Here is a 167,329-nt window from a genome sequence, read left to right as displayed (position 1 = left end):
AGCCGCGCCAGCCGCAGCAGCGGCGTCACCGCCAGCGTCGCCAGCAGGAAATAGATCGCGGTGCGGCCCAGCCGATGCTCGATATCCCGCACCGGATCGACGCCCAGATGGCCATGCAGCGTGTCCCAGACCAGCAGCCCCAGCGGAATCAAGCCCAGCAGCCAGACCGCCCAGACCGGGACATGCCGCAGCCAGCGATTGAGGTGCTGTGGCATCAGTAATGCTTCGCCAGGTCCATGCCCGCATAGAGCCCGGCCACCTGATCGCCATAGCCGTTGAACATCAGCGTCTCCTGCCGGCCGCCGAACAGTCCGCTGCCGATCCGCCTTTCGGTGGCCTGCGACCAGCGCGGATGGTCCACCTGCGGATTCACATTGGCATAGAAGCCGTATTCGCCGGGCTGCAGCATCTGCCAGCTGCATGGCGGCTGCCTGTCGGTCAGGGTGATCCCGACGATCGACTTGATCGACTTGAAGCCGTATTTCCACGGCACCACCAGCCGGATCGGCGCGCCGTTCTGGTTGGGCAGCACCCGGCCGTAAAGCCCGGTGGCAAGGATGGTCAGCGGATGCATGGCCTCGTCCAGCCGCAGCCCCTCGCGATAGGGCCAGTCGATGATGCGCGACCGCTGGCCGGGCATCTGGCCGGGGTCGTGCAGCGTGCGGAAGGCGACGTATTTCGCGCCCGGCTGCACGCCGGCCTTGCCGAGCGCCCCGGCCAGGGGCACGCCGAGCCACGGAATGACCATCGACCAGGCCTCGACGCAGCGCAGGCGATAGATGCGCTCCTCCAGCGCCGCCTCGGGGGCGAGGTCCTCGACGCCGTAGCTGCCGGGCCTGTCCACCATGCCGTCGATCTGCACCGACCAGGGCGCGGTCTTCAGGCTGCCGGCATATCGCGCCGGATCGGTCTTGCCGGTGCCGAATTCGTAGAAATTGTTGTAATTGGTGATGTCCTCGAAACTGTTCGGCGTCTCGTCGGTCGAGAAAGCCGAGGGCTTGCCGCTGAGACCGAGAGCCGGCGTGGCCAGCGCCGCGACGCCCGTCGCCAGAAAGGCCCGCCGGCTCAGGTAATCCGCCTCGGGCGTGACATCGGACCATTTCAGCGCCATGGCAAATTCCCCCTCTGCCCAGAGCCATCATGCCACCCGCCCAGGCGGATGCCGATGAAATTCCGCGTGATTTCCACGCGAGGACCGGAAGGAAAAGGGGCGGATGCCGACACATCCGCCCCTTTTCTCAGTGCAGCGGCACCCGCGGCCCATCCTCGCCGGCCGAGCCGAGATGCGCCGTAGTCACGCGGTTGCCCACGATCAGCCCCTCGGGGCCGGCGCTGACATGCACGGTCTGGCCGTCCAGAACCTCTCCGGCCAGGATCATCTCGGCCAGGGGGTTCTGCAGGCTGCGCTGCATCACCCGCTTCAGCGGCCGGGCGCCGAAGACCGGGTCATAGCCCTCGTCCGCCAGCCATTTCAGCGCCGCCTCGTCCAGCTCCAGCCCGATCTTGTGCTGCGCAAGCCGGCTTTCCAGCTGCCACAGCTGGATCTTGACGATGCCGTCCATGTTCTCGCGCGTGAGACGATGGAAGATGATGATCTCGTCCAGCCGGTTCAGGAATTCGGGGCGGAAATGCGCCCGGACCGCATCCATCACCTGCGCGCGCGCCTGACTCGAATCGGCGCCCTCGGGCAGTTGCGACAGCGCCTGCGCCCCGAGGTTCGAGGTCAGCACGATCAGCGTCTGCTTGAAGTCCACCGTCCGACCCTGGCCATCGGTCAGCTGGCCGTCGTCCAGCACCTGCAGCAGCACGTTGAAGACGTCCGGATGCGCCTTTTCGACCTCGTCGAACAGGATCACCTGATAGGGACGCCGCCGCACCGCCTCGGTCAGCACGCCGCCCTCGTCATAGCCGACATAGCCCGGAGGCGCGCCGATCAGCCGCGCGACCGAATGCTTCTCCATGAACTCGGACATGTCGATGCGGACCATGGCGCTGTCGTCGTCGAACAGGTATTCGGCGATGGCCTTGGTCAGCTCGGTCTTGCCGACGCCGGTCGGGCCCAGGAACAGGAAGCTGCCCAGCGGCCGCTTGGGATCGTTCAGCCCGGCCCGCGCCCGGCGCACGGCGTTGGACACGGCCGTCACCGCCTCGGACTGGCCAATGACGCGCTTGCCCAGCACGTCCTCCATCTTCAACAGCTTCTCGCGCTCGCCCTCCAGCATCTTGCTGGTCGGGATGCCGGTCCAGCGTTCCACCACCTCGGCAATCTGCTCGGGGCGCACGGCTTCCTCGACCATCGGCCCGTCCTCGCTGCCCTCGGATTCGGCCAACTGCCGCTCGAGGCCGGGGATGATGCCATAGGAAAGCTCGCCGGCGCGGGCCAGGTTGCCCTCGCGCTTGGCCTGGTCCAACTCGGCGCGGGCGCGGTCGAGCTGTTCCTTGAGGTTGCGCGAGCCCTCCAGCCGATCGCGTTCGGCCTGCCAGCGGGCGGTCATGGTCGCGGATTTCTCCTGCAACTCGGAGAGCTGCTTCTCCAGCTTCTCCAGCCGGTCCTTGGAGGCGGCGTCGTCTTCCTTCTTCAGCGCCTCGGCCTCGATCTGCATCTGCAGGATCTGCCGGTCGAGCTGGTCCAGCTCCTCGGGCTTGCTGTCCACTTCCATGCGCAGCCGGCTCGCCGCCTCGTCCACCAGGTCGATGGCCTTGTCGGGCAGGAAACGATCGGTGATGTAGCGATGCGACAGGGTCGCGGCAGCCACCAGCGCGGCGTCGCTGATGCGGACGCCGTGATGCAGCTCATACTTCTCCTTGATGCCGCGCAGGATGCTGATCGTGTCCTCGACCGTCGGCTCCTCGACCATGACCGGCTGGAAGCGGCGGGCCAGCGCCGCGTCCTTTTCGATATACTTGCGGTATTCGTCCAGCGTGGTGGCGCCGACGCAATGCAGCTCGCCCCGGGCCAGCGCCGGCTTGATCAGGTTCGCGGCATCCATGGCGCCGTCGGTCTTGCCGGCCCCGACCAGCACATGCAGCTCGTCGATGAACAGCACGATCTCGCCGGCGGCATCCTCGATCTCCTTCAGCACGGCCTTCAGCCGCTCCTCGAACTCGCCGCGATATTTCGCGCCGGCGATCAGCGCGCCCATGTCCAGCGCCCAGAGCTGCTTGTTGCGCAGGCTTTCCGGCACGTCGCCGTCGATGATGCGCAGCGCCAGCCCTTCGGCGATGGCGGTCTTGCCGACGCCGGGCTCGCCGATCAGCACCGGGTTGTTCTTGGTGCGGCGGGACAGCACCTGCATGGCGCGGCGGATTTCCTCGTCCCGGCCGATGATCGGGTCGATCTTGCCCTCGGCCGCGGCCTCGGTCAGGTTGCGGGCATATTTCGACAGCGCCTCATAACTGTCCTCGGCGCTGGCCGTGTCGGCCGTCCGGCCCTTGCGGACGTCGTTGATGGCGCTGTTCAGCGCCTGCGCCGTCACCTTGCCCGCCGTCAGCGCATCGCGCGCATTGGTGTTGACGATGGCAAGCGCCGTCAGCACCCGCTCGGCCGGCACGAAACTGTCGCCGGCCTTCTTGGCCAGCTTCTCGGCCTCGTCCAGCACGCGCACCAGCGAGGTATCGACATAGACCTGCCCCTGCCCGCCGCTGACCTTGGGCTGTTTCGCCACCGCCTGGTCGACGGCCTGGCGCACGGCCTGGGCGTCGCCGCCGGCCCGCGCGATCAGATTGCTGGCAAAGCCCTGCTCGTCGTCCATCAGCGCCTTCAGCAGATGCTCGGGCATCACGCGCTGGTTTTCCTCGCGGATCGCGATGGTCTGCGCCGCCTGCAGGAAACCGCGCGACCGTTCCGTGAACTTTTCCATATCCATATGAAATTCCTTTCCTCAGCCCCCGCTTTGGACCGCCCGCATTGGCACGATCCGGCTCGGGTCCTGCCTGTCACATGGGCAGGACGAAACGGGGTTTCAAGACAGCCGGTTCCCCCCTATAAGCGGGCCGTTTGTCGCAGGCTGAGGTGGAACATGGACGACCGTCTGATCGTGGCGCTGGACGTGCCGAACGCGCTGGCCGGGCTGGAGCTGGCCGAAAGGATCGGCGACGCGGCCAGCTTCTACAAGATCGGCCTGGGGATGCTGACCGGCGGCGGGCTCGCACTCGCCAACGAGCTCAAACAGGAACACGGCAAGCGCATCTTCCTGGACATGAAGTTCTTCGACATCGGCGCCACGGTCGAGGCGGCGGTGAAAGGCATCGCGCAATACGACCTGGATTTCCTGACCGTGCACGGCGACCCGCATGTGGTCCGGGCGGCGAAACAGGGGGCAAGCGCGTCGGGGCTGAAGATCCTGGCCGTCACCGTCCTGACCTCGCTGGACCGCGCCGACCTCGATGCCGGGCTGATCGTGCCGGGCGATCTGGCCGAGATCGTCGCGACCCGCGCCGCCCGCGCCTTCGAGGCCGGGGCCGACGGCGTCATCGCCAGCCCGCGCGAGGCGGCCCTGATCCGCGCCCTGCCCGAGGCGGCGGGCCGGCTGATCGTCACCCCCGGCGTGCGCCCGGCAGGCAGCGACGCCGGCGACCAGAAGCGGATCGAGACGCCGGCCACGGCCATCGCCAGCGGCGCCGACCATATCGTCGTCGGCCGCCCGATCTGGCAGGCCGCGGACCCCCGCGCCGCGGCGCAGGCGATCCAGGCCGAACTCGCCGGGGCGTAATCAGCCGAAATTGCGCTGAAGCACCGGCGCCAGGTCCTCGCGCGCCGCCGTGGCGCGGGCGATGGCCCAGACCTTGGGCGCATTCCCCTGGAACCATTCCGGTCCGGGCTTCCAGTTGGTCATCACCGCCAGATAGATGTCCAGGGCCGAGAAGCGTTCGCCCAGGAACCAGGGCGCGCCCGCCACGCCCTCCACCGCGGTCCACAGTTCCTGCAGCCGCGCGGTGGTGGCCTCGCCCAGCTCCTTCTGCGCCGTGCCGTCGCTAAGAAAGCGCGAGGGATCGTCGCCGAAGGTGAAGCAGGGATAGACCTGCGCGACCAGGAACATCAGCCAGCGCAGGAAGCGCGGCCGCTCGGACGCGCCGGGGGCCGGTACCAGATCGTCCCGCTCGGTCATGTCGGCCAGGTGCAGGGTGATCGCCGCGCTTTCCGACATCACCCGCCCGTCGGGCAGGATCAGCACCGGGATCTGCCCCGCCGGACTGATCCGCATCAGGTCGCGCTTGGCGGCCGGATCGAGGAACAGGTCCGCGACCTCGATCCTCTCGGCCTCAAGGCCGTAATGCGCCAGTTGTGCCTCGACGATGGCCGAGCCCCAGCCGTTGCGACGGTATAGCTGCATTCGAGACATGCATGCCTCCTTCCTGTCGATGCGCCGATCATGCACAGCGGCGGGCGATTCTCAAATCCCGCAGCCCGATCCGGCAAGAACAAGCCGCACCCGGTCGCGGAAATGCGGCACGGCCCGGGGATGGGCGACGAATTCCGCCACCGGCATCATCCGCCATTCCTGCCCCTCGTCGCCAAAGCGGATCGCGGCGATCTCGGCCGCCGTGATCGTGCCGGAAAACAGCCATGACGCGCGCCCCGGTTCGCCAAGCGAGGCAAAGGCCCGCCCCGTCAGCCGCCCCGGGGCAAGCCGCAGCCCGAATTCCTCGTAAAGCTCGCGCAGGGCGCATGCGACCGGCGTCTCGCCCGGCTCGGCGCCGCCGCCGGGCAGGTCCCAATGACCCGGAAAGGGAATCCAGGGATAATCGTCGCGCAGGCAGGTCAGCAGATCCGCCCCATGGGTCAGCACCAGCTTGGCGCCGGCCAAGCCTAGTTGTCGTTGATGTCGCGGGTCCAGCGCCGCACCTCGCCCCGGTTCCTGCCGAAGATGCGCCGCAGCGCCAGCCAGATCACCCCGGTCAGGACCGCCGTGACCACCAGCGCCATCGGCAGCCCGCCGGGCCACAGGCCCAAAAGCAGCGCCAGCCCCATCAGCAGCACCGCCCCGGCGAGCCCCAGGAAGAACCAGCCCGGCAGCGCCAGTTCCAGCGCCGCCAAAAGGAGCGCCGCGATGATCCAGATCCAGCCGTTCGCCCAGCTCATGCCGCGCCCCCTGGCTTCACGCCGCGGAGCATGCGGAAGGCGTCGCCAAGCGCCTCGACGGCCGAGGCGGGAACGATCACCGTCTGCTTGCCCTGCCCCTTGCCGACCTCGGCCAGCACCTCGACCTGGCGCATGGCGACCTGGTATTGCGCCGCCTCGATCCCGCCCTCGCGGATCGCCGTGGCGATGGCCGCGGTGGCATAGGCCTCGGCATCGGCCAGCAGCCGCTTGGCCTTGGCCTGCTGCTCGGCGGCGTAAAGATCGCCGTCGGCGGCCAGTTCCACGGCGCGGCGTCGGCCCTCGGCCTCGGTCACCTGGGCGCGGCGGGCGCGTTCGGCATTCAGCTGCTGCAGCATGGCGGCGCGCGTGGCCTCGTCCAGGTTGACGTCCAGGATCTCGGCCCGCGTCACCTCGATGCCCCAGTCGTCGACGATATTGGCCAGCGATTCGCGGATGCGCTCGATCAGCGGGGCGCGGTTCGACTGCACCTGGTCCAGCTCCATCGCGCCGATCTCCGAACGCACGATCCCGGCCACCGTGGTGGCGATGGCCGCATCCACGTCGCGGATGCGATAGACGGTCTTTTCCGGCTCGATGATGCGATAGAAGACGCTGGTCTCGACCTGCACCAGCACGTTGTCCGCCGTGATCGCATCCTGGCGCGAGGTCGGCAGCTGGCGCTCCAGCACCGAGATCCGATGCGCCACCCGGTCGAGGAAGGGCACGATGAAGTTGATCCCCGGCCCCAGCACCGCATGCAGCCGGCCGAAGCGTTCGACGACGTATTTTTCCGATTGCGGCACGATGCGGACGGCGCGGCTGACGGCGAACAGGATCACCAGCGCCAGAATGATCAGGGCGAGGTTCTGGCCGATCATCTCGGCGAATTCGGGCGGCATCGCGGCCTCCTTTCTGGTTCACTCGGCGGCGAAGGCCGAATCGCTGGCGTCCGGGCGCAGCAGCGCCAGCCGCGCGACGACGCGGGCGAAACGGGTCCGGAACAGGTCGAAATCGGCGCGCGGCTCGATCCGGCGCTCGTCCATGTAGAGCGAGCGGTCCAGCTCCAGCTGTACGACATGGACATTGCTGCGCGGCCGGCCATAGGTCTGGGTGATATAGGCGCCGGAAAAGGGCGAATTGCGCCGCAGCCGAAAGCCCTCGGCCACCACGGCATCGGCCACGCCGGCGCTGATCCGCGGCGCGGCCGAAACGCCGTTGCGGTCGCCCAGCACCATGTCGGGGCGCGGGCGCGGCAGATGCACCAGCGCATCGCGCGGCATGGAATGCATGTCGATCAGGACGGCGCCGCCGAACCGCGCCACCGCCTCCTCGATCAGGCCGGAAAGCGCGCGGTGATAGGGATGCCAGAGCCGGGCGATGCGGCTTTCGGCCTCGGCCCGCGGGATCGGCCGGTCGTGGATGGCGCGGCCCTGCGAGACGACGCGGGGAATCACCCCCAGGCCGGCCATGATGCGCGGATTGCTCATCGCCGGGGCGGCGCCCGAGACCACCAGCGGGTCGATTTCCTCGGGGCCGCGATTCAGGTCCACCACGCAGCGCGGCACCCGCGCGGTCAGCACCGCGGCGCCATGGTCCAGCGCCGGGGCGATCAGCCGGTCCACGAAAGCGTCCTCGGACGAGCGCAGCTGCTGCGCGTCCAGCCGCGATTCGGCCAGGAACCAGTCGGGATAGGCGCGGCCGGAATGCGGCGAGGCAAAGATCACCCCGCCCTGCCACGACGGCGGCCGCATCAGATCGAAAATCGGCTCTTCCCTGGTCATCCCTGGCGTTCCCCGGCGGCGCGACCGGCGCCAGATCTGGGTGATAAGACAGAAAGGGTTATAAACCATGATCGGGCGCCGCCAATAGCCGTCGATTGAGGGCTTGAAACCCCGGGGCGAGGTGGCTATAGACACGCGGACCAAGGGGATCTGGCGGCGCAAGCCGGAAGAATCACCTGTCAGTGGGCGGTTAGCTCAGCGGTAGAGCACTACGTTGACATCGTAGTGGCCACTGGTTCGATCCCAGTACCGCCCACCATTCGTTTCGCGCCCCCGGGGCTCAACCGGGGGTATTTCGTTTCCAAGGCGCGACCTAGCGATGCGCCGCGATAGGAGAAGACCGATGAAGGTTCGCAATTCGCTCCGCTCGCTCAAGAGCCGCCACCGCGATTGCCAGATCGTGCGCCGCAAGGGCCGCATCTACGTCATCAACAAGACCAACCCGCGCTTCAAGGCCCGCCAGGGCTGAGAACCGGCGAATCATCCGATTCAAGGACGCCCGCAGGCCCCGCGCCGCGGGCGTCTTGCTTTCCGGCCTGGAACCCGGCCGGTGGGGGCCGACTGCCCCCACACCCCCGTGGATATTTCCACAAGGGAGAAGATCGCAGGAGCGGTGATCGGCGCGGCGGGACGCCCGGTTTCGGTCGGGACAAGGTCGGACGTCATGGATCCGAGGGCGCGGAGAAGGCCCGCCGGAATGGCCGGCCCGGGACGCATGCCGGCCAGCGCCGAACGAAGCGCCGCCCGGCCAAGGCGGCGCGGGCTTCACGGTTGCCGGTCAGCGCGGTCCATCCGCCAGAAGGCCCGAGACCGTCTGCTGCGTGAGGTAACCGGTCACGCGCAGGTTGCGCGCCTCTTGATAGCGGCGCAGGGCGGCGCGGGTTTCCTCGGTGAATTCGCCGTCGACCGCGCCGGGCTGCATGCCGGCCAGGCGCAGCCGGTCCTCGATCAGCCGCCGCGCCGAGGGGGTCAGGCCCAGCGCGGATTCTTCGCGGCGCGCCGCTTCGATGCCGGCGCGCAAGGTGGCAAGCCGCTGCCGGGCCTGCGCCGCATGGGCGCCGGCCGGGAAACGGTCCAGATAGGTCTCATAGGCCGCAGCCGAGCCCTGGCGGCCGGCCCAGCGCCAGGTCGCCTCCTCGCCGGCGGGCGCGGCGGCCGGGTCGGGCTGGCCGCCGGAGAGCCGGCGGCGCGCGGTCTCGGCGTGAAGGCCGTCGGGATAGCGGTCCAAATAGGCGCGCAGTCCTTCGGCATCGCCCTGCGCACCCGTCTGCCGCCACCAGGCGCGGTCGCGGGCGGCGGCATCGGCCTCTAGCCGCTCGACCTGGGTGGCGAGCATCCGGACCTGGCTGCGGGTCAGATGGCCCGTCGCCGCCAGCCCGTTCCGGCGCTGCCAGTCCGTGATCGCCGCGCGCGTGCGCTGGCCGAAGACGCCGTCGGCCGGGCCGGGCTGACCGCCGAGCTGCGACAGGCGGCGCTGGATGGCGGCGCGTTCGGCCGGGGCGAGGTTCAGGGCCTGTTCCGCCGCGGCCGCCGGGGAAAGATCCGGGCCGGGCCGGACGGGGCGCAGCTCGGCCAGCCGGAGGCGGGCGACGCGGGCGAAGCGTCCGGCCGGGAAATCCTGCAGATAGGCGACGTAGCCTGCGGCCGAATCCTCGGCCGCGGCCCGCGCCCAGACATGGCGGTCGGCACTCTGCGCAGCCGGCGCGCGGCGGATCTGCGCCAGCCGCTCGCGAGCGGGGGCGGCATAGAGCCCGCGCGGAAAGCGCGCGAGATAGTCCTGATAGGCGCGCATGCCGTCCGCGGTCGAGGCTTCGGCCCAGGCATCGCGGTCGGCAGCCTGCGGGTCAGGGACCTTCCGGCGCGGGGCCAGCACCGGATCCCGGGCCCCGCCCGGCACCAGCTGCAGCGCCGGATCGGCCGCCATGGCCTGCATCAGGCTGGCGCCGCCGGCCAAGCGGCCCATGGCGCGGGCCCCGGCCTCGGGCGAGCCGGTGACGACCCAGACCCCGCGGGGCGGTGCCAGCGGGCCGATGCCGTTTTCCAGCCCCGGTCGATGCGGCATCCGTTGCCCGTCGGTGCCCAGCACCAGCACCGCGCCCGGATCGCCCCCGGCCATCAGCCGCATGACCAGCGACAGCGGCACGCCCTGCATGCCCACGCCCAGGCGGCCGGGCTCCTCGGCATCGGCGCCCATGAACCAGGTCTCGGTCCCGTCGTTCAGGAAGCGGCCGTTCAGCGCCACGATGCGCGCGCCCGGCGCCGGATCGGGGCGGACCAGCGACTCGATCAGGCGGCGCAGGGGACCCGCCGCCAGATCGACGCCTTGCTGGGTGGTGAAACCCGCCACGCGCAGGGTATTCGCCAGCGCCACCGTGTCCGAGCCCGCCAGATCGGGGGCGCTGCGGTAATCGGCATTGCCGACGATCACGGCGCGGTTTTCGGCCCAGGCGGGCGCGGCCCCGATCAGGGCGGCAAGCAGGGCTGCGGCGATGCGCATGCGGGCGACCTCATTCCGGGCGACCGGAATCAGTCGTAGCTGCGCCGGTCCTCGATCACCTTGCCGTCATTCGGCAGCGAACCCGGCGCAACCAGTTCCACCCGGCCGCGAAGTTTCAGTGTGTCCAACACCGTTCCCTCGTATCTTGCCGCATCATCGGCCCCGGTTTCCAGCAGCACCGTCATCACATCCATATCACCCGAGCGGTCCGCGACGACGCGGGCGCGGCTGATCTCGGGGTGCCGGGCGACCAGCGCCGCGACCTGCTCGGGACGCACGAACATGCCCTTGATCTTGGTGGTCTGGTCGGCGCGGCCCATCCAGCCCTTGATGCGCATGTTCGTCCGCCCGCAGGGGCTGACGCCGGGCAGAACCGCCGAAAGGTCGCCGGTCGCAAAGCGCACCAGCGGATAATCCGGGTTCAGCGTGGTCACCACCACCTCGCCCACCTCGCCATCCGGGACCGGATCGCCGGTGCCGGGGCGGACGATCTCGACGATCACCCGCTCGTCCACGATCATCCCCTCCATGGCCGGGGATTCATAGGCGATCAGGCCCAGATCGGCGGTAGCGTAGCATTGCGTGGTGGCGATGCCGCGATCCGCATAGGCCTGGCGCAGGCTGGGAAACAGCGCCCCGCCCGAGACCACGGCGCGGGTAAAGGACAGCCGCTCGCCCAGCTCCCCGGCCTTGTCCAGCATCACCTTCAGATAATCGGGCGTGCCCGCATAGACGGTGGTGCCGATGTCCGCGGCGGCGCGGACCTGCAGCTCGGTCTGGCCGGTGCCGGCCGGCAGGGTCGCGGCCCCGACCGCGCGGGCGGCGCTTTCGAACATCATGCCCGCCGGGGTCAGGTGATAGCCGAAGCAATTGTGGATGATGTCGCCCGCCCCGACCCCCGCCGCATGCAGGAACCGACCCAGCCGCCACCAGTCCGCGCCGCGCCGCCCGGGCTCGTAGATCGGGCCGGGGCTCTGGAACACGTTCTCGAACTCCGCCGCCGGCCGCGTGGTGAAGCCGCCAAAGGGCGAGATCCGCCTCTGCGCCTCGGAAAGCTCGGACTTGCGGATCACCGGCAGCCGGGCCAGCGCCTCGCGGCTGGTGATCTGATCCGGCTCGATCCCGGCCAGGATGCGGGCCAGCGCCGGCGCCGTGCGGGCCCGCGTCAGCGCGGCGGGCAATTCGGCCGCCAGCCACAGCACCCGCGCCTCGGCGCTGCGGGTTTCAAGCTCGTCATAGAATGTCATGGGGATGCCTTTCTGCGCTCAGGCCAGCCAGCGCTTGCGCCGGCGATAGGACCGCACGTCGCGAAAGCTCTTGCGGCCCTGGTCGGACATGCCGAGATAGAATTCCTTGACGTCCGGGTTCTCGCGCAGCGCGTCCGCCGGACCGTCCATCACCACGCGGCCGCTTTCCAGGATATAGCCGTAATGGGCATAGCGCAGCGCGACATTGGTGTTCTGCTCGGCCAGAAGGAAGGTCACGCCCTCGCCCTCGTTCACCGCCTTCACGATCTCGAAGATCTGCTCGACCAGCTGCGGCGCCAGACCCATCGAGGGCTCGTCCAGCAGGATCGTCTCGGGGCGGGACATCAGCGCCCGGCCCATGGCGCACATCTGCTGCTCGCCGCCCGAGGTATAGCCGGCCTGGCTTTTCCGGCGCTCCTTAAGGCGGGGGAAATAGGAATAGACCATCTCCAGGTCCTGGCGGATCGCCGCGCCGCCGTCGGTGCGGGTATAGGCGCCGGTCAGCAGGTTCTCCTCGATGGTCAGGTGCTCGAAGCAGTGGCGGCCCTCCATCACCTGGATGATGCCCTTCTTCACCACCGAGGCGGGGTCCATGTCCTGGATCCGCGCGCCGCGATAGCTGATCGCGCCCTTGGTGACCTCGCCCCGCTCGGAATGCAGCAGGTTCGAGATCGCCTTCAGCGTCGTCGTCTTGCCCGCGCCGTTGCCGCCCAGAAGCGCGGTGATGCCGCCCTTGGGCACCGACAGGCTGACGCCCTTCAGGACCAGGATGACGTGGTTGTAGATCACCTCGATATTGTTGACCTCGAGCAGGGTCTCGCGGTCGGGCACGGCGTCGAACATGGGCTTTCCCTCCGGGTCGATGGACCCCGGCGGCGAACCGCCGGGGCAAGGGATCAGCAGCGCGGCGAGATGCCGGCTTCCTTGGCATAGGCTTCGCTGTCCTCGAGGATCAGCGGGTCCAGAACATCCTGATCCGGCTGGGTGAAGTCGGTGATCAGGGTCCATTTCCCGGCCGAGGCGTCCCATTGCTGAAGCCGCGCCATGCCGCTGCCGCCGTGGTTGTCGCAGGTCATCTTGATCTCGGGTCCGAAGTCCGGCAGGCCCAGTTCGGCCAGCCGCTCGGGGGTGATGTCCAGCGCCTCGAACCCGTCGCGCAGTTGCGCCGCGGTGATCTGCGGCGTGCCGGCCAGCTCCTGCGCCTTGGCGATGGCCTCGGCGATGACGACGGCCGCATACATGCCGCGCGAATACAGCACCGAGCCGACGAACTGCCCGCCCTGCGAGGCCTTGCCCGGATCGATGACGTGCTTCTTCATGTCCTCATAGATCGGGTAATCCATGCCGACGCCGTGGAAGGTCAGCGCCTTGTAGCCGTTGGCGCCCGCGCCCACCGGCTTCACGTCCACTTCCGAACCGGACCAGTAGGTGCCGATGAAGTTCTCCATCGGGAAGCGGATGTTGGCGGCCTCCTGGATGGCGGTCTGGTTCATCACGCCCCAGCCCCACATCAGCACGTAATCCGGCTTGTCGCGGCGGATCTGCAGCCACTGGCTCTTCTGCTCCTGGCCGGGCGGGTCGACCGGCAGCTCGGTCAGGGTGAAGCCGTGCTTCTTGCCAAGCTCCTGCAGGGTGCGGATCGGCTCCTTGCCATAGGCCGAGTTGTGGTAGACCAGCGCGATCTTCTTGCCCTCGAGGCTGCCGCCGTTCTGGTCCAGCAGGTATTTCACCGCGACAGAGGCGCCGTCCCAGTAGTTCGCCGGGGCGTTGAACACCCATTCGAAGACCTTGCCGTTCTTGGCCGAGGTGCGCCCATAGCCCGGGGTATAGAGCGGGATCTTGTCGGCCGCGACCTTGGGGATCAGCTGATAGGTGATGCCGGTGGAGAGCGGGTTGTAGACCAGCGCGCCCGAGCCCTTGGTCGATTCATAGCATTCGACGCCCTTCTCGGTGTTATAGGCGGTCTCGCATTCCGGGGTGCGGATCCTTTCGCCGCCGATGCCGCCGTCGCGCTCGTTCAGCAGGGTGAAATAGTCGTTGAACCCGTCGGCATATTGCGTGCCGTTGGCGCCATAGGGCCCGGTCCGGTAGCTGAGGTTCGGCACCACCAGGTCGGCCATGGCCGGCGCCGCCGCCATGACGGCGCCCAGCGCGACGGTTGCGAGTTTCAGTTTCATCTTGGTCTCCTCCCCAAGGGTTTTGTTCCGCCGGTTGTCCGGTCGTTAATGCGGGAACGGCCAGAGCCGCAGCTTCTCCTTCGTCAGCGCCCAGAGACGCGCCAGCCCGTGCGGCTCGACGATCAGGAAGAACACGATCAGCGCGCCGACGATCATCAGCTCGATATGGGCGGCCAGGTCGGTCGGCCAGCCCAGCTGCGCCACCAGCACGTTCTTCAGGAAGACCGGCAGCAGCACCAGGAAGGCGGCGCCGGCAAAACTGCCGAAGATGCTGCCGAGCCCGCCGATGATGATCATGAACAGCACCAGGAAGCTCTTGTTGATGCCGAAGGCCTCGCTGGCCTCGGCCGCGCCCAGATAGACCGAGAACAACAGCGCCCCGGCGATGCCCACGAAGAAGCTGGAGACGGCGAAGGCCGACAGCTTGGCGGTCAGCGGGTTCACCCCGATGATCTCGGCCGCGATGTCCATGTCGCGGATCGCCATCCATTTGCGCCCCACGCTGCCGCGGGTCAGGTTGCGCGCCACCCAGGCCAGCAGGACGGCGAAGGACAGACAGATCAGGTATTTCGCCGGGGCCGTGGTGGCGGGCCCGGTCACCGCCCAGCCCAGGATGGTGCGTTCGGGCGCGTTGATCTGGCCCGAGGCCGAATAGTTGTAGAACCACGGCACCTTGTTGAACAGCCAGACCAGGAAGAACTGCGCGGCCAGCGTCGCCACCGCCAGGTAGAAGCCCTTGATCCGCAGGCTGGGCAGGCCGAAAAGCATGCCCACGACCGCCGTGATCGCCCCGGCCAGCACGATATGGATGACGATCGGCACCCCCGGAAAGGCGACCATCAGCTTGTAGACCGCATAGGCGCCCACCGCCATGAAGCCGCCGGTGCCCAGGCTGACCTGCCCGGCATAGCCGGTCAGGATGTTCAGCCCGATCGCCGCGATGGCATAGATCAGGAAGGGCACCAGCACAGCATTGGCCCAATAGCTGTCGATGACGAAGGGCACGACCAGGAAGGCCACCGCCAGGATCGCGTAATAGCCCCAGCGATCCAGCTTGATCGGAAAGGTCTGGCCATCGTCGCGATAGCTCGTCTTGAAGTCGCCCGCCTCACGATAGAACATCCGCCCCTCCCGGCTTGGTCGTTTCGACATTCGGGTATTTGTGAAACAGAGAAGCCTTCTTTGTTTTCCAAATACCCAGTCCCGAGTCCTCAACCCGCGCCATGGTCAGACCCGCTCGATGATGCGTTCGCCGAACAGGCCCTGCGGCCGGAAGACGAGGAAGATCAGCGCCAGCACATAGGCGAACCAGTTCTCGGTCGCGCCGCCGACCATCGGGCCGACGAAATATTCGAACAGTTTCTCGCCCATGCCGATGATCAGCCCGCCGACGATGGCGCCGGGGATCGAGGTGAAGCCCCCCAGCATCAGCACCGGCAGCGCCTTGAGGGCGATCAGCGAAAGCGAGAACTGCACCCCCGATTTCGTGCCCCACATGATGCCCGCGACCAGCGCCACGAAGCCGGCGATGGACCAGACCATGATCCAGATGAATTGCAGACTGATGCCGACCGACAGCGCCGCCTGGTGGTCGTCGGCCACCGCGCGCATCGCGCGGCCCTGCTTGGTATATTGCGCGAAGCCGACCAGCGCCGCCACCAGCACCGCCGCAATGACCGCCGCCCAGATGTCCAGCCGGTCGATGAAGAAGCCGTAGCCCAGCCAGTCGTTGGTCGCTGCCTCGACCGTCTCGGAAATGCCCTGCGGCAGGCCGACGTCCAGCACCTTCACGTCGGCGCCCCACATCACGTCGCCAAGTCCTTCCAGGAACCAGGCCAGGCCGATGGTGGCCATGAACAGGATGATCGGCTCCTGCCCGACCAGGTGCTTCAGCACCAGCTTCTCGATGGCGATGGCCAGGCCGACCATGACCAGCGCCGTCAGCAGGATGGCCAGCAGGCCCGGCACCGTCCAGCCGAAGCTCGACAGATGCACGCCGAAGGCGGCGTTGATCAGATGCGCGAAGGGCACCCGGCCCTCCATGATGCCGACCAGCGTCATGGCGGCGAAGAGCGCCATCACCCCCTGGGCATAGTTGAACACCCCCGAGGCCTTGTAGATCAGCACGAAGCCCAGGGCGACCAGCGAATACATCACCCCGGCCATCAGGCCGTTCAGCAGGATCTCGCTTGCGTAAAGAAACTCCATTCCTGCCCCCTATGCGTGTTCCACGCCCAGATAGGCGCTGATGACCTCGGGATTGTTGCGCACCTCGTCGGGGGTGCCGTCGCCGATCTTGCGGCCGTAATCCATCACCACCACCCGGTCCGACAGGTCCATGACCACGCCCATGTCGTGCTCGATCAGCGCGATGGTGGTGCCGAATTCGTCGTTCACGTCCAGGATGAAGCGGCACATGTCCTCCTTCTCCTCGACGTTCATGCCGGCCATCGGCTCGTCGAGCAGCAGGATCTTCGGCTCGGCCGCCAGCGCCCGCGCCAGTTCGACGCGCTTCTTCAACCCGTAAGGCAGCCGGCCGACCGGCGTCTTGCGGATGTTCTGGATCTCCAGGAAGTCGATGATTTTCTCGACCTGCTCGCGGTTCTCGACCTCCTCGCGCTCGGCCCGGCCCCACCACAGCGCCTGCGACCATATCGGCGCCTTCATCATGTTCAGGCGGCCGGTCATGATATTGTCCAGGACCGACATGCCGTCGAACAGCGCGATGTTCTGGAAGGTGCGGGCAATGCCCAGCCGCGCCACCTCATAGGGTTTCATCGGGCCGCGGCGATGGCCCTTGAACCAGATCTCGCCCTCTTGCGGGACATAGAAGCCCGAGATCACGTTCAGCATCGAGGACTTGCCGGCGCCGTTCGGGCCGATGATGGCGCGGATCTCGCCCTCGCGGATGTCGAAGCTGATGTCCTTGATCGCCGTGACGCCGCCGAAGCGCAGGGTGATGTTCCTCAGGTCCATCAGCACGCCGCCGATCTGGCGGCCGTCGGGGGTGGTTGTGGTCTGGGTCATTCCGCGGCCACCTTCTGCATGGTCCGGGTCGGGAAGGTCCGGGCGTCCTCGATCTTCAGCACCGCGCGGATCTCGCCCTTGCGGCCGTCCTCGTAGGTCACCTCGGTGCGGGTGCTGACCGTGTCGCGCCCGTCATAGAGCGCCGCGATCAGGTCGGCATATTTCTCGGCGATGATGTTGCGGCGCACCTTGCGGGTGCGGGTCATCTCGCCGTCGTCGGGGTCCAGCTCCTTGTGCAGCACCAGGAAGCGGCTGATCTGGCAGCCCGAGAGCATGGGATCCTGGGCGATGGATTCGTTCACCGCCTCGACATGTTCCTTGATCGTGGCATAGACCTGCGGATGGCCGGCCAGTTCCTGATAGCTGGCATAGGCGATGTTGTTGCGCTCGGCCCAGTTGCCGACCGCGGTCAGGTCGATGTTGACGAAGGCCGTGCACATGTCGCGGCCGGCGCCGAAGACCACCGCCTCCAGGATGTTGGGATAGAACTTCAGCTTGTTCTCGACATATTTCGGCGCGAACATCCGGCCGTCGGCCATGCGGCCCACGTCCTTGGCGCGGTCGATGATGCGCAGGTGCCCGGTCGCCTCCTCGAAGAAGCCGGCATCGCCCGTCGCCACCCAGCCCTCGGCATCCTTGGTCGAGGCGGTGCTGTCGGGATTGTTGTAATATTCCACGAAGGTGCCGGGCGAGCGGTAGAAGACCTCGCCATTCTCGGCGATCTTCAGCTCGACGCCGGGCGAGGGCACGCCGACCGTGTCCGAGCGCACCTGCCCGTCCGGCTGCTGGGTGATGAAGACGCTGGCCTCGGTCTGGCCGTAGAGCTGCTTCAGGTTGATGCCCAGGCTGCGGTAGAAATCGAAGATCTCGGGACCGATCGCCTCGCCCGCGGTATAGCCGACGCGGATGCGGGAATAGCCCAGCGTGTTCTTCAGCGGACCATAGACCAGCAGGTTGCCCAGGGCATAGCGCAGCCGGTCCAGCCCGCCGACCGGCTTGCCGTCCAGGAGCGCCGGGCCGACGCGGCGCGCGACCTCCATGAAATGCCGGAACAGCCAGCGCTTGAACCGGCTGGCATCCTCCATGCGGATCATCACGCTGGTCAGCTGCCCCTCGAAGACGCGCGGCGGGGCGAAGAAATAGGTCGGGCCGATCTCGCGCAGGTCGGTCATCATCGTATGCGCGCCCTCGGGGCAGTTCACGGTGAAGCCGGCCCAATAGGCCTGCCCGACCGAGAAGATGAAGTCGCCCACCCAGGCCATCGGCAGATAGGCCAGCACTTCCTCGCGCTCGGTCAGGTGGTCGAAGGCGGCGGTGTTCCGGCCGGTCTCGATGATGTTGCGGTTCGACAGCACCACGCCCTTGGGCTTGCCGGTGGTGCCCGAGGTATACAGCATCACGCAGGTATCGTCATAGCCCAGCGCGGCGATGCGCGCGTCCAGCTCGTGGCCCAGCCGCTGCCCGGCGGCGCGGCCCTCGGCTTGGACATCGGCCAGCGCGTTCATGTGGGAATGGTCGTATTTCCGCATGCCGCGCTTGTCGGTATAGACGATATGCTGGACCGAGGGCGCGCGGGCGCCGACCTCCAGCACCTTGTCCACCTGTTCCTGGTCGCCGCAGACGACGAAGCGTGCGCCGCAATGGTCCAGCACATAGGCCATCTCCTCGGCCACCGCGTCCTGATACAGCGGCACCGGCACCGCGCCGCACATCTGCGCCGCCACCATGGCCCAGTAATGCGCCGGGCGGTTGCGGCCGATGATGGCGACATGATCGCCCCGGTTCAGCCCCAGCACCAGGAAGCCCAGCGCCAGATCGCGGATCTCGGTCGCGGCCTCGGCCCAGGTCCAGCTTTGCCAGATCCCGAATTCCTTTTCCCGATAGGCCGGCCGGTTGCCGAAGCGTTCGGCATTGCGCGCCAGCAACGCTGGAATCGACTGCAAACCGGCCTCGGCCGCCTCAGCGTTCTGCATGGTTCCTCCCCTTGCCGTCAGGGCTCCTCTTCCCTCTGGCAATCGCAGCTTACAGCGGCAATTCTTGCGTCAGTTTTTCCTGAATCCTACGAATTGTTACAGGGACCGCGCAATGCCAGGAATGGAGATGCCCTCGAACGACCGGCATGCCGAGCTGACCCGCTCGGGGCTGAACCTGATCCAGCAGGCGATCTCGATCTTCGATGCCGAGCTGCGGCTGGCGGTCAGCAACCGCCCCTATCAGGCGATGTTCGGCCTGCCGGACGAACTGACCCGCAGCGGCGCCACCTTCGAGGATACGATCCGCTATCTGGTGCATCGCGGCGAATACGGTCCCCAGGACGATCCCGAGGCCGCGATCCGCGAGCGCGTCGACCAGGCCCGCACCTTCCAGCCGCATTACATGGAACGAAAGCGCGCCGACGGCCGCTGGATCTCGGTCGAGGGGGCGCCGCTGTCTCAGGGCGGCTGGATCGCGGTCTATACCGACATCACCCATATCAAGCGGCAGGAGGAGTTGCTGCGCGCCCGCTCCGAGGAACTGTCCGAGCGGGTGCTGGAGAATGCCGAGCGGCTTTCCGCCGCGAACCGGGCGCTGGCCGCGACCAATGCCGCGCTGGAGGAAGCCAAGCGCATCTTGACCGAATCCGAGGCGCGCACCCGCCATGTCACCGCCATGGTCCCGGCGCATATCGCGCATATGGACCGCGACTATCGCTATACCTTCTCGAACAACCAGATCTCGATGGTGTTTCCCGGCTCGGACGCCTCGATCATCGGCCGGCAATGCGAAACGGTTCTGGGGGCCGAGACCTTCGCCCGCATCCGCCCGCATCTCGACCGCGCCATCGCCGGCCAGCCGCAGGTGTTCGAGATCACGCACCCGCCCTCGGGCCGGCGCATCCGCATCGCGCTGACCCCGGACCAGAACGGGCGCGGCGTCTATATCCTGTCCACCGACGTCACCGCCGAGGTGCAGGCGCGCGAGGCGCTGACCCATGCGGCGAAACGCGCGGTGGCGGCGCAGATGACCTCGGGGCTGGCGCATGACTTCGGCAACCTGCTGACCATCATCCTGGGCCTGCAGGGCCGGCTGGCGCGCGCCGGCCTGCCGCCGGAACAGGCCGAGGACGTGCAGGCGACGCTGGCCGCCGCCCGTCGCGGGGTGCGGCTGCTCGACGGCATCTCGGCGCTGACCGGACGGCGCGAGCACCAGCCGCAGCCGGTCGATCTGCGCGCCATGCTGGACGATCTGGCGGCGATGACCCGGCCGACGCTGGGCGCGGAGGTCGCGCTCGACACCCGCATCGGCGAGCTGCCGGCGCGGGTGATGCTGGACCCCGGCGCGCTGCAGGATGCGCTGCTGAACCTGATCCTGAACGCCCGCGACGCCATGCAGGGCCGGGGCCGGATCGCCGTCGAGGCCCGACCCGCCGGGCGCTGGCTGGAGATCGCGGTGACCGATACCGGGCCCGGCTTCTCGGCCGAGGCGCTGGCGCGGGCGACCGAGCCCTTCTTCACCACCAAGGGCAGCCAGGGCACCGGCCTGGGCCTGTCGATGGTCTATGACCAGATCAAGCTGTCCGGCGGCACGCTGCGGCTGGGCAATGCCGAGGGCGGCGGCGCCCGGGTCACGATCCGCCTGCCGCTGCGCGCCGCGCACCCGCATCTGGTGCTGCTGGTCGAGGATGACGACGCCATCCGCGCCCATATCCGCGAGATGCTGACCGCCCAGGGCCATTCGGTGATCGAGGCCGGCTCGCTCTCCGAGGCGCGCGGGTTGACCGACCTTCCCGGCCTGACGCTGATCCTGTCGGACCTGCAGCTGGGCGACGGTTCGGGCGCCGATCTGCAGGGCCGCGGCCTGCCCCTGGTGCTGATGACGGCGCTGCCGCCGGGCGATCCGCGCAGATCGGGGCTTGACGGCCCGGTCCTGACCAAGCCCTTTGGCGACACCGAACTGGCCGTGGCCATGGCAGAGACCGATGACTGACGCCCCCTTGATCGCCATCCTCGACGACGAACCCGAAATCCGCCGCCTGCTCTCCGCGGCGCTGGAGGAGGCGGGCTTCCGCACCATAGGCTTTGCCCGCGCCACCGAGTTCGAGGCGGCGCTGCGCCGCATCCAGCCCGATGCCTGCCTGATCGACCTGGGCCTGCCCGACCGCGACGGGCTGGCGCTGGTGCACCGGCTGGCCAGCGAATCCGGCGCGGCGATCATCATCATCTCGGGCCGGGCGCAGGTGCAGGACCGGGTGACGGGCCTTGAGCTGGGCGCCGACGACTACATCATCAAGCCCTTCGAGCCGGCCGAGGTCGTGGCCCGCATCCGCGCCCGGCTGCGCAGGCCCCAGCGCGAGACCGGCGCCGGCCGCCAGCAGATCCGCTTCGCCGGATGGTCGGCCGATTTCGACCGCTACACCCTGACCTCTCCCGAGGGGGCCGAGACTCCGATCAGCCATGCCGAGGCCGAGGTCCTGCGGCTGTTCCTCGACAATCCGCGCCGGCTGATCTCGCGCGCGCAGATGCTGGAGACGCTGGGCGGCACGGCGGGCGAAAGCTTCGACCGGGCGATGGATGTGCGCATCTCGCGCCTGCGCACCAAGCTGGGAGAGGACCCGAAGAACCCGCGGCTGATCAAGACGATCTACGGCGCGGGCTATATCTTTCTGGCCGAACTGGGCTAGATTGCCCCATCCTCGCGGAGATTGCCATGCCCACCGTCTATGTCCTGAACGGCCCGAACCTGAACCTGCTGGGCCAGCGCCAGCCCGAGATCTATGGCAGCACCACGCTGGCCGACGTGGAGCGCGACTGCAAGGCGCTTGGGTCCGAGCTGGGGCTGGACATCGCCTTCCACCAGTCGAACCACGAGGGCGCGATCATCGACCTGATCCACGAGGCGCGGCGATCGGCCCAGGCCATCGTCATCAACCCGGCCGCCTTCACCCATACCTCGGTGGCGATCCTGGATGCGCTGAACGCCTTCGACGGGCCGGTGATCGAAGTGCATATCTCGAACGTCCACAAGCGCGAGAGCTTCCGGCACCATTCCTATGTCAGCCTGCGCGCCGAGGGGGTGATCGCCGGCTTCGGCATCCACGGCTACCTGCTGGCGCTGCGCCACGTGGCGAAGCTGGTCGGATAGGGGGGCGGTAGTGGTGAGCCCGTTTCTGACGCTCGGAGCACCCTATCGAACCGCAATAGTATCTAGGTCGTGTTGACAAAAGGGATTCCTCTGGCAGTCGTCCTATGATTCAAGCTCATCTCTACGTGGGAGATGAACTTGGCACGCAACCTGATATCCGACGATGAGTGGACCTTCTTCGAGGGCTTCATTCGTGCCGTCCGGCACCCTAACGGGCGGAAACCTGCGGACCATCGTCTTGTTCTGAATGGTATATTCTGGATCGCAAGGACTGGTGCGCCATGGCGCGATCTGCCCGAAGAGTTTGGCAAGTGGTCCTCGGTCTACCGTCAGTTCCGCCGCTGGACTTTGGCGGGACTGTGGGAGGATATCCTGGATGCGCTGAACCACGCTGGGATCGCGCCAGACAAGCTCCAGATGGTTGATAGCACTGTGATCCGCGCCCATCATCATGCGGCGGGCGCAAAAGGGGGACTCCGAAAGAGGCTCTTGGCCGTTCGAGAGGTGGCTTCTCGACCAAGATCCATCTCCGCGTCAACGGCGCAGGCCTCCCGATGAGGACCGAGATCACGCCGGGGCAGGATTCCGACTACACCGGCTATGATATGGTGATGGCCGACAACCTGCCGCAACCAGCAGTTCTGGTCGCCGACAGGGGCTATGACTCTGATAAAATTCGGGAAGACATCGAGAGCCGCAACGCCCTGCCCATGATACCGATGCGAAGGAACCGAAGGGTGCGCAAGGCTGTCGACATGACCATCTACACCCTGCGCAACATGGTCGAGCGCTGCTTCAACAAGCTGAAAAATAGCCGCCGCCTTGCAACCCGCTACGACAAAACCGCCGAAAGCTTCCTTGGCTTCGTCGACGTCGCCTGCATCAGGCTCTGGCTCCGCCATTTGTCAACATGACCTAGTCACACCGATATCGATCATTTAACAGCAGCTTTCCGCAAAGCAGACCTGCTACCTGCCGGCCCTCTTCAAATCACCCCGCGCCGCGCCAGGTCCCGGCCCAGCGCCTCGGCGCCGGTAAAGTGAATCCCGTCCATGCCCAGCGCGCGGGCGCCCTCGACATTGGCCGGGCTGTCGTCGACGAAGATGCAGTCCCCGGGCCGCAGCCCGTTGCGGTCCATCAGCAGCTGGAAGATCGCCGGATCGGGTTTCAGCACGCCGACCTGGCCCGAGACCAGGATGTCGGCGAACAGCCCGCCCAGGCGGGGATGCAGTTCCAGCGCATGCGGCCAGGTCTCGGCCGACCAGTTGGTCAGCGCATAAAGCGGCACGCCGCGCGCCAGCAGCGCCTCGGCCACCGCCCAGCTGCCGGGCACGGTCTTTTCGATGGTGACGGGAAAGGCCGCCAGATAGCCCGCCAGATGCCGCGCCTCGTCGCCATGCTCGGCGCGGGCGGCGGCCAGCCCCTCGGCAAAGCTGCGCCCGCCGTCCTGCATCCGGTTCCAGCCGGGAAAGTCGATGCGGGCCATCCAGGCCTCGGCCTCGGTCCGGCTGGTGAAGACATCCGCAAAGGCCAAGGCCGGATCCCAGTCGATCAGCACCCCGCCCAGGTCGAAGATCACGCTTTTCATCGCATCCTTCCCTTTCCACCGGGCCCAGATCGGCCGGAATTCCGGGCGGTGTAAAGCCCGAAACCGCCGCCGCGCGCCCGCCCTCTTGCCCGGCCAGGCGGACAGATGCGTGACACCCCGCGACGGACCGGCGGCGCTCGGCCCTTGCAAAGCGGGACGCCGGGGCCTAGTGTCGCGCGAAAGACTCATACACTTGGGGAGCCCCGCACGGGGCTGAGAGGTGCCGGGCACCGACCCATCGAACCTGATCCGGGTCATGCCGGCGTAGGGAAGGGTAGAGTGATGCGGCCCGGCAATTCCCGGTCCGCCACCCATCCGCCCCACGTCCCCATGCCCGGCCAAAACGAAAGGCGGGCCATGTCGGGATTGCAGCCCCATCCCATCGCGCTGACCATCGCCGGCTCGGACAGCGGCGGCGGCGCCGGGATCCAGGCCGACCTGAAAAGCTTCTCGGCCCTCGGGGTCTATGGCGCCTCTGTGATCACGGCGATCACCGCGCAGAACACCCGCACCGTCGCTGCGGTCGAGCCGGTCAGCCCCGCCATGGTCGCGGCGCAGATCGACGCGGTTTTCGGCGATCTCGAGGTGCGCGTGGTCAAGATCGGCATGGTCGGCGGCGCGGATGTAATCACAGTCGTCGCCGACCGGCTGGCGGCGCTGCTGGCGGACAATCCGGTGCCGGTGGTGCTGGACCCGGTGATGGTGGCGAAATCCGGCGACGCGCTTCTGCCGGACGATGCCGTCTCGGCGCTGCGCGAGCAGCTGATCCCGCTGGCGACGGTGCTGACCCCGAACCTGCCCGAGGCGGCGCGGCTTCTGGGTCGCCCCGCCGCCGCGACGCCCGAGGAGATGCGCGAGCAGGGCGAGGCGCTGCGCGCCCTGGGCGCCGACCATGTGCTGATGAAGGGCGGCCATGCCAGCGAGGACGCCTGCACCGACCTGCTGGTCGGGCCGCAGCCGCTGACCCTGACGGCCCCGCGCCAGCAGACGCCCAACACCCACGGCACCGGCTGCTCGCTGTCCTCGGCCATCGCGGCGGGGCTGGCCCAGGGCATGGCGGTGCCCGATGCCGTGACCCGCGCCCATGGCTGGCTGCAAGGCGCCATCGCCGCCGCCGATGAGCTGGCGGTGGGGCTGGGCCACGGCCCGGTGCATCATTTCCACGCGCTCTGGAGACGGACATGACCGCGATCACCATCCTGGGCGCCGGGGTGATGGGGCTGTGCATCGCCACCGAACTGGCGGCGCGCGGCACCCTGCCCCGCATCATCGACCCGGCCGGCAAGCCCGGTGCGCAGGCCTGCAGCTGGCGCGCCGGCGGCATGTTGGCGCCCTATTGCGAGGCCGAAAGCGCCGAGCCGGCGGTGCTGCGCCTCGGCCTCGACGCCGCCGACTGGTGGCAGGCGAATGGCGCCGAGGTCATCCGGCGCGGCACGCTGGTCCTCGCCCCCTCGCGGGACCGGGCGGAACTCGACCGCTTCGCCCGGCTGACCCAGGCGCATCAGCCGGTGAGTGCCGAGGAGATCGCCGCGCTGGAGCCGGAACTGGCGGGGCGCTTCCCGCGCGGGCTGCATTTCGCTACCGAGGCGCATCTGAACCCGCGCGCCGCGCTGCTGGCCCTGCGCGACCGGCTGGAGGCGCAGGGCATCCGCATCGAGACGGAGGGCACGCCCGCCGGCCTGATCGTCGATGCGCGCGGGCTGGCGGCCCGCGACCAGCTTCCCGACCTGCGCGGCGTGCGCGGCGAGATGCTGGTGATCCGCTGCCCGGAAGTGACGCTGACCCGCACCATCCGCCTGCTGCATCCGCGCATCCCCCTGTATCTCGTGCCGCGCGGCGAGGGCGTCTACATGATCGGCGCCACGATGCTGGAAACCGGCGGCAAGTATCGCGTCACCGCGCGCTCGGCCGTCGAGATGCTGTCGGCCGCCTATGCCCTGCATCCCGGCTTCGCCGAGGCCGAGATCCTGGAGCTTGGCTCGGACGCGCGGCCCGCCTTTCCCGACAACCTGCCCCGCCTGCGCCGGCGCGGCGGCACGCTTTACGCAAACGGCCTTTACCGCCACGGCTATCTTCTGGCCCCCGCCGTGGCCCGCATGGCCGCCGATTACCTTCTCGAGGGCCGGAAACCGGAGTTCATGGATGAAGATCACCCTTAACGGAGAGGCGCGCGACCTGACCGGCCCGACCGTGCAGGATGCGCTGGCCGAGATCGGATTGGGCGCGGCCAAGGTGGCGACGGCGCTGAACGGCGCTTTCCTGCCCGCCGCCGCCCGGCCCGCAACCACGCTGAAGGATGGCGACGCGCTAGAAGTCGTGGCGCCGATGCAGGGGGGCTGAGATGCCGGTCTTTTACGGAACCGAAGTCGCAAGCCCGCTGATGCTGGGCACGGCGCAATACCCCTCGCCCGCGATCATGGCCGAGGCGTTCCGCGCCTCGCGCGCCGGTATCGCCACCGTCAGCCTGCGGCGCGAAGGCGGCGAGGGCCAGGATTTCCACCGCCTGATCAAGGAGCTGGGCATCCCCGTCCTGCCCAATACCGCCGGCTGCCATTCGGTGCGCGAGGCGGTGACGACCGCGCAGATGGCGCGCGAGCTGTTCGAGACGCCCTGGATCAAGCTTGAGGTGATCCGCGACGACGACACGCTTTGCCCCGACGTGATCGCGCTGGTCGAGGCGGCGCGGCTGCTGTCCGAGGACGGCTTCCAGGTCTTTCCCTATTGCACCGAAGACCTGTCGGTCTGCGGCCGGCTGCTGGATGCGGGCTGCCAGGTGCTGATGCCCTGGGGCGCGCCCATCGGCTCGGGCCGGGGGCTGAACAATCCTTACGGGCTGCGCAGCCTGAGGGCGCATTTCCCCGATGTGCCGCTGGTCGTGGATGCCGGCATCGGCCTGCCCAGCCATGCGGCGCAGGCGATGGAGCTGGGCTATGATGCGGTGCTGCTGAACACCGCGGTCGCCAAGGCCGGCGATCCGGTGGCCATGGCCCGCGCCATGGCGCTGGCGATCGAGGCCGGGCAGCTGGCGCATGGCGCGAACCCGATCGAGGCCCGCGACATGGCCGCGCCTTCCACCCCCCTCTTCGGCATGGCGGTGCTGGGATGAGATTGCCGCGCTTCTACCCGATCTTCGACAGCAGCGACTGGCTGCGCCGCGCCCTGCCTCTGGGCGTGAAGCTGGTGCAGATCCGCATCAAGGACCAGCCCCCCGCCCGGCTCTTGGGCGAGCTGGCGCTGTGCCAGGAGCTGTGCCGCGAACATCGCGCCACGCTGGTCGTCAACGACCACTGGCAGGCCGCCATCGACCTGGGCTGCGACTTCATCCACCTGGGCCAGGAGGATCTGGATACCGCCGACATTCCGGCGATCCGCAAGGCCGGGCTGCGGCTGGGCGTCTCGACCCACGACCATGCCGAACTGGACCGGGCGCTGGCGCTCAGGCCCGATTACGTCGCGCTGGGACCGGTCTGGCCGACGATCCTGAAGAAGATGAAATGGGAACAGCAGGGGCTGGACCGGGTGCGGGAATGGCGCAAGCTGGTCGGCGCGACGCCGCTGGTCGCCATCGGCGGCGTCACCCCGGACCGTGCGCGCGAGGCTTTCGCCGCCGGCGCCGACCTGGCCTCTGCCGTGACCGACATCACGCTCAACCCCGACCCCGAGGGCCGCATCCGCGAATGGCTGCGGGTGGCGGCATGAACCGCTATGTCCGCCAGATGGTCCTGCCCGAGGTCGGCGCCGAGGGGCAGGAGCGCATCGGCGCCGCCCATGCGCTGGTCGTCGGCGCGGGCGGGCTGGGCGTGCCGGTGCTGCAATACCTGGCCGGCAGCGGCATCGGCCGCATCACCCTGATCGACCCCGACACGGTCGAGGAGACCAACCTGCACCGGCAGCCGCTCTACCGCATGAAGGATATCGGCCAGCCCAAGGTCCGCGCCGCCGCGCAGGCCGTGGCCCGGCTGAACCCTGCGGTGGAGATCGAGGCGCTGGCGGACCGGCTGACCCCCCTGAACGCGCCGGCGCTTGTAGCGGCGGCGGATGTGGTGCTGGATTGCGCCGACAGCTATGCTGCCAGCTACACGCTTTCGGACGCCTGCCTGGCGGCAGGCAAGCCGCTGATCTCGGCCTCGGCGCTGGGGCTTGCGGGCTATGTCGGCGGCTTCTGCGGCGACAAGCGGCGGGGGGGCGCCCCCAGCCTGCGCGCCCTGTTCCCCGACCCGCCCGACAGCGGCCAGACCTGCGCCACCGCCGGCGTGCTGGGCCCGGTGGTCGGCATGCTGGGCTGCATCCAGGCGCAGATGGCGCTGCGGCTGCTTCTGGGCACCACGCCCTCGCCGCTGGGCGAATTCATCCGCTTCGAGAACGGCCGTTTCACCCAGTTCCGCTTCGACGCCGCGCCCGAGGCGACCGGCCCGCGCTTCATCGCCCGCGAGGAGATCCGCGAGGACGATCTGGTCATCGACCTGCGCCCCGAGGAGGAGGCGCCGCGCAAGGCCACGCCGGACGCGTTGCGCATCCCCGGCTACGGCGCCACCGGCCCGCTGCCCGACCCCGGCCAGCGCGCGGTGCTGGCCTGCCGTTCCGGCCTGCGCTCCTGGCGTGCCGCCGACGCCCTTTCGCGCCGCTGGGACGGCGAAATCACCCTTCTTGCCCTTGGAGACGACGATCGATGAAACATCTGACCCTTGCCGCCGCCTTCGCCCTGCTGGCCCAGCCCGTTCTGGCCCAAGACAAGGTCACGCTGATCCTGGACTGGTTCGTGAACCCCGACCACGCCCCGATCATCGTCGCCCAGGAAAAGGGCTTCTTCGCCGAGGAGGGGCTGGAGGTCGAGGTCGTCGCCCCTGCCGATCCCGCCGACCCGCCGAAACTGGTCGCCGCCGGCAAGGCCGATTACGCCATCAGCTACCAGCCGCAGCTGCACCTGCAGGTGCATGAGGGCCTGCCGCTCAAGCGCGTCGGCACGCTGGTCGCGACGCCGCTGAACTGCCTGATGGTCAAGGCCGACGGCCCGGTGCAGACGCTCGAGGATCTCAAGGGCAAGAAGATCGGCTATTCGGTCTCGGGCGTGGAAAGCGCGCTGGTGCAGGCCATCCTGGCCCATGCCGGGCTGACCACCGGCGATGTCGAGATGATCAACGTCAACTGGTCGCTGTCGCCGGCGCTGATCGCCGGCCAGGTCGATGCCACCATCGGCGCCTATCGCAATTTCGAGCTGACGCAGATGCGGCTGGAAGGCGCCGAGGGCCGCTGCTTCTTCGTCGAGGAAAGCGGCGTGCCAACCTATGACGAGCTGATCTTCGTCGCCAATCCGGCCAATCTGGACGTGGACCGCACCCGCCGCCTGCTGCACGCGGTCGAGCGCGGCGCGCAATATCTGGTCAACCACCCCGAGGAAAGCTGGCAGCTGTTCTCGGCCACCGCGCCCGACCTCAAGGACGAGCTGAACGCCGAGGCCTGGAAGGAGACGCTGCCGCGCTTCTCGCAATCGCCCGCGGCGCTGGACCAGGGCCGCTATGCCCGGTTCGAGCAATTCCTGCACGAGGCCGGGCTGGTCGACAGCGTGCTGCCGGTCTCGGACCTGGCCCTGGACGTGGGGGCGGCAGACGCGGAAGCGGCAGACGCGGAAGCAGCAGACGTGGGGGCGGCGGAATGAGCGTCGCCTATGGCCATGCCTTCGCGGCCTGGCGGGCCGCGGCGCAGCCCGACTGGGACGCCTATACCCGGCACCCCTTCGTCGAGGGTCTGCGCGACGGCACCCTGCCGCAATCCTGCTTCCTGACCTATCTGGTGCAGGATTACCTGTTCCTCAAGAACTTCTCGCGCGCCTGGGCGCTGGCGGTGGTCAAGGCCGGCGACCTGGACGAGATGCGGGCCTGTTCCGCCACGGTCCACACGCTGCTGGACCACGAGATGGGCCTGCATGTGCAGACCTGCGCCCGCGCCGGCCTGGGCCCCGAGGTGCTGACCGATACGCCCGAGGCGGTGACCAATATCGCCTATACCCGCTATGTGCTGGAAGCCGGCTATTCGGGCGATTTCCTCGACCTGCTGGCGGCGCTGATGCCCTGCGTGCTGGGCTATGGCGAGATCGGGCTGCGGCTGGCCCAGGAAGCGGCGCCCGACACACCCTATCGCGAATGGATCGACACCTATGCCGGCGCCGAATACCAGGCCGCCTGCGTCTCGGCCGGCGCGCTTCTGGACAGCGCCATCCGCAAGCGGCTGGGCGCGGCGCCCCAGGAAAGCCCCCGCTGGGCCGCCCTGTCGGATCGCTTCGCCACCGCCACCCGGCTCGAAGTCGCCTTCTGGGAGCTGGGCGGCGCATGACCGCGGCGGCCTCGGTCCGCGGCCGCGCCTGGGTCGGCGAGGCGCCGCTCTTCGCCCCCGTCGAGCTGCGGCTGGAAGGCGCGGGCTGGACCTGCCTGCTCGGCCCTTCGGGCGTCGGAAAGTCCACCATCCTGCGGCTGATCGCCGGGCTGGAGACCGGCGCGCGTTTCCAGGGCGAGGTGACGCGCGACCAGCCCGTGGCGCTGATGGCCCAGGACCCCGGGCTGATTCCCTGGCTCGACGTGACCGGCAATGTCACCCTGGGCGCCCGGCTGCGCGGCGGCCTGCAGGGTTCTTTCTTGTCCAAATATCCCGGGGGACGCCGCAGCGGCCCCGTCAAGGGGCCGCTGCGGCGGGGGGCAGAGCCCCCTGCCGACCCCGCCGCCCGCGCGGCCTCGCTGATCGAAGCGGTGGGCCTGACCGACCGCGCCCATCACCTGCCCGCCAACCTGTCCGGCGGCCAGCGCCAGCGCGTGGCCCTAGCCCGCACCCTGTTCGAGGACCGGCCGCTGGTACTGCTCGACGAGCCCTTCTCGGCGCTCGACGCCCGCACCCGGGCGCAGATGCAGGACTTGGCGGCAAGGCTGCTGGAAGGCCGAACGGTGCTGCTGGTCACCCACGACCCGGCCGAGGCGGCGCGGCTGGGCGACCGCATCCTGCTGCTGCGCGAACAGGGGCTCAGCGAATGGCCCGTCCCCGCGCCGCGCCCGAAAGCCGCCGCCCGGCCCTATGACGCGCCCGAGGTGCTGGCGCTGCAGGCCGAGCTGATGCGGGGGATGATGGCATGAAGACCGTCGCCGCGCTGATCCTGACCGTGCTGGCGCTGTGGCAGGGCGTCATCTGGCTGGCGGGCATGCCGCCCTTCCTGCTGCCCTCGCCCGCGGCGGTGGCCGAGGCGCTGTGGCTGAACCGGGCCGAGATCGCCCGCCATGCCGGCTTCACCCTGACCGAGGTGGTGCTGGGCTTCGCGCTCGGCTCGGCGCTCGGCGCGGCGCTCGCCGTGGCGATGGGATTTTCGCTCAGGCTGACCGGCGTTCTGCGGCCGATCCTGACCTTCAGCCAGACCATCCCGGTCTTTGCCCTGGCGCCGATCCTGACCCTGTGGCTGGGCTTCGGCATGGCGCCCAAGATCGCCATGACGGTGCTGATCGTGTTCTTCCCGGTGGCCAGCGCCTTCCTGGACGGGCTGATGCGCACACCGCAGGCGGCGCTGGACCTGGCGCAGGTCATGGGCGCCGGCCGCATCCGCATCATGCGCCACCTGCGCATCCCGGCGGCGCTGCCCAGCCTGGCCACCGGGCTGCGGCTGGCGGCGGTCTATGCGCCCATCGGCGCGGTGATCGGCGAATGGGTCGGCGGCGCGCGCGGCCTGGGGGCGCTGATGATCCATGCCAACGGCCGGATGAAGACCGACCTGGTCTTTGCCGCGCTGCTGGTGCTGTCGGTGATGACGGTGATCTTCGCCAGGGTGGTGGCCATGGCGCTGCATCGGCTCTGGCGGCGATACGGCGCCTAGACCAGCCGGGCGGCGCGGGCCAGGTCCTCGGGCGTGTTCAGGTTCAGGAACGGGTCGACGGGGCGGCTGTCGAAGACCGCCCGCCCCGGATCATAGGCGGCCGCGAACTGGCCGATGCGGTGCAGGCCGGATTCCAATGCCTCGCGCAGCTCGCCGCGCAGGGCCACGGGCCAGAGCGCGCAGGTCGGGTGATCGCGCAGCCGCCCGCTTTCGTCGGGGCTGGCGGCGATGGCGAGGCCGCTGCGCCCCCGGGCCTCGCGCAGGCGATGCACCAGATCCTCGGGCAGGAAGGGCGTGTCGACGCTGACGCTGACCACGCTCCCGGCCCCCTCGCCCGCCGCCCAGTCCATGCCGGCCAGAACGCCCGCCAGCGGCCCGGCAAAGCCCGCAAAGCCGTCCGCGATCACCGGCAGGCCGTATGCGGCGAATTGTTCCGGATCGCCATTGGCATTGATCGCCAGCCCGCCGCATTGCGGGCGAAGCCGGGCGATCACCCGCGCCAGCAAAGTCTCGCCCGCCAGCATCCGCAGCGCCTTGTTGCCGCCGCCCATGCGGGTGGACAGGCCCCCGGCCAGGATGACGGCGGGCAGCAGGGTCATTTCAGCCCCGCCGCGATGGCGCGGGCCAGGCCAAAGACCCGCTGCTCCAGGATCACCGGCGTCTCGCAGACATAGGTCAGGGCCTGCTGGCGGTCCTGGAAGATGCGCATGTCCCAGTCGAGCTGCTCTTCCTCGGCGTCGATGGCGTCGAAATCGGGCGTCTCGGCCTTTTGCATCTCTTCCATCTTCCTGCGGTGATCCTCGATCCTTTGTGCCAGATCGACCTGCTTGTGGCCATAGCGCGCGATCCCCGCGATCAGCGCGGCGCGATGCGGGTCGATCCGGTCGAAGATCGCCACCATCAGCGCGGTCAGCTGGGTGTTGTCGGCGCCCTTGGCGAATTCGGCGATCTCGGCCTCGGCCTCGGCCAGCGGCAGGCGGCGCTGTTCCAGCCGGTCGGCCAGCGCCGCGATCTCGGGCGTGCGGGCCAGCTCGCGCACGGCCTCGTCCGGCTCGGGCCCGGACCACATCTGTCCCAGCGACAGATGCGGCTGCTTGCGCTGCACGCAGGGCCAGTCGGGATCGGCGCCGCTTTCCGCCTGCGCGGCGGTTGCGGTCGTCATTGCGGTCGCGGCAAGACAAAACGCCAGAACCAGGTATCTCATGCTCCCCCCTTTCGCCGGGCCCAGAGCCCCTTGGCCGGATCATACATGAACACGGCCCCTGCAAAGAACAGGATCAGGCAACCCGACACCACCGAGAAGGACAGAAGATCGAAGCGCGCGTAAAGGGCAAAGCGGATCAACTCAACCGCATGGGTGAAGGGATTGGCCGCGCAGATGTCGTGCAGCAGCGGCGAGCTTTCGTTCATCCGCCACAGCGGGTAAAGCGCGCTGGAGGCGAAGAACATCGGGAAGATGACGAAATTCATCACCCCGGCGAAGTTTTCCAGCTGCCGGATGGCCGAGGACAGGAACAGCCCCATCGCCCCCAGCATCAGCCCCGAGAGCATCAGCGCCGGCAGCACGGCCAGGTAGCCGACGGGGGGCGGCTCGATCCCCCAGAACCAGGCGATGGCCAGGAAGGCATAGACCTGGATGATCGAGACGATCACCCCCGCCACCAGCTTGCAGGCCAAAAGGAACCAGCGCGGAAACGGGCTGACGAGCAGGGTGCGCATCGCCCCGGTCTCGCGGTCGTAGACCATCGACAGCGAGGACTGCATGCCGTTGAACAGCTGGATCATCGCGCAAAGGCCCGGGGTCACATAGACCTCGTAAAGCACATAGGTCTGGTAGGGCGGCGTGATCGACAGGCCCAGCACGGCGCGGAAGCCGGCGGCAAAGATGAACAGCCAGACCAGGGGCCGGACCAGAGCCGCAAGAAAGCGGCCGCGCTGGTTGACGAAGCGCAAGGTCTCGCGCCGGGCGATGCCCAGGAAGGCGGTCAGCCACATGCGCGGGGTCAGGCGGTGGCTCATGCCTCCTCTCCGGTCAGGCGCAGGAAGGTGGCGGTCAGGTCGTCGCCGCCGATGGCGCCGGCATTGCCGCGGGCCAGCACCTCGCCCCGGTGCAGGATGACCAGCCCGTCCTCGGGCCGGATCTCGTCGAGAATATGCGTGGCCCAAAGCGCCGAGACCCCGCCACGGGTCAGTTCGCGGGTCAGCGCCACCACCTCGGCGCGGGATTTCACGTCAAGCCCGACGGTCGGCTCGTCCAGAAGCAGGATCTCGGGGCGGTGGATCAGGGCGCGGGCGATCTCGGCCCGGCGGCTCTGGCCGCCCGACAGCGCCGAGACCCGCGTGTCCAGCCGGTCCGACAGGCCGACCTGCGCCAGCACCTCGGCGGCGCGCGCCCGCGCCTCGCGCCGCGGGATGCCGTGCAGCGCGGCGTGATAGTCCAGGTTCTGCGCCACGGTCAGGTCGGCATCCAGCGCCCGGGACTGGAACACCACCCCCAGCCGCGCCAGCGCCGCGCCCGGCTCGCGCCGCAGGTCGTGGCCGGCGACCTCGATCCGGCCCGAGGTGTTGTCGTAAAGCCGGGTGATCAGCGAGAACAGCGTGGTCTTGCCGGCGCCGTTCACCCCCAGCAGCGCGGTGAAGCCGCCGCGCGGCACGGTCAGAGACACGTCCTTCAGCGCAGGGACGCGACCGAAACTGTGGCTGACATGCTGAATGGAAAGCGCGTCCTGCGGCATCTGGCCGAGGCGGAGCCGGGGCTCCGCCCCTCCTGCTTACTGGATGTTGAACACCGCCTGCTGGGTTTCGCCCTGCGAGCCGGGGATCGACAGCGTATAGCGGCCCGGAACGATGGCGATGAAGCTGAGCGTCGCGGTGCCGGCATCGTCGAATTCCAGCGAATGCACGCCCATCGGCCGGATCTCGATATCGTTGATCACCACCTCGTTGATCCAGATGGCGCGGAAGAAGTCGCCGCCAGACAGCGCCAGCTCCTGGCTGCCGTCCGCGTTGATGTCGATGCGGTAGAAGCCGCCCGATTTCAGCTTGTATTCCGCCGTCGCGACCGGCTGGCCCGAGGCGAGCGTCAGCGGCGCCAGATCGGTGCGGTTGTCGCGCGCCATGATCCCCGAGAAGCCGTAATCGAACTTGGCCCCCGCCTCGTGCACGCCTCCGGCGGCACCGGCCGCTTCGCCGCCATCATCATCGTCGTCATCGTCATCGTCATCCTGCTCGGCCGCGGCCGCGCCGTCGGTTGCGGCACCGGCATCTGCGCCGGCATCGGGCGCGGTTTCCTGCGCCGCGGCGGGGGCGGCCAGCCCTGCCATGAGCAGCAGGATGGTCAGCAAACGGGTCATGGTTCTTCCTCCCTCTTAACCTGTCAGTTGGGCGCGACGACCACGCCCCAGGGCTGCTGGCCCACGGGCACGGATTTGACGACCTTCAGCGCCGCCACGTCGATCACCGAAACATCGTTGGAATTGCCGTTCGTGGTGAACAGGTATTTCTCGTCCGGCGTGAAGGCCATCTGCCAGACGCGCTGGCCGACCAGCAGATATTCCTGGACCTCGTCGGTCTCGCCGTCGATCACCGCGACGCGGTTGGCCGGGCCCAGGGCGACGAAGACCTTGCTGCCGTCGCCGGTGACGCGCACGCCGACCGGCTGAATCGCCTCGGGCAGCACGCCGGGGATCTCGAAGCTGATCTTCTTGGTGATCTCCTGCGTCGCCGGATCGATCACGCTGACCGTGCCGCCGATTTCCGAACTGACGTAAAGCTTGGTCCCGGCATCGTTGAACTGCGCGAAGCGCGGGCGGGAATCCACCAGCACATTGGCGAAGATCTCGAAGCTTTCGCTGTCGATGAAATGCGCCATGTTGGTGGTTTCCGATGTGTTGATGACCACCTTGCCGTCGGGGCTGACGCCCATGCCCTCGGGCTCGACGCCGACCGGGATCTCGGCCAGGACCTTGTGGGTCTGGGTGTCGACCACGGTCACCAGGTTGTCGTCCTCGTTCGCGATGTAGAGCGGATTGCCCGAAGGGTGCAGCACGAACAGCTCGGGGTCGGGACCGGAAGGCAGGGTGTGCATCTCTTCCATCGTCTCGGGATTGAAAACCCGCACCAGGTCGTCGTCCGAGGCGCAGACGTAAAGCTCCTTCCCGTCCGGGCTGATGGTGATGCCGCGCGGGCGGGCGCCGACCGGATAGGTGCCGATCACCTCCAGCGTCTCGCTGTCCAGCACGGTGACGTCATTGCCCTTTTCATTGCTGACGAACACCCGGTTGGCGGCGGCCGGCAGGGCGAAACCCAGGCACAGGGCCGAGGTCAGGATGGCGGTTGCAGCTTTCATCTTTCACCTCAGAACTTGCATTCGGTTTCGGGCCGGTCGATGCCCAGCGAATCCAGCGCCGAGCTTTGGTGCAGATACTGGTCCTGCGGGCTGACCGAGGCGGTCACGGAAGGCGTCGCCAGCAGGATCGGCTGGCGCAGCTGGTGGTCCCAGTCGCGCAGCGTCAGCTTCTGGCCCTTGAAGCCCGCCACCTCGAAATTCTCGGACAGCATGAACTCCTTCAGCGTCGCCGGATCGGTGCTTTGCGTCCGGGTCGCCGCCTCGCCGATCATGCGCAGCGCCACCCAGGTCTGGTAATCCTCCTCGCGGATCGGGCGGTTGGCGAGCTTCTCGAAGCGGTTCTGGAACTGCGTCGCGCCCCAGGCTTCCAGCGAGGGGGCCCAGCTGCGCGGCACCAGCCCGGCCGAGCCGGCGACCGGGCGCGGGTCCCAGGTCGCATAGGGCAGCCAGTTGGCGAAGACGTCGTTCTCGTCCGCGGCGATCAGCACGTCATGGGCCGGCGCGCGCTGGGTAAAGACCGGCATCTGCTGTTGGACCTGCACATGGCCGCTGTCGCTGCGCCGGCTGCCGCCGGTATCCTCATAGGTGCGCTCCTCGACGATCTTGGCGCCGAACTTGGCGGCGGCGCGGCGATAGGCATCGGCCAGGGCCACGTCCTCGGGATGGCTGCCTGCGATCAGGAACCAGTTCGGCCATTTCTTCCACATCAGGAACTGCGCCAGCGCATCGGCCAGCATGGCATGGCTGGGCGCGGCATGGATCACGTTGAAGCGGCAGTCCTTGCCGCGCAGGTTGTCGCCGCGCGCCAGCGCGTTCAGCACCAGCGCCCGGTCCCCGGCCTGATCGGCCAGCGCCAGCGTCTCGGCCTCGCCGGCCAGCGTGACGATGAAGGGGATGCCCTCGGCCAGCAGCTTGTCCATCTCGGCCGGGGCGGTCTCGGGGGTGGCGGTGACCTCCAGCGCCTCGAAATCCTGGCCCATGAAACGGCCGGTGGTGTCGTTGTCCTCGATCGCCAGCCGCGCCCCGGCAAAGCCCAGATCCCCGGGCGGCGCATCCAGCCGCGAGATCGGCGGCAGGCGCGGCACGTCCACCCGCAGCACCGCGGCGCGCACCGTCTGCGGCTGCGCGGAATCTTGCGCGAGGGCCGGGGCTGCCATGGACAACCCAGCCAAAAGTATGATGATTCTGCCTTTCATGGCCGTCCTCCCCCCGGCATCATGCCGGGTCGATCCGCCCGCGCCAACCCGGCAAATGCCCCGGATGCGACCGGGGAAAATCACCCTATACCTTTGTCCTATGGACGGGCGCGCGACCCGGGCGCATGGTCGGCGCATGGCATTCCTGCGGCTCATCCTGATCCTTTGCGCCGCCGCGCTGGCCGGGCCGGGCCCAGGGGCGGCCCAGCCTGCCGGCGGCGCTGCCGCGCCGCCCGGCAGCGCGGTCTGGTTCGGCCTGCATTTCATCGACACCTCGACCGAAGGCGCCGTCAACGGCGTGCGCGAGGACGAGACCCGCCGCGTCGAGATGGCCGAGACGGTCATCGCCGAAGATCTGCGCGGCCGCGGCTTCACCCTGCTTGAGCCGCCCGCCGACCAGGTGGCGCGGATCAAGAACCCGACCCAGTCCAACGGCAGCGACAGCCGCATCGCGCGCGAGATGGGCGCGCAATACGCCATCTCGGGCGAGGTGCAGAAGGTCTCGAACCTGATCCTGACGCTGAACCTTTATATCCGCGATGCCGAAAGCGGCGGAACGCTGCGCGCCGGCGTGGTCGATATCCGCGGCAATACCGATGAAAGCTTTCGCCGCGGCTATCGCTATCTGCTCAAGAACATCATCTTTCGGGAGGAATAAGGGATGATCCGACTGCTGGCCCTGACGATGGGCGCGGCCATGGCGCTGGCCCCGGCGGCCGAAGCGCATGGGCCGGTGCGGCTGAAGCTGGAGATGCAGCAGAAGCTGGACGCCGGCCCCGACGAGGTCTGGGCCGCGATCGGCAGGTTCGACGACATGAGCTGGCACCCCGCCATCGCCAGCCTAGAGCTGGCCGGAGACGGATCGGCCGACCGGCCCGAGACCTCGACCCGGGTGCTGCATCTCAAGGCCGATGCTGGCGATCCGACCATCACCGAAGTCCTGTCGAAATGGCAGCCCGAGAAACGCTGCTACGCCTATCGCATTAGCGAGGTCGAGGTAAGCGTGCTGCCGGTGACGAACTATGCCGCCACGCTTTGCGTCCAGGACGAGGGCGGCAAGGCGCTGGTCAGCTGGAAGGGCGGCTTCTATCGCGGCTATCCGAACAACGAGCCGCCGCCCGAGCTGAACGACGAGGCGGCGATCCAGGCCGTGACCGGGGTCTATCGGGCCGGCCTGGACGCGCTGGCCGAAAGGTTCGGCAAGGCGGAATGATCCGCGCCGTCGCCGCGCTGGTGCTGCTGATCGGCCCCGGCATCGCGCGGGCGGGCGATCTGGGCTTCGTCACCTCGCAGAACGCCGGAGCGGTCTCGGTGGTCGATCTGGCGACCGGCGCGGTGCTGGCCGAAACGCCCGTCGCGGGCGCGCCGGCACCCGTGGCCTACGATCCCGCGCACGGCCGGGCCTACGTGATCTCGGCCGAGACCGGCCTGCTGACCGTGCTGGACGAGGCCGGCGCGGTGATCCGCACCAAGGCGCTGCCCGAGGGCGCCTTCGGCATCGCCCTGGCGCCGGACGGCGGGATCTTCGTCACCGAATGGTATCGGCAGAGGCTGATGCGGCTGGATGCGGCGCTGGAGACCGTCTGGACCGTGCCGACCGGCCGCGCCCCGGCCGGGGTGGCCAGCGACGGCGCGCTGGTCGCGACGGCGGATCGCGACGACGACCGGGTCTCGATCTACGACGCCGCGACCGGGGCGCTGAAGTCGCGCGTGGCGGTGGGAGGGCATCCCTATGCCATCGCCTTCCATGACGGGCGGCTGTGGTCGGTGGACGTGATGGGCGACCGGATCAGCGTCATCGCGCCGGAAACCGGCAGGCTGCTGGGGCAGGTGCCGACCGGCAGCCACCCCTATGGCATCGCCTTCGCCGGCGGGCGCGGCTTCGTCACCGACCAATATGCCGGGACGGTCACGGTCTTCGATCCGCAGCGGCTGGAGGTTCTGGGGCGCATCGCGACGGGCGACTATCCCGAAGGCATCGCGCCCCTGCCCGACGGCTCGGGCGTGGTGGTGGCGCATTGGGATTCGAACACGCTGGTCTGGATCGACGCGGCCAGCCTGACGGTCACCCGCCGGATCGCGCTGCCGGACGGCCCCCGCGCCTTCGGACCGTTCACGGGCCGGCAGGAGTGACGGGCTCGAGCGTGCCGCCCTGTTCCTGCCAGCCCTCGACGCCGTCGGGAAACCAGATCACGCCGCGATAACCCAGCGCCACGGCGCGCTTGCCGGCGTTCCAGCTCATCCAGCAATCGCGCTTGCAGAAGATCACCATCGGCGCCGCCTTGTCGCCGCCGGAAAGCCGCGCCAGTCCCTCGGCCAGCCGCGCCTGTTCCGCATCGGCCAGCCGGTCGTAGCCGGTATCGTAAAGCCAGACCGCGCCGGGAATGGACAGGTGCGGCGGCTCGTTCCACAGCGTGCCTTCGGGCAGGCCCTCGGGCCGGGCGGTCCGGGGCAGCACGTCGATGAAGGGCACGCCCTGCCCGTGCAGCCGCATCGCCTCGGCGGCGTCGATCACGCGCGCCCCGGCCAGCGTCGCCGGGGTTTCGGAACGATAGGGCTCGCCGCGATAATCCTGCGGCTCGGGCACCTCGGCGCGGGCGGCGCCGGCAAGGCAGATCGCCAGCACCGCCCAGAGCCGGGTCATGGCTTCAGCGCCTTGCCGTAATCGTCCAGCAGCGGCACCCCGGCATCGCGCAGGATCGCGTCGATCTCGTCCTGGTGGCGGCGGATCAGGCTGTTGAGTTCCCGCTTCCATTCCTGTTCCTCCAGCCGCACGCCCATGGTGATGCGGAAGAACAGCCGCGGCCCCGAGCTTTCCTTGAGCAGCGGGGTGAATTGCAGATCGGGGTCCTGCTTGACCAGCGGCCCGGCAAGCGGTCCCCAGATCACCGCCGCCGCCAGCTCGCCCGATTTCACCTGCGCCAGCATGTCGCCGACCGGATTCTCGACCCGGCGGTCCACGAACAGGTCCCAGCCGCGCATGTCCTTGGCCAGCCCCGCCCGCGCCAGATGGGTCGCCGGCGGCGTGCCGGCCACGACGCCGATCGGACGATCCTTCAGCGCCGGGTCCGTGAGCGTGTCGACCGAGGCCAGCGGGCTGTCCCTGCGCGTCACGATGCCATAGGCCGAGGTGTAGTAGTGATTGGTGTTCTGCACCATCTCGTCGCCCTGGGCATAGCCAATGACGACGTCGCACAGCCCGGCCCGCAGGGTCTTGCGGATGAAGCCCGAGCCCTGCGGGAACCAGGTATAGACCACCGGCAGGCCCAGCTTTTCCCCGAAAAGCCCGGCGATGCGGTTCTCGAAGCCCGAGCCGTCCTCGGAGGACATCGGGACGGCGGCGGGATCGGCGCAGACCCGGAACTCGGTCTTGGAGCGCAGGTCGGCGACCTGCGCCGACGCGGGCAGCGCGGCGCAGATCAGCAGGGCGACAAGGGCGGATGCGCGTCTCATCCGTTCATGCAGGAATCTTCCTGCGCGGTGAAGTCATCGGACTTGTCCTCTCTCTTGCCCGGGCGGCCGCGCGGCAGGTCGCCCGCGCCCCGCGCCAGCAGATAGACATAGATGTCGTCGATATAGCACCAGACGTTCTTGTTGGTGCCGAATGCCGGCATGACCAGATTGGCGGCCGTGTTCACGTCCTGCTTGCCCGAGGCGACGATCTCCTGGAACTCGTAATAGTCGAGCTTGAGCACCGAGTTCTTCAGCGCCGGCGCATAGGTCGAGCCCTCGCCGTCCGGGCCGTGGCAGACATGGCATTCCGCCGAATAGCGGCGATAGCCCGAGAAGGTCGAGTAATCGACCGTCCCGTCCTCGGCGATCTTGAAGGTCGGTATGTCCTCGGCCGTATACCAGCGGCCGTTCTCCATATGGTCGGGGGTGATGTCCTGGCCGTTCGGCAGCACGAGCTTGCCGCCCTGTTCCTGGACCTCCAGGTCCTCCTCCTCCTCGCCGGCCGGGGCCGCCTCGGCGGGCGCGTCGGCGGCTTGCTGCTGCTGCTGCGCGTCGCCCGAGACGGCGGCGGCGGCGCCCGCTCCGGCCTGGGCCGGCGGCGGCGGGTCGGTGGTCTGCGCAAGGGCCGTTCCGGCGATGGCGCCGGCCGCGCATGCGACACAGATCGCCATCAGGCTGGCGGTCGTCTTGCTGGTCATGAATTTCCTCCCTGGCTGTCACCCGAAGATGATGGCGCCCCAAGGTTACCCTTGGGGCGGCAGGTTTCGAGTCACAGTTTGCTTTTCGGCACCAAAGTATTAGCCCGGCAGCTCGAACACGGTCAGCTGGCCGCCCAGCTCGGTGTATTGCGACAGCGAGGCATAGCCGCCCACCGCGCCAAGCCCGTCATTGGGATTGGTCAGGCCCGCCGCCAGACCGATCCCGGCCCAGCCGCCGACACCGGACAGGATGCCGATATACTGCTTGCCGCCGTGCTCATAGGTCATGACGTTGCCGATGATGCCCGAAGGGGTCTTGAACTTGTAGAGCTCGTCGCCGGTCTCGGCGTCCACGGCCTTCAGATAGCCTTCCAGCGTGCCGTAGAAGACCACGTCGCCCGCCGTCGCCAGCGCGCCCGACCAGACCGAGAACTGTTCGGGAATGGACCACTTGATCTGGCCCGTGGTGTTGTCCCAGGCGATGAAGTTGCCCATGCCGCCATGGCTGTCCGGCGCGGGATACATGGACAGCGTCGCGCCGACATAGGGCTGGCCGGCGGTATAGGCCACCCGGAAGGGTTCGTAATCCATGCAGACATGGTTGGTCGGCACGTAGAACAGGTTGGTCTTGGGCGAGAAGGCCGCCGGCTGCTGGTCCTTGGTGCCCAGCGCGGCCGGGCAGACGCCGGTGGTGTTCTCGTCCTCGCCGTTCTGGGCGGTCGAGTATTCGGCGACCACGGCCGGGCGGCCATAGGTTTCCGAATTCGGGTCCATGTCGACCCCGGTGGTCCAGTTCACCACCGGATCGTATTTCTCGGCCACCAGCAGCTCGCCGGTCTCGCGATCCATGGTATAGGCCAGGCCGTTGCGGTCGAAATGGGTCAGCAGCTTGCGTTCCTGGCCGTCGATGGTCTGGTTGGTCAGGATCATCTCGTTGACGCCGTCATAGTCCCATTCGTCATGGGGCGTCATCTGGTAGAACCATTTCGCCATGCCGGTATCGGCATCCCGCGCCATGATCGTCATCGACCACTTGTTGTCCCCGGGGCGCTGCGAGGGGTTCCAGGTCGAGGGGTTGCCGGTGCCGTAATAGACCAGGTTCAGCTCGGGGTCATAGCTGTACCAGCCCCAGGTGGTGCCGCCGCCGATCTTCCACTGGTCGCCTTCCCAGCTGTTCAGCGAGCTGTCGGCGCCGATGGGCTTGCCCAGATGCGTGGTGTTTTCGGGATCGACCAGCATTTCCTCGTCCGGGCCGGTGGACCAGGCCTTCCAGACCTCGGAGCCGTCGGCGAGGCTGTAGGCCGTCACCCGGCCGCGCACGCCGTATTCGCCGCCCGAGACGCCGACGATCACCTTGTCCTTGACCGGCAGCACGGTCGCGGTGTTGGTCTCGCCGATGGCGGGATCGCCGGTGACGACCTTCCACTTTTCTTCCCCGGTCTTGGCGTCCAGCGCCACCAGGGTGGTATCGGCCTGGTGCAGCAGGATCAGGCCGTCCGCATAGGCCACGCCGCGGCTGACGGTGTCGCAGCACATCACCGCGATGACGTTCGGGTCCTGCTGCGGCTGGTAGCGCCACAGGATCTTGCCGTTGTCGTTCAGGTCCAGCGCGAAGACGTTGTTCGGGAAGGGCGTGTGGACATACATGATGTCGCCGATCACCAGCGGCGAGCCTTCATGCCCGCGCAGCACCCCGGTCGAGAAGGTCCAGGCGACGCGCAGGTCCTTGACGTTGTCCTTGTTGATCTGGTCCAGCGTCGAGTAGCGGGTATTCGCGTAATCGCCGGTCTGGATCGCCCATTGCTGGGGCTTGGCGATCTCGGCCATCACGCTGTCATTGGCCAGCGCAGCCGTGCCGGACATGAGCAGCGCGAGGCAGGCGCCATTCATCAGGTTTTTCATGAATTTTCCTCCGCATGACGGAGCTTGCGCCTCTCCTCTTGCGCAAGCACCTTCTGCGGAGAGGTTCGGACCCGGCCGCATTCACGTCAACGCGAGGGGCCGGGTCCTTGGACCAAAGTATTAGGGAAATTCGGCAATTGGTATGGGATCAATCGCCCGGCCCGGCCGCGCGGCCTAGGCCAGCCGTTCGGCGTGCCAGCGGATGTGGTCGGCCATGAAGCTCTGCACGAAGAAATAGCTGTGGTCGTAACCCTGCTGCATGCGGAAGGCGCCGGGCTGGCGGCGCTCGGCCATGGCATGGGCCAGCGCCTCGGGCTTGAGCAGGTCGAGGAACTGGTCGCTGGCGCCCTGGTCGATCAGCACCTCGCCGGGATAGCCCTTTTCCCGCATCAGGATGGTCGAATCGTGCTTCTTCCACGCCGCCCTGTCCTCGCCCAGATAGGCGGCGAACTGCTTGCGGCCCCAATCGGATTCGCTGGGGTTGGCGATCGGAGAGAAGGCCGAGACCGAGCGGTAGCGTTCCGGGAAGGTCATGGCGATGGTCAGCGCGCCGTGCCCGCCCATGGAATGGCCGGTGATGCCCTGCGCCTCGCGGTCCAGCGGGAAGGCGTTGAAGACCAGCTCGGGCAGCTCGTGGGTGATGTAATGCCACATGCGGAAATGCGGCGCCCAGGGCTCCCGGGTCGCATCGACATAGAAGCCCGCGCCCTGGCCCAGGTCATAGGCCTCGTCATTGGCCACGCCCTCGCCGCGCGGCGAGGTGTCGGGAAAGATCAGCGCGATGCCGTATTCCGCCGCCCATTCCTGCGCCCCGGCCTTGGTCATGGCGTTCTCATGCGTGCAGGTCAGGCCCGACAGATACCACAGCACCGGCACCTTGCCGTGCCGGGCGTCGGGCGGCAGGTAGACGGCAAAGGTCATCGGCGTGCCGGTCGCCTGCGACTGGTGGCGATAGACGCCCTGAATGCCGCCGAAGCTGCGGTTTTCCGATACGGTCTCATAGGCCAGCGTCATGGGGATTCCCTTCTGTCAGGTCGTGAAACATGACCAGCGCGTCCACATAGCCATGCCTGGGGTGAAGAAACGCGCCGGGCAGGCGGCCGACAATATCGAAACCGGCTTTCTGCCACGAATGAACGGCATCGGCATTGGTCGAGACGACGAAGTTGAACTGCATCGCCCGGAAGCCCTGCGCCCGCGCCCAGTCCTTGGCATGGGCGACCAGCCGCCCGGCGATGCCGCGGCCCCGCGCATCCGGATGGGTGGCGAAGCTGGCATTGGCGACATGGGCCGCCGGGCCCGGGCGGTTGCGGCCGACATGGCTGGTGCCCAGCACCCGGCCGTCCAGCTCGGCCACGAAGGCGGTGAAGGGCGCGGCGAACCAGTCGGCCAGCGCCTCCTCGCGCGAGATGTCGGGCGGGATGCAATAGGTCTCGCCCGCGCGATAGACCGGCCCGAGGATGGTCCAGATCGCCTCGTGGTCGGAAGGCGTGGCGGGACGGATCAGGATCTCAGCCCCGCCCGCCATCAGAACAGGCCCGTCATTTCAGCTCGTCCACCGAGCGGATGACCTTGCCCAGAAGGCCGTAATCCAGCGCCTCCTGCGTGTTCAGCCAGAAATCGCGCTGGGTGTCCTTCTCGATCCGCTCGACCGTCTGGCCGGTCGCCTCGGCAAAGATCTGATTCAGCCGGTCGCGCATCAGCCGCACCTGTTCGGCCTGGATCATCATGTCCGAGGAAGTGCCGCCGATCCCGCCGGAAGGCTGGTGGATCAGGAAGCGGGTGTTGGGCAGGCAGTAGCGGTTTTCCTTGTCCGCGCCGACGAAGATCAGCGCCCCGGCCGAGGCCACCCAGCCCGAGCCGATGGTGCGCACGGTCGGACGGATGAACTTGATCACGTCATGGATCATGTCGCCGGATTCGACATGGCCGCCGGGCGAGGAGATCAGCATGTTGATCGGTTCCTCGCTGTCCTCGGCCAAGGCCAGCAGATGCGCCACGGTGCGCTGCGCCAGCTTGTCGGTGATCGGCCCGGCGACGATCACCGTGCGCGACTTGAAATAGAGCTTGCCGATCTTGTCACCCTCGGGCAGGCCGAGCCCTTCGTCCTTCTGGCCCTCCTGGCGGCGCTCGTCCTCGTCGTCGTCATCGTCGTCCAGATGGAAATGCTTTGCCATGATCGGTCCTTTCATGTTGACGGCGGGACCGGTCGCCCGTCCCCGCCGTCCTTTTAACTAAGCAGCCCTTGAGGATCAGTAAAGAACGACCGAGCGGATCGATTCGCCCGCATGCATCAGGTCGAAGCCCTTGTTGATCTCGTCCAGCGTCAGGGTGTGGGTGATCATCGGGTCGATCTCGATCTTGCCGTCCATGTACCAGTCGACGATCTGCGGCACGTCGGTGCGGCCGCGGGCGCCGCCGAAGGCCGTGCCCTTCCAGACCCGGCCGGTGACCAGCTGGAACGGGCGGGTGCTGATTTCCGCCCCCGCGGGCGCCACGCCGATGATGATCGACTGGCCCCAGCCGCGATGCGTGCATTCCAGCGCATCGCGCATCACCTTGACATTGCCGGTGCAGTCGAAGCTGTAATCCGCGCCGCCGATCTGGTCGAAGGGCGTCTTGGTCAGGTTCACGATCTCCTGCACCACGTTCTCGCAATTCTTCGGGTTGATGAAATGCGTCATGCCGAAATGCTCGGCCATCGGCTTCTTGTCGTCGTTCAGGTCGACGCCGATGATCATGTCCGCGCCGGCCAGGCGCAGGCCCTGAAGCACATTGAGCCCGATGCCGCCCAGGCCGAAGACCACCGCCTTGGCGCCGATCTCGACCTTGGCGGTGTTGATCACCGCGCCGATGCCGGTGGTGACGCCGCAGCCGATATAGCAGATCTTGTCGAAGGGCGCGTCCTCGCGCACTTTGGCGACCGCGATTTCCGGCAGCACGGTGTAGTTCGAAAAGGTCGAGCAGCCCATGTAGTGATGGATCGGCGTGCCGTCGAGCATGCTGAACCGGCTGGTGCCGTCCGGCATCAGGCCCTGGCCCTGGGTGGCGCGGATCGCGGTGCAGAGGTTGGTCTTGCCCGACAGGCAAGAGGCGCATTGCCGGCATTCCGGGGTGTAAAGCGGGATGACATGGTCGCCCGGCTTGACCGAGGTGACGCCCGGGCCGACCTCGACCACCACGCCCGCGCCCTCATGGCCCAGGATCGAGGGGAAGAGGCCCTCGGGGTCGGCGCCCGAGAGGGTGAATTCGTCGGTGTGGCAGATGCCGGTGGCCTTGATCTCGACCATGACCTCGCCGGCCTTCGGGCCTTCGAGGTTGACCTCCATGACCTCGAGCGGCTTCCCGGCCTCCAGGGCGACGGCGGCGCGTGTTCTCATGACTTGCTCTCCTTGCGTATCGGCCGGGATGGCCTTGGTCTTCTCATGTCACAGTCTTCTCATGGCACAGGGGCCGGTAAACCGGCCCCCGAAGTTGATCCCCGCCGAGGCGTTCCCGGTCAAGCCGGCAATGCGCCCGATCGCTTGGCGATATGCGTCGCGATGGCATCCATCAGCGGCGGCGACAGCGCGTCATAGGGCTCCAGCCCCAGTTCGCGCAGCCGGGCGCGGATGCCGTCCATACGGCTGGGATCGACGCCCGATTCGATCACCGAGCTGACGAAGGCGGCGAATTCCGGCGCCGACCAGCCGTCCTCGTCCGACAGTTCGGTATGGACGAAATCCAGCCCGTAGAAGGGATGGTCCTTGTTCTCGATCCGGCCATACATGTGCACGCCGCAATCCCGGCAGCGATGGCGCTGGATCGGCGCCTCGGCATTGACGATTTCCAGCTTGTCGGCGCCTTCCAGCACCTCGATCGCGTCGCGGCCGACCACCGCCACCTGCGAAAAGATCGCGCCGTCCGGCTTCCAGCACTTGGTGCAGCCGCAGACATGGTTATGCGCGGTCTGCGCCCGCACCGCGACCCTGACCGGGTTCGAGGCGCATTTGCATTGCAGCGTGCCGCCGGAAAATCCGGGCTGGGCCGGCTTGATGCCGTTGTCGACTGCGGGGTGGATCTTCACCCCCGATGTGTCCGCCATGGTCCTGTCCTCCGCTCAGACCCGATGCGCCGAGGTTCGCGCCGCAGCGGGCCGGGGACAAGTGGGCAAAAGGTTGTATTCGCTGGCGGCTCAGGCCTCGGGGCGGCTGACCAGCCAGGCGCCGATGGCTAGGCAGGCCAGCACCTGCACGGCGATGAAGCGCGGGTCGAGGCCCAGCAGCAACGCCCAGGCCACCCCCATCGCCATGCCGGTGACGGCCCAGACCTTGGCCGTGCGGCCGACGACGCCGCGCTTGCGCCAGGCGCGGATCGGCGGACCGAAGCGCGGGTGGCGCATGATGCGCGCCCCCAGCCGCGGCGACGAGCGGGCAAAGGCCCAGACCGCCACCAGCAGGAAGGGCACGGTGGGCATGACCGGCAGGAAAATCCCGATCACCCCCAGCGCAAGGGTCAGCCAGCCGGTGACGAGCCAGAGAATCCGCATCTTACTCCGCCAGTTCGCGCAGGATCGCATTGAGCACCGGACGGCCGGCCGGAGTCGCGGCCAGCCGGTCCTTTCCGAGGGAGATAAGCCCCAGTTCGGCCAGATTCATCAGCCGGTCCCGCGGCAATTCGGCGCCATGGGCGCGGTAGCGCGGGATATCCAGCCCCTCGGCCAGCCGCATCGCCATCAGCAGATATTCCAGCGCCCGGTCGGACAGGCTCAGCAGCTCGCGATGGCTGTCGCCATGGCCCTGCGCCTCGACGGCCTCCAGCCAGGCGCCGGGCGCCGGATGCGCCTCGGTCGCCCAGCGGCCCGAGGCCAGCGTCAGCCGGCCATGCGCGCCCGGCCCCACCGCCGCCCAGTCGCCCTGCCGCCAGTAGACCAGGTTATGCCGGCTTTCCGCCCCCGGCCGGGCATGATTCGAGACCTCATAGGCGGGCATCCCGGCCGCCGCGCAGATCTCTTGCGTGTCCAGATACAGGTCGGCGGACAGATCGTCGTCGGGCAGGCCCTTCAGCCCGCCCCTGGCGTGGCGGGCGCCGAAGGCGGTGCCGGGCTCGATGGTCAGCTGATAGGCCGACAGGTGATCGACGGCCATGCCGAGCGCCTGGGTCAGCTCGCGCCGCCAATGGGCGCGGTCCTGGTCCTGCCGGGCATAGATCAGGTCGAAGCTGACCCGCGTGAAACAGTCGCGGGCTATGTCGAAGGCGGCGCGGGCCTCGGCCGCCGAATGCATGCGGCCCAGCCGGCGCAGATCCTCGTCGTTCAGCGCCTGCACCCCCATCGAGACGCGGTTGACGCCGGCATCCGCATAGGCGCGGAGGCGGCCCGTCTCGACGCTGGTCGGGTTGGCTTCCAGCGTGATCTCGATGTCATTGGCGAAGGGCCAGGCGGCTCGGGCGGCCTCGATCACCCCCGCCACGGTTTCCGGCGCCATCAGGCTGGGGGTGCCGCCGCCGAAGAAGATGCTGTTCAGCACCCGGTCGGGCAAATCACGGCCCAGCCGGGCAATCTCGGCGCGATAGGCGGCCAGCCAGCGCGGCTGGTCGATCACCGCCGCGACATGGCTGTTGAAATCGCAATAGGGGCATTTCGCGGCGCAAAAGGGCCAGTGGACGTAAAGTGCGAAGCCCCCTGCCCGCCAGTCGTCGGTCAGGGTGGCGCTGGCGGCCGGGTCCGGCAGGGGGGCGGCTGACAGGTCCAGGGTCATTCCCTCAAGGCGGTGACTTCGATTTCGATCTTCATCTCGGGTCTGATGAGCCCCGCCACAACCATGGTCGCCGCCGGTAACGCATCTTTCATCGCCTCGCCCAGAACCGGCGCGATCTCGTCGAGGATCGCCGGGTCGGTGACGGTGTATTGCACACGAACGATGTCGGCGGGCGCGAAGCCCGCCTCGGCCAGAGTGGCGAAGATGGTGGCGAAGGCGTTGCGCGCCTGCTCGGCGGCGCTGTCGGGCATGGCCATGGCCGCGTAATCGTAGCCGGTGGTGCCCGAGACGAAGCACCACGGCCCCTTCACCACCGCGCGGCTGTAGCCGAGCGCGGCTTCGAAGGGCGAGCCGGTCGAGATCCTACGCAAAGAGCGCCTCCAGCTTGCGGAAGGCGCGGGCGCGGTGGCTGATGGCGTTCTTCTGCGCGGGGGCCATCTGGGCATAGGTCACGTCATGGCCGTCGGGCACGAAAATCGGGTCGTAGCCGTGGCCCTGCTGGCCGCGCGGCGGCCAGACCAGCCGGCCGGGCGCGACGCCCTCGAAGATCTCCTCGTGCCCGTCGGGCCAGAGCAGGATCAGCGTGGCGCGGAACTGGGCGGTGCGCGGCTCGGGCACGCCGCGCTCGTCCAGCTCGCGCCAGGTGCGGGTCATGGCCTGCATGAAGTCGCGGCCCTGCGCGGTCTCGGCCCAGTCGGCGGTATAGACGCCGGGCGCGCCGTCCAGTCCGTCCACGGTGATGCCGCTGTCATCGGCCAGCACCGGCAGGCCGGTCGCCTGCATGGCGGCGCGGGCCTTGATGCGGGCATTGCCGATGAAGCTCGACTCGGTCTCGGCCGGTTCGGGCAGGCCCATCTCGCCGGCCGAGGTCACCTCGATGCCATGCGGGGCCATCATGGCGCGGATCTCGTCCAGCTTCCCTTTGTTGTGGGTCGCGACCAGCAGCTTCTTCTCGGTCAGCTTGCGCATGCGACAGCCTCGTTCTGGGCGCGGACCAGCTCGGCGATGCCGGATTCGGCCAGGTCGAGCAGCTGGTTCATCTCGGGGCGCGAGAAGGTGGCGCCCTCGGCCGACATCTGCACCTCGATCAGCCGCCCTGCCCCGGTCATGATGAAATTGCCGTCGGTGCCGGCCTCGCTGTCCTCGGCATAGTCCAGGTCCAGGATCGCCTGCCCGGCATAGATGCCGCAGGACACCGCGGCGACATGGTCCATGATCGGGTCGGCGGTGACGATGCCGGCCTTCAGGAGCTTGTTGACCGCCATCCGCAGCGCCACCCAGCCGCCGGTGATCGCGGCGCAGCGGGTGCCGCCATCGGCCTGGATCACGTCGCAATCGATCACGATCTGCCGCTCGCCCAGGGCGCGGCGGTCCACCCCGGCGCGCAGGGCGCGGCCGATCAGGCGCTGGATCTCCTGCGTGCGGCCGGATTGCTTGCCGGCCGCCGCCTCGCGCCGGTTGCGGCTGTTGGTGGCGCGCGGCAGCATGCCGTATTCCGCCGTCACCCAGCCCTGCCCCGAACCCTTGAGGAAGGGCGGCGCCTTCTCCTCGATGGTGGCCGAGCAGAGCACGCGGGTGTCGCCGCAGGAGATCAGGCAGGAACCCTCGGCATGGCGCATGATGCCCGTTTCGATTGAAATCGGGCGCATATCACTTAAATTCCGGCCAGAGGGGCGCATCTTTCATTCCTTTCGGGGGTTTTGCCGTTCAGATACAGGTCCGACACCCATGACCGCAACCCGTGAACGCCCTCAACAGATCGCCATGCCTGAAACTCCGCTGCTTTCCGACCTGAACGACCGCTCGCGCGAGGTGTTTCGCCGCGTGGTCGAAGCCTATCTCGCCACCGGCGAGCCCGTCGGCTCGCGCACCCTGACCCGCGACATGAGCGAAAAGGTCAGCGCCGCCACGATCCGCAACGTCATGCAGGACCTGGAATATCTGGGCCTGCTGGATCATCCGCATGTCTCGGCCGGACGGCTGCCGACGCAGCTGGGGCTGCGGCTGTTCGTGGACGGGCTGATGGAGGCCGGGCCCGTCTCGGCCAGCGACCGCGAGATGATCGACGAGACGCTGGGCCAGGACAGCGGCGATACCGGCGCCATGCTGGACCGGGTCAGCACGGCGCTGTCGGCGCTGACCCATGGCGCCTCTCTGGTGCTGATGCCCAAGCAGGAGGCACCGGTCCGGCATATCGAATTCGTGAGCCTCGCGCCCGACCGGGCGCTGGTGGTGCTGGTCTTTGCCGATGGCCGGGTCGAGAATCGGGTCTTTGCCCCGCCGCCCGGCCATACCGCCAGCTCGATGCGCGAGGCCGCGAATTTCCTGAACGCGGTGGCCGAAGGCCGCACCCTGGCCGAGCTGCGACGCAGTGTCGCGCAGGAGGTCGAGGCCAGCCGGCGAAAACTGGACAGCATGGCCGCGGAACTGGTGGCCTCGGGCCTGGCGCTGTGGGATGGCGAAAGCAGCGATCCGCGGCTGATCGTGCGCGGCCGGGCCAATCTGCTGGCGGATGAGCTGGCCGATCTGGACCGCATCCGCACGCTGTTCGACGACCTGGAGCGCAAGCGCGACATCGCCGAATTCTTGGAACTGGCCGAGCAGGGCGAGGGCGTGCGCATTTTCATCGGTTCCGAGAACAAGCTTTTTTCACTTTCCGGTTCCTCTCTCGTCGTTTCGCCCTATATGAATGCCGACCGAAAGATTGTTGGCGCGGTCGGCGTCATCGGTCCGACGCGGCTGAACTACGGCCGCATCGTGCCGATCGTGGACTATACTGCGCAGCTTGTCGGCCGGATGATCTCTGGCCGGAAAGGATGATGAGGACATGAAGAACGAAAACCCGAACGGCAGCCCGCTGGACGAGGAGATCATTGACCCGCTGGCCGATGATGAGGCGCCCTCGCCCGATGTCGAGGCGCTGATCGCCGAGCGGGACGATTACCGCGACCGCTTCATGCGCGCGCTGGCCGATGCCGAGAATGCCCGCAAGCGCGCCGACAAGGAGCGCCGCGATGCCGAGCAATATGGCGGGTCGCGGCTGGCCCGCGACCTTCTGCCGGTGCACGATGCGCTGAGCCGTGCGCTGGAGGCTGCCGGCGAAGAGCAGCGCGCCGCCGCCGCCGCGCTGATCGAAGGCGTCGAACTGACGCTGCGAGAGTTGAACAACGTCTTTGCCAAGCACGGCATCAGCGTCATTACCCCCGCCGTGGGCGAGAAATTCGACCCCCAGAAGCATGAGGCGATGTTCGAGGCCCCGGTTCCCGGGACCGTTGCCGGCAATATCATCCAGGTCATGGACAATGGCTTCATGCTGCACGACCGGCTGCTGCGTCCGGCGAAGGTCGGAGTAAGTTCGACCCCGGCCAGCTGACTTCCCTTGCCGACGGCATGCGAAACCCCGGAGCGTTGCTTCCGGGGTTTTTTCTTGGCCTGCAGGCCGCTATCGGCTGATTTGGTATTCTCTGCTTGGCAATAACACCATATATGGTGTTCAGTTGCCCGCGAGGACCTGACAGAGCCGGTCCAGCTGATCCAGATCGCGATAGGTGATCACCATCTGGCCGCCATCGACGCCGGCATGGTTGATCACCACCTTCATCTTGAGATGCGCGCTCAGATCACCTTCCAGGGCGCGGGTATCGGCGTCCTTCTCGTGTTTCTGGCTTCTGGGCTTGGACGGCTTCGGCCCCTCGGCCTGACGGCGGGCCAGTTCCTCGGTCTCGCGCACCGACAGGCTTTTTTCGATCACCTTCCGCGCCAGCTCCACCGCATTCGGCGTGGTGATCAGGGCACGGGCGTGACCGGCGGTCAGCTTGCCCTCCTTGAGCCAGGCCTGGACCTGGTCGGGCAGGTTCAGCAGGCGAAGCAGGTTGGCAATGTGGCTGCGGCTCTTGTTCAGCGCCTCTGCCAGCCTCTCCTGCGTATGGCCGAAACGGTCCATGAGCTGGCGGTAAGAGGCTGCCTCTTCGATCGCGTTCAGATCGGCGCGCTGGATGTTTTCGACAATGGCGACTTCCAACACTTCGGTATCGTCCAGATCGCGGACGATGACCGGGACTTCGTGCAGCTGAGCGATCTGCGCCGCGCGCCAGCGGCGTTCGCCCGCCACAATCTGATAGAGGCCGCGATCCGTCGGATGCGGCCGCACGATCAGCGGCTGCAGCATGCCGCGGGTCTTCAGAGAATCGGCCAGTTCCTGCAGGGCCTCCGGGGCGAAACTGCGGCGCGGCTGATCCGGATTGGGCGTCAGCTGTTCGACCGGAAGGATCTGCCGCGGGGCGGGCCGTTCGGAGGGGATCAGGTCCACATCCGCCATCAGCGCCGAGAGACCGCGGCCAAGACCCCGCTTTTCCAGCTTGTTTTCTGCCATGGTTCCTCCTCAGGCGGTGGCGAGTTGACGGGACAGGAACTCCCTGGCGAGCTCGCGATAGGCGGTGCTGCCCTTGGAATTCGGATCATATTGCAGAACCGGCATGGCATGGGAGGGCGCCTCGGACAGCCGGACATTGCGCGGAATGACGGTGCGATAGACCAGACCGGAGAGCGTGCTGCGCGCATCGGCCTCGACCTGCTGCGACAGGTTGTTGCGATTGTCCGACATGGTCAGAAGCACGCCTTCGATACGCAGGTCGGGATTGGCGGTCTGGCGCACCTCGCGCACGGTCATGAGAAGCTGCGACAGCCCTTCGAGGGCGTAGAATTCGGCCTGCAGCGGCACCAGCACGCTGTTCGCCGCCACCATGGCATTGACCGTAAGCAGGCCAAGCGCCGGGGGGCAGTCGATCAGGATATAGTCGAACTCGGAGGTCACCGAGAGCTTGCGGCGCAGCAGCTGCGTCCGGCCGGCACGGTTGGAGAGTTCCAGATCCGCCGAGGCGAGGTCCCGATTCGAGGGCACGATGCGGAGATTGGCGATCGTGGTATCGCGCAGGGTCTCGGACAGGGCCTGCTCTCCGGTCAGCAGATCGTAGGAGGTCAGATCGCGATCCTCCAGCGGCACGCCCAGACCGGTGGAGGCATTTCCCTGCGGATCCAGATCGATAATGGCGACCTGCTGACCCTGTTCGGCCAAGGCGGCGCCGAGATTGATTGCCGTGGTGGTCTTTCCGACCCCGCCCTTCTGGTTGGCGACAGCAATGATTCGTGTCTCATGCATGGCGGATTCCCGTGATTTCCAGAATGGCGGCGTCAGGATCTGTCGCGCTCGGGTGGGTTGTCAGGTCAAATTTCCAGTCACGTCGGGCCTCGGAAACCTCGGACTGCCAGTTGCGGCCTTTCATCAGCCAAGCTGTGCCGGAGGGTGCCAGGTGCCGCTCCACATATGCCATGAGCCGCGGAAGCGGGGCAAGCGCCCGCGCGCTGATATTGGCAGCATCAAGCCGATCCAGATCTTCTATTCGTCCCGTCAGCACATTGGCGCCAGTCAATGACAGTTCGCGTATGGCATTGCGCAAGAAAGCAGCCTTGCGCTGATCGCTTTCGACCAGCGTCAAGGGTCTGTCCGGCCGCATGATCGCCAGAACGATGCCGGGCAGACCGCCGCCACTGCCCAGATCGACCCAGCCCCCCGGCGATTTACGGGCGATTTCGGCCAACTGCAGGCAATCCGCGATATGGCGCGATTCAATCTGCTCAAGCGTGGAGGGCGCGATCAAATTGATCGCCGGATTCCACTTGCGTAGCAAGGCGGCATAGGCGGCGAGCCGCTCTGTTTCACATGAAACATTGCTCATGCGCTGCGACGGCTTCCGGCTCGAACCACCGCCAGAATCAACGTGAGCGCGGCAGGGGTCATGCCTTCGATATGCGCAGCCGCGGCGAGGGTTGCGGGCTGCTGCTGTTTCAGCTTGGATTTCAGCTCGTTCGACAGGCCGGAAAGGGCATCATAATCGAACTCCGCGGGAATTGCGATCGCCTCTTCCTTGCGCAAAAGCTCGGCGTCCTTGCTCTGCCGGTCGGTATATTGGTGATAGAGCGCGTCGATCGCCAGCTGCCGAATCGTCGAGGTATCTTGCGCGGCAAGCTCGACGTCCAATGCAAGAACTTGATCCTGCGGTATTTCCTGTTGCGCCAACAGGGCAAACAGGCTGCGCCGGACACCGTCCTGACGCACCTCGATCCCCGCGCGGACCAGTTCGGAAGGCGTGAAAGACACCGATTCCGCCCGCTGCCGGGCCGCCGAATAACGCCGCATCTTCTCACGAAACTGCACCGCGCGTTCCTGGCCAACACAACCGAGATCGATTCCAAAGGCCGTCATGCGCTGATCGGCATTGTCGGCACGGAGCGAAAGCCGGAATTCGGCGCGCGAGGTGAACATGCGGTACGGTTCGCTGACCCCCCGCGTGACGAGATCGTCTATCATCACCCCGATATAGCTTTGCGCACGGCTGAAATGCAGCGGCGGCCGGCCTTGTGCTTTCAGAGAAGCATTCAGCCCCGCCACCAACCCTTGCGCGGCAGCTTCCTCATAACCCGTGGTGCCATTGATCTGGCCGGCCAGGAACAGCCCGGGCAGGGCCTTCACCTCCAAAGACGGGGTCAGCGCACGTGGATCGACGTAATCATATTCCACCGCATAGCCCGGTTGCATGATCTGCGCCTGCTCCAGACCCCGAATCGAGCGGACATAATCCAGCTGCACATCTTCCGGCAGAGAGGTTGAAATTCCGTTCGGATAGACCAGATCGCTGTCCAGCCCTTCCGGCTCCAGGAAGATCTGATGCGAATCCTTGTCGGCGAACCGGACGATCTTGTCCTCGATCGAGGGGCAGTAACGCGGCCCCACCCCGTCGATCCGACCTCCATACATGGCAGATCGGCCGATATTCTCGCGGATCACCCGATGCGTTTCCGCATTGGTATGAGTGATCGCGCAGCTGATCTGGGGCACCTGCGGCACGTCGCTCAGGTAAGAGAACATGGCCGGTTCTTCATCGCCCGGCTGTTGATCCAGACTGTCCCAGTCAATGCTTGCACGCAGGATTCGCGGCGGCGTGCCGGTCTTCAACCGGCCCAAGGGCAGGTTCAGTGGACGAAGCGAAGCAGCCAGTCCGACCGAAGCCCGGTCGCCCCAGCGTCCGGCTGGCCGTGAGACTTCACCAATATGGATCAGGCCGTTCAGAAAGGTGCCGGTGGTCAGGATCACCTGCCGCGATTCCAGTTCACTCCCATCCGCCAGCCGTAGTCCGATGACCCGGCCCCGCTGATGCATCAGTTCCGTGACCTCGCCCAGGATCTGCGTCAGACTAGGCTGGCTTGTCACCACTGCTGCCGCGGCCTTGCGATAAAGCCGGCGATCGGCCTGCGCGCGCGGACCCTGCACCGCCGGGCCCTTGCGACGGTTCAACAACCGGAACTGGATCCCCGCGGCATCGGCGATTCGACCCATGACCCCGTCCATCGCGTCGATTTCGCGCACCAGATGGCCCTTGCCCAGCCCTCCGATTGCCGGATTGCAAGACATCGTACCGATATCATCCCGATGCATCGTCACCAGCGCCGTTTCCGCGCCCATGCGGGCTGCGGCCATGGCGGCCTCCACGCCGGCATGCCCCCCGCCAATCACGATGACGTCGAAATGTTTCACGTGAAACCTACTTTCCAATACAGAACGAGCTGAAGATCTCGTCCAGATAATCCTCGGCCCCGACCCGGCCCACCATCATGGCCAGTCCTTGAATCGCCTGGCGCAGTGCTTCCGCAAGGAATTCCGGTGCGTCATTCCTGTCGACATCCAGCGCCAGCCATGCTCTTTGCAAGGCTTCGGCCTGCCGCTTATGGCTCACAAGGCCGGAATCGGCAGCCCTGATCCGCAGGCGATCATAGACCATATCCAGAAGCTCTGCGACCCCCTCTCCGGTCCGAGCCGAGATCGCCAGACCCGGACCCTGCCCGAGATCCGCCTTGGAGCGGAGCACGATATCGTCTTCCTTCACCGCGTCGGTTGCAATGCCATCGACAGAAAGATGGATCCGCAGATCCGCTTCGGCGGCCCGCTTCAACGCCCGCGCCACCCCCATCGCCTCCACCGGATCGTTGCTTTCACGCAGACCTGCGGTATCCAGGAAAGTGACCGGCAGACCGCGAAGATCGGCACGGAGTTCGAGGATGTCCCGGGTCGTCCCGGCAATCTCGGAGACCAAAGCGATGTCGCGCTGCCCGATCCGGTTCAGCAATGTGGATTTTCCGGCGTTCGGCGGACCGATGATCGCCACCTCGTAACCCTGCCGCAACCGCTCGGTGGCTGGATATGTGGCCAGCATCTGCCGGATATCCTCCCGAATCGCCTCGATCAGCGCAAAGGCCTCGGCGGGGACATCCTCGGGAACATCCTCATCGGCGAAATCGATGCTGGCTTCGATCAGTGCACCGGCGCGGATCAGACCCGCCCGCAATGCCTCTGCCTTTCGGGCCAGTTCGCCTTCCGTCCCGCGCATGGCCAGCTTGCGCTGCGCCTCCGTCTCGGCGGAAAGCAGATCGGCCAGTCCCTCGGCCTCGGCCAGGTCGATGCGCCCATTCAGAAAGGCCCGCCGGGTGAATTCGCCCGCTTCCGCCCGCCGCAATCCCTGGTTCAGAAGCGCCTGCGCCAGCCGGTTGGCAATGACCGGTGCACCATGCAGATGCAGTTCGGCCACTTCCTCGCCGGTAAAGCTGCGACCCTCCTCGAACCACAGGACCAGGGCGCGGTCGATCAGATCCTCGCCCTCCCGCAGTGCCCGCAAGGCGGCAACCCTGGGCGCCGGAACCGGCCCGGCCAGTGATTCCAGCGCGGCACGCGCCTTCGGTCCGCTCAGGCGGACAACGGTAACGCCCCCTCGCCCGGGCGGCGTCGCCTCGGCAAAGATCGTATCCACCGCATCCTCCGCGCCGTCAGGCGTTCATCGAGTCGAAGAATTCGCTGTTGGTCTTGGTCTGCTTCAGCTTCGAGATCAGGAACTCGATCGCATCCGTGGTGCCCATCGGGTTCAGGATGCGCCGCAGCAGATAGGTCTTCTGCAGGTCCTTGGCATCGACCAGCAACTCTTCCTTGCGGGTGCCGGACTTCAGGATGTCCATCGCCGGGAAGACGCGCTTGTCCGCAACCTTGCGGTCCAGCACGATCTCGCTGTTGCCGGTGCCCTTGAACTCCTCGAAAATCACCTCGTCCATGCGCGAGCCGGTGTCGATCAGCGCCGTGGCGATGATGGTCAGCGAGCCGCCCTCCTCGATGTTCCGCGCCGCGCCGAAGAACCGCTTCGGCCGCTGCAGCGCATTCGCATCGACGCCGCCGGTCAGGACCTTGCCCGAGCTCGGCACCACGGTGTTGAAGGCTCTACCAAGTCTTGTGATGGAATCCAGAAGGATCACAACATCTCGCTTATGCTCGACCAGACGCTTGGCCTTTTCGATGACCATTTCCGAAACCGCGACGTGCCGGCTCGCCGGCTCGTCAAAGGTCGAGGAGATCACCTCGCCCTTCACCGAACGCTGCATGTCGGTGACCTCTTCCGGCCGCTCGTCGATCAGCAGCACGATCAGGTAGCATTCGGGATGATTCTTCTCGATGGAATGGGCGATGTTCTGCAGCAGCACGGTCTTGCCGGTGCGCGGCGGCGCCACGATCAGCGAACGCTGGCCCTTGCCGATCGGCGCCACCAGATCGATGATCCGGGCCGAACGGTCCTTGATGGTCGGGTCCTCGATCTCCATCTTCAGCCGCTCGTTCGGATAAAGCGGCGTCAGGTTGTCGAAGGCGACCTTGTGGCGGGCCTTTTCGGGATGCTCGAAATTGATCCGCTCGACCTTGGTCAGGGCAAAATAGCGCTCGTTCTCACCCGGGGCGCGGATCACCCCCTCGACCGTGTCGCCGGTGCGCAGCGAATGCTGGCGGATCATGTCGGGGCTGACATAGATGTCGTCGGGGCCGGGCAGATAGTTCGCCTCGGTCGAGCGCAGGAAGCCGAAACCGTCCTGCACCACCTCAAGGACGCCGTCGCCGCCGATCTCGAAGCCTTCCTCGGCATGCTCTTTCAGGATCGAGAACATCATCTCGCCCTTGCGCATGGTCGAGGCGTTCTCGATCTCCCATTCCTCGGCCATGGACAGCAGGTCGGCCGGGCTCTTGGCCTTGAGATCGGACAGGTTGAGGCGTTCTTCGGTCATGTCTAGCCTATGGGCGCGCGCTGCCCGACGCAGGATCGGCGCGCATTGGAAACTGTGTCTGGAAAATTCCCGCCGGACGGCGGATGCGCGTCACATAGGCAGAATCCGGGCGAGAGTCAATTCTTCCTAGAATTTCACGATCACCGAAAGCACGATCACCACCATGAACAGCGTCGGCAATTCGTTCATCATCCGATAGCGCCGGCCGCTCAGCCCCTGCCCGCGCAACAGCGCCTTGCGCTGGCCGGCCAGCCAGAGGTGGAACCAGGTCATCGCCAGGACGCCCGCCGCCTTGCTCCACGGCCAGATCATCGTCCAGTCCACGATGCCCGGCGTCAGCACCAGCGCCAGCCCGGCGATCCAGGTGACGATCATCGCCGGCCGCATGATCATGCGCAGCAGCTTGTCCTCCATGATCCGGAAGGATTGCGCCGGTTCCTGGCCCGTATGCCCGCGCTCGGCATGATAGACGAAAAGCCGCGGCAGATAGAACAGCCCGGCCATCCACGAGATCACCGCCATCACATGCAGGGCTTTGATCCACGGGTAAGCAAGAGCCAGGAAATCGGTCATGAGGCACCTCCAGCGACCTCTCCTCTATCAAAAAAGAATGAAGAGAAAGAAAGGATGATGTTGTGGTTGGGCCTGTGGATGACGGGAAATCCCTGTTCCACGCCGGATTTCCCCACCTTCGGCTTGCTGGGGAAAAAAACCGCGTTAACCATCCGTTAACGAAAAACAGGCGTTAAAACAGCACAGTAACCGGATGCACCCTGTGGATAAGTTTGTGAAAATTTTTCTTTTCCACAGCTTGGGGGCAATTCCTGACAGATTTTGAACATGTGGAGAAACCGGCTTTGTTCGCATCCCGTCCGGCAGGGTGATCCACGGCGATGAGAAAGGGGCCCGGCTCTCCACAGCCCACGCCCCCCGAGTCGCCCGCGCTTATCCACAAGGTTATGCCCGCCCTGTCCGGTCGGCGCCGGCCGGGCCGGCCCCGTAGCCGTCCAGAAGGCCCCTAGGCGACGGAGCCGCGTCGTCCCGGAGGGCCTGCGAAACCGGCCGATGTCCGTTTCCGTCATCCGAGCGTCGCATTTGAAGAATTGCGAGTCGGAAAACGGGTGCATTCCTGGGGACAGCACGTCCCTTAGCCAGCGGAATCCAGCCATGCTGAACACAGTCGAAATCCTGAACCAGCTCGCCGACCGGCGGAAGAACTTCTCGCTCAGCCGCGACCTCTACTGCGACGAGGGCGTCTTTCACGCCGATCTGGAGAATCTCTGGTATCGCGAATGGCTGTTTGCCATTCCCTCCTGCGACATCCCCAAGACCGGCAACCACGCCACGCTGCAGATCGGCGAATATCCGGTGGTGATCGTGCGCGGCGCCGACGGCCAGATCCGCGCCTTCCACAATGTCTGCCGCCATCGCGGCCAGCGGCTCTGCCCCAAGCAGAACGGCTCCTCGCCCAAGCTGGTCTGCCCCTATCACCAGTGGACCTACGACCTGGACGGCAAGCTGCTGTTTGCCCGCGACATGGGGCCGGATTTCGATGCCTCGAAATACAGCCTGAAGCCGGTGCATTGCCGGACCGAGGGCGGCATGGTCTTCATCTGCCTGGCCGACAACCCGCCGGATTTCGAACGCCTTGGCAGCTATCTGCGCGATTACGTCGGCGCCAGCGACCTGTCGAATGCCAAGGTCGCCTTCACCTCGACCATCGTAGAGAAGGGCAACTGGAAGCTGGTGATCGAAAACAACCGCGAATGCTACCATTGCGGCGGCAGCCATCCCTCGCTCTGCCGGACCTATTCCGACAACCCGCTGATGACGGTGATGGAGGGGCCGAACGCCGCCTCGCCCGAGATCCTGTCGCATTGGGACCGCTGCGACAAGGCCGGCCTGCCGGCGCGTTTCGTGAACGAGCCGGGGATGCAATGGCGCTTCGCCCGGGTGCCGCTGCTGAACAATGCCGAAAGCTTCACCATGTCCACCAAGGCGGCGGTGAACCGGCGCATGGGCACCATCCCGTGGAACGATGCCGGCAGCCTGATGTTCTATCACTTCCCGTCAAGCTGGAACCACTTCCTGCCCGACCATGCCATCGTCTTCCGCCTGCTGCCGATCTCGCCCACCGAGACCGAGGTGACGTCGAAATGGCTGGTCCACAAGGATGCGGTCGAGGGCGTGGACTACGACCTGCAGAAGCTGACCGAGGTCTGGCTGGCCACCAATGACGAGGACCGCCGCGTGGTCGAGGAGAACCAGAAGGGCATCCTGTCCCCCGCCTATGAGCCCGGCCCCTATTCGCCCAACCAGGAAGAGGGTGTGATCCATTTCGTCGACTGGTATGTGCGGCAGATGCTGGATCGCCTGTCCCCGACCCCGGCGATGGCTGCGGAATAATGGCGGTCCTGGTCAAGGCATTCGGCGACAAGCCGTGGAAGGACGACGAGCCGCTGGAATGCGTGATGGTGGTGCCCGAGACCTCGGACACCGCCACCTTCACCTTCCGCGCCCCCTCGGGCGCCTGGTTCGACTATCAGCCCGGCCAGTTCGTCACCCTGGACCTGCCGGTGCCGGGCGGCAACGTGCAGCGCACCTATACGATCAGTTCCAGCCCGTCGCGGCCGCTGTCCATCTCGGTCACGGTCAAGGCGCAGCCGGGCAGCGTCGGCGGGCGCTGGATGATCGACCACCTGCGGCCGGGGATGCGGCTCAAGGCTTTCGGGCCGGCGGGGATATTCTCCTTCGTGCGGCACGAGGCGGCGAAATACCTGTTCATCTCGGCCGGTTCGGGCATCACCCCCGTGATGTCCATGACCACCTGGGCCTGGGATTCGGGCGAGATGCCGGACATCGTCTTCGTCCATGCCGCCCGCAGCCCCAGCGAGATCATCTTCCGCCAGCGGCTGGAGGGCATGGCCGACCGGGTGCCGGGCCTGCAGCTGCGCTTCACGGTCGAGGATTCCGACCCGTTCCGCACCTGGCACGGCTATCGCGGCCGGCTGAACCAGATCATGCTGGGCCTGATGGCCCCGGACTACCTGGAGCGCGAGGTGTTCTGCTGCGGGCCCGAGCCCTTCATGCAGGCGGTGCGCGACATGCTGATCGCGCTCGGCTTCGACATGGACCATTACCACCAGGAAAGCTTCGGCGCCCCGATCCGCAACGAATCCGAGGCCCCGGTGCTGGACGACGTCGTCCCGGACGAGGACAGCGCCGCCCAGATCACCTTCGAAAGCTCGGGCGTGGTGGCGAAATGCAACGAGACCGACACGGTGCTGGCGGTGGCCAAGGCCAACGGGCTGAACATCCCCTCGGGCTGCACCTTCGGCCTGTGCGGCACCTGCAAGGTCAGGAAGACCGCCGGCGAGGTGCATATGGTCCATAACGGCGGCATCACCGACGAGGATATCGAGGAAGGCTATATCCTGGCCTGCTGCTCGCATCCCATCGGCGCCGTCTCGGTCGAGGTCTGACGGGCCAGGGGCGCAGCTTGGCAAAGACCCTGGGTTTTTATGGGAAAAGGGGCGGGCCGGAAGGGTCCGCCCCTTTTTCGTGCCAAGCTTGACAGAGCTACCATACCGCGCAATCCTGACCGCGTACCTATCGATATGACAGGCAAAGGAGGGCACGATGAACATCGACCTCTCGCGGCGCGGTTTCCTGAAACTGGCGGGCGCGGGTGTCGCGGCGACATCGCTCGGGGCCATGGGCTTCGGCGGGGCGGAGGCGGCGGAGCAGGCGCATGTGCGTGCCTTCAAGCTGGCCTCGACGACCGAGACGCGCAACACCTGTCCCTATTGCTCGGTGGCCTGCGGCATCATCATCTATTCGAACGGCGACCTGAAGGCCGGCGAAGAGGCCAAGGTGATGCATATCGAAGGCGATGCCGACCATCCGACGAACCGCGGCACGCTTTGCCCGAAAGGCGCGGCGCTCAAGGATTTCGTCAATGCCGAGACGCGCCTGACCACGCCGCGCATCCGCCGGCCCGGCGCGGCCAGCTTCGAGGAGATCTCCTGGGAAGAGGCGCTGGACAAGATCGCCCGCGCGCTCAAGGACGACCGCGACGCCAACATGGTGCTGACCAACGACGACGGCGTGCCGGTCAACCGCTGGACCACCACCGGTTTCCTGGCTGCCTCGGCCACCACCAATGAAACCGCATGGCTGACCTACAAGGTGGTCAGGTCCATGGGGATCGTCGGATTCGACAACCAGGCGCGCGTCTGACACGGCCCCACGGTGTCCAGTTTGGGCCCGACATTTGGCCGTGGAGCGATGACCAACTCCTGGACCGACATCAAGAATACCGACCTCGTGGTCGTCATGGGCGGCAATGCCGCCGAAGCCCATCCCTGCGGCTTCAAATGGGTGACCGAGGCCAAGGCCGCCCGCGGCGCCAAGCTTATCGTGGTGGACCCGCGCTTCACCCGCACGGCTTCGGTGGCCGACTATTATGCGCCGATCCGGCCCGGCTCGGACATTGCCTTCCTGATGGGCCTGATCAACTGGATGATCCAGAATGACAAGGTGCAATGGGACTATGTCCGCCACTTCACCAACGCCCCCCTGATCGTGAAGGATGAATACGGCTGGAGCGACGGGCTGTTCACCGGCTACGACCCCGAAAAGCGCGATTATGACAAGTCGAGCTGGGACTATGTGATCGGTGAGGACGGCTTTGCCGCCGTGGACATGACGCTGGAGCATCCGCGCTGTGTCTGGAACCTGCTCAGGGAACATGTCTCGCGCTATACGCCCGAGCTGGTCGAGGAGGTCTGCGGCACGCCCCGGGACCGCTTCCTGAAGATCGCCGAGATGATCGGCGAATGTTCGGCGCCCGACAAGACCATGACCTCGATGTATGCGCTTGGCTGGACCCAGCACGCCAAGGGTGCGCAGAACATCCGCGGCATGGCCATGCTGCAGCTGATCCTGGGCAATATCGGCGTCCGGGGCGGCGGGATGAACGCGCTGCGCGGCCATTCGAACATCCAGGGCCTGACCGATATCGGGCTGATGTCGAACCTGATTCCCGGGTATCTGAACATCCCGACCGAGAAGGAGCCGGACTGGCAGACCTACATGTCCAGCCGCAGCTTCAAGCTGCTGCGGCCGGGCCAGACCAGCTATTGGCAGAACTATCCCAAGTTCATGGTCAGCTTCATGAAGGCGATGTGGGGCGACACCGCCACGGCCGCGAACGACTGGGCCTATCACTACCTGCCCAAGCTGGACGTGCCGACCTATGACATCCTGCGCATGTTCGAGCTGATGGATGCCGGCCAGGTGAACCTGTATTTCTGCCAGGGCTTCAACCCGCTGCTGGCCTTCCCCAACCGCGCCAAGGTGACCTCGGCCCTGTCCAGGCTGAAGCTTCTGGTGGTGATGGATCCGCTGGAGACCGAGACGGCGCATTTCTGGGAAAACCACGGCGAACACAACGACGTGGATACCGCCTCGATCCAGACCGAGGTGCTGGAGCTGCCCTCGTCCTGCTTTGCCGAGGATGACGGCGCGCTGGTCAATTCCGGGCGCTGGCTGCAATGGCACTGGTCTGCGGCGACGCCGCCCGGCCAGGCCAGGCATGACACCTGGATCATGGCGCAGATCTTCCTGCGGGTGAAGAAGCTCTATCAGGAAGAGGGCGGCGTCTTCCCCGACCCGATCCTGAACCTGACCTGGGACTATGCCGACCCCGACGAGCCCTCGCCCGAGGAACTGGCCAAGGAAATGAACGGCCGGGCGCTGGAGGATGTCTACGACTCCGCCGACCCGACGAAACTGCTGACCGCCAAGGGCAAGCAGCTGCTGAACTTCAGCCAGTATCGCGACGACGGCTCGACCATGGGCGCCTGCTGGATCTATTCCGGCTGCTGGAACGAGGACGGCAACAACATGGCCCGGCGGGACAATGCCGACCCGGACGAGACCGGCGCCTATCCGAACTGGACCTTCTCCTGGCCGCTGAACCGGCGGATCCTTTACAACCGCGCCTCTGCCGATCTGCAGGGCCGGCCCTGGGACCCCTCGCGCAAGCTTCTGGAATGGGACGGCGAGAAATGGACCGGCTATGACGTGCCCGACATCGCGCCGACCGCCAGGCCGGAAGAGGTCGGCCCCTTCATCATGAACCAGGAAGGCGTCTCGCGCCTGTTCAGCCGCGGCATGATGCGCGACGGCCCCTTCCCGACGCATATGGAGCCGTTCGAGTCGCCCCTGGCCAACGTGTTCAACCCGCAGATGCGCGGCAATCCGGTGGCGCGGGTCTTTGCCAGCGATGCCGAGCAGTTCGCCACCAGCGAGGAATTCCCGATCGCGGCGACCTCCTATCGCCTGACCGAGCATTTCCATTACTGGACCAAGCACAACCGCATCAACGCGGCCCTGCAGCCGGAATTCTTCGTCGAGATCAGCCGCGAGCTGGCCGCCGAAAAGGGCATCCGGCAGGGCGGCTGGGTGCGGGTCTGGTCCAAGCGGGGCGAGGTCAAGGCCAAGGCTCTGGTAACGGGGCGGCTGAAGCCGATGCAATGCGGCGACAGGCTGGTCCATGTCATCGGCATCCCGCTGCACTGGGGCTTCATGGGCGCGGCGCGCAAGGGGTTCGGGCCGAACAGCCTGACGCCCTTTGTCGGCGACGCCAATGTGGAAACGCCCGAATTCAAGGCGTTCCTGGTCAATATCGAACCCGCGACAGGGGAGGCCGTGTCATGACAACGGACCCGAACCTCGACAGCCCGCGCACGGCGGTCTCGAATCCGCCGGTGCAGCCGATGCAGGCCAATCTGGGGCCGGGCGACGTCGTCCGCGCCTCGGCCATGCCCGACCTGCCGCCGCCGACGCGCGAATTGACGCCGGTGGCCAAGCTGATCGACGTGTCGAAATGCATCGGCTGCAAGGCCTGCCAATCGGCCTGCGCCGAATGGAACGACACCTATCCCGAGATCGAGGAAAACGTCGGCCTTTACGAAAATCCGCACGACCTGACGCCCGACATGTTCACCCTGATGCGGTTCTCGGAATACGAGAATCCGCAGACCGGGGATTTCGAATGGCTGATCCGCAAGGACGGCTGCATGCATTGCGCCGATCCGGGCTGTCTCAAGGCCTGCCCGGCCCCCGGCGCCATCGTGCAATATTCGAACGGCATCGTGGATTTCATCCACGAGAACTGCATCGGTTGCGGCTATTGCGTGACCGGCTGTCCCTTCGACATCCCGCGCATCAGCCAGAAAACCCATGTCAGCTACAAATGCACGCTGTGCTCGGACCGCGTGGCGGTGGGCCAGGGCCCGGCCTGCGCCAAGGCCTGCCCCACCCAGGCCATCGTCTTCGGCACCAAGGAGGACATGCTGGCCCATGCCGAGGCGCGGGTCGAGGACCTGAAGTCGCGCGGCTACGACAATGCCGGCATCTACGATCCGCAGGGCGTGGGCGGCACGCATGTCTTCTATGTGCTGCATCATGCCGACCAGCCCTCGCTTTATTCCGACCTGCCGGAACAGCCGCGCATCTCGCCGGTGGTCGAGGGCTGGAAGGGCGTGACCAAGACGCTGGGCCTGGCCGCCATCGGCGCCGCGGCCATCGGTTCGGTCCTGCACGGGCTGATGACGCGCGCCAACAAGGTCTCGGCCGAGGATGAGAGCCATGCCGAGGAACTGGTCGAGGGCCGCGAGCCCCCGGTCCCGCCGGGAAGGGAGGTGCTGTGATGCCGAAACGGATGTTCTCGGCCCCGGGCGACCATATCGAAAGCCGCCATCCGGTCACGGTCAGCCGCTATCGCGGCATCACGCGGCTGAACCATTGGGTGACGGCGGCCAGCCTGATCGTGCTGCTGCTTTCGGGGCTGGCGCTGTTTCACCCGGCGCTCTACTTCCTGACCGGGCTGTTCGGCGGCGGGCAGATGACGCGCTGGCTGCATCCCTTCGTGGGCGTGCTGCTGTTCTTCAGCTTCCTGTTGCTGTTCCTGCAGATGTGGCGGCTGAACCTGCCCCGGCCCGAGGACCGCACCTGGGTCAGCCATATCGGCGAGGTCGTCCGCGGCGAAGAGGAAAAGCTGCCCGAGCTGGGCAAATACAATGCCGGGCAGAAATTCGTCTTCTGGGCCATGTCGGTGCTGATCGTGGTGCTGATCGTCTCGGGCGTGATGATCTGGCAGCAATATTTCCCCGATCTGGTCTCGATCGCGGTGCGGCGCTGGGCGGTGCTGATCCATGCGCTGGCGGCGGTGGCGATCATCCTGACCTTCATCCTGCATGTCTATGCGGCGATCTGGACCCGCGGCACCATCCGTGCCATGACGCGCGGCACGGTGACCGGCGGCTGGGCCTGGCGGCACCATCGCAAATGGCTGCGCGAACTGGCTGGACGCGAGGGAGGCGGCCCGGCAGAGTAGGCCAAAGCGACCCGAAAGGAAGCCATGTCCACCGCCCTGAATCCCGATCCCGCGATGATCGGCGGCGTCGCCAAGGTCCCCCTGGCGCGCCTGCCCGAGCCCGCGGCGCTGTTCTCGACCCGCGCCGAGCGGTTCGATTTCCTGGCCGGGCACAGCCCGAACCTTGCCCCCTACCTGCGGTTTCTGGCCGGGATCTGCCGGGCGCAGGCCGGTCTGGTCGGCGACCTGCCCCGCCCCGAGGCGCCGCCGCCCGAGCGGATCGAACTGGCTCGCGCCAGCCGCATGCCGCCCTTGGACCGCAACGCCATGCGCGACGGGCTGGCGCAGGCGCTGCCGCTGCTGCTGGAGCGGCTCGCCTCGCTTGAGATGCCCGAGCCCGCCCGGCTGGCGCTGGGGGCCTTGCAGGCGGCCGAGCCCGCGGATCTGGACTGGGTGATGGGCAATGTGCTGACCGACACCATCCCCGAGGACAGCGTCGCCCCGCATCTGTTCGCCGCCGCCGCCCTGCAGGTCCATGCCGCGATGCAGGCGGCTGCGCTGGACGCCGAAAAACTGGTGCCGATCCGCACCGGCACCTGCCCGGCCTGCGGCGGCCGCCCGGCCACCAGCCTCGTCACCGAAAGCCTTGGAGCCGAAGGGGCGCGCTATTGCGCCTGCGCTACCTGTCAGACGCTGTGGAACGAGGTGCGGGTGAAATGCCTCTGCTGCGGCTCGACCAAGGGCATCTCCTATCGCTCGGTCGAGACCGGCGAGGCCACGGTCAAGGCCGAGGTCTGCCGCGAATGCGGCAGCTGGGTCAAGATCCTGTATCAGAATCGCAATCCCTCGCTGGAACCCATCGCCGACGACGTCGCCAGCCTGGGCCTCGACCTGATGATGCGGGACACCGAATGGAAGCGGGGCGGCTTCGACCCCTTCCTGACCGGCTATTGACGGCGGCGCGGCGCGGGCGATGATCGTCGGCACGGCGGGGCATATCGACCATGGCAAGACGGCGCTGGTCCGGGCCCTGACCGGGATCGAGACCGACCGGCTGGCCGAGGAAAAGGCCCGCGGCATCACCATCGAACTGGGCTTCGCCTATGCCGATCTGGGCGGCGGCGCCGTGACCGGTTTCGTCGATGTGCCGGGGCACGAGAAATTCGTCCATACCATGCTGGCCGGGGCCGGCGGCATCGACCTGGCGCTGCTGGTGGTCGCCGCCGATGACGGCATCATGCCGCAGACGCGCGAGCATCTGGCGATCCTCGACCTTCTGGGCATCAACCGCGGCTTGGTCGCGCTGACCAAATCCGACCTGGCCCCGCCCGACCGCATCGCCGGGCTTTCCGCCCGGATCGCGGAGCTGCTGGCCCCGACCGGCCTTGCCGGCGCGCCGGTCTTTCCGGTCTCGTCGCTGACCGGGGCAGGCATCGACGCCCTACGCGCCGCGCTGGTGCAGGCCGAGGCGCAGACCGCCGCCCGCGCCACCGAGGCGCGATTCCGCCTGGCCATCGACCGCAGCTTTACCCTGGCCGGGACGGGCACCGTGGTCACCGGCACCGTGCTGTCGGGCCGGGTCGCGGCGGGCGACCAGATCGTCCTCAGTCCCTCCGGCCTGCCGGCCCGCGTGCGGGGCATCCACGCCCAGAACCGCAAGGCCGAAACCGGCTTTGCCGGCCAGCGTTGCGCGCTGAACCTCGCCGGCGAAGGCGTGACGCGCGAGGCGATCCATCGCGGCGACATGGCGCTGGACCCGGCGCTGCACGCGCCCACCCAGCGCATCGACGTGATCCTGCGCGTGCTGGACGGCGAGCCCAGGCCGCTGGCGACATGGTTCCCCGCCCGCCTGCATCTGGGCGCGGCCGAGACCGGCGCCCGCATCGTGCCGCTGGAGGGGCCGCTGGCGCCGGGCGGCGAAGGGCTGGCGCAGCTCGTCCTCGACCGCCCGCTGGCCGCGACGCTGGGCGAACGCTTCATCCTGCGCGACGTCTCGGCCCGGCGCACCATCGGCGGCGGGCGGCTGATCGACCTGCGCGCCCCCGCCCGCCACCGCGCCCGGCCCGAGCGGCTGGCCGCGCTGCGCGCCATGGCCCTGCCCGACCCGGCCGAGGCGCTGTCGGCGCTGGCCGGGCTGGCGCTGATCGACCTCGACGCCTTCGCCCGCGACCGCGCCCTGCCGCCCGCCGGGCTGGCGCGCGCCGCCGCCGCCTCTGGCATCGCCATCGTTCCCGGCACGCGGCAGGCGCTCGCCCCCGCCCGGCTCAAGGCGTTGCGCGAACGGATGCAGGCGGAACTGGCGGCTTTCCATGCCGAGAACGCCGATCTTCAGGGGCTGGGCCGGGAAAAGCTGCGGCTCGCGCTCGTCCCGCGCCTGTCCAAGCCGGATTTCGCCGCCTTCATCCGCGCCGAGGCGGCGGCGGGCCGCATCGCGCTGGACGGCGCCTTCATCCGCCTGCCCGGCCACCTGCCGCGCCTCTCGCCCGAGGACGAGGCGCTGCTGGATCGCATCCTGCCGCGGCTTTCGGGCGAGGAACGCTTCCGCCCGCCGCGCGTGCGCGACTTTGCCCACGAACTCGGCGCGGACGAGGCCGAACTGCGCCGCATGATGCGCATGGCCGCCCGGCAGGGCCGCATCGACCAGATCGCGCATGACCATTTCTTCGCCCGCGCCACCACCATCGAGATGGTCGGCATCATCCGCGAGCTGTCCGCGCAGGCGCCGGACGGCTGGTTCACCGCCCCGGCCTTTCGCGACCGGGTGCAGAACGGCCGCAAGGTGGCGATCCAGATCCTTGACTTCTTCGACCGGCTCGGTCTGACCTTGCGTCGCGGCGATCTTCGTCGCATCAACCCGCATCGGATCGACCTGTTCACCCCGGACAGGCCGGACGGTCAGGACTAGGGAAGAGAAGCGTCCCCGGTGGGGCGGCCGGACTTCAAATCCGGTTGGGGCAGTGAGCCTGTCCCGGGTGGGTTCGACTCCCACTCTCTTCCGCCGGATGTGACGAAAGGACGGCAATGAACAGCATGACGCTCGGCAACAGCCAGGTTCGGGTCAGCGGGGTCTGCCTGGGCACGATGACCTTCGGCAACCAGACCCCGGCGGCCGAGGCCCATGCCCAGATGGACCGGGCGCTGGCCGCCGGGATCGGCTTCTTCGACACGGCCGAGATGTATCCGGTGAACCCGGTCCGGCGCGAGACCGTCGGCCGAAGCGAGGAGATCATCGGCGATTGGCTGGCCGCGCGCGGTGGCCGCGACCGCGTGCAGATCGCCACCAAGGTGACCGGCCCCAGCGGCACCGTCCGGGCCGAGGGCTATGACGGCGCCATCCTGCGCCGGACCGTCGACGCCTCGCTGAAACGGCTCAGGACCGATCATATCGACCTCTATCAGCTGCACTGGCCGCTGCGCGGCAGCTACGCCTTTCGCCAGAACTGGCGCTACGACCCCTCGCAGCAGGACCGTGCCGCGACGCTGGCGCATATGGCGGATGTGCTGGAAGCGGCGGCCGATCTGCACCGGGCCGGCAAGATCCGCGCCTTCGGCCTGTCGAACGAATCCGCCTGGGGCACGGCGCGCTGGATCGACACGGCCGAGCGGCTGGGCGCGCCCCGCGTCGCGGCGATCCAGAATGAATATTCCCTGCTCTACCGCGCCTACGACACCGACCTGGCCGAGCTTGCGGTGAATGAGGGGGTGACGCTGCTTGCCTATTCGCCGCTGGCGGCGGGGCTCTTGACCGGCAAATACCAGGACGGCGGCAACCCGCCGGGCAGCCGGGCGGCGGTCGATGTCGAAACCGGCGGCCTGGGCAACCTGGGCGGCCGCCGCACCGACCGCGCCATCGCCGCCGTCGCGGCCTGGCTGAAGCTGGCGGCCGAGCTGGGGCTGGACCCGGTCCACATGGCCATCGCCTTCACCCGGCAGCGGCCGTTCCCGTCGATCCCGATCATCGGCGCCACCGATGCAGCGCAGCTCGACCACCTGCTCGCCGGCCTGGACCTGGTGCTGTCCGACGAGGCGCTGCGGCGCATCGACCAGCTGCACCGCGCCCATCCCATGCCCTATTAGCCGACGCGACGGAACCGTTGGCAGCGCCGCCGGCGGCGGGCAATCTGCCCGCGACCCGACCGGAGGAGAAACCATGCTGCCGCCCATCCTTGCCCACCTGCGCATTCCCGTCGTCGCCTCGCCGATGTTCATCGTCTCGGGGCCCGATCTGGTGATCGCGCAATGCAAGGCCGGCATCGTCGGCAGCTTCCCGGCGCTGAACGCCCGCGAAAAGGATGGCGAGCCGCCGCTGCTCGACGCCTGGCTGACCCGCATCGCCGAGGAACTCGACCGCCACAACCAGGCCAATCCCGATCGCCCGGCCGCACCCTTCGCGGTGAACCAGATCGTGCACCGCTCGAACGCCCGGCTGCAGCGCGATATCGAGATCTGCCACCGCCACAAGGTGCCGATCTGGATCACCAGCCTGGGCGCCCGGCCCGAAGTGAACGCGGCCGCGCATGACTGCGGCGGCATCGCCCTGCATGACGTGATAAACAACAGCTTCGCCCGCAAGGCGATCGAAAAGGGCGCCGACGGGCTGATCGCGGTCGCGGCGGGCGCCGGCGGTCATGCCGGCCCGCAATCGCCCTTTGCCCTGGTCCAGGAAATCCGCGCCTGGTTCGACGGCCCGCTGCTGCTCTCCGGCGCCATCGCCACCGGCCGGGCGGTGCTGGCGGCGCAGGCCATGGGCGCGGACCTGGCCTATGTCGGCAGCCCCTTCATCGCCACCGAGGAAGCCAACGCTCCCGCCGACTACAAGCGCATGATCGTGGATTCCGGGGCCGAGGACGTGGTCACCTCCTCGCTCTTCACCGGCGTCTCGGGCAATTACCTCGCGCCCTCGATCCGCGCGGCCGGGCTCGACCCGGAAAACCTCGCGACGGCCGATGCCACGGCGATGGATTTCGACAAGGCCACCTCGGGCGGCAAACCCAAGGCCTGGAGCCAGATCTGGGGCTCGGGCCAGGGCATCGGCGTGGTCAAATCCGTGACCCCGGCCGCCGAACTGATCGACCGCCTGGCCACGGAATACGCCGCCGCCCGCCGCCGCCTCTGCGCCGACTGAGCGCGCTTCACCGTTTCCCAAATACTCAAGAAGCCGCGCGCCCAGGGCCCGCGGCTTCTTTGCTCTGCAAATACCCCCGGCGACGCCGCAACCGGCGCCCAGGACTCAGCTGACCGCCAGCCCCTCGGTGGTGGCGAAGAACATCGCCTGGCTGACCGCCGAACGCACCTGCTCCTCGGAATAGGGCTTCGAGATCAGGAAGGCCGGCTCGGGCCGGTCGCCGGTCAGCAGCCGCTCAGGGAAGGCGGTGATGAAGATCACCGGAATGTCGCCCATGTCGCGCAAGAGCTCGTTCACCGCATCGATGCCCGAGGAGCCGTCGGCCAACTGGATATCGGCCAGGATCAGGTCGGGGCGCTTCTGATGCGCCAGATCGACGGCGGCGGCATGGGTGCGGGCGATGCCGGTGACATCGTGGCCCATGGCCTGCACGATGCCCTTCAGGTCCATGGCGATGATGGTCTCGTCCTCGATCACCATGACCTTGCCGGTCAGCGACTGCCCCATCTCGTTCAGCGCGATCTGCACCAGCTCCTCGGCCTCGTCCTGCGGACATTGCATGATCTGCGCGATCTGGTCGTAGCGCAGTTCCTCGATGGTGCGTAGCAGCAGCGCCTCGCGGGAATTCGGGGTCAGCCCGCGCAGATGCGCCTGGGCGCGAGCCTCGCGCGGGGTCTGGGTTTCCAGCTCGACCGGCTGGCCCGAGCTTTGCCAGATCGCATGGAAGGTGCGGAACAGCCCGATTCGGGTGTCCTCGCCGTCCATCAGGCTGCGGTCGGTCAGGATCGCCTCCAGCGTGGCGGCTGCGTAATTGTCGCCGGCGGTCTGGCTGCCGGTCAGCGCACGCGCGTAGCGCCGCAGATAGGGCAATTCCCGGCTGATGGACTGGGCAAGATCCGCTGCGGTCATGGCTACCTCGAAAAAAGCGTCGTGTGTCGGAACCTGATCGGATAGGTAACGGTTAGGCAAGGTGCGCACAAGATTACCGGGAATAACTAAAAAATGAATACCAGGCGTGAGGAACGCAGGCGAGCAGCCATAGAAAAGCAGATCGACGAGAATCTGCGCCGGGTCTATGAACAGGACGCGACGCAGCAGATTCCGGACAGGTTCTTGCAATTGCTCGACAAATTGCGCGAGCAGGAGTGAGCTGAATGACCGATCGCAAAGCGGCGCAAACCGCCCGCCCCGAGGCCCATGGCGATCCTCGGGACGAACTGGTCGAGCACCTGCCGGCGCTGCGCGCCTTCGCGCTGTCGCTCACGCGCGAGGGGGCCTCGGCCGACGACCTCGTGCAGGACACCATCGTCAAGGCCTGGACGCATATCGACAAGTTCCAGCCCGGGACCAATCTGCGGGCCTGGCTGTTCACCATCCTGCGCAACACCTTCTATTCCGCGCGCCGCAAGACCCGGCGCGAGGTCAGCGATACCGACGGCGTCCACGCCGCCCGGCAGGCCACCCGCCCCGAGCATGACGGCCGTCTGGCGCTGAACGATTTCCGCGCCGCCTTCGAGCAGCTGCCCGACGAGCAGCGCGAGGCGCTGATCCTGGTCGGGGCCTCGGGCTTTTCCTACGAGGAAGCGGCGGCGATGACCGGCGTGGCCGTGGGCACCGTCAAGTCGCGCGCCAATCGCGGCCGCCGCCGGCTGGCCGAACTGCTGCAGCTTGAGGAGGGGGAGGAGCTGGAGATGACCGACCGTGCCACTCTGGCGGTGATGGCGCAGAACACCCCGATCCTGCGCTGAGATGCCGTCGTGCTGCGGCGCCTGCTGGACAAGCTGGAATTCACCAAGGGCCTCGGCTTTCGGCTGGGCGGCCTGCTGTCGGTGGCGATCCTGCCCATCGGGCTGATCTCGGTCATCCAGACCCTGCACCTGTCGCGCGAATACGAACGCTCCTCGGAAATCGCGCTGCTGGGCCGCACCGCCACCGCCGCCGCCGGGGAGCGCGCGCTCTTGCAAAGCGCGCTCGGCACCGCCGACGCACTGGGTCCGGCGGTGCTGGAAACCATGGACCGGCCGCAGGCCTGTTCCGACATCATGCGCGGCCTGGTGCAGCGCACGGTGAATTTCGTCTATGCCGGCTTCACCCGGCTGGACGGGGTGACGGAATGTTCCTCGGTGCGCGGGGTCCATGACCTGACCGGCGAATCCGCCTTTCAGCAGTTCATCGACAGTCCCGGCACATTGGTCACCACCAGCGAGGACGGGCCGGTCACCGGCAAGTCGGTGGTGGTGGTGATCCAGCCGCTTTATCGCGGGGTCGAGCTTCTGGGCTTCATCGCCGTCTCGATGTCGCATGACCTGTTGCGCTCGACCCATGTCTCGGGGCTGGGGACCGAGGGCGCGCGCATCCTGACCTTCAACAACCAGGGCGAGGTGATCTCCTCGGACCGCGAGGGGGCGGGCGACATCGCCGAGGTGCTGCCGCGCGGCAAGTCCCTGCCCTCGCTCTTGTCGCGCAGCGAGACCACTTTCCGCGATCTCTCGAACTCGGGCGAGCGGCGGGTGTTCAGCGTCGTGCCGGTGGTGCCGGGGCTGGTCTATGCGCTTGGGTCGTGGAACCGCGCCGAATCCGGCATCACCGGCATCGACATCACCCGGCGCACGGCGTTGATCCTGCCGCTGATCCTCTGGGCCGCCTCGCTGGCGGTGGCCTATTTCGCGGTCTACCGGCTGGTGCTGCGCCATATCCGCGAGTTGCGCGGCCAGATGCGCCGCTTCGCCATCGGCGACCGCTCGGCCCCGCCGCCGGTGCTGGCCGACGCGCCCGCCGAGATCGAGGACATGAGCCAGACCTTCCACAACATGGCCCGCATCCTGATCCGCGACGAAGAGGCGATGGAGGCCGCCGTCAACGAAAAGACCGTGCTGCTGAAAGAGGTGCATCACCGGGTCAAGAACAACCTGCAGCTGATCGCCTCGATCATCAACATGCAGATCCGGGTGATCGACCACGACGATGCCCGGCGGGTGCTGCGTTCGGTGCAGGACCGGGTGGCCTCGCTGGCGACGATCTATCGCAACCTCTACCAGGCCGAGCATCTGGATTCGGTCGAGGCCGACCGGCTGATCCGCGACATCATCAACCAGATGACCAACGCCTCGGTCGGGCCCGGCGCCGGGCTGCGCATCGACACCCGCCTGGAACCGCTGGTGCTGATGCCCGATCAGGCGGTGCCGCTGACCCTGCTGGCCACCGAGGCCTTTACCAATGCGCTGAAATATTCCGGTGCTTCCGGCCCGGATGCCGAACCCTGGGTGCGGGTGTCGCTGCGTGCGGACGGGCCGGCCCATGCCGTGCTGGAGGTCGAGAACTCCATCGGCGCCAGCACGCTGGCCGAGGGCACGGGCCTCGGCAGCCAGCTGATCGAGGCCTTCGCCACCCAGCTGGAAGGCGAGGCCGAGCAGGAGACCGGCGACGGCCGCTTCCTGTTGCGGCTGCGGTTCCGGGTCGAACACCTGCCCAAGCGCGACCATGCCGAGATGCCGCGGGTGGTGCTGACCTCGGCCGCGCGGCCCGGCGCGCGCCACTAGCGGCGGCGATCGCGCAAGGATCGCGAAGGGATCGGCGGCCCGATCCGCCCGCGCCAAGGCACGCGACAAGGCTCGGGGCGCGGTTTCCGCATGGAATCATGCGGCCGCCTGCCCGCTCTGGCGGCCGGATGAGGCGCGCGGCACCGGCCGTTGCCACCCGCCTTGCCGCCTGCTAGCGTCTCGGTGACGCGCCGCGGTTCCCGTCCGCCGGCTGGGCGCCCGGAAAGGAAACCGCATGCCCGATCCCGTGAATCTGCTGGCCTTTGCGCTCCTGTCGCTGGGCATGGTGCTGACGCCCGGTCCCAACATGGTCTATCTTGTCTCGCGCTCGATCTGCCAGGGGCCGCTGGCGGGGCTGATCTCGTTGGGCGGGGTGGCGCTGGGATTCGTGTTCTACATGCTCTGCGCGGCTTTCGGGATCACCGCCTTCGTCATGGCGGTGCCCTATGCCTATGACGCATTGCGGCTTGCCGGGGCGGCCTATCTGCTCTGGCTGGCCTGGCAGGCGGTGCGGCCGGGCGGCCGCTCGCCCTTTCAGGTCCAGGACCTGCCCCGGGACAGCGCACGCAGGCTTTTCGCCATGGGCTTCCTGACCAACCTGCTCAATCCCAAGATCGCGGTGATGTATCTGTCCCTGCTGCCCCAGTTCGTGACCCCCGGCCAGGGCAGCGTGCTGGCGCAGTCGCTGGCCCTTGGCAGCACGCAGATCGCGATCAGCGTCAGCGTGAACGCGGCCATCGCGCTGGCGGCGGGCGGCATCGCGGGTTTTCTGGCCGGGCGTCCGCTGTGGCTGGTCGTCCAGCGCTGGCTGATGGGCACGGTCCTGGCGGGGCTTGCCCTGCGGATGATGGCCGAAAGCCGCCGCTGACCTTCCGGCAGACGGGGCCCGCGCGCAGGCTAGGGTTCGAAGCGGCTGGCGGCGTCGCGGTCGCGCGCGTATCGCCGGGCAAGCGGAAAGGGCGGCAGCCAGGATTCGCGGCAGATGGTCCAGAGCTCATAGCTGGGCTTCAGCTGGTCCGGCGCATCCAGCGCCCCCAGATGCAGCTCGACCTCGTCGCCGCTGCGCGAAAACACGGAGGAGCCGCAGCGAGGGCAGAAGAACCGCCCGGCATAGTCGCGGGTCTCGCCCTCGACGGTCACCGCCTGCCGGGGGAACACCGCCGAGGCATGGAAAAGCGCGCCGTGATGCTTGCGGCAATCAAGGCAATGGCACAGGCCGACCCGCCAGGGCCGGCCCGATGCCACGATCCGCACCCTGCCGCACAGGCAGCCGCCGATGAATCGTTCCATGCTGCGCCCTCCCTCAGGATCGGGCTTGGCGGAATCCGGGCTGCGCGCCCTGCTGGCCCGCGTCGGCGTTCTCACTTTCCCGATGTCCGGTTCTTCCGCGTTGCCTGGCGCAGCTTCTTCGCGGCGACGAAGCGGCGGCGGCGGGACAGCTCCACGTTGATCAGCGCCCCCAGCATCACGGTGAAGCCGCCCAGATAGAACCACATCAGCAGCGCGATCACCGCGCCGATCGAGCCATAGATGCGGTTGTAGCTGTTGAAACTGGTCAGATAGGCGGAAAAGCCGTAGGAGACAGCCGCCCAGGCCAGCGCCGCGAACAGCGAGCCCCAGGTGAAGATCGGCGTGCGCGGCGTCTTCACGTTCGGCCCGAAGCGATAGAGGATGCCGATCACCACCAGCACGATGAAAAAGATCGCCATCCAGGGCAGCGCGCCGATCAGCCAGTTGCGCAGCGGCACGTCGGGCAGGAAGTTGAAGGCGATGGGCACCACGATGATCGTGGCCAGTCCCAGGGCGATCACCAGCACGATGACCAGCGTCAGCACATAGGCCAGCAGGAACCCCATGACCGTGGAATGCGAGCGCACGCCATAGGCTGCGTTCAGCCCGCGGATCAGCCCGTCCACCCCGGCCCGGGCCGAGACGGTGGCGATGATGAAGGAAATCGCCGTGGTCCAGCCCAGCTGCGTGCGCCCCGCCGCCACCAGCGCGCTGATCTGGCCATAGATGATGTCGGCGGCGCTGGGAGGGATGAAGCCGTCCGTGGTATGGACATATTGCTCGATCACCTGCGGGTCGTTCCACAGCCCCCACAGCGCGAACAGCGCCGCCAGTCCGGGAAACACCGCGAACATGGCGTAGAACGCCACCCCGGCGGCGATCAGGCTCATGTGGATCTTGTCCATCCGCTCGAAGACCGCCAGGATGAACTGCCACCAATCCCTGATCAAGGTTCCGTCCTCATCGGTTGCGTTCCGTGGCTCTGCAGGAAAACGGCTCTTCCCGCCCGAATGGTTCCGTGCCTAGGGCCCTTCTGTCGGGGCGTAGCGCAGCCAGACCGCCTTTTCGCCCAGCTTCGCGACGAAGGCGGCATGGGCCTCGGCCTCGGCCTCGGTGATGCGGGGGGGCAGCGGGCGCGGCCTTTGCCCCCGCGGCGCGGTGCCGCCGCGCGCCTGCGGTCCCGATCCCGCGCCGCGCAGCGGCCCGCTGTCCAGCACCAGCCCCGGCTGGCGGCCGCCGCGCAGCGCCAGATAGACCTCGGCCAGAAGCTCGCTGTCCAGAAGCGCGCCGTGCAGCGTGCGGTTCGAGTTGTCGATGCGGAAGCGCCGGCACAGCGCGTCCAGCGAGTTCTGCGCGCCGGGAAACTGGCTGCGCGCCAGCTCCAGCGTGTCCACGGCCCGGCTGTAGGGCATCACCGGATAGCCGCAAAGCCGCAGCTCGGCGTTCAGGAATTTCATGTCGAAGCCGGCATTGTGGATCACCAGCCGGGCCTCTTCGCCGATGAAGGCGATGAAGTCGGCGGCCACCTCGGCGAATTTCGGCTTGTCGCGCAGGAAGTCGTCGCCGAGGCCATGCACCTCGAAGGCTTCCTGCGGCATCGGGCGCTCGGGGTTGATATAGACGTGGAAGGTCCGGCCGGTGGGCAGGTGGTTCATCAGTTCGACCGCGCCGATCTCGACGATGCGGTCGCCGCTGTCGGGGTCGAAGCCGGTGGTTTCGGTATCCAGGACGATCTCACGCATGGTCGCGTTTTGCCATGATCCGGGCGCAGATGTCCACGATGGCGGCGCGCGCGCCCTCCAGCGTGTCCGAGGGGATCACCCAGTCGGCCCGCGCCCGCTTTTCCGCATCCGGCATCTGCCGCGACAGGATCAGGCGGAAGCTCTCCTCGGTCATGCCGGGGCGGGCCAGCACCCGCGCCCGCTGCACCTCGGCCGGGGCCGAGACCACGGCGACCCCGTCCATCTGCTGCTCCGATCCGCCCTCGAACAGCAGGGGAATGTCCAGCACCACGATGGGCGCATCCTCATGCGCGGCGATGAAGGCGGCGCGATCCTCGGCCACCAGCGGGTGCACGATGGATTCGAGCCGGGCAAATCCGCCGGGATCGGCCGCCAGCACCTCGCGCAGCGCGGCGCGGTCGATGCCGCCGTCCTTCAGGGCAGCGGGAAAGGCCGCCGCGACCGGGACCACCGCCGCCCCGCCCGGGGCGTAAAGCCGATGCACCGCGGCATCCGCGTCCCAGACCGGATGGCCCAGTTCGCGGAACATCCGCGCGGCGGTGGATTTCCCCATGCCGATGCCGCCGGTCAGACCCAGCAGGAAGCTCATGCCAGCACGGCCCGGCGCAGGTCGTCGTCGACCTCGGGGCGCTGGCCGAACCAGCGTTCGAATCCCGGCGCGGCCTGGTGCAAGAGCATGCCCAGCCCGTCGACGATCTCGCAGCCGCGCGCCTGCGCCTCTTCCAGAAAGGGCGTCATCAGCGGCGTATAGACCAGATCGGTGACCAGCGTGCCCGGCGCCAGCGCCTCCAGCGGCAGGCGCAGCGGCGGCTTGCCCTCCATCCCCATCGAGGTGGCGTTCACCACGGTCACCGCGCCCTCCAGCATGTTGCCGGCCTGCGCCCAGTCATAGACCACCACCTTGGCGCCGAACTCGGCCCGGATCTGCTCGGCCCGGATGCGGGTGCGGTTGGCGATGCGCAGCTCGGGCACCCCGCTTTCCAGAAGCGAGGCGACGACGGCCCGCGCCGCGCCGCCCGCGCCGATCACCGCCGCCGGGCCCAGATCGGGGATCCAGTCGGGCGCATGTTGCCGGATATTGGCGATGAAGCCGTAGCCGTCGGTATTGTCGGCATGAATCTTGCCGTCGGCGCGAAAGATCAGCGTGTTCGCCGCCCCGATCAGCGCCGCGCGGTCGGTCACCACGTCGGCCAGGGCCAGCACGCTTTCCTTGTGCGGGATGGTGACATTGGCGCCGGCGAAACCCATGCGCGGCATGGCGCGCAGCACCTCGGCCAGATGCTCGGGCATCACCGGCAGCGGCACGTAATGCCCGGCGATGCCATAGCGCGCCAGCCAGTGCCCGTGCAGCCGGGGCGAGCGCGAATGCGCCACCGGCCAGCCGATGACCCCGGCAAGGGGCGCGTGTTTCGGGGCGGGCGAACTGTCGGCCATGCTGGTCCTGCGATGCTTGCCATGCGGGGCCGGCAGCCCCGCGGCGGCATGGGTTGAACGTTGCGACACAAGTGCAATCCGGCCGGGCCGGGGTCAAGCCGTATCGCCTGCCGCAGGCCGGGGCCATGGCAGGAATGCAACCCCCGGGATGCGTCAGACCACGCTCATCTCGGGCAGGCCGCCTTCGGCCACCAGGTCCTCCAGCGTCAGCGATTCGATCAGCAGCAGATAGGACCAGAACACCTGGCCGAACATGCGGCGCAGCCGGCAGGTCGCCTCGTCCTCGCAATCCTCGCAGCGCTGATAGGACCGGCGCGACAGGCAGGGCAAGGGCGCGATGGGTCCGTCGACCTGGCGCAGAAGCTCGCCGATCGAGATTTCCTTGGGCCGCTTGATCAGCACATAGCCGCCCGCCCGGCCCCGGCGAGAGCCGACATAGCCGGCATTGCGCAGCTCCAGCATGATGTGCTCCAGAAAACGCTTGGGCGCGCCGGACCGCTGCGCGATCTCCTCGATCGTCAGGGCATTGCCGCCGGCGGCCACCTCATCTGCCAGGGCCATCAGCGCCTTGATGGCATATTTCGTCTTCTGCGAGATCATAAGGGGAATCCTTAGTGTTCGCCGGTCGATCATGCAACGATTTCGGCAAGATTTCGCGGGTCGGTCGCGATTTCATCCAGGAACCATCGCCAGAGCGTTATCGTTTTGACACATTGTCCGCGCATTTCTGCCGGGCAATAACCAAGGAGTAGATCATGCGCATCGCAGTCCTCGGCGGCGACGGATTTGTCGGCTGGCCGACCGCCCTGCACCTGTCCGAGCTGGGGCACGATATCCATATCGTGGACAACCTGTCGCGGCGCTGGATAGATACCGAGCTGGGCGTGCAGTCGCTGACGCCGATGGATTCGATCCAGGAACGCTGCCGGATCTGGCACCAGGAAACCGGGCGCAGGATCCATTTCCACCTGCTGAACCTGGCCACCGAATACGAGCGTCTCAAGTCCTGGCTGGCCGAGCACCGCCCCGACGCGGTGATCCATTTCGCCGAGCAGCGCGCCGCGCCCTATTCGATGAAGACCGACCGCCACAAGGTCTATACCGTGGGCAACAACATCAACGCCACGCATAACCTGCTGGCGGCGCTGGTGGAGACCGGCATCGACGCGCATCTGCTGCATCTGGGCACCATGGGGGTCTATGGCTATTCCACCGTCGGCGCGCCGATCCCCGAGGGCTATCTGGACGTGTCGATCGACACGCCCGCCGGCCCGCGCGCGCAGCAGATCCTGTATCCGACCCGTCCCGGCTCGGTCTATCACATGACCAAGAGCCTCGATCAGATCCTGTTCCAGTTCTACGCCCAGAACGACGGGCTGCGCATCACCGACCTGCATCAGGGCATCGTCTGGGGCACCCATACCGACCAGACCCGCCGGCACGAGCAGCTGATCAACCGCTTCGACTATGACGGTGATTACGGCACGGTGCTGAACCGATTCCTGATCCAGGCGGCTATCGGCTATCCGCTGACCGTGCACGGCACCGGCGGCCAGACCCGCGCCTTCATCCATATCCAGGATTCGGTGCGCTGCATCGAGCTGGCGCTGAAGGACGCGCCGGCCTCGGGCGAGCGGGTGCGCATCTTCAACCAGATGACCGAGACGCATCGCGTCCGCGACCTAGCGGAAATGGTCGCCCGCATGACCGGGGCCGAGGTGGCCTATCTGCCCAACCCGCGCAAGGAGGCCGACGAGAACGAGTTGGTGGTCAGCAACGACCAGTTCCTGGCGCTGGGGCTGCAGCCGATCACCCTGGCCGAGGGGCTGCTTTCCGAGGTGGTCGAGGTGGCGCGCAAATACGCCCATCGCATCGACCGCTCGCGCGTGCCGGCGGTCTCGGCCTGGACGCGCGACATCGCCCGCCGCGTCGAGCACGATCCCGAGGGCAAGAGGCTGCGTTCGGTATCGTGACCCCCGAAGGCATCTACCCGCAAGGCAGGGCGCGGTCGGACCGCGCCTTCGTCACGCTGGCGACCAATCCCGATTACGCGATCGGGGCGGCGGCGCTGTTCCGGTCCCTGCGCCGGACCGGGACGCGCGCCGATCTGGTCCTGCTTTATACCGACCTGCCCGAGGCGGCGGTGGAGGGGCTGCAGTCGCTGGATGTGCGGCCGGTGCGGGTCGAGCTGCTGCCGACCTCGGCGGAATTCAACGCCTTGCATGCCCGCGACCGGCTGCATGGCGCCGCGCCCTTCACCAAGGGCGAAAAGCCGCCCTTCCACACGCCCTTGGACAATTTCGCCAAGCTGCGGCTCTGGCAGCTCGACTATGACCGGGTGGTGTTCATCGATGCCGACGCGCTGGTCTTGCAGAACATCGACCGGCTGTTCGACTATCCGGAATTTTCCGCCGCGCCCAATGTCTATGAATCGCTGGCCGATTTCCACCGGCTGAATTCCGGGGTGTTCACCGCCCGGCCCGCGCCGGCGACGTTCGAGGCGATGCTGGCCCGCCTCGACCAGCCGGGCCGGTTCTGGCGCCGCACCGACCAGACCTTTCTCGAGACCTTTTTCCCGGGCTGGCATGGCCTGCCGGTCTTTGACAATATGCTGCAATATGTCTGGATCAACCTGCCGCAGCTCTGGCGCTGGCAGGATATCCGCGTGCTGCATTATCAGTATGAAAAGCCCTGGCAGGATCATGCAAAGGCCGAGCAATTGCGGGTGCTGATCGAGCTCTGGCGGGCCCATGCCGGGGACGGCCCGGTGCCCGATCCGCGCGACCTGCCGCCCCCGCCCGACCCGGCATCCGGTGCGGCATGAGGATCGCGCTGACCGGCGCCTCGGGCCTCGTCGGGCGCTGGCTCCATCGTGCCGCGGTGCAGGCGGGCCATCAGGTCACCACCCCGCCCGGCTGGCGCCTTGGCGACGTGCCCGACCTGACGGGATGCGAGGCGCTGGTCCATGCCGCCTTCCAGCATGTCGCTGGCCGATATCGCGGCGGCGAGGGCGAGGATCCGCAGGGATTCATCCGCGCCAATCTCGACGGCTCGGTCATGTTGTTCCGCGCGGCGCGGGACCAGGGCCTCGGCCGGGTGATCTTCCTCTCTTCGCGTGCCGTGCATGACGGCCATCCCGAGGGCATGGCGCTGCCCGATACGCTTTCCCCAGCCCCGACAAACCTTTACGGCAAGGTCAAGGCCGAGGCCGAGGCGGCGCTGGCAGCCATGGCCGCGCCGGATTTCCTGACCGCCAGCCTGCGTCCGACCGGGGTCTATGGCCCGGGCCTGCCGCAGAAATGGGCCGGGCTGATCGGGGATTTCCTGCGCGGCACCACCCCCCCGCCGCGCGTCGCGACCGAGCTGCATGGCGCCGACCTTGCCCGCGCCGCGCTGCTGGTGCTGGCCGATCCGCAGATGGCGGGCAGCTACAATGCCAGCGATCTGGTGCTGGACCGGCAGGACCTGCTGGCCGAGGTCGCCCGGCTGACCGGTTGCCCCACCCCCTTGCCGGTCCGCGCCGATGCCGGGGCGCTGCGCCGGCCGCTCTGCGACCGGCTGCGGGCCTTGGGCTGGCGGCCGGGTGGCATGGCGTTCCTGCGCCGGGAAATGCCTAAAATCCTGGACAATATACAACCATAAGCAGAATTCCGCCGACAGGAATCCGACCGCTTGCGGAAAATCGGCCTCATGCGCAAAGGTCGCAGGGAATTTGTGCATTTTGTCGTATCCCTGGGTTTGTTTCTCATGCGCCTCCTTTCCATCCTCTGCGGCCTGTCCTTTGCGGTGATGGCCGGCTTTTTCCTGGCCTGCTCGACCGTCGCCATGTCCGCCGATTCGCCGTTGCGGGCGATCGACCTCGTGTCGCTGGTCCGGGTCTTTGCGCCGATCTCCTGGGCGGCGCTGGCGCTGGCCTTGCTGGGCGGCGGGCTGGCCTGGCTGTCGCGCTGCGAGGGCTGGCCGGCTCTGGTCACCGGCTGCGGCGTCTTCCTGTTCTGCCATCTTGCCGTCCTGGCCGGGCTGAACGGGACCGCGGCGCCGACGCTGCTGTGCCTGGTCGCGGCAGGCTTCGCGATCTCGCCGCTGATCCACATGCCGAACAGCTACTGGCGCGTGGCGGGGTGACAGCCCGCGGCAGGGCGGCTAGTGTCGCGCCATGCCCGATTACGACGACCTCGCCGCCCGCATCCGCGCCCTGACCCATGGCGAGACCGACGAGGTCGCGCTGATGGCGACGCTCGCCTGCGAAATCCACCACTCGGACGAGCGTTTCGATTGGACCGGCTTCTATCGCGTCACCGCGCCCGAGACGCTGAAGATCGGTCCCTATCAGGGCGGCCATGGCTGCCTGGTGATCCCCTTCTCGCGCGGGGTCTGCGGGGCGGCGGCGCGGACGCGGCAGACCCAGCTGGTGCCGGATGTGGACGCCTTTCCCGGCCATATCGCCTGCGCCAGCTCCACCCGCTCGGAACTGGTGATCCCGGTGATCGGCCCGGGCGGGCGGCTGATCGGCGTGCTCGACATCGACAGCGACCGGCCCGACGCCTTCACGCCGGAGGATGCCCGCCGCCTGCAGGAGATTCTGGATGCCACCTTCGGACGCGACTGAATTCACCGGCCATTGCCTGTGCGGCGCCATCCGCTTCCGCGGCACTTATGACGCCGGCAACGACCTGAAGGCCTGCCATTGCAGCCAGTGCCGGCGCTGGTCGGGGCATTACTGGGCCGCGATCCTGCCGGAATCGCTGCAGATCGAGGGCGAGCCGAAATGGTATCGCGCCTCGGACATCGCCCGGCGCGGCTTCTGCCCGGATTGCGGCAGCTCGCTGTTCTGGCAGCGCGACGGGTCCGAGATCATCGACGTGGCGGCAGGCGCCATCGACAGCCCGACCGGGCTGCGCCTGCTGGGCCATATCTTCGTCGCCGACAAGGGCGACTATTACGATATCGCCGACGGACTGCCGCAGGACCCGCGCGAATAGTTGACGCCGCGCGCCGTCCGGCCTAGGCGGCAGGAAAAGGGGGCGCGCGATGATCTGGGACACGCTGGCGAATTTTCCGTTGCAACAACTCCTGGCCTTCATGGCCGGGGCCCTGGTGCTGAACCTTGCACCGGGACAGGACGTGTTCTTCGCCAGCGCCTGCGGCATCCAGAACGGCCCGCGCGCCGGCGCGCTGGCCGGCTTCGGCGTCGGGCTGGGCGTGGTCTGCCATGTGGTGATGGCGACGGTCGGTCTGGGCGCGCTGGTCGCTGCCCATCCCGGCGCGCTGGTGGCGATCAAATATGCCGGCGCCGCCTATCTGCTGTTCCTGGCCTGGAAAAGCTGGAACGCCGGCGCGGTCGACCCGCGCGCCCGCGCCGCCAGCCGGACCTGGAACATCATCCGCCGCGGCGCGCTGTCGAACCTGCTGAACCCCAAGCCGGTGCTTTTCCTGCTGGCCTTCCTGCCGCAATTCACCCGGCCGGAATACGGCCCCGTCTGGCAGCAGATCCTGGGGCTGGGGCTGATGTTCACCCTGTCGGGCATGCTGGTCACCATGGGTTACGGCCTGGTCGGCGGCTTTGCCGGGCAGGTGATCGGCAAGCGGCTGGGCATCGTGAACCGCATCGCTGCGGTGATGTTCGCCGGCCTGGCGCTGCGGCTGGTCTGGAAATGAGCTTTCTCTACCAGCCCACGGCCGAACAGCCGCGCGTGATCCATGCCGATCACGAGATCCTGGTGGTCGAGAAGCCGGCCGGGCTGCTCTCGGTCCCCGGACGGGGCGAGGATCGCGCGGATTGCCTGATCGAGCGGCTGCGCGCCGCCTTTCCGACCGTGCTGCTGGTGCATCGGCTGGACATGGACACGTCGGGGGTCATGGTCTTTGCCCTGACCCCGCATGCGCAGCGCCACTTGTCCCGGCAGTTCGAGGACCGGCGCACGAAAAAGACCTATGTCGCGCGGCTCTGGGGCCGGTTGGAGCCGAAAAGCGGCATGGTGGACCTGCCGCTGATCGTCGACTGGCCGAACCGCCCGCGCCAGAAGGTCGATCATGCCGAGGGCCGCCCGGCACAGACCGAATGGCGGGTGGTCAAGGCGACGGATGCCGAGACGCGGGTGCGGCTGATGCCGATCACCGGCCGCAGCCATCAGCTGCGCGTGCACACGGCCAAGCTGGGCCACCCGATCCTGGGCGATCCGCTTTACGCGACCGGCGCGGCGGCGGATTTCCCCCGCCTGATGCTGCATGCCGAAAGCCTGCGCTTCAAGCACCCGGAAACCGGGGTGATGCAAGGCTTTTCCGCCCCGGCGCCCTTCTGACGGTCACGCAGGTTTCATGCCGGAACCCGTTGCCCTCGCGTAAGGTTGCAGAAAGGACCAAGCAGGAGGGAAAGATGTTCAGGACCGATATCAGCCGCCGTCATGCCATGCTTATCGGCGGCGCGCTGCCCATGGCGCTGGTGCTGCCGGCGCATGCCCAGACCGCCGCCCCCGCCCAGACCGCGCCCGCCGAGCCGGCAGGCGAGGCGCCGGTCTTTCGGGGCCGTGCCCATACGATCCAGCTGGGCGGCTTCGAAGTGACGACGCTGCTGGGCGGCGCCAGCATGAGCGACAATCCGATCGAGACCTTCGGGCTTAACGCCGACCCGGCCGAGTTCGAAAGCCTCAGCGCCGAGAATTTCATTCCCGCCGACCGCAGCGGCGGCTCGTTCACCCTGACCTTGGTGCGCACGCCCGATGCGCTGGTGCTGTTCGACGCCGGCATGGTCCCGGCCAACAACGCCGCCTCGATGGCGCAGGCCGGGCTGACGCCCGAGGACGTGACCCATGTCGTGCTGACCCATATGCATCCCGACCATATCAGCGGCCTGATGGATGGCGAGGCCCCGGCCTTTCCCAATGCCCAACTGATCCTGCCCCGGCCCGAGAACGATTACTGGGCCGCCAATCCCAGCGAGGCCTATACAGCCAAGGTGGTGCCGCTGCTCGACCAGGCGCAGCAGATCGAGGGGACCGAGGAAATCCTGCCCGGCATCAGGGCCGAACAGGCGCATGGCCACACGCCCGGCCATACCACCTATCTGCTGGAAAGCGAGGGGCAGCGGCTGCTGATCACCGGCGACAGCTTCAACCACTATGTCTATTCGGTGCAGCGCCCGGCCTGGCATGTGCGCTTCGACGTGGACAGGGAGCAGGGCGCGGCCACCCGGCAGGCGGTGCTGGCCCGGCTGGCCGAAGAGAAGATCCCCTTCATCGGCTATCACATGCCCTTCCCGGCTTTGGGTTTCATCGCCCCGAACGGCGAGGGGTCGTTCCGCTTCGTGCCCGCGACCTATCAGTTCGGCTGAGGGCCGAAGCCCGGGGCCGAGAAAGTCGTTCACAATTTGTTCCGGCCTGCTAGAGTCGCGCGGGAGTTCCTTGCAGGAGAGGCGCGATGCCGGACCAACAGGCGAAGTTCGAGGCGCTGAAGGCGCTGCACGAGGCGGAGGGCGCCTTCGTCATGCCCAATCCCTGGGATGCGGGCTCGGCCCGGCTGCTGGCCAGCCTGGGGTTTCAGGCGCTGGCGACCACCAGCGCCGGCTATGCCTTTTCCAAGGGCAAGCCGGATTCCATCGCCGGGCTCGGACGCGAGGAGATCGTGGACAATGCCGCCGAGATCGTCGGCGCGACCGAGCTGCCGGTCTCGGCTGATCTGCAGGATGGTTTCGGCGCCGCACCGGAGACCTGCGCCGAAACCATCCGGCTGGCCTGTCGGGTGGGGCTGGTCGGCGGCTCGATCGAGGATGCGACGGGGGATGCCGCCGATCCGATCCACGACCTGTCCCTGGCGGTCGAGCGCATCCGGGCCGCGGCAGAGGCGGCGCGGGGCCTGCCCTTCCTGCTGACCGCGCGGGCCGAGAACTTCCTTTGGGGCCGGCCGGATCTGGATGACACGATCCGGCGGCTGCAAGCCTTTTCCGAAGCCGGGGCGGATGTGCTTTATGCGCCGGGCCTGCCGGACCTGCAGGCGATCCGCACGGTCTGCGCCGCGCTGGACAAGCCCGTCAACGTGGTCATGGGGCTGTCGGGTCCGACCTGGTCGGTGGCCGAGCTGGCGCAGGCCGGGGTGCGGCGGATCAGCGTCGGCGGCTCTTTCGCGCGGGCGGCGCTCGGCGCGCTGATGCGCGCCGCCGAGGAGGTCCGATCCGCCGGCACCTTCACCTATGCCGCCGAGGCCCTGCCCGGCGCAACCGTCGCGCGGATCATGGCGCCGGGCGGCGAGGAGGTCTAGCCCAGGTTGAACACGCGCGAGGGCTGCACCTCTCCGCCCATGTAGCGGCCGATGCACAGCGCCCGGCCGTTGCGGCTGACCCAGACCTCCTCTCCGAACTCGGCATGGCCCAGCACCTGGCCGGGATTGCCGTTCAGGATGCGGGTGGCGCCCATCTCGGTCGCCTGCATCTCGGGCAGGTCGGCCAGCGCGGCTTGCAGGGGCAGCAGCGCCGCCTCGATCTCGGCCTGGTTGGCGCGGTCGATGCGGTCGAAGGCGAAGCCGTCTGCGGCGTCGAAGGGTCCCGACCAGATGCGGCGCAGCTGCGCGACATGGCCAAGGCAGCCCAGCTTGCGGCCGAGGTCGCGGGCGATGGCGCGGACATAGCCGCCCTTGCCGCAGACCATGCGCAGCTCGGCGCTGTCCTGTGCCGCGCCCAGAAGCTCCAGCGAGTCCACCCAGAGCGGCCGGGCGGCAAGCTCGACCACCTCGCCCTCGCGCGCGAGGTCATAGGCCCGCGCGCCATCGACGCGCACGGCCGAGACGGCGGGCGGAACCTGCATGATCTCGCCGGTGAATGCGGGCAGCGCGGCGCGGATCGCCGCCTCGTCCGGGCGCGCATCGCTGGTCTTCACCACCGCGCCCGAGGCGTCGTCGGTCGTGGTCTCGGCGCCCCAATTCACCGTGAAGTCATAGGCTTTCAGCGCCTCGGCCAGGATCGGCACGGTCTTGGTCGCCTCTCCCAGCGCCACGGCCAGCACGCCGGTCGCGTCCGGGTCCAGCGTCCCGGCATGGCCGGCCTTCTTCGCGTCCAGCGCCCAGCGGACCTTGCCGACCACATCGGTCGAGCCGATGCCCGCCGGCTTGTCCACGATCAGCCAACCGTGGATCTCGCGTCCCTTTTTTCGCGCCATTCTAGTTCTGTCCTACATATCCGATGATCGGCCCCAGCCGCCGCCCGAAATCGGCGCGGCCAAGGCTGGGGGCGTATAGCCGCGAAATCGAGCCGTCGAAATACAGCGCATCCCGCGCCCCCAGCCCGTCGCGGAACAGCCGGCCGAATTCGTGGAACGTCACCGCCCGGTCCGAGATGGCGAACCATGCCGTCTGCCCGTCCGGAGAGACGCCGACGCCGTTCCTGATATAGCGGCTGTCGCTGTCCACCAGGAAACGCGGATGCAGCGCGCCGTCGATCACCAGCATCGGCCCCGATTGCGTGGCGATCCGGCATTCCGGGGCGGCCCTGGCAAAGGCCCGGCTTTCGATCACCTGATAGGGCCGGGCGCCGCCGGTGCAGAACACGCCGTTCGGCAGCATGCCGAAATTGCCGCCGCCGCCGGCCGTCACCAGATCATGCTGGCTGACGCCGTCGCTGACGTAAAGCCCGACCGGGGTGAAATCCGGGTGATACATGCCGGCATTCATGGCGAAACCCAGCACCTCGCCCTCGGCCAGCATGCGGCGCACGGCGGTGAAATCGCCCAAGACCCGGCCGTCCGGGCCGTTCAGCCACAGCCGCAGCCCCGGCTCCTGTTCCGCCGCCAGCGTGCAGATCACATAGCCCTGCCCGTCGAAGTCGCGCTTTTCGCAGATCCCGGCCATGGCGGGCAGGGTCATGGCGACCAATGCGCCGATGGCCAGCCCCAGCCGGCGCTTGAGGTCAATCTTCATCGTCTTCCGGATGCGATTCGACGTCGCGGCGCACCCGGTCCTCGGACAAGAGGCGGCGCGTGTCGTCCATGCGGTCGAAGGTTTCGTCCAGCACGAAGCGCAGCTGCGGCGCATATTTCAGCGTCATCGCCTTGGCGACCAGATGGCGCAGCTCGCCCGAATTGCGGCGCAGCGCGGCCAGCGCCTCTTCGGCATCGTGCCCGCCCAACGGCAGCACGAAGGCCGTCGCGACCTTGAGGTCGGGCGAGGTCCGCACCTCTCCGACCGTGATCGAATGCCGGTTCAGCTCGGGATCGTGGACATCCCCGCGCAGGAGGACGTCGGAAAGCGTGCGGCGGATCAGCTCGCCCACGCGAAGCTGGCGCTGCGAGGGGCCTGTGCCGGAATGAAAGCGGTTCTGTGCCATGCGCGCAGATGTAGGGGGTCGCGGCCCGCGCCGCAACGGGATAGACATGCCGGAAACGGGGGATCGAGCATGGAAAAACCGGGAATCGTCATCACGGGCGCGTCGGGCCGCATGGGGCAGATGCTGGTGCGCACCGTTCTGGCGTCGGATCAGGCCCGCCTTGTCGGCGCCGTCGAACGCGAGGGCAATCCCTGGGTCGGCCGCGACCTGGGCGAGGCGATGGGCGGCGCGGCGCTGGGAATCACCGTCACCGACGATCCGGTCGAGGCCATCGCCAAGGCGCAGGCGGTGATCGACTTCACCGCCCCGGCGGCGACGGTGGCCTTTGCCGAACTGTCCGCGCAGGCCCGCGCCGTGCATGTGATCGGCACCACCGGTTTCGAGCCCGCCCATCTGGACAAGCTGAAGGCCGCCGCCCGCCACGCGCCGATCATCCGCGCCGGCAACATGAGCCTGGGCGTCAACCTGCTGGTCGGGCTGACCCGCAAGGTCGCTGCCGCGCTGGGCGAGGACTGGGATATCGAGGTGGTCGAGGCGCATCACAACCGCAAGGTCGATGCGCCCTCGGGCACCGCGCTGATGCTGGGCGAGGCCGCCGCCACCGGGCGCGGCCACGGCCTGGACGAGTTGCGCACGCCTGCGCGCGAGGGCATCACCGGCGCCCGCGCCCCCGGCTCGATCGGGTTCAGCGCCATCCGCGGCGGCGATATCGTCGGCGAGCATGACGTGATCTTCGCCACCGCGGGCGAGCGGGTGGTGCTGCGCCATGTCGCCACCGACCGCGCCATCTTTGCCCGCGGCGCGCTGCGGGCGGCGCTGTGGGGCCAGGACAAGGGGCCGGGCGAATACGACATGGCCGACGTTCTGGGGCTTTGACAGGGCTGCGTCCCGCATTAGGTTTCCTGTGATGACCCTGCTTGCGACGCTTGACGATGCCGATGCCGACCTGACCGCCTGCCTGGCGCGGGTGATGGCGGCTGTCCTGAAGCCCGGCCACGTGGTGGCGTTGCAGGGGCCGGTCGGCGCCGGCAAGACGCATTTCGCCCGCGCCTTCATCCGCGCCCGCCAGGGCGAGGCGGCCGAGGAGGTGCCCAGCCCCACCTTCACCCTGGTCCAGACCTATGCCGACCCGCTGGGGACCGAGATCTGGCATGCCGACCTTTACCGCCTGACCCATCCCGAGGAACTGGCCGAGCTTGGCCTTGACGAGGCCATGCGCGAGGCCATCGTGCTGGTCGAATGGCCCGAACATGGCAGCCCGCTGCCCGATCCGCTGACCATCGGGCTGGAGCCGCTGCCCGATGCCCCCGACCTGCGCCGCATCACCTTGGCCGGGTCCGAGCCGCATTGGGGCGCCATGACCCGCCTGCCCGCCATCGCCCGGCTGATCCACCGCGCCGGCTGGGCCGGGGCGCGCTTGCTGCCGCTGGCGGGCGACGCCTCGTCGCGGCGCTATTTCCGGCTGGTCGAGCAGGACGGGCGCAGCGCGGTGCTGATGGATGCCTCGCCCGGCGTGACCGCGCCCTATGTGGCCATGACGCAATGGCTGCGGGCGCTGGACCTGCACGCGCCCGAGATCCTGGCCGCCGACCAGGCGCAGGGCCTGCTGCTGATCGAGGATCTGGGCGACGATCTGGTGGCCCGGGTGCTGGAATCGCGCCCCGAGCTGGCGCCGCGCATCTATGACCGCATGACCGACCTCTTGGTGCAGCTGCACGGCCACGAGCCGCCGGACTTCGTGCTGCGCCTCGACGGGCCGGAACTGGCGCATCAGGTCGGGCTGTTCGCCGAATACTATCCCGCTGCCGCCGGTGCGCCCGGCAAGGGCGCCGAGGTCGCCGCGGTGATCGAGCGGCTGCATGCCGAACTGGCTGCCGACATGCCGCCGGTGCTGGGCCTGCGCGATTTCCATGCCGAGAATGTCGTCTGGCGGGACGATGCGCCGCTGGGCCTTCTGGATTTCCAGGACGCGGTGGCGGTGCATCCGGCCTATGACCTGGTCTCGGCCCTGCAGGACGCCCGCCGCGACGTCGCGCCCGAGATCGAAGAGGCGCAGATCGCCCGCTATGTCGCCGCGACGGGCGTGGACGAGGCGCGGTTTCGCGCCGCCTATGCGCTCTTGGGCGCGCAGCGCAACCTGCGCATCATGGGCATCTTCACCCGGCTGGCGCAGCGCGAGGGCAAGCGGCGCTATCTGGCGATGATGCCGCGCGTCTGGGCGGCGATCCGGCGCGACCTGGCGCATCCGGCGCTGGCGCCGCTGGCCCAGGCGCTGGAGGGTGTCCCTGCGCCGACGCCCGAGGTGATCGAGGGCATCGCCGGATGAGCCTGCCGCTGATGATCTTCGCCGCGGGCAAGGGCACCCGCATGGCGCCGCTGACCGATACGCTGCCGAAACCGTTGATCCCGGTCGGCGGCCAGACCCTTCTGGATCGCACGCTGGCGCTGGCGCGGCAGGCGGGCGTCGGGCCGGTGGCGGTGAACATCCATCATCTGGGCCCGCAGATCCGTGATCACATCGCCGGGCAGGACATCGCCGTCTCGGACGAATCCGACCTGCTGCTCGAGACCGGCGGCGGCCTGCGCAAGGCGCTGCCGCTGCTTGGCCCCGGCCCTGTGATCACAATGAACCCGGATGTGATCTGGACCGGCCCGAACCCGGTCCGCGCCCTGCTGGACGGCTGGCGCGAGGAGATGGACGCGCTGCTGATGCTGGTGCCGCTGGACCGGACCCATGGCCGGCAGGGCGGCGGCGATTTCAGCCTAGGCCCGGCGGGCCGGCTGATCCGCAGGGGCGATCTGGTCTATGGCGGCGTGCAGATCATCCGCCCCGACCGGCTGGCCGCGATCCCCGAGCAGGTGTTCTCGCTCAACCGCCTTTGGGACCTGATGATCGCCGGGGGCCGTGCTTACGGGCTGGTCCATCCCGGTGAATGGTGCGATGTCGGCCGCCCCGACTGCATCCCGCTGGCCGAGAGCCTGCTCGATGCCTGACTGGCAGAACGGGATCTTTGCCCTGCCCTGCGGCGCGGATTTCCCCGGCGCCTTCGCCGACGGGCTGATCCGGCGCATGGCCCACCGTCCGCCGCAGGACATGGCGCGGGTCACGGTCTATGCCAATTCCGGCCAGTCGCTGATGGCGCTGCGTCAGGCCTTCATCCGGCGCGGGCCGCTGCTTTTGCCGCAATTGCGGCTGATCGCCGACCTGGGCGGCGGCGCGGCCACGGCCCCGCTGGCGCGCCGGCTGGAACTGGGCCGTCTGATCGACGCCGCGCTGCGCGCCGATCCCGATCTGGCGCAGGGGCAATCGGTGCCGGAACTCGCTGCCTCGCTGGCGGCGCTGATGGCCGAGATGCAGCTGGAGGGGCTGGACGCGCAGGCGCTGGACCGCATCGATGCCAGCGAACACGCCCAGCATTGGGGCCGGGCGCTGGCCTTCCTGAAGATCGCCGCCGGCTATTACCTGTCCGACCCGCCGCAGGACCGCGAGGCCCGGCAGCGCGCCGCCGCCGGGGCGCTGGCCGCGGCCTGGGCGCGCGGCGCGGACCTGCCGCAGGGCCCGGTGGTCGTCGCCGGCTCGACCGGCTCGCATGGCGCGACGCGGGATTTCATGCGCGCCGTCGCCCGGTTGCCGATGGGCGCGGTGGTGCTGCCGGGCTTCGATGCCGATCTGCCGCAGGCGGTCTGGGAGGGGCTCGACGCGCTGTCCGAAGATCACCCGCAGGCGCGCTATGCGCCGCTGCTGGCCGAGTTCGGCGCCCCGGCGGAATGGCTGCCCGGAACGGCGCCCGACCCGGCGCGCAACCGCCTGATCTCGCTGGCGCTGCGTCCCGCGCCGGTCACCGATCAATGGATCGAGGAAGGCCCGCGCCTTGGCCCGCTGCTTCCCGCGACCAAGGCCCTGACCCTGATCGAGGCCGAGCAGCCGGGGCAGGAGGCCGAGGCCGTGGCGCTGGTCATCCGCGAGGCGGTGGAAAACCGCCAGCCGGTGACGCTGATCGCCGCCGACCGGATGCTGACCCGCCGCGTGCAATCGGCGCTGGACCGCTGGGGCATCATCCCGGACGATTCCGCTGGCCAGCCCCTGCCGCTGACCGCGCCCGGCCTCTTCCTGCGCCATGTCGCCGACCTTTTCGGGGCCGAGATGATGCTGGACGCGCTCTTGGTGTTGCTCAAGCACCCGGTCACCGCGACCGGGCTTGGCCCCGATTACCGGCGCGAGCACAACCGCCATACCCGCGACCTGGAGCTGCACCTGCGCCGTAACGGACCGGCCTTTCCCGATGGCGCGGCCTTGCGGGACTGGGCGGATCGCGGCGACGCCTCCAGCAAGCCCTGGGCGCTGTGGCTGGCCGCGCTTCTGGACCGCATCGTGCCGCTGGCGCAGGACCGCGCGCCGCGGCCGCTGGCGGAGCGGCTGCGCGATCTGCGCGCCCTGGCCGAGGATCTGGCCGCCGGTCCGGGCGGCGATGCCGATGCCTCGGAACTCTGGGCCAAGGCTTCGGGCGGGCTGGCGCGTGCGGTGCTGGATCATCTGGCCGCCCATGCGCATCTGGGCCACGACCTGCGGCCGGCCGAGTTCTGCGACCTGCTGCAGGACGAATTGCAGGGCCAGGCGGTGCGGCAGGACGTGGCCGCGCATCCGCTGGTCCGCTTTCGCGGCCCGCGCGAGGCGCGCACCGAGGCGGTGGGCGAGGATGCCGGGCTGGTGATCCTGTCGGGCCTGAACGAGGGGGGCTGGCCGCAGGCGCTGCCGCCCGATCCGTGGCTGTCGCGCCCGATGCGGCTGGCGGCGGGGCTGACCCTGCCCGAGCGCCGGGTGGGCCTGTCGGCGCATGACTTCCAGCAGGCCGTGGCGGCGGTGCAGGTGGTGCTGACCCGCGCCCGCCGCGACGCCGAGGCCGAGACCATCCCCTCGCGCTGGCTGAACCGGCTGGTGAACCTGCTGGGCGGGCTGCCGGACCAGCAGGGGCCGCAAGCGCTGGCCGAGATGCGGAAACGCGGCCGGCGCTGGCTGGACCTGGCCGAATTGCAGGCCCGGCCGCGCATGCGGCTGGCGCCGGCGCCGCGGCCCTCGCCCCTTCCGCCGCCGCCCGCCCTGCGCGAGCTGTCGGTGACCGAGGTCAGGACGCTGATCCGCGACCCCTATGCCGTCTATGCCCGCCGCGTGCTGCGCCTGCGGGCGCTGGACCCGCTGCGCCCCGAACCCGACGCGGCCGAGCGCGGCAATGTCCTGCATCACATCATGGACCGTTTCCTGCGCGGCCTTCCCGATCTGCCCGAGACGCCGCAGGCGATGAAGGCGCGGCTGCTTGCCCTTACCGACGCGGTGCTGGAAGCCGAGGTGCCCTGGCCCTCGGCCCGGCTGTTCTGGCGGGCGCGGATCGCCGGCATCGCCGACCGGCTGATGGCGGACGAGGCCGAGCGGCTGGCGCGCGGCCGGCCCGTCCTGGTCGAGGAATATGGCGCGGAGGCCGTGCCCGGCCTGGACTTCCGCCTGATCGCCCGGCCCGACCGGCTGGACCTGCTGCAGGACGGCCGGGTGCATGTCTATGACTACAAGTCCGGCAAGCCGCCGACCGACAAGCAGATCGCGCATTTCGACAAGCAATTGCCGCTGGAGGCCGCGATGGTCCGGCACGGCGCCTTCAAGGCGCTGGGACCGGCCGAGGTCGAGGGCATCAGCTATATCCAGCTGGGCGGCGAGGGAAAAACCGAAAGCCGCGAGTTCAGCCCCGGTTTTGCCGAGGAAAGCTGGACCGGCTTCGTCACCCTGATCCGCCGCTATCTGGACGGCGAGCGCGGCTTTACCGCCCGGCTGGCCATGGAACGCAGCGACCATGCCAGCGATTACGACCACCTGTCGCGGCATGGCGAATGGGACACGACCGAGGTCGCGGCCCCGCAGAGGTTCGGCGATGATGGATGAGGCGACGCTGGCGCAGGTGCGGGCGGCGGACCCGCATCGCTCGACCTGGCTGACGGCCAATGCCGGCTCGGGCAAGACGCGGGTGCTGACCGACCGGGTGGCGCGGCTGCTCTTGGCCGGGACCGCGCCCGAGCGCATCCTGTGCCTGACCTATACCAAGGCCGCGGCGACCGAGATGCAGAACCGCCTGCTGGCGCGGCTGGGCCAATGGGCCATGCTGCCCGAGGCGGAACTGCGCGCCGAACTGGCGCGGCTGGGCGAGGCGGGCGCCCCCGACCTGCCCGCCGCGCGCCGGCTGTTTGCCCGCGCCATCGAGACGCCGGGCGGGCTCAAGGTCCAGACCATCCACAGCTTCTGCGCCGGCGTCCTGCGCCGCTTCCCGATCGAGGCCGGGGTGCCGCATGGCTTCACCGAGCTTGACGACCGCAGCGCGGCGCTGATCCGCGCCGAGATCATCGAGGACATGGCCCGCGAGCACGCGCCCGAACTGGAGGACCTGCTGGCGCTGCATTCCGGCGAACGGCTCGACGCCTTCCTCGCCGGTCTGCGGGGGTTCGAGGCCCCCGCAGACCGGGACGCGCTCTGGACCGCATGCGGGCTGGCGCCGGGCGAGGACATGCAGGCGCTGCTGGCGGAATGCTTTACCGACGGGGCTACGGTCATTGCCGCGCTGATCCCGCATCTGCTGAAAAGCGGCGCGAACGACCAGAAGGCGGCGGCGAAGCTGGCGCCCGGCAACTGGGCGCAGCCGGGCATGGCGGAGCTGGCGATCCTGGAATCCGTGCTGCTGACCGGGGCAAGCGCCAAGGCGCCCTTTACCGCGAAATACGACGGCTTTCCGACCAAGGCGCTGCGCAGCGGCCCCTGCGCCGAGCTGCTGGACGATCTGGCGATCCTGATGGAGCGGGTCGAATCCGCCCGGCCGCGCCGCATCGCCTTGGCGCATGCGGAACGGACCTTGGCGCTGCACCGTTTCGGTCATGCCTTCCTGACCCGCTACCGGGCGCAGAAGGCCGCGCATGGCCATCTGGATTTCGACGACCTGATCGACCGCACCGCGCGGCTCTTGTCGGAAAGCAGCATGGCGCAATGGGTGCTGTTCCGGCTGGACGGCGGCATCGACCATATCCTGGTCGACGAGGCGCAGGACACCAGCCCGGCGCAATGGCAGGTGATCGAGCGGCTGACCGACGAGTTCACCTCGGGGCAAGGGGCGCGCGACCAGACGCGCAGCCTGTTCGTGGTGGGCGACCCCAAGCAGTCGATCTATTCCTTCCAGGGCGCCGATATCGCGGTGTTCGAGGCCCGCCGCACCGGCTTTGCCCAGGCCTTCGAGGCGGTGCAGAATCCCATGCAGGTGCTGGAGCTGCGGCATTCCTTCCGCAGCTCGACCGCGATCCTGTCGCTGGTCGATCAGGTCTTTGCCGGCGATGCGGCGCGCGGCCTGGGCGATCCGCCGCAGCACCGCGCCTTTCGCACCGCGATGCCGGGCCGGGTGGACCTGTGGCCGGCGATCCCGAAGCCCGAAAAGCCCGAGCCGGGCGACTGGACCGATCCGGTGGACCAGCCGGCCGAGAATTCGGAAACCGTGCAGCTGGCCCGCGCCGTCGCCGACGGCATCGGCAGGATGCTGGGCCAGCCGATCCATGACCCCAAGACCGGCGCGGTGCGCCGCATCCGCGCCGGCGACGTGCTGATCCTGGTGCAGCGCCGCTCGGACCTGTTCGCCGAGATCATCGCGGCGCTGAAGGCGGCGAACCTGCCCGTGGCCGGCGCCGACCGGCTGAAGCTGGCCGGAGAGATGGCGGTGCAGGACATCCGCGCCCTCTTGTCGGTGCTGGCTACGCCCGAGGACGACCTGTCGCTGGCGGCCTGCCTGCGCTCGCCGCTGTTCGGGCTGACCGAGGAGGAGCTTTACCGCCTTGCCGCCGGGCGCAAGCGCGGCGAATACCTGTGGCGGCGGCTGCGCGAATCGCCGCATCGCCAGGCGGTCGAGCTGCTGGCCGACCTGATGGGCCAGACCGGCTTCATGCGCCCCTATGACCTGATCCAGCGCCTGCTGATCCGCCACGGCGGGCGCGAGCGGCTGATCGCCCGGCTGGGCCCCGAGGCGCAGGACGGCATCGACGAGCTCTTGTCGCAGGCGCTGGCCTATGAAAGCTCGGAGACGCCCTCGCTGACCGGCTTCCTGGTCTGGCTGACCGGCGACGATGTCGAGGTGCGCCGCCAGCCCGGCTCGGCCGGCGATGGCGAGGGGCTGATCCGGGTGATGACCGTGCACGGCTCGAAGGGCCTGGAAAGCCCCATCGTCATCATGCCCGATTGTGCGCAGCGTAAGCCGCCGCGCGAGGCGCCGGTGCTGCCCGGCCCGGACGGGCTGTCCCTGTGGCGCGGCCGCAAGGGCGAGCGGCCCGATCCGGTCGAGGAACTGGCCGCGCTGCAGACCGAGCGGCAGCTGCAGGAACGCAAGCGGCTGCTCTATGTCGGGCTGACCCGCGCCGAAAGCTGGCTGATCGTCGCCGCGGCGGGCGAGACCGGCGCGGCCGAGGACAGCTGGCACGCCATGGTCGAGGCCGGCATGGGCCGCACCGACCTGACCGAAACGCGCCTGCCCGCGCCCTGGGGCGGCGAGATCCGGCGGCTGTCCTATGGCGACTGGCCCGAAAACGCGCCGCAGCCGGTGCTGTCGGAAAGGCCTGCGCCGGCCGAGCCGGACTGGCTGCGCGCCCCGCCGCCGCCCGCCCCCGCAAAGCTCCGGCCCGTCGCCGCGACGGCGCTGGGCGGGGCCAAGGTGATCGGCGCGCCCGGCGAGGGCGATGCCGAGGCGGCGATGCTATTCGGCACCCGCCTGCACCTGCTGCTGGAGCACCTGCCGGGCCGCGATCCGACCGATTGGCCCGCCTTGGCCCGCGACGTTCTGGCCGATGCCGAGGGCGGCCTGCCCGGGCCCGAGGATCTGGCCGCGCTGCTGACCGAAGCCCGCGCGGTGATCGAGGCCCCGGACCTGGCGCAGGTCTTTGCCCTGCCCGACGGTGCCGAGCTGCTGGCCGAGGTGGCGCTGGCCGCGCCGCTGCCGGGCATCGGCACCCTGACCGGCGCCGTGGACCGGCTGGTGGTGGAGCCGGACCGGATCCTGGCGGTGGACTACAAGTCGAACCGCGAGGTGCCGGATACGCCGCAGGCGGTGCCGCTGGGGATCTTGCGGCAGATGGCCGCCTATCGCGCGGCGCTGCGGCTGATCTGGCCGGCCATGCGGGTCGAGGTCGCGGTGCTCTGGACCGCCTCGCGCAGCCTGATGGCGCTGCCCGACGAGTTGCTGGATGGGGTGATGGCGGGCCTTGACCCCAACCGCCCCGGTGCATAGCTCTTGACCCATACGCCCCGCCGGTGCCAGCCGGCACATCGCAGGAGAGCCCCATGGCCAACACCCAAGCCGTTTCCGACGCCGATTTCGACAGCGAAGTCCGCCAGTCCCCGACCCCGGTCGTGGTGGATTTCTGGGCCGAATGGTGCGGGCCTTGCCGCCAGATCGGCCCCTCGCTGGAAGAGCTGGCCGCCGAATACGCGGGCCGCGTGAAGATCGTGAAGGTCAATGTGGACGAGAACCCCGAAAGCCCCGCCGCCCTGGGCGTGCGCGGCATCCCGGCGCTGTTCCTGTTCAAGGACGGCCAGGTGGTCTCGAACAAGATCGGCGCCGCGCCCAAGGCCGCGCTGAAGGCCTGGATCGACGAATCCATCTGATCCCTAGGCGCCGGGGGCGGCGCCGATCGGCCAGCCGCCCCGGCGCATCGCCGCCAGGATCCGCGCGCCCGCATCGGGCCGCGTGGCGTTGATGGCGTTCTGCTGCAGAAACCAGAACAGGTAGCGGTCGAAATCCGGCGCGTGGCTCGCGGCCCGCGCCAGCGCCTCCTCCGCGCCCAGTTCGGAGACGTTCAGCGCGATGTGGTGGAAGTCGATCTGCCCAAACAGCACCGCCGGCTTGCCGAGCAGGTAGCCGTCGAAGGCCACGGCGCTGTTCTGCGTGGCGACGAAGGCGCAATCGCGCAGAAGCCGCATCGTGTCGCCGCCGATCCGCAGGTTCGGGTGGCGCGCCGCCAGCCGGTCCAGCGCCGTATGGTCGGCGGCGTCATATGCCTCGCGCGGGTGCAGCGTTGCGACGGTGGGCCGGCCGGTGGCGGCGACCGCCTCCAGCATATCGGCCGGGCTCATGGTCTGGAACGAGCGGCAGCGGCGGATATGACCCTGCAGCGGCACCAGCACCGTGTCGCCGCGCCGGGGCGCGGGGCCGGGCAGCACGCGGGCGCGCAGCCGGTCGGCGAAGGCACGGGCCGCGCCGGGATCGACGGCCTCGGGGTCGTGGCGGGCCCGCGCCACGGCGAAGCGCCAGCGTTGCTGGACCGGCTCGATCTGCCAGAACGGATAGTGATAGGCGCGGCGGAAGGTCAGCGCGCGGTCATGCGTCGGCGCCTCCATGTGGAACAGCGCATAGCCTTCCAGCGTCGGCGCCGCGGCGCGGGCCATGGGGCCGGTCTCGTGCCATTCGACGCGCCAGCCCGCCGCCTCGACCGTCCGGCGCAGCACGGCCATGAAGTTGAAGCTGCCCGCGCGGGCGGTCTCCAGCATCGAGCCTTCCAGATAGACGCGCAGGACGGGGGCATGGGTCATGGCCGGCAGGCTAGCGGCCGGCGCGGGCCGGCGGAAGGGGTGGCGGCCGAAAGGGATGGTGGGTTGCGAAAGCGCCGCCCGGCCCATATCTGACGCGGCAGGCTGATATCGGAGAGAGGCATGTCCGAAGAGAGATTTCCCGGCTGGCACGGGACCACCATCCTGGCGGTGCGCCGGGCTGGCCGCGTCGTCGTCGCCGGGGACGGCCAGGTCAGCGTCGGCCAGACGGTGATGAAGGGCACGGCGCGCAAGGTGCGCCGGCTGAGCCCCGGCGGCCATGACGTCGTGGTGGGATTCGCCGGTTCGACCGCCGATGCCTTCACCCTGCTCGAGCGGCTGGAGAAGAAGCTGGAGGCGGCGCCCGGCCAGCTGGCCCGGGCCTGCGTCGAGCTGGCCAAGGACTGGCGCATGGACAAGTATCTGCGCAACCTCGAGGCGATGCTGATCGTGACCGACGGGCGCGACATCTTCGTGGTGACCGGTGCCGGCGACGTGCTGGAGCCCGAGCATGACGTGGCCGCCATCGGCTCGGGCGGCAATTTCGCCCTGGCCGCCGCGCGCGGGCTGATGGAGAGCGAGCTGGATGCCGAGGCGGTGGCGCGCAAGGCCATGGCGATCGCGGCGGATATCTGCGTCTACACCAATGGCAATCTGACCGTTGAAGTCATGGGATGACGGGGGCTCTGCCCCCGCCCGGCCTGCCCCTGGCGGGGCATGCCGGCCGTCCCCCGGGATATTTGGGCAAGAAAGAAGGCGCAAGCCGGTGCCCCTGACAGGAAAGGCTGACCATGAGTGACCTGACCCCGCGCGAGATCGTGTCCGAACTGGATCGCTTCATCATCGGGCAGAGGGATGCCAAGCGCGCCGTGGCCGTGGCGCTGCGCAACCGCTGGCGGCGCCGGCAACTGGGCGACGACCTGCGCGACGAGGTCTATCCCAAGAACATCCTGATGATCGGCCCCACCGGCGTCGGCAAGACCGAGATCAGCCGCCGGCTGGCGAAGCTCGCCCGCGCGCCCTTCCTGAAGGTCGAGGCCACCAAGTTCACCGAGGTCGGCTATGTCGGCCGCGATGTCGAGCAGATCATCCGCGACCTGGCCGATGCCGCCGTCATCGAGACCCGCGAGCGCATGCGCGAGGAGGTCAAGGCCCGCGCCCATAAATCCGCCGAGGAGCGGGTCGTCGCCGCCCTGGCCGGCGAGGGGGCGCGCGAGCAGACCCGCGAGATGTTCCGCGACAAGCTCAAGCGCGGCGAGCTGGACGACACGGTGATCGAGCTGGAGGTGCAGGACAATTCCAATCCGCTCGGCATGATGGAGATCCCCGGCCAGCCCGGCGCCATCGGCGGCATGATGGACCTGTCGGGGCTGATGAAGGCCTTTGGCGGCCGCCGGGTGCGGCGCAAGGTCACCGTGGCGGAAAGCTACGACCTGCTGATCGCCGAGGAGGCCGACAAGCTTCTGGACGACGAGGCGGTGCGCGCCGCCGCGCTGGAGGCGGTGCAGGAGAACGGCATCGTCTTCATCGACGAGATCGACAAGGTGGCGGCCCGGCAGGAGGCGCGCGGCGGCGACGTCTCGCGCGAGGGCGTGCAGCGCGACCTGCTGCCGCTGATCGAGGGCACCACCGTCGGCACCAAATACGGCCCGGTGAAGACCGATCACATCCTGTTCATCGCCTCGGGCGCGTTCCATATCGCCAAGCCCTCGGACCTGCTGCCCGAGCTGCAGGGCCGGCTGCCGATCCGCGTCGAGCTGCGCGCCCTGACCGAGGAGGATTTCGTCCGCATCCTGACCGAGACCGACAATGCCCTGACCCGGCAATATACCGCGCTGATGGCGACCGAGGGGGTGGCGGTCGAGTTCACCGAGGACGGCATCCGGGCGCTGGCGCGGATCGCGGCCGAGGTGAACGGCTCGGTCGAGAATATCGGCGCGCGGCGGCTTTACACCGTGATGGAACGGGTGTTCGAGGAGCTGTCCTTCAGCGCCCCGGACCGTTCCGGCGAGACGGTGGTGGTCGACGGGGCCTTCGTCGAGAAGCATCTGGGCGATCTTTCGCGCTCGACCGATCTTTCGCGCTATGTGCTCTGAAGGGAACCGCGGCGCGGTCCCGCCCGTTGTGCCGGAAGTCAAAGGACGGGGACGCGCATGGGATATATCTTCGGAATCATCATCTTCGTGCTGGATGTCTGGGCCATCGCCTCGATCATCAACACCAATGAGAGCATGACCACCAAGCTGGTCTGGATCGCGCTGGTGGCGATCCTGCCGGTGGTCGGGCTGATCATCTGGTGGTTTGCCGGGCCCAAGGCGAATTACGGCTGAGGGCTTTTCCCGCGCCCGCGGTAATGGCATGGTTCGCCGCAAGTCGAAAAGGCGGGGGACATGCCGGCGCGGATCCTTGTTTCGCTGTTGCTGCTGCTGGCGGCCTGTGCGCCGCGCGGCGAGATCACCCTGGTCCCGGAGGCGGGCCGGGTGGGTCAGGTCGAGCGCATCTATATCGCCACCAACCGCACCCCCGACGGCAGCCGGCAGGAGGGGGTGAGCTTCGGCCGCGTCGACGTCTCGGTGCCGCCCGAGCGGCGGCCGGGCTCGATCGCCTATCCGCGCAAGGGCGCGGCGCCCGATCCGCGGCGGGATTTCCTGGTCTCGGAATATGCCCGCTTCGCCCGGCCCGGGGATTTCCGCGCCGAGTTGCGCCGCGCCATCGCCGAGCGCCCGCCGGGCGACCGCGACGTGGTGCTGTTCGTGCATGGCTATAACAACACCTTCGCCGAGGGCCTGTATCGCTTTGCCCAGATCGAGCACGACCTGCGCCTGCCCGGCGTGCCGCTGCATTTCTCGTGGCCCTCGCGCGGGCAGCCGCTGGCCTATGCGGCGGATCGCGACAGCGTGCTCTATTCCCGCGACGGGCTCGAGCGCAGCATCGAGATCGCCACCGAAGCGGGCGGCGGCAAGGCGATCCTGGTCGCGCATTCCATGGGCGCCCTGCTGCTGATGGAGAGCCTGCGCCAGATGGCCATCGCCGGCGACCGCCGCACGCTGGACCGGATCGGCGCCGTGGTGCTGCTGTCGCCCGATATCGATGTCGGCGTGTTTCGCAGCCAGGCGCGGGCCATCGGCAGGTTGCCGCAGCCCTTCTTCATCTTCACCTCGGGGCGGGACCGGGCGCTGAACCTGTCGGCGCTGATCTCGGCCGAACCGGTGCGGCTGGGCAGCCTGACTGATGCCGGGCCGGTGGCGGACCTGCCGGTGACGCTGGTGGATGTCGGCGCCTTCAGCAGCGGCACCGGGCATTTCAACGTCGCGACCTCGCCTGCGCTTCTGCGCATCCTGTCGCAGGCGCGGGAGCTGAACAGCGTGTTCTCGTCGGATGTGGGCGGCGGGGTCGGGCCGCTGACCCGTGCGGCCCTGCATGCCGAGCGCGCGGCGCAGATCGTGATCTCGCCGGCCTTCTAGCGGCGCAGGTAGACGTAATAGGCGCCCTCGCCGCCGTGGCGGCGATGCGCCGGGCGGACCTGCAGCACCACGGCGTTCAGCGGCGGCATGTGCAGCCAATGCGGCACGTTGTGGCGCAGCGCCCCGGGCCGGACCGGCAGCGGCGCATCGGGCCCGCCCTCGCGCCCCTTGCCGGTGATGACCAGGACCAGCCGCCGGCCGTCTGCGCGGGCCTGCAGGATGAAGCGGGTCAGCACCGGCTGGGCCACGGCCAGCGTCATGCCGTGCAGGTCGATCCGCGCCTCGGGGACCAGCTTGCCGCGGGTCATCTGACGGTGGGTCTTGTGGTCCATGCGCAAGGGCTGGGCATGCAGCGCCTCGCGCGGGGGCGGCGACAGGTCGAGGCGGGTCGAGCCGGACCCGCCGGCCTTCGCCCCGATGCGCAGGCCGGCCAGCGGCGGCGCAGCGGCCTGCGGCGCGGGGGCGGGCTTTTTCAGCGGCTTGGGTTCGGGGATCGGTTCGGCCTGCTTGCGGGCCGGGTGCATGGGCACCGCGGTCGCGGCGATGCGGGACCACAGGGCCTTGTCCTCGGCCGAGAGTCCCCGCCGGCGCGCCATGGTTCAGGCCGTGGCGACAAGCTGCCAGTTCGGGTCGTCCTGACCCATGCGGCGGGCGAAGGTCCAGGTGTCGCGCTGCTTGCGCGCGGCCTTGGGGTCGCCCTCGACCACGTTGCCCTGGGCGTCGCGGGTGGCGATGATCATCTCGCCGACGAAGCGGACCGAAAGCTCGGCCATGCCGGTCGCCGGGGTGAATTCGGCCCCGGCCAGCGCGGTTTCGCGGGTGCCGAGGAACTGCGCCTCGGTGACCAGGCCGCGGGCCTTGCGGTCCTCGATCACCGATTCGAAGGCCTCGGCCACCGGCGGGGCCAGGAAGCCGCGCACCTCCGAGAGGTCGCCGCGCTCGAAGGCCATCAGGATCATCTCATAGGCGGATTTCGCGCCGGACAGGAAAGGGCCCACGGCGAAATCGGGCTCGGCCCGCTTCATCTCGGCCAGGGCCTTGGCGGTGGGGCTGCCCGGCTCGGCATGGTCGGCGATGTCGCTGTCGCCGGCCTCGGCGGTGCCGTCGATCACGTCGAAGCGGCGGCGCTGCGCCGGTTCCTCGGGGATGCGCGGCGCCTCGAACCCGTCGCGGGTGCCGAGCACCCCGCGCAAGCGCAGGATCAGGAACACGGCGATCGCGCCCAGGACGAGGAGTTGCAGCAGGGGGTTCGACATCAACGGACCTAACGAGCTTTGTAAGGATGGTTTCCGATGCTTATGTAGGGTGGGGACCGGCCCAAGTCCAGTTTGTGCCGGAAAGAGAACATGCCAAAGGGGAAGGCTTTATGTGGCTGCTTCTGCCGTTCGTGATCCTGCCGATCGTCGAGATCGCGCTGTTCATCCAGGTCGGAGGCGCGATCGGCGCGCTGCCGGTGATCGCGCTGGTGCTGGCCTCGGCGGTGGCCGGGGTGGCGGTGATGCGCCACCAGGGCGCACGCGCCGCGCTGGACGTGCAGCGCGCCATGGAGGATTTCCGCGACCCCGGCCGGCCCATGGCGCATGGCGCGCTGGTCATGATCGCCGGCCTTCTGATGGTGGTGCCCGGACTTTTTACCAGCGGGCTGGGGCTTTTGCTGCTGATCCCGGCAGTGCGCAGCCTGATCCTGCGGCGGATGGCGCGGGGGGTGCGGGTCACGGGCACGCGCTTCAGCTATCGCCAGGGGTATGGGGCCGAGGCGGATTTCGGCGCCGATCCGGCGGGCTTCCGCCGCCCCGGCTGGCGCGACGAGGGGGTGATCGACGGCGAATATTCGGTGCAGGACGATCCGCCCGCGCCGGTGCGCGAGGGGCTGACCGATCAGGGCGATGCGCCCGGGGACCAGCCGCCGCGCCGGGGCGGCTCCGGCTGGACCCGGCATTGAGCGCGGCCCTGCGGGGTGCTAGAACCCCGTCAGATCCGAGGAGAATTCCATGAGCGACGAGAACAACAGCGGCGGCGCCGCGCCCGAGGCCGCGAACGAGGCCCAGAATCCGGGGCAGAATCCCGCCCAGCAGGCGGTGCGGATGCAGATCCTGACGCAATATATCCGCGACCTGTCCTTCGAGAACGCGGTGGCGCAGAAGGGCCTGCCCTCGGGCGAGGTGCAGCCCGAGATCAGCGTGCAGGTCAGCCTGGATGCCCGCAAGCGCCCGGCCGAGCACCAGTATGAGGTGATCAGCAAGTTCCGCGTGCAATCGACCAACTCCAAGGACAAGTCGCCGATCTTCCTGTGCGAGCTGGATTACGGCGGCATCTTCCATGTCGAGGGCGTGCCCGAGGACCAGCTGCACCCCTTCCTGATGATCGAATGCCCGCGCATGATGTTCCCCTATGTGCGGCGCATCGTCTCGGACATGACCCGCGACGGCGGCTTCCCGCCCTTCAACATGGACCCGGTGGATTTCGTCGCGCTGTATCGGCAGGAGATCGCGCGCCGGATGCAGGCCCAGCGGCCCGCCGACCAGCCGCTGTCCTGAGGCGATCACTTCTGCGTGATTCGTGCCGTTTCGGGCCCGCGGTCGTCGGATCGCGGGCCCTTCGCCTGTCCGATCCGGCGCTGGCGCGGCCCGGACGATGCGGCTAGTTTCGCCGCGCAACAGACGGAGAGCGGCATGGCGAAGGGCGCGAAACGGGCCTGGCAAAGGATGCTGTCGGGGCGCAGGCTGGACCTTCTGGACCCGACGCCCGTGGATATCGAGATCGGCGACATCGCCCATGGCCTGGCCTTCGTCGCGCGCTGGAACGGCCAGACCCATGGCGACTGGGCCTATAGCGTGGCCGAGCATTCCCTGCTGGTCGAGGAGATCCATGCCCGCGCCAACCCCGATTGCGAGCCGCGCTGGCGGCTGGCGGCCTTGCTGCACGACGCGCCCGAATATGTCATCGGCGACATGATCTCGCCGGTGAAGGCGGCGCTGGGCAGCGAATATGGAGAAATGGACGCGCGGCTGGCGGCGGCGATCCACCGCCGCTTCGGCCTGCCGGCGCAGCTGCCCGCGGCGGTCAAGCGCGCCATCAAGCGGGCCGACCGGATCTCGGCCTGGCTGGAAGCCGTTCAGATCGCGGGATTTTCGCGGGCCGAGGCGGATCGCCTGTTTCCGGCTCCCCAGCCCGAAATCCTGCAGGGGCTGGAAATACGGCTGCGGCCGCCGCTGGAAACGCGCAACGCCTATTTATTGCGCTTTTCCCAGCTGATCGCGGAAATCGACGGCAGGCCGTAATCCCGCAAGGAAAACCCCGCATCCTGGGAATGCGGGGGATCAGGTCAGATTTCCAGGTCTTCCAGCTTCTTGCCGGAATCCAGCGCCTCCTGCACCCAGCGCGGCTTGCGGCCGCGGCCGGTCCAGGTCAGCGAGGGATCGGCCGGATTGGCATATTTCGGCGCCACCTTGCTGCGCGCCTGTTTGGCGACGGTCAGATCGGCCAGATTGAAGCCGAATTCGCGCGCGGCGCTTTCCGCGGCGGCCAGGGCCTCGCGCTTGCGGCGGTCCTCGAAGGTGGAAATGGCGCGATCCAGCTTGTTACGCAGATCGCGAAGCTCGCGTAAGGACATGGAGTCCAGGTCGATGCTCATATCTTTATCCTTGGTTTTGGCAGTATGTGGCCCCAATATTTGCATTCCAAAATGAAATGCAATCTTTTTTGAGAACCTGATTATTAACGCGGGCTGCGTTTGGCCAAAATCCGCTGCAAGGTCCGTCGATGCATATGCAGGCGTCGGGCCGTCTCGCTGACATTGCGGTCGCATTGCTCATAGACGCGCTGGATATGTTCCCAGCGCACCCGGTCGGCGGACATCGGCGACTCGGGCGGCGGCGGCAGGGTATCGCCCCGCGCCAGAAGCGCGCGGGTCACGTCATCCGCATCCGCCGGTTTCGAAAGATAATCCGTCGCGCCCATCTTGACCGCCGCCACCGCGGTGGCGATGGCGCCATAGCCGGTCAGCACGACGATGCGGGCATCCTCGCGCGCCTCGCGCAGGGCGTCGACCACGTCGAGCCCGTTTCCGTCTTCGAGCCGCAGGTCGACCACGGCATAGGCCGGAGCCCGCTCGGCCACCGCCGCGCGGGCCTCGGCCACCGAGGCGGCGCGGGTGACGGCGAAGCCGCGTTTTTCCATGGCCCGGGCCAGACGGTTCAGAAAGATCTCGTCGTCATCGACCAGCAACAGGCTGGGGTCGGGTCCGATTTCGTAATCCTCTGCCATATTTCCTTGCCCTTGAAAGTTCACGGTTGATTAGGATGTTTTGTCCAGCCGGTCAAATCCCGGCAATTGACGCCGCGTCAATGAAACAGGCGGCGCGCTCGGCCAGTTCCGGGGCCGAAAGCTCGCGGTCGAAAACACCGACGGTGCCGGCCCCCGGCATGACCAGATAGCTATTGGTCATGTGATCGACCAGATAGTTTTCCGGGTCCTCCTGGTCATTCAACCGGTAATAGTTGCGCCAGGCCTTGGCGACCGCATCGATTTCCGCCGGGCTGCCTGTCAATCCGATCATGCGCTCATGCATGGCGCCGGTAAAATCGCGCAGCACCTCCGGCGTATCGCGCTTGGGATCGACGGTAATGAAAACCGGCGTAAGCCGCATTCCGCGCTGATCCAGGATCGCGACCGCCTCGGCATTGCGCGCGCTGTCCATCGGGCAGACATCCGGGCAATAGGTATAGCCGAAATAAAGCAGCGCCGGCCCGGCCAGCACCTGCCGGTCCGTCACCCGCGCGCCGTTCTGGTCGGTCAGCGCGAAGGGCGCGCCCAGACCGTCCAGCCCGCCGGCCTCGAGGCCCTTGCGGCAGGGGGCGAAGGCATCGGCCTCGCCACGCGACAGCCACAGCCAGCCGGTCGCCAGCAGCAGCACCGCGGCCAGGCAGCCGAGGATCAGGATCGTTCGGTCTTTGGCCATTCGGCGCATCTCCGTCCGCTTGGTCGCATTGATCGCCCATCCGGCCCCGGGTATCAATGCAAAAGCCCGTCCCAGTCAGGAGGCCCTTCGCGTGCCCATCGGCCTCGTTTCCCGCCGCATCGATCTGTTGCCCGGCCAGCCCGGCCCCGAGCCCATCCGCCTGCGCACCCTGATCCTGCTGCGCTGGGTGGCGATCGCCGGGCAGCTTGCGGCGGTGGGCGCGGCGCTGCTGATCGGCGCCGGCTTCCCCCTGGCGGCGGTTCTGGCGGTGATCGGCCTGGCGGCGGCGCTGAACCTGGCGCTGATGAGCCGGCCGGACCGCCGCATCTCGGCGCGCGAGGCCGCCTGGCAGCTTGGCTTCGACCTCGCGCAGGTGGCGACGCTGCTGGCGCTGACCGGCGGGCTGGCCAATCCCTTTGCGCTGCTGCTGCTGGCGCCGGTGACCATCGCCGCCACCGCGCTGCCCGGCCGGCACCTGCTGGCGCTGGGGGTGGCGACCTTCCTGATGGTGACGCTGGCCGCGATCTTCGCCCAGCCGCTGACCTTCGGTCCGGGCTGGCTGGTGACGCTGCGCGAGCCGCTGCTGGTCGGGCACTGGTTCGCCATCGTGATCGGCGCGGTGTTCTTCGCCGCCTTCGCCCGGCTGGTCGCCGCCGAGGTCAGCGCCACCTCGGACGCGCTGTTCGCCGCGCGCATGGCGCTGGAGCGGGAACAGAAACTGCAGCACCTGGGCGGCGTGGTCGCCGCCGCCGCGCATGAGCTGGGCACGCCGCTGGCGACGATCAAGCTGGTCAGCGCCGAACTGGCCGACGAGCTTGCCGAGGCGCTGCCCGAGCGCGAGGATCTGGCCGAGGATGTCGCGCTGCTGCGCCAGTCCGCCGACCGTTGCCGCGACATCCTGAAATCCATGGGCGGGGCCGGGCGCGACGACCTGCTGATCCGCTCGGCCCCGCTGGCCGAGGTGCTGGCCGAGGCCGCCGCCCCGCATCGCGGCCGCGGCGCCGAAATCAGCGTGCTGCCCGCCGCCGAGCCGTTGATCGTCCAGCGCGATGCCGCGGTGATCCACGGGCTGCGCAACCTGATCCAGAACGCCGTCGATTTCGCTGCCGAGCGCGTCACCATCGAGACCGGCGCCGACCGCCGCGATCTGTGGGTGCGGATCGCCGATGACGGGCCGGGCTTTCCGCCGGCGCTGTTGCCGCGCATCGGCAGCCCCTTCCTGACCACGCGTCCCCGGGCCGAGGACGGGCGCAGCTATGAAGGCATGGGGCTGGGCCTCTTCATCGCCAAGGCGCTGCTGGAGCGTTCGGGCGCGCGGCTGCGCTTCGGCAATGGCGCGCAGGGCGGCGCCGAGGTGCTGGTCACCTGGCCGCGCGAGATGATCGAAACCGGCGATCGCGCCGCCCTCGGCCCCAATCCGCAGATTCTGGCCTGATTTTCCTGTCGCGTTAACCACTTCTTAAAATATCCCTCTATAGTTGTATTTGTCTGGGTTGTTCAGGGATGGTTCGCGATGGTTGCGCATTTCCTCATCGCCTTCGCGGCGGCGGCGCTGGCGGTTCTGCTGGCGCTGGGGCTGATCCGGCTGGCGGACCGGCGTTTCGCCGGCGCGCAAGCCGCGCGCGGGCTGGAGCGCGAGATCGAGCCGATCGTGTTCCTGTTTCGCCATCAGGCGCTGGTCGATGCCACGGCTCCGGCGCGGGCGCTGCTTGCCAACCTGCCGGGCGAAGGGGACTGGCAGCGGCTCAGTTCGTGGCTGGGCATGCGCCTGCCCGAATTCGGCGCGCTGCTGCCCGATCTGGGCGGCGCCGCGCGCGTCGAGCTGCAGGAGCGGGCCTGCGACCAGCCCTTGCGGCTGCGGGCCGAGGATCTGGGCGACGGGCTGCTGCGCCTGACGCTGGCCGATCCGGCGGCCGAGAATGCCGGGATCTTGGTCGATTCCCTGTCGCTCGGCGCCATGGAGCAAGAACTGGAGATCCTGCGCAGCACCATGGACCATTCGCCGATGCTGGCCTGGCGCCAGGACCGGCAGGGCCAGGTCACCTGGGCGAACTCGGCCTATCTGTCCCTGGCCGAGGCCAAGGCAGAGGGGCAGACGCTCTGGCCGCTGCCGCAGCTCATCGACCTATCCGCGCGGCCGGCGCAGGCCAATGCCGCAGGATCGGCGCGGCGGGTGCAAATCGACCAGGGCGGGCAAAGCCGCTGGTATGATTGCCATCTGCACGAGGTCGCCGACCAGACCGTGGCCATCGCCCTGCCTGCCGATGCGGCGGTGCGGGCCGAACGCTCGTTGCGCGAATTCGTCCAGACCCTGACCAAGACCTTTGCCGACCTGCCCATCGGGCTGGCGATCTTTGACCGCGACCGCAATTTGCAGCTGTTCAACCCGGCGCTGATCGACCTGACCGGGCTGGCCACCGGCTTCCTGACCGCGCGGCCGACCCTCTATGCCTTTCTGGATCGCCTGCGCGAGGCGCGGATGGTGCCCGAACCCAAGGATTACCGCAGCTGGCGCAACCAGATGAACACGCTCGAAGCGGCGGCCTCCTCGGGGCACCATGTCGAGATGTGGTCGCTGCCCGGCGGGCAGACCTATCGCGTGACCGGCCGGCCGCATCCCGACGGCGCGGTGGCCTTCCTGTTCGAGGACATCACCTCGGAAATCTCGCTGACCCGGAAGTTCCGCGCCGATCTGTCGCTGGGCGCCGAGGTTCTGGATGCGCTTGAGGATGGGGTGGCGGTCTTCGCGGCCAATGGCGAGCTGCTGATCTCGAACCGCCGCTATGCCGAGCTTTGGGGGCGGGCGGCGCCGGCCACCCTGGACGACCATGTCGCGATCTGGACGGAGACCTGCGGTTCCAGCCCCGGCCTTGCCATCCTGCGCGAGGCGCTGAACGCCGCCCATCCGGACGAGCCGCTGCGCGGCGCCATGGCGGGGCCGGCGGGCGGGCTGCTGTCCTGGGGGCTGCGCGGACTGTCGGGCGGACGGCTGCTGCTGAGCTTTGCCGCCCCGGTCCCGACCCTGCCGGTCGGGCGCGAGATGCCGCGCGTCGCGGAGGGCTCCGAGCCGGCCGAACCTGCCGCGATGTCGCGTGCCCTGACCGGATGACGCCCGGGCTTGCCCTGCCCGGCCGGCTGCGCTTCCCTGTGCGAAACCTGGCGGAGGCGATCATGGCAAGATTCGGGCGGACTGTTGGCGCGGCGGGGCGGCCATGACGGCGAGTCCCGATCTTCTGGCCGGCCGGCGCGTGCTGTTCGTCATGGCGCTGGATGCGGAATACGGGCCGCAGCTGCGGGCGCGGATCTCGCCGCTGATGACCGGCGTCGGCCCGGTCGAGGCGGCGGTCGAGCTGACCGCGGCGCTGTCGCGGCTGGCCGCGCGGGACGAACTGCCCGAGCTGGTGGTGTCGCTGGGCTCGGCGGGATCGCGGCGGCTGGAGCAGCTGGGCGTCTATCAGGTCTCGACGCTGGAATATCGCGACATGGACGCCTCGCCCCTGGGCTTCGCCCGTGGCGAGACGCCGATGCTGGGCCTGCCGGTGCGCGTCGCGCTGCCCTTGCAGATTCCGGGCATCGCCTCGGCCAGCCTGGCGACCGGGGCGAGCATCGTCAGCGGCCCCGGCTATGATGCGATCGCCGCCGAGATGGTGGACATGGAGAGCTATGCGGTGCTGCGCGCCTGCCAGCGTTTCCGCCTGCCGCTGATCGGGCTGCGCGGGATTTCCGACGGGGCCGAGGAGCTGGCGCATCTGTCCGACTGGACGCAATACCTGCATCTGGTCGACGAACGCCTGGCCGCGGCGGTGGACCGGCTGGCCGAGGCGCTGGAAAGCGGTGCGCTGGCGCTGTAGGCGGCTGGGCCGGCTGCGGCGGAACGCGGGCCGTCCGATGCCGGGCACCGGCCGCCGGCACGGGCGGCCAGGCGGCTGCGATGCCCCGGATCGCGCCGGCGGCTTATTCCCCGCCGGGGATCAGCACCTGCCCCTCGGGCCAGCGCAGCGTGGTGGTCAGGGTGATGTCGCGTTCCTCGCCCGCGGCGATCTTGCCGTTCCAGACCAGCAGCCCCCGCTTGCCGTCCGGGTCGGTTTCATCGGGCTGGGGGCTGGCCGACCAGTCGACGCGCAGGTTTTCCTGGGTCGAGACCGGCACGCGGTCGATCACCCGCAGCGGCCATTCCTCGCCGGTCAGGTTCCGCACCTTCAGGATCGCGGTCTCGCGGCGTTCCGAGGATTTCGAGATCAATCCGCGGTTGCCCTCGATCTCGTCGGGGATGCGGCGCTCCAGCTTGATGCCGGTCAGCGGCCCGAAGCCCAGCTTCATCTCGTCCCCGGCAGCGGTCAATTGCAGCGCACCGCGGCCCACCATGGCGCCGTCGGCGTGGAAGGTCGCTTCGCCCGGCAGGATCACCGCGCCGGTGGAATTCACCGTGTCGGCGACCAGATAGGCGCTGTCGTCGCGGCGCGGCACCGCCTCGGCGACGATCTCGGGCGCCAGCTCATGCGAATCCAGCGGCAGGCGCAGCGCATCGGCTCCGTCGCGCATGTCCACCGGCGTCGGATAATCGTAGACCACGGTTTCGCCCACCAGGCCGGCCAGCGCCGAGCCGGCGATCCCGGACTCGGGGGCTGCCGCGGGATAGGCGCGTTCCATCGATTCCAGGGCGGCCGAATCCATCGCGGCTTCGGCCATCGGCGCGGCCGAGCGGCTGTAGAGCTTGGCCCCCGGATCGGCGATGCGGGGGAAATCCGGCTGCAGCTCGCTGGGGGCCGACTGGTCCATCGGCCGGGCGGTGGACAGGACCAGATGCACGCCCCGCCAGTCCTCGCCGGTATCCTGCCGCACCAGCAACCCGCGATCCAGCCGCAGCTTGCCTTCCTTGCGCTGCAAGGACAGGTCGTAGACCGGTTGCCAGCTGGCGCGATCGGTCAGGCTGGTGATGCGGATCCGGGCCGGCTGGCCCTGTCCCTGCACGGCGATCACCAGCGCGCCGCGATCCGCGTCCGGGCCGCGCAGCGCCGCGAGCCGGGCCTCGGCGCGGGCCAGGTCCTCGGCCAGTTCCTCGCGTCCCGCATCGGCGGCTTCGGCTTCGAGCCCGGCGCGGATGGCGGTCTGGCGCGCCTGCAGCAGCTGCTCGCCCACCACGCGGGTCAGCGCGGCGATATCGCCGGTGCCGGCGGCGTCGGATTCGGCCAGCTTCATCAGGAAGGCGATGGTGTCCTCGGCCGCCTCGGCCCGGGCCTTGATCCCCGCCACGCCGGCGTCGCGTTCGGCCAGCGCGGCCTTCAGGCGGCGGACCTCGTCCTCGGCGGCGCGCAGCTCGGGGGATTTTTCCGGGGTTTCGGGCAGGGCGCGTTCCTGCTGGAAGCCGGTCGCGCCGATCACCGCGCCCTCGGCGGCGATGCGCAGGCTGGCGGGGTCGATGCCTTCGGGAATGCCGGGGATCACCAGCTCATGCGCGCCGGCGGGCAGGTCCAGGCTGGCCTCGCGGGTGACGCCGGCGCCCCAGGGATAGACGGTGACCCCTGTCACGCGCGCTGTCGTCTCGATACGGTCGGCCAGGGCGGGGCCGGCCAGCAGGATGGCGGTGGAAATCAGCAGATGGCGCATCGGACCCCCTCGTCATGACCCGGCCAAGGTCCGCGAGGGAGGCGGGAAATGCAAGAGGGCGTCCCCGCGAACCCGCCGGGGCGCCCTCGGATATCCCTATCGGATCAGCCCTTCTTCAGGCAGCGATTACCCAGAAGCTCGGCGATCTGCACCGCGTTCAGCGCCGCGCCCTTGCGCAGGTTGTCGCTGACGATCCACATGTTCAGGCCGTTCTCCACCGTCACGTCTTGGCGGATGCGGCTGACGAAGGTGGCGAAGTCGCCGACGCATTCCACCGGGGTCGAGTAGCCGCCCGGCTCGCGCTTGTCGATGACCAGCACGCCCGGCGCCTCGCGCAGGATGTCGCGGGCCTCGTCCTCGTCCAGGAAATCCTCGAACTCGATATTCACCGATTCCGAATGCCCGACAAAGACCGGCACGCGCACGCAGGTCGCCGTGACCTTGATCGCCGGATCGACGATCTTCTTGGTCTCGACCACCATCTTCCATTCTTCCTTGGTGTCGCCGCTGTCCATGAACACGTCGATCTGCGGGATCACGTTGAAGGCGATCTGCTTCTGGAACTTCTTCGGCTCGACCTCCTGACCCGGGACATAGACGCCCTTGGTCTGGTTCCACAGCTCGTCCATGCCCTCTTTCCCGGCGCCCGAGACCGACTGGTAGGTCGAGACGACGACGCGCTTGATCCGGGCGCGGTCATGCAGCGGCTTCAGCGCCACCACCATCTGCGCGGTCGAGCAGTTGGGATTGGCGATGATCATCTTGTTGCGGTAATCCTCGACCGCGTCCGGGTTCACCTCGGGCACGACCAGCGGGATTTCGGGGTCGTAGCGATAGAGCGAGGAGTTGTCGATCACCACGCAGCCCTGCGAGGCGGCGATGGGCGCATAGGTCTTGGTCGCATCCGAGCCGATGGCGAACAGCGCGATGTCGTAGCCGGTGAAGTCGAACCCCTCGATGTCCTTGCATTTCAGGGTCTTGTCGCCATAGCTGACCTCAGTGCCAAGGCTCCGGCGCGAAGCCAGAGCGACAACCTCATCAGCAGGAAACTGGCGCTCGGCCAGGATGTTCAGCATTTCACGGCCCACGTTCCCCGTGGCGCCGGCGACAACGACCTTGTAGCCCATTGGGGTCTCCTTCAACAAAGGACGCCGCGATATAGGGGGTATTGCGGCAAAGGGAAAGCGAGATTTCGTCAAAACGCCCGATGATCTGGCAGGATTTCGGCTTAATGCCGACGAATCCGGCGATCTGCCAGCATGATTTCCCGCACCCACTCGGATTCCCCTTTGAAATCATGGGGAACCTGGTCGGCGGTCCGCCGGCCGGAAAGCGAGAGCGAGGCGAAGAAATCGAAGCCGAACAGGTCCAGCCGCGCCATTTGCGAGCGCGCGATCAGGTCGATCATCATCGCGCCGGTGGTGGGCGGGGCGCCCAGCCGGGCCTGCAGCGCCCGATAATCGGCCAGCGGATGCAGGTAGAAGCCGGGGCTGGTCGCCGTCCGCCAGTCCAGACGCTTGCGTTTGGGCGACATCCACAGGATGCGATCCGGCGCGATGCGGGCGCGGTCGGCCTGCGAAAGCCGCACGGCCAGCGCCAGCCAGTCGGTACGTCCGCCATGGCTTTCGGCCGAGGGCATCGGCGCGCCGTTGATGCGGATCACCAGATCGGCGGCGTCGATCCGCGCGCCGTGATCGGTCTCGGCCAGTGCGCGGGCATTGCCGACCAGCGCGACATGCTTGTCCCGCAGCGCCGCCAGCAGCCCGGCTTGCGGAACCGAAAGGCGTTGCAACGCGGATTCGTCCCGCAGGGTGCGGGCGACCAGGAAACCCAGCCGGGTCACGAAAGCAGCCCGCGATAGACCTCGGTGATGGCGCGGGCCTCGGCCTCGATGGCGTGATTCGCCTCGACATGGGTGCGGGCCGCCTGCCCCGCCGCCAGCCGCCCGGCATCGTCGTCCAGCCAGCGCGCCAGCGCCGCGGCCAGCGCCTCGGCATCCTCGCGCGGGACCAGGCTGCCGGTCTCGCCGTCGCGGATCAGCGTCTCGTAGGCGCCGGCACGGGCGGCGACGGTCGGCACGCCGCAGGCCGCGGCCTCCAGCGGGGTCAGGCCGAAGCCCTCCCAGCGGGCCGGCGCGGCGAAAAGGTCGATGGCCTGATAGTTGCGCACCACCTGTTCCCAGGGCACCTCGCCTAGGAAGCGGATGCGGTCCGAGAGGCCGGCCGCGGCGATCCTGGCCTTCTGTTCCTCGAAGAACGCCTGGTTGTCGGCGGTGACGCGGCCGGTGAAGATCAGTTTCGCGCGCGGGCGCTGGGGGAACAGCCGCAGCGCCGCCTCGACCAGCAGGTCGACGCCCTTCTGCGCCCGGATGCGGCCGAAACAGCCGATGACGATGTCGTCCGGGGCGAAGCCCAGCTCGGCCCGCAGCGCCGCGCGGTCGGCGGCGGGGTGAAAGACCGACAGGTTCACGCCATGCAGGATGACGGTGGCGGGACGTTCGAGATAGCGCGCGGCTTGCGGCGAGGTGGCGATCAGCGCGTCCTGGCGCCGGATCAGCCAGCGGGTGAAGCCGGTATGCCGGCGCTGCGCGGCCGAGGTGAAGAGCAGGCGATAGCGCCGCCGCAGCACATGCCGCAGGATCAGCCCCAGCGCCATTTCGGTATTGCGGCGCGCATGCCAGACCCGCCAGCGGTCGCGCGGCAGGCTGGCGGCGCGGGCCAGCGGGATATGCGGCAGGCCGGGCGGCAGGCCGGGGCCGGTGGCGACGATGCCGATCATCGTCGCCTGCACCGGGATCAGCCGCACCACGGTCGCCGTCACGCCCGACAGGCGGCGTTTCAGGTTCGGGGCGACCACGTCGATCCGGTCGGCGGCAATTTCAGGCATCGGGGGTCTCGGGCGTCAGGAAATACAACAGGAACCCCACCGTAAGCGGAATCAGGAAGAACAGGAACAGGGTGGAATAGGCCTCGGCGGCGCTGCCCTGCGCGGCGGCCCAGCCATAGACCGGGCGCGAGGCGAATTGCAGCACCCCCGCCCCGCCGATCGAGAACATGTTGAGGAATGTCACGCCCCGCCCCACCAAATGCGGCGGCAGAAAGGCGCGGCCATGCGCCATGAGCACGGTGTAGGTGGCGCCCGACAGCCCGACCAGCGCCAGAAGCGCCACCGACAGCGGCACGCTTTCGGCGGGAAACAGCCACAGCCCGGCCATGACCAGCACGCCCGCGCCGTTGGCGACCAGCGCCAGCCGGCGCAGCGATCCCGCCAGCCGCGTCGCCGGTCCGACCAGGAAGCTGCCGATCACCATGGCCACGCCCATGGCCAGCGTCGCCCGGCCGATCAGCTGGTCCGAGGCGCCATGCACCTCGGCCATGTAGGGCCCGGCCCAGAGGCCCCGGATCGCGGCCGAGGCGGCGTAATTGACCGAAAACAGCGGCAGGATGAACCACAGCGGCCGCAGCCGCAGAAGCTCGGCCAGCGAGCCGCGCGGGGCCGCTGCCGCCAGCCGCTCGGGGTCGCGGGTGAAGGCCAGGATCGCCAGCGCCACCGCCAGCGTGATCCCCGCCAGCGACCAGAGCGTCTGGCGCCAGCCGATGGCCTCGATCACCCAGACCAGCGGTGCGGCGCCCAGGATGTTGCCCATCGAGCCGAAGCCGACCACCGCCCCGGCCAGCGTGCCGAACAGCGCCGGGGGATAGTTGCGGGCGAAGATGTAATAGCTGCCCATCAGCGCCGGCGCGCAGCCGATCCCCATGAGCGCCAGCGAGACATGCAGATGCCAGGCCGCCTGCGCCAGCGCAAAGACCGCCGCCCCGCCCGCGCCTCCCAGCGCCAGCAGCGCGGCGACCGTCCAGCGCGGCCCGATCCGGTCCAGCGCCCCACCGATGGGCAGCTGCATCAGGGCGAAGGTCAGGAACCACAGCCCCGACGAGATCGCCAGATCCTCGGGTCCCGCGCCCAGCTCGGCCTGCAGGACCGGGGACAGCACCGCCAGGAAGGCGCGATAGAACTGGCTGAGCATATAGGCCAGGATCAGGCTGACGATCCCCGCCGACCACAATGCGCGCATGAACCGCCCCCCTTAGCCCTGCCGGGGCCGAGACTTGCCGATTGCCCGGCGGGGCGCAATGGGCCGCGCGACGGATTTGCCGCGGCGCGCAGCGCGCCCGCCGCATGAGGCCGCGCCCGCCCGCGCCTGCCTATGCCCGCCCGGGGCCGCATCGCCGGGGCCGGGCGGAAGGGGCCGCCGGAGACCGCGGCGCGATCCGGCCGGCTTCGGCTGCTATTCGGTCTTCAGCTCGGCATCCCAGGCGGTCAGGGGCGCCTCGCTCCATTCGCCATAGGTGGCGTTGGGCAGCACGATCCAGTCCGCGCCGAAACGCGCCCGGTTCTCGTCCACCTTTTCGCGCTTGGTCGCGGTATCGGCCTTGTGGAACACGCCGTCGAAATCGTGCAGCGTGTCGCCCAGCAGCAGCACGATCTGGTGATCCTCCGAGACCACGGCGCGCCGCTCGACCTTGGTGGTGCCGTAAAGCAGCACGTGATCCTCCGAGACCTGCGGCAGGCCCAGCTCGTTCAGCGTGGCGATGGTCGCGGCCTTGTTCTCGCCGAACCGGTCCGAGATGTAATAGATCGCCACCCCGGCCTTGTCGGCATGGTCGAGGAACTCCCCGGCGCCGGGGATCAGCGTGGGCTTGCCGTCGCGCTCCCAGAAGCCCCAGGTGTCTCAGCTGTCGTATTGGTGGCATTCCTGCATGTCGCGCACCAGAAGCGGGGTGTTGTCGATCACCGTCTCGTCCAGGTCGGTGACCACGGCCAGCTTCGCCGGATCGTCGGCCTTGGCGACGGCGGCGTCCAGCCGTTCGGTCGCCAGCGCGAAGGCCTGCAGTTGCAGGGCCCGGACCTCGGCCGATTGCTGCTGATAGCGCAGCCCCATGGCGAATTCCCGGACCTGGCATTGCGGCATCTGCGCGGCGTCCTGCGCGAGGGCGGCGGGTGCGATCAGCACCGATGCGGTCAGGCCCAGCGTCAGGCGGCGGGCAAGGCGGTTGAAGGTCATCGAACTCTCCCTGTTCTGCGTCGGCGCTTTCTGCGCCTGACCGCGAAGGCTAGGGTTTGTTGATTGACCAGTCAAACAAAAACCGGCAAGTCAGGCCGGGGCCAGCCGCGCCGGCGTCTCGCGCACCGGCAGATGGATCAGCGCGCTGAAGGCGCCGACCCCGACCCCGACCCACCAGACCAAGGTGTAATCGCCGTAGATGTCATACATCTTGCCGCCCAGCCAGACGCCCAGGAACGAGCCGAGCTGGTGGCTCAGGAACACGAAGCCGTAAAGCGTGCCCATATAGCGCAGCCCGTAGATATAGGCGACGAGCCCCGAGGTCAGCGGCACGGTGGCCAGCCACAGCCCGCCCATCACCAGAGAGAACACAATGACGCTGGTCGGCGTGATCGGCATCAGGATGAAGGCGGCGGCGGCGATGGTGCGCAGCGTATAGATCCCGGCCAGCAGGTATTTCTTGGTATAGCGTTTCCCCAGCCAGCCCGCGAAGATTGCCCCGGCGATATTCGCCAGTCCGATCAGCGAGATGGCGGCGGCGCCAAGCGCCGAGGTGGTGGTGATGCCGATGCTGGCCAGCGTGCCCATCGGGCTGATCGGACCGCACATCTCGGTCACCATGGCGGGGAAATGTGCGGTGATGAAGGCCAGCTGGTAGCCGCAGGAAAAGAACCCGGCAAAGATCATCAGATAGGACGGGTCGGTGAAGGCGCGCTTGAGCACCGAGCCCATGCTCTCTTCCAGCTCGCCGCGGCTGGCGGGCTTGCCGCCGCCCAGCATGGGCAGGAAGAACAGGCAGGCCAGCACGATCACCCCGAAGATGATGAACACGCTCTGCCACGGGTAATGCATCAGCAGCGCCTCGGCCAGCGGCGCGCCGAAGACCTGCCCGGCCGAGCCGGCGGCGGTGCCGATCCCCAGCGCCAGGCTGCGGTTCTCGTCGCTGGCGGCGCGGCCGATCACCGCAAGGATCACGCCGAAGCCGGTGCCGGCGATGCCGAAGCCGACCATCACCTCCAGCAATTGCATGGCCAGCGGGTCGGTGGCGTAGGCCGTCAGGATCAGCCCGGCGGAATAGAGGAAGGCGCCGATGATCACCGACCAGCGGTCGCCCCAGCGTTCGGCCAGGGCGCCGAAGATCGGCTGGCCGATGCCCCAGGCCAGGTTCTGGATGGCGATGGCCAGGCTGAACTCGGCCCGCGGCCAGCCGAATTCCTGCGCGATGGGGATCTGGAAGACGCCGAAACTGGCCCGCAGGGCGAAATTGATCAGCAGGATGATCGAGCCGCCGACCAGCACCGAGGTGAACAGCGGCGCGCGCATTGCCTTGGACATGTTGTCCCTCCCTCTCGCAGCCTGCAATTCCTGCGCCCGGGCGGCGGCCGCGTCAATGGCGCTGATTGCCTGAATCGGGCGGCGGCGTTAGCCTTGGGTTCAAGGCGATGCGGGGAACTCGATGTATCAGGTGATCGGAACCGGCAAGAGCCGCGCCCTGCGCGTGCTCTGGATGCTCGAGGAACTCGGCCAGCCTTATGAACATGTCGCGGTGAACCCGCAGACCGAAGGGGTCCGGCCCTTCAACCCGGCGGGCAAGGTGCCGGTGCTGGTGGTGGACGGCACGCCCATCACCGATTCCACCGCCATCCTGACCTATCTGGCCGACAAGCACGGGGCCCTGACCCATCCGGCCGGCAGCCTCGACCGGGCGCGGCAGGACAGCCTGACGCAATTCGTGCTGGACGAATTCGACGCCGCGCTGTGGCTGGCGGCGCGCCACAGCTTCGTGCTCCCCGAGGAGATGCGGCTGGCGGCGATCAAGAACACCCTGCGCTGGGAATTCGAGCGCAGCCAGCGCACCCTGGTGCATCGCATGGCCGAGGACGGCTTCCTGATGGGCGAGCGCATGACGGTGCCCGACATCATCCTGGCGCATTGCCTGACCTGGGCGCTGACGGCGCGCTTTCCGATCACCGAGCACCGGCTGACCGATTACCTCCAGACCATGCGGGCCCGCCCGGCCTATCTGCGCGCCGCGGCCAGGTAGGCGGCGGCGCCCTGCCCGGCCAGCCGCCCGGTGGCAAGGCAGCCGGTCAGCAGATAGCCGCCGGTCGGCGCTTCCCAGTCCAGCATCTCGCCGGCGGCGAAGACGCCGGGCAGCGCCTTCAGCTCCAGCGCATCGGTCAGGCTGTCGGCACCGATCCCCCCGGCCGAGGAAATCGCCCGCTCGATGCCCATCGGCCCCTGGTGCCGCAACCGCAGCGCCTTGGCGCGCATGGCCAGCCGTTCGGGCTCGGCGGGCAGCGGCCGGCCCCATTCCATCAGCAGCGCCGCGCGGATCGGATCGCCCAGCACCCGCCGCAGCCGGTTGCCGACCGACAGCTTCGCCGGCACCATGGCGAAGCGCCGCGCCAGCTCCTCGGGCGCCAGGTCCGGAGCCAGATCGACGAAAGCCTCGGCCCCGTCCCGCATCGCGGCCGCGACCTCATAGATCCCGCCGCCTTCGATTCCGCCTGCGCTGACGACCCATTCGCCGCGTCCGACCCGGTCCCCGACATGCAGCGCCACGCCCTTGACCGCCCGGCCGAAATGCCGGGCCATCTGCGCCGACCAGGCGGCGCGAAAGCCCATGTTCGCCGGCCGGAACGGCACCATCGCGACACCCTTCCCGCGAAGCCAGGGCACCCAGGCGGCGTCCGAGCCCAGCCGCGGCCAGCTCGCGCCCCCCAGCGCCAGCACCACGACCCGCGGCCGCAAGATCTGAACCCCGCCCGGCGCCTCGAAGCGCCAGCCGTCGCCGTCAAAACCGCTCCAGCGCCAGCGCGTCCGCAGCTCGACCCCCAGGTCCGCCAGCCGCGCCAGCCAGGCCCGCAGCAGCGGCGAGGCCTTCATCCCGACCGGAAACACCCGCCCGGTCGAGCCGGTGAACAGCTCCACCCCCAGCCCGCGCGCCCAGGCCATCACCGCCTCAGGCCCGATTTCACCGTTTTCCAAATACTCCGGGGGAGTCCGCAGGACGGGGGCAGAGCCCCCATAATGCGCCGCAAACGCCGCGAACGGCTCGGCCTTGGTCAGGTTCAGCCCGGATTTCCCCGCCATCAGGAACTTGCGCGCCGGGGTCGGCATGGCCTCGGACACGACGACCCGCGCGCCCTGCCCGGCCAGCACCTCGGCCGCCATCAGCCCGGCGGGGCCGGCGCCGATCACCAGGGCCTGCATCAGCGCCCGCCGCGCGGCATCATGCAAAGCCGCAACAGCATCCGCTCCATCAGCGCCATGGCCGGTGCCTTCGAGGACGAGCGCAACGCCAGATCGGTCTCGATCAGCTGGTGGACCGCATCCTCCAGCGCCCGCATGCCCCAGTCCTGCGCCTGCCGGATCATGCGGTCGCGGCGCGGGCCGAAGACCGGCGGCCGCAGCCGCGACAGCCCGGCTCCCGGCCCGCCGGGGTCCGAGGCGCCGGCATGCAGCCCGCGAAAATGCCGCAGCGCCGCGATGCACAGCGTCACCGGGGCGATGCCCTGCCCCTCGATCCGCCGCATCAGCGTGCCGAATTCGCGCGCCCGGCCCTCGGCCACGCAGTCGATCAGCTCATCGACCTCGGCCTCGATGGTGGCCGGCGCCAGCGCGGCGATCTCGGCGGGCGTCAGCGGTTCGGGGTCGCCATGCTTGTAAAGCCCGATCTTTTCCACCGTCTGGCGGAAATCGCCGGGATCGAGGGCGCGGGACAGCGCCATCAGGTCGCGCATCGCGTCGCGCGGCACCTCGCGCAGCCCGGCCTCATGCAGCCAGCGGCCGACCTCCTCCTCGCCGGGCGGGTCGTCATAGATCGGCGCGGTCACGGCGGCGGGATGCGGCTCGAAAAGCTTCCTCAGCGCCGAGGACTTGCCCAGGCTCCCGGCCGCGACCACGATCACCGCATCGCCGCTTTTCCATTCGGCAATGGCCGTGGCGACGGCCGGCGCCGCCGCATCCGGCGCATCATCGACCAGCACCACGCGCTGGCCCGGAAAGAAGCCTACCGCCTTCACGGCATCCAGCAGCGCCGCAGGGTCCTTGCGCAGGTCGGCGCCGGGAATGCGGGTCAGGCGCATCTCCTCCTCGGCGCCGGGGCCGACCAGCGCCTTGACCGCCTCGGCCCGCTTCAGCGCCACCCGCATGGCGTCCTGGCCATGGATCAGCAGCGCCGGGCGCGTCGGATCGGGCCGCGCCAGATAGCGTCCGATCTCGGCGCCCTTCAGGATCATGGCACCGCGTCGGGCTGGACGGCCAAGAGCCGCGTCACCACCTGGTCGGCCAGCATCCGCGCCAGCCGCTCATGCGCGTCCTGTTCCGCCGCCATGGTGGCGATGGTGGTGCCGGTGGTGGAATAGGAGGTGAAGCTGCTGACCTGCCCGCGCGTCACCTCGCGGCCGGTCGCGGCCTCGGTCAGGGCGAAGTCGGCGGTGCCGTTCAGCGCGTAGCGGGTCGTCACCTCGTCGGGGGTGATCGCCTGCGGCACCACGGCGATGCGCAGCCGGTAGTCGAGCAGGAAGCGGGCCTCCGTATCCGGACCCAGCCGTTCGGCGATGCGGCCGGCGAAGCTGAAGTCGTCCGGCGTCTTGGGATCGGCGGTGCGGACCTTGCCGAAGAGCTTGCCGCCGGTGCCGCCCGGCCCGTAGACGGGGGAAAAACCGCAGGCGGCCAGCGCCAGCCCGGCCAGGATCACGCTGCGCCTAGACCACGACATTGACGATCCGCCCCGGCACCACGATCAGCTTCTTGGGCGGCTGGCCCTCCATGAAGCGCCGCACGGTTTCGTCGGCCAGCACGATGGCCTCGATTTCTTCCTTGGGCATGTCCTTGGGCACCTCGATCTCGGCCCGGCGCTTGCCGTTGATCTGGATCGGCAGCACCACGCTGTCGGAAACCAGCAGCGCCGGGTCCGCCTTGGGCCAGGCGGCATCGACCACCATGCCTTGCCCGCCGGCCTTCGCCCAGATCTCTTCGGCCAGGTGCGGCACCATGGGCGCCATCAGCTGCGCCATGATGCGCAGCGCCTCGCGCCGGCTTTCGCCGCCCGCGCTCGACTTGCCGATGCTGTTTGCCAGCTCATAGATCTTGGCCACCGCCTTGTTGAAGGCGAAGCCCTCGATGGATTTCGTCACCTCGTCGATGGCGCGATGCGCGGCGCGGGTCAGGTCGGGATCGGCCCCGCCCTCGGGGATCTCGTCGGCGAGCCGCCAGACCCGGGCGAGGAAGCGGTTCGCGGCCTCGGCCCCGGCGGCGGTCCATTCCACGTCCCGTTCGGGCGGGCTGTCCGAGAGCATGAACCAGCGCGCCGTATCGGCGCCGAAATTGGCGACGATATTGACCGGATCGACGACGTTCTTCTTGGATTTCGACATCTTGGCCGAGGGAATGATCTCGACCTCGGTGCCGTCGGCCAGCTTGCCGTCCACCACATCCTCGGGCAGGTGATAGACCGGGCGGCCGCGCTCGTCCCGGGTCATGTAGATCTCATGCGTGACCATGCCCTGGGTGAAGAGCGCGTCGAACGGCTCCCTGGCGCTTTCCGGCAGGTGGCCGGTCTTGACCATGGCGCGGGCGAAGAAGCGCGAATAGAGCAGGTGCAGGATCGCATGCTCGATGCCGCCGATATACTGGTCGACGTTCATCCAGTAATCGGTCTCGGCACGCTCGGTCGGCGTCGTCGCGTGCGGCGCGGTGAAGCGGGCGTAATACCAGGACGAATCGACGAAAGTGTCCATGGTGTCCGTCTCGCGCCGCGCCGGGCCGCCGCATTGCGGGCAGGTGACGTTGCGCCAGGTCGGATGCCGGTCCAGCGGGTTGCCGGGCACGTCGAAGCTGACGTCCTGCGGCAGCAGCACCGGCAGATTCGCCTTGGCCTCGGGCACGGTGCCGCATGTCGCGCAATGCACCACCGGGATCGGGCAACCCCAGTAACGCTGGCGCGAGATGCCCCAGTCGCGCAGGCGGAATTTCGTCACGCCCTCGCCATAGCCCTTGGCCTCGGCATGGGCGATGGCGGCATCCACCGCCGCCTCGCCGGTCTGGTCGGCCGGACCGGCAAAGCCGCGCACATAGGTCACGGTTTCGGATTTCAGCGGCACATAGGGCGCTTTCGCCACCAGCGCGTCGGCCTGTTCCAACGTCATGCCCTTTTCGCCGAAGGTGGCGCGGATCGGCAGCCCGTATTTCGTCGCGAATTCGTGGTCGCGCTCGTCATGCGCCGGAGAGCCGAAGATCGCGCCGGTGCCGTAATCCATCAGCACGAAATTCGCGATCCAGATCGGCAATTGCCAATCCGGGTCCAGCGGGTGGCGCACCGTCAGCCCGGTGTCGAAGCCCAGCTTCGGCGCGGTCTCGATGGCTTCCTCGGTCGTGCCGATCTTGCGGCATTCCTCGACGAAAGCCGCGACCTTCGGATCCCTGGCCGCCAGCGCCTTGACCAGCGGGTGATCCGGCGACAGCGCCACGAAGCTCGCGCCCATCAGCGTGTCGGGGCGGGTGGTATAGACCTCGATCTGCGGGAAATCCGGCAGGTTCACGGTGTCGAAGCGGAATTGCAGCCCGCGCGACTTGCCGATCCAGTTGGCCTGCATCAGCCGCACCTTTTCCGGCCAGCCCTCCAGCCCGTCCAGCGCCGTCAGCAGCTCATCCGAATAGTCCGAGATCCTGAAGAACCACTGCGTCAGTTCCTTGCGCTCGACCGTTGCGCCCGAGCGCCAGCCCTTGCCATCGATCACCTGCTCGTTGGCGAGCACGGTCATGTCGACCGGGTCCCAGTTTACCTGCGCCGACTTGCGGGTGATCAGCCCGGCCTCCAGCATGTCCAGGAACAGCGCCTGCTGCTGGGCGACATAGGCGTCGTCGCAGGTGGCGAATTCGCGGCTCCAGTCGATGGACAGGCCCAAGGGCTTCAGCTGCCCGCGCATGGTGGCGATATTGCCATAGGTCCAGTCGCGCGGATGGCCGCCCTGCTCCATCGCCGCATTCTCGGCCGGCATGCCGAAGGCGTCCCAGCCCATCGGATGCAGCACGGAAAAGCCCTGCGCGCGCTTGAACCGCGCCACCACGTCGCCCATCGTGTAGTTGCGCACATGCCCCATATGGATGCGCCCCGAGGGATAGGGGAACATTTCCAGCACGTAATACTTGGGCCGCTCGTCCCGGACGGCGCGGAACGTATCGGCCTGCTCCCACGCCTCTTGCCAGCGCGGTTCGCTGATTGCGGGATCATAGGGCATGGATACCTCCGGGCGTCAGATTGCCCGCAGGGTATTAGCCGCTTGCCCGATGCAGGTCCAGCGGGGTCGATGCGGCCTTACAGGTTGCGGTCCTGCACCCGCAGCTGCCGGGCGCGGGTCAGGATCGCGTCCTCGACCGCGCGCACCGTGTCGGGCGCCACCGCCGCGCCGCCCGCACCCTGCAGCGAGACCTTGAGCGCGCGCGCGTCCAGCGAGGGGTCGCTGACCTTGACCGTGGCGCGATAGGCGCGGCCGCCGCCGGGCGGCGTGCCGTAGCCGGTGACGATGACGCCGGTGAAGGGATCGATGGACTGGATCGGCAGGAAGTTCAGCACTTCCAGACTGGCGTTCCACAGGTAGCGGTTCACCGCCACCGTGTCGTTCGGGTTGCGGCGATTCGAAAACACGTCCCAGATCGTGGATTCCCGCTGCGGTTGCGCGGCCTGGGTCTGGCGTGCTCCGCCGGGGCCCGAGCCCGGCCCGCCGGAACAGGCGGCGAGTCCCGCCGAGATCAGCAGGGCGGCGGTCAGCCGTGCGGCGCGTCTGGTCATCTGATGTCCCCCGGATCGTCCTTGCGCGAGCCATAGCGCAATTCTGCCCCTTGCGACAAGAGAGCCCGCGCCCGGGCCGGGAATGCCCCCGGCGGATGATATGGCACGCGCGCGCGAGGCGGCCCGAACCGGCATGCCGGGGCCGCGGCGAACGGCGTTGCAACGGGGTGTGGCCCATGTGCATCACAGCATTCCGGAAACAGGCGAAACGGCTCTGATTTCGTTGCAATGCCGGGGGGAAAGCGCGACACAACAGGCATACCCCAAGCCGGTATTCCGGGGTGGGGCACACGAGAGAGACAAGAGGGAAAACCATGAAAAAGTTTCTTTTTGCCACCACCGCACTGGTGATGACCGCCGGCGTCGCCGCCGCCGAAGTCGCCGTTTCGGGTGACGGCCGCATGGGTCTGATCTACGACGGCGACGATGTCCAGTTCTCCAGCCGCGCGCGCGTGACCTTCACGCTGACCGGCGAGTCGGATGCCGGCCTGTCCTTCGGTGGTTCGTTCCGCGCCGACCAGGAAAGCGACTACACTGCTGGCAACACTGGGTCCAGCCGTTCGGCTGCCCGCGGCACTGCCGGTGCGGTCTGGATCTCGGGCACCTACGGCAAGCTGTCGATGGGTGACGTTGTCGGCGCCGCGGAGGCCGCGATCGGCGACCTGCCGGAAGTCGGCTACACCGCGGGTGAGTTCGGTGGCGACGTCGAAGAAATCAGCTTCCTGGTCGGCGACGGCGAGAACGAAGACCAAGGTCCGACGCTCCTGTACGAATACACCGTCAACAACATCTCGTTCTACGCCTCGGCCACCGATGGCTCGAACGTTGCCGGCCCGGGCGTTGTCGGCCGCAGCACCGACTTTGACCCGATCACCGGCGACCAAATCGACACCGCCGACACCGCCTGGTCGCTGGCGGCCAAATATGAAGGCTCGAACTTCTGGGCCGCGCTGTCCTACTCGGACAACGGCGACGACAGCGAAATCGGTCTGGCCGCCGAAGGCAAGTTCAACAACTTCGCCATCAAAGGCGTGTACATGGACTACAGCATCGACTCGATCGCCGACGCTGACGCCAAGACCTACGGCCTGGGCGCGACCTACCAGATGGACGCGCTCACTGTGAAAGGCTTCTGGCGTCGCGATGAGGTCGAAGTTGCAGGCGTGGACGCGGATTTCGACTCGTTCGGCATCGGTGCTGATTACGACCTGGGCGGCGGCGCCGTTCTGGCCGGTGGCATCATCGATACCGACTACCTCGACGACACCGTTGCCGATTTCGGTATCAAGTTCCGCTTCTGATCCTTCGGGATACGGAATTCGGGAAGAGCGGGCCTTGCGCCCGCTCTTTTCTTTTGGGATGCATGCCGCCATGGGACTGGATGAGATCAGGCGCCGCGTCGCTGCGGCCGAGGCGGCTGCGGGACGCGCGGCGGGCGAGGTCACGCTGATCGCCGTCAGCAAGGTGCAGCCGGCCGAAAGGGTCGAGGCGGTGCTTGCCGCCGGACAGCGCGTCTTCGGCGAGAACTACGTGCAGGAGGCGGCCGGGAAATGGCCGGCCTGGCGCCAGCGTTTTCCGGGGATCGAGCTGCACATGATCGGTCCGCTGCAGACCAACAAGCTGAAACCGGCGCTGGAGCTTTTCGACGCCATCCACACGCTGGACCGCCCTTCGCTGGCCGGCAAGCTGGCCCGGCACGTGCAGCAGCGCGGCCGCTGTCCGCAGCTTTTCGTTCAAGTGAACACCGGTGCCGAACCGCAGAAGGCCGGCGTCCTGCCGGACGAGGCGGACAGCTTCGTCGCCCAATGCCGGGCGCTGGACCTGACGCTGGCGGGGCTGATGTGCATCCCGCCCGAGGATCAGGACCCGGTGCCGCATTTCCGTATCCTGCGCGAGATCGCCCGCCGCAACGGCCTCTCGGGTCTGTCGATGGGCATGAGCGGCGATTTCGAGGCCGCCATCGCCGAGGGTGCCAGCCATGTCCGCATCGGCAGCGCGATCTTCGGCGCCCGCGACTACGGCTAGGGCCGGGCAGGGCGCGTTAACCCTCTCTTTACATTGGGGATGCGGTGGCGACCGCGACGGGTTATGTTGCCCGTCAGGGTTGTGTGATTCGTTTGGACCTTGTCATGTTGTTGCTTGGTAGTTTGATCAGTTTGCTGTTTGTCGGTTTGGCCGTGGACGTGACCGCGATGACCCGCTCGCCCGGGGGCGAGGGTGAACCCGATCCGCCCGAGGACCCCGATCCCGACCGGCCCGGCGGCCTGGTTCTTGAAGGCAGCGAGGGGCCGGACTGGCTGGCCGGAACCGATGGCGACGACCTGCTGGTCGGCCATGGCGGCAATGACGACCTGCATGGCGGTCCGGGCAATGACACGCTGCGCGGCGGCGACGGCACCGACTGGATCTATGGCGATGGCGATTACGGCCCGGGCGGCGACGATCTGATCGAGGGCGGCGCGGGCGGCGATTTCCTGGCCGGGCAGGGCGGCAACGACACCGTGCACGGCGGCCCCGGCAACGACACCCTCTTCGGTGGCGAGGGCGACGACCTGCTGACCGGCGGCGACGGGGACGACTGGATCTCGGGCAATGCCGGCAACGACACGCTGGTCGCCGGGCGCGGCGAGGACGACCTGGACGGGGGTGATGGCGACGACCTGCTGATCGGCTCGGCCCATCCCGACCGGGCCTGGCTGCATGGCGGCGCGGGCAACGACACGCTGCATCCCGGCATCGGCGATTTCGCCGAGGGCGGCGAGGGCGAGGATCTGTTCCTGCTCGACGCTCTGGGCGAGGAGTTGCAGGTCCCCGGCGAACACGTGCCGATCATCGCCGATTTCGACGCGCTTCAGGACCGGATCGAGCTGCGCTATCAGGAAGCGGGCCATGGCGTGCCGCCGCTGCTTACGCTGGAACGCGATGCCGACGGCTCGGCCATGATCCGCCTGGACGGGGTGGCGGTGGGCCGGGTGCTGCAGGCGGCCGGGCTGCGCGCCGCCGATATCGCCCTGACCCGGATCGACCCCGGCGCCTGATACGCCGCCGGGACCGGAAAACCCTTTCCTTTTCGGCCGATTCCGCCTATACGCCCGCATCCGCCGGATCATTCCGGCGGGTATCTCCACGGGCCTGCGCTGGACGACATCCCGGCCTGAGCCATAACCCCTTGTTTCTGAAAGGAGCCCCCGATGTCGATTACGGTTGAGGAAAAGAATCGCGTGATGACCGAATTCGCGACCAAGAAGGGCGACACCGGCTCGCCCGAGGTCCAGGTCGCCATCCTGTCCTCGCGCATCGCCACGCTGACCGAGCATTTCAAGACCCACAAGAAAGACAACCATTCGCGTCGCGGTCTGCTGAAGCTGGTCGCGCAGCGCCGCAAGCTGCTGGACTATCTGAAGCGCAAGGACGAAGCCCGCTACACCGCGCTGATCGGCAAGCTGGGCCTGCGCCGCTGATCCTTGGCGGCTTTTTTCGGCTGCGCTGAAGCGCGCCTGCCATGCGTCACCGGGCGCCCGCGGCGAAAGCTGCGGGCGTTTGCATGTCCGGAAGGGCCGCGCCTGCCGATTCGCGGGCAGGTCCGCTGGCCGTCAATTAAAATCCAAGAAACTGAATTCTGGATTCTTAACGCCCGGCGTCTACCGTGGGACCCGTTTACCAGACGGAGACTTGTCATGTTAATCAGCTCGCTGTTCAAACCCCCGCCCCTGCAGACAGCCGCCGCGCAGCCATCCCTGTTGCAGGGCGTGGTGAATACCGTGGACACGCTTGTCGGGTCGCTTCTGGAACCGGCGCCGGCACCTTCGTCGGCAGCGGGATCGGTCGGCGAGGGCGGGGTTCGCTTCGATTTCTCGCAAGAGGTCATGCAGGCCGCATCCGCCGCGCCGGAAGCGGCGTCCGCGCCGGTGGCGAATCCGGCGGCCCCTGCTGCAGCGCAGCCGGCTGCGCCAGCCGATGCGGACGTGCCCGCCGCTGCCACCCCCGCGGCGGCGCCGGTGATCGCCGAGGCCGCCAGCGGGACCGCGGCGGCCCCGGCGCTGACGGTGCCGGTGGGCGCGGCGAAGGCCGAAATCCCGGCGCCCGCCGCCTCGGCCGTCCGGACGGCGGCGGAGGCCGTCGATGCCGACCCCGATGCCGAGGCGCTGGCCCGCGCTTGGGCGATCAGGGCGCAGGCCCGCGAAAGCGCGCAGGGCGTGATCGACCGCCTCGTTTCTCGGGACAGCCGACCCTGGCCGACGGATGTGGTCAGCGACAGCGCCGTCCGGAACGAGGCCCGGCCGGAGACTTTGGCCAAGCTCTGATCCTCTGGGCCGGGCCGGGCTGCGGGCGGTGCCGATCCGCTGCCCCGCTTCGATTTGCTGCGAAAGGGCAGGCGCGGCGGCCCGATGCGCGGCGGGACGGCCCGCCCGGCGCGGGGACGGCGAAAAGGTCCCGCCACTTCGCCGGCCCCTGCGGCAGCGGTGCTGCGAACCGGGCGGGCCGGCGCGGCTGACGGGATCCTTCGAGGCTGCGCCGGCGGCGGCGGGTCAGGGTGCGGTCGGCCGGCAGCCCGGGGACGATGGCGGAACGGACAAGCCGCGCGCCGTTCCGGCAGGCGCAAGCCACTTCCCATATCCCTTGTTTTCCTGTATGGGGCGTCCCCATCTGTGACGTGACGCCAGGCCCCGGGGCACATGCGAAGGATAGGGGCGGCGGCAATGGGGCCGCCATTTGACACGGGGCGCGACCGGAAGGGCCGGCGCGTCGCCAGAGGAAACCAGATGTTTGATGAAGTGAAGAAATCCATCCAGTGGGGCCAGGAAACGCTCACGCTGGAAACGGGCAAGGTTGCCCGTCAGGCCGACGGCTCGGTCATCGCCACCCTGGGCGAGACCAGCGTGATGGCCAACGTCACTTTCGCGAAAGAACCCAAGCCCGGTCAGGACTTCTTCCCCCTGACGGTGCATTATCAGGAAAAATACTACGCCGCCGGCAAGATCCCGGGCGGCTTCTTCAAGCGCGAGGCCCGTCCCTCGGAAAAGGAGACGCTGACCGCGCGCCTGATCGACCGGCCGATCCGCCCGCTTTTCGTCCCCGGCTTCAAGCACGAAGTGCTGGTGATGTGCACGGTGCTGAGCCATGACCTGGTCAACGATCCCGACATCGTGGCGATGATCGCCGCCTCGGCCGCGCTGACCATTTCGGGCGTGCCTTTCATGGGCCCGATCGGCGCCGCCCGCGTCGGTTTCGCCAATGGCGAATATGTGCTGAATCCCGAAGTGCAGGACATGGACCAGCTGCGCTCGAACCCCGAGCAGCGGCTGGACCTGGTCGTCGCCGGCACCCGCGACGCGGTGATGATGGTCGAATCGGAAGCCTATGAGCTGACCGAGGCCGAGATGCTGGGCGCGGTGAAATTCGGCCACGAGGCGATGCAGCCGGTGATCGACCTGATCATCGACCTGGCCGAGGCGGCCGCGAAAGAGCCCTTCGAGTTCCAGGCGCCGGATTACAGCGCGCTCTATGCCCGCGTGAAATCGCTGGGCGAGGCGGATATGCGCGCCGCCTACGCGATCCGCGACAAGGGCGAGCGCCGCGACGCCATCGAGGCCGCCAAGGCGAAGGTCCTTGAGGGCCTGTCCGAGGAAGAGCTGCTGGATCCCAACCTGGGCTCGGCGCTGAAGAAGCTGGAATCGGGCATCCTGCGCGGCGGCATCATCGACGGCCATCCGCGCATCGACGGCCGCGACACCCGCACCGTGCGCCCCATCGACTGCGAGGTGGGCTTCCTGCCCCGCACCCACGGCTCGGCGCTGTTCACCCGCGGCGAGACCCAGGCGCTGGTCGTGACCACGCTGGGCACCGGCGATGACGAGCAGATCATCGACGCGCTGCACGGCAACTCGCGCTCGAACTTCCTGCTGCACTACAACTTCCCGCCCTATTCGGTGGGCGAGGTGGGCCGCGTCGGCAGCCCCGGCCGTCGCGAGATCGGCCACGGCAAGCTGGCCTGGCGGGCGCTGCAGGCGGTGCTGCCGGCCGCGACCGACTTCCCCTATACCATCCGCGTGGTCAGCGAGATCACCGAGTCGAACGGCTCGTCCTCGATGGCCTCGGTCTGCGGCGGCTCGCTGTCGATGATGGATGCGGGCGTGCCGCTGAAGGCGCCGGTCGCCGGCGTTGCCATGGGCCTGATCCTGGAAGAGGACGGCCGCTGGGCGGTGCTGACCGACATCCTGGGCGACGAGGATCACCTCGGCGACATGGACTTCAAGGTCGCCGGCACCGAAAACGGCATCACCTCGCTGCAGATGGACATCAAGGTCGCGGGCATCACCCCGGCGATCATGGAGCAGGCGCTGGCGCAGGCCAAGGACGGGCGGATGCACATCCTGGGCGAGATGGCGAAGGCCCTGACCGAGGGCCGGCGCGAGTTCAGCGCCCATGCCCCGCGCATCGAGACCATGACCATCCCGACCGACAAGATCCGCGAAGTGATCGGCTCGGGCGGCAAGGTGATCCGCGAGATCGTCGAGACCTCGGGCGCGAAAGTCGATATCAGCGACGACGGCACCATCAAGATCGCCTCGGCCAATGCCGATTCGATCAAGAAGGCCTATGACATGATCTATTCGATCGTGGCCGAGCCGGAAGAGGGCAAGATCTATACCGGCAAGGTGGTGAAGCTGGTCGATTTCGGCGCCTTCGTGAACTTCTTCGGCAAGCGCGACGGTCTGGTGCATGTCAGCCAGATCGCCAACAAGCGCCTGAACCACCCCAACGAGGTGCTGAAGGAGGGCCAGGAGGTCAAGGTCAAGCTGCTGGGCTTCGACGACCGCGGCAAGGTGCGCCTTGGCATGAAGATGGTCGACCAGGAAACCGGCGAGGAGATCACCCAGGCCAAGGAAGAACCCGCCGAAGGCTGATTTTCGAGACATCAGAGGAACCCGGCGCCGTCCGGGTTCCTTCTACTGAAATACCGGCCGGACGGGTTTGATCCTGCCGGCGGAGACGGGCGGATGGTCAGGCGCAAGAAATCGAGGTTCGAGCGTTTCTTCTCGCTGAACCAGCACCGCAAGCGCTGGGGCGCGCGGCGGCATATCGTGGCTGATCCCGATCTGGCTGCGATGCGGGGCCGGATCATCGAGGCCGGCGAGCCGGTGCAGACCCATGGATCGGAAAAGTCGCTCGACCTGCATCTGGCGAATCTGAGGCGCGAGTTTTCCGGACAGGCGGAGCTTCTTTTCCATCATGCCTCTCTGATCGTCCTGATCCGCCGCGAGGTGCGGCTGGCCGAAAACATCGCGCAGTTCGAAGGGCTTTGGGCGCAGGAGGCGGAGTTCCTGTGCCGGCACCTGAACCTGCGCTGGCTGATCTCTGCGGCGGACACGCTTGCCGACCATGCCCGCGATCCGCAGGCCCGGTCGATTGCGATGATGGCCTCGCTTCTGGGCAATACCGTCAAGATCGGTGAATCCGATCGCTATATCCATGGCGCAGAGGCGCTGACCCCGCTGCCCGAGCGGATCGAGGCGCTTCAGGCCGGCATGGTTCCGCTTTTCGACGGGCTGTCGGTTTTCAAGGCGGGCACCGATGACATGCTCCGCAACATGTATTGGCGGCTGGAGCCTTACTTCGCCACCGGTCCTGCGGGCATGATCTTCAAGACGATCTACGACCGGATGCAGATCCATGACACGGCCTTCGCCCGGCTGCGTGCGCTTCACCATCGTGACCGCACCAGCTGGTGGGAGAGCCGCGAAACCTGAAGAGAGCAGGCGGGATTGCTTGCCCCATCGGCAAGCCATGAAAGGCCGTCGCCGGCCCGTGCTTGCCAGACCGGCTCGGACCGGAGCAAGCTATCCACAAACAGCGAGACCTGAACATGAACGGCGAGTCCGTCCTGATCCTGACGATGAAATGGGGCACACTCTACAGTGCGGCGGATGTCAACCGGCTGGCCGCGCAGGTGCGTCGCCACCTGAACCGGCCGAATCGCTTCATCTGCTTCACGGATGATCCAGAGGGGCTTGCACCCGGGATCGAGGCCCTGCCGCTGCCCGAGCTGGGCTTGCCGGCGGGAAGTTCCGACACGCGATGGCGCAAGCTGGCCCTGTTTCGCCGCGATCTGGGGGGACTTTCGGGGACCGCCCTGTTCCTGGATCTGGATCTGGTGATCGTCGGCGACCTGGCTCCGTTCTTTGATTATCCGGGCGAGGTGCCGATCATCCGCGATGACGACCTGTTCCGCCCCAAGCCCTTGCGCCGCCTGCGCCCCGCCCGCGACCGCTTCCTGCATATGGTCGGCAATACCTCGGTCTTTCGCTTCACCATCGGCGCGCATCCCGAGGTGCTGGACAGCTACCTGGCCGATCCCGCCGGCGCCTCGGCCCGCTACGAGCACGAACAGCAGATGGTCAGCGATCTGCTGGACCGGCAGGGCAAGCTGACATATTGGCCGCGCGGCTGGTGCGTCAGCTTCAAGAATGACTGCGTGCCGCGGAATTTCGCCAGCTATTGGCGCGACCCCAGCCTGCCCGAAGGCGCAAAGATCGTGCTGTTTGCCGGCGCGCCCAAGATGGGGGACGTCTTTGCCGGCCGGGGGCATAAATTCTATCGCCGAATCGGCAATATCGACTGGCTGCGCCGGGCATGGGAAGACCGCGATCCTTGACGCATTCCGCTGCCGCGCATATCGGCCGCGCCACGGGCGCGGCCGAGGGTTCGGTCGGTCTCCGCTCGGACCGGTTCGAACCCGCCTTACGCCGGGTCCTTGGCGAAGCGCAGATAGGGCAGCTTCTTGTCGAGCTGGCCGTATTTCGCCTCGGCCGCCGCGTCGTCCAGCGCCAGCGCCACGATCACGTCCTGGCCCGGCACCCAGTTGGCGGGCGTGGCCAGCGGCACGCCGTCGGTCTTTTGCACCGCGTCCAGCGCCCGCAGGATCTCGGCGAAGTTGCGGCCCACCGACATCGGATAAGTCATCGTCAGCCGCACCTTCTTGTCCGGCCCGATGATGAAGACGGTGCGCACCGTGGCGGAATGCTGCGGCGTGCGGCCCTCGGTCGGCAGGTAGTAGTCGGCCGGCAGCATGTCATAGGCCTTGGCGACCGTCAGGTCGGTGTCGTCGATGATGGCGAAATTCGCCGGGACGCCGGCGACCTTCTCGATATCGGCCTTCCATTTGCCATGGTCCTCGGCCGAATCGACCGAGACGCCCAGCACCTTGGTGTTGCGCTTCTCGAATTCGGGGATCAGCTGGGCCATGGTGCCGAATTCGGTGGTGCAGACCGGCGTGAAATCGCGCGGATGCGAGAACAGGATGGCATAGCTGTCGCCGATCCAGTCGTGGAAGCTGATCGGGCCCTCTGTCGAATTGGCGGTGAAGTCCGGGGCCGTGTCGTTGATGCGCAGGGACATTGCAGGTCCTTTCCATTGGCTCTTTCGCGTCAAGATAGTCATGTGCGGCGGATTGTCCAACACGATCTTTTCAGTCGTGTTAAAATCGCGCTCGGCTGCGGGTTGCGGCCCGGCCGTCCGGGTGCCAGTCTGCCGGCAATCGCAGATCAGAGGAGGCTGTCATGGGCGGACTTGCCGACAAGCGGAAATTCTACATCAACGGGCAATGGGTCGCGCCGGCCGCGCCGCGCGACCTCGAGGTGATCGACCCCTCGACCGAGGAGCCGGTGGCGGTGATCAGCCTGGGCGATCAGGCCGATACCGATGCGGCGGTGGCGGCGGCCAAGGCGGCTTTCCCCGCCTGGTCCGAGACCGCGCCGGCCGAGCGGCTGGCCCATGTCGAGAAGATCCTGGAAATCTACAAGCGCCGCGCCCCCGACATGGCCGCCGCCATCACCGCCGAGATGGGCGCGCCGCAGGACATGTCGCTGAACGACCAGACCGCGGCCGGCAGCTATCACATCGAGACCTTCATCGAGGCCTTCAAGGGTTTCGAATTCATCCGCCCGCTGCGCCCGGACACCCCGACCAGCATGGTCGCATGGGAGCCGGTGGGCGTCGTCGGGCTGATCACGCCCTGGAACTGGCCGATGAACCAGGTGACGCTGAAGGTGATCCCGGCGCTGCTGGCCGGCAATACCGTGGTGCTGAAGCCCAGCGAGATCGCGCCGCTGTCCTCGGTCGTCTTCACCGAGATCGTGGAGGAGGCCGGGCTGCCGCCGGGCGTCTACAACATGGTGAACGGCGACGGCGCGGGCGTGGGCACGCAGCTTTCGGTGCATCCCGACGTGGACATGATCAGCTTCACCGGCTCGACCCGCGCCGGCATCGCCATCACCAAGGCCGCGGCCGACACGGTCAAGAAGGTGGTGCTGGAACTGGGCGGCAAGGGCGCGAACCTGGTCTTTGCCGATGCCGACGAGAAGGCGGTGACGCGCGGGGCGCGGCATGTGTTTTACAACTCGGGGCAGTCCTGCAACGCGCCGACGCGGATGCTGGTCGAGCGGTCCTTCTACGAGACCGCCGTCGAGCAGGCCAGGAAGGTGGCCGAAGAGACCGCGGTGGCAAGCGCCCACCAGCCGGGGCGGCATATCGGCCCGGTGGTCAGCAAGCAGCAATGGGACAAGATCCAGGGCCTGATCCAGGCGGGCATCGACGAGGGCGCCCGGCTGGTCGCCGGCGGTCCCGGCCTGCCCGAGGGCGTCAATCGCGGCTATTTCGTGCGCCCGACGGTCTTTGCCGACGTCACCAACGACATGACCATCGCCCGGCAGGAGATCTTCGGCCCGGTCCTGTCGATCATCCCCTTCGACAGCGAGGAGGAGGCGGTCGGGATCGCCAACGACACCGTCTATGGCCTGACCAACTACGTCCAGACCCAGGACGGCGCCCGGCGCAACCGGCTGGCGCGCAAGCTGCGCGCCGGCATGGTCGAGATGAACGGGCAGTCGCGGGCCAGGGGCTCGGCCTTCGGCGGCGTGAAGGCCTCGGGTCGCGCGCGCGAGGGCGGCGTCTGGGGGCTCGAGGAGTTCATGGACAGCAAGCAGATCAGCGGCTGGGACCCGGAAGCCTGATCCCTTCGGGCGACCATCGGGGGCCGTCCCTTGGGCCGGCCCTTTTCCTTGCCGGGTGTTGCCGCTAGCATCCCGCCGCGAGAGGCGAGGGGGGGCATGCGATGAAGACGATCCTGATCACCGGCGGCGGCAGCGGCATCGGCCGGCTGACCGCCCGTCGGTTCCTTCAGGCCGGCTGGCGGGTCGGGCTGGTCGGCCGGCGCGAGGCGGCGCTGGCCGAGACCGCGGACGGCCATCCGCAGGCGCTGGTGCTGCCCTGCGACGTGACCGTGCCCGAGGCGGTCGATGCGGCCTTTGCCCGCGCCGCGGCCGAATGGGGCCGGCTGGACGTGCTGTTCAACAATGCCGGCGCCATCCTGATCTCGCGCCTGATCGACGAGATTTCCTGGGAGGAGTGGCAGGGCGTGGCGCGGGTGAACATCGACGGCATGTTCCTGTGCGCCCGCGCCGCCTTCCGGCAGATGCGCCGCCAGCAGCCGATGGGCGGGCGGATCATCAACAACGGCTCGATCGCGGCCGAGGCGCCGCGCCCCGGCTCGGTGCCCTATACGGTGTCGAAGCACGCGGTGACCGGGCTGACGCGCACGCTGGCGCTGGACGGGCGGCCCTATAACATCGCCTGCGGCCAGATCGACGCCGGCAATGCCGCGACCGAGATGATCTCGACCGTGGGGACGGTGGGTGCGCCGCAGGCCGACGGCTCGATCAGAACCGAGCCGCTGATGGATGCCGCAACGGTGGCCGAGGCGGTGCTGCACATGGCCAGCCTGCCCGAGGGCGCCAACGTGCTGCACATGACGGTCATGGCGACCAACATGCCCTTCGTGGGGAGGGGCTGATGAACACGGTCCTGGCGGTCGGTCCCTATTCCGACAGCGATGCGGCGGCGCTGCGCGATGCGTTCGCGGCGGTGCAGGTTGCGGATCTGGCGGCGCTGCGCGACCTGCCGGCCGAGGAACGCGCCGGGATCCGGGCCATGGCCTTTTGCGGGCACGAGGCGCTGGACGGCGCGGCGATGGACCTGCTGCCGGGGCTGGAGGTGATCGCGAATTACGGCGTCGGCTATGACGCCATCGATATCGACGCTGCCACGGCCCGCGGCATCGTGGTGACCAATACCCCCGATGTGCTGAACGACGACGTGGCCGATCTGGCGGTGGCGCTGCTGCTGGCCGAGGCGCGGCGGATCGTGCCGGCGGAAGCCTGGCTGCGCGCCGGGCATTGGGCCGAGGGCGGCGAGTTTCCGCTGGCGCGCAAGCTGACCGGGCGGCGCGTCGGCATCCTGGGCCTGGGCCGCATCGGGCGCGAGATCGCCGCGCGGCTGGCGGCGTTCAAATGCGAGATTCATTATTTCTCGCGCCAGCCGAAACAGGCGCCGGGATGGGTCTGGCACGACAGTCCGCTGGCCCTGGCTGAGGCGGTGCAGGACCTGGTGGTCTCGACCGTGGGCGGAGAGCAGACGCGGGGGCTGGTCGACGCCCAGGTGATCGCCGCGCTGGGGCCGGACGGGGTGATCGTGAACATCTCGCGCGGCTCGGTGATCGACGAGGAGGCGCTGATCGCCGCTCTGGAGCAAGGGCGGCTGCGCGGCGCCGGTCTGGACGTGTTCCGGGGCGAGCCGCGGGTCGATCCGCGGCTGGTGGCGCTGGGCAATGTGGTGCTGCTGCCGCATGTCGGCTCGGCCACCGTCGAGACTCGGGCGGCGATGGGCGCGTTGCAGCGGCAGAACCTGCGCGCGGTGCTGGACGGCCGGCCTGCGGTCACGCCGGTCAACCGGCTTTGAACAAGCGAAAGGACGAGGGATGAAACTTTTGCGCTATGGCCCGGCGGGCCGGGAAAAGCCGGGGCTGCTGGATGGCGAGGGCCGGATCCGCGACCTGTCGGCCCATGTCGCCGACATCGCCGGCGAGGCGCTGGGTCCCGAGGGGCTGGCACGGATCGCGGCGCTGGACCTGGACGGGCTGCCCATCGTCTCGGGCCTGCCTCGGCTGGGGCCCTGCGTGGGCCAGGTGCCGAAATTCGTCGCCATCGGGCTGAACTATGCCGATCACGCCGCCGAGGCCGGGCTGCCGGTGCCGGCCGAGCCGGTGGTGTTCAACAAATGGACCAGCTGCATCAGCGGGCCGGACGACGACGTGCTGATCCCGCCCGGCGCGCAGAAGACCGACTGGGAGGTCGAGCTGGGCGTAGTCATCGGATCGCGCGCCAGCCAGGTTTCCGAGGCGGCGGCGCTGGAGCATGTCGCGGGCTATTGCGTGGTCAACGATGTCAGCGAGCGCGAATGGCAGGCCGAGCGCGGCGGCACCTGGGACAAGGGCAAGGGCTTCGACACCTTCGGGCCGATCGGCCCCTGGCTTGTCACCCGCGACGAGGTGCCCGACCCGCAGGCGCTGGAGCTGTGGCTGGAGGTGGACGGCCAGCGCCGCCAGCAGGGCTCGACCGCGACGATGATCTTCGGCGTGGCCGAGCTGGTCGCCTATTGCTCGCGGCTGATGACGCTGATGCCGGGGGATGTGATCACCACCGGCACGCCGCCCGGCGTCGGCATGGGCGCGCGGCCGCCGGTCTTCCTGAAGGGCGGCGAGGTGATGCGGCTGGGCATCGAGGGGCTGGGCGAGCAGCGCCAGAGGGTGCGGCGCAGCGACTGACGGCGCCGCCGCCGGAGTATTTGGGAAACGGTGAAACCGCCGCCGCGCCATTCCGGTCGCGGCGCGGCTGTCTTGGGTATCCCGAGGTTGCGGGGGACCGGCGCCGGATGATGGGGTCTCGGCCGGGGCGGCGCCTTCAGGCTTCGGTGGCGAGCGTGTCGACGAGCGAATCGGTGCGGGTGAAGTAGTCGGGCGACAGCTGCAGCACGCCCTGCAGGTCCAGCAGCACCCGGCGCAGGTGCTGGCGGATCGCCCTCTCGGCCCGGTCGGCGTCCTGGGCGGCGATGGCCTCGGCCACGGCGTGATGCTGGGCCAGCATCGTGTCCCTGGGCGTCATCGCGGTCAGCAGGTGGCGGGCGCGGTCCAGGTGCATCTTGACCTGCTGCAGGTGGTTCCAGACCATGGCCTTGCCGGCGATCGCGGCCAGGGTGGCGTGGAATTCCTCGTCCAGCTGGGCCAGGGCGACCGGGTCGGTTTCGGCTTCCTGCCGGGCGATCTGGGCAAAGAGCGCGCGATGATCCTGCGGCTGCGCCCGCGCCGCGGCCAGGCGCACGATGTCGGATTCGACCGATTCGCGGATGAAGCGGGTGCAAAGCACCCAGTCCATGTCGATGCGGGTGACGAAGGTGCCGCGCTGCGGCCGGACCTCCAGCAGGCCCTCGCCGGCCAGGCGGATGAAAGCCTCGCGCACCGGCTGGCGCGACAGCGTGTATTGGTCGGCGATCTCCTGTTCAGAGAGGCGGGTGCCGGGCGGCAGTTCGCCGCGGATGATGCGCTGGCGCAGCCGCGCGTGCAGCTGCGCCGCGAAGGGCGTCTGCGCCGGCGGGCCGGCGGCAAGGGGCTGGGTCGATGCGGGGTCCATGAATCCTCCCTGACCCGCATTAGTTCGGGATCTGACCTTGCGTCAACCTTGCGGGTCGCGGTGAAAGCTCATCGCCGTGGTCTGGCGGTAGAGCTGGCCCGGCTCGAGCCGCGCCGAGGGATAATCGGCATGGTTGGGCGCATCCGGCCAGATCTGCGATTCCAGCGCGATGCCGGCATGGCGGCCATAGGGCCGCCCGCCCAGCCCGGCCGCGCCGGGGGCGAGATGGTCGGCGGCATAGACCTGCAGCCCCGGCTCGGTCGAGCGCAGGCCCATCGTCAGCCCGCCCGCCTGCAGCACGGCCACCTTGCGCGGCAAGGTCCGGCGCCCGGGCCCGACGCAAAGGTTGTGGTCGATGCGCGGCCCGTCCAGCCGCCCGCCCAGCATGACCGGGCTGCGGAAATCCAGATGCGTGCCCTGGACCGGGGCGGGGGCGCCCAGCGGGATCAGCTCTTCGTCCACCGGCAGGTAGGTCTCGGCCCGGATGGTCAGCCGGTGATCCGCCACCGTATCCTTGCCGTCGAGGTTGAAATAGCTGTGCTGGGCGAAATTGCAGAAGGTGGCGTCGTCCGAGGTGGCCAGGATGGTCAGCATCAGAAGCGGGCCGGGCAGGATGGACCAGGTCGCCCGGATCAGCATGGCGCCGGGAAAGCCCATATGCCCCGCCGGCAGGTAATCGGCCAGCGCCACCGAGCTTGCCTCGTGATCGGCCAGCATCCAGTTGCGCAGGCCGCAGCCGTCGCTGCCGCCATGCAGCATGTGGCGGCCGTCCTGGTTGCGGTCGAGCTGCAGCTCCTGCCCGTCGATCACGGCGCGGCCTTGCGCGATGCGGTTGGCGCAGCGCCCGACCACGGCACCGAAATAGCGGCCCTCGTCCAGATAGGGATCGAGCCGGGGAAAGCCCAGCACCAGCGGATGTTCGACCCCGGCCAGCCGCAGGTCCTGCAACGAGGCGCCCAGCGTGATGACCGAGGCCGTCAGCCCATGGCCCGAGATCGTCGCCTGCATGACCGGCTGGCCGTCGGGAAGCGTGCCGAATTCCCGGACCGTCATGATCCGACCCGCGGTTCGGGACGGCCCGGGACGCCGGGGTCCAGAATCCAGGTGCGGCCGTCCTCGGGGCCGTGGCGGTTCTCGGCGGCGCTGGTCACGATCAGCTGCGCGAATCCGGGGCCGCCGAAAGCCGGGCAGCTGGGCTGGCTGGCGGGCAGGGTCAGGCGGCGAAGCAGGCGGCCGTCCGGCGCATGGCAGGCGACTGTGCCGCTGCCCCAGCGCGCGTTCCAGAACCGGCCCTGCGCGTCGGTGACGGCGCCGTCCGGGAACTGGTCGGTGCCGGTCAGGTCCAGAAAGACGCGGGGCTCGGCGCAGGGCCAGCCGCCTTCGTCCAGTTCCTGCGACCAGACGGTCTGGGCCGCGGTGTCGGCGAAATAGGCCAGACGGCCGTCGGGAGAAAAGCAGATCGCATTCGGGATGGACATGTTTCCCCGCAACAGGCGCAACTCTCCGCCAAGATAGCGATAAATCGCGCCCTTTCCAGCCCCTCCGTCGCGCGCCATGGTGCCGATCCAGAAGCCGCCGAAGGGATCGGCCCGCCCGTCGTTCGAGCGGTTGCCGGGCCGGTCGGCCTCCAGCGCGACCAGCCGCTCCTGCCGGCCGTTGCGCAGGTCGAAGCGGATCAGCGCCGTCTCGCTGGCGATCAGCAGGCGGTCGCGGTCGATCCAGCCGGCGGCCGAGACCATCTCGTCGAAGCGCCATTCCAGCCCGGCCCCGTTTTGCCGCGACAGCATCCTGCGGCCGAGGATGTCGAACCAGAAAGGCTGGGCGCGTAGCGGGTGCCAGAAGGCGCCTTCGCCCAAGGCGCAGATGCGCGGATCGAAGACCCGTGCGCTCATGCGCAGGCCCGCAGCGCCGCCACGATCGCGCGCGCGCGGGCGGCGACCGTCTCGGGGGCGTCGCCGGGGCGATAAAGCGCGCTGCCGATGCCGAAGCCCTGCGCGCCGGCCTGCAGCCATTCGGCGAAATTTTCCGGGCCGGCGCCGCCGACGGCATAGACGGGCAGGTCTTGCGGCAGCACGGCGCGCAGCGCCTTCAGCATGCCCGGGCCGGCCTGGTCGGCGGGAAACAGCTTCAGCCCGGTGGCGCCGGCGGCGATGGCGGCAAAGCATTCCGTGGCGGTATAGACGCCGGGCCAGGATTCCAGGCCGCGCGCCCGCGTCTCGCGGATCACCGCCGGGTCGGCATTGGGAGAGACGATCATCCGCCCGCCGGCATCCTCGACCTGGGCGACCTGTTCCGCCGTCAGCACCGTTCCCGCGCCGATGGTCGCCTGTCCGGCCAGCGCGGTCGCCATCAGCCGGATGCTGTCCAGCGGCTGGGGCGAGTTCAGCGGCACCTCGATGCGGTCGATGCCGGCCTCGAGCAGCGCGCGGCCGACGGGCAGGGCCTCGGCCGGGGTCAGGCCGCGCAGGATGGCGATGATGGGCTCGGTCATGTGTCCTCCGGCAGATCGCGGCTGGCGGCGGCAAGGCCGGCAAGGACCAGCGCCGCCCCGTCCTTGTGGCATGCCTGCGCGCCCGCGGCCAGCAGCAGGGCCTCGTAACGCCGCGCCAGATCCGGCGCGCCGACGATCACGGTCGGGCCATTCCGCCAGAAGTCGCGCGCGGCGGCGAGCTCGGCGCCGATCAGCAGGCCCGAGAGCCGCCCGGCCGCCCGTTCCGGCGCCAGATCCCGCAGCAGCGCGGCGGCGCGCAGGGCGAAAAGGCCCGATGGCGCGGCATGGGGATCGGCCAGCGCCTCGGCCCCGGCCTCGGCCAGGGCATCCGGGTCGGGCCGCGCCGCGCCGATGGTCAGCCGCAGCACCGACTGCCCGGCGAGCAGCGAGAAGAGCTCTCCGGTCAGGAAGGTGCGGAAGCCTTCCACCCGGTCCCGCGCCAGCCGGACCCATTTGCTATGCGTGCCGGGCAGGCAGAGCGAGCCCTCGAAACCGGGGTTTTCGGCCAGGAAGCCGGCGATCTGGGTTTCCTCGCCGCGCATGACGTCCGGCGGCTCGGCCTGCGACAGGCCGGGCAGGATGCGGACATCCAGCCGCGGGTCGCGGGCCGGGGCGCGGATGGCGCGGCGCGGGTCGAGCGGCGGGCAGGGGGTGGCGCGGTATTCGGCCTCGGCCCAGCCGCCGCGGGCGCCGACCATGCCGCAGGCGACGACGCGCATCCGGCCCGCCGCGGGCAGCCAGTCGCCGATCAGGTCGAGCAGCGCCGGTTCGAACTCGGCCGGGCTCAGCCCGCCCATGCCGCGATCCGAGGCGCGGGCGTCCAGCGGCTGCGCGCCGCGCATGGCCCAGGCGCGCAGCCTTGTCGTGCCCCAGTCGACGGCGATCCAGTCGATGGCGGATCGTTCAGGCGTCACGACTTGCTCTTGTTCGAGACGTCGAAGATCACCGCGGCCATCAGCACCAGCCCCTTGATGACCTGCTGATAGTCGATGCCGATGCCCAGGATCGACATGCCGTTGTTCATCACCCCCATGATGAAGGCGCCGACCACCGCGCCGATCACCGTGCCGACGCCGCCGGCCATCGAGGCGCCGCCGATGAACACCGCCGCGATCACGTCCAGCTCGAACCCGACGCCGGCCTTGGGCGTGGCCGAGTTCAGCCGGGCCGAGACCACGATCCCCGCCAGCGCCGCCAGCATGCCCATGTTCATGAAGGTCAGGAACACCACCCGCTCGGCATTGATGCCCGAGAGCTTGGCGGCCTTGGCATTGCCGCCGATGGCATAGATGCGCCGGCCCAGCGTCGTGCGCTCTGACACGAAGGCGTAAAGCGCCACCAGCACCGCCATGACGATGAAGACGTTGGGCAGGCCGCGGAAATTCGCCAGGACCCAGCTCATCCAGACCAGAGCCATGAAGATCAGCGCGTTCTTGGCGGCGAAGAAGGCGAAAGGCTCGTCGGCGATGCCCACCGCCTCTTCGCGCTTGCGGCCGCGGATCTGCAGCCACAGGATCACCAGCGCCGCGCCCCAGCCCAGGATCAGGGACAGGGTATTGGGCTTGTCCGGCCCGAACAGGTCCGGGATGAAGCCCGAGGCGATCATCTGGAAGCCGCGCGGGAAGGGGCCGATCGACTGGCCCTGCAGGATCCACATGGTCAGGCCGCGGAACACCAGCATCCCGGCCAGGGTGACGATGAAGCTGGGGATCTTCCAATAGGCGATCCAGTAGCCCTGGATGCCGCCGATGATCGCGCCGGCCGCCAGGCTCAGCACCACCACCACCGGGATCGGCAGGCCCATGCGCACCACCATCAGCGCCGCCAGCGCGCCGACGAAGGCCGCGACCGAGCCGACCGACAGGTCGATATGGCCCGAGACGATGACCAGGAGCATGCCGACCGCCATGATGACGATATGGCTGTTCTGCAGGAACAGGTTGGTCAGGTTCACCGGCCGGAACAGGATGCCGCCGGTCACCACCTGGAAGAAGGCCATGATGATGATCAGCGCGAAGAGGATGCCGTATTCGCGGATGTTGCGGCGGATGAAGCCGAAGGTGTCGCCGCGGCGTTCGGTGGTGGTGTCAGACATGGGCGGACTCTGCCTCGATTTCCTCGGGGGTGACGGTTTCGTCGGTCAGGTCGTGGCCCGAGCGGATGATGACCTGCATGATGCGCTCCTGCGTGGCCTCGGCCGTCGGCATCTCGCCGACCAGCCGGCCCTCGTTCATCACCAGGATGCGGTCGGTGATGCCCAGAAGCTCGGGCATTTCCGAGGAGATCACGATGATCGACTTTCCGGCGGCGGCGAGGTCGCGGATGATGGTATAGATCTCGTATTTCGCGCCGACGTCGATGCCGCGCGTCGGCTCGTCCAGGATCAGGATCTCGGGCTCGGCGAACAGCCATTTCGCCAGCACCACCTTCTGCTGGTTGCCGCCCGAGAGGTTGACGGTCTTCTGCTCGACCGAGGGCGAGCGGATGTTGATGCGGCTCCGGTAATCGCGCGCCACCGCCCCCTCGCGCGCGCGGTCCACCACGCCGCGGGTCGAGATGCCGGCCAGGTTCGCCAGCGGGATGTTGCGGCGGATCGTGTCGTCGAGCACCAGGCCCAGCGACTTGCGGTCCTCGGTCACATAGGCCAGCCCGGCCTTGATGGCGCGCGGCACGGTGGAGAGGTCGACCGGCTTGCCGTGGATGCTGACCGAGCCGGACTTCCAGTCGCCCATCGAGCGGCCGAACAGGCTCATCGCCAGTTCGGTGCGGCCGGCGCCCATCAGCCCGGCGATGCCCAGCACCTCGCCGCGCCGCAGCTCGAAACTGGCGCGGTTGACCAGAAGCCGTCCCTCGCGCGCCGGGTCGGCGACGGTCCAGTCCCTGACCTGCATCACCACCTCGCCGACCCTGGGCTCGCGCGGGGGATAGCGGTCGTTCATCGCGCGGCCGACCATGTCGCGGATGATGCGCGATTCCTCGACCATGCCGTCGTGATGGGCCACGGTGGCGCCGTCGCGCAGCACGGTGATGCTGTCGCAGACCTGGCTGATTTCATTGAGCTTGTGCGAGATCAGGATCGCCGTCATGCCCCGGTCACGGAAACCGGCCAGCAGGCGCAGAAGCGCGTCGCTGTCGTTTTCGTTCAGGGACGAGGTCGGCTCGTCCAGGATCAGCAGGTCGACCTTTTTCGACAGCGCCTTGGCGATCTCGATCAGCTGCTGTTTGCCCATGCCAAGCTCGCCGACGCGGGTCTCGGGGCTTTCGCGCAGGCCGACCTGGGCCAGCAGTTCGGCGGTGCGGCGGTTGGTCTCGCGCCGGTCGATGACGCCGCGGGTCGCGATCTCGTTGCCCAGGAAGATGTTTTCGGCGATGGACATCTGCGGCACCAGCGCCAGCTCCTGATGGATGATGACGATGCCGCGATCCTCGCTGTCCTTGATGTCGCGGAAGGCCATGGGCTGGCCGTCATAGAGGATTTCGCCCTGATAGCTGCCATGCGGATAGACCCCCGACAGCACTTTCATCAGCGTGGACTTGCCGGCGCCGTTCTCGCCCACCAGGGCGCGGATCTCGCCGCGCCGCACGGTCATGTTGACATTGTCGAGTGCCTTGACCCCGGGGAATTCCTTGGTGATCCCCCGCATTTCCAGAATGGCGTCCATCCCGGTCCCCCTTCTTAGGAAGCGCGCCGCCGGGCGGACCGGCGGCGCGCGCCAGGATCACTTGAGCTGGTCTTCGGTATAGTAGCCCGAGCCGACCAGAACCTCTTGCAGGTTTTTCTCGGTGACTGCGACGGGTTCCAGAAGGTAGCTGGGCACCACCTTGACGCCGTTGTCATAGCTTTCGGTGTCGTTCACCTCGGGCTCCTCGCCCTTCATCATCGCATCGACCATGCCGACGGTGACCTTGGCGAGTTCGCGGGTGTCCTTGAAGATGGTCGAATACTGCTCGCCCGCCAGGATCGACTTGACCGACTGCACCTCGGCGTCCTGGCCGGTGACGATGGGCATGGCCAGGTCGCCCGAGCCGTAGCCGACGCCCTTCAGCGACGACAGGATACCGATCGACAGCCCGTCATAGGGCGACAGCACCCCGTTCACCTGCTTGTCGGTGTAGTTGGCCGACAGGATGTTGTCCATGCGCGCCTGCGCCGTGGCCGGATCCCAGCGCAGCGTGCCGACCTTGTCCATGCCCATCTGGCCCGAGGGGATCACCACCGAGCCGTCGTCGATCAGCGGCTGGATCACCGACATGGCGCCGTCGTAGAAGAAATAGGCGTTGTTGTCGTCGGGGCTGCCGCCGAACAGCTCGACGTTCCAGGGCTTCACCTCCGGGAAGCGTTCCTTCAGCCCCTCGACCAGGGTGGTGGCCTGCTCGACCCCGACCTTGAAATTGTCGAAGGTGGCGTAATAGTCGATATCGGGCGTGTCGCGGATCAGCCGGTCATAGGCGATGACCTTGATGTCGGCGGCCTTGGCATTGGCCAGGGCGTTGGACAGCGTGGTGCCGTCGATGGCGGCGATCACCAGCACGTCGACGCCCTTGGTGATCATGTTCTCGATCTGCGCCAGCTGGTTCGGGATGTCGTCGTCGGCATATTGCAGGTCGGTCTGGTAGCCCGCGTCCTGGAACTGCTTGACCATGTTGTTGCCGTCGTCGATCCAGCGCGCCGAGGTCTTGGTCGGCATCGAGATCCCGACCGTGCCCTCGGCCGCGGCGAGGCCGGGCAGCGAAAGCGTCGCCGCCGAGGCCAGAGCCAGGGCGTATTTCCTGAGGTTCGGCATGTTTCCTCCCTGTCGTCATTGTCCGGGTGGCGGCCGCCTCGACAGCCATGATCCAGCCGGTAGCTCCCCTTCGCGCGGGGCGCGGGATACGCGGTTCCGTCCGGCGATCCGCGCCATGGCGGCGGTCGCGATCCGCCTGCCTGACCGAGAGGCTAGACCCCGCCAATATGTCCGTCAATCATGCAGAAAGGCGGTTTGCATACCGGAATTGATATGATGGTTTGCGCCAACATACCGGAAGGGCGGCACCTCGCGGCCCGGCCGGGCGGATCAGGCGTCGGCATAAAGGTCGGACCACTCGGGATGGCGCTGGAACTGGGCGCGCACATAGCTGCAGGCCGGCACGATCAGCACGCCGCGCGCCCGCGCATCCGCGACCAGGCGCTGGACCATGGCCGCGGCGGCGCCGCTGCCGCGCATGGCGTCGGGGGCATAGGTGTGGTCGGCGACGATGATGCCGGGGCCGCCGGCATGCCAGGTCAGCTCGGCCTCGCCCTCGATCCCGGGCAGGGTGGCGACATAGCGGCCCGAGCTGCCGTAATCCTCATGCGCGACATGAATGGTCGGTTGCACCATGGTTCCCTCCGTGGCTTCGCTGCCATAACGCATGAAGCGGCCGATCCGGTCCATCCCGCCGCCGATGCGACGCTGCGGCCGAAGCGGTTGGGTGCGGCTAGCGCGGCCGGGCGGGGCGCGGCTTGCGCCCTGCATGATGCGGATCGGGGTCAAGCGTCAGGGCCCGGCACAGTTCGGGCGAGAACGGGCCGGCGATGCGCTCCAGTTCGGCGATATCGACCTCGATCCCGCCCATGCCGTCCTTGACCGCGCGCAGCCCGGTGCGGTGCCAGCGCCCGCCCAGCCGCCGCTCGATCTCGAGGCAGTTCGAGCCGGAATCGAGCGGCAGGCGCAGATGCCGGTCAAGGCGCAGATAGAGCGGCGCGGCGGTTGTCGTGCCGCTGCGCGTCCGGCCTCCGACCAGGCGCAGGCCGCGATCGGCCTGGGGCCTGGCGTGCAGCGGCGGCTCGCCCAGCCCGATGGCCAGTTCGTCGAGCATGCGCCGCGAGATATAGCCGGGGATCGGGTCCAGCTCGGCGATGGCGGCGTTGATCGCCGGGCCAAGTCCTCCGGTCTGCAGCTCGGCGATCCGGGTCGAGCTGACCAGCACCGCCGCCAGCGCCGCCGAGGCGCGGGCCTCGGCATCGCCGGCCTGACCGGCGGGCGGGCCCGTGGCGATCAGCCCCTCGCCGCCGCCGACGGTGGGCGCCAGCCCGGTCTGGATCATCTCGCGCATGACGTCCTCAAGCCGGCTGAGCCGCTCGATCGCCTCGTCCATCGCGGCGCGGACCTCGTCCAGGCGCCGGGCACCCTCGGCCACGGGGCGGAGCCGGGAGACTCTGCCATTGCAGGGGCCGTTCGTCCCCGTGCTGCCAGCCGACTTCGTCATCCCGTTGAATCGCCAGTTTGACCGCGTGTTGGCGGCGATCCTATGCCCGCAAATCGTCCTTGGCCATAGAGTGATGCCGGGACCTGCGGCGGCCCGCTCAGGCGCGCTCGGAATACTCGAAAAGCTCGGTATTGACGACGATATCCTCGTCCGCGCCGACGAAGGGCGGGATCATGATGCGCAGCCCGTTGTCGAGGATCGCCGGCTTGAAGCTTTTCGCGGCGGTCTGGCCGTTCAGCACCGGCTCGGTCTCGGCCACGCGGCAGACCACCTTCTGCGGCAGGCGCAGGGACAGCGCCTCGTCGCCGTAATATTCCACCGCCGCGACCATGCCGTCCTGCAGGAAGGGGCGGCGGTCGCCCAGCAGGTCGGCGTCCAGCTCGGTCTGCTCGAAGGTCTCGCTGTCCATGAACACCAGCTTGCCGTCGGATTCATACAGGAATTGCTGGTCCTTGGTTTCCAGATGGACGTGGTCGACCTTGTCCTCCGAGCGGAAGCGTTCATTCAGCTTGCGCCCGTCGCGCAGGTTCTTCAGCTCGACCTGGGCGAAGGCGCCGCCCTTGCCGGGCTTGACGTGGTTCACCTTGACCGCCGCCCAGAGACCGCCGTCATGGTCCAGCACGAAGCCGGGCTTGATTTCATTGCCATTGATCTTGGCCATTCGGAATTGCCTTGAAAGGATTGGGGAATGCGCGGCGGCCCAGGGGGTTGAACCGCGATTGCCCGGACCTATATCCACTGCCGTGCCTCGTGGCAACCGAAAGGCGGTTTGCGCGTTGTCAAGGGCGCCCGGGCCTTTCCGCATGTCGCAAGATCGTTGCTTTTGGCGATTATTACGCGTATCTGCCGGGGCTTGCACGGCGTGCATGGCGGTCATGCGGCTGGAGGCATACCGAATCACGGCCCGGATCGGCTAAGCCGGCCAGCGCCGCCTATGAGGCAAAATGATGCAGCAACCTTGGCATGGGTCAAGGTGCGGGGGCACCGCAAGAAAAACAGGATAATGATGATGCGCGATTTCGTGGATGGCTCGGCTTTCAATTTTGAACAGGGACAGCGGGCCCGCAAGCTTTTTGCTGCCGTTGTGCTGGCTGCGCTGGACGATGCGATCGCCGATGACAAAAAATACGGCAACGGGCCCGATCAGATTGCACGTTGGGCACGCTCGCGCGATGGGCGCGAGGTTCTGTCCTGCGCCGGCATCGACCCGAACGAGCGCGTCGTGAAGGGGCTGATGGAATTCGTGGCCAAGGGCGTGCGCACCTCGGTCGCGCTGTCGCGCGAGGAAAGCGAGCGCCGCCACGCCGCGGAAGAGGCCGACGCGGCGTAACCATCCCCGTCGCGCGCTGCATGGGCCGTCCCGCGGGGCGGCCTTTTTCGTTACTGAAACAGATACAGCGCCAGCGGCGCGATGATCGAGGTCAGCACCGCGTTCAGCCCCATGCCGATCCCGGCGAAGGCGCCGGCGGTCTCGTTCACCTGAAAGGCGCGGGCGGTGCCGATGCCATGCGCGGCCACGCCCAGCGAAAAGCCGCGCGCCCGCCAGTCGCGGATCCCCAGGGCATTCAGCAGCGGCGTGGCGATGATGGCGCCGAAGATGCCCGTGACCAGCACCAGGACGGCGGTGATCGTCGGCTCTCCGCCCAGCCCCTCGGCGATGCCGATGGCCACGGGCGCGGTGGTGGATTTCGGCGCCAGGCTGGCCAGCATCACCTCGGACAGCCCGAAAGCCTTGCCGATGGCCAGGGCCGAGACCACCGCCGTCACCGACCCCGCCAGCAGCGCCGCGACCAGCGGCAGGGCCGCCTTCCTGACCCGGCGCAGGTTGTCGTAAAGCGGCATTCCCAGCGCCACCGTGGCCGGGCCCAGCATGAAATGCACGAATTGCGCGCCCTCGAAATAGGTCTGGTAGCTGGTGCCGGTCAGCCCCAGCACGCAGGCCAGCAGGATCACCGCGCACAGCACCGGATTGGCCCAGCTTTGCCGGCCCATGGCGCGGAAGAAGCTGTCGCCCAGCCAATAGGCGATCAGCGTCGCCGTCAGCCACAGCAGCGGGCCTTGGGTCAGATAGCTCCAGATCAGCGCCGCGTCGGTCATTCCTCGACCCCGCCCGTCCAGCGCACCACCGCGCGGAACACCAGCGCCCCCGCCGCGATGGCCAGCGCGGTCGAGACGGTCAGCGCCAGCGCCACCGCCAGCCCGTCGCTGCGGAACTGGCCCAGATGCGCCACCACGCCGACGCCCGCCGGCACGAAGAACAGCGACAGATGGCCCAGGATGCCGGTGACCACCGGGCGCAGCATCTCGGCCAGCGCCGGGCGCAGGCTGCAGGACAGCACCAGCAGCAGCAGCCCCAGCACCGGGCCGGGCAGCAGCAGGCCCAGGCTGCGGGTGGCAACCTCGCCGATGAGCTGGAAGACCAGGATGATGGCAAGCGCGGGAATCATGCCGGCCAGATTAACAGCGTATTTCTTGTGGTGAACCCTCAAATCTTGTGGATAACCGCCGAGAGCCCGCCATATCTGGGGGTTTGTGTTGACTTGGGACCCGGGATCGCCAAGAATCCCCGGCATCTGGACCTTCTTCGTGGACCCCTCGCATTGCGTTTCGACCGCCTGCGCCTCAATGGTTTCAAGAGCTTCGTGGACCCGACCGATCTGGTCATCCACGAGGGCCTGACCGGCGTGGTCGGCCCGAACGGCTGCGGCAAGTCGAACCTGCTGGAGGCGCTGCGCTGGGTCATGGGCGAAAACCGGCCCACCGCCATGCGCGGCGAGGGGATGGAGGACGTGATCTTTGCCGGCACCGCCCGGCGCTCCGCCCGCGCCCATGCCGAGGTCACGCTGACCATCGACAACAAGCAGCGCCTTGCCCCCGCCGGGCTGAACGACGCCGACACGCTGGACATCACCCGCCGCATCACCCGCGACGCCGGTTCGGCCTATCGCATCAACGGGAAAGAGGTGCGGGCGCGCGACGTGCAGATGCTGTTCGCGGATGCCTCGACCGGGGCGCATTCGCCGGCGCTGGTGCGGCAGGGACAGATTTCCGAGCTGATCAACGCCAAGCCCAAGGCGCGCCGCCGGGTGCTGGAGGAGGCGGCGGGGATTTCCGGCCTCTACCAGCGCCGGCACGAGGCCGAGCTGAAGCTGAACGCGGCCGAGGCGAACCTGACCCGCGTCGACGACACGCTGGACCAGCTGTCCACGCAGGCCGCCAGCCTGGCCCGGCAGGCCCGCGCCGCCGCGCGCTATCGCGAGATCGGCGCCGCCCTGCGCCGGGCCGAGGGCGTGCTGCTTTATTGCCGCTGGGCCGAGGCCGAGCAGGCCAAGGCCGGGACGGCCGAGGCTTTGCGGGCCGCGATCCGCGCCGCCACTGATGCCGAGGCCCATGCCCGCCGCGCCATCGCCGCCCGCGAGGCGGCCGAGGCGAAGCTGCCGCCGCTGCGCGAGGAGGAGCAGGTCGCGAGCGCCATCCTGTCCCGCGCCACCGTCGAGCGCGAGGCGCTGGACGAGGCCGAGGCCCGCGCCGCCCAGGCGATCCAGACGCTTCTGGCGCGCATCGCCCAGCTCGACCGCGACATCGAGCGGGAATCGGCGCTGAACCGCGACGCCGGCGAAGTGATCGCGCGGCTGGAATGGGAAAGGCGCGAGCTGGAAAAGGCCGGGCAGGGCCATGACGAACGGCTGGAGGCCGCCGGCACCGCCGCCGAGGAAGCCGCCGAGGCGTTGCGCGAGGTCGAGGCCAAGCTGGCCGAGCTGACCGACGAATCCGCCCGCCTCGCCGCCCGTCACCAATCCGCCGAGCGGCTGGTCCACGACCTGCGGCAGATGCAGGACCGCGCCACCCGCGCCGCCGCCGAGGCCGAGGCGGCCGCCGCCCGCGCCGCCGAGGCCGGCACCGAGGCCGCGAGCGCCCGCGAAGCCGCCGAGGCGGCGCAGGAGGAAGCCCGCGACCGCGTCGAGCAGACCGAGGAGGCGCTGGCCGCGGCCGAGGAGGCCCGCGCCGCGCTGGAGGCCGAGGAATCCGTCGCCCGCTCGGCCCGCGCCGAGGCCGAGGGCGAGGTCTCGGCGCTGAATGCCGAGATGGCGGCGCTGAAGCGTCTGGTGGAACGCGGCAATAGCGGCGGCTCGATCCTGGATCTGGTGCGCGTGGCGCGCGGCTACGAGACCGCCTTCGGCGCGGCGCTGGGCGACGACCTGGGCGTGGGGCTGGCCGAGGACGGCTCGGGCTGGCATCGGCTGCCGGGCTATGACGCGCCGCAGCCGCTGCCGGCGGGCGCCGAGCCGCTGGCGCCGCATGTGGACGGTCCCGAGGCGCTGGCGCGGCGGCTGTCGCAGGTCGGGCTGGTCGCGGATGTGGAAATGGGTGCGGCGATGCAGGCGCAGCTCGCCCCCGGCCAGCGGCTGGTGACGCGGGACGGAGACCTGTTCCGCTGGGACGGCATGCGGGTGATGGCGGGCGAGGCGGCCTCCTCGGCCGCGCTGCATCTGCAAAAGGTCAACCAGCTGGCCGAGCTGACCGAACATGTCGAGACCGCGCAGGCCCGCGCCGAGGATGCGCAGGCCGCGCATCAGGCGCTGCGCGACCGCCACCTGGCCGCGACCGAGGCCGAGAAGCGCGCCCGCGATGCAAGGCGCGAGGCCGAGCGTGGGCTGTCGGATGCCGTGCGCGCCGTCACCCGCGCCGAATCCGAGCTGTCCATGGCGCAAAGCCGCGCCGAATCGGCCCGCGCCGAACTGGCCCGGCATCGCGAGGATGCGCTGGACGCCCGCGCCCGGCTGGCCGAGGCCGAGCGGGCGCTGGCCGAACTGCCCGATCGCGGCGCCGCGGCCTCGGCGCTGGACCATGCCCGCATGGGCGTCGAGGCGGCGCGCATCGCCACCCTGACCCGGCGCGGCGCGCTGGACGAGCTGCGGCGCGAGGCGAATGCCCGCACCAAGCGCCTGCAAGAGATCGCCAAGGAGGAATCCGGCTGGCGGCTGCGGCTGGATCAGGCCGGCACCCGTGCCGCCGAACTCGCCGCCCGTCGCGACCAGGCCGCGGCCGATCTGGAGGAGGCCGAGGCCCAGCCCGAGATCCTCGCCGAGCGCCGCGAGGTGCTGACCGAGGCCGAGGCGCAGGCCGCCGCCCGGCTGGCCCGCGCCCGCGATGCGCTGTCCGCCGCCGACCAGGCGCTGCGCCTTGCCGCCGAGGCCGAGCGCGAGGCCGAGCGCGCCGCATCCGACGCGCGCGAGAGCCGCGCCGCCCGCGAGGCCCGGGCCGAGGCCGCCATCGAGGCCGAAGCCGCCGCCCGCCTGCGCATCCATGAGGAGCTTGAGGCCACGCCCGAGGCGCTGCTGGAATTCCTGGGCGAGGTCGAGGAGATCGCCGCCGAGGCGCTGGAGGAGCAGATCGCCCGGCTGCGCCAGAGCCGCGACGCGCTGGGGGCCGTGAACCTGCGCGCCGAGGAGGACAAGCGCGAGCTGGAGACCGAGCGCGACCGGCTGGGCGCCGAGAAAGAGGACCTGACCGAGGCGATCCGCAAGCTGCGCCAGGGCATCGGCAGCCTGAACCGCGAGGGGCGCGAGCGGCTGCTTTCGGCCTTCGACACGGTGAACGCCAATTTCACCACCCTGTTCACGCATCTGTTCGGCGGCGGCGAGGCACGGCTGGTGCTGGTCGAATCCGACGACCCGCTGGAGGCGGGGCTGGAGATCATGTGCCAGCCGCCGGGGAAAAAGCTCAGCACCCTCAGCCTGCTCTCGGGCGGCGAGCAGACGCTGACGGCGCTGGCGCTGATCTTCGCGGTCTTTCTCGCCAATCCGGCACCGATCTGCGTGCTGGACGAGGTGGACGCGCCGCTGGACGACGCCAACGTCACCCGATTCTGCGACCTGATGGACGAGATGACGCGGCGCACCGACACCCGCTTCCTTGTGATCACCCACCACGCCGTCACCATGTCGCGCATGGACCGGCTGTTCGGCGTGACCATGGTCGAGCAGGGGGTCAGCCAGCTGGTCAGCGTCGACCTGAAGCGCGCGGAAGCTCTGGTGGCCTGACGCGCGACGCGGTAATCAGCGCGCGATTCCGTGACGGAGAAGATGATGCGAACCCTGGTTCCCCTTGTGCTGGCGGCGCTGATGCAGGTGCCCGCCGCGCAAGCGCAGGTCGTGGGCGACCCCGAGGCGATCCTGCTGATGATGCAGGATTTCGGCCTGCCCGCGACGCTTTCGACCGATGCGGTGGGCGACCCGCTGATCGAAAGCCGCATCGACGGCACCAGGTTCTCGGTCTATTTCTACCATTGCGAAAAGCTCTGCGCCGCGATCCAGTTCTCGGCCGGCTTCGACCTGGACGAGCCGATGTCCGAGGCAATGGCCAATCGCTGGAACCGAGAAAAGCGTTTCGGCAAGGTCTATCTGGACGAGACCGGCGACCCTTTCGTGGAAATGGATATCGGGGTTGCGGAGGACGGCATCGGACGCAAGAATTTCGACGATGCGCTGGACACCTGGCGCATCGTGCTGAGCGATTTCCGCGACTTCATCGACTGGTAGGAGGATAGCATGTCCATCGAGACGAAACTGGCAGAGCTGGGGATCACGCTGCCCGACGCGCCGGCCCCGGCGGCGAATTACGTGCCCTATGTGATCACGGGCAACCTGCTGTTCGTTTCGGGCCAGATCAGCCCGGCCAAGGGCCGCCTGGGCGCCGACCTGGCGGTCGAGGAGGGGGCCGAGGCGGCGCGCGGCTGCGGCCTGGCGCTCTTGGCGCAGGCGCGGGCGGCGCTGGGGTCGCTGGACCGGGTGGTGCGGGTGGTCAAGCTGACCGGCTTCGTCAACTCGACGGCCGAATTCACCGACCAGCCCGAGGTGATCAACGGCTGCTCGAACCTGATGGTCGAGGTCTTCGGCGACAAGGGCCGCCATGCCCGCGCCGCCGTCTCGGCCCCGGCCCTGCCGCGCGGCGTCGCGGTCGAGGTCGAGGCGATCTTCGAGTTCGCCTGATGGGCCTTCACCCGGATTTCCTGCGCCTGCCCGTCGCCCATCGCGGGCTGCACGGGCCGGGCGTGCCGGAAAACAGCATGGCGGCGTTCCGCGCCGCCATCGCCGCCGGCTACGGCATCGAATGCGACATCCAGCGCGCCTCGGACGGCACCGCACTGGTCTTTCACGACGACGACCTGCCGCGCCTGACCGGGGCCGAGGGGCTGGTCAGCGCCCTGGGCATCGACGCGCTGTCCATGCTGCGCATCATGGGCACCGAGGAGCATATCCCGACGCTGGCCGAACTGCTGGACGAGGTCGCGGGCCGGGTGCCGCTGCTGATCGAGATCAAGGACCAGAGCATGCGTTCCTCGGCCGAGGTGGGCGATCTGCAGGCCGAGGTGGCGCGGCTGCTTTCCGGCTATGACGGGCCGGTCGCGGTCATGTCCTTCAACCCGCATGCGGTGGCGGCCTTCCATGCCGCGGCGCCCGGGGTGACGGTGGGGCTGACCACTTGCGGCTACGAGGCCGGGGACTGGCCGATGCTGGACGACGCCACGCGCGCGCATCTGGCGGCCATCGGCGATTTCGACCGGGTGGGGGCCAGCTTCATCTCGCATGACCGCAGGGATCTGGGCAATCCGGCGGTGGCGGCGCTGAAGGCGCGCGGCGTGCCGGTGCTGTGCTGGACCGTGCGCTCGACCGCCGCCGAGGCCGAGGCGCGCCGCGTCGCCGACAATATCACATTCGAGCATTACCTGCCCGCCAAGCCCTGACAATCGCCGCGCCCGCGCCTATGTTTCCCGCCATGAGCGAGCTTGCCGTTTCCGTCCTGCCTGCGATTTCCGGGATCGACGCCGCCGAATGGGACGGCTGCGGGGCCGACGCCAACCCCTTCACCACGCATCGCTTCCTGTCGGCGCTGGAGGAATCCGGCTCGGTCGGCGAAGAGGCCGGCTGGCACCCGAGCCATCTGGTCGCCCGGCTGGACGGCGCGGTGGCGGGCGTCGCGCCTTGCTATGTCAAGACCCACAGCCAGGGCGAATATATCTTCGACCACGGCTGGGCGCAGGCCTATGAGCGGGCGGGCGGGCGCTATTACCCCAAGCTGCAATGCGCCGTGCCCTTCACCCCGGTCACCGGGCCGCGGCTGATCGCGCCCAGCCCGGCGGTGCAGCGCGGGCTGCTGGTGGCCATGGCGCAATTCGCGCAGCAATCGGGCCTGTCGGGCGCGCATGTGACCTTCTGCAGCGAGGCCGAGGCCGAGCTGGGCGAGGCTGCCGGCTTCCTGCCCCGCGCCAGCGAGCAGTTCCACTGGCTGAACCAGGGCTATGCGACCTATGACGACTTCCTGGCGCAGCTGTCCTCGCGCAAGCGCAAGGCCCTCCGCAAGGAACGCGAGCGGGCGCAGGCTTTCGGCGGCAGCATCCGCAGCCTGACCGGGGACCAGATCCGGCCGGGGCATTGGGACGCCTTCTGGCGCTTCTATCAGGATACCGGCGGGCGCAAATGGGGCCGGCCTTACCTGACCCGCGCCTTCTTCGACATCCTGCACCACACCATGCGCGACGATTGCCTGCTGGTCCTGGCCGAGCGCGAGGGCCGGCCCATCGCCGGGGCGCTGAACCTGATCGGGCGGGATGCGCTTTACGGTCGCTATTGGGGCTGCGTCGAGGACCACCCCTTCCTGCATTTCGAACTGTGCTATCACCAGGCCATCGACTGGGCCATCGCCCATGGCCTGTCCCGCGTCGAGGCCGGGGCGCAGGGCGAGCACAAGCTGGCGCGCGGCTACATGCCCAGCCAGACCCATTCGCTGCATTGGGTGGCGGACCCGGGCTTCAGGAAGGCCATCGCCGACTACCTGCGGCGCGAGCGTCAGGCGGTCGGCCAGGAGATGGCCTTCATGGCCGAGATGGGCCCGTTCCGGCGCGGCTAGGATCGCTTGACCAGCCGGAACGCGGCCGAGGCGCCCCAGCCCGCCGCCACCGCGATGGCCAGCGACATGATGCCGTAGATGAAGGGCTGTCCCAGCGCCAGGCGATAGAGCCAGCGTTCCAGCCCGACCTTGCGCACCTCGATCGGGGCGCGGAAGGTGTCGATGACCTTGCCGTCGCGCAGCAGGAAGATGCGGGTGCTGTAATAGCCCTCGATCAGGTTGGCGGGCAGGCGGACATCGGCGCGGAACAGCGTCTGCTCGGCCAGCCGCACGGCGCCGTCGTCCTGGCGATACAGGTCGGCGGCGCGGCGCAGGCGGATCAGCGCCTCGGTATAGGGCACGGCGTCCTCGACCTCCATCGGCCCGGCAAAGGCCCGCATCGCCAGCGGGATCGAGACGCGGTAGCGCTGGTCCTCCTCGGGGGTCAGGATCAGGTGCAGCGGGCGGGTCGAGGCCACGACATAGAAGCTGGGCGCCGAGCCGATGCTGACCCGGCCGGTGTTGATCCAGATCCCCAGCCGGCGCTCCTTGTGCCGCACGGTCAGGGCCTGGGACGGCCCCTCGACCACGACGATCACGTCCAGCGGTTCGCCCTGCGGAATGCGGGATTCGCGCTTGATGGCGCCGTAGATGATGATCTCGGAGCCGTCGAAGCTGGTGGTGATGTCCACGTCGTCGCGCGACAGGCCGGCGACGATCTGCTCGGACGGCAGAGCAGGGGAGGGCAGGGCAGGGGGCGGCTGCTGCGCGGCCAGCGGCAGGGCCAGCAGCATCAGGGCCAGCAGCGGGGCAAGCGCGCGTCTCATCGCAGGATCCCCGGCGTGATCGAGTAAAGCTCGTCCGGGCGCAGGAACAGGTCCAGCGCCAGCTTGCCGCAGACCGCCAGCACCAGAAGCGCCAGCAGGATGCGCAGCTGCTCGGCCCGCAGCCGCGCGCCCAGATGCGTGCCGATCTGCGCCCCGGTGACGCCGCCGACGATCAGCAGCACCGCCAGCATCACGTCCACCGTGTTCGACGAGACGGCATGCATCAGCGTGGTATAGGCCGACAGGAAGGTGATCTGGAACAGCGAGGTGCCGATGACCACCTTGGTCGGCATGCCCAGCAGATAGATCATCGCCGGCACCATGATGAAGCCGCCGCCCACGCCCATCAGCGCGCCCAGCACGCCGACGGCCGCGCCGACCAGCAGCACAGGAATGGCGCTGATATACAGGCCCGAGGCGCGGAACTTCATCTTCAGCGGCCATTTGTGCACCCAGCCGTGCTGGTGGCGGCGCATCGGCTTGATCGGCCCGCTGCGGCGCGCGCGGTGCAGCGCCCGCAGGCTTTCCTGCAGCATCATCGCGCCGATCAGGCCCAGGAAGATCACGTAGCAGAGCTGCACCACCAGATCGACCTGACCCAGCCGCGACAGCATGTTGAACAGCAGCACCCCCGCGGACGAGCCGACCAGCCCGCCCGCCAGCAGCACCCAGCCCATGCGGAAGTCGACGGTCTTGCGCTTGACATGCGCCAGCACGCCGGAAAAGGACGAGGCCACGACCTGGTTGGCGCCGGTCGCCACCGCGATGGCCGGCGGAATGCCGATGAAGAACAGCAGCGGCGTGATCAGGAAACCTCCGCCCACGCCGAACAGGCCGGACATCAGCCCGACGATGCCGCCGAGTCCGATCAGCACCAGCGCGTTGACCACCACCTCGGCAATGGGAAGATAGATCTGCATGTCCTGCCCGGCTTATTGCCTTGTCTCGATGCTGCCCCGGCAACAGCCCGGCGTCAAACGCTTCCGTGGCCCTTCGAGCGGGTTGTCGCAAGGCTGTGGCGCGGATAAAGCATGAGGGGACGGGCAGATAACGGCAAGGGCGCGGGCGGCGCGAGACGTGGCCCCGCGCGGCGGCCGGACAGGGACGGATATGCGCATTCTGATCACCAATGACGACGGCATCAACGCGCCGGGACTCGAGGCGCTGGAGGCCATCGCGGCCGAGGTCGCGGGCCCGGGGGGCGAGGTCTGGACCGTCGCCCCCGCCTTCGAGCAGTCGGGCGTCGCGCATTGCATCAGCTATGTCCATCCGACGCTGATCGCCGAACTGGGGCCGCGCCGCTTCGCCGCCGAGGGCACGCCGGCCGATTGCGTCCTGGCCGCCATCGCCGACGTGATGCGCGAGAGCCCGCCGGACCTGGTGCTGTCGGGCGTGAACCGCGGCAACAATTCGGGCGAGAACGTGATGTATTCCGGCACGGTCGGCGGCGCCATGGAGGCGGCGCTGCAGGGCCTGCCCGCCATCGCCCTGTCGCAATACATGGGCCAACGCACCGCCGTGCTGGACGATCCGTTCCAGGCGGCGCGCGCGCACGGGCCGCGGCTGATCCGGCAATTGCTGGATTACGGCGACTGGACCTCGGACGAGGATTTCCGGCTGTTCTACAATATCAACTTCCCGCCCTGCGACGCGGCTTCGGTCAAGGGCACGCGCGTCGCGCCCCAGGGCCGCCGCCAGGGCGTGCGCTTCGAGGTCGAGCCCTATCACGCGCCGAACGGCCGGCGCTTCCTGTGGGTGCTGGGCGGCTCGCAGACGGCGCAGGCCACGCCGGAGAGTGACGTGGACGCGAATATGCGCGACTATATCTCGCTGACGCCGATGCGGCCGGACCTGACCTGCCACAAGACCCTGGCCGAGCTGCGCGGCGTGCTGGAGGAGGGCTGAACCTGGGCATGAGCGACGATCCCGAGACGGCCGAACGCAAGATGCGCTTCCTGTTCGCGCTGCGGCAGCGCGGGGTCACCGATCCGCGCGTGCTCGAGGCGATGGAGCGCATCGACCGCGGCGAATTCGTCCGCGGCCATTTCGAGGATCGCGCCTATGACGACACGCCGCTGCCCATCCCCTGCGGCCAGACCATCAGCCAGCCCTCGGTGGTGGGGCTGATGACCCAGGCGCTGGAGGTCGGGCCGCGCGACAAGGTGCTGGAGATCGGCACCGGCTCGGGCTACCAGGCGGCGGTCCTGTCGCTGCTCTGCCGGCGGGTCTATACCATCGACCGCCACCGCCGGCTGGTGGCCGAGGCCGAGGCGCTGTTCCGCGACCTGGGCCTGACCAACATCACCGCGCTGGTCGCGGACGGCTCGCGCGGGCTGCCCGAGCAGGCGCCCTTCGATCGCATCATGGTGACGGCGGCGGCCGAGGATCCTCCGGGCCCGCTCTTGGCGCAGTTGAAGATCGGCGGTATCATGGTGGTGCCGGTCGGGCAGTCGGATGCGGTGCAGACGCTGATCCGCGTGCGCCGCGGCGAAAACGGCTTTGACTATGACGAATTGCGGCAGGTGCGCTTCGTGCCGCTGGTCGAGGGGTTGGGACAGACATGACCCCCGGCCGTCCAGAGTGAGGAACGGGCAGATGATCAAGATCAGGCAGTTGGCCATGGCCGCCGGCGCCGCGGCGATTCTGGCGTCCTGCGGGCCGCAGGGCGGCCTGGATTTCAGCAATTTCGACCCCGACCTGCGCGGCTGGGGCGGCGGCGGGCTGGACACCGCCGGGGCGGCGGCACGCGCCCAGCCCCGCCCGGCCCCGGACCAGCGCGGGGTGATCTCCTATCCCGGCTATCAGGTCGCCATTGCGCGGCAGGGCGACACCGTGGCCACCATCGCCGCCCGGCTGGGCCTGAATGCGGCCGAACTGGCCAGCCACAACGCCATCGGCGCCAATACCGTGCTGAACCCGGGCGCGGTGGTCGCGCTGCCGCGCCGGGTCGCGGGCGGCGCCCCGGCGGCGGTCGCCTCCTCTACCGGGCAGGTCAGCGATCCCTTTGCCGGCCAGGGCATCAGGCAGCCGGACGTGCCCCCGGCCGGGGCGGGGGCGGTGACCAGCACCACGCTGCCGGCGTCGAGCCAGCCCAGGCAGCATGTCGTCGCGGCCGGAGAGACGGCCTGGTCCATCGCCCGCAAATACAACGTCTCGGCCAACGATCTGGCGCAGTGGAACGGTCTGTCGCAGAACATGGCCCTGCGCACCGGCCAGCGCCTGCTGATCCCGGTCGCCGGACAGGCCCCGTCGGCCACGGCGGTCGTCACCGCGCCGGGCAGCGGCAGCCCGACGCCGCGCCCGCCCTCTTCGGCCCAGCCGCTGCCGAACGAGCAGACGAAACCCGTCGCCAGCCCGGTGGACAAGCCGGCCAGCCCCGATCTGGGCAAGACCCGCACCGCCGCCTCGGGCAGCGGCAGGTTCCGCATGCCCGCCGACGGTGCCATCATCCGCCCCTATCAAAAGGGCAGGAATGACGGCATCGACATCTCGGCGGCGCCGGGCAGCACGGTTTCGGCCGCCGGCAGCGGGACGGTCGCCGCGATCACCCGCGACACCGACCAGGTGCCGATCATCGTGGTGCGGCACGACGGCAATCTGATGACCGTCTATGCCGGGCTGGACGATGTGGCCGTCAGCAAGGGCCAGGCGGTCAGCGCCGGCACCCCCCTGGGCAAGACCCGCAGCCAGGGCGTCGTCCATTTCGAGGTCCGCAACGGTTTCGACAGCGTCGATCCCGAGAGATACCTGAACTAGGACGAGCCGGGCTTCCGCCGCGGAACCCGCCGGCCGCGATGCAGGGGCATGGCGCCGGCCGGTCGCGGGCGCGCGGATCAGTCCTGTTCGCACATCTGGCGCAGGGCCAGCTCGATCTCGTGGCGGATCATCTGCTGCAGGTTGCGGCTGAGACGGTTGCCGATCTCGCCCTGCAGCTCCTGCCGGATCGCCTCGCGGATCATGCCGCGCAGATGCGTGCCCTTTTGCGCGTCCTTTTCCTGCGGCGCGAAGAGATGCGGCTCGCCCGAGTCGCGGGCGATGGCCTCGGCGGCCTGCGCCTCGGCAGCGGGGTTGATCGGGGTCACGGAAGCATTTGCATGCAGCATGGTTTCCTCCATTTGCACGGTGGGAAGGGAAGGCTCTTCCAGCGAAGGGCCAAAGGGTTGGGTCTGCGCTGGCTCCGGCCAGCTCATCAGCAAGGGGGCTTCGGGCTCAGCCGCTTCAGCCTCCGCCGCCTCGGGCGGGGCCGGCTCTGCGTCGGCGCCCTTTTCGGGGCGGGCCTCGGGCTGTTTGGGATGCGGTTCGCCTGCCGCCTCTTGCGGCGGCTCGCGCAGCCAGTCGCCGAACGGCAGGGATTCCTCGTCGGCCGCCTGCGGTTCCGGATCGGACCGGTCTGCATCGGCCCGGGGCTGCCCGGCCTCGGCCGATTGCGCCGGGGCGCGCGCGACCAGCGTGCTGCTGTCCAGCACCAGGGGGGTGATTCGCGCCGGGGATGCGGACTGCCCGGCCAAGACCGGCGCGATCCGCGCCTCCGGCGGGCCATCCGCGGGCGGCGGCGTGTTCAGCGTCTGATTCGGGATGCGGCAGCCCACCTCATCCTGCGCGATGAGCCGGCGGATCGAGGCCAGCACGTCGCCGACATTGTCCGACCCGGGGGGCGGGTTCGGATGGCGCATCATTTCATGCTGCATGATGCGCCCCCGGATCGAGGGCGGCGTCAGTCCCTGCCGATCGCGCGCAACACGCGGTCGAGGCTTTCGCCCTGCCTGCTGGTATAGGGTGCGTCCTGCACCGCGTTGTAATAGGCCGATGGGTCATAGGTCGGTATCCCCAGTTTCAGGTTTTCCACCGTCAACAAACCCATAGCAGCCAGAAGTTGATAATGTGCTAATTGCAGATTGGCCTCGGCCGAAATCTTGTCGGCCCGCGCCTCGAGCAGCGATTGTTCGGCATCCAGCACGTCCAGAGTGGTGCGCGCGCCCAGCGTCGCCTCCTCTCGCACGCCTTCATAGGCCTGCTGCGCGGCGACGATCTGCTCGTCGATGGCGCGAATCTGCGCCCTCGCCACGTCGATTCCCGCCCAGGCCCTGCCGACCGCCTCGTCGACCTGGCGCGAGACATGCAGCAGCGCGCCCCGCGCCTCGTCCCGCCGCGCCATGGCCTTGCGATGCGCCGAGGGCAGGCGTCCGCCGGAATAGATCGTCTGCGAGAGGCTCAGCGAGGCGCCAAGGCTGTCGCGGGTCCCCTCGAGGCCCGTCTGCGCCGACAGCTCGCGCGACCGGCCGATGCTGGCCTGGCCGGTCAGCGTCGGATTGCGCTCGGCGGCGGCGGCGGCCACGCCCAGCTCGGCGGCGGCGGCCAGGCGCTGCGCCTGGCGAATCGCCGGGTGGCTGCGCTGGCCGATCTGGCGCGCAGCCTCCAGCGAGGCGGGCAGCGCCGGCGTGGGCGGCGGCGGGGCCAAGGTGCCCGGCGCCCGGCCGGTCGCGGCGCGATAGCTTTCGCGGGCGATTTCCAGATTGCCCTGCGCCGCGGCCAGGCTGGCCCGGGCGGCTGCCAGGGCGGCATCGGCCTGCGACACGTCGGTCTGGGTGATCTCGCCCACCTCGAACCGGTCCGAGGCGGCCTGCTGTTCCTGGCCGATCACCCGTACGGAATTGGCCTGCAGGTCGACCTGCTCGGTGGCGCTGCGCACGTCCAGATAGGCCTGCACCGCGCCCAGAAGCACGTCCTGCTCGACCCCGACCAGCGCGGCGCGGGTGGCCAGAACGGTCTCCTTGGCGGCGTCGATGGCGATGGCGTTGCGGCCCCAGTCGTAAAGCGTGACCTGCGCCTGCAGCCCGATGCTGGTCGAGCGGCCGATATTGCCCTCGATCTTCTGGAAGCCGTGCTCGGCGATCCATTGCACGACCGGGCGCAGCTGGGCCAGCGCCGTGGCCGCGTCCTCGTCCGCAGCGCGCAGCACGGCGCGGTTCTGGTCCAGCAATGCCGAATGGCGATAGGCCGCGACCATGGCGTCGGCCAGGGTCTCGGCGCTTGCCGGCAGGGCCGTCACCCCCGCGAGCAGCGCCGCGATCAGCGGGCGGCGCAGGGTTCTCAGCGTTCTGCGAAACATCCCATGGCCTTTCCTGTCGGCAGTCACAAGGCGAAGCCCCGCGGGCGCGCAAAGCCCGGCAGGATCGGCGCGGCGGCGTTGAAGGCAAAGCGCCAGTTCACCCGCCCGTCCA

At 68.6% G+C, this 167,329-nt stretch carries 173 protein-coding genes, 2 tRNA genes, 1 pseudogene and 1 riboswitch (2 of these 177 only partly in view); of the genes and pseudogenes, 84 read left to right on the top strand and 92 right to left on the bottom strand.

Annotated elements, in window-relative coordinates; translation table 11 throughout:
- The 3 genes from msrQ to clpB form a co-directional block, all read right to left on the bottom strand.
- Nucleotides 1-215, bottom strand: the beginning of a protein-coding gene (gene msrQ / locus LOS78_RS08150; RefSeq protein WP_230377920.1) for a protein-methionine-sulfoxide reductase heme-binding subunit MsrQ. It extends 412 nt beyond the left edge of the window; only the first 215 of its 627 coding nucleotides appear in the window; the start codon lies at nucleotides 213-215; its stop codon lies off the left edge, out of view.
- Nucleotides 215-1,111: a protein-methionine-sulfoxide reductase catalytic subunit MsrP gene (gene msrP, locus LOS78_RS08145; RefSeq protein ID WP_230377919.1), complete on the bottom strand. Its 897-nt coding sequence runs from the start codon at nucleotides 1,109-1,111 to the stop codon at nucleotides 215-217. The genes msrQ and msrP overlap by 1 nt, the downstream gene beginning before the upstream one ends.
- Before the next feature lie 127 nt (nucleotides 1,112-1,238).
- Complete coding sequence (gene clpB, locus LOS78_RS08140; RefSeq protein WP_028711816.1) at nucleotides 1,239-3,866, bottom strand: ATP-dependent chaperone ClpB; 2,628 nt, start codon at nucleotides 3,864-3,866, stop codon at nucleotides 1,239-1,241.
- 153 nt (nucleotides 3,867-4,019) lie between these two features.
- Between clpB and pyrF the strand changes: the two genes are divergently transcribed.
- The gene (gene pyrF, locus LOS78_RS08135) at nucleotides 4,020-4,712 is read left to right on the top strand and encodes an orotidine-5'-phosphate decarboxylase (protein ID WP_230377918.1); all 693 of its coding nucleotides are present in this window, start codon (nucleotides 4,020-4,022) and stop codon (nucleotides 4,710-4,712) included.
- Here the strand turns inward: pyrF and LOS78_RS08130 are convergent, their stop codons facing one another.
- From LOS78_RS08130 to LOS78_RS08110, 5 genes are read right to left on the bottom strand one after another with little or no spacing between them, the layout of a single operon-like run.
- Nucleotides 4,713-5,342, bottom strand: coding sequence for a glutathione S-transferase family protein (locus LOS78_RS08130; protein ID WP_230377917.1), 630 nt, complete (start codon nucleotides 5,340-5,342; stop codon nucleotides 4,713-4,715). It lies immediately after the preceding gene.
- A 51-nt stretch (nucleotides 5,343-5,393) separates the two neighbouring features.
- Nucleotides 5,394-5,807 carry an NUDIX hydrolase gene (locus LOS78_RS08125; protein WP_028711813.1) on the bottom strand — a complete coding sequence of 138 codons (414 nt, stop codon included), beginning with the start codon at nucleotides 5,805-5,807 and terminating at the stop codon, nucleotides 5,394-5,396.
- Between the two features lie 2 nt (nucleotides 5,808-5,809).
- The gene (locus LOS78_RS08120; protein WP_028711812.1) at nucleotides 5,810-6,082 is read right to left on the bottom strand and encodes a hypothetical protein; all 273 of its coding nucleotides are present in this window, start codon (nucleotides 6,080-6,082) and stop codon (nucleotides 5,810-5,812) included.
- Nucleotides 6,079-6,981, bottom strand: a complete 903-nt coding sequence (locus tag LOS78_RS08115; protein WP_028711811.1) for an SPFH domain-containing protein — start codon at nucleotides 6,979-6,981, stop codon at nucleotides 6,079-6,081. The genes LOS78_RS08120 and LOS78_RS08115 overlap by 4 nt, the downstream gene beginning before the upstream one ends.
- Before the next feature lie 18 nt (nucleotides 6,982-6,999).
- Nucleotides 7,000-7,863 carry an N-formylglutamate amidohydrolase gene (locus LOS78_RS08110; protein WP_230377916.1) on the bottom strand — a complete coding sequence of 288 codons (864 nt, stop codon included), beginning with the start codon at nucleotides 7,861-7,863 and terminating at the stop codon, nucleotides 7,000-7,002.
- Nucleotides 7,864-8,047: 184 nt separating this feature from the next.
- On the opposite strand from LOS78_RS08110, the gene LOS78_RS08105 reads away from it, so the two are divergent.
- Nucleotides 8,048-8,122, top strand: a tRNA-Val gene (locus tag LOS78_RS08105).
- 84 nt (nucleotides 8,123-8,206) lie between these two features.
- A complete protein-coding gene (gene ykgO / locus LOS78_RS08100; protein ID WP_017998967.1) occupies nucleotides 8,207-8,332 on the top strand; it encodes a type B 50S ribosomal protein L36 in 126 nt (41 codons plus the stop codon).
- A gap of 309 nt (nucleotides 8,333-8,641) precedes the next feature.
- On the opposite strand, the gene LOS78_RS08095 is transcribed toward ykgO, so the two are convergent.
- The 8 genes from LOS78_RS08095 to LOS78_RS08060 all read right to left on the bottom strand — a co-directional run bounded on the left by LOS78_RS08095 (nucleotide 8,642) and on the right by LOS78_RS08060 (nucleotide 18,784).
- On the bottom strand, nucleotides 8,642-10,360 hold the full coding sequence (locus LOS78_RS08095; protein ID WP_230377915.1) for a peptidoglycan-binding protein: 1,719 nt from the start codon (nucleotides 10,358-10,360) through the stop codon (nucleotides 8,642-8,644).
- 29 nt (nucleotides 10,361-10,389) lie between these two features.
- A complete protein-coding gene (locus LOS78_RS08090; RefSeq protein WP_230377914.1) occupies nucleotides 10,390-11,607 on the bottom strand; it encodes a phenylacetate--CoA ligase family protein in 1,218 nt (405 codons plus the stop codon).
- Nucleotides 11,608-11,625: 18 nt separating this feature from the next.
- Complete coding sequence (locus LOS78_RS08085) at nucleotides 11,626-12,450, bottom strand: ABC transporter ATP-binding protein (RefSeq protein WP_028711808.1); 825 nt, start codon at nucleotides 12,448-12,450, stop codon at nucleotides 11,626-11,628.
- Between the two features lie 53 nt (nucleotides 12,451-12,503).
- Nucleotides 12,504-13,784 (bottom strand): ABC transporter substrate-binding protein, encoded by a 1,281-nt coding sequence (locus LOS78_RS08080; RefSeq protein WP_028711807.1) that lies wholly within the window; start codon nucleotides 13,782-13,784, stop codon nucleotides 12,504-12,506.
- A 45-nt stretch (nucleotides 13,785-13,829) separates the two neighbouring features.
- Nucleotides 13,830-14,906: a branched-chain amino acid ABC transporter permease gene (locus LOS78_RS08075; protein ID WP_230377913.1), complete on the bottom strand. Its 1,077-nt coding sequence runs from the start codon at nucleotides 14,904-14,906 to the stop codon at nucleotides 13,830-13,832.
- A gap of 105 nt (nucleotides 14,907-15,011) precedes the next feature.
- Nucleotides 15,012-15,992, bottom strand: a complete 981-nt coding sequence (locus LOS78_RS08070) for a branched-chain amino acid ABC transporter permease (protein WP_028711805.1) — start codon at nucleotides 15,990-15,992, stop codon at nucleotides 15,012-15,014.
- A gap of 9 nt (nucleotides 15,993-16,001) precedes the next feature.
- Entirely contained in the window at nucleotides 16,002-16,811 is an 810-nt protein-coding gene (locus LOS78_RS08065) for an ABC transporter ATP-binding protein (RefSeq protein ID WP_028711804.1), read from the bottom strand.
- A complete protein-coding gene (locus tag LOS78_RS08060) occupies nucleotides 16,808-18,784 on the bottom strand; it encodes an AMP-binding protein (RefSeq protein ID WP_230377912.1) in 1,977 nt (658 codons plus the stop codon). The genes LOS78_RS08065 and LOS78_RS08060 overlap by 4 nt, the downstream gene beginning before the upstream one ends.
- Nucleotides 18,785-18,896: 112 nt before the next feature.
- Here LOS78_RS08060 and LOS78_RS08055 point away from each other — a divergent pair, with 112 nt between their 5' ends.
- The 4 genes from LOS78_RS08055 (at nucleotide 18,897) to LOS78_RS08040 (ending at nucleotide 22,846) form a co-directional block, all read left to right on the top strand.
- Nucleotides 18,897-20,777 carry a PAS-domain containing protein gene (locus tag LOS78_RS08055; protein ID WP_230377911.1) on the top strand — a complete coding sequence of 627 codons (1,881 nt, stop codon included), beginning with the start codon at nucleotides 18,897-18,899 and terminating at the stop codon, nucleotides 20,775-20,777.
- Nucleotides 20,770-21,471, top strand: a complete 702-nt coding sequence (locus LOS78_RS08050; RefSeq protein WP_230377910.1) for a response regulator transcription factor — start codon at nucleotides 20,770-20,772, stop codon at nucleotides 21,469-21,471. The genes LOS78_RS08055 and LOS78_RS08050 overlap by 8 nt, the downstream gene beginning before the upstream one ends.
- Before the next feature lie 26 nt (nucleotides 21,472-21,497).
- Nucleotides 21,498-21,932, top strand: coding sequence for a type II 3-dehydroquinate dehydratase (gene aroQ / locus LOS78_RS08045; protein WP_230377909.1), 435 nt, complete (start codon nucleotides 21,498-21,500; stop codon nucleotides 21,930-21,932).
- A gap of 132 nt (nucleotides 21,933-22,064) precedes the next feature.
- Nucleotides 22,065-22,846, top strand: a protein-coding gene (locus LOS78_RS08040; RefSeq protein WP_085999836.1) for an IS5 family transposase whose coding sequence is annotated in 2 segments (ribosomal slippage) — nucleotides 22,065-22,407 and nucleotides 22,407-22,846 — 783 coding nt in all. Because the reading frame shifts where the segments join, the coding sequence is not laid out codon by codon here.
- Between the two features lie 71 nt (nucleotides 22,847-22,917).
- Here LOS78_RS08040 and LOS78_RS08035 read toward each other — a convergent pair.
- Complete coding sequence (locus tag LOS78_RS08035) at nucleotides 22,918-23,520, bottom strand: HAD family phosphatase (RefSeq protein WP_230377908.1); 603 nt, start codon at nucleotides 23,518-23,520, stop codon at nucleotides 22,918-22,920.
- Nucleotides 23,521-23,704: 184 nt separating this feature from the next.
- Nucleotides 23,705-23,808, top strand: a riboswitch (TPP riboswitch).
- A gap of 69 nt (nucleotides 23,809-23,877) precedes the next feature.
- Here LOS78_RS08035 and thiD point away from each other — a divergent pair.
- From thiD to LOS78_RS07985, 10 genes are read left to right on the top strand one after another with little or no spacing between them, the layout of a single operon-like run.
- On the top strand, nucleotides 23,878-24,705 hold the full coding sequence (gene thiD / locus LOS78_RS08030) for a bifunctional hydroxymethylpyrimidine kinase/phosphomethylpyrimidine kinase (protein ID WP_230377907.1): 828 nt from the start codon (nucleotides 23,878-23,880) through the stop codon (nucleotides 24,703-24,705).
- Nucleotides 24,702-25,679 (top strand): FAD-dependent oxidoreductase, encoded by a 978-nt coding sequence (locus LOS78_RS08025; RefSeq protein WP_230377906.1) that lies wholly within the window; start codon nucleotides 24,702-24,704, stop codon nucleotides 25,677-25,679. Before thiD ends, LOS78_RS08025 begins: the two co-directional genes overlap by 4 nt.
- Nucleotides 25,663-25,860 (top strand): sulfur carrier protein ThiS, encoded by a 198-nt coding sequence (gene thiS / locus LOS78_RS08020; protein WP_028711795.1) that lies wholly within the window; start codon nucleotides 25,663-25,665, stop codon nucleotides 25,858-25,860. Before LOS78_RS08025 ends, thiS begins: the two co-directional genes overlap by 17 nt.
- Nucleotide 25,861: 1 nt before the next feature.
- On the top strand, nucleotides 25,862-26,626 hold the full coding sequence (locus LOS78_RS08015; RefSeq protein WP_024842859.1) for a thiazole synthase: 765 nt from the start codon (nucleotides 25,862-25,864) through the stop codon (nucleotides 26,624-26,626).
- A complete protein-coding gene (locus LOS78_RS08010; protein WP_028711794.1) occupies nucleotides 26,623-27,219 on the top strand; it encodes a thiamine phosphate synthase in 597 nt (198 codons plus the stop codon). The genes LOS78_RS08015 and LOS78_RS08010 overlap by 4 nt, the downstream gene beginning before the upstream one ends.
- A complete protein-coding gene (locus tag LOS78_RS08005; protein ID WP_230377905.1) occupies nucleotides 27,216-28,193 on the top strand; it encodes a HesA/MoeB/ThiF family protein in 978 nt (325 codons plus the stop codon). The genes LOS78_RS08010 and LOS78_RS08005 overlap by 4 nt, the downstream gene beginning before the upstream one ends.
- Nucleotides 28,190-29,176: an ABC transporter substrate-binding protein gene (locus tag LOS78_RS08000; RefSeq protein ID WP_230377904.1), complete on the top strand. Its 987-nt coding sequence runs from the start codon at nucleotides 28,190-28,192 to the stop codon at nucleotides 29,174-29,176. The genes LOS78_RS08005 and LOS78_RS08000 overlap by 4 nt, the downstream gene beginning before the upstream one ends.
- Nucleotides 29,173-29,850, top strand: coding sequence for a TenA family protein (locus LOS78_RS07995; RefSeq protein ID WP_028711791.1), 678 nt, complete (start codon nucleotides 29,173-29,175; stop codon nucleotides 29,848-29,850). Before LOS78_RS08000 ends, LOS78_RS07995 begins: the two co-directional genes overlap by 4 nt.
- On the top strand, nucleotides 29,847-30,638 hold the full coding sequence (locus LOS78_RS07990) for an ABC transporter ATP-binding protein (RefSeq protein ID WP_230377903.1): 792 nt from the start codon (nucleotides 29,847-29,849) through the stop codon (nucleotides 30,636-30,638). Before LOS78_RS07995 ends, LOS78_RS07990 begins: the two co-directional genes overlap by 4 nt.
- Nucleotides 30,635-31,366: an ABC transporter permease gene (locus LOS78_RS07985; protein ID WP_230377902.1), complete on the top strand. Its 732-nt coding sequence runs from the start codon at nucleotides 30,635-30,637 to the stop codon at nucleotides 31,364-31,366. The genes LOS78_RS07990 and LOS78_RS07985 overlap by 4 nt, the downstream gene beginning before the upstream one ends.
- On the opposite strand, the gene mobA is transcribed toward LOS78_RS07985, so the two are convergent.
- The 7 genes from mobA to LOS78_RS07950 all read right to left on the bottom strand — a co-directional run bounded on the left by mobA (nucleotide 31,363) and on the right by LOS78_RS07950 (nucleotide 36,871).
- The gene (mobA, locus tag LOS78_RS07980; RefSeq protein WP_028716428.1) at nucleotides 31,363-31,965 is read right to left on the bottom strand and encodes a molybdenum cofactor guanylyltransferase MobA; all 603 of its coding nucleotides are present in this window, start codon (nucleotides 31,963-31,965) and stop codon (nucleotides 31,363-31,365) included. The genes LOS78_RS07985 and mobA overlap by 4 nt on opposite strands.
- On the bottom strand, nucleotides 31,962-32,570 hold the full coding sequence (locus LOS78_RS07975; protein WP_028711787.1) for a hypothetical protein: 609 nt from the start codon (nucleotides 32,568-32,570) through the stop codon (nucleotides 31,962-31,964). Before LOS78_RS07975 ends, mobA begins: the two co-directional genes overlap by 4 nt.
- A complete protein-coding gene (locus LOS78_RS07970; RefSeq protein WP_028711786.1) occupies nucleotides 32,567-33,385 on the bottom strand; it encodes an ABC transporter permease in 819 nt (272 codons plus the stop codon). Before LOS78_RS07970 ends, LOS78_RS07975 begins: the two co-directional genes overlap by 4 nt.
- The gene (locus LOS78_RS07965) at nucleotides 33,382-34,101 is read right to left on the bottom strand and encodes an ABC transporter ATP-binding protein (RefSeq protein WP_028711785.1); all 720 of its coding nucleotides are present in this window, start codon (nucleotides 34,099-34,101) and stop codon (nucleotides 33,382-33,384) included. Before LOS78_RS07965 ends, LOS78_RS07970 begins: the two co-directional genes overlap by 4 nt.
- Nucleotides 34,102-34,137: 36 nt before the next feature.
- Nucleotides 34,138-34,530 (bottom strand): hypothetical protein, encoded by a 393-nt coding sequence (locus tag LOS78_RS07960; protein ID WP_051416146.1) that lies wholly within the window; start codon nucleotides 34,528-34,530, stop codon nucleotides 34,138-34,140.
- 212 nt (nucleotides 34,531-34,742) lie between these two features.
- Nucleotides 34,743-35,714 carry a YVTN family beta-propeller repeat protein gene (locus LOS78_RS07955; RefSeq protein ID WP_036697314.1) on the bottom strand — a complete coding sequence of 324 codons (972 nt, stop codon included), beginning with the start codon at nucleotides 35,712-35,714 and terminating at the stop codon, nucleotides 34,743-34,745.
- A gap of 8 nt (nucleotides 35,715-35,722) precedes the next feature.
- Nucleotides 35,723-36,871, bottom strand: coding sequence for an ABC transporter substrate-binding protein (locus tag LOS78_RS07950; protein ID WP_230377901.1), 1,149 nt, complete (start codon nucleotides 36,869-36,871; stop codon nucleotides 35,723-35,725).
- Nucleotides 36,872-37,046: 175 nt separating this feature from the next.
- Between LOS78_RS07950 and LOS78_RS07945 the strand changes: the two genes are divergently transcribed.
- Genes LOS78_RS07945 through LOS78_RS07935 form a run of 3 tightly spaced genes read left to right on the top strand, consistent with a single transcriptional unit; the run spans nucleotide 37,047 to nucleotide 39,043 of the window.
- Nucleotides 37,047-37,568, top strand: a complete 522-nt coding sequence (locus tag LOS78_RS07945) for a DUF3280 domain-containing protein (protein ID WP_028711781.1) — start codon at nucleotides 37,047-37,049, stop codon at nucleotides 37,566-37,568.
- A gap of 3 nt (nucleotides 37,569-37,571) precedes the next feature.
- A complete protein-coding gene (locus LOS78_RS07940; protein WP_028711780.1) occupies nucleotides 37,572-38,123 on the top strand; it encodes an SRPBCC family protein in 552 nt (183 codons plus the stop codon).
- Complete coding sequence (locus LOS78_RS07935; RefSeq protein WP_230377900.1) at nucleotides 38,120-39,043, top strand: YncE family protein; 924 nt, start codon at nucleotides 38,120-38,122, stop codon at nucleotides 39,041-39,043. The genes LOS78_RS07940 and LOS78_RS07935 overlap by 4 nt, the downstream gene beginning before the upstream one ends.
- Here the strand turns inward: LOS78_RS07935 and LOS78_RS07930 are convergent.
- The 14 genes from LOS78_RS07930 to rph all read right to left on the bottom strand — a co-directional run bounded on the left by LOS78_RS07930 (nucleotide 39,024) and on the right by rph (nucleotide 50,380).
- Complete coding sequence (locus LOS78_RS07930) at nucleotides 39,024-39,554, bottom strand: PQQ-dependent catabolism-associated CXXCW motif protein (RefSeq protein WP_230377899.1); 531 nt, start codon at nucleotides 39,552-39,554, stop codon at nucleotides 39,024-39,026. The genes LOS78_RS07935 and LOS78_RS07930 overlap by 20 nt on opposite strands.
- Nucleotides 39,551-40,363, bottom strand: coding sequence for a substrate-binding domain-containing protein (locus LOS78_RS07925; RefSeq protein ID WP_230377898.1), 813 nt, complete (start codon nucleotides 40,361-40,363; stop codon nucleotides 39,551-39,553). The genes LOS78_RS07930 and LOS78_RS07925 overlap by 4 nt, the downstream gene beginning before the upstream one ends.
- Complete coding sequence (locus LOS78_RS07920; protein ID WP_084637774.1) at nucleotides 40,360-40,779, bottom strand: c-type cytochrome, methanol metabolism-related; 420 nt, start codon at nucleotides 40,777-40,779, stop codon at nucleotides 40,360-40,362. The genes LOS78_RS07925 and LOS78_RS07920 overlap by 4 nt, the downstream gene beginning before the upstream one ends.
- Before the next feature lie 381 nt (nucleotides 40,780-41,160).
- Nucleotides 41,161-42,963, bottom strand: a complete 1,803-nt coding sequence (locus LOS78_RS07915; RefSeq protein WP_230377897.1) for a methanol/ethanol family PQQ-dependent dehydrogenase — start codon at nucleotides 42,961-42,963, stop codon at nucleotides 41,161-41,163.
- Nucleotides 42,964-43,137: 174 nt separating this feature from the next.
- The gene (gene fghA, locus LOS78_RS07910; protein ID WP_230377896.1) at nucleotides 43,138-43,977 is read right to left on the bottom strand and encodes an S-formylglutathione hydrolase; all 840 of its coding nucleotides are present in this window, start codon (nucleotides 43,975-43,977) and stop codon (nucleotides 43,138-43,140) included.
- Entirely contained in the window at nucleotides 43,961-44,491 is a 531-nt protein-coding gene (locus LOS78_RS07905; protein WP_230377895.1) for a GNAT family N-acetyltransferase, read from the bottom strand. The genes fghA and LOS78_RS07905 overlap by 17 nt, the downstream gene beginning before the upstream one ends.
- Before the next feature lie 13 nt (nucleotides 44,492-44,504).
- Entirely contained in the window at nucleotides 44,505-45,140 is a 636-nt protein-coding gene (locus LOS78_RS07900; RefSeq protein WP_230377894.1) for an ATP-dependent Clp protease proteolytic subunit, read from the bottom strand.
- A 75-nt stretch (nucleotides 45,141-45,215) separates the two neighbouring features.
- On the bottom strand, nucleotides 45,216-46,343 hold the full coding sequence (locus LOS78_RS07895) for an S-(hydroxymethyl)glutathione dehydrogenase/class III alcohol dehydrogenase (protein WP_230377893.1): 1,128 nt from the start codon (nucleotides 46,341-46,343) through the stop codon (nucleotides 45,216-45,218).
- 119 nt (nucleotides 46,344-46,462) lie between these two features.
- The gene (gfa, locus tag LOS78_RS07890) at nucleotides 46,463-47,047 is read right to left on the bottom strand and encodes an S-(hydroxymethyl)glutathione synthase (protein WP_230377892.1); all 585 of its coding nucleotides are present in this window, start codon (nucleotides 47,045-47,047) and stop codon (nucleotides 46,463-46,465) included.
- Between the two features lie 90 nt (nucleotides 47,048-47,137).
- Complete coding sequence (locus tag LOS78_RS07885; RefSeq protein ID WP_028711769.1) at nucleotides 47,138-47,491, bottom strand: YbaN family protein; 354 nt, start codon at nucleotides 47,489-47,491, stop codon at nucleotides 47,138-47,140.
- Between the two features lies 1 nt (nucleotide 47,492).
- Nucleotides 47,493-48,701 carry a radical SAM family heme chaperone HemW gene (gene hemW / locus LOS78_RS07880; RefSeq protein WP_230377891.1) on the bottom strand — a complete coding sequence of 403 codons (1,209 nt, stop codon included), beginning with the start codon at nucleotides 48,699-48,701 and terminating at the stop codon, nucleotides 47,493-47,495.
- Complete coding sequence (locus tag LOS78_RS07875) at nucleotides 48,698-49,072, bottom strand: RidA family protein (protein ID WP_028711767.1); 375 nt, start codon at nucleotides 49,070-49,072, stop codon at nucleotides 48,698-48,700. The genes hemW and LOS78_RS07875 overlap by 4 nt, the downstream gene beginning before the upstream one ends.
- Nucleotides 49,065-49,670 (bottom strand): RdgB/HAM1 family non-canonical purine NTP pyrophosphatase, encoded by a 606-nt coding sequence (rdgB, locus tag LOS78_RS07870; RefSeq protein ID WP_230377890.1) that lies wholly within the window; start codon nucleotides 49,668-49,670, stop codon nucleotides 49,065-49,067. The genes LOS78_RS07875 and rdgB overlap by 8 nt, the downstream gene beginning before the upstream one ends.
- Complete coding sequence (gene rph, locus LOS78_RS07865; protein ID WP_028711765.1) at nucleotides 49,658-50,380, bottom strand: ribonuclease PH; 723 nt, start codon at nucleotides 50,378-50,380, stop codon at nucleotides 49,658-49,660. Before rph ends, rdgB begins: the two co-directional genes overlap by 13 nt.
- Before the next feature lie 85 nt (nucleotides 50,381-50,465).
- On the opposite strand from rph, the gene hrcA reads away from it, so the two are divergent.
- Together hrcA and LOS78_RS07855 are read left to right on the top strand one after the other, a co-directional pair.
- On the top strand, nucleotides 50,466-51,521 hold the full coding sequence (gene hrcA, locus LOS78_RS07860) for a heat-inducible transcriptional repressor HrcA (protein ID WP_028711764.1): 1,056 nt from the start codon (nucleotides 50,466-50,468) through the stop codon (nucleotides 51,519-51,521).
- 7 nt (nucleotides 51,522-51,528) lie between these two features.
- Nucleotides 51,529-52,074: a nucleotide exchange factor GrpE gene (locus tag LOS78_RS07855; RefSeq protein WP_028711763.1), complete on the top strand. Its 546-nt coding sequence runs from the start codon at nucleotides 51,529-51,531 to the stop codon at nucleotides 52,072-52,074.
- 120 nt (nucleotides 52,075-52,194) lie between these two features.
- Here LOS78_RS07855 and LOS78_RS07850 read toward each other — a convergent pair whose 3' ends face one another.
- The 7 genes from LOS78_RS07850 to LOS78_RS07820 all read right to left on the bottom strand — a co-directional run bounded on the left by LOS78_RS07850 (nucleotide 52,195) and on the right by LOS78_RS07820 (nucleotide 59,420).
- Nucleotides 52,195-53,073: a ParB/RepB/Spo0J family partition protein gene (locus LOS78_RS07850; RefSeq protein WP_230377889.1), complete on the bottom strand. Its 879-nt coding sequence runs from the start codon at nucleotides 53,071-53,073 to the stop codon at nucleotides 52,195-52,197.
- Between the two features lie 9 nt (nucleotides 53,074-53,082).
- Nucleotides 53,083-53,859, bottom strand: a complete 777-nt coding sequence (locus tag LOS78_RS07845; RefSeq protein ID WP_028711761.1) for a ParA family protein — start codon at nucleotides 53,857-53,859, stop codon at nucleotides 53,083-53,085.
- Complete coding sequence (rsmG, locus tag LOS78_RS07840; protein ID WP_230377888.1) at nucleotides 53,852-54,436, bottom strand: 16S rRNA (guanine(527)-N(7))-methyltransferase RsmG; 585 nt, start codon at nucleotides 54,434-54,436, stop codon at nucleotides 53,852-53,854. The genes LOS78_RS07845 and rsmG overlap by 8 nt, the downstream gene beginning before the upstream one ends.
- Nucleotides 54,433-56,292: a tRNA uridine-5-carboxymethylaminomethyl(34) synthesis enzyme MnmG gene (mnmG, locus tag LOS78_RS07835; RefSeq protein ID WP_230377887.1), complete on the bottom strand. Its 1,860-nt coding sequence runs from the start codon at nucleotides 56,290-56,292 to the stop codon at nucleotides 54,433-54,435. The genes rsmG and mnmG overlap by 4 nt, the downstream gene beginning before the upstream one ends.
- 7 nt (nucleotides 56,293-56,299) lie before the next feature.
- On the bottom strand, nucleotides 56,300-57,559 hold the full coding sequence (gene mnmE / locus LOS78_RS07830) for a tRNA uridine-5-carboxymethylaminomethyl(34) synthesis GTPase MnmE (protein WP_230377886.1): 1,260 nt from the start codon (nucleotides 57,557-57,559) through the stop codon (nucleotides 56,300-56,302).
- 16 nt (nucleotides 57,560-57,575) lie between these two features.
- A complete protein-coding gene (rho, locus tag LOS78_RS07825) occupies nucleotides 57,576-58,847 on the bottom strand; it encodes a transcription termination factor Rho (protein ID WP_028711757.1) in 1,272 nt (423 codons plus the stop codon).
- A gap of 126 nt (nucleotides 58,848-58,973) precedes the next feature.
- Complete coding sequence (locus LOS78_RS07820; RefSeq protein WP_230377885.1) at nucleotides 58,974-59,420, bottom strand: CopD family protein; 447 nt, start codon at nucleotides 59,418-59,420, stop codon at nucleotides 58,974-58,976.
- A gap of 594 nt (nucleotides 59,421-60,014) precedes the next feature.
- Here LOS78_RS07820 and LOS78_RS07815 point away from each other — a divergent pair.
- The 10 genes from LOS78_RS07815 to LOS78_RS07765 all read left to right on the top strand — a co-directional run bounded on the left by LOS78_RS07815 (nucleotide 60,015) and on the right by LOS78_RS07765 (nucleotide 72,355).
- Nucleotides 60,015-61,253, top strand: coding sequence for an aromatic ring-hydroxylating dioxygenase subunit alpha (locus LOS78_RS07815; protein ID WP_028716417.1), 1,239 nt, complete (start codon nucleotides 60,015-60,017; stop codon nucleotides 61,251-61,253).
- A complete protein-coding gene (locus LOS78_RS07810; protein WP_051476375.1) occupies nucleotides 61,253-62,329 on the top strand; it encodes a hybrid-cluster NAD(P)-dependent oxidoreductase in 1,077 nt (358 codons plus the stop codon). Before LOS78_RS07815 ends, LOS78_RS07810 begins: the two co-directional genes overlap by 1 nt.
- Nucleotides 62,330-62,486: 157 nt before the next feature.
- Nucleotides 62,487-65,570: a formate dehydrogenase-N subunit alpha gene (gene fdnG / locus LOS78_RS07800; protein WP_256451360.1), complete on the top strand. Its 3,084-nt coding sequence runs from the start codon at nucleotides 62,487-62,489 to the stop codon at nucleotides 65,568-65,570.
- Nucleotides 65,567-66,565, top strand: coding sequence for a formate dehydrogenase subunit beta (gene fdxH, locus LOS78_RS07795; protein WP_028711751.1), 999 nt, complete (start codon nucleotides 65,567-65,569; stop codon nucleotides 66,563-66,565). The genes fdnG and fdxH overlap by 4 nt, the downstream gene beginning before the upstream one ends.
- On the top strand, nucleotides 66,565-67,251 hold the full coding sequence (locus LOS78_RS07790) for a formate dehydrogenase subunit gamma (protein ID WP_028711750.1): 687 nt from the start codon (nucleotides 66,565-66,567) through the stop codon (nucleotides 67,249-67,251). Before fdxH ends, LOS78_RS07790 begins: the two co-directional genes overlap by 1 nt.
- Nucleotides 67,252-67,275: 24 nt before the next feature.
- Nucleotides 67,276-68,184: a formate dehydrogenase accessory protein FdhE gene (fdhE, locus tag LOS78_RS07785; protein ID WP_230377882.1), complete on the top strand. Its 909-nt coding sequence runs from the start codon at nucleotides 67,276-67,278 to the stop codon at nucleotides 68,182-68,184.
- A gap of 19 nt (nucleotides 68,185-68,203) precedes the next feature.
- Nucleotides 68,204-70,135: a selenocysteine-specific translation elongation factor gene (gene selB / locus LOS78_RS07780; protein WP_230377881.1), complete on the top strand. Its 1,932-nt coding sequence runs from the start codon at nucleotides 68,204-68,206 to the stop codon at nucleotides 70,133-70,135.
- Nucleotides 70,136-70,228: transfer RNA gene (locus LOS78_RS07775), tRNA-Sec, on the top strand.
- Nucleotides 70,229-70,251: 23 nt separating this feature from the next.
- Nucleotides 70,252-71,307, top strand: coding sequence for an aldo/keto reductase (locus LOS78_RS07770; RefSeq protein ID WP_230377880.1), 1,056 nt, complete (start codon nucleotides 70,252-70,254; stop codon nucleotides 71,305-71,307).
- 73 nt (nucleotides 71,308-71,380) lie between these two features.
- On the top strand, nucleotides 71,381-72,355 hold the full coding sequence (locus LOS78_RS07765) for a nitronate monooxygenase family protein (RefSeq protein ID WP_230377879.1): 975 nt from the start codon (nucleotides 71,381-71,383) through the stop codon (nucleotides 72,353-72,355).
- 105 nt (nucleotides 72,356-72,460) lie between these two features.
- Here the strand turns inward: LOS78_RS07765 and LOS78_RS07760 are convergent, their stop codons facing one another.
- Nucleotides 72,461-73,264 carry a response regulator gene (locus LOS78_RS07760; protein WP_028711745.1) on the bottom strand — a complete coding sequence of 268 codons (804 nt, stop codon included), beginning with the start codon at nucleotides 73,262-73,264 and terminating at the stop codon, nucleotides 72,461-72,463.
- Between the two features lie 93 nt (nucleotides 73,265-73,357).
- On the opposite strand from LOS78_RS07760, the gene LOS78_RS07755 reads away from it, so the two are divergent.
- From LOS78_RS07755 to LOS78_RS07740, 4 genes are all read left to right on the top strand, one after another.
- Entirely contained in the window at nucleotides 73,358-73,504 is a 147-nt protein-coding gene (locus LOS78_RS07755) for a NepR family anti-sigma factor (RefSeq protein WP_019352327.1), read from the top strand.
- A gap of 5 nt (nucleotides 73,505-73,509) precedes the next feature.
- Nucleotides 73,510-74,103, top strand: coding sequence for an RNA polymerase sigma factor (locus LOS78_RS07750; RefSeq protein WP_028711744.1), 594 nt, complete (start codon nucleotides 73,510-73,512; stop codon nucleotides 74,101-74,103).
- Nucleotides 74,104-74,112: 9 nt separating this feature from the next.
- Nucleotides 74,113-75,894 (top strand): histidine kinase dimerization/phosphoacceptor domain -containing protein, encoded by a 1,782-nt coding sequence (locus LOS78_RS07745; protein ID WP_230377878.1) that lies wholly within the window; start codon nucleotides 74,113-74,115, stop codon nucleotides 75,892-75,894.
- A 235-nt stretch (nucleotides 75,895-76,129) separates the two neighbouring features.
- Nucleotides 76,130-76,762, top strand: a complete 633-nt coding sequence (locus LOS78_RS07740) for a LysE family translocator (RefSeq protein WP_230377877.1) — start codon at nucleotides 76,130-76,132, stop codon at nucleotides 76,760-76,762.
- A gap of 29 nt (nucleotides 76,763-76,791) precedes the next feature.
- Here LOS78_RS07740 and LOS78_RS07735 read toward each other — a convergent pair whose 3' ends face one another.
- From LOS78_RS07735 to LOS78_RS07710, 6 genes are all read right to left on the bottom strand, one after another.
- Nucleotides 76,792-77,184 (bottom strand): GFA family protein, encoded by a 393-nt coding sequence (locus LOS78_RS07735; RefSeq protein WP_230377876.1) that lies wholly within the window; start codon nucleotides 77,182-77,184, stop codon nucleotides 76,792-76,794.
- Nucleotides 77,185-77,255: 71 nt separating this feature from the next.
- Nucleotides 77,256-78,134 (bottom strand): YihY/virulence factor BrkB family protein, encoded by an 879-nt coding sequence (locus LOS78_RS07730; RefSeq protein ID WP_028711741.1) that lies wholly within the window; start codon nucleotides 78,132-78,134, stop codon nucleotides 77,256-77,258.
- A gap of 72 nt (nucleotides 78,135-78,206) precedes the next feature.
- Nucleotides 78,207-78,926, bottom strand: coding sequence for a DNA polymerase III subunit epsilon (gene dnaQ / locus LOS78_RS07725; protein WP_230377875.1), 720 nt, complete (start codon nucleotides 78,924-78,926; stop codon nucleotides 78,207-78,209).
- Complete coding sequence (coaE, locus tag LOS78_RS07720; protein WP_230377874.1) at nucleotides 78,919-79,515, bottom strand: dephospho-CoA kinase; 597 nt, start codon at nucleotides 79,513-79,515, stop codon at nucleotides 78,919-78,921. The genes dnaQ and coaE overlap by 8 nt, the downstream gene beginning before the upstream one ends.
- Entirely contained in the window at nucleotides 79,512-80,360 is an 849-nt protein-coding gene (locus tag LOS78_RS07715; protein ID WP_028716414.1) for a shikimate dehydrogenase, read from the bottom strand. The genes coaE and LOS78_RS07715 overlap by 4 nt, the downstream gene beginning before the upstream one ends.
- Nucleotides 80,361-80,513: 153 nt before the next feature.
- Nucleotides 80,514-80,960 (bottom strand): Rrf2 family transcriptional regulator, encoded by a 447-nt coding sequence (locus tag LOS78_RS07710; protein ID WP_028711737.1) that lies wholly within the window; start codon nucleotides 80,958-80,960, stop codon nucleotides 80,514-80,516.
- 155 nt (nucleotides 80,961-81,115) lie between these two features.
- Between LOS78_RS07710 and LOS78_RS07705 the strand changes: the two genes are divergently transcribed.
- The 10 genes from LOS78_RS07705 (at nucleotide 81,116) to LOS78_RS07660 (ending at nucleotide 88,613) form a co-directional block, all read left to right on the top strand.
- Entirely contained in the window at nucleotides 81,116-82,333 is a 1,218-nt protein-coding gene (locus tag LOS78_RS07705) for an NAD-dependent epimerase/dehydratase family protein (protein WP_028711736.1), read from the top strand.
- Entirely contained in the window at nucleotides 82,330-83,184 is an 855-nt protein-coding gene (locus tag LOS78_RS07700) for a glycosyltransferase (protein WP_230377873.1), read from the top strand. The genes LOS78_RS07705 and LOS78_RS07700 overlap by 4 nt, the downstream gene beginning before the upstream one ends.
- Entirely contained in the window at nucleotides 83,181-84,002 is an 822-nt protein-coding gene (locus LOS78_RS07695) for an NAD(P)-dependent oxidoreductase (RefSeq protein WP_230377872.1), read from the top strand. The genes LOS78_RS07700 and LOS78_RS07695 overlap by 4 nt, the downstream gene beginning before the upstream one ends.
- Nucleotides 84,003-84,107: 105 nt before the next feature.
- Complete coding sequence (locus tag LOS78_RS07690) at nucleotides 84,108-84,485, top strand: hypothetical protein (RefSeq protein WP_028711733.1); 378 nt, start codon at nucleotides 84,108-84,110, stop codon at nucleotides 84,483-84,485.
- Nucleotides 84,486-84,516: 31 nt separating this feature from the next.
- Entirely contained in the window at nucleotides 84,517-84,969 is a 453-nt protein-coding gene (locus LOS78_RS07685; RefSeq protein ID WP_230377871.1) for a GAF domain-containing protein, read from the top strand.
- Nucleotides 84,947-85,342: a GFA family protein gene (locus tag LOS78_RS07680; RefSeq protein WP_230377870.1), complete on the top strand. Its 396-nt coding sequence runs from the start codon at nucleotides 84,947-84,949 to the stop codon at nucleotides 85,340-85,342. The genes LOS78_RS07685 and LOS78_RS07680 overlap by 23 nt, the downstream gene beginning before the upstream one ends.
- Before the next feature lie 49 nt (nucleotides 85,343-85,391).
- Nucleotides 85,392-86,018 carry a LysE family translocator gene (locus LOS78_RS07675; protein WP_028711730.1) on the top strand — a complete coding sequence of 209 codons (627 nt, stop codon included), beginning with the start codon at nucleotides 85,392-85,394 and terminating at the stop codon, nucleotides 86,016-86,018.
- Entirely contained in the window at nucleotides 86,015-86,662 is a 648-nt protein-coding gene (locus tag LOS78_RS07670) for a pseudouridine synthase (protein ID WP_230377869.1), read from the top strand. The genes LOS78_RS07675 and LOS78_RS07670 overlap by 4 nt, the downstream gene beginning before the upstream one ends.
- Before the next feature lie 74 nt (nucleotides 86,663-86,736).
- The gene (locus tag LOS78_RS07665) at nucleotides 86,737-87,690 is read left to right on the top strand and encodes an MBL fold metallo-hydrolase (protein WP_230377868.1); all 954 of its coding nucleotides are present in this window, start codon (nucleotides 86,737-86,739) and stop codon (nucleotides 87,688-87,690) included.
- 86 nt (nucleotides 87,691-87,776) lie between these two features.
- Nucleotides 87,777-88,613 carry an oxaloacetate decarboxylase gene (locus tag LOS78_RS07660; protein ID WP_028711727.1) on the top strand — a complete coding sequence of 279 codons (837 nt, stop codon included), beginning with the start codon at nucleotides 87,777-87,779 and terminating at the stop codon, nucleotides 88,611-88,613.
- On the opposite strand, the gene truB is transcribed toward LOS78_RS07660, so the two are convergent.
- The 3 genes from truB to rbfA are packed head-to-tail and all read right to left on the bottom strand — an operon-like array spanning nucleotide 88,610 to nucleotide 90,669.
- Nucleotides 88,610-89,506, bottom strand: coding sequence for a tRNA pseudouridine(55) synthase TruB (truB, locus tag LOS78_RS07655; RefSeq protein ID WP_230377867.1), 897 nt, complete (start codon nucleotides 89,504-89,506; stop codon nucleotides 88,610-88,612). The genes LOS78_RS07660 and truB overlap by 4 nt on opposite strands.
- A 1-nt stretch (nucleotide 89,507) precedes the next feature.
- Entirely contained in the window at nucleotides 89,508-90,263 is a 756-nt protein-coding gene (locus LOS78_RS07650) for a phosphodiester glycosidase family protein (RefSeq protein WP_230377866.1), read from the bottom strand.
- Nucleotides 90,253-90,669 (bottom strand): 30S ribosome-binding factor RbfA, encoded by a 417-nt coding sequence (gene rbfA / locus LOS78_RS07645; protein ID WP_028711724.1) that lies wholly within the window; start codon nucleotides 90,667-90,669, stop codon nucleotides 90,253-90,255. The genes LOS78_RS07650 and rbfA overlap by 11 nt, the downstream gene beginning before the upstream one ends.
- A gap of 69 nt (nucleotides 90,670-90,738) precedes the next feature.
- On the opposite strand from rbfA, the gene dapB reads away from it, so the two are divergent.
- Genes dapB through trxA form a run of 6 tightly spaced genes read left to right on the top strand, consistent with a single transcriptional unit; the run spans nucleotide 90,739 to nucleotide 100,339 of the window.
- Nucleotides 90,739-91,545: a 4-hydroxy-tetrahydrodipicolinate reductase gene (gene dapB, locus LOS78_RS07640; protein ID WP_230377865.1), complete on the top strand. Its 807-nt coding sequence runs from the start codon at nucleotides 90,739-90,741 to the stop codon at nucleotides 91,543-91,545.
- Nucleotides 91,546-91,576: 31 nt separating this feature from the next.
- Complete coding sequence (gene tsaE, locus LOS78_RS07635) at nucleotides 91,577-92,995, top strand: tRNA (adenosine(37)-N6)-threonylcarbamoyltransferase complex ATPase subunit type 1 TsaE (protein WP_230377864.1); 1,419 nt, start codon at nucleotides 91,577-91,579, stop codon at nucleotides 92,993-92,995.
- A complete protein-coding gene (locus LOS78_RS07630) occupies nucleotides 92,992-93,663 on the top strand; it encodes a nucleotidyltransferase family protein (protein WP_230377863.1) in 672 nt (223 codons plus the stop codon). Before tsaE ends, LOS78_RS07630 begins: the two co-directional genes overlap by 4 nt.
- Entirely contained in the window at nucleotides 93,656-96,598 is a 2,943-nt protein-coding gene (gene addB, locus LOS78_RS07625; protein WP_230377862.1) for a double-strand break repair protein AddB, read from the top strand. Before LOS78_RS07630 ends, addB begins: the two co-directional genes overlap by 8 nt.
- On the top strand, nucleotides 96,588-99,962 hold the full coding sequence (gene addA / locus LOS78_RS07620) for a double-strand break repair helicase AddA (protein WP_230377861.1): 3,375 nt from the start codon (nucleotides 96,588-96,590) through the stop codon (nucleotides 99,960-99,962). The genes addB and addA overlap by 11 nt, the downstream gene beginning before the upstream one ends.
- Nucleotides 99,963-100,015: 53 nt before the next feature.
- Nucleotides 100,016-100,339, top strand: a complete 324-nt coding sequence (gene trxA / locus LOS78_RS07615) for a thioredoxin (RefSeq protein WP_028711718.1) — start codon at nucleotides 100,016-100,018, stop codon at nucleotides 100,337-100,339.
- A 3-nt stretch (nucleotides 100,340-100,342) separates the two neighbouring features.
- On the opposite strand, the gene LOS78_RS07610 is transcribed toward trxA, so the two are convergent.
- On the bottom strand, nucleotides 100,343-101,263 hold the full coding sequence (locus LOS78_RS07610) for a hypothetical protein (RefSeq protein WP_230377860.1): 921 nt from the start codon (nucleotides 101,261-101,263) through the stop codon (nucleotides 100,343-100,345).
- A gap of 120 nt (nucleotides 101,264-101,383) precedes the next feature.
- On the opposite strand from LOS78_RS07610, the gene hslV reads away from it, so the two are divergent.
- The 4 genes from hslV (at nucleotide 101,384) to LOS78_RS07590 (ending at nucleotide 104,724) form a co-directional block, all read left to right on the top strand.
- Nucleotides 101,384-101,938 carry an ATP-dependent protease subunit HslV gene (gene hslV, locus LOS78_RS07605; RefSeq protein ID WP_028711716.1) on the top strand — a complete coding sequence of 185 codons (555 nt, stop codon included), beginning with the start codon at nucleotides 101,384-101,386 and terminating at the stop codon, nucleotides 101,936-101,938.
- A gap of 113 nt (nucleotides 101,939-102,051) precedes the next feature.
- The gene (gene hslU / locus LOS78_RS07600; protein WP_230377859.1) at nucleotides 102,052-103,356 is read left to right on the top strand and encodes an ATP-dependent protease ATPase subunit HslU; all 1,305 of its coding nucleotides are present in this window, start codon (nucleotides 102,052-102,054) and stop codon (nucleotides 103,354-103,356) included.
- A 57-nt stretch (nucleotides 103,357-103,413) separates the two neighbouring features.
- Nucleotides 103,414-103,590: a PLD nuclease N-terminal domain-containing protein gene (locus tag LOS78_RS07595; protein ID WP_084637765.1), complete on the top strand. Its 177-nt coding sequence runs from the start codon at nucleotides 103,414-103,416 to the stop codon at nucleotides 103,588-103,590.
- A gap of 60 nt (nucleotides 103,591-103,650) precedes the next feature.
- Nucleotides 103,651-104,724 (top strand): alpha/beta hydrolase, encoded by a 1,074-nt coding sequence (locus LOS78_RS07590; protein WP_028711714.1) that lies wholly within the window; start codon nucleotides 103,651-103,653, stop codon nucleotides 104,722-104,724.
- On the opposite strand, the gene LOS78_RS07585 is transcribed toward LOS78_RS07590, so the two are convergent.
- Nucleotides 104,721-105,320, bottom strand: coding sequence for a Smr/MutS family protein (locus LOS78_RS07585; RefSeq protein ID WP_230377858.1), 600 nt, complete (start codon nucleotides 105,318-105,320; stop codon nucleotides 104,721-104,723). The two genes, LOS78_RS07590 and LOS78_RS07585, sit on opposite strands and share 4 nt — an antisense overlap.
- A gap of 3 nt (nucleotides 105,321-105,323) precedes the next feature.
- Nucleotides 105,324-105,980: a Tim44/TimA family putative adaptor protein gene (locus tag LOS78_RS07580; RefSeq protein WP_230377857.1), complete on the bottom strand. Its 657-nt coding sequence runs from the start codon at nucleotides 105,978-105,980 to the stop codon at nucleotides 105,324-105,326.
- 110 nt (nucleotides 105,981-106,090) lie between these two features.
- Between LOS78_RS07580 and LOS78_RS07575 the strand changes: the two genes are divergently transcribed.
- The 3 genes from LOS78_RS07575 (at nucleotide 106,091) to LOS78_RS07565 (ending at nucleotide 108,005) form a co-directional block, all read left to right on the top strand.
- Nucleotides 106,091-106,666, top strand: coding sequence for an FxsA family protein (locus LOS78_RS07575; protein ID WP_028711711.1), 576 nt, complete (start codon nucleotides 106,091-106,093; stop codon nucleotides 106,664-106,666).
- Nucleotides 106,667-106,808: 142 nt separating this feature from the next.
- Entirely contained in the window at nucleotides 106,809-107,261 is a 453-nt protein-coding gene (gene secB / locus LOS78_RS07570; RefSeq protein ID WP_371824727.1) for a protein-export chaperone SecB, read from the top strand.
- A 135-nt stretch (nucleotides 107,262-107,396) separates the two neighbouring features.
- The gene (locus tag LOS78_RS07565; RefSeq protein WP_028716405.1) at nucleotides 107,397-108,005 is read left to right on the top strand and encodes an HD domain-containing protein; all 609 of its coding nucleotides are present in this window, start codon (nucleotides 107,397-107,399) and stop codon (nucleotides 108,003-108,005) included.
- A 44-nt stretch (nucleotides 108,006-108,049) separates the two neighbouring features.
- On the opposite strand, the gene LOS78_RS07560 is transcribed toward LOS78_RS07565, so the two are convergent.
- From LOS78_RS07560 to LOS78_RS07550, 3 genes are all read right to left on the bottom strand, one after another.
- The gene (locus LOS78_RS07560; RefSeq protein ID WP_028711708.1) at nucleotides 108,050-108,358 is read right to left on the bottom strand and encodes an H-NS family nucleoid-associated regulatory protein; all 309 of its coding nucleotides are present in this window, start codon (nucleotides 108,356-108,358) and stop codon (nucleotides 108,050-108,052) included.
- 83 nt (nucleotides 108,359-108,441) lie between these two features.
- Entirely contained in the window at nucleotides 108,442-108,990 is a 549-nt protein-coding gene (locus LOS78_RS07555; protein ID WP_230377856.1) for an ActR/PrrA/RegA family redox response regulator transcription factor, read from the bottom strand.
- A 52-nt stretch (nucleotides 108,991-109,042) separates the two neighbouring features.
- Entirely contained in the window at nucleotides 109,043-109,684 is a 642-nt protein-coding gene (locus tag LOS78_RS07550; protein ID WP_230377855.1) for an SCO family protein, read from the bottom strand.
- Nucleotides 109,685-109,775: 91 nt separating this feature from the next.
- On the opposite strand from LOS78_RS07550, the gene LOS78_RS07545 reads away from it, so the two are divergent.
- The 3 genes from LOS78_RS07545 (at nucleotide 109,776) to LOS78_RS07535 (ending at nucleotide 113,535) form a co-directional block, all read left to right on the top strand.
- The gene (locus tag LOS78_RS07545; RefSeq protein ID WP_084648060.1) at nucleotides 109,776-111,119 is read left to right on the top strand and encodes an ActS/PrrB/RegB family redox-sensitive histidine kinase; all 1,344 of its coding nucleotides are present in this window, start codon (nucleotides 109,776-109,778) and stop codon (nucleotides 111,117-111,119) included.
- A 78-nt stretch (nucleotides 111,120-111,197) separates the two neighbouring features.
- Nucleotides 111,198-112,793, top strand: coding sequence for a PAS-domain containing protein (locus LOS78_RS07540; RefSeq protein WP_230377854.1), 1,596 nt, complete (start codon nucleotides 111,198-111,200; stop codon nucleotides 112,791-112,793).
- Nucleotides 112,794-112,896: 103 nt separating this feature from the next.
- Nucleotides 112,897-113,535, top strand: a complete 639-nt coding sequence (locus tag LOS78_RS07535) for a 5'-methylthioadenosine/S-adenosylhomocysteine nucleosidase (RefSeq protein WP_028711703.1) — start codon at nucleotides 112,897-112,899, stop codon at nucleotides 113,533-113,535.
- A gap of 103 nt (nucleotides 113,536-113,638) precedes the next feature.
- Here the strand turns inward: LOS78_RS07535 and LOS78_RS07530 are convergent, their stop codons facing one another.
- From LOS78_RS07530 to LOS78_RS07500, 7 genes and pseudogenes are all read right to left on the bottom strand, one after another.
- On the bottom strand, nucleotides 113,639-115,291 hold the full coding sequence (locus tag LOS78_RS07530; protein WP_028711702.1) for a DUF4139 domain-containing protein: 1,653 nt from the start codon (nucleotides 115,289-115,291) through the stop codon (nucleotides 113,639-113,641).
- Between the two features lie 104 nt (nucleotides 115,292-115,395).
- Nucleotides 115,396-116,418: an aspartate-semialdehyde dehydrogenase gene (locus LOS78_RS07525; protein ID WP_230377853.1), complete on the bottom strand. Its 1,023-nt coding sequence runs from the start codon at nucleotides 116,416-116,418 to the stop codon at nucleotides 115,396-115,398.
- A gap of 101 nt (nucleotides 116,419-116,519) precedes the next feature.
- A complete protein-coding gene (locus tag LOS78_RS07520; protein WP_230377852.1) occupies nucleotides 116,520-117,134 on the bottom strand; it encodes a glycosyltransferase family 29 protein in 615 nt (204 codons plus the stop codon).
- Complete coding sequence (locus LOS78_RS07515) at nucleotides 117,131-118,177, bottom strand: glycosyltransferase family 4 protein (protein ID WP_230377851.1); 1,047 nt, start codon at nucleotides 118,175-118,177, stop codon at nucleotides 117,131-117,133. Before LOS78_RS07515 ends, LOS78_RS07520 begins: the two co-directional genes overlap by 4 nt.
- The gene (locus tag LOS78_RS07510) at nucleotides 118,170-119,363 is read right to left on the bottom strand and encodes an MFS transporter (RefSeq protein WP_028711698.1); all 1,194 of its coding nucleotides are present in this window, start codon (nucleotides 119,361-119,363) and stop codon (nucleotides 118,170-118,172) included. Before LOS78_RS07510 ends, LOS78_RS07515 begins: the two co-directional genes overlap by 8 nt.
- Before the next feature lie 213 nt (nucleotides 119,364-119,576).
- Nucleotides 119,577-120,230, bottom strand: a pseudogene (locus LOS78_RS07505) (5'-nucleotidase, lipoprotein e(P4) family).
- 213 nt (nucleotides 120,231-120,443) lie between these two features.
- Nucleotides 120,444-121,688, bottom strand: a complete 1,245-nt coding sequence (locus tag LOS78_RS07500; protein ID WP_230377850.1) for an MFS transporter — start codon at nucleotides 121,686-121,688, stop codon at nucleotides 120,444-120,446.
- A gap of 121 nt (nucleotides 121,689-121,809) precedes the next feature.
- Here LOS78_RS07500 and LOS78_RS07495 point away from each other — a divergent pair, with 121 nt between their 5' ends.
- On the top strand, nucleotides 121,810-122,397 hold the full coding sequence (locus LOS78_RS07495) for a glutathione S-transferase family protein (protein ID WP_028711695.1): 588 nt from the start codon (nucleotides 121,810-121,812) through the stop codon (nucleotides 122,395-122,397).
- Here the strand turns inward: LOS78_RS07495 and LOS78_RS07490 are convergent.
- From LOS78_RS07490 to LOS78_RS07470, 5 genes are all read right to left on the bottom strand, one after another.
- Nucleotides 122,373-123,569, bottom strand: a complete 1,197-nt coding sequence (locus LOS78_RS07490) for a TIGR03862 family flavoprotein (protein WP_230377849.1) — start codon at nucleotides 123,567-123,569, stop codon at nucleotides 122,373-122,375. The genes LOS78_RS07495 and LOS78_RS07490 overlap by 25 nt on opposite strands.
- The gene (gene holA, locus LOS78_RS07485) at nucleotides 123,569-124,597 is read right to left on the bottom strand and encodes a DNA polymerase III subunit delta (RefSeq protein WP_028711693.1); all 1,029 of its coding nucleotides are present in this window, start codon (nucleotides 124,595-124,597) and stop codon (nucleotides 123,569-123,571) included. Before holA ends, LOS78_RS07490 begins: the two co-directional genes overlap by 1 nt.
- On the bottom strand, nucleotides 124,594-125,079 hold the full coding sequence (gene lptE, locus LOS78_RS07480) for an LPS assembly lipoprotein LptE (protein ID WP_028711692.1): 486 nt from the start codon (nucleotides 125,077-125,079) through the stop codon (nucleotides 124,594-124,596). The genes holA and lptE overlap by 4 nt, the downstream gene beginning before the upstream one ends.
- Complete coding sequence (gene leuS, locus LOS78_RS07475; RefSeq protein ID WP_230377848.1) at nucleotides 125,066-127,600, bottom strand: leucine--tRNA ligase; 2,535 nt, start codon at nucleotides 127,598-127,600, stop codon at nucleotides 125,066-125,068. The genes lptE and leuS overlap by 14 nt, the downstream gene beginning before the upstream one ends.
- 77 nt (nucleotides 127,601-127,677) lie before the next feature.
- Nucleotides 127,678-128,151 (bottom strand): DUF3576 domain-containing protein, encoded by a 474-nt coding sequence (locus LOS78_RS07470; RefSeq protein ID WP_028711690.1) that lies wholly within the window; start codon nucleotides 128,149-128,151, stop codon nucleotides 127,678-127,680.
- Between the two features lie 314 nt (nucleotides 128,152-128,465).
- Here LOS78_RS07470 and LOS78_RS07465 point away from each other — a divergent pair, with 314 nt between their 5' ends.
- From LOS78_RS07465 to LOS78_RS07430, 8 genes are all read left to right on the top strand, one after another.
- Entirely contained in the window at nucleotides 128,466-129,452 is a 987-nt protein-coding gene (locus LOS78_RS07465) for a porin (protein WP_230377847.1), read from the top strand.
- 70 nt (nucleotides 129,453-129,522) lie between these two features.
- A complete protein-coding gene (locus LOS78_RS07460; protein WP_028711688.1) occupies nucleotides 129,523-130,176 on the top strand; it encodes a YggS family pyridoxal phosphate-dependent enzyme in 654 nt (217 codons plus the stop codon).
- A 167-nt stretch (nucleotides 130,177-130,343) separates the two neighbouring features.
- Nucleotides 130,344-131,189 carry a calcium-binding protein gene (locus LOS78_RS07455; protein ID WP_230378547.1) on the top strand — a complete coding sequence of 282 codons (846 nt, stop codon included), beginning with the start codon at nucleotides 130,344-130,346 and terminating at the stop codon, nucleotides 131,187-131,189.
- Nucleotides 131,190-131,342: 153 nt separating this feature from the next.
- A complete protein-coding gene (gene rpsO / locus LOS78_RS07450; protein ID WP_028711686.1) occupies nucleotides 131,343-131,612 on the top strand; it encodes a 30S ribosomal protein S15 in 270 nt (89 codons plus the stop codon).
- Between the two features lie 216 nt (nucleotides 131,613-131,828).
- Nucleotides 131,829-132,455, top strand: a complete 627-nt coding sequence (locus LOS78_RS07445; protein WP_230377846.1) for a hypothetical protein — start codon at nucleotides 131,829-131,831, stop codon at nucleotides 132,453-132,455.
- 459 nt (nucleotides 132,456-132,914) lie between these two features.
- Complete coding sequence (gene pnp / locus LOS78_RS07440) at nucleotides 132,915-135,059, top strand: polyribonucleotide nucleotidyltransferase (protein ID WP_230377845.1); 2,145 nt, start codon at nucleotides 132,915-132,917, stop codon at nucleotides 135,057-135,059.
- A gap of 93 nt (nucleotides 135,060-135,152) precedes the next feature.
- Nucleotides 135,153-135,902, top strand: coding sequence for a hypothetical protein (locus LOS78_RS07435; protein ID WP_230377844.1), 750 nt, complete (start codon nucleotides 135,153-135,155; stop codon nucleotides 135,900-135,902).
- Between the two features lie 116 nt (nucleotides 135,903-136,018).
- Complete coding sequence (locus LOS78_RS07430; RefSeq protein ID WP_230377843.1) at nucleotides 136,019-136,807, top strand: hypothetical protein; 789 nt, start codon at nucleotides 136,019-136,021, stop codon at nucleotides 136,805-136,807.
- An 86-nt stretch (nucleotides 136,808-136,893) separates the two neighbouring features.
- Here LOS78_RS07430 and LOS78_RS07425 read toward each other — a convergent pair whose 3' ends face one another.
- Entirely contained in the window at nucleotides 136,894-137,550 is a 657-nt protein-coding gene (locus LOS78_RS07425; RefSeq protein WP_028711682.1) for a peroxiredoxin, read from the bottom strand.
- A gap of 161 nt (nucleotides 137,551-137,711) precedes the next feature.
- Between LOS78_RS07425 and LOS78_RS07420 the strand changes: the two genes are divergently transcribed.
- The 4 genes from LOS78_RS07420 to LOS78_RS07405 all read left to right on the top strand — a co-directional run bounded on the left by LOS78_RS07420 (nucleotide 137,712) and on the right by LOS78_RS07405 (nucleotide 141,811).
- Nucleotides 137,712-139,163, top strand: coding sequence for an aldehyde dehydrogenase family protein (locus tag LOS78_RS07420; RefSeq protein ID WP_230377842.1), 1,452 nt, complete (start codon nucleotides 137,712-137,714; stop codon nucleotides 139,161-139,163).
- Between the two features lie 101 nt (nucleotides 139,164-139,264).
- Nucleotides 139,265-140,002: an SDR family oxidoreductase gene (locus tag LOS78_RS07415; RefSeq protein WP_230377841.1), complete on the top strand. Its 738-nt coding sequence runs from the start codon at nucleotides 139,265-139,267 to the stop codon at nucleotides 140,000-140,002.
- A complete protein-coding gene (locus LOS78_RS07410) occupies nucleotides 140,002-140,946 on the top strand; it encodes a 2-hydroxyacid dehydrogenase (RefSeq protein WP_230377840.1) in 945 nt (314 codons plus the stop codon). Before LOS78_RS07415 ends, LOS78_RS07410 begins: the two co-directional genes overlap by 1 nt.
- A 19-nt stretch (nucleotides 140,947-140,965) precedes the next feature.
- The gene (locus LOS78_RS07405) at nucleotides 140,966-141,811 is read left to right on the top strand and encodes an ureidoglycolate lyase (protein ID WP_028711678.1); all 846 of its coding nucleotides are present in this window, start codon (nucleotides 140,966-140,968) and stop codon (nucleotides 141,809-141,811) included.
- Between the two features lie 136 nt (nucleotides 141,812-141,947).
- Here the strand turns inward: LOS78_RS07405 and LOS78_RS07400 are convergent, their stop codons facing one another.
- The 11 genes from LOS78_RS07400 to efp form a co-directional block, all read right to left on the bottom strand.
- The gene (locus LOS78_RS07400) at nucleotides 141,948-142,673 is read right to left on the bottom strand and encodes a GntR family transcriptional regulator (RefSeq protein ID WP_230377839.1); all 726 of its coding nucleotides are present in this window, start codon (nucleotides 142,671-142,673) and stop codon (nucleotides 141,948-141,950) included.
- Between the two features lie 42 nt (nucleotides 142,674-142,715).
- Entirely contained in the window at nucleotides 142,716-143,726 is a 1,011-nt protein-coding gene (locus LOS78_RS07395; RefSeq protein WP_230377838.1) for an aldose epimerase family protein, read from the bottom strand.
- Nucleotides 143,723-144,565 (bottom strand): SMP-30/gluconolactonase/LRE family protein, encoded by an 843-nt coding sequence (locus LOS78_RS07390; RefSeq protein ID WP_230377837.1) that lies wholly within the window; start codon nucleotides 144,563-144,565, stop codon nucleotides 143,723-143,725. Before LOS78_RS07390 ends, LOS78_RS07395 begins: the two co-directional genes overlap by 4 nt.
- Entirely contained in the window at nucleotides 144,562-145,164 is a 603-nt protein-coding gene (locus LOS78_RS07385) for a 2-dehydro-3-deoxy-6-phosphogalactonate aldolase (protein ID WP_028711674.1), read from the bottom strand. The genes LOS78_RS07390 and LOS78_RS07385 overlap by 4 nt, the downstream gene beginning before the upstream one ends.
- Entirely contained in the window at nucleotides 145,161-146,078 is a 918-nt protein-coding gene (locus LOS78_RS07380) for a 2-dehydro-3-deoxygalactonokinase (RefSeq protein ID WP_230377836.1), read from the bottom strand. Before LOS78_RS07380 ends, LOS78_RS07385 begins: the two co-directional genes overlap by 4 nt.
- The gene (gene mmsB, locus LOS78_RS07375; protein ID WP_230377835.1) at nucleotides 146,075-147,259 is read right to left on the bottom strand and encodes a multiple monosaccharide ABC transporter permease; all 1,185 of its coding nucleotides are present in this window, start codon (nucleotides 147,257-147,259) and stop codon (nucleotides 146,075-146,077) included. Before mmsB ends, LOS78_RS07380 begins: the two co-directional genes overlap by 4 nt.
- Nucleotides 147,252-148,826 (bottom strand): multiple monosaccharide ABC transporter ATP-binding protein, encoded by a 1,575-nt coding sequence (mmsA, locus tag LOS78_RS07370; protein WP_230377834.1) that lies wholly within the window; start codon nucleotides 148,824-148,826, stop codon nucleotides 147,252-147,254. Before mmsA ends, mmsB begins: the two co-directional genes overlap by 8 nt.
- A gap of 57 nt (nucleotides 148,827-148,883) precedes the next feature.
- Nucleotides 148,884-149,948 carry a multiple monosaccharide ABC transporter substrate-binding protein gene (gene chvE / locus LOS78_RS07365; RefSeq protein WP_028711670.1) on the bottom strand — a complete coding sequence of 355 codons (1,065 nt, stop codon included), beginning with the start codon at nucleotides 149,946-149,948 and terminating at the stop codon, nucleotides 148,884-148,886.
- 270 nt (nucleotides 149,949-150,218) lie between these two features.
- Nucleotides 150,219-150,524: a GNAT family N-acetyltransferase gene (locus tag LOS78_RS07360; RefSeq protein WP_230377833.1), complete on the bottom strand. Its 306-nt coding sequence runs from the start codon at nucleotides 150,522-150,524 to the stop codon at nucleotides 150,219-150,221.
- A gap of 97 nt (nucleotides 150,525-150,621) precedes the next feature.
- Nucleotides 150,622-151,323 carry a hypothetical protein gene (locus LOS78_RS07355; RefSeq protein WP_028711668.1) on the bottom strand — a complete coding sequence of 234 codons (702 nt, stop codon included), beginning with the start codon at nucleotides 151,321-151,323 and terminating at the stop codon, nucleotides 150,622-150,624.
- Between the two features lie 166 nt (nucleotides 151,324-151,489).
- Complete coding sequence (gene efp / locus LOS78_RS07350; RefSeq protein WP_028711667.1) at nucleotides 151,490-152,053, bottom strand: elongation factor P; 564 nt, start codon at nucleotides 152,051-152,053, stop codon at nucleotides 151,490-151,492.
- A gap of 348 nt (nucleotides 152,054-152,401) precedes the next feature.
- Between efp and LOS78_RS07345 the strand changes: the two genes are divergently transcribed.
- Entirely contained in the window at nucleotides 152,402-152,722 is a 321-nt protein-coding gene (locus tag LOS78_RS07345; protein ID WP_024842734.1) for a DUF6280 family protein, read from the top strand.
- 50 nt (nucleotides 152,723-152,772) lie between these two features.
- On the opposite strand, the gene LOS78_RS07340 is transcribed toward LOS78_RS07345, so the two are convergent.
- Together LOS78_RS07340 and LOS78_RS07335 are read right to left on the bottom strand one after the other, a co-directional pair.
- Nucleotides 152,773-153,489 (bottom strand): LrgB family protein, encoded by a 717-nt coding sequence (locus LOS78_RS07340; RefSeq protein WP_028711666.1) that lies wholly within the window; start codon nucleotides 153,487-153,489, stop codon nucleotides 152,773-152,775.
- Nucleotides 153,486-153,839, bottom strand: coding sequence for a CidA/LrgA family protein (locus tag LOS78_RS07335; protein WP_230377832.1), 354 nt, complete (start codon nucleotides 153,837-153,839; stop codon nucleotides 153,486-153,488). The genes LOS78_RS07340 and LOS78_RS07335 overlap by 4 nt, the downstream gene beginning before the upstream one ends.
- A 153-nt stretch (nucleotides 153,840-153,992) precedes the next feature.
- On the opposite strand from LOS78_RS07335, the gene LOS78_RS07330 reads away from it, so the two are divergent.
- The 5 genes from LOS78_RS07330 to LOS78_RS07310 are packed head-to-tail and all read left to right on the top strand — an operon-like array spanning nucleotide 153,993 to nucleotide 160,302.
- Nucleotides 153,993-157,436, top strand: coding sequence for a chromosome segregation SMC family protein (locus LOS78_RS07330; protein WP_230377831.1), 3,444 nt, complete (start codon nucleotides 153,993-153,995; stop codon nucleotides 157,434-157,436).
- Nucleotides 157,437-157,481: 45 nt separating this feature from the next.
- Nucleotides 157,482-157,934 carry a YbjN domain-containing protein gene (locus tag LOS78_RS07325; RefSeq protein ID WP_230377830.1) on the top strand — a complete coding sequence of 151 codons (453 nt, stop codon included), beginning with the start codon at nucleotides 157,482-157,484 and terminating at the stop codon, nucleotides 157,932-157,934.
- Between the two features lie 9 nt (nucleotides 157,935-157,943).
- Nucleotides 157,944-158,384, top strand: coding sequence for a RidA family protein (locus tag LOS78_RS07320; RefSeq protein WP_028711662.1), 441 nt, complete (start codon nucleotides 157,944-157,946; stop codon nucleotides 158,382-158,384).
- Nucleotides 158,384-159,139 (top strand): glycerophosphodiester phosphodiesterase family protein, encoded by a 756-nt coding sequence (locus LOS78_RS07315; RefSeq protein ID WP_028711661.1) that lies wholly within the window; start codon nucleotides 158,384-158,386, stop codon nucleotides 159,137-159,139. Before LOS78_RS07320 ends, LOS78_RS07315 begins: the two co-directional genes overlap by 1 nt.
- 32 nt (nucleotides 159,140-159,171) lie before the next feature.
- Nucleotides 159,172-160,302 carry a GNAT family N-acetyltransferase gene (locus LOS78_RS07310; RefSeq protein WP_230377829.1) on the top strand — a complete coding sequence of 377 codons (1,131 nt, stop codon included), beginning with the start codon at nucleotides 159,172-159,174 and terminating at the stop codon, nucleotides 160,300-160,302.
- Here the strand turns inward: LOS78_RS07310 and LOS78_RS07305 are convergent.
- On the bottom strand, nucleotides 160,299-161,108 hold the full coding sequence (locus LOS78_RS07305; protein ID WP_028711659.1) for a TIGR02186 family protein: 810 nt from the start codon (nucleotides 161,106-161,108) through the stop codon (nucleotides 160,299-160,301). The two genes, LOS78_RS07310 and LOS78_RS07305, sit on opposite strands and share 4 nt — an antisense overlap.
- Nucleotides 161,105-162,028: a sulfite exporter TauE/SafE family protein gene (locus LOS78_RS07300; RefSeq protein WP_028711658.1), complete on the bottom strand. Its 924-nt coding sequence runs from the start codon at nucleotides 162,026-162,028 to the stop codon at nucleotides 161,105-161,107. Before LOS78_RS07300 ends, LOS78_RS07305 begins: the two co-directional genes overlap by 4 nt.
- A 190-nt stretch (nucleotides 162,029-162,218) precedes the next feature.
- Between LOS78_RS07300 and surE the strand changes: the two genes are divergently transcribed.
- The 3 genes from surE to LOS78_RS07285 are packed head-to-tail and all read left to right on the top strand — an operon-like array spanning nucleotide 162,219 to nucleotide 164,864.
- Entirely contained in the window at nucleotides 162,219-163,013 is a 795-nt protein-coding gene (surE, locus tag LOS78_RS07295; protein ID WP_028711657.1) for a 5'/3'-nucleotidase SurE, read from the top strand.
- Between the two features lie 8 nt (nucleotides 163,014-163,021).
- Nucleotides 163,022-163,672: a protein-L-isoaspartate(D-aspartate) O-methyltransferase gene (locus tag LOS78_RS07290; protein ID WP_028711656.1), complete on the top strand. Its 651-nt coding sequence runs from the start codon at nucleotides 163,022-163,024 to the stop codon at nucleotides 163,670-163,672.
- A gap of 31 nt (nucleotides 163,673-163,703) precedes the next feature.
- Nucleotides 163,704-164,864 carry a LysM peptidoglycan-binding domain-containing protein gene (locus LOS78_RS07285; protein WP_230377828.1) on the top strand — a complete coding sequence of 387 codons (1,161 nt, stop codon included), beginning with the start codon at nucleotides 163,704-163,706 and terminating at the stop codon, nucleotides 164,862-164,864.
- Nucleotides 164,865-164,941: 77 nt separating this feature from the next.
- On the opposite strand, the gene LOS78_RS07280 is transcribed toward LOS78_RS07285, so the two are convergent.
- The 3 genes in view from LOS78_RS07280 to LOS78_RS07270 are tightly spaced (at most 26 nt apart) and all read right to left on the bottom strand, a layout consistent with a single transcriptional unit that may run on beyond the window.
- On the bottom strand, nucleotides 164,942-165,796 hold the full coding sequence (locus LOS78_RS07280; RefSeq protein ID WP_230377827.1) for a hypothetical protein: 855 nt from the start codon (nucleotides 165,794-165,796) through the stop codon (nucleotides 164,942-164,944).
- Nucleotides 165,797-165,822: 26 nt separating this feature from the next.
- Nucleotides 165,823-167,217 (bottom strand): TolC family outer membrane protein, encoded by a 1,395-nt coding sequence (locus tag LOS78_RS07275; RefSeq protein ID WP_230377826.1) that lies wholly within the window; start codon nucleotides 167,215-167,217, stop codon nucleotides 165,823-165,825.
- 23 nt (nucleotides 167,218-167,240) lie between these two features.
- Nucleotides 167,241-167,329, bottom strand: the end of a protein-coding gene (locus tag LOS78_RS07270; protein WP_028711652.1) for a protein-L-isoaspartate O-methyltransferase. It continues 565 nt past the right edge of the window; the window shows 89 of its 654 coding nt (coding positions 566-654); the start codon falls outside the window, past its right edge; the stop codon is at nucleotides 167,241-167,243.

The sequence above is a fragment of the Paracoccus sp. MA genome (assembly GCF_020990385.1).
In the GTDB taxonomy this organism is placed as follows: Bacteria; Pseudomonadota; Alphaproteobacteria; order Rhodobacterales; family Rhodobacteraceae; genus Paracoccus.
Note: the sequence above shows the minus strand (reverse complement) of the source record. Positions and strands in the feature narration are given on the sequence as shown.

Excerpts from the sequence above, each read along its gene's own strand:
- msrP (WP_230377919.1), bottom strand. The coding sequence starts at position 1,111 with ATGGCGCTGAAATGGTCCGATGTCACGCCCGAGGCGGATTACCTGAGC.
- clpB (WP_028711816.1), bottom strand. The coding sequence starts at position 3,866 with ATGGATATGGAAAAGTTCACGGAACGGTCGCGCGGTTTCCTGCAGGCG.
- pyrF (WP_230377918.1), top strand. The coding sequence starts at position 4,020 with ATGGACGACCGTCTGATCGTGGCGCTGGACGTGCCGAACGCGCTGGCC.
- LOS78_RS08130 (WP_230377917.1), bottom strand. The coding sequence starts at position 5,342 with ATGTCTCGAATGCAGCTATACCGTCGCAACGGCTGGGGCTCGGCCATC.
- LOS78_RS08120 (WP_028711812.1), bottom strand. The coding sequence starts at position 6,082 with ATGAGCTGGGCGAACGGCTGGATCTGGATCATCGCGGCGCTCCTTTTG.
- LOS78_RS08115 (WP_028711811.1), bottom strand. The coding sequence starts at position 6,981 with ATGCCGCCCGAATTCGCCGAGATGATCGGCCAGAACCTCGCCCTGATC.
- LOS78_RS08110 (WP_230377916.1), bottom strand. The coding sequence starts at position 7,863 with ATGACCAGGGAAGAGCCGATTTTCGATCTGATGCGGCCGCCGTCGTGG.
- ykgO (WP_017998967.1), top strand. The coding sequence starts at position 8,207 with ATGAAGGTTCGCAATTCGCTCCGCTCGCTCAAGAGCCGCCACCGCGAT.
- LOS78_RS08095 (WP_230377915.1), bottom strand. The coding sequence starts at position 10,360 with ATGCGCATCGCCGCAGCCCTGCTTGCCGCCCTGATCGGGGCCGCGCCC.
- LOS78_RS08090 (WP_230377914.1), bottom strand. The coding sequence starts at position 11,607 with ATGACATTCTATGACGAGCTTGAAACCCGCAGCGCCGAGGCGCGGGTG.
- LOS78_RS08085 (WP_028711808.1), bottom strand. The coding sequence starts at position 12,450 with ATGTTCGACGCCGTGCCCGACCGCGAGACCCTGCTCGAGGTCAACAAT.
- LOS78_RS08080 (WP_028711807.1), bottom strand. The coding sequence starts at position 13,784 with ATGAAACTGAAACTCGCAACCGTCGCGCTGGGCGCCGTCATGGCGGCG.
- LOS78_RS08075 (WP_230377913.1), bottom strand. The coding sequence starts at position 14,906 with ATGTTCTATCGTGAGGCGGGCGACTTCAAGACGAGCTATCGCGACGAT.
- LOS78_RS08070 (WP_028711805.1), bottom strand. The coding sequence starts at position 15,992 with ATGGAGTTTCTTTACGCAAGCGAGATCCTGCTGAACGGCCTGATGGCC.
- LOS78_RS08065 (WP_028711804.1), bottom strand. The coding sequence starts at position 16,811 with ATGACCCAGACCACAACCACCCCCGACGGCCGCCAGATCGGCGGCGTG.
- LOS78_RS08060 (WP_230377912.1), bottom strand. The coding sequence starts at position 18,784 with ATGCAGAACGCTGAGGCGGCCGAGGCCGGTTTGCAGTCGATTCCAGCG.
- LOS78_RS08055 (WP_230377911.1), top strand. The coding sequence starts at position 18,897 with ATGCCAGGAATGGAGATGCCCTCGAACGACCGGCATGCCGAGCTGACC.
- LOS78_RS08050 (WP_230377910.1), top strand. The coding sequence starts at position 20,770 with ATGACTGACGCCCCCTTGATCGCCATCCTCGACGACGAACCCGAAATC.
- aroQ (WP_230377909.1), top strand. The coding sequence starts at position 21,498 with ATGCCCACCGTCTATGTCCTGAACGGCCCGAACCTGAACCTGCTGGGC.
- LOS78_RS08035 (WP_230377908.1), bottom strand. The coding sequence starts at position 23,520 with ATGAAAAGCGTGATCTTCGACCTGGGCGGGGTGCTGATCGACTGGGAT.
- thiD (WP_230377907.1), top strand. The coding sequence starts at position 23,878 with ATGTCGGGATTGCAGCCCCATCCCATCGCGCTGACCATCGCCGGCTCG.
- LOS78_RS08025 (WP_230377906.1), top strand. The coding sequence starts at position 24,702 with ATGACCGCGATCACCATCCTGGGCGCCGGGGTGATGGGGCTGTGCATC.
- thiS (WP_028711795.1), top strand. The coding sequence starts at position 25,663 with ATGAAGATCACCCTTAACGGAGAGGCGCGCGACCTGACCGGCCCGACC.
- LOS78_RS08015 (WP_024842859.1), top strand. The coding sequence starts at position 25,862 with ATGCCGGTCTTTTACGGAACCGAAGTCGCAAGCCCGCTGATGCTGGGC.
- LOS78_RS08010 (WP_028711794.1), top strand. The coding sequence starts at position 26,623 with ATGAGATTGCCGCGCTTCTACCCGATCTTCGACAGCAGCGACTGGCTG.
- LOS78_RS08005 (WP_230377905.1), top strand. The coding sequence starts at position 27,216 with ATGAACCGCTATGTCCGCCAGATGGTCCTGCCCGAGGTCGGCGCCGAG.
- LOS78_RS08000 (WP_230377904.1), top strand. The coding sequence starts at position 28,190 with ATGAAACATCTGACCCTTGCCGCCGCCTTCGCCCTGCTGGCCCAGCCC.
- LOS78_RS07995 (WP_028711791.1), top strand. The coding sequence starts at position 29,173 with ATGAGCGTCGCCTATGGCCATGCCTTCGCGGCCTGGCGGGCCGCGGCG.
- LOS78_RS07990 (WP_230377903.1), top strand. The coding sequence starts at position 29,847 with ATGACCGCGGCGGCCTCGGTCCGCGGCCGCGCCTGGGTCGGCGAGGCG.
- LOS78_RS07985 (WP_230377902.1), top strand. The coding sequence starts at position 30,635 with ATGAAGACCGTCGCCGCGCTGATCCTGACCGTGCTGGCGCTGTGGCAG.
- mobA (WP_028716428.1), bottom strand. The coding sequence starts at position 31,965 with ATGACCCTGCTGCCCGCCGTCATCCTGGCCGGGGGCCTGTCCACCCGC.
- LOS78_RS07975 (WP_028711787.1), bottom strand. The coding sequence starts at position 32,570 with ATGAGATACCTGGTTCTGGCGTTTTGTCTTGCCGCGACCGCAATGACG.
- LOS78_RS07970 (WP_028711786.1), bottom strand. The coding sequence starts at position 33,385 with ATGAGCCACCGCCTGACCCCGCGCATGTGGCTGACCGCCTTCCTGGGC.
- LOS78_RS07965 (WP_028711785.1), bottom strand. The coding sequence starts at position 34,101 with ATGCCGCAGGACGCGCTTTCCATTCAGCATGTCAGCCACAGTTTCGGT.
- LOS78_RS07955 (WP_036697314.1), bottom strand. The coding sequence starts at position 35,714 with ATGAAAGCTGCAACCGCCATCCTGACCTCGGCCCTGTGCCTGGGTTTC.
- LOS78_RS07950 (WP_230377901.1), bottom strand. The coding sequence starts at position 36,871 with ATGGCAGCCCCGGCCCTCGCGCAAGATTCCGCGCAGCCGCAGACGGTG.
- LOS78_RS07945 (WP_028711781.1), top strand. The coding sequence starts at position 37,047 with ATGGCATTCCTGCGGCTCATCCTGATCCTTTGCGCCGCCGCGCTGGCC.
- LOS78_RS07940 (WP_028711780.1), top strand. The coding sequence starts at position 37,572 with ATGATCCGACTGCTGGCCCTGACGATGGGCGCGGCCATGGCGCTGGCC.
- LOS78_RS07935 (WP_230377900.1), top strand. The coding sequence starts at position 38,120 with ATGATCCGCGCCGTCGCCGCGCTGGTGCTGCTGATCGGCCCCGGCATC.
- LOS78_RS07930 (WP_230377899.1), bottom strand. The coding sequence starts at position 39,554 with ATGACCCGGCTCTGGGCGGTGCTGGCGATCTGCCTTGCCGGCGCCGCC.
- LOS78_RS07925 (WP_230377898.1), bottom strand. The coding sequence starts at position 40,363 with ATGAGACGCGCATCCGCCCTTGTCGCCCTGCTGATCTGCGCCGCGCTG.
- LOS78_RS07920 (WP_084637774.1), bottom strand. The coding sequence starts at position 40,779 with ATGGAGAACGGCCGCTGGTATACGGCCGAGGACATACCGACCTTCAAG.
- LOS78_RS07915 (WP_230377897.1), bottom strand. The coding sequence starts at position 42,963 with ATGAAAAACCTGATGAATGGCGCCTGCCTCGCGCTGCTCATGTCCGGC.
- fghA (WP_230377896.1), bottom strand. The coding sequence starts at position 43,977 with ATGACGCTGGCCTATGAGACCGTATCGGAAAACCGCAGCTTCGGCGGC.
- LOS78_RS07905 (WP_230377895.1), bottom strand. The coding sequence starts at position 44,491 with ATGGCGGGCGGGGCTGAGATCCTGATCCGTCCCGCCACGCCTTCCGAC.
- LOS78_RS07900 (WP_230377894.1), bottom strand. The coding sequence starts at position 45,140 with ATGGCAAAGCATTTCCATCTGGACGACGATGACGACGACGAGGACGAG.
- LOS78_RS07895 (WP_230377893.1), bottom strand. The coding sequence starts at position 46,343 with ATGAGAACACGCGCCGCCGTCGCCCTGGAGGCCGGGAAGCCGCTCGAG.
- gfa (WP_230377892.1), bottom strand. The coding sequence starts at position 47,047 with ATGGCGGACACATCGGGGGTGAAGATCCACCCCGCAGTCGACAACGGC.
- LOS78_RS07885 (WP_028711769.1), bottom strand. The coding sequence starts at position 47,491 with ATGCGGATTCTCTGGCTCGTCACCGGCTGGCTGACCCTTGCGCTGGGG.
- hemW (WP_230377891.1), bottom strand. The coding sequence starts at position 48,701 with ATGACCCTGGACCTGTCAGCCGCCCCCCTGCCGGACCCGGCCGCCAGC.
- rdgB (WP_230377890.1), bottom strand. The coding sequence starts at position 49,670 with ATGCGCAAGCTGACCGAGAAGAAGCTGCTGGTCGCGACCCACAACAAA.
- rph (WP_028711765.1), bottom strand. The coding sequence starts at position 50,380 with ATGCGCCCCTCTGGCCGGAATTTAAGTGATATGCGCCCGATTTCAATC.
- hrcA (WP_028711764.1), top strand. The coding sequence starts at position 50,466 with ATGCCTGAAACTCCGCTGCTTTCCGACCTGAACGACCGCTCGCGCGAG.
- LOS78_RS07855 (WP_028711763.1), top strand. The coding sequence starts at position 51,529 with ATGAAGAACGAAAACCCGAACGGCAGCCCGCTGGACGAGGAGATCATT.
- LOS78_RS07850 (WP_230377889.1), bottom strand. The coding sequence starts at position 53,073 with ATGGCAGAAAACAAGCTGGAAAAGCGGGGTCTTGGCCGCGGTCTCTCG.
- LOS78_RS07845 (WP_028711761.1), bottom strand. The coding sequence starts at position 53,859 with ATGCATGAGACACGAATCATTGCTGTCGCCAACCAGAAGGGCGGGGTC.
- rsmG (WP_230377888.1), bottom strand. The coding sequence starts at position 54,436 with ATGAGCAATGTTTCATGTGAAACAGAGCGGCTCGCCGCCTATGCCGCC.
- rho (WP_028711757.1), bottom strand. The coding sequence starts at position 58,847 with ATGACCGAAGAACGCCTCAACCTGTCCGATCTCAAGGCCAAGAGCCCG.
- LOS78_RS07820 (WP_230377885.1), bottom strand. The coding sequence starts at position 59,420 with ATGACCGATTTCCTGGCTCTTGCTTACCCGTGGATCAAAGCCCTGCAT.
- LOS78_RS07815 (WP_028716417.1), top strand. The coding sequence starts at position 60,015 with ATGCTGAACACAGTCGAAATCCTGAACCAGCTCGCCGACCGGCGGAAG.
- LOS78_RS07810 (WP_051476375.1), top strand. The coding sequence starts at position 61,253 with ATGGCGGTCCTGGTCAAGGCATTCGGCGACAAGCCGTGGAAGGACGAC.
- fdxH (WP_028711751.1), top strand. The coding sequence starts at position 65,567 with ATGACAACGGACCCGAACCTCGACAGCCCGCGCACGGCGGTCTCGAAT.
- LOS78_RS07790 (WP_028711750.1), top strand. The coding sequence starts at position 66,565 with ATGCCGAAACGGATGTTCTCGGCCCCGGGCGACCATATCGAAAGCCGC.
- fdhE (WP_230377882.1), top strand. The coding sequence starts at position 67,276 with ATGTCCACCGCCCTGAATCCCGATCCCGCGATGATCGGCGGCGTCGCC.
- selB (WP_230377881.1), top strand. The coding sequence starts at position 68,204 with ATGATCGTCGGCACGGCGGGGCATATCGACCATGGCAAGACGGCGCTG.
- LOS78_RS07770 (WP_230377880.1), top strand. The coding sequence starts at position 70,252 with ATGAACAGCATGACGCTCGGCAACAGCCAGGTTCGGGTCAGCGGGGTC.
- LOS78_RS07765 (WP_230377879.1), top strand. The coding sequence starts at position 71,381 with ATGCTGCCGCCCATCCTTGCCCACCTGCGCATTCCCGTCGTCGCCTCG.
- LOS78_RS07760 (WP_028711745.1), bottom strand. The coding sequence starts at position 73,264 with ATGACCGCAGCGGATCTTGCCCAGTCCATCAGCCGGGAATTGCCCTAT.
- LOS78_RS07755 (WP_019352327.1), top strand. The coding sequence starts at position 73,358 with ATGAATACCAGGCGTGAGGAACGCAGGCGAGCAGCCATAGAAAAGCAG.
- LOS78_RS07750 (WP_028711744.1), top strand. The coding sequence starts at position 73,510 with ATGACCGATCGCAAAGCGGCGCAAACCGCCCGCCCCGAGGCCCATGGC.
- LOS78_RS07740 (WP_230377877.1), top strand. The coding sequence starts at position 76,130 with ATGCCCGATCCCGTGAATCTGCTGGCCTTTGCGCTCCTGTCGCTGGGC.
- LOS78_RS07735 (WP_230377876.1), bottom strand. The coding sequence starts at position 77,184 with ATGGAACGATTCATCGGCGGCTGCCTGTGCGGCAGGGTGCGGATCGTG.
- dnaQ (WP_230377875.1), bottom strand. The coding sequence starts at position 78,926 with ATGCGTGAGATCGTCCTGGATACCGAAACCACCGGCTTCGACCCCGAC.
- coaE (WP_230377874.1), bottom strand. The coding sequence starts at position 79,515 with ATGAGCTTCCTGCTGGGTCTGACCGGCGGCATCGGCATGGGGAAATCC.
- LOS78_RS07715 (WP_028716414.1), bottom strand. The coding sequence starts at position 80,360 with ATGGCCGACAGTTCGCCCGCCCCGAAACACGCGCCCCTTGCCGGGGTC.
- LOS78_RS07710 (WP_028711737.1), bottom strand. The coding sequence starts at position 80,960 with ATGATCTCGCAGAAGACGAAATATGCCATCAAGGCGCTGATGGCCCTG.
- LOS78_RS07705 (WP_028711736.1), top strand. The coding sequence starts at position 81,116 with ATGCGCATCGCAGTCCTCGGCGGCGACGGATTTGTCGGCTGGCCGACC.
- LOS78_RS07695 (WP_230377872.1), top strand. The coding sequence starts at position 83,181 with ATGAGGATCGCGCTGACCGGCGCCTCGGGCCTCGTCGGGCGCTGGCTC.
- LOS78_RS07690 (WP_028711733.1), top strand. The coding sequence starts at position 84,108 with ATGCGCCTCCTTTCCATCCTCTGCGGCCTGTCCTTTGCGGTGATGGCC.
- LOS78_RS07685 (WP_230377871.1), top strand. The coding sequence starts at position 84,517 with ATGCCCGATTACGACGACCTCGCCGCCCGCATCCGCGCCCTGACCCAT.
- LOS78_RS07680 (WP_230377870.1), top strand. The coding sequence starts at position 84,947 with ATGCCACCTTCGGACGCGACTGAATTCACCGGCCATTGCCTGTGCGGC.
- LOS78_RS07675 (WP_028711730.1), top strand. The coding sequence starts at position 85,392 with ATGATCTGGGACACGCTGGCGAATTTTCCGTTGCAACAACTCCTGGCC.
- LOS78_RS07670 (WP_230377869.1), top strand. The coding sequence starts at position 86,015 with ATGAGCTTTCTCTACCAGCCCACGGCCGAACAGCCGCGCGTGATCCAT.
- LOS78_RS07665 (WP_230377868.1), top strand. The coding sequence starts at position 86,737 with ATGTTCAGGACCGATATCAGCCGCCGTCATGCCATGCTTATCGGCGGC.
- LOS78_RS07660 (WP_028711727.1), top strand. The coding sequence starts at position 87,777 with ATGCCGGACCAACAGGCGAAGTTCGAGGCGCTGAAGGCGCTGCACGAG.
- truB (WP_230377867.1), bottom strand. The coding sequence starts at position 89,506 with ATGGCGCGAAAAAAGGGACGCGAGATCCACGGTTGGCTGATCGTGGAC.
- LOS78_RS07650 (WP_230377866.1), bottom strand. The coding sequence starts at position 90,263 with ATGAAGATTGACCTCAAGCGCCGGCTGGGGCTGGCCATCGGCGCATTG.
- rbfA (WP_028711724.1), bottom strand. The coding sequence starts at position 90,669 with ATGGCACAGAACCGCTTTCATTCCGGCACAGGCCCCTCGCAGCGCCAG.
- dapB (WP_230377865.1), top strand. The coding sequence starts at position 90,739 with ATGGAAAAACCGGGAATCGTCATCACGGGCGCGTCGGGCCGCATGGGG.
- tsaE (WP_230377864.1), top strand. The coding sequence starts at position 91,577 with ATGACCCTGCTTGCGACGCTTGACGATGCCGATGCCGACCTGACCGCC.
- LOS78_RS07630 (WP_230377863.1), top strand. The coding sequence starts at position 92,992 with ATGAGCCTGCCGCTGATGATCTTCGCCGCGGGCAAGGGCACCCGCATG.
- addB (WP_230377862.1), top strand. The coding sequence starts at position 93,656 with ATGCCTGACTGGCAGAACGGGATCTTTGCCCTGCCCTGCGGCGCGGAT.
- addA (WP_230377861.1), top strand. The coding sequence starts at position 96,588 with ATGATGGATGAGGCGACGCTGGCGCAGGTGCGGGCGGCGGACCCGCAT.
- trxA (WP_028711718.1), top strand. The coding sequence starts at position 100,016 with ATGGCCAACACCCAAGCCGTTTCCGACGCCGATTTCGACAGCGAAGTC.
- LOS78_RS07610 (WP_230377860.1), bottom strand. The coding sequence starts at position 101,263 with ATGACCCATGCCCCCGTCCTGCGCGTCTATCTGGAAGGCTCGATGCTG.
- hslV (WP_028711716.1), top strand. The coding sequence starts at position 101,384 with ATGTCCGAAGAGAGATTTCCCGGCTGGCACGGGACCACCATCCTGGCG.
- hslU (WP_230377859.1), top strand. The coding sequence starts at position 102,052 with ATGAGTGACCTGACCCCGCGCGAGATCGTGTCCGAACTGGATCGCTTC.
- LOS78_RS07595 (WP_084637765.1), top strand. The coding sequence starts at position 103,414 with ATGGGATATATCTTCGGAATCATCATCTTCGTGCTGGATGTCTGGGCC.
- LOS78_RS07590 (WP_028711714.1), top strand. The coding sequence starts at position 103,651 with ATGCCGGCGCGGATCCTTGTTTCGCTGTTGCTGCTGCTGGCGGCCTGT.
- LOS78_RS07585 (WP_230377858.1), bottom strand. The coding sequence starts at position 105,320 with ATGGCGCGCCGGCGGGGACTCTCGGCCGAGGACAAGGCCCTGTGGTCC.
- LOS78_RS07580 (WP_230377857.1), bottom strand. The coding sequence starts at position 105,980 with ATGTCGAACCCCCTGCTGCAACTCCTCGTCCTGGGCGCGATCGCCGTG.
- LOS78_RS07575 (WP_028711711.1), top strand. The coding sequence starts at position 106,091 with ATGTGGCTGCTTCTGCCGTTCGTGATCCTGCCGATCGTCGAGATCGCG.
- secB (WP_371824727.1), top strand. The coding sequence starts at position 106,809 with ATGCAGATCCTGACGCAATATATCCGCGACCTGTCCTTCGAGAACGCG.
- LOS78_RS07565 (WP_028716405.1), top strand. The coding sequence starts at position 107,397 with ATGGCGAAGGGCGCGAAACGGGCCTGGCAAAGGATGCTGTCGGGGCGC.
- LOS78_RS07560 (WP_028711708.1), bottom strand. The coding sequence starts at position 108,358 with ATGAGCATCGACCTGGACTCCATGTCCTTACGCGAGCTTCGCGATCTG.
- LOS78_RS07555 (WP_230377856.1), bottom strand. The coding sequence starts at position 108,990 with ATGGCAGAGGATTACGAAATCGGACCCGACCCCAGCCTGTTGCTGGTC.
- LOS78_RS07550 (WP_230377855.1), bottom strand. The coding sequence starts at position 109,684 with ATGGCCAAAGACCGAACGATCCTGATCCTCGGCTGCCTGGCCGCGGTG.
- LOS78_RS07540 (WP_230377854.1), top strand. The coding sequence starts at position 111,198 with ATGGTTGCGCATTTCCTCATCGCCTTCGCGGCGGCGGCGCTGGCGGTT.
- LOS78_RS07535 (WP_028711703.1), top strand. The coding sequence starts at position 112,897 with ATGACGGCGAGTCCCGATCTTCTGGCCGGCCGGCGCGTGCTGTTCGTC.
- LOS78_RS07530 (WP_028711702.1), bottom strand. The coding sequence starts at position 115,291 with ATGCGCCATCTGCTGATTTCCACCGCCATCCTGCTGGCCGGCCCCGCC.
- LOS78_RS07525 (WP_230377853.1), bottom strand. The coding sequence starts at position 116,418 with ATGGGCTACAAGGTCGTTGTCGCCGGCGCCACGGGGAACGTGGGCCGT.
- LOS78_RS07515 (WP_230377851.1), bottom strand. The coding sequence starts at position 118,177 with ATGCCTGAAATTGCCGCCGACCGGATCGACGTGGTCGCCCCGAACCTG.
- LOS78_RS07510 (WP_028711698.1), bottom strand. The coding sequence starts at position 119,363 with ATGCGCGCATTGTGGTCGGCGGGGATCGTCAGCCTGATCCTGGCCTAT.
- LOS78_RS07500 (WP_230377850.1), bottom strand. The coding sequence starts at position 121,688 with ATGTCCAAGGCAATGCGCGCGCCGCTGTTCACCTCGGTGCTGGTCGGC.
- LOS78_RS07495 (WP_028711695.1), top strand. The coding sequence starts at position 121,810 with ATGTATCAGGTGATCGGAACCGGCAAGAGCCGCGCCCTGCGCGTGCTC.
- LOS78_RS07490 (WP_230377849.1), bottom strand. The coding sequence starts at position 123,569 with ATGCAGGCCCTGGTGATCGGCGCCGGCCCCGCCGGGCTGATGGCGGCC.
- holA (WP_028711693.1), bottom strand. The coding sequence starts at position 124,597 with ATGATCCTGAAGGGCGCCGAGATCGGACGCTATCTGGCGCGGCCCGAT.
- lptE (WP_028711692.1), bottom strand. The coding sequence starts at position 125,079 with ATGTCGTGGTCTAGGCGCAGCGTGATCCTGGCCGGGCTGGCGCTGGCC.
- leuS (WP_230377848.1), bottom strand. The coding sequence starts at position 127,600 with ATGCCCTATGATCCCGCAATCAGCGAACCGCGCTGGCAAGAGGCGTGG.
- LOS78_RS07470 (WP_028711690.1), bottom strand. The coding sequence starts at position 128,151 with ATGACCAGACGCGCCGCACGGCTGACCGCCGCCCTGCTGATCTCGGCG.
- LOS78_RS07465 (WP_230377847.1), top strand. The coding sequence starts at position 128,466 with ATGAAAAAGTTTCTTTTTGCCACCACCGCACTGGTGATGACCGCCGGC.
- LOS78_RS07460 (WP_028711688.1), top strand. The coding sequence starts at position 129,523 with ATGGGACTGGATGAGATCAGGCGCCGCGTCGCTGCGGCCGAGGCGGCT.
- LOS78_RS07455 (WP_230378547.1), top strand. The coding sequence starts at position 130,344 with ATGACCCGCTCGCCCGGGGGCGAGGGTGAACCCGATCCGCCCGAGGAC.
- rpsO (WP_028711686.1), top strand. The coding sequence starts at position 131,343 with ATGTCGATTACGGTTGAGGAAAAGAATCGCGTGATGACCGAATTCGCG.
- LOS78_RS07445 (WP_230377846.1), top strand. The coding sequence starts at position 131,829 with ATGTTAATCAGCTCGCTGTTCAAACCCCCGCCCCTGCAGACAGCCGCC.
- pnp (WP_230377845.1), top strand. The coding sequence starts at position 132,915 with ATGTTTGATGAAGTGAAGAAATCCATCCAGTGGGGCCAGGAAACGCTC.
- LOS78_RS07435 (WP_230377844.1), top strand. The coding sequence starts at position 135,153 with ATGGTCAGGCGCAAGAAATCGAGGTTCGAGCGTTTCTTCTCGCTGAAC.
- LOS78_RS07430 (WP_230377843.1), top strand. The coding sequence starts at position 136,019 with ATGAACGGCGAGTCCGTCCTGATCCTGACGATGAAATGGGGCACACTC.
- LOS78_RS07425 (WP_028711682.1), bottom strand. The coding sequence starts at position 137,550 with ATGTCCCTGCGCATCAACGACACGGCCCCGGACTTCACCGCCAATTCG.
- LOS78_RS07420 (WP_230377842.1), top strand. The coding sequence starts at position 137,712 with ATGGGCGGACTTGCCGACAAGCGGAAATTCTACATCAACGGGCAATGG.
- LOS78_RS07415 (WP_230377841.1), top strand. The coding sequence starts at position 139,265 with ATGAAGACGATCCTGATCACCGGCGGCGGCAGCGGCATCGGCCGGCTG.
- LOS78_RS07410 (WP_230377840.1), top strand. The coding sequence starts at position 140,002 with ATGAACACGGTCCTGGCGGTCGGTCCCTATTCCGACAGCGATGCGGCG.
- LOS78_RS07405 (WP_028711678.1), top strand. The coding sequence starts at position 140,966 with ATGAAACTTTTGCGCTATGGCCCGGCGGGCCGGGAAAAGCCGGGGCTG.
- LOS78_RS07400 (WP_230377839.1), bottom strand. The coding sequence starts at position 142,673 with ATGGACCCCGCATCGACCCAGCCCCTTGCCGCCGGCCCGCCGGCGCAG.
- LOS78_RS07395 (WP_230377838.1), bottom strand. The coding sequence starts at position 143,726 with ATGACGGTCCGGGAATTCGGCACGCTTCCCGACGGCCAGCCGGTCATG.
- LOS78_RS07390 (WP_230377837.1), bottom strand. The coding sequence starts at position 144,565 with ATGAGCGCACGGGTCTTCGATCCGCGCATCTGCGCCTTGGGCGAAGGC.
- LOS78_RS07385 (WP_028711674.1), bottom strand. The coding sequence starts at position 145,164 with ATGACCGAGCCCATCATCGCCATCCTGCGCGGCCTGACCCCGGCCGAG.
- mmsB (WP_230377835.1), bottom strand. The coding sequence starts at position 147,259 with ATGTCTGACACCACCACCGAACGCCGCGGCGACACCTTCGGCTTCATC.
- mmsA (WP_230377834.1), bottom strand. The coding sequence starts at position 148,826 with ATGGACGCCATTCTGGAAATGCGGGGGATCACCAAGGAATTCCCCGGG.
- chvE (WP_028711670.1), bottom strand. The coding sequence starts at position 149,948 with ATGCCGAACCTCAGGAAATACGCCCTGGCTCTGGCCTCGGCGGCGACG.
- LOS78_RS07360 (WP_230377833.1), bottom strand. The coding sequence starts at position 150,524 with ATGGTGCAACCGACCATTCATGTCGCGCATGAGGATTACGGCAGCTCG.
- efp (WP_028711667.1), bottom strand. The coding sequence starts at position 152,053 with ATGGCCAAGATCAATGGCAATGAAATCAAGCCCGGCTTCGTGCTGGAC.
- LOS78_RS07345 (WP_024842734.1), top strand. The coding sequence starts at position 152,402 with ATGCGCGATTTCGTGGATGGCTCGGCTTTCAATTTTGAACAGGGACAG.
- LOS78_RS07340 (WP_028711666.1), bottom strand. The coding sequence starts at position 153,489 with ATGACCGACGCGGCGCTGATCTGGAGCTATCTGACCCAAGGCCCGCTG.
- LOS78_RS07335 (WP_230377832.1), bottom strand. The coding sequence starts at position 153,839 with ATGATTCCCGCGCTTGCCATCATCCTGGTCTTCCAGCTCATCGGCGAG.
- LOS78_RS07325 (WP_230377830.1), top strand. The coding sequence starts at position 157,482 with ATGCGAACCCTGGTTCCCCTTGTGCTGGCGGCGCTGATGCAGGTGCCC.
- LOS78_RS07320 (WP_028711662.1), top strand. The coding sequence starts at position 157,944 with ATGTCCATCGAGACGAAACTGGCAGAGCTGGGGATCACGCTGCCCGAC.
- LOS78_RS07315 (WP_028711661.1), top strand. The coding sequence starts at position 158,384 with ATGGGCCTTCACCCGGATTTCCTGCGCCTGCCCGTCGCCCATCGCGGG.
- LOS78_RS07310 (WP_230377829.1), top strand. The coding sequence starts at position 159,172 with ATGAGCGAGCTTGCCGTTTCCGTCCTGCCTGCGATTTCCGGGATCGAC.
- LOS78_RS07305 (WP_028711659.1), bottom strand. The coding sequence starts at position 161,108 with ATGAGACGCGCGCTTGCCCCGCTGCTGGCCCTGATGCTGCTGGCCCTG.
- LOS78_RS07300 (WP_028711658.1), bottom strand. The coding sequence starts at position 162,028 with ATGCAGATCTATCTTCCCATTGCCGAGGTGGTGGTCAACGCGCTGGTG.
- surE (WP_028711657.1), top strand. The coding sequence starts at position 162,219 with ATGCGCATTCTGATCACCAATGACGACGGCATCAACGCGCCGGGACTC.
- LOS78_RS07290 (WP_028711656.1), top strand. The coding sequence starts at position 163,022 with ATGAGCGACGATCCCGAGACGGCCGAACGCAAGATGCGCTTCCTGTTC.
- LOS78_RS07285 (WP_230377828.1), top strand. The coding sequence starts at position 163,704 with ATGATCAAGATCAGGCAGTTGGCCATGGCCGCCGGCGCCGCGGCGATT.
- LOS78_RS07280 (WP_230377827.1), bottom strand. The coding sequence starts at position 165,796 with ATGCAGCATGAAATGATGCGCCATCCGAACCCGCCCCCCGGGTCGGAC.
- LOS78_RS07275 (WP_230377826.1), bottom strand. The coding sequence starts at position 167,217 with ATGTTTCGCAGAACGCTGAGAACCCTGCGCCGCCCGCTGATCGCGGCG.